The following is a 230686-nucleotide window of genomic DNA, read 5'->3' on the forward strand; positions in this document are numbered from 1 at the left end:
CCTGCTTATGCGGGGGGTGTTTTTTTGTGCGTGAAGAAAGGCTTAGGTGATCACTCAGATGAAATCTCCACAGAAAAAATGAGCGAAAGGCGTATACTGGATCTATCTAAGGAGCGGATATGTCCTCAAATTCATCTTCTAGCCATATTGAATATGGTACTACCGCATTTAAAGCAGTACTTTTTTCCTTATTTCTTGCCGGCTTTGCCATTTTCTCATCTTTGTATTGCCTACAGCCGATGATGCCCATTTTGGCAGATTATTTTCAGGTCAGTCCGACTCAAAGTAGTTTTCCCTTATCACTTTCTACTCTTGCCTTAGCCATTGGTTTGCTATTTACCGGACTGATTTCAGACCGTTTCGGACGTAAACCGGTGATGGTCTGCTCCCTGGCATTGATTGCAATTTTGTTAATGCTCAGTTCGATACTATCTCTTTGGTCGGTATTCTTATTGATTCGGATCTTGATTGGTCTCTGTGTCAGTGGTGTGGCGGCAGTCGCCATGACTTATATCGGGGAAGAAATTGCCGAAAAAGATATCGGTTTCGCCATGGGCTTATATATTTCTGGCACGGCAATTGGCGGTATGGGAGGGCGTTTGATTGCCGGAGTTCTAGTTGATTTTATCTCCTGGCAATCTGCTACTCTGATAATTGGTATTTTAAATATCTGTATTGCAGGATTATTTTATTATCTGTTGCCGGCATCGCAACATTTTAAGGCTTATCCGATCAAGTTTAATCGATTCAAAAACTCATTCAGGCATAATCTGGCCGATCCGAAACTTCGGATTTTATTTCTGCAAGGTTTTATCCTGATGGGCTGTTTTGTCTCGATATTTAACTATCTCAGCTATCGTTTGCTTCAGGCACCTTTTGAATTATCACAGGCCTGGATTGGTTTAATCTCGGTGACATATTTGGCTGGTATTTATAGCTCCCCCCGAGCGGCACATTGGGGTCGGCATTACGGTAAATTCAAGACATTGGTCGTCATGATGCTGATGATGCTCCTTGGATTAACGCTCATGCTACTCAACCAGCTGGCTCTGGTCTTTATCGGATTACTAATCTTCACTTTTTCATTTTTTGCCGCGCACTCTACTGCAAGTAGCTGGGTGTCGATCCAGTCGCTACAATATCGGGCAGTCGGTTCTTCGCTATATTTATTCTGTTATTACCTCGGTTCTAGTGTGTTGGGCAGTTCGAGTGGACTGGTCTGGGAAAATTATGGTTGGAGTGGATTAACTGCATTTATTACACTACTGTTGCTGAGTGGTCTGGCATTCAGTTTCAAGCTCCGTTCAGATTAGAACATCGTATTTAGATTTTTCTCTATAAAATAAACCCTGTGCATTTATCTTGCGGATCATTTTGCTTTCAATTCTGATGATGACCAGGCCTTGATTCGCTTAGTTCCTGATTTTGTATAAATTATAATCAAGCAAGCTGGGTCTAATTCATGGTAAAATGATCGGCTTTCATCTTTGATCTTATTTTAGATCTCCTATCATCTGCCAGCCGAGAATTGCTAGCCATGTCTACTGCTTATACCATGCAGACTGCGCCAAAAGCGTTGTTTGATTACGACAAATATTGGGCGTCTTGTTTTGACCCTGCGCCTTTTTTGCCGATGTCACGCGAGGAAATGGATCAACTCGGCTGGGACAGCTGTGACTTTATTCTGGTCTGTGGCGATGCCTATATTGATCATCCGTCTTTCTGTTCAGGTATTATTGGCCGGGTATTAGAAGCCCAAGGCTTTCGTGTCGGTATTATTGCACAGCCAGACTGGACCAACGTGGATGCGTTCCGCGTTCTGGGTAAACCGAATATTGCTTGGGGGGTAACGGCAGGGAACATGGATTCCATGATCAACCGTTATACCGCCGACCGTAAAATCCGCTCGGATGATGCCTATTCCCCAGATAATCAGCCAAATAAACGTCCAGACCGTGCAGCAACTGTATATTGTCAGCGTGTCCGTGAAGCATATCCAGATGTGCCTGTATTATTAGGTGGAATTGAAGCTTCTCTGCGTCGTATTGCACATTATGATTACTGGTCAGATAAAGTCCGTCGTTCAGTGTTGATGGACTCAAAAGCCGATCTTTTGATGTACGGCAATGGCGAACGCTCAATTACCGAAATTATGCATCGTCTGGCGCGTGGCGAAAAAATTCACGAGATTACCGATGTTCGCGGTACTGCGTTCATTGTCAATAAACATAACCGTGCATCGAAAGCAAAGTTTGTCGAAATTGCCTCGAATGATGTTGATGCGATTGGCCGTGTCGATCCAATCATTAACCCTTATGTGATGACTGAAGATCTGGAAGGTTGTGAAATTGAAAAAGACAAAGATAGTCTGACTCAATATCAAGGTTTCCAGAAAGAGCCTGTCGCCAATCCGATTGTGCGGGCCGGCGATGAGCTAGATCCTGATACGCAAATCGTGCAATTACAACCCGCTTCAAAAGCAATTAAACATAAATTACCACCGCGTGAACTGGCCGTAATTCGCTTGCCTGCATTTGAAGAAGTGGCTGCAGATCCGGTGCTTTATGCCCATGCCAACCGAATTTTGCATTTAGAAACCAATCCGGGCAATGCCCGTGCCATGGTACAAAAGCATGGTGAACGTGATGTCTGGCTAAATGCGCCACCAATTCCGTTGACCACGGAAGAAATGGACTATGTGTTTGACCTGCCTTATGCACGTTTGCCACATCCTGCTTATGGTGAAGCGCGTTTTCCAGCGTTTGACATGATCAAGTTCTCTGTGAACATCATGCGTGGCTGTTTTGGTGGCTGTACCTTCTGTTCGATTACAGAACATGAGGGTCGTATTATCCAGAACCGTTCTGAAGAGTCAATTCTGCGTGAAGTGGAAAAAATCCGTGATACGGCGCCGGGCTTTACCGGGATTATTTCAGACCTAGGTGGCCCGACAGCCAACATGTACCGTCTGGCTTGTAAAGATCCAGAGATTGAAAAGAACTGCCGTAAACCGTCGTGTGTCTTCCCGGGGGTATGTCAGAACCTGCATACCGATCATGCACCATTGACCCAGTTATACCGTAAAGCACGTTCTTTACCGGGTATTAAGAAGATCTTGATTGGTTCTGGTTTACGTTATGACTTAGCGGTTTTAAACCCTGAATATGTCAAAGAACTGGTAACCCATCACGTCGGTGGTTATTTAAAAATTGCACCGGAACATACCGAAAAAGGCCCACTCAATAAAATGATGAAGCCGGGAATCGGAACCTATGATCGTTTCAAACAGATGTTTGAACGTTATAGTAAGGAAGCTGGCAAGGAACAGTATCTGATTCCTTATTTCATTGCGGCGCATCCGGGGACTACCGATTACGACATGATGAACCTTGCGATTTGGCTGAAGAAGAACGGTTTCCGTGCTGACCAAGTACAGACCTTCTATCCATCACCGATGGCAACGGCTACCACCATGTATTACACCGGTAAAAACCCGCTTGCCAAAGTGGCACGTTATACCGAGCAAGTAGATATTGTCAAAGGCGATAAACGTCGTCGTCTGCACAAAGCTTTCTTGCGTTACCATGATTCAAACAACTGGCCGTTGTTGCGTGAAGCTCTGAGAGAAATGGGTCGTCAGGATTTGATTGGTAACTCCAAACAGCATTTGATTCCGACTTATCAGCCTGCTGGCAGTGCAGAAGGTCAATACCAGTCTGCGCGCAAGAAAAACTCGACAGTGGCGGGTGATTCGCAGAAACGTACCGGTGAGCAGGGAAATCGTGGCAAGGCTGCACAAGCTCAGTCCCGTCCTTCAAATACCAAGAAGCGTCCTGAGCGTGGTCAAATCCTGACCCAGCACACAGGCCTACCGCCGCGTGAAACAGGGGATGCCAAAAAACCATTTGGTGGGTCAAAGCCGAAAGCAAAGCCTAAATCACGTGCATAATTGAGTTAATAGAAAAGACACTTCGGTGTCTTTTTTTAGCACTTAGGTAAAGTAACGTAGCTTGAAACGAGGACTGGAAAATGTAAAAGGATGTATTATTTACATTAAGTCTGGCTTAAAAGTGATATAAAAATAACACTTTATCGGAATTGTTCTACAGTTGGGCAGATTTGTATTGCGATCAATTCTAGGGATGTTTTAGAGTGCATTATCAGTACTTTAAATCCACTTTCATTGACATAGGGAAAGATGTCATTTTAGGTAACGCAGAATCAGGTTTTGATACCGGTTGTATGGGTATCTAAGCAGATTAGTTGTAAGACCTATTTAAAATAAAGTGTGAGTTTATACTGCACCACAATAAAACAAAAATGATGATAAGAATGCAAGGATTGAGGCATGACCACCTATATTATGATTGGGAGTTTCCTGCTCTTCTGTGTCGTGCTCATGGCATGGAAAACGCTCGGAAATAATTCCAAACCACAAGACAGCGCGTTAAAGCAGCGTGCTATTTTTAACCTGAATGAGCAATTGACCTTCACGCGTTTGAAGGAAGTATTACCTGAATATATTATTTTGGCCCATGTGTCCTATGATGCCTTAATGACCACCAAATTTAACCGGACGCGACATAAATATCGCAACCTGACTGCAGATTTTGTGATTATGGATCAACAGCATCAGATTATAGCCATTGTGGCTGTGGATGATCCTTTAATCTTGAAGCGTCCACAGCAGACTGGTTTTCAGGATGCCTTGTTGAGTATGGCCGGTTATCGGGTGATTCGCTACGATGATGTGCCGGAATATTACCAGTTGCGGCAAGATTTTCTGCAGGAGCAAGCGCAAATGAAGAAAATGCCCAAATATACGGTCAGCAATGATCTGAAAAAGTATTATTTATATTCAGATTTAGAGCGCAGTAAAATCAAAGCAGTAGGTTAAAATAAAAAAGCATGCCATGAGCATGCTTTTTTATGCATATCGATTTTGCCACATTATTCTGGTTTGACGGCCACGACTGTCATTTCAACCAAAACCCGTGGATCATAAAGTTTTGCCTCGACACAGGTACGAGGTAATGCTTCGATATCAGCCACCCATGCATCCCAGATTTCATTAAATGCCGCATAATCTTTTTCAATGTCTTTTAAATAGATGGTCACCGACATGATGTGACTTTTGTCTGTACCGGCATCTGCCAGAAACTGGTCGATAATATCTAAAGTTTGTTGGGTTTGACCTTTGATATCCAGCTCAACATCTGTGGCCAGTTGCCCGGCAAGATGTACCAGATTGCCCGTAATGGCAATTTCCGAAAAGCGTTTCGAGATATGTAAGCGTTCCACTGTCATATTATTCATCCTGCGTTTTGGGCATCAGGGCTGCGACCAGTGCAGTCAGCAAGCAACCCACTGCCAGATAGAGGGCAATATAATGCCATGAACCGTCTGCCCAAATCACCCATACTGCTGCAATAAATAGGGTAAAACTACCACCAATAGTACTGGCCATCTGATAGCCAATGCCGACACCGCTATAGCGATATTCGGTACCGAACAGGGAAGTGAAAATCGGTTGATGAACCTTGACCACCCTGTCGTATACAACATTTGCCAGTAAAATTGTACCAACAATGATCATTCAGGTGTTTTGTGCATCGAGTGCCATAAAGAATGAAAAGGCCGAGAGCGCACCAATCAAACCACCCCAGACACATATTTTTTGATGATGAAATGTATCCACCCGTCAGGCAAAAAAACGGAATGCTGAAACAGCGGATTGCACCGACCATCAAGGTGATATTCCAGAAGAACTGTTTGTCCATGCCAGATGACTGCTAAAAATTCCCATCAGGACGACGGTTAAGACCTGCATTTTCTTATGGCCAAGCTAGTGACCAAAGATCATGCCATCTAAGGGCAAAACAGAAAGCCAACACCAAAAGTGGCCAATGCCGCCAGAGTGTCCATATTCTCACCAATGCTGTGAAAACTGATCTTTAAAAATTAAGGTTGTAACAATGCCGTAAAGGAGAAAATCATACCAATCGACAATAGCACCCACAAAACTAGACAGCGCAGCTTTACGCGTATTGTTCTTGAACCACAGAAAGATTTACAGAAGACATGCAGGAAGGAAGTCCATGAGTTACATCAGAGTTGCCCTGTAATATTCGGATTTGATCGTCACGCCAATCACAGGACAGCATGCTGAAAGTAAAGGTGATTTTCAGCATCTCAGCATATACATGGATAATGCATTGCGCAGATAGAGTACTCTAAAAAATCAAAATATAAAAATAAAGTTGCTGTATTTTTAAACTGATGTTCAAAACATGAACAAAAGTCGTTTAGAGCAGTAATAATTGGGTTTCAGTCTCGGGGGCGCTGAGTTGATAGACGCCGACACCGATCAGCCGGAATTGCATCTGCGGCGCGATATGCAGATCATCCAATAGTAAGTCCAAGGCTTGTGCTAATTCTTGCGGACTGCGCAAGAGCTGCTTAAAACTTTTACTGTGTTGCATCACCTGAAAATTCTTGAGCTTTAATTTGACCGTCACGCCGCGAGCCGAAAGTTGTTTTTTTTGCAAGCTTTGCCACAGTTGTGCAACTAAAGCTTCCCAATAAGAATGGCACTGATTTAAATAAAGATCATCATCAAAGGTGGTCTCTTTGGAAATCTGCTGACGTTCCCGTTCTACTTCGACTGGTCGTTCATCAATGCCTTGCGCATATAAAAACAGCCGCCGTCCATATTTACCAAAATGCTGAATCAGAATGGCTTCATCCATCTGTTGTAAGTCACCCAAGGTATCCAGATTCAGGCTTTTCAGTTTTTCCTGGGTGACTTTACCCACCCCGGGAATTTTCTTCAGCGGCAGATTCTGAATAAAACGCTGCACCTGTGAGGGCTTGATCACACAGATGCCATTCGGTTTGTGCCAGTCCGAGGCAATTTTGGCCAGAAATTTATTCGGTGCCACGCCGGCAGAAGCAGTCAGTCCAGTCACTTGAACAATATCCTCCCGAATCCGCATGGCGACCTCGGTAGCACTCGGAATCTGTTGTAAATTTTCTGTGACATCCAGAAAGGCTTCATCTAGCGATAAAGGCTCAATCAGGGCGGTATATTGCTGGAAAATTTGATGGATCTGAGCAGAGACCTGACGGTATTTGGCAAAGTCCGGCTCAATTACGATGACCTGCGGACAGAGCTTGCGCGCCTGTCCCATCGACATGGCAGAACGTAGACCATATTCGCGTGCCGGATAGGAGGCAGCCGCAACCACCGCCCGGGGATGATGCGAGGCAATCACCACAGGCAGGTGTCTGAGTTCTGGACGTTCACGCAGCTCGACCGAGGCATAAAACGCATCCATATCGATATGAATAATTTTGCGCATAGCCGCTATCTTAAGGGGCTTTAATCTGCTTGGGAAGAGACCGTTTCGCGGAGTAAGTAAGGCTGTGGGCCGCTGAGCAGGATGACTTTAGTGCCTTGTGCCTCGGCGGCCTGAATCAGCAGATTTAAACTTTTTGGCGTGTCATCTGCAAGGCGGGGTAAAAATTGTAGCGGCTGGCTTAAAGGCTGGAAAAAATCATCCCAATGTATCGGGATGACCACTTTGGGTTTGAGCGTTTGCAGGGTTTCAGCCAGATAGTGCTGCTGATAGTCATTGGACTGTCTGGAGAGCTGGGCAATACCCAAAAATAACGTATCGACCTGCAGGTTTTTAAATTGATCCGGGATAAATCCGGTACTGGCCTTGACCAGAATCTTGTGTCCTGAATGCTCAATCAGGTAATCAAAACTGCCGCCTTCCTTAAATTCGGAAAATTTGGCCGGCAGGGCTAAAGGTTGGAATAACTCTTCGCCTAGGTCATCATTTACCGCTGTGGCTGGCGTATGTTGTGAAGGAATTGCGGTTACTTGAAATTTGTTGACGTGCTGTATTTGCTCAGGCGTGACGGAGTGTAACTGCTGCGGACTTACTTTGGGATTTGCCCGGGCGATATTCAGGCTAGTGGGTGAACCGATGACAGCGGTTTCAGGAAGCATTTCCAGTAAAGCCGGTAGATCCAGAACATGATCATAATGCGAGTGACTGACCAGAATGGCTTTGGCCCGGTGCAGTTCATGCTCTTGAATTAGCTGCCTTAATAGCACGCTATCACTCTGAATTGGACCGCTAAGCACTTGCGACAACGACGGCCGGCTAAAGAAACCATCTATCAGGATCTGATCCTGACCATCATCCAGCAACAGGGTGGAAACACCGAAAAATTTAACGTTTAGTCCAGAACGAGAGGAACTGCTTTGCGGCTGCCAGTTCTGAAAGTCACTGAGCTTGCCTGAAGGTTGCAGCAGATAAGCCAGCACACCCACGCTGAGCAGCAGAACAATCACCAGACTGAGTAAAATACCTTTAATCCATTTCAAGATTTTTATTTCCTTATTTTTCTACTTTTATAAAGCGCTTGTTTTCAATCGATCGATTTTATTTGGCCTGATGAGTAGATGATGGTACTGCAATTGCATTCATTTTCAGAAAATCCAGCCACTGCTGTTCTGAGCCATAGAACACATTCAGATCCACAGTTGTACTAATGCCGGGAATTTTACCCTGATTGCTATGTTGCCAGAAGGTCCATTTGGGCTGGTTGTTTAAATCGGGCAGACCCTTATACTCGCGTACCCAGAGTGGCACTTCGGGAAAATATCCTGCCAGTACAATATTATAAAATGCTTTAGAAATATAGAAAATTGGCTGTTTGCCATAATGCTTTTGCAGGGCATCGTGCATGATCTGGATTTCGTTTAGAAGCTGCTCTTTGGAATAGGTATTGATGCAATTGCTGTCATATTCCAGATCAATCACCGGCGGTAAAGCATTGGCTTGCTTGGGGACGGAGTCGATAAAGTTCTGTGCCTGAATGCTGCCATCGCGACAAAGCCGATAGAAATGATAGGCACCGACCAGAAAGCCGCGTTCCCGCGCCTTGAGCCAGTTCTCTTGAAAACGCGTATCTTTAAAGTCACCACCTTCTGTGGCTTTCAGATAGACAAAACGGTATTTTTCCGGCGAAATCTGCTGCCATTGAATTTCTTGTTGATGGTGTGATACATCGAAACCCTGGATCGGATAATCTGCTGCATGCGCAGAAGGGGCTTTAATCAGGCAAAGATAAATCATGGCGATAATCATCACGGCGATCAGAATGCCAAGCCCGATGAAAAGCGGCTGTTTGAATCTGTTCAGAGCCAGATTTTTTTGCATTTTCAGTTCTTACCTGTATCTAAACCTGAGCTTAAAGGCTGCATTCGCCTGGCGTTAATATATCGTATTAAACAGGGGTGTTTTTAGGAATATGCCAGAAAATATAAGCCGCAATAATATTGATACAGCCTAAACAGATCAGTGACACATGAAAAGCAGCCACCAGATTGTCAGCGCCGTAATAGGCACTCAGCATGTTGACCAGGGTGCCTGCCAGCGCCACCCCAATACTCATTGACAGCATCATGATCATCGACAGGAAACTGTTGCCGCTACTGGCATCCTGCTGGCTTAAGTCCTTTAAAGTCAGGGTATTCATCGATACAAATTGTAGGGAATTTAAAATGCCGAAGATAAAGAAATGAATTGCACGCAGCCAGATCGGGGTGTCCGCCGTGGTCAGGGCAAAACTGGCAATACACAGACCCACCAATAAGGTATTGACCAGCAAAACCCGACGATAACCAAAACGCTGAATGATTTTTCGGATAATCGGTTTAGACGCCAGAGAGCCGAGTACGGTTGGAATCATCAATAGACCGGTAATAAAGGGCTCAAAACCAAAGGCGACTTGCAACATAAGGGGGAGTAAAAATGGAATCGAGTTACCGCCAAGACGGGCAAAAAAATTCCCCAGAATGCCAATCGCATAAATTTTATTTTTAAAGAGCCGACTGCGGAACAGGGCGTTGCTATGCGTATGCGAATGATAGGCATACATCAGGGCCGCCAAGATTCCGGCCAGAATCAGACTCAGACTCCACCACAGCGAATTTTGTGGACTGGCAAAATTTTCAATTCCCAGACAGAGTCCCACCATGGCCACAACCAGCAAGACAAAGCCCCAATAATCAAAGCGAGCGACCAGCGGTTCAATGACATTCGGCATGGCCTTAAAAGTAATCAGCGCTCCCAGTAAGCCAATCGGCAGATTGATCAGGAAAATCCATTGCCAGGACAGATATTCCACCATCCAGCCCCCAAGAGTTGGACCAATCAGGGGGCCAATCAGGCCGGCCAGACTCATTAGGCTCATGGCAGCCAGAAACTGGGTACGGGGAATGATCTTGAGCATGGCCAAACGGCCGACGGGGAGCAGTAAGGCGCCACCCATTCCTTGCAAGATCCGATAAGCCAGTAATTCATTCAGACTATCTGACCAGGCACAGCCCAAAGAGGCCAAAGAGAAAATAATAATTGCAGCAAAATAGATATTTCTGACGCCGAAACGGTCTGCCAGCCAGCCACTCAAGGGAATACAGGCTGCCACAGACAAGACATAAGCCACCACAACACTGTGCATGCGTAAAGGATCGGCCTGTAAGTTATGTGCAATCGCGGGCAGAGCTGTATTAATAATGGTGGTATCCAGCCCCTGCATAAAAAATCCGATCGATACCAACAAGACTAGCAGTCTGAATTCGGGATCTAAGGCTTGATGCGTAGGCGTGGCATTCATAATTCTGGAAAACTGAAAATTTTGAATAGTTTAAAGGAAGATTAAGGCACAGGTGTAGTGAATACGTGTGAACTTTTTTTCAAGATATAAATCAGTTATAAGTGTAAAACTCATAACAAAGTGAGTATTTATCAGATCGGAGCTCCATAGCTGTAAAGAGCGATAAAAATAAAATTAAAGCAGTACTTTTTTGTTTATAAACAGCTTTCTCTGTCAATTTCATCTTCATCAAATGAAAATATGACAAAATTGTCATGAAAATGAAATAAAACCGTCATAATCTTGGGCCAACTTTTCAGCAATGCTGAAATCTCCTCGCGTATAGGTTTGTTTTTATGACAATCGAGATTTTGATGGTGATCGGCTTCTGTTTAGCCGCTTATTCTATTGTCGGAAATGATGTGCCTCAAACCTTAGGGACATTTATTTCCTCGAATTCACATCGTCCATGGTGGGTGTTGTGGATTTATATCAGCTCAATTTTAATTGTCGTATTGGTCTATGGTTGGTATGCATCCGGGGTGGGTGATGCCTCATACGGCCGTTTAGAAACGATTCCTTTCCCTGAAGGTGGCATTACCTGGCTGTACATTGTGCCGCCTATTCTCCTGTTAATGCTCACCAAATACGGGATTCCAGTCAGTACCACCTTCCTGGTCCTTACGATTTTCTCTCCTGCCAGCCTGGGCTCGATGATGGTCAAATCGATGATGGGCTATGCCGTCGCCTTTATCGTGGCGATTGTTATCTATCGTTTTGTGGTCAAGCAGCTGGCACGCCATTTTGCCAAGACACGTCATCAGGAGCACTCCAAGGTCTGGATGGGCTTGCAGTGGGTCTCTACCGGTTTCCTGTGGAGTCAATGGCTGATTCAGGATCTGGCTAACATCTTCGTGTATGTGCCACGTCAGGTGCCGTTTGAATTCCTGATGTTTGCGATTACGGTATTCGTGGTCTTGCTGGGCGTGATTCTGTATCAACGTGGTGGGGCCATCCAGAACATTGTCGACACCAAAACTGGTGTCACCGATATTCGTGCTGCCACGATTATCGACTTCCTGTATGCCATTATCCTGTTGATCTTCAAAGAGTGGAGCAATATTCCAATGAGTACTACCTGGGTGTTCCTGGGCTTACTCGCAGGTCGTGAATTTGCCATGTCGATGATTCTGGATGAAGTCAACAAACATCGGACTTCACGTAATGTCAGTGCAGATGCGATGAAACTGATGTTCGGTCTGGCCATGTCTGTGATTCTGGCGACCACATTGCCGGTGTTCTATGATTTTGTGACGAATTATGGTCAATAACTAGCAGCCATAATCCATAAAAAAAGCGAGCCCAGTGCTCGCTTTTTTACTTTGAATGCTTTAAACCACAAATCTTTGTGGATGGCCCAAATTGGTTAATGAGCTATAAATTTCATTTTCATCTTCGCAAACAATTAGTTTGGCGCGATGCTGGGGAGGCAAAAACCCGTCTTCAACGGCACGGTCCAGCTGCATAATCAAGGCATCATAAAAACCGTTAACGTTATATAGCATCATGGGTTTCTGGTGCTGGTTCAGCTGGCCCCAGGTAGCAATTTCCAGGATTTCCTCAAAGGTTCCCAGTCCGCCTGGCAAGGCCACAAAGGCACAGGCACGATCTGCCATCATGGCCTTACGTTGGTGCATGCTGGTGACGACATGTAATTCGGTAAGCTGGTTATGGGCAATTTCATAGTCCAGCATAAATTCGGGAATAACGCCGACTGCTTCACCACCATGCTGAATCATGGCATCCGCGACCTGTCCCATCAGGCCGATACTGGCACCGCCGTAAACCAGTCCGAAGCCATGTTCTGCCAGCCCTTGCGAGAGTTGAACGGCTTTTTCCAGATAAACCGGTTTATTGCCGGCACGTGAACCACAATAGAGAGCCACTAAAGGACGTGTTGTTTTTGGGGAGTTGTCTTTAAAATAATTGGTCATTTGAATTACGCTTTGCATTTATTTTCTTCACCTTATCATTTTTCTTTCTGGTGACTCTAGCTTAATTAATAAATATGACAATTCTGTGGGCGGCTACATTTTCACTGCAATAGGGCTCAGCAAAATTCATCGATAAACAGCCATGAAAACAGGTGAATTTCAAATTGATCTTGATATACTGAAAATTGGTTTCACAACAATAGAACGAAAATGGGTAGTGGTAGTTGGCCGTGTAACGCTATAAATCGCCGTCAAGTAATTGGTATTGTTCAATATCAAAAATATTATGCTGTTTCATTACAGTCTCGGTTCATTCAATGCTGCAGTCCTGAGCTTCAGGAGCCAAGCGTATGATCTTTGAATGGATGTCGGACCCTTCAGCCTGGGTCGGTTTACTCACGTTAATTGTTCTTGAGATTGTACTCGGGATCGACAATCTGGTTTTTATTGCCATTTTGGCGGAGAAACTGCCACCAGAACAACGTAATGCCGCGCGGATTGTGGGCTTAATGCTGGCCCTGGTGATGCGTTTGATCTTGCTGGCTTCGATTGCCTGGGTGGTCACTCTTACTGATCCACTGTTCCATATATTTGATCATGCTTTCTCGGGTCGAGATCTGATTCTATTGTTTGGTGGGGTGTTCCTGCTGTTTAAAGGCACCATGGAACTGCATGAGCGTCTGGAAGCCAAACCGGTCATTAAAGAAGAAAATCCGGTCCATGCAGTATTCTGGATGGTGATTGTCCAGATCGTGGTGCTGGATGCCGTATTCTCATTGGACAGCGTAATTACTGCAGTAGGTATGGTCAAAGACCTGTCAGTGATGATGATTGCCGTGATTATTGCCATCGGGATTATGCTCTGGGCATCCAAAGCCCTGATGGATTTTGTCAACAGACATCCGACCGTGGTGATTCTGTGTCTGGGCTTCCTGATGATGATCGGTTTCTCGCTGGTGGTGGAAGGCTTCGGTTTCCATATTCCGAAAGGTTATCTGTATGCTGCAATTGGCTTCTCGGTGATTGTCGAATTTATTAACCAGACCATGAAACGCAATCAGGAAAAAATGGTGACCACCACGGATATGCGTTACCGAACTGCTTCTGCAGTGATGCGGATGCTCGGTGGTAAACCTGCTCAGGACAATGATTCTTCGGAGCCGGAAGATGTTCTGGCAACCCGTGCCTTTGCTGATGAAGTCTTTAATGATGACAACGGCATCTATCACAGTGTCATGGTGCAGGGAGTTTTGGGTCTGTCTGAACGTCCAGTCAAGTCGGTAATGACGCCACGTCCTGAACTGGAATGGATCGATCTGGACAATGATGCCGACAGCATCAAAGCACAATTGTTGCAGATGAGCCATTCGCGTTTGATCATCGCTCGCGGCGAACTGGACAATATTGCCGGTGTGGTGCTGACCCATAAAGTCCTGAATGAATATATTGAAACTGGGGTGCTGGACTTTGAAAAGCATTTACGTGAGCCAGTCATCGTACATGAAAATGCTCAGGTACTGATGGTGATGGATCAGTTGCGTCAAGCTCCCTTACAGATGGCGATTGTGCTGAATGAATATGGCTCAATTGAAGGGATTGCCACGCCGATTGATATTCTTGAAGCGATTGCTGGTGAATTCCCGGATGAAGATGAGCTACAAGCCGCCGCAGAAAGCCTGGAAGATGGTAGCCTGATTCTGGATGGTTCTACCGATATTCGTCACGTTTCCTTGCTGCTGGATCGTGATCTGGTCAATGAAACCGAAGAATATTCAACCCTGTCCGGCTATGTGTTATTCCATATGGCACGTTTACCACATAGCGGTGAAAAGTTTGAAGCAGACGGGCATATCTTTGAGGTCGTGACTATGGACGGTCATAAGATCGATAAAGTGCATATCATTCCGCAGCTTCCTGCACAGGACTAGACTCTAGCCAGTGTTTGGCCTGTAAAGTTTGCTAAAATAGCCCGCATTGTCGGGCTATTTTTATGGAACTGAAATGTCAGAAGCATGTCCATGTGGACAAGGCGAATATCACAACTGTTGTCAGCCGCTGCATGCAGGACAACAGGTCGCAGAGACTGCACAGCAACTCATGCGTTCCCGTTATAGTGCCTTCGCCAAGCATGAAATCGATTACATCAAAACCACCACCGCGCTGGGTCAGCAACAGGCACTGGACCTGCAAGCGATTAGTGATTGGAGCAAGGCCAATCAGTGGTTAAAACTTGAAATTGTTCAAACCAATGAAAAACTAGATAAAAATCATGCCTTAGTCGAGTTTAAGGCGCATTTTCATGATGGCAAGCAGGCACAAGTGCATCATGAAGCTTCGCATTTTGTAAAATTTGAAGGCCACTGGTATTTTCTGGACCCGACCACGGAGCAGAAACTCAGCATGAAACAGGTTTGCATTTGTGGCTCGGGGAAAAAATTTAAGCAATGTTGTGCGGGATTTTTATAACTTTCACATAGATTTAGCTTAGAATAAGCGCCATCTCAAAGCCTCAGGTGGAAGCAGGGCGATGTTACTGACCGTCATCTATATTATTGCAATTACCGCTGAAGCGATGACCGGGGCACTGTCTGCTGGCCGGCGCAGCATGGACTGGTTTGGTGTCATGATCATTGCCTGTGTTACGGCATTGGGTGGTGGTTCGGTCCGTGATGTTCTGCTGGGACATTATCCTTTAACCTGGGTCAAACACCCCGAATATCTGGTGCTGACCTGTTGCGCTGCTTTCGTCACCATCCTGATTGCAAAATGGATGCGCCAGTTACGTAATGTCTTCCTGGTACTGGATGCCTTGGGTCTGATTGGTTTTACCATTATTGGCTGCCAGATTGCTCTGGAAATGGGACATGGTTTTGTGGTGAGTGCCGTTGCAGGTGTCTTGACCGGTGTATCCGGCGGGATCTTGCGTGACATCCTATGTAATGATGTACCTTTGGTTTTCCGTCGTGAACTGTATGCCAGTATTGCTTTTGTTTCAGTGATCTTTTACTGGCTCTGTAGCCATTACGGCTTGTCGCAGGACCTGACCATTCTTTCCACCCTGATTTTCGGCTTTAGCTTGCGTTTGATCGCCATCTATTTTGGACTGGAAATGCCAAAATTCATTTATAAAGAAGATGATGAACATTCGGCATCTTCCAAAGACGAATCCTGATTTGTAATCGTCATGAATGCGGCTATAAAAAATAGCCGCATTCAGCTTAATTCATAGTATAAAAAATACAAAGCAGCCTACCTGTTGAGAAAGCAGCATCTCCCGTTCCACCTGATCAGAGATTTTTGTTATGGATTTAGTTTCTCGCATACAACGCTTACCGATTGGTCGGTTTCATTACACCTTGCTGGTGGTGATTGGACTCGGTTGGATGTTTGATGCCATGGATACCGGATTGATTTCGTTTATTCTGGCAAAAATGGCTGAAGACTGGCAGATGACTGCGGATCAAAAAAGCTGGGTAGTGTCGATTGGTTTTGTTGGTATGGCAATCGGTGCAATCTGTTCAGGTGGTCTGGCAGACCGTTTCGGCCGTAAAACCGTATTCGCTGTGACACTGGTGATTTATAGCTTGGCTACAGCGGCCTGCGCTTTTGCACCGAATTTGACCTGGTTGTTGGTGTTTCGTTTTATCGTCGGTTTAGGTCTGGGTGGACAGTTACCCGTGGCAGTGACGCTGGTCAGTGAATATATTCCTGCGCATGTGCGTGGCCGTTTTATCGTATTGCTGGAAAGCTTCTGGGGACTGGGCTGGTTGGTTGCGGCTCTGGTATCGCGCTTTGTCATTCCGGATTTTGGCTGGCAAACCGCTTTCCTGATCGGTGGTCTGCCTGCGCTATATGCGATTGTGATCTGGAAAATGGTGCCGGAATCTATTCCATTTCTGATTAACCGTGGCCGTGTAGAAGAAGCTTCGGCACTGGTGAAAAAGATCGAGCGTCAATGCGGCGTTGAAGTTTATGAAATCTTTGAAGTGAAGCCGGTCGCAGAGAAACAGTATATTTCATTTACCCAGTTGTGGTCGGGTATCTTTGCGCGTCGTACCCTCATGCTGTGGCTGATCTGGTTCGGTATTATATTTTCTTATTATGGCATCTTTACCTGGTTGCCAAGTTTGCTGGTCAAAGAAGGCTATAGCATCGTCCAGTCCTTTGAATACGTGCTGATTATGATTTTAGCGCAGTTGCCCGGTTATCTGGTGGCAGCATGGCTGGTCGAAAAACTCGGTCGTAAACCGACCTTGGCAGGTTTCATCGGCATGTGTGCCATCTCGGCATATTTCTTTGGCCAGTCGGGCAGTGTCACCGAAATTGTGATCTGGGGCTGTCTGATGTCCTTCTTTAATCTGGGTGCTTGGGGCGTGCTTTATACCTATACACCAGAACAATATCCAACCAATATCCGTGCTTTTGGTTCAGGCTGGGCTGGCGCAGTAGGCCGAATTGGGGGCATCGCAGCACCTTTTGCTGTCACCCATCTGATGGGCATGCCAAATGGTTTCAGTTATGTCTTCACCATGTTTACTGCGGTTCTGGTTGCCGTTGCAATCGTGATTCTGGTTTTGGGTGAAGAAACCAAAGGCAAGACCCTTGAGTCGATGGGCTTATAAACTTGATGAATTTTTAGTTGCTTAGGGTCTATAAAGTGGATATTTTTAGGCCATAAGACACAAATTGTCGCGCTGAGGCATTTGATGCTCTTGTGTCATCCCCAGCCGCGACATAGCATAAGAAACATTGATACAAAAACGAATTATTTAGGACTATAGGTTGTTATGACAAGCCTTGCGCATCATGCGACAGAAAACCGCTCCGTAGCAGAATTTACCGAACAAGCTTATCTGAATTACGCCATGTACGTGATTATGGATCGGGCATTACCGCACATCAGTGATGGCCTGAAACCGGTACAGCGCCGTATTGTCTATGCCATGAGTGAGCTGGGCCTGAAATGGACCAGCAAACCAAAGAAATCTGCACGTACCGTCGGTGACGTACTGGGTAAATATCATCCGCATGGTGACTCGGCCTGTTATGAAGCCATGGTGCTGATGGCACAGCCGTTTAGCTATCGTTATCCGTTTATTGAAGGACAGGGCAACTGGGGCTCACCCGATGATCCGAAGTCTTTTGCCGCAATGCGTTATACCGAAGCCAAACTGTCTCAGTACAGTGAACTGTTACTGTCTGAACTGGGTCAGGGTACCTGTGACTGGCAGGACAACTTTGACGGTTCGATGAAAGAGCCGGTGAACTTGCCGGCACGTGTACCGAATATTCTCTTAAATGGTACAACGGGAATCGCCGTCGGTATGGCCACCGACATTCCGCCGCATAACCTGCGTGAAGTGATTAAAGGCACCATTGCCCTGATTCGTAACCCGAATCTGACCGATGAAAAAATCTCAGAATATATTCCTGCGCCGGACTTGCCGACCAAAGCAGAAATTATTACCCTACCTGCTGAACTGTTAAAAATTCAGGTCACAGGTCGTGGTAGTTATCGTATGCGCGCGGTCTATACCGTCGATAAAAATGAAATTGTGATTACCGAACTGCCATATCAGGTCTCAGGCTCCAAAATCATCACCCAGATTGCCGACCAGATGCAGGCCAAGAAACTGCCTTTGGTCAGCGATGTACGGGATGAATCGGATCATGCCAATCCAACCCGTTTAGTGATTGTATTGCGTTCTAACCGGATTGATGCCGAAGCGGTGATGAGTCATTTATTTGCCACCACTGATCTGGAATCGAGCTACCGTGTCAACATGAATATGATTGGTGCTGATGGCCGTCCACAGGTGAAATCGATTCGTCGCATTTTACTGGAATGGATTGAGATCCGTAAAACCACGGTGACCCGCCGTCTGCAATATCATCTGAACAAAATCGAAAAACGCCTGCATATTCTGGGGGGGCTGATCATTGCCTACTTGAGTATCGATGAAGTGATTCAGATTATTCGTGAACAAGATCAGCCCAAGCCCGTGTTAATGGAACGCTTTGGCATTGATGAGATTCAGGCCGAAGCCATTCTGGAGCTGAAATTGCGTCATTTGGCCAAGCTTGAAGAAATGGAAATGCGCCGTGAGCAGGACGAGCTGGAAGCGAAGGCTGCGGTGATTCGTGAACAGCTGGCCAATCCGGAATCTTTAAAAGCGCTGATCATCAATGAACTGAAAGATGATGCCAAGAAATTTGGCGATGATCGCCGTTCGCCACTGGTGCAACGTGCCGAAGCTGCTGCGATTAATGAAAATGAAATGTTACCAGCCGATCCTGTGACCGTTATTTTGTCGGAAGCTGGCTGGATTCGCTGTGCCAAAGGCCATGATGTTGACGCTGAAAATCTGAATTTCCGTGCCGGTGATCAATATCTCAGCCATGCACAGGGCAAATCCAATCAGCGTGTCTATATATTAGATGAATCGGGACGTAGTTATGCCTTGCCAATCAATAACCTGCCGTCGGCGCGTGGTCTGGGTGAACCTTTAAGTTCAAAATTATCACCTGCCAGCGGCATCGGTTTTAAACAGGTCTTTGTTGCAGAGGATGAGACGGAAGTCCTGGCGCTGAGTAACAAGGGTTATGGTTTTAAAACGCAGGCCAAACAGCTGGATACCAATGCCAAAGCAGGGAAGGCCTTCCTGAACTTATCCGATGGGGCGCAAGTCATGAGCCTGCAGCCACTCGAAGATGCCACGCATGTTGCACTGCTCAGTTCAGCAGGACGCCTGTTGATTGTCGATTTAGCAGAATTGCCTGTATTGAACAAAGGTAAAGGAAATAAATTGATACAACTTGAAGGTGGTGATCAAATTTTGTCCATGACAATATTAAAGCTTGATGAAATAATTCAAGTGCTTGCAGGACAACAGCAGTTAAAATTAAAAGGGGATGATTTGCAGAAATATATCGGCAAGCGCGGTGCAAAAGGACAGCTTTTACCACGCGGATATCAAAAAGCAAATAAACTGTTGATTCAAAGATAAGACTAGCATCCATCCTGTAAAATACGTTATATATGAACAACGATTCAACAAGATGGATGCAATATTGCACATATACAAGTCTAAAAATGGCGTGTGATATTGAAAAAAACAGTTGAAAACACTAAGGATTATGATTGGAGAGATGGGCATTATGGAAAAAATTTGGTTGGCTGAATACCAAAAGACAGGGATTCCGGAAACAGTAGAATTACCGGCAGAGAATACTTCTCTAGTCGATGTTTTTGAACGTAATTTCCAAAAATTTGGTTCGCGTGATGCCTTTATCTTTATGGATAAGGCCATGACTTTCAATGATCTGGAAGAAGCGAGCCGTAAATTTGCAACGTATTTACAAAGCTTGGGGTTGGCAAAAGGTTCACGTGTGGCAGTGATGATGCCAAACGTTCTTCAGTATCCGGTCGTGGCACTTGGGGTTTTCCGCGCAGGGTTGGTACTGGTCAACGTCAATCCACTTTATACTTCGCGTGAACTTGAGCATCAACTCAATGACTCAGGTTCTGAAGTTCTGGTGATTATTGAGAACTTTGCCTCTGTTTACCAGGCGATTCTGGGTAAAACCCCGGTAAAACATGTGGTTATTGCTTCTGTAGGCGATATGCTGGGTGCTTTGAAAGGAACTCTGGTGAACTTTGTCTTGCGTTCTGTGCGTAAGCAGATTCCAGCTTGGGACATTCCAGGCCACGTGAAATTCAATACGGCATTAAATAAAATTAGCCCGAGCAATTACAAACGTCCTGAGTTGAGCCTGAGCGATACCGCGGTTCTACAATATACCGGTGGTACTACCGGCGTATCGAAAGGGGCTGAACTGACACATCGTAACCTGGTTGCGAACATGTTGCAGTGTGACGGGATCTTCCAGAGTAAGTTTGGTGCACAAGATGGCCAGCCAGATGACCGTATTTTCTGTGCCTTGCCGCTTTATCATATATTTGCATTCATGGTGTGCGCACTTTATGGCATGTATAAAGGTCAGGCCAACGTCCTGATTCCGAATCCGCGTGATCTTCCTGCGGTGATGAAGGAACTACGTAAATACCAGCCGACTTTCTTCCCGGCAGTGAATACACTATTCAATGCGCTGGTGAACAATGAAGAGTTCAAACAGCTTGATCATAGCAAGTTGAAAATGGCGATGGGCGGCGGTATGGCGGTACTTCCTTCTACAGCAGCAGCATGGAAAAAGCTCACTGGAACCAATATTGTTGAAGGTTATGGCTTGTCTGAAACCTCTCCGGTTGCAACGGCAAACCCGCCTGCTTCTGAAGAATTCAGTGGCACCATCGGTATTCCATTGCCATTAACTGAAGTGGCGATTCTGGATGATGACGGCAATGAAGTGGCACTGGGTGAGCAAGGTGAAATTTCAATCCGTGGTCCTCAGGTCATGAAAGGCTACTGGAACCGCCCAGACGAAACTGAAAAAGTCATGGTTAATGGCTTCTTCCGTACTGGTGATATCGGTGTCATGGATTCACGTGGTTATGTGAAAATCGTAGACCGTAAAAAAGACATGATTTTAGTGTCTGGTTTTAACGTGTATCCATCTGAGATTGAAGAAGTTGTTGCAACCCATCCAAAAGTACTGGAAGTGGCTGCGATTGGTGTGCCAGATGAAAAATCTGGTGAAGTACCGAAACTGTTTGTTGTGAAAAAAGATCCGTCTTTGACCACAGAAGAAGTCTTGGCCTTCGCTAAAGAAAATCTGACCGGTTATAAACGTCCACGCTATGTGGAGTTTATGGACGAATTACCGAAATCGAACGTGGGTAAAATCCTGCGTAAAGATTTACGTAAAACAGCTTAAACTCGATATTAAAAAAAGCGCCTGATGGCGCTTTTTTTATTTGCAGGTTTTTATTTTTTCATCAGCCAGCGGTCGAAATAAGGACGGCCGACACCGACCACTCCCAGAAATATAAACATGGTACCAAACTGACGGGTAAATCCGGTCTGGTTAAAGCTGCCATAACTGAGAATATTGTCGATTAAACAGTACAGCAAAATCGCCACCACCCAATGCCAGAGTGGCATACGCTTGATCCCGACCGCATAAAAGGCAATCCATAACAGCGCAAAGGTGAAGATCGGCGACCAGATATTCATATTGGCACAAATTACGGCCATTAAAAATGCCACAATCGGCAGCACAATTTTTAAAACGCGATCCACTTGACGTTGATGCTGGCGCTGTTTCTCGAGGACATCGAACATTTCATTTTGCTCAGGCGCAACCATAGTGAATCCTTAATAAGTAATAAAAAGCATCCTATTTAACAAAATTTATTCACGAAATGCCATGCTATGATAGAGATAAAATTTTCATGAGAAAAAACAGATGCACAGCATTAGTGGGATTATTTATCTCATTTTAGCCGCTTGTCTTTTGCCTTATGTATTTACTTTGATTGCAAAGAAATCGGCAGGCTTTAGCGCGAAAGACAATCAGAATCCACGAGAGTTTTTGGCAAAATCAACAGGCCTCGCGAGCCGTGCCAATGCCGTCCAGCAAAATAGTTTTGAAAGTTTACCATTGTTTATTGCCGCTATTTTAATGGCTGAATATATGGTGGTTCCTCAAACCCTGGTCATGACCTTCGGGATAGCCTATCTGGTATTTCGTGTGTTGTACGGCATTTGTTATCTGGCCAACTGGGCGACTTTACGTTCGATCGTCTGGCTGCTTTCAATCTTATGTCCTGTGGCTTTATTGCTGCTGATCATCAAGATCGTTTAAGCAATCAATTACAGTTCGCGGACATATTTACAGTTCGATATTTTAAAATCCAAAAATTTCTTTAAAAACCGTTATAATTGTCGCGGTTTTTTAAAAGATATAACTTGTTAAAGAGTGATGCTATGAGCTACAGCAATATCCCAGCGGGTAAAGATGCGCCAAACGACATCTATGTGATTATCGAAATTCCTGCCAATGCAGCACCGATCAAATACGAAATTGATAAAGATTCTGATGCATTATTCGTAGACCGTTTCATGGGTACAGCAATGTTCTACCCAGCAAACTACGGTTATGTACCTAATACACTTTCTCTTGATGGTGATCCACTTGACGTATTGGTTGTAACGCCACACCCAGTAGAGCCAGGTTCTGTGATCCGTTGCCGTCCTGTCGGTAAACTGAACATGGAAGATGATGGTGGTGTTGATGCGAAACTGGTTGCAGTTCCACACGACAAATTGACTCCAATCTACAAAGATATTCAGGAATATACTGATCTTCCGCCATTGTTGATTAGCCAAATTGAACATTTCTTCCAGCACTACAAAGACTTAGAGCCTGGAAAATGGGTTAAGTTAAGCGGTTGGGAAGGTGCTGATGTTGCGAAACAAGAAGTACTCAGCTCAATTGCAGCTTATGCAGAAGCAAATAAATAATTCATTTGCTTTTTCAGTTTAAGTCTTTAACTTTTTAAAGCTTAAACAAAAAAACCTGCACATTGTGCAGGTTTTTTATTATGGCTTGAAATTCGAGTGAATTAGAATAATTTCACAGGAATGTCTAACCAGATACGCCATTCGTTGGTGTCACCAATGTAGTTAGATTGGTAATCATTGCTTGCACGGTAGTAAGAGTGACGTAAACGCAAGCTTGCATCTTTAGCAAAACCAGATTGAACAGTATATTTCACCTGGTTAAAGAATTCACGTTCATGAGCATCGCTAGTCGCTAACACTGAACGATCGCCTTCAGGGTCTGCTGGTACATCAATATCCCAACCATATACAAATGCTGAAGTCCAAGATAGACCAGGAACATTTACAGCACCGAAGTCAAAGGTATATTGAAGTTGTGCTGATTTTTCATTATTTCCAATGAAATCAGATAGATATGAGTTTGGTAGATAAATTGTTTGATGACCATCACCTACACCGCGACCCAAACCATAGTCATAGCCTGTGTTACCAGTATTTTGTTGGTAAGCCACCATGACATTGTGCGGACCAGTATTGTAAGTGGTAGAAATAGCCCAAATATTGTTGCTTAAGTTACTTAAGTCATTTGTGGTATGAGAATAAGTATATGCACCACCATCAGCTTTTTTATCCCACTCAGTATGATAGCCACTAAAATCGTGAGTTAAAGTGCCGCCATTGGCTACTGCATAGCTATAGTTCGCATTCACATAATGACGGTCTAAACGGTCTTTAATATCTGTACCATAGTAAGAAGCGTTTAGCGCATCACTAAATTTATATTTTGCGCCCCAAACAACAGCACTATCGAGCTCGTTACCATCAGAGTCGATTTGGTCTGAATATTGGTTTTTAGTAAATTTACCAGCTGTTAATGACAGGTTATCAATTTCATTACTAGTAACTAATACACCTTCAAAGTATTCAGGAACGAGACGTGCAGTATTTGATGCCAATACAGGAAGATCTAAAACTTGGGTACCATATACAGCAGTGGTATTAGATACACGAGCTTTCACATAAGCACCACCACGCGCCCAATGATCATAAGTATCGCCAGCGCCTTTAACGTAATCACCGTCAGCGTTGAAACCATTTTCACGAGGAATCATGCCATTACCGGCATTTTTGTTGTTTCCTAGTTTGAAAGAAGCATCACCGATGATCCCGGCACCAAAACCGACTACACCTTGAGTAAAGCCAGAATCCAGTTTCACGATTGCAGTTTGTGCAGCTGAACTTGTATCTGCTACGCCATTTTTCTTATCACGAGATAAATAACCAGTACGGAAAAGTACAGATCCTTCTGCATCTTCTACAAAACCTTTAGACTCACTTTGCTCGCTAGCAAAAGCGGTTGAGATCAATGCAGCCTGAATCAAAACTGCCAATGTTAATTTTTTTGTGTTTTGCATTGGGAGAGAGCCTTATACAAATTGATGGAAATTTTTAGGAATTGTATAAGATTCGCTGAATAAATGTCATTTTTATTTACGATATTCCACTAAAGTTAAGATTTTTTACAGATTACATAAGAATCTAATTGAATATTGAGTGGCGTATTTTTTTATCTATCATAAAAAATTTATTAAAAACAATAGTATATTTAAATATCAAAATAATGAGCTTAAGCATCTTCATCCTAGAACTGTTCAGTCTATTTACTTTTTTAAAGTTAAAATTCTACAACAAGATCAAGAGTGGTGATGATGCACTGTTTTTTAGCATAAATTTTAATCAATATGGAAATGGGGTTAAAAAGAGGCAATATGTAAATAAATATATATTGTTTAAAAAAACAGTAAGAGAGTATTGAAAAACATTTTGAGAATGAATTATCCAGCGTAAAGGTATTTTAAATATTCTATTTTTTAATTTTAAATCAAATGCTTAAAGTGGAAAGTATTTTTCTATTTTTAGCTCATTTGTATTTCTTTCTCGATTGGCATAGCTTTTGCAAAGTTTATCCCGAGTGCAATAAATGATCATAAAAACGTCTGAGGACGGTCTTGGGGAGCCATATAATGAAACTAATTTTAAAAGCCTTATCCGTTGCTGTGCTGGGTGCTGCATCTACTTTCACTTTTGCAGCTGAACCTGCATCGGAACATACATTCTCTGGAAATATTAGCGTACTTTCGAGCTATAACTTGCGTGGTATCACCAATGTACCTGAAAATAAAGGCGCGACATTACAAGGTGGACTCGATTATAACCATGCCTCTGGTTTTTATGCAGGATGGTGGGGTTCAACCCTAGATTATGGCAGCGATAATGGTAGCGAATTCGAAAATAACTTTTATGCAGGTTATAACGGTTCAATTAATGAAGATTTGGCTTATACCGTCGGTTTAACTTACTATTATTACTATGATGTCGGAAATACAGACTCGAATGGCTTTGAAACCATGTTAGGTCTGAGCTACAAAGATTTCGGTATAAGCGCTCAAACACTTTTGGAAGATACCGCTTGGGGCAATACTGGCGATACCTACATCAAAGGCAGCTATAGCTATGCCTTACCTCATGATTTTAGCCTGGATACCGCACTGGGTTTGTATATTTATAAAGAAAGTGGTGATTATATTCCTGACTCAACTGAAAGCTTTGGCTTCCGTCATTTTGATATCGGTTTAAGCAAGCCGCTTGCCGATACAGGCGTAACGGCAAGCATGAATTATATTCTGGGTGGTTATGATCGTAATAATGTAAAACAAAATAATAAAGTGGTCTTCGGGTTGGCTTATAGCTTCTAATTTCCTCCAGATAAAAAGCGACCTCAGGTCGCTTTTTATCTGTTTTGATTTAGATCTGTTGCTGTCCCCGATAAGACAAAGCTTCAGACAGATGCTGACTCTGGATTTCTGTGCTTTGATTTAAATCAGCAATAGTACGTGCCACCCGTAATACCCGATGATAGCCACGTGCGGATAAATTCAGTTTTTGTTGAGCCAGTTCAAGCATATTCTGGGCAGTCTGATCCAAGCCAGCATAATGTTCTAGCTGCTTTGGACTCAAACTCATATTCAAGCTATTTTGCCGTTGCATCTGAATCTCATAAGCTGCTATCACGCGTTGTCTGACCGTTTCAGAGTCCTCTGTCGGCCGATTATCCTGTAACTCATGCGCCTGTAAGGGCGGTACATCAATATGTAAATCAATCCGATCCAGCAGCGGCCCTGAAATCCGGTTCTGATAGCGCTTGATACTGTCAGGCGAACATTGGCAGCGAATATCCTGATTAAAGGCATAACCGCATGGGCAGGGATTCATGGCAGCCACCAGCTGAAAATTGGCTGGAAAAGTGATCTGACGTGATGCACGAGAAATCACAATTTCTTTGGCTTCCAGAGGCTGGCGCAAAACTTCCAGTACCTTTCGATCAAATTCAGGCAATTCATCCAGAAATAACACGCCCAAATGCGCCAGCGTAATTTCACCCGGTTTGGGGTGTGAGCCGCCACCGACCAGTGCAACAGCAGAAGCAGTATGATGCGGGGCTCGAAACGGCCGCTGGCCAAAAGGATGATTGGCATTGGCGACTGAATAAATACTGGCAACTTCCAGATTTTCCTGGGTTTTTAAAGGCGGTAAAATACTGGCTAATCGAGATGCGAGTAAGGTTTTTCCTGTCCCCGGTGGTCCTCGAAACAGCAGGGAATGGCCACCCGCTGCTGCAATTTCCAGTGCACGCCGTGGCCGCAATTGGCCTTTGACATCGGCAAGATCACATTTATAAAAATGGTTGGTATCGACTGGGATGGTTTGTATTTCTGCTAAGCACTGCGTCTGAGCAAGATGCTCACACACCTCTTTTAGATGATTGGCAGCAAAGACCTTAAAGTCCGGGAGTTGGCAGGCTTCTTGTGCATTCGGACCCGGCAGCATCAGTTGATGCTGATCATGTTGACAGGCAATCGCAATGCTCAGGATCCCTGTGACTGGGCGAAGTTGACCATCGAGAGCCAATTCTCCAATAAACTCAAGATCATCGGTGCAGTTTTCCGGAAGCTGTCCGGAGGCGACCAAAATACCTAAAGCAATCGGTAAATCCAGACGCGAACCATCTTTCGGTAGATCTGCTGGAGCCAGATTAATGGTCAGGCGTTTGGTCGGAAACTGAAAGCCACTATTTAAAATGGCAGAACGCACCCGGTCTTTACTTTCCCGGACTGCGGCTTCAGGAAGCCCCACAATCGTGAGTGAAGGCATGCCGGAACTGACATGAACTTCGACTTCAATTAAAGGCGCGTGCAGGCCAAGCAAGCCTCGCGTATAAATTTTGGCAAAAGACATTATTATTGTTCCAATTTAGTGCATTATTTTTATCGGTCTTAGGTCTTTTGTGCACTGTACTTGTGCTTATTTTTTATTCGAAATTTTATTTTCTAAGGCTTCAACCTGTTTCAGCAAATCATTGAGGCGATGATTGGCATTATCGAGGGCAGTACGTTGACGTTCAATTTCTTCTTTGGACACCAGATCCATTTTTGTCACAGCTTCATTTAATAGAGCACGAATATTCTGTTCCAGATCTTTCTTAGGTTGTTCAACTTGCTGCAAAATTGCTTGTAATAGGGTTTCAATCATTGTCTGATCCATCGCCATCGAAAGGAAGCGACAGTTTAGCATTGCTCGAATACAGACCCTAGTATTTCAGACAAAATATAGGCTTAATCGATAAGAGATATTGTAAAAATCCACATAAAAAATGTCGGTTTTTTAAAGATTCAAAACCTTTATAAGTATAAAATAAGGTATAAATAAACCGCATGCCGGGCTTTCTAATTTCCCCCGACCTTAGGAATCTTGGCATGAAATTTGAACGTAAAACCTTACTGGTGAAATAAGCCGAAGGAAAACAAACATGAAGCTCGTAACTGCAATCGTAAAACCTTTTAAATTGGATGATGTTCGTGAAGCATTGTCTGAAATTGGTGTTCAAGGCATCACTGTAACTGAAGTGAAAGGCTTTGGTCGTCAAAAAGGCCATACTGAACTCTATCGTGGTGCTGAATACGTTGTAGATTTCCTGCCGAAAGTCAAAATTGAAATCGCGATTAGCGATGACATGGTTGACTCCGTCATTGAATCTATTACGCGTGTTGCTAGCACTGGAAAAATTGGTGACGGAAAAATTTTCGTGACGAACTTAGAACAAGTCATCCGTATTCGTACAGGTGAAACAGGTGCAGACGCTGTTTAACTTGGCACGAAGTTTGCTGAGTACCTAAGAACTCACAAAAACTTGGTTGGGGGATACGAATGAAAAAAATGCTACTTGCGTTCGGCATGGCCGGCGCACTTTTTGGTGGTTCTGTTGCATGGGCTGAAAATGCTGCAACAGCAACACCACCCGCAGAAGACATTGTGCTTGTTGAAGAAACAGGCGAAACCACACTGAATAATACGGCAGATACTCCAGCAGCAATTGCTGAAGCAGCGCCAGTTGAAACAGCAGTACCTGCAGAAGAAGAAGCAACATTAGATACAGGTGATACTGCCTGGGTTTTAACGTCCACCGCATTAGTTTTACTCATGACCATTCCGGGTCTAGCACTCTTTTATGGCGGTATGGTCCGTAAGAAAAACGTCCTGGCGACCATGGCGCATAGCTTTATTGCCGCTGCAGTCGTCAGCATTGTCTGGGTGATTATCGGTTATACCCTGGCCTTCGGGGAAGGGAATGCCTTCATTGGTAGCTTGGACAAATTTATGTTGGCCGGTATTACCACAGAGGCGCTTTCAGGCACCATTCCTGAAATTCTGTTTGTCATTTTCCAAATGACTTTTGCCATCATTACCGTTGCAATTATTAGTGGTTCGATCGCAGAACGGATGAAATTTGGTGCTTTCGTTGCTTTCATTGCACTTTGGGTGGTGATTGTCTATGCGCCGATTACTCACTGGGTCTGGGGCGGCGGCTGGTTGGGTAATGACGGTGCGCTCGATTTTGCTGGTGGTACAGTGGTTCACATCAACTCGGGTGTTGCCGGTCTGGTAGCAGCGTATATGCTGGGCAAACGTATGGGCCTGGGCCGTGAATCGATGGCGCCACACAACTTGACCCTTACTGTGGTGGGTGCATCTTTACTTTGGGTGGGCTGGTTCGGTTTCAACGGTGGTTCTGCCTTGGGTGCGAACGGCTCTGCAGGTTATGCGCTGGTGGTGACTCAGGTGGCAGCGGCAGCGGCAGCGCTCTCTTGGCTGATTACTGAAAAACTGGCACGTGGCAAAGCATCTGTATTAGGCGGCGTATCGGGTGCAGTTGCCGGTCTGGTGGTGATTACGCCAGCCGCAGGTTTTGTGACTGTCGGTGGTGCATTGGCGATGGGTCTGATCGGTGGTGTGGTGTGTTTCTGGGGGATTACTGCGCTGAAACGTGCCTTGAAAGCCGATGATTCTTTAGATGCGTTTGGCCTGCATGGTGTAGGTGGTGTGGTCGGTGCAATTTTGACCGCTTTTTTTGCCAGCGAATTCATTATGGGGGATGCTGCGCCAGCCAACATGATGAGCCAGCTTTGGGTTCAAGTTGAAGGTGTACTTGCGACCATCGCTTACTCTGCCATCATGACCTTCATCATCCTGAAAGTGATTGACTTGATCATTGGTATCCGTGTCGCATCTGATGATGAGCGCATGGGTCTGGATTTGAGCCAGCATGGTGAACGTGTCGAATAATAATAAACACACAATAATCAATATATAGTGCAAAACAGCCCAAATGGGCTGTTTTTTTTCTATATGTTGCGTAAGACTCTACAAAGTTTGCAATTTTTGCTACACTCGGAATCCATCTGGATTTGTTCAATTAAACCGCTATGCATTGCCCATTTTGCAATACTGCCGACAGTAAAGTGATTGATTCACGCCTGGCAGCTGAAGGCTGTCAGATTCGTCGTCGCCGTGAATGTGTCAGTTGTAATGAACGTTTTACGACTTTTGAAAGTTATGAAGTGGTGATGCCGCGCGTGATTAAATCGGATGGCAAGAATGAACCCTTTGATGAAGCCAAATTACGTCGTTCCCTGATGCATGCCTTGCAGAAACGTCCGGTAACCCAAGAGCAGATTGAAACAGTTTTGAGCGATATCCAGTTACAGATTCGCCGTTTGGGTGAGCGTGATGTGAAATCGCGTACCATCGGTGAAATTGTCATGCAGTCTTTATTCGCACTCGATCACGTGGCCTATGTGCGTTTCGCTTCGGTTTATCAGGATTTCCAGGATGTTGAAGCTTTTCGTCATCAAATTGAACAGATGCAACAGCGAGAATCACAAGAATAAGCATGTCTGAACTGAATCAAGATCAAGTCTGGATGCGCCGCGCAATTCAGCTTGCCCAGCAAGGTCAATACTCGACCAAGCCCAATCCGAATGTCGGCTGTGTCATTGTCAAAGATGGCGTCATTATCGGTGAGGGTTTTCATCCTCAAGCAGGGCAGCCGCATGCTGAAGTATTCGCGCTGCGTCAGGCTAGTGAGCAGGCACGTGGTGCAACCGCGTATGTCACTTTGGAGCCGTGTGCGCATTATGGGCGAACGCCGCCATGTGCCAAGGGTCTGGTTGAAGCTGGTGTGGCTAAAGTGGTCGTGGCCTGTCCTGATCCAAATCCGCTGGTGGCGGGCAAGGGTGTACAGATTTTAAAAGATGCCGGTATCGATGTTGAAGTCGGGATTGGTCAGGAACAAGCGCATCAGCTGAATCAAGGTTTCCTGAAAGCCATGGCGACCGGCATGCCGTATGTGCGACTTAAAATTGCATCCAGTCTGGATGGCCGTACGGCGATGGCATCCGGTGAATCGAAATGGATTACCGGAGCCGAGGCGCGTCAGGACGTGCAGTATTGGCGGGCCATTTCCGGTGCAGTCATCACTGGGATTGAAACAGTTCTGGCCGATGACTGTCAGCTGAATGTGCGGCAACTCGATGGCATTGAAGATATTGAAACAGTAGTACAGCCCAAGCGTATCATTTTGGATCGTCAGGGGCGTTTGCCATTAACGGCGAAAATTCTAGCGCAAGCCGACACCGTGTTGGTGATGGGACCTTTTCGGCAAGAGCTGGCCGATCTGGGTGTGTTACAATTGCCGGTACAGCCTTTAAAACAATTATTGTCCCAGCTGGCTGAGCAGCATCAGATTTATGATGTCTTGGTGGAAGCAGGGGCGACCTTATCTACGGCATTTTTACAAGAACAATTGGTTGATGAACTGATCAGTTACGTTGCACCGACCTTATTGGGTCAGTCTGCACGTACTATGTTTAATGCAGAATTCAGCCTTATGGCAGAACAACTCCGATTTAAGCTGCGCGATGTGACTCGCTTGGGTGATGACGTGCGCTTCAGGTTAATTCCTTTTCAAGAGACACTATGAGTTCAGAGTCTACGGTTTATCATAAACGTCGCCATGCGGCACGTACCACCGATGAATATCTTTTCCATCAGCTGGTTCCTTATCTGGGCAACAAACGCCGTTTATTACATTTGATTCTGGAAGCACTTGAAATTACAGGAACTCTGAAGCGTGAAGATGGCCGTGCGCCGATTTTTGCTGATTTTTTTGCTGGTTCTGGTGTGGTATCACGCTTAGCCCGTCAAAATGGTTATCGCGTGATTGCCAATGACTGGGAACCCTATAGCCATGCATTGAATCATGCGGTGCTGGCCTGTACTGAAGCACCGGCGTTTAAAGAATTGGGTGGCTATCAGAAAGCCATTGATTATCTGAACCGTCTGCCGGAAGTGAAAGGCTGGGTCACGCATAACCTGTGTCCGCGCAATGATGAAATTTATGATCCCGCCCGTGACCGTTTGTTCTTTAAACGTCGTAACGGCATGCGTATTGATGCCATTCGTCAGCAGATTGCAGCTTGGCAGGCCCAAGGTGCCATTGACGATGTAGAGATGTCTGCCTTGCTGGCACCATTACTGTATTCAGCCAGTTTTGTCAGCAATACCTCGGGCGTTTTCAAGAGTTTCCACCACGGCTGGGGCGGAAAAACCCAAACGGCGCTGGAACGGATTGAATCTTTACTGTGGCTGACCCCAAGCCGCTTTTGCGAGTCGGATCAGAAGAAAGGTATGGCTGCCGAAATGTGGTGTGTCGATGCCCAGCATCTGGCCAATCAGATGAGCGGTTTTGAAGTAGATGTGGCTTATCTGGATCCACCGTATAATCAGCATGCCTATAGCAGTAATTACCATGTCCTGAATGCTTTGACCTTATGGGATCAGGCCGATTTACCGACGCCAGATACCAAGGGCTTCAAGAGCGGGATTGACCGGGCATGGCGCAAAGAGCGTCCGAGCCAGTACAACTCTTCCAAATATGCCAAAGAAGCCTATGAAAACTTGTTGGCGACCATCAATGCGCGTTTCATTCTGACCAGTTATTCAACGGATGGTAATATCAGCGCCACTGATTTATTGCAGGCCAACCTGAAACGTGGCCGGGTGACCTTGCTGACTCAGGATGTACCACGTTATCGGGTCAGCAAACAGCGCCAATCTGAACGTGCACGCGTACTGGAATTTATTGTGATTACCGATACCCATGCCAGGTCAGGTCCACCGATCCGTCAACTCCTCAGCCAGTTGCATCATTATGCAGAATTGGGCGGTGTGGATACCACTGGTGTCAGTACCCAGTTGGCACTCTGGTAAAAGAATAGAAAAGGAAATAAAAATGTTTACAGGTATTATCGAAAGCCTCGGCAAAGTAGACAGTCTGCGAATTGTGGGTGGTGATGTACGTTTACGTATCCAGACTGACCTGGACATGTCGGATGTACATCTGGGTGATTCTATTGCTACAAATGGCATCTGCCTGACAGTCATCGACTGGGGCGAAAACTGGTATGCAGCTGATGTGTCCCGTGAAAGTCTGAACCGGACGACACTGGGTAACTGGAAAGCCGGTCAACCTGTTAACGTCGAAAAAGCCATGTTGCCGACCACGCGTTTTGGCGGCCATATTGTTTCAGGTCATGTCGATGCAGTCGGCGAGATCACTTTGGTGCGTGCAGATGCACGCTCGATTTATTATGAAGTCACTGCACCGGCTGAAATTGCCAGATATCTGGCAGAAAAAGGTTCGGTCACAGTCGATGGTATTAGCCTGACCATTAATCACTTGCGTGGCTGTGTGATTAGTCTGAACTTGATTCCGCATACGGCTGAACGTACCAATATCGGTACCTGGAAAGTGGGTAGCAAGGTCAATCTGGAAGTGGATGTGTTGGCACGTTATATCGAGCGTTTATTGCTCGGTGATAAAGCCGCAGATACCACTGAACAGTCTAAGATCAGCATGGATTTTCTGGCTGAAAATGGCTTTTTAAAATAAGCGGAATGCTTAAATACTGAACAGTCTGATTGAAAAATTAGACTGTTTTTTTATTTTTCGGGATAATCAGCAATTCAATTTGCAAATATTGCCTTGGTGGACGGGTCGAATGCTCGATTTTTTACTCAACTTGGAACAGTCATTACCGCTATTGCTTGATCAATATGGGGTATGGATCTACGCGATCCTGTTTCTGGTGATTTTTGCGGAAACCGGCTCAGTATTTTTCTTTTTTCTGCCCGGTGACAGTTTATTGCTGGCTGTAGGAGCTTTATGTGCCAGCAGCGATATATTGACCCTGCATTCGATGGGATTACTGCTCTTTACTGCATCGGTACTCGGCTACACCGTGAATTATTACACTGGAAAAGTGCTGGGCCTAAAATATTTTAATCGGCATTCACGCTATTTCAAGCCAGAATATATGGTGAAAACCAATCACTATTTTATGAAACATGGCGGTAAAACCATTCTGATTGCGCGTTTTATTCCTTTTGTTCGTTCATTTGGCCCTTTTGCTGCCGGTTCAGCCCATATGAGTTTTGCCACATTCAGCTTTTATAATATTACGGGTGGTATTCTCTGGATTGGTACTTTATTAAGTATTGGCTATTTGCTTGGAAATGCTGCCTTTATGCTGGCCGATGTGCTCTAAAAGATCAAATTAAAAATCCGAATCAGCCGGATGCCAGTTAGTTAAGCAATTGACTGGCATTTTCTTTTTTAAATTCATGATTATATTTGATGGGTGGAAAAGTCATCCGCAACTGTTTGAGGCATGCGGTGTATTGCACCGCAAGATATCTTCCTTGCGAAGCTCTGCTTCTCATTTGGACAAAACCAAATTAACCAATGCTTTACAGATGTTTGATGTAAAACCTTAAGGTTTCGTCGTGAACGACTAAACAGTTAAAGGGTCTATTTCTAAACTCCTTAACTGATCAGCATTACCGAATGAGCGGGCTTTTTATATGAGTTGGGATTTTTAATCAGGTCTCACTTGCTCGGAAAATTCTGAATTTTTCAGTATATAGTCGATTTCTTCTTGGGCCGCCACACGCATTTGTTCTCTTAGTGCATTGATGGTCTGTTCAATCACCGTTTCTGCCTCCAGTTCCAGACGCAAACGCACACTCTCTAATTCAGATAAAATGGTGTGGTCTTGAATCTGGATACGACCTTGGGCAAAGTCAAAACTATGCTCAGGATTTTTCTGATAACGGGCAACATAGTGCTGCATTTCTGTCTCTAGACTGAGGTTTATGTCAGCGAGGGCTTGGGTCTGCTCAGTAAATTTACGCTGTTCATCCTGATATAACTGTGCAATCGCAGCCTGCTCTGCAGCACGTTTATCGGCCAGGGCCTGTTCGAGTGCCAGCTGTCTGCGAATACGTGCAGCCTCAATCAATTCAGCCTTGCGCTGCGCATAGGCTTCTTCAATCTTGCGTTCAGATTCCTGCTGTAAGCGCTGATCACGAATCTGCCATTCTTCTAAAGAGGTTTCAGGCTTTAAAATGTCACAGATCCGAGAGAGGTCATCGATAAAGGTCTGACGTACAGCTTCTGGCACATTTAACCAGCGCTGTTTAAAATCTGGACCTACATTTAATGCCACATGCCTCTCCTTGTGGGTGATATCGGTTAAAGCTTATGGGTGTTGGGCTCAATACCTAAACGACGATATTGTTTGAATTTTTCACGACCCAGCTGTTTAGCCGTTTCATGGTTTTCAATGATCTCAATAATGTGACTAAATTTTGCGTAAGGTTCAAGTGCTTCCGGATTAAAATTGAAAATAATCCAGTCGGACTGTTCAGGCAATGTTGCCGAAATACACACGCTCGCCTCAGGCTGATCAATGCCATGCGGAATAAAACTCGCGCGATCAAAGCTCCACAGGCGTTCATCCAGCTGCTGTTGTAACGCTGCATCGGCACATAGTAACCAGATCCGCGCCGGCTGGCGCAGAATCTTGCGGCATAAACGACAAGCACTTTCGACTTGTCGTTCAGGACTTTTTTCAAATAAATAAAAGCTGACCTTAGCCATTCGTTTGAACGCGGTTGGCCAGGAACTGCATCAATAATGGCACTGGACGCCCGGTTGCACCTTTATTGGCACCTGAGTTCCATGCTGTACCTGCAACATCCAGATGTGCCCAGCGATATTCACGGGTAAAACGCTGCAAGAAGCAGGCTGCAGTGACAGAACCGGCTTTTGGGCCACCGATATTGCCAATATCGGCAAATGGTGAATCGAGTTGTTCCTGATAGTCATCTATGACCGGCATACGCCATACCCGGTCAAATGAATGCTGGCCGGCAGTTTCCAGTTCTGCTGCCAATTTATCATCTGGTGTGAACAGACCTGTCAGCACGGAACCCAAAGCCACCACACATGCACCGGTCAAGGTCGCAATATCAATCACCAGAGCAGGGTTGAAACGTTTCACATAGGTCAGGGTGTCACATAACACCAGACGACCTTCGGCATCGGTATTCAGGATTTCAACCGTTTGACCGCTCATCGTCGTGACGATGTCACCCGGACGAGTGGCTTTACCTGAAGGCATATTTTCTGCTGCGGCAATGGTTCCTACCACATGCAGAGCTAAGCGGGACTCACACAATGCACGCATGGTACCCAGTACAGAGGCTGCACCGCACATGTCGTATTTCATTTCATCCATACCTGCGCCAGGTTTGAGTGAAATACCACCGGTATCAAAGGTAATGCCTTTACCGACCAGTACCACTGGCGCTTCACTACGCTCTGATTGATATTCAATGCTGATAATACGACCCGGACGCTCTGAACCTTGGCTGACTGCAAGGAAGGCACCCATGCCTAAATCTGCCATCTGTTGTTCATCCAGTACCGTGACTTTCAGTAAATCCGGATATTCAGCAGCCAAGGCGATGGCCTGATCTGCCAGATATTCCGGGAAACAGATATTGCCCGGACGGTTGCCCAGATCACGTGCCAGGTTTTGCCCGCTCTTTACTGCTTGAACCAGTTGCAGCTGTTCTGTCGTTAAAACGCTATGCGTGGCAATCAGGTCGATCTGTTCAAGTACAAATTCATTCTTTTTCGACTTATATTCATCATAACCATAGCTGGCTTGGGTCAAAGCCAGAGCAAACAGATAATGCAATTCTTGTGGAAGTTGTGTCAGGTCTACAGAAATCTGTTTGAATTTTTTTTGAGTGGCCTGAATAATAGTCTGGGCAATTTTTGCGAGTTTTGCTGGTTGCAATTCAGTGACTTTGCCTAAACCGATCAGTGCTGCATGGCTGGACTGACTGACTTGGCCAATCAGGCTCAGACTTTCAGCCAAAGCCGCTTTGAACTGAGATGCTTCAATTAATCGGTCTAAATTGTTGATTTGATAGGTTGAGGTGGTATTTTGAAGTTGTTCTGAGTCAACTAAAATCAACAAAGATTGACTTGATCCATTCTCTGGGAATGACGTATTAATTGTAAGTTTCATATTCTGTTTTCACGCCTGTCTAGATTTGTAAATCATTCAGTCATTGAACCATTTATCTGAATAGAGTTTCAATGGGTAGGGCCGTCTAGGTTTTATATTTTTGCTATTCGGGTAAACTAGCACTCGTTTTATAGACCTTATTTTGGAAGAATTAATTTGATTATTCGGCGTTATCTGGTCAAGCAAGTTGTCTCGACATCCTTGGTGGTGATTGCCTTATTGACCTTGATCATGATGGGTGGCCGACTGATCAAGTATTTTGGTGTCGCAGCGCAAGGCCGTCTGGATGCAGGCATTTTATTTAGCATCATTGGCTACCGTTTGCCTGAGTTTTTAACCTTAATTCTTCCGCTCGGTTTCTTTATTGGCCTGATGCTGGTATTTGGCCGTTTATATGTCGACCATGAAATGGCGGTGATGAATGGCAGTGGTGTCAGCCGGCATCAATTGGCGCGCCTTCTGGTGCCGATGACCTTGGTGTTTCTCATTGCCCAAGCCGGCTTGATGCTCTGGGCAGCGCCATGGGGAATCCGCCAGTTTGAAGCGCTGACCACCAGTCAGGCGGTACGCACCGGCTTTGATCTGGTACGACCCAAAGAATTTATTTCCTCTGGCCCCTATACCATTTATGCCGGTGATCTGTCTGAAGACCGTAAAAACTTAAAAGATATTTTCTTCTATCAGCGGGCAGAAAAACCCGGTAAACCGGATGTGATGATTCTGGCCCAAGAAGCCACCCGCATCGAGGTGCCAAATGATGCGGCCAATGTGGTCGATCTGGTTCAAGGTCGCCGTTATGAAATTTATCCGGGCACTCCGCAATATACCCAGGCTGAATTTGCAAGCTATCGTCTGCGTTTAGAAAATGATGAGGAAGCACAGTTTGCCAGTGCTGAAGTTGAAGCCCTGCCAACCTCGCAATTGTGGCAGAACCGTCAGGATCCTGTGGTGGCCAGTGAATTAGGCTGGCGGGTATTTGTACCATTTGCGATTCTGATTGCTTTGATTCTGGCCGTGGCCTTGTCTGAAGTGAGTCCGCGCCAAGGTCGTTATCTCAAGTTATTTCCGGCGCTCATGATCTTTGCCAGTCTGATTGTGGCGTTAATGGCCGTGAAAACCCGGATCAGTAAAGAGGAAATGGGGATCTGGGCTTATCCATTGATCCTGATTGCTTATGCGATTGCGGGTGCCTTGTTCTCACGTAAACAGAATTTGGCCCCGAAAATCAAGAAACAGATTCAGCGAGTGAGGTCTTAATAATGTTGGCACGTCGTATAGTTGCAAAACATGTGACCCAAACCACTGCGCTGGCGATGCTGGGTGCAACCGCTGTGTTGGCGGGTTTACAGGTGTTATTTACTTATCTGGGTGAGCTGGGTTCACTAAAAGAAGGTTATGGCGCCTGGGATGCCTTGAAATATGTGCTCTGGGGTGCTCCGAATTATCTTTATGAAATTCTGCCGATCTCGGCGCTGATCGGTGCGGTTTTAGGTTTGGGCACATTGGCCTCAAATAGTGAACTGATTGTGATGCGCTCGATCGGGATCAGTCTGTGGCGGATTGTTGGCTGGGTGATCCGTTCCGCATTGTTGTTGGTGGTCTTGTCATTTGCCTTGAGCGAGTGGGTGATTCCTTATACCAATGAACAGGCCAAGAGCGTAAAAAGCTCGAGTAAAGCCGCACAACTGGGCGAAGTGCGGGGTTACTGGACCCGGGAAGGGCAGCGCTTTATTTATATTGATTATGCCAATTCGCAAGGTCAGCTGAAAAATGTGCAGATGCTGGATTTTGATGAAAATTATCGCTTACGCGGCACCTTGCAAGCGGATCAGGGTGAATTCGTCACAGATGGCTCCTGGACATTAAGCAATACCGAGCAGTTCGATATTCTGCAAAATGGTAGTGCTACCCTGATCAAGCAGGAACAGCAACCTTTGGCACTGGCATTACAGCCAAAATATGTGCATATGGTCACCATCGATCCTGAAGACTTGTCACCGAGCCAACTGATCAGTTTCACAAGTTATATGCATGAATATAGTCAGGTGCCAAAAACCTATCAACTGGCTTTCTGGCAGAAACTCGGTTCTCCTTTTGCCCTGATTGCACTGGTGGTGATTGCCTGTTCATTTATTTTCGGGCCGCTGCGTCAGCAATCCATGGGTTTTCGTCTGGTGATTGCCTTATTTGCCGGTCTGGGCTTTTTCTATCTACAGGATTTCCTCGGCTATGCCAGTCTGGTCTATGCGCCATCTCCGGCATGGTTTGTCTTTATTCCGATTCTGATCATGTTCGGTATTGGGGGTTACCTGCTGCATCGGGCACGCTAAGACCCAGGAAAATAGAACAAATCAATCGCGATGAGCGGCTTAAACCATACTCTGGTCATGGCCTCTTTTTGCAAACTTCGCTAAAATAGAGCGATTAATTCGTAGACGAACAGAGTATTTCATTATGACGGATGCAACTGCTGGCAAAATCCCTCACGTTTTGGTGATTATGGATGGTGTGGGTCATCGCGAAGCGGTCGAAGACAACGCGTTTTTAGCAGCTAAACGACCAAATTTAACTGCAATGCAGGACAAGCATCCGCATGGTTTGATCTCGGGTTCAGGCGAAGATGTTGGTCTGCCAGATGGCCAGATGGGGAACTCGGAAGTCGGACATATGAACCTCGGTGCAGGTCGTGTGCTGTATCAGGATTTTACCCGGATTACCAAAGACATTCGTACCGGTGATTTCTTCAATCATGAAGTACTCGTCGATGCGGTGGAGAAAGCCAAAGCTTCAGGTGGTGCAGTGCATTTGCTCGGCCTTTTATCTCAAGGCGGTGTGCATTCGCATGAAGACCATATTGTTGCGATGGCTGAACTGGCACTCAAACGTGGTGTCAAAGTTTATTTGCATGCTTTCCTGGATGGTCGTGATACGCCGCCACGAAGTGCCCAACCGTCATTGGAAAAACTGGATGCGCTGTTTGCACAATATCCGGGTCAGGGTCGTATTGCCAGCATGATTGGTCGTTACTTCGCGATGGATCGTGACAACCGTTGGGATCGTGTCGAACAGGCCTATCGTTTATTGACTGAAGGCGAAGCGGCCCGTACAGCTGCCACCGCAGTTCAAGGTCTGGAACAGGCTTATGCCGCAGATGAGTCGGATGAGTTTGTCAAAGCCACCCGCATTGGTGAGCTGGCAAAAATTCAGGATGGTGATAGCGTGGTCTTCATGAACTTCCGTGCTGACCGTGCCCGTGAAATTACCAAAGCCTTTGTTGAAAAGGACTTTGCTGGATTTGCACGTAAAGTGGTGCCGAACTTAGCCAAGTTTGTGATGTTGACGCGTTACCAAGCAACGATTGATGCGCCTGTGGCCTATATGCCAGAAGCGTTGGTCAACTCGATTGGTGAATACCTGTCAAATCTGGGTAAAACCCAATTGCGTATTGCTGAAACTGAAAAATATGCACACGTGACGTTCTTCTTTAGTGGCGGTCGTGAAGATGAATATCCGGGTGAAAAACGTATCCTGATTCCATCACCAAATGTAGCAACTTATGACCTCAAACCGGAAATGAGTGCTTATGAAGTGACTGATGAGCTGGTCGCTGCGATCAATTCAGGCGAATTTGACCTGCTGGTGGTGAACTATGCCAATGGTGATATGGTCGGTCATACCGGTGTTTTTGATGCCGCAGTGAAAGCGGTCGAAGCGGTCGATACCTGCTTAGGCCGGGTTTATGAGGCGGTGATGGCGCAAAAAGGTCATATGCTTATCACTGCCGATCATGGTAATGTAGAGCAGATGCAGGACTATCACAGTGGTCAGGTGCATACTCAACATACCACTGAATTGGTTCCATTTATTTATGTAGGTCCAACTCAGGCCACGATCGCAGAAGGTGGCGTATTGGCAGATGTCGCACCGACCTTATTAAGTCTGATGCAAGTTCCAGTCCCTGCGGAAATGCAAGGTCGCAACCTGATTGAACTGAATCAATAATTTTCGATAAGATCTAAAAGAAAGGTAAAAAATGGCAAGAACACATTGGAAGTCTGTCGTCATACCATGCTTACTGATGTGTTTGAGTCATTCGGCCTGGGGTGCGGGCTCAAAAGAGCCGGCATTCGATGATATGGAAATGGATGGTCAGGTTTATACTGAAATTCCTGTGGCATCCATTCAAGAATTTGTACAAATTTACGGCATCGTCAAAGACAATTATATTCAAGACAAAAATGACGACGCCTTGTTCCAACAGGCAATCCAAGGGCTGGTCAGTGGCTTAGACCGCTATTCGCGTTATTTGTCTCCTGAAGATTATAAGCAGCTACGTGAATATACTGAAGGTGATCTGGCCAGCATTGATTTCGATCTGCAATTTAACCCGCAGATGAAGCAATGGATGGTGCAGGGATTGAGCGCCGATGCCGACTCTGCCAAGCAGGGGCTTCGCAATGGTGTCACGGTCTATAAAATTGATGATCAGGTACTGAGTAGCCTGAATCAGGAGCAGGTGCGACAGTTATTGAGCGGGGCGGTCGGCTCTACGCTGAGCATACAGCTTTCCCCGCAAAGTCCGGTGGTTCGTCTGGTAAGGAATACCAAGCTTGATACTGAAATTATATCCAGTCTGCACAATAATCAGGTACTGGTATTGCAGGTCAAAGTTTTCCAACAAGATACAGCCAATGAAATCAAGCGCCTGATTGAAAGCTATTCTGACAGACGCTTAAAAGCGGTGATGTTTGATCTACGCAATAACCCGGGTGGCTTACTTTCTGCCGCTGTAGAATCGGCCGATTTATTTTTGAATCAGGGTGTGATTGTCTCGACCCAAAGCCGTTCGGAAGGCAATCAGCAATTTCAGGCGCTGCCAAGTTTTGAATTTCAGAATCTGAAAGTGGGCGTTCTGATTAATAACCGTTCAGCTTCGGCAGCTGAAGTCTTTACGGCAGCATTGAAAGAACATAGCCGGGCCTGGGTGGTCGGTGAGCAAAGCTATGGCAAAGGTGTGGTACAAAAGCTATTTCCACTGAGTAATGGTTCTGCTTTACAAATGACAGTGGCACAATATTTCAGTCCGAGTGGTCAGATGATTGAAGGGCGGGGCGTGCAGCCACATTTCAGTTATCCGTTTAAGCAGGAAATGCGTGAGGAGAGCTATCTGGAACACGTCACAGACCTGCTACTCCTGCAAAAATAATTATTCGTCTTCCTCAGTATCCAGTCCGAACTTTTTCAAACGATAACGTAGGGAGCGGAATGACATACCGAGCTTTTTCGCGGCCAGTGTGCGGTTCCAGTGCGTTAGATTCAGCGCATTGAGTAGGACTTCTTTTTCAATCTTTTCTAAATATAGCTCTAGGCCTTCTTCCGGGAGCTTTCTCGGGGCAATCAGGGTGTCAGTCGCAATGATCTCGCTCGTGAGCGTATTCATCTCCTGAGCGCTGTTAAGAGCCTGACGTAACGGTGCACTTTGCAGGTGCTGAAGATCAATCCGTTCTTCATCACTCAAGGTAATTGCACGTTCCATAATATTACGCAATTCACGAACATTACCCGGATAATATTGTTCCAATAAAAATTCTTTACTGCGTTCTGTCAGTTTTTTATTGGCAATGCCCCATTCCTGGCAAATCTTCTGAATAAAATGTTCGGCGAGTAAGAGAATATCCTGACTCCGTTCACGCAGCGGCGGTAAAGTCAGATCCATCACATGAATACGGAAATATAAATCCTGACGGAATTTGCCTTGTTGTACCAAGGCTTCCAGATCCTGATGAGTGGCACTGATGACGCGGAAATCCACATCAATTTCAGTATCTGAACCGAGTGGACGAATACGTTTTTCCTGTACGGCACGTAACAGTTTGACCTGCATGGAAAGTGGCAGTTCTGCAATTTCATCCAGAAACAGGCTGCCACCATGTGCCGATTGAATCAGCCCCTGTTTGTCCTGAGCGGCGCCAGTAAAGCTGCCTTTCTTATGCCCAAACAGTTCGCTTTCCATCAGTTCAGTGGGAATCGCACCACAGTTAATTGCAATAAAAGGGCCTTCATTACGGTTGCTCAGGCGATGGACCAGATTGGCCACCACTTCCTTGCCAGTTCCCGATTCGCCAGTAATAAAAACCGGTGCCTGTGAGCGGGCAATTTTTTGTAAGGTAATACGTAAGTGCTGAATCGGTATCGATTGCCCAATCAGCATTTTATGTTCTAAAGCATCATTTGGATTATTATGGGAATAATCCACCGGTTTATTCAGTGCTTTTTGTAGCAGCTGTTCCAGATGTTTCTGATTGATCGGTTTGCTGACAAAGTCAAAGGCACCGGCCTTGAGTGCAGCAATCGCGATTTCCATGTTGCCATAGGCGGTCAGAACCGCGACCGGAAGTGCAGGGTAGAGATGGCCAATCCACTCCAGTAACTCCAAACCATTGCCATCGGGCAAGTTCAGGTCAGTTAAACAGGCATCATATTGATGATCTGCAAGACATTTTTTAGCATCTTGCAGACGATGTGCGATGTGCGTACGAATCCCCATCCGCAGCAACGACATTTGCATGAGGGTGCATAAATCTTCTTCATCATCCACCAAGAGCACCAGTGGCTGTTGTTCCACACTCATTTCCCTTAAACCCCTTTATACCGTAATACGTTGGCAGCTAATGCGAAAGCATGCGCCCTGTTCTTGTTGTATATAGTTTAATTGTGCCTGATTTGCTTCACAAAAACTATGTGATAAGTACAGTCCTAATCCGGTTCCACTAATCGAGGTGCTGAAAAAAGGTTGAAATAATAGGGCCTGGTCGTGTATGGCTACACCTGAGCCGAAATCCCGGATATCAATCCAGACCCGATGTTCATAGGGATGTATATTCAGCTGAATGTAATTGGCATCTGCTGAATTGTGACGGATGGCATTGCGAAGCAGGTTAATCAGGACTTGACGAAATTGTGCTTCATCGAACTGAATCAGCAGCGGCACATCAATATTAAATTGAATCTGATCGCAAATATCGGCCAAATCTTCCTGGATAAATAACGGGATAAATTCATTGAGATGAATCGGCACCGGATGGGTTTCTTTATTTTTGACCATATTCAGCGTGTCCTGAATAATCCGGTCGATCCGGGTCGCCTGTCGGCCAATCATCTGGTTGAGTACTTGTTGTTGTTCATTGTCAGAGTCAAGGTATAAATCATTGGCCTGCACAATAGCTGCCAATGGATTACGAATTTCATGCGCAATACTGGCTGAAAGCTGGCCCAGTGCAGCAAGCTTGAGTTGCTGCACCTGTTGATTGAGTTTTTTGGCATCCTGTAACACCAATAACATCAGGGTTTGATGCGGCACAATCAGCTTTTGTACCTGTACATGAATGTTATAGCGACTTTGCTGTGATTCAAATTGAAAACGCTCGCCATTTTCCAGCGTTTCAAACTGGATCAGTTCAAATAAATCTGGTTGTGACTGGTAGAGGGTAAATTTCTCATGCGCAAATTTTGCTTCGATCCCGAGCAGTGTACAGGCCGCAGGGTTACTCAGGACCACATGATAATTTTCATCCAGCACCAGATAGCCAGTTTCGATCTGTTCCAGAATATAACGGTTAATATTCTGTAAGCGATAAAGTTCCAGAGATTGCGAAAAGTTCAGGTTTTCCAGAATCTGAAAACGGCGCACCGCAATTTGCCCGGTTCCATAGACCACAAAGAACAAAAAGGCCAGCAGGGCACTATTACTGATATTGCTTAAGGAAGAAAATGCAAAAATACTGCCGATAAAATGTTGATATATGACACTAATCACAGCAATCAGCGTGACCACCAAAGCTTTTTTTGCATCCAGCAATAACGATGCGGAAAAGATGGTAATCACAAACAGCAAACCAATTTGCAGATTAGGCCCGTCACTTGCCAAAGTCAGTAAACTTAAGACGCAGACATCGCTAAAGAAAATCATAATCAGCTGCGGCTGGATCAGGCGTCTGATCCATTTCAGTGCGAACAGCTGCGCTGTATTAATGGCAACACCGATTCCCAGCGCATAATAATACAGTTGTGGATATTGATAATCGCCGGTTAGCTCGGGGTAGGTCAGCAGAAAAATCAGCAGCAGGCCAGTGCTGATCAGCAGGCGATACGCACTATACCAGATCCCTAAATGATACTGATTGAGTTCAGAATAATTGGTTTTTTGTGCCATATGCAGCGCGACTCGCCAAAGGCTAAGGTTTAATCAGCCCATAGCGCATGGCCAGATGCGTCAGTTTGACATCACTATCAATATTCAGTTTTTCAAAAATACGATAACGATAGGTATTTACGGTTTTGACGCTGACAAAGAGCTTGTCAGCAATTTCCTGAGCGCTGATACAGTTCACCACCATCATCGCCACTTGCATTTCACGTTCTGACAGTGCATCAAAAGGCGATTGCTGTGTATCAGAAAGGTAAGAACTCGCTAACTGTTCTGCAATGTCGGCACTAAAATATTTACCGCCTTGCATGACTTTATTGATGGCGCGAACCATTTCTGAAATCGGCGCCCCCTTGGTGATATAACCTTTGGCCCCGGCTTTTAATAACAGCGAAGGATAGGGTTCTTCTGCCAGACCGCTGACGGCCAGCACTTTGGTTTCAGGGGCGCTCTGAAGCAGGCGGCGCGTGGTTTCTACGCCACCAATGCCCGGCATATTCACATCCAGTAAAACCACATTCGGATGATGCTGACGAACCAGAGAAATCGCTTCTTCACCAGATTCAGCCTGTCCAATCACCTGAACCTCCGCATGGTCTTCCAGCATTCTGCAAATTCCAGTACGTACTAATTCATGGTCGTCCACAACTAAAACTGTGATCACCTACGCTCTCCCTCTGTTAAAAAAATCATTTTTTTGTTACATAAAGCAAAATAAGCTTGCAATGAAAGTACAAAATTAGCAATCCTATTCGCAAGATAAAATCTGAAACTTATCACACAGTGTCAAGATCAAAAAATGTTCTGCAATGTGTTTAAATGTAAGGCATATTAGAGGTAATACGCAAATCAATCTTACCTCTGTTAGTTGAGTGAAGAAATAGTGAAGAAAATAAACAAGTCTTTAAGGCATGTATTGGGCCTGTCCGTGTTAGTCAGCATGAGTGCGACAAGTTTTGCTGAAATCATTATGAATTCTGGCACGACAGAGGGCGGATCCAGCATTAGTTGGTCTTCTGAGGAAGTCAATCAGCTGATGAGTGATGATTTCCGTGTGGCTGCTGATGAGCCTTCGCCACCCGGTTCAGCCACCGTGACCACGACCTTGCGTCAGAGTGTACCGAGCACCCAGCAGTCGGTCAGTGTTCAGCAACCAGCAAAAACAACACAGATTTTTGATACAAACATTTATAGCAATCAACCCTCTGTAAATGCCCGTGCTGCATTGGTTATGGATGCGCAAACCGGTGAGGTGCTGTTTAGCAAAAACACCAATACCGCTTTGCCGATTGCATCTATTACCAAATTAATGACAGCAGTGGTGATTTCCGATGCACGTTTAAACATGTCAGAAAAAATCACGCTGCAACAGGCTGATTTCTCTTGCGCAGGTTGTAAAAGCTCAAGCTCGACCTTACGTGCTGGCGATAGCATGAACCGTGCCGAAGCTTTATTGTTTGCTCTAATGAAGTCTGAAAACCCGGCAGCTGCAGCCTTGGCGCGAACGTATCCAGGTGGTCGCAGTGCATTTATTGCAGCGATGAACAGTAAGGCCAAGGCCTTAGGCATGAATTCATCCCGCTTTATGGAATCAACCGGCTTACACCCTGGAAATGTGGCATCAGCACGTGATTTGGGTATTTTAGTGAATACCGCTTCTCAATATGGTTTGATTCGTCAATTCTCGACCACACCAAGCTATGACTTTAACTTGGGTTATCGTGTACTGAAATCGAATAATACCAATGCACTGGTGCGTAACGGCGGCTGGAATATCAATATTTCTAAAACCGGTTTTATTAATGAAGCAGGGCGCTGTGTGGTGATGCATACGACCCTGAATAACCGTCCGGTGGCAGTGGTACTGTTAGGTGCAAATAGCTCACAGGCGCGTACCAATGATGCGACCCGTTTGATGAGCTGGGTGAGCCAGCAACCAAAACGAATCTAATCTCTGCGCTCATAAAAAACCCTGCAAATGCAGGGTTTTTTATTCTGGCTGAAATTACATGTTCGACAGAATAGAGTCTTTTACCTGAGCCATGGTTGCGTCGATAGACAGCATCACCGCATCGGCACATTGTTTGATCGCGGTATCTGGATCTTTTAGACCATTACCGGTTACGGTACATACGATTACTGAACCTTCAGCGATTTTACCTGCTTTGATATCACGGATTGCACCACCAACAGACGCAGCAGATGCAGGTTCTACGAATACACCTTCATACATCGACAGCAGACGTTGCGCTTCAAGAATCTCAGCATCCGTCAGTTCATCAAACCAGCCGTTTGAATCACGAACGACAGCTTTGGCATGATTGAAGCTTTGCGGATTACCAATACGAATTGCAGTTGCAACAGTTTCCGGATTTTCTACTGGACCACCACGCAGGAACGGAGCAGCACCAGACGCTTGGTAACCGGCCATGATTGGCAAGCCAGCCGGTTTAGGACCAGTGAAAGCATCGGTTTCAGCATCGTAAATCACTTGCTCAAATTCTTCTTTCGACTGATTGGCCACCGCTTCGGTATAGCCCATCCAGTGTGCAGTGATATTACCTGCGTTACCCACTGGCAGGCAGTGGTAATCCGGGGCACGACCTAAAGCTTCAACGATCTCGTAAGCAATGGTTTTTTGACCCTGCAGGCGGTACGGGTTGATTGAGTTTACAATCGTTACCGGTGCCTGATCAGCAACTTCCTTCACCAGACGCATGCCGTCATCGAAGTTACCACGAATTTGCATGGTGATTGCACCATACATCATCGCTTGGGCCATTTTACCCATGGCAATTTTGCCTTCCGGGATGAGCACGAATGCTTTGATACCGGCACGAGCAGCGTATGCAGCCGCAGCAGCAGAAGTATTACCAGTGGATGCACAGATGATGGCTTTAGAGCCTTCTTCAACGGCTTTGGTCACTGCCATAGTCATACCGCGGTCTTTAAATGAACCAGTCGGGTTTAAGCCCTCGTACTTCACATAAATTTCAACATCTTTACCAATAATGCGTGGAATATTCTCAAGCTTGATCAGTGGAGTATTACCCTCACCCAAAGAGATCGCACGAGTAGTTGCAGACACTGGTAAACGGTCGCGATAGCGGTCAACTAAACCAGTATAACGATTGGCATTCGACATGATGATGTTCCAATTGTGTGTAGAGCTTGGCAAGGGGAAATACTCCCCTTAACCCGATTAATTATCAAGCGATTCTAAACGAATTCGTACAATTTCGCCATGAATGACGGGTAATGCTTGAATTTGTGAGAGCGCTGCATCCATTTTTGATTCGACGATAGGATCGGTCAGAATCACGATCGGAATAAGGTCTTTTAAGCGAGGTTGCTGCATGATGGCATCAATACTGATCCCGGCACGACTGAGGATCGTGGTGACATCGGCAAGCACGCCCATTTGATCTTCGGCATTAATACGGATGTAATAGCCGGTGGTCATTTGTTCACGACTCAAGATCGGTAAATCGGTCAGGGCTTCAAAGGCCAGTTGCGGAATGGTTCCAGCACCGTCTTCGGTATAAATGATATCACGGACAATATCCACCACGTCTGCGACCACAGCAGAAGCCGTTGGGCCTGCACCCGCACCTGCGCCGTAGTACAGCGTTGGGCCAACCGCATTGGCTTGTACCAGTACGGCGTTTTTCACGCCATTGACGTTGGCAATCAGTTCTTCTTCAGGAATCAGGGTTGGATGAACACGGAGTTCAATCCCGGCATCGGTGCGGCGTGCAATTCCCAGGTGCTTGATACGGAAACCGAGGTCTTCTGCATATTTCACATCTTGTGCAGTGACTTTGCCAATGCCTTCAGTAAAGACTTTGTCAAACTGTAGCGGAATACCAAAGGCACATGAAGCCAGAATGGTCAGCTTATGTGCAGCATCAATACCTTCCACGTCAAAGGTTGGATCGGCTTCGGCATAACCCAGTTCTTGTGCTTCTTTGAGTACGTCTTCAAAAGTACGGCCTTTTTCACGCATTTCGCTGAGAATGAAGTTCCCCGTACCATTGATAATACCTGCCAGCCATTCAATCTTGTTGGCAGCCAGACCTTCACGGATCACTTTAATGATTGGAATGCCGCCGGCTACAGCTGCTTCATAGGCAATTTGCACAGCATTGTCTTCGGCTGCTTTAAACAGTTCATTGCCGTGTTCAGCCAATAAGGCTTTGTTGGCAGTAACAATATGTTTGCCATGTTTCATGGCTTCCATGATGATTTCAAAAGCAGGGTGAATACCGCCCATGACTTCGACCACCACGTCTACATCCGGTTGACGTACGATATCCATCAAGTCTGCACTTTGCTTCACCGATTCAGGCAGATCCAGATCAGGACGTGGGCGACGGGTACCTACATAGGTAATTTCAATTTCACGACCGGTGCGACGTTTAATCTCAGCAGCATTTTCTTTTAATAGTTTCAAGGCACCACCACCTACAGTACCAAGACCGAGGATTGCCAGACGAACTGGTTTCACGTCACACTCCAAATATAATCAGTTTTTTACGAGAACCTAGATCATAGCTAAAAAAACGTAATGACTCTAGGGTCATTTCAGAATATCTTTATGTATAAATTAAAGTTAAATAACTTATTAAAATGAGTTATTTAAGCCGCTTCAATAATTCAGAGGTAGATAGATATCCGCCCAGGTAAACCCCTTCTGAACTATAAATTGCCGGGGTGCCATTGACGCCCATATTCAGGCCCATGTGATATTGATCTTGAACAGGATTTTCACATTTTTGCGCAGTGATCTGGGCACCGGCAATGGCCTGATCAAAAGCACTATGACGGTCAGCACTGCACCAGATTGCTTCCATGGCTGGCATATGCTGTTCACCACGCGGCCAGGCGATATAACGCACTTCGATCCCCTTGTTGTTCATTTCATCCATTTGCTCATGGAATTTATGGCAATACGGGCAGCTGACATCGGTAAAGACATAGATCACATGCTTGGCCTTGCCTGTGGCCGGATAGATCAGCAGGTCTTCTGCTTTCAGCTCAGAAAAGAGTTTGTTGTTGATTCCGGCTTGCAGGTTTTCACTGACATTATGCAGCTGTTTATCGCCCAGTCGGATCACGTCACCCTGAATCAGGTATTTGCCATCGCTGGTGACATAGACCGCAGACATACCTTCCAGACTGACCCAGAACAGGTTCGGTACTTCGGTGGTTTTAATATCGGTAATTTTGGCACTGATCCCCGCAGTTTTGAAATGCTTTTCCAAGGTAGAGACCAGACGCTGTTGTGCATTGCGTTCGGTCAGGGTAGAGGCTTCTCCCGTTGCTGGTGCACTTGCAGTCAGTGTATCTTGCTTTTTAGTGTTGTTATCGGAATTGGAACATGCGCTAAGCCCCAAACCAGCAGCAAGTGTACAAGCCATAAAAACTTTTGAGCGGGCAAATGTCATAAATAACCCTTTTCTTCTTGGACTAAAAACAGAGCATTAGCATAACAAAAAAAAATACAAACACGTCAAACTTCTCAGTTTATTCCATGTGTAGATGTTTTAAGCCCGTGGATGATGCGCTGCATGCAGCTGCTGCATCCGCACTTGCGCCACATGGGTATAAATCTGGGTGGTCGACAGATCACTATGTCCAAGCAGCATCTGTACCACACGTAAATCTGCGCCATGATTGAGCAGATGCGTTGCAAAGGCATGCCGCAAGGTGTGCGGTGACAGCTCGGATGCAATTCCGGCCTGTAAAGCATAGCGTTTAATCGCATACCAGAAATTTTGCCGGCTCATGATGCCGCCATGCTGAGTCAAAAACAGATAATCGGTTGAGGTCTTATACAGTTGAGGACGGGCTTCATTCAGATATTTTTCCACCCATTCACAGGCCATTTGTCCCATCGGAACTAGACGTTCTTTATTGCCCTTACCGACGATACGTAAATAACCCTGTTTTAAGTTGATCAGTTCCAGACGTAAATTAATCAGTTCGGTCACCCGGAGTCCGCAGGCATACAATACTTCAAACATGGCACGATCGCGCAGTCCTAATGCCGTGTTGATATCCGGGGCATGAATCAGGGCTTCGACATCAGCTTCGGAGAGATCTTTGGGTAAGGCCCGACCCAGTTTTGGGGTTTTATGTGCAGCCACCGGATTGTCACTACGCAGTTTCTGCTCACGTAAAAATTTATAAAATGAACGCAAGGCAGACAGGCAGCGAGCAATCGAACGTGGACTTTTTTGCTGTTTGGTCAGTGCAATCAGTACATCGGAAATATCATCATGATTCCATTCCGGTAGAGGCTTGCTCAGATATTCTGCACATTGCAGCAAATCAGATAAATAGGCATTTCGGGTGTGTGGACTGACCGTTTGCGCAATCAGATAATCACGAAAACCCTGTAAATAGCTCAAGGCTTCAGGAATTTGAACCGGGGCGGGAATACGGGGTTTTTTATTCAGCATAGGGTGCAAGGATCTGATCTGAAAAAGCGATGAATTTAATAGGTATTCTCCACTGTAGTTTAATTTCACCAGACTGTCGATGTGATATAAAAACTAATTCAGCATGTAATCAATCTTATTTGTTAATTATTCTCATTTGTTTGTATACTGTACAAAATAGTTCAGGAATTTCACGGTGCGTTTGTCTGATTTAAAAGCAAAACAAATTGCCATCATTCGAAAAGTGAGTCGAACAACTGATGGTGAAAGTGCTCTACACGATGTCGTCGCGAGTCGTTTGGAAACTCTAGGCTTTGTGCCGGGTACGAAGGTACAGGTGATTACGAAAGGTATTTTTGGTGGAGATCCCATTTTGATTCAAGTTGGATTTACCCGTTTTGCTTTGCGTAAATCAGAAGCAGCCAAAATTGAAATCGAACAGGCGGTGTCGGCATGAGTGATACATTACGTATTGCCCTTGTCGGTAACCCTAACTGCGGTAAAACTTCATTATTCAACCATTTAACCGGAACACGCCAAAAAGTTGGTAACTATGCGGGTGTCACGGTTGAACGTAAAGTCGGTACGTTTCAGCTTGCTTCAGGCAAAGCGGTGCGGGTACTGGATTTGCCAGGGACTTATAGTCTGGATGCGACCAGCCCGGATGAAGAAATCACCCGTAATGTGGTGCAAGGTAAAATCGCAGAAGAACAGCAGCAGGATGCATTCTTATGTGTGGTAGATGCCACTAACCTGAAACTGCATCTGGGTCTGGTCCTAGAAATGATTGCTTTGGGGCGTCCGATTCTGGTTGTACTCAACATGATGGATGAAGCACGCCGTCGTGGGATGCAAATCAATACCCAGAAGCTGTCTGAACGTCTCGGCGTGCCCGTGGTGGAAACTGTAGCGGTACGCAGTTCAGGGATTGAAAACCTGAAGAATGCCCTGGATCAGGGAAAATTCTCGGTACCGCAGACTGAACTGAGTGGCTTAAAGGGTGACCCGCATCAGCAGGTAGAAGTCATTCTGAACGACGTGGTCAATTTCGTCGATCAGGAAGACAAACGTACCGATTTTCTCGACAAGATTTTTTTACATCCGGTACTGGGTCTACTCAGCCTGGCTGTGATGATGTTCGTGATTTTCCAGGCGGTATTTGCCTGGGCTGCGCCGTTTATGGATGGCATCGAAACCTTCTTTGGTTGGCTCGGTGAATTCCTTGGTGAATATATTGCTCATCCTTTACTGAATAGTCTGGTGGTGGACGGGATTATTGCCGGTGCTGGCGGGGTGGTGGTATTCCTGCCACAGATTCTGATTCTGTTCTTCTTTATTCTAGTCTTGGAAGAATCAGGTTATTTACCACGAGCAGCTTTCTTGCTCGATAAGCTGATGTTTAAAGCGGGCCTGTCAGGCCGTGCCTTTATTCCGTTATTGTCCAGCTTTGCCTGTGCCATTCCCGGCATCATGGCATCGCGTACCATCAGTGATCCGCGAGATCGTTTAACCACGATTTTTGTGGCACCATTGATGACCTGTTCAGCACGTTTGCCGGTATATGCCTTGCTGATTGCAGCTTTCATTCCACAGCAAACTGTCTGGGGTTTTATGAACCTGCAAGGTCTGGTGTTATTTGGCCTGTATATGGCGGGTATTGTCAGTGCTCTGGCGGTGTCTTTTGTACTGAAATTTTTCCATAAAGATAAATCCCAGCACATGCTGTTGATGGAGCTGCCAAGCTACCGTTTCCCGGATCTGAAAAACGTCTGGATCGGCTTGCTGGATCGCGGCAAAATCTTCTTGAAGCGGGTCGGCGGTATCATCTTTGCCTTATCGATTGTACTCTGGTTCCTGTGTACCTTCCCGCAACCCCCAGAAGGTGCGACTTTGCCGGCGATTGATTATTCACTGGCAGGTATGCTCGGTCATCTGATGCAGCCAATCTTTGCACCGCTCGGTTTTAACTGGCAGATCTGTATTGCCTTGATTCCAGCCATGGCAGCACGTGAAGTGGTGGTTGCTGCATTGGGCACTGTCTATGCACTGTCTGCCGTAGATGACGATGCAATGTCCGAAGGTCTCTCTTCACTCATCAGTAGTGGTGGTGATCTGGGCTGGTCAGTGGCGACAGGTCTGTCTTTACTGGTGTGGTTTATTTATGCACCGCATTGTCTGGCAACTTTGGCGACAGTCAAACGTGAAACTGGTTCCTGGAAAACGGTCAGTATCATGACGGTTTACCTGTTTGGCTTGGCATATTTCATGTCATTCCTGACTTATCAAATTGCTTCATATTATTTGGGCTAATCTCAGGTTGGCCTCGGCCCGTTGAGCTTGCCTGAGTATATGCATGGGAGATTGAGATGATTGAAATTCTGATTGTGGCGGCACTGGTGCTGTGGAGTGCGCTGGTGGTATTTAAAAAGGTGTTTCCGAACACCTCTCACTCAGTCTTCCAGAAGCTGTCTGATGCCTGCGCAGCAAAAGGCTGGACGCGTCTGGCCAAATGGCTGCAACCGGGTATGGCTGCAGGCTGTGGTGGCAACTGTGCCTGTCCGGTGTCGGAGCAAAGTGCACAGGAAAAGCCGGCCCAGCAAGCGGTCAAATGGAAATAAGTTCCTTTTTGGCTGTAATTTTAAAAACCGTCATGAGCATGACGGTTTTTTTACGCATGGACACAAAAAAATATGCAGAAAGCTCAATCAGAAAAGGCATTCAAAACAGCAAAGTGCTACCATTTCGTCAGTTTCAAAATAGACCAAAATATGGGGCGAAAATGTTAATACAACGTGGTGGGTTAAAAGTCGTTGCAGGACTCGGAATATCAGGTGTTGCAGCAGTCAATTTCTTACATGACCAGGGCTACCGCGTTGCAGTAACGGATTCTAGAGCCATCCCTCCGGGACATGACCAGATTCCGACCGAAGTCCAGACCAGTTTCGGCCAGTTTGATGCCGAGCTGTTGCTGTCTGCAGAAGAAATCGTGATCAGTCCGGGACTGGATCCAAAATTGCCAGAAATTCAGGCGGCGATGGCGCAGGGTATTCCTGTGGTGAGTGAAATCCAGATTTTACGCCGTGCTACGGATAAGCCCATTGTCGCGATTACCGGTTCCAATGCCAAAAGTACAGTGACCACTTTGATTGGCTTAATGGCAGCCGATGCTGGCAAAAAAGTCGCGGTCGGTGGCAATCTGGGACGTCCTGCACTGGATTTAACCAAAGATGATCCTGAGTTATATATCTTAGAATTATCCAGTTTTCAGCTGGAAACTACTTCAAATCTGGCGGCTGAAGTGGCGGTGGTACTGAACATGAGTGAAGATCATCTGGATCGGCATGGCGATATGATGGGCTATCACACCGCCAAGCACCGGATTTTTCAGGGTGTGAAAAAAGTGGTGTATAACCGGGATGATTCTTTGACCCGTCCTTTGGTGCCAGATGTGACGCCGATGCAAAGTTTTGGCCTGAATGCACCCGATATGAACCAGTACGGGATTCTTAAAGATACCGATGATGGCATCTGGTTGGCGCGTGGTCGTGAACGTCTGTTAAAAAGTACCGAGATGTATATGCAGGGCACGCATAATGTTGCCAATGCCCTGGCTTGTCTGGCACTCGGTGAAGCGATTGGTTTGCCATTGGACAGCATGCTAAACACTTTAAAAACCTTCAAAGGTCTGGAACATCGCTGCGAATTTGTCAAAGCAGTGCAGGGCGTACGTTATTATAACGACTCCAAAGGCACCAACATCGGTGCAACCTTGGCGGCTCTCGATGGTCTCGGTATGGCGATTGAAGCCCAAGGTGGCAAAGTTGCGATTATTCTCGGTGGACAGGGCAAAGGACAGGACTTTAAGGCTTTGCGTGAATCATTGAGTAAATATGCCAAGATTGCAGTGCTGATTGGTGAAGACCGTCCGATCATCGAAGCAGCGATTAGGGGCACGACTGAGCTGGTTCATGCAGAGAGTTTGCAGCAGGCCGTAGAAATCTGCCAAAAGCACACCCAGGCAGATGATGTCGTGCTATTGTCTCCTGCATGCGCAAGTTTTGATATGTTCTCGGGTTATCCTGAGCGTGGTCGCAAGTTTGTTGCGTATGTGAATGAACTCAATTAAGAATAACAAGGATTCGTGATATGGCTGGGTTTGCTCAGACTACGATCAATAAACTAAACCAATTTTATAGCCAGTGGGTACCCAAGCTCCCCGCTGAGCTAAATCCACGGAATGTACTAATTTTCTGTGTATTGGCTTTACTGTGTATTGGTTCGATCATGGTGGCATCGGCCTCGATGCCTTATGCTGAACGTATGCATGAAAATGCCTTTCATTATATTAGCCGCCATGGCATTTCGATTTTTGTGGCAGCAGTAGCCGCCTATCTAACCTATAAAATTCCCTTAAAGGTCTGGTTTAATAACACCTTCTTTTTGTGGATTATTACCATTGTACTGTTGGTGGCCGTGCTGGTGGTCGGGACTGAGGTCAATGGTTCCAAGCGCTGGATTCGGGTGGCCGGATTTACCTTGCAGGCCTCGGAAGTGGCGAAAGTGATGATGGCGATTTTTACCGCAGACTATGTGGTACGCCGTGCGGAAGAAGTCCGAAACAATATTAAAGGGTTGGTTCGTTTAAGTGCGATTATGGGTGTGACCGTCGGTTTGATTATTCTTGAGCCGGACTTGGGGGCAACCGTGGTGATTACCTTGACCATGCTTGGCGTGTTTTTCCTCGCGGGTGCGCCGTGGATTCAGTTTGGTGTGGCCTTTATGACCTTGGTCGGTGCATTTGCCGCAGCGATTTTATTAGAGCCTTATCGCTTGCAGCGTTTGATGTCTTTTTCAAATCCATGGGAAGATCCACTGGGTAGCGGCTACCAGCTCTCGAATGCACTAATGGCCTTCGGCCGTGGTGAGTGGGCCGGGGTTGGATTGGGGCACAGCATTCAGAAAATGTCCTATCTGCCTGAAGCGCATACTGATTTTATGCTGGCGATTTTAGGTGAGGAATTTGGCTTTTTAGGTATTGCCACCATCCTGATCCTGTCTTTTACCATGCTGGTCTGCTGTATCCGGATCGGACATCGTGCCTTGCAACATCAATATCTACGTGCCGGTTATCTGGCCTATGGGATCTGTATCATTTTCCTGTTACAGATTTTGGTGAATGCCGGTATGAATATGGGCGTGTTACCGACCAAAGGTTTGACCCTGCCATTTATTAGTTATGGGGGTTCATCATTGATTATCTGTGCGGTGATGATCAGTTTAGTGCTGAAAATTGATTCGACCACTCGGCAGGTCAATCCAAGCCGGGAAGAATCAAGCTTCTAGATTGGAGTTGGACCCGGGCTCCGGCTGAGCATGGTCAAGCACTGTGCTCGGCATTGCAGTTCCGCAATTGGAACAGGTCACAAAAGCAGTTTTAGGCTTGGAAAGTGGAATCAATGGAATAAAAAACAAAGAAAAATAATGACGTTGCTGTTTCAGCTCATAGCCTGTACGGGTTCGGCAGACTGGACACAGGAACTGGCTCTTTTCAATAGTTTTGGTTTTAGGGCCGAATCCAAAAATAAAAAACATCTGCTTTTCCTCTCTGATTTTAATTCTAGAATTCTAGCTTAAGCCAAAACAGGTTTTTATTGATAACAACCTTGTAGTGCTGTTGTATGTGGAATCCGTTCAATGTTCCATTGCGCAACCGCCTGTTGCAGCATGCGTTGTGGCGTATCCAGATCAACTTCAGCCTGATGCAAAGCATTAAGTGCCTGTTTTAAGAGTTGTGGGGCCTGACTTAAATCCAGTGCTTGGGCCAGATTCTGTTTTGAGAGTTTTTGTCCCTGATCATTCATCGCCAGGGGTAGATGCATATAATTCAGACGCGGATAACCGAGCAACTGCCCCAGATAGATTTGCCGTTCGGTATTGTCCAGCAGGTCAGCACCACGTACCACATGGGTCATGCCTTGCAGATAGTCATCGACCACTACCGCCAGCTGATAATTAATAATCCCGTCACGACGTTTTAAGACAAAGTCTCCCAGATCTTTCTTCAGCTTTGAGCAGTGTCGACCTTGTAATTGATCTTCAAAACAGATTTCGATATCTTCGACTTTTAAACGGATCGCTTGATTGTCGAATGCCAGAGCTAGGTCACGGCAGGTATCCTGATAGATATGATTGGAACCGAGCATTTTACGGGTACATTGACAGGCATAAACCAGACCCTGCTGACGTAATTGTTCGATCACATCTGCATAAATATCTAAACGGTCTTTCTGGAAAATGATTTCGCCGTCTGGCTCAAGCTGAAAGGCGTCCATGGCACGCAAAATATGCTCTTCACTGCCCGGATAAATACGCGGAATATCGGTATCTTCCACCCGAACCAGCCATGTGCCGTGGTTGGCTTTGGCATCGCAATAACTGGCAACTGCGGTAATGAGGGAGCCAAAATGCAAAGGGCCGGTTGGCGATGGCGCGAACCGACCCACATAAGCCATCCTATTGTCCCCCTCCTTTTTTAAAGGAGGGGTTAGGGGAGGATTATTCAACAGCATCATTAACCGTTATTTTGCTTCTCTTTGATTTCCGCCAGGGTTTTGCAGTCAATACATAAAGTAGCCGTTGGACGGGCTTCTAAACGACGCAAACCAATTTCGATGCCACAAGTTTCACAGAAACCATAGTCATCATTCTGGATCGCTTCGATTGACTGTTCGATTTTACGGATCAGTTTACGTTCACGGTCACGGGTACGCAGCTCAATTGCAAATTCTTCTTCCTGAGTGGCACGATCGTTGACATCAGGCAGGGCAGTATTCTCATCTTGCATCGTATTCAGCGTACGATCCACTTCTGACATCAACTCGGCTTTCCAGGCCAGCAAAATTTGGCGGAAATGCTGAAGCTGACCTTCAGACATGTATTCTTCATTTTTTTTAGGTTGATAAGGTTCAATACCAAATAAGCTAGCAGTAGAACCACCGTCAGTCGTTTTAGGCTTAGATTTGCGTACGCGCTTTGCAGCTTTCTCTTCTACAACTTCAATTTGATTGTCTAAGACTTGATTTTGGTTGTCATTCGCCATTTAGGGCATTCCTCATCATATGCGTATGATTGCTACGCAAAAAATATGGTGATATGCAATTTTTATCCACCCTGTAGAAGGATTATCCTCCTGTGGGGGCCGTCATCATATAGACTTTTTATGCTTATTGATAGTCTTTGATGTCTGGACTATGCATATCACATTTCCTTTGGTTGCAATAAAGTAATGCAAAAAAAACAAATTGAAAAGTTAATAACCTGAAATTTCAGTATTAATATTTTGCTGACTCAATGCCACCCGTTCAATATAGGTATCAAACTCACCATTTTGTTGCAAATGTAATACACGATAACCGGGCGCCGCCTGATCTAGCGCGAAATCCTGGCTTTTAGGTTTGAACTGCACACTGGTCGATGGCGTGGATAAAAAATAGATACCATGCCATTCATTACAGGAATCCTGATGCACATGACCAAACAAGACCAGCTTTATATTCTGGTGCCGTGCCAGGACATCTTTCAGATCTTCGGCATTTTTAAGGCGGTGCTGGTCAATCCAGTGCGATTTCATCGCAAAAGGGTGATGATGACAAGCGATGATGACATGCTGATGCTTAAACTCAAGCAATAATTGGTTCAATTGATCAAGCTGAGCTTGTTCCACCCAGCCATCGACCTTGCCTTGAACGGCACTATTTAACAGGATCATGGTCCAGGTGCCAAAATGAATGGCATGTACCTGATTCGCATTCTGGTGAAAAGGGAACACCTGAGAATCGTCATGGTTACCTGGAATCTGATAATACGGCACGTTTAAAGACTGAATATATTCTAGATAGCGCTGATAAGTGCTTTCGACCGGCACCTGCGCCAGATCACCGGTATGAATCAATGCATCCATCTGGGGAAAGCGCTGTTGGATCTGCTGCATCACTTCATGAAAACTCTGCTCGGGATTCATCCGGGCAAATTCCAGCTCTTCCCGATCCATCAGATGAGTATCAGAAATCTGGATAATGGTCCAATCCGGCTGTGTGCTTGTGCTTGACTGCTGAAAACTCATGTCTTTCCCCTTAGACATATTCCTGCAGTATGAATATGTTGTTGCAACCATTGCAAGGCCATAATGACAGGCGCATTTCTTAAGCGACCATTCGTGAGCAAGAACGGAATATCGGCATAATCCAGAATATGCAGCTGGATATTTTCACCTTCATCCGGCATGCCAAAAATCCCGCCATGTTCAGGCAGTTCAGTTTCGGCGACATATAGATGAAACAGCTCGGAACAAGCACCCGCTGAAGGATAGAAGCTGAAAATATGCTGTAACTGATTCAAGCTACAGCCTGATTCCTCGAGTGCTTCCCGGCGGATACACTGTTCAGGCGCTTCATCGCCATCCAGAACGCCAGCAATCACTTCGAGTTGCCACGGTGAATCGACATCGTCCAGTCCGCCAATCCGGAACTGTTCAATCAGGCCGAATTTCTGCTGTTGATGGTTATAGATCAGCACACCCGCTGCTTCTGGCCGGTGAATCAGCTCGCGTTGCAAAATAGGCGTCGAGCTGTCCTGCTGGAATAAACGGTGTTTAAGGCTGACTTGTTCTACCTGAATAAATCCCCGGTACAAGAACTCACGTGCCTCTACGCTAAAGTCTTTTTTATTATAAGAGGCCTGTTTAATAATATTCATATGCTCAGATAGAATGAATTGATTTATTTTCATCCTATCTGAGTTTTTTTTGAAGACAACTGTTTTTTTTACAGTTTTATAGTTTGTGGTATAAATTTTGACCAGATTTGTGGAAGCTGGCTTTCATCTGATCCATACCCGCTTCAATTTCGGCCTGAGAGCTTGCCGGCTGATCAGGCTTGGCCTGCTGATTGGCATAGTCTCGAACATTCTGGCTAATCTTCATTGAACAGAACTTCGGTCCACACATGGAACAGAAATGTGCAGATTTATGTGCTGCTTTGGGCATGGTTTCATCATGCATGCTGCGGGCTGTATCCGGATCCAGACTCAAATTAAACTGGTCTTCCCAGCGGAATTCAAAACGTGCCTTGGACAGCGCATTGTCCCGGGCCTGTGCGCCTGGATGCCCTTTGGCCAGATCGGCTGCATGTGCTGCAATCTTGTAGGTAATAATGCCGTCTTTGACATCTTTTTTATTTGGCAAACCCAGATGCTCTTTCGGGGTGACATAGCACAGCATGGCGGTACCATACCAGCCAATCATTGCGGCACCAATGGCTGAAGTAATATGGTCATAACCCGGAGCAATATCCGTAGTTAAAGGCCCAAGGGTATAGAAGGGCGCTTCTTTACAGACTTCCAGTTGCAGGTCCATATTTTCCTTGATCATGTGCATTGGGACATGCCCCGGACCTTCAATCATTACCTGTACATCATGCTCCCAGGCACGGTGGGTCAGTTCGCCCAAAGTTCGAAGTTCGGCAAATTGCGCTTCGTCATTGGCATCCTGCACACAGCCCGGACGTAGGCCATCGCCGAGACTAAACGATACGTCATAAGCTTTCATGATCTCGCAGATTTCATCGAAATGGGTATACAAGAAGTTTTCCTGATGATGTGCCAGACACCACTGCGCCATGATCGAACCGCCACGCGATACGATACCGGTCAAACGGTTGGCAGTCAGCGGTACATATCTTAAAAGCACGCCGGCATGAATGGTGAAATAGTCCACACCTTGTTCAGCCTGTTCAATCAGGGTGTCTTTAAAGATCTCCCAGGTCAGGTCTTCGGCCACACCATTGACTTTTTCCAGTGCCTGATAGATCGGTACGGTTCCAATTGGTACAGGAGAGTTGCGGATAATCCATTCACGGGTTTCATGAATATTCTGGCCGGTCGAGAGGTCCATAATCGTATCTGCACCCCAACGTGTCGCCCAGGTCATTTTCGAGACTTCTTCTTCGATACTTGAACCGAGTGCAGAATTACCAATATTGGCATTGATTTTGACCAGAAAATTACGCCCGATGATCATCGGTTCCAGTTCCGGATGATTGATATTGGCCGGAATAATCGCGCGGCCGGCGGCGACTTCCTGACGCACAAATTCTGGCGTAATTTCAGTCAGGTTTTTTGCACCAAAATTCTGGCCCGGATGCTGGCGCATATCGACACCATCGAGTTGACGTAGGTTTTCACGAATGGCAATGTATTCCATTTCCGGTGTGATAATGCCTTGCTTGGCATAATGCATCTGGGTGATGTTGCGGCCGCATTTGGCTTTGCGTGGTTTTTGAATATGCGCGAAACGGATCGCAGCGGTACGGATATCGCGTAAACGCTGGCGGCCAAATTCAGAACTGAGCTGATCCAGAATTTCCGTATCGTTACGCTGTTCAATCCAGCTGTCACGGATATTGGGCAGGCCTTTATTCAGGTCAATCGTCACATTGGGGTCGGTATAGACACCGGAAGTGTCATAAACCATCAAGGGTGGATTGTATTCACCGCCTAAGCCTGTCGGGGTTTCACTGAGGGAAATTTCCCGCATCGGCACCTGAATATCAGGACGTGAGCCTGACAGATAGACTTTACGTGAAGCAGGCAGAATGCGCGTTAAATCACGTGCTTCCTGTTCATGGGTGGAGAGAGAAGTTTCAGAAGAAAGATTCGTTAACTGGTTCATGGCTATGATCCTTATGAATGACATCAACGAATCAAGCACGACCAAAAACGCGGGCAGATTTATCCTGAGCGGATAAAAAAAGGGCTGGGTTTTTAGCTGGCTTGATTCCTACGCAGGTCTTAACCTGATCAGGTTCAACGGTACTCATGCTCAATTCCTGATAACGATAAAAGGAATCACATGATCTCAGCGAGTGATTACTCGCGCTCCGTCAAGCGAGGCTAAAGCTTAGCTCAGTTGAGGCAGAATAAACAGGTCTAAATCTTTCAACTTTAACGATGATCTGTTCAGGTCAGGAAAAGCTGGACTCAGCTCCACACCCATTCCGGCTAGATACAGAACGCATCCATAAAACAGTCTTTATCATATTTTTGTGAGGGTGGACTGATCTTGGCATAATACAGAATCTGTTCAGCATCCGAACGGTTTCGATAGTCGGCAGGCAAGGCTTGCTGACGCTGTTGCGGATTCATGTCCAGAAACTCCAGAAATTGGCGAGCCTGGGTCGAAAGCGTTGATTTCTGACCGCTGGATAGACCAATAATGGTTTCCAGATGACTGGTATCGACTGCATAACGGTCACGATAATCCTCAGAAACGGGAGATGCTTCAGTGCCTCTAAACAAAAAATAGGTATATTGTTTCAGCAGGTATTCGGCATCCCGCTTATAGCTGCTCTCAGGATAGGTCTTGAGATAATCTTCCCAAAGCAGACTGCGGGCTGCAATGTCAGCTGCTTCAATTTGCAGGCGTTTTTCCACCAGTACCGGCTGCATATTCTGTTCAGCCAGATGTTCAATAAAGGCTTTTTCAGCGTCGGGTAAATAAGGCGCAAAAATGCGGGCCAGATATTCCGGACTACGACGATAATGTAAGTTGCCATCGCCAAGATCCAGCAGTTCGACATAAGCCTGACCTTTGTGTTTTAACAGGTACTGGTCACGTGAGGTGAGCTGCTGAAAATGGGCTTGCTGAATGGTCGGATGCTGGGCCATTTCCAGCGCATACTGTTCAAAGGCGCGTTGCTGGAACTCGGTACGGTCGACGGCTAAAAAGCGCTGATACATTTCAGTAGAACGCAGCATCAGATGCTTCTGCTCCGCCAATTCCATCAGGGGCAGACACACTTTAAGATCCTGATTAACCTGTTCCAGCGCAAAAGTGGTGCGCTGGTCATTAATCTGGGACATATTTTTTTCAATATTCTTGCACATCAGGCTAAAGTCATTGACTGGACTTTGCTTCTGATTGGTCTCAGTCTGTTCAACCTGGATCTGTGGTTCTGACGGCTGCTGACAGCCTGCCAGAAACAGCAGACTGCCGGAAATTAGACAGGCTTTGAATATCGACGGGAATGGCATTAACACTATGTTTCAGGACTCTGTATAGGTGAATTCAGAAAATAACGGCCTTGCTGGGAGATATATTGTATAGATCAAATAAAAATACTATGTTTAGTATTGTGAATTGCTTTGTTACATTGCGGGTATAGATCTTGAAAATTGAATTAATCGTGGATAAAACCCGAGAGTTATATTAAAAAGTTAATAAAAATCATACGCAAAAATGCAAAAAATCTCTTTAGTATGGCTTAGCTTAAAGCGCCAGAATTTTTGATCTGAATGGCTGTTAGGGGTTAACACTATAAAATGAAACTAAAACTCAGTGTCATGGCCGGTTTATTGTGCAGTAGTCCGGCGATTTTTGCCCTGGATTTGCAACAAGCCTATGCGCGCGCCCAGCAAAACGATCCGAACTGGCAAGCGAATCTGTTGCAATATCAGGCCGATCAGCTCAATCTGGGGATTGCCAGCGGAAATTTACTGCCGACCGTGAGCCTTTCAGGAAATATCACCCGTAAAAACCAGTCTGTTGATGCACCTGCCGATCCACAGTTTTCTAATTTCATTACTTCCAGTAATACCACCCGCCAGCTGGCTTTAACTGCACGCCAGCCTTTATTCCGCTGGGATGCCTGGCAGGGCTATAAACAGGTCAAAACTTCGGTCGAACTCAGCGAAGTCAACTTACGTCTGCAAAAACAGCAGCATATTTTACAGGTGGCAGAAGCCTATTTTAATGTCTTGCGTCAGCAGTCTTTGACCACGGCATATTTGCAGGAAGAACAGGCTCTATCTGAGCAGCTGCGCATGATGAATGCCAAACTAAAAGAAGGTCTGGTGGCACGTAGTGAGGTCAGTGAAGCCAATGCCCAGTATCAAAGTGCCCAAGCCAACCGGATTTCGACCCAAGTTCAGCTGGTTCTCGCTCAGGAGCAACTGGCTCAGCTGATCGGGCCTTACCGAGAAAATCTGGCGGTATTACGCAATGACTTCCAGTTTCAGAAACCGATTCCAAGTGACATGCAGTCCTGGACAGATTTGGCACAAAGCCAGAATCTGAACATTCTGCAAGCCCGTCTGCAAAAACGCTATTCTGAAGATGCCAAGCGGGTTGAGCAGGCCGCCCTCTATCCGCAGGTTGAAGCGGTCGGCACCTATGGCTATCTGAAACAGACACCAGAAACGATTATGTCCAGTAATGGTGATTTCGACCAGATTGGGGTGGAAGTCAACTGGAACCTATTTAGTGGTGGCCGTACCCAGAAAAGTATTCGTCAGGCTGGGGTCAATGTACAAAAAAGTGCAGCCCAATTAGACGCTGCGATCCGCAAAGCCAATACCGATGTAAAGCAGTCCTTCATGCAGGTAGAAACCGATCAGGCCAAACTGAATGCGCGTAAAGCAGCGATGGAATCTTCGGAAATAGTTTCACAAGCCTCCAGAGCCCAATATCAGGAGGGCTTAAAGACCATGGTCGATGTGTTGTTGGCCCAGCGCAATGCTTTTTCTGCCAAAACGGATTATCTGAATGCCAAATATGATTATCTGCTGCATGTACTCCAGTTACAGGCTTCAGTCGGGCAGCTGACCGAAAAGGAGCTGGCAGAGCTGAATGCCTGGCTGATCGAATATGATTCACCTCAGCCCAGATGACGCTACTATTGTCATCAAACTTTCATCATAAATATGCTTTAATGTGCTTTATTATTGATCATCGCTATATGCCGTTTCAGGAGTAGACTTCCTTGTGTCCAAATAATCCTGTGTTAAGTCATCACATTTCTTCGCAATTTAATGAAGAGTTGCAGGACGTCAATACCAAATTCATGACTATGGGCGGACTGGTGGAACAGCAGGTGGCCAACGCCATTCATGCCTTACTGGATACCGATGTCGCCATGGCGATTGATGTGCAGTTTCAGGACAATGTTGTCAATCAGATGGAAAGAGACATTGATGAAGCACTGACCCTGATTCTGGCACGCCGTCATCCTGCTGCGATTGATTTACGGATGGTGCTTGCCATGTCCAAGGCCAATACCGATCTTGAGCGTATTGGTGATGAAGCGTCTAAAATAGGCCGGATTGCACAAAGCCTGAGCGAAGAGGGTAGCTCGCCGCGCGGTTATATGGAAACCCGGCATATTGGCAACCAGGTTCGGGTGATGATTCATGATGCACTGGATGCTTTTGCACGTCTGGATGTAGATCAGGCCTTGAAAGTGATGTTGGCAGATGCGGATATCGACCGTGAATACCAGTCAGCAACGCGTACTCTCATGACCTATATGATTGAAGATCCGCGACATATTAGTCGTGTTATCAATGTGCTATGGGTGCTTCGTTCACTCGAAAGAATTGGCGACCATGCCCGGAATATTTCTGAACAGGTGATCTATATGGTCAAAGGTTTTGACGTACGTCATACCAGCGTCGAAGAAATTGAGCAAAAAGTTCAGCGTTAAAAACAATTATCTCTCAATAAAAGACCTCCCGCTCGGAGGTTTTTTTATTGGCTTGGAAGAAGCCCTAACCATGGGTTTCTTCCTCGGCATCATCCTCAAAAGTCTTGGCGATTTTTTCAATATTCAGGCTCTTGGCCATGGCATCAAAAATTTCCTTATACACGCCTTGCTGATGATAAAGCTGAGCGTGCTCACCATGTTCGGCAATCCTTCCCTCTTTCATCACATAGGTATAATCCGCGTCAATAATTTGCGACAGGCTATGTGAAATGATGATCACGGTACGGCCTTGCTTGATTTGATCCAGACTTTGCTTGATCTGTTCGGTGGCGATGGCATCCAGACTCGCCGTCGGTTCATCCAGAAAAATAATCGGTGGATTTTTCAGGAACATCCGCGCCAAGGCAATGCGTTGCTGCTGTCCGCCAGACAGCATGAGGGCATCACTATCATAGCCATCCGGTAACTGTAAAATCTGCGCATGAATCGAGGCTTTTTCTGCCGCCTCAATGACATCGTCCATTGAAGCTGTAGTTTTGCCATAACGGATATTCTCAAAAATGGTGCCTTGAAAAATATGATTTTTCTGCAACACCAGACCAATATGATCACGCAAAAATTGGGTGTCATAGTCTTTCAGGTCAATGCCATCCAGTTTAATCTGGCCTTGTTGCGGCTCATAAAATTTATCCAGCAGGCTGATCAGGGTAGATTTCCCCGCACCGGATAAGCCGACCAAAGCCGTGATCTTATTCGGACGAATTTCCATCTCAATATCTTTCAGGGCATGATGGTCATTCGGATAATAAAAATTCACCCCAGTCAGTTCAAATTTACCAGTCACTTGCGGTTTTTGTTGACCACTTTGTTCAATTTCCTGATCCGCTTCCAGAATCTTAAAGAAGCTTTCTGAATAGATCATGGCATCATTCACTTCATCATAAATCCGGTGCAGTGAGCGAATCGGGGCGGAGACATTATTAAACAGCAGCACATGAAACATGATCATGCCGATACTCATCTGGCCATCCAGCACAAAGTAAGAGGTCAGAATAATAATCAGCACAATGCCGATCTGTTCCAGGAACGTTTTCAGACCATCAAACAGGAAACTGGTCTGGCGGGTTTTCATCTGGTTGTCGGTCAGTTCGCGTTGTAAGGTCAACTGCTTTTCCGACTCGATCGATTCACGGTTAAACGACTTGATCACGGTAATCGAGTTGATGATGCTGAGAATACCCTGACTCTTTTTCTCACGGCCATCCCGCAGACTACGACGCCAGCCTCCGAGTTTTTGTGCCTGTTTATAGGTCAGCCAGAAATAGATCGGCACAATGGCAGTGGCCACCAGACCAACATACACATTGGCATAGTACATCAGGCCCAAAGCCACAATTGCGCTGGTAAATAACGGCAAGATATCAATAAAGAAAATCTGCACCAGGCGGGTCAGTGAACCGATGCCGCGATCAATCCGGGTCTGTAATTTTCCGGCCTGATTATTTTCCTGATTAAAAAATTCCAGACGATATTTTAAGAACTTTTCAATAATCCCTTGCGCCAGATCCTGAGAGACAAAAATCCGCAGTTTCTCTCCGTAAAATTTCTGTCCGAACTGCACAAAGGCATTGAGAATTTCTTTACCCAGCAAGATCACCGAAATGGTGATCAGAATATGCCAGCCTTGTTCCAGTCCTTGCCCGGCTTCCAGCAATGCGTTAATGCTGTCGACCGCATATTGCAGGGTCAGCGCATTGACCTGTGCGGTAAAGGAACCGATCAAGGTCAAAATCAGCGTGGCAATCACCAGCACCCGATATGGCTGAACAAAAGGACGCAGTTTAAGAAACAGTTGCCATAAGTTCATAAAGGATTATTTTTATTGTGAAAGTTAAATTTAGTTTAGGCAGGAACAGGGCAAGTCACAAGGGAAAATGTTGTAGTCATTTGTGACAGCCGGTTGTACTTTTCTGGAGTCAATGCAAGTATTTTCAGCAAGATACTGGATCTAAATAACATGACCCTAGATTTATTCGAGCCGCAGCCTGAAACGAATATCTTGCCCTTCGATGGGGTGGTAGAGAATTATGGCCTGATTCTGGATCAGGCACAAAGCCAGCAGTATCTGCAGTATTTTCTGAGTCAGTTGGCCTGGCAACATGATGAAGTGCGCTTATTCGGCAAGCACTATGTCACCGCACGCCAAGTGGTCTGGTATGGCGATGCACATTATCAATATCATTATTCAGGGACGCTCAAGCAAGCTCAGCTGTGGACTCCCGGACTGTTTCGCTTAAAGCAGCAGATTGAACAGCTGGTGGGGCATCCTTTTAATTCCTGTCTGGCCAATTTGTATGAAGATGGTTCCCAGGGTTTGGGCTGGCACAGTGATGATGAACCTGCTTTATATACAGGCACCTCTCGGGAAAATGTCATTGCTTCACTCAGTCTGGGCGCGACGCGTAAAATGAGCTTTAAGCATAAAACCCAAGGTAATAAAGTCGATTTGCTGTTACACAGTGGCCAACTGATTGTGATGCGTGGCCAGACCCAGCGGCACTGGAAGCATAATATCGGCAAGACCAGCAAAGTTTTGACACCAAGAATCAATCTGACATTTCGTTATTTTTATACTTAAAAATATTTTTGGACATAAAAAAGCACCCCAAAGGATGCTGATTTTCAAGTTCTTACAGCCGTTTAAGGCGTGATTCCAGCCGGATGACGATACCAGCTTTCAATCAATAAGGCAGCGGCGATACTATCGGCAGATAACTTCTTGCCGCGACCTTGCGCCTGATAATGATCCAGTTCATCTCGTGCTTCACGGGTGGTCAGACGCTCATCTACCATCAGGGTTGCAATATTGGTCTGATGCCGTAAACGGCGGGCAAATTTACGGGCCCGTGTCGAAAGCTCCGATTCACTATCATCCATATTCAGCGGCAAACCGACCAGAAATAGATTCGGTTGATGGCTTTTTACGATTTTGAGCAGTTCATCCCAGTTGGGAATGCCATCTTTCATGGGAAATAATGGCAGGGGATTGGTACTTTCAATCAGGGACTGTCCAACAGACATTCCCATTTTTTGTGTACCAAAATCAAACGCCATAATGGTTTGTGGCGTGTTTACATCAGGCATGTCCAATCTCGGAAGATAACCAGTTGCGGTCGACGCCCATTTTTTTATAGGCTGCATCCCAACGGTCGTTATAAGGTAGATTAAAAATCAGATCCATATCGGAATCACAAATCAGCCAGTCACCGCGAGCAATTTCCTGTTCCAGCTGATGTTTGGCCCAGCTGGCATAACCCAGGGCAATCTGATAGCGGCCGACACCTTCATTATGCGCGATCGCGTCCAGAATATCTTTAGATGTGGTAATACAGATATTCTCGCCTACCGCAATAGAGGAATGCCAGGTCGGCTGACCGGTATGTAACACAAAGCCGGCCTCAGGACGTAAAGGTCCACCTTGCAATACTTCATGCGGATTGACATTATCTGCTTCAATATCCAGATCATTCAGCAATTCTTTAATTTGAATGCCGGCAGGTCGGTTGATGATGATGCCTTGTGCGCCATCTTCATCATGACGGGCCAGATAGATGACCGTCTGAGAAAAAAAGTCATCGTCCGCATGTGGCGGCGCAATCAGACACCGATGTGTCAGAAATTGTTTGGTCACCTGAGCAGTTCTCCAGAAGTCAGTATAGTATGCAGTCTGCAAAAGTAATGAATTGGGCTGATTTCCCTGCTTTCAATCACTCAAACTGACTATTCCTTGCTTGTATTTATCCCATAAAAATAAGTTGCTGACAACTTGGCTTTGTTGAGTCTGAGTAGATAAGAGAAAAATATAATTTTAGGGTTTATTTTAAAAGATGGCTTTATTGTATTTTAAGGCGCACTAAATTTTATTTATTTTGAGTTAGTGTTTAATACTCTGAAATATTGACTATAAATTGCTATTACGATTTTAAATTATGATCTCAAATGAGATTTAAATTAAATTTTGATTATTAATATAATCTATAGCTGTTCTTGATAAATTCTCTATTTTTGTCCATTAACTCTTCTTTTTTTAATTAAAACTAAAATACATTAAATTTTATTATGCCTTGAAAGCTATTTTTTAAAGTTTTTTTTAAGTCTGGAAAAGTAATTTATTTAGATAAAAAAACGATCAATATTTGTAATTAATTTATATAATATGTTTTTTTATGTAATAAAATCACACTAAATTCAGTTTAAAGTTTCACTAAATACACAATATTTACATATTGAAACATTAATACTTTATTTGTAAGATGCGGTAATTTTTAAAATTTATTTTGGGTCACTATGCATAATTTTATAAAAGGAACTTTAATCACTACGTTGTTTTCAGTTTCAGTAGTATCCCAAGCTGCAGTATTTAGTACCTATAATGAAGAGGGGAATGTATTTAGAAGTCATTTAAATGCGGCATTATCTGAAAATCTAATGACCCAGTTTAAAGATAAATCTAATTCAAAAGATGGTGTTTTATATTTGCTTGAGCAAGCACGCTTATTACAAGTTAATCATCAATATGAAGAAAGCCGTAATTATTATACTCAGGCCTTCACTTTATTAGAAAAACAAAAAAACCGTGCCAAAATTAGTGTTTCCCGGGTGGGTTTTAAAGCACTGGCCATGGTGAGTAATGATTCTATTGTACCTTATCTAGTTCCACCACATGAGCAGGTTCTGGCGCATATTTCCCAGGCAAAAAACTATATTTTCTTAAAAGACCTGGATGCTGCTGCAGTTGAAATGCGTATTGCACAAGGTATTCAGCGTGAAATTGAATTGTCTTATCAAAAGCAGCTGGAACGGAAAAAAGATAAGGCTGCGAAACAATCCTCGAATGACTCCGCATTTACTGCACTCGATGAGGCTTTTGTTGGCCTCGACCCGATTGCCGGCAAGATTAAAAATAGCTACCAAAATGCCTATGCTTTCTATATGGCGGCAAATTTATGGGAAACCTTGGGCGAATATAACGATGCTCTGGTGGATTATAAAAAAGCCTATGAATTGCAGCCAGATGCACAGATCGCAGAAGATGTTAAGCGTCTGAACCAGCTGGTAGTACAACAAAAGCAGGGCAGTGTGCCGGTGATTGTATTTATCGAGCAAGGTATTGTGCCGCAAAAAGTTGAAAATAAAATTGATATTCCAACACCAGGCGGCTTGATCAATATGGCGTTTGCTACCTATGAGCCAAGCACGTATGTCGCACCGAAAAGCTTGAAAGTCAGAATTAATAACAAGCCTGTGCAGGATAGTTATGTGATTAGTGATATTGGTGCTTTGGCTGTCAAAGATTTAAAAGAAAAAGTCCTGGGGAATCTGACCAGTCAGGTGGTACGAGCCACGGCCAAATATGCAGCACAAAAAGAACTCGGTAACCAGTTTGGTGTGCTGGGTCAGCTGGCAGGTAACGTTTTAAACATGTCTACAGAACGTGCTGACTTGCGTGGTTGGAGCACCTTGCCAAGTAATGCCCAGATTGCCCGTTTAAATCTAAGTCCAGGCAAACACAATTTGCAGCTTTCGAGTGGAAGCTTGTCCAGTTCGCCTGTCACCCTCGATGTGAAAGCTAACCAAACGGTCTTTGTCTATGCTCATCATATGAATGACAAGATTACCGCCAGTGTCAGTGCTATTCCACGTTAATGATCAATAAGAGAACGCTATGAAACGTCAATTTAGCTTTGCAATCCTTGGTTTAAGTGCATTGTTGATGGTGGGTTGTACTGCACCGAATGCCTTGTCAACACAAAGCAGTGCAAACAACGAAATCAGTATCCGCACCATTACCAATAACCCGGTATTGACCACAGAAGTCTTTGTGGAACGTGTGAACATGAGTTTTTCTGGTGATTTGAAACGTGCCTCAATTGCGATTAAAAACCGCCGTTTTAATAACAAGGATTTCAGTTACAAGATTGTTTGGGTAGATGCACAAGGTGCAGAAGTAAATCCTGAAGGCGCGATCTGGAAACCGATTCAACTGACCGGACGTGAAGCAAAAGGAGTGCAGTCACTTGCTCCGAATCCGTCTGCTGTCGATATTGTTGTGTATTTGAAAAAATAAGAGAGATTGAAGATGAACGCAAAATTAATGTTAGCTGTATTGGCAACGTCAACGTTGGTAACAGGTTGTGCGACCACTGGTGGCGCAGTCAGTTATGGGGATGCTCAAGCGGTAGAGACCTTAACCACAGATTTCGGTTCAACTGACTTGCAAATGATTGCAGCCAAAATGGTGGATGACATGTTGATGTTCCCACCTGTGGTACAAATGACCCAGACTCGCCGTCCGGTCATTGTCCTTGACCGTATTCATAATAAAACACAGGAACATATTGATACTGAATCGATTACCGATAGCATTCAGAACAAGCTGATCAACTCTGGAAAATTCCGTTTTGTCGATATGAAATCGGTGAATGCGGTTGCACAGCAACTGGCTTATCAAAAACAGAGCGGTATGGTGAATCAGGCGACTGCAGTACGTACCGGTGGACACATTGGTGCCGAATTTATGCTGAATGGTAACTTGTCGAGCATTGTCAAGAAATCAGGCAGCAAAAGTGATGTGTATTACAAATTCACTTTCAAACTGCAAAACTTGCAAACCGGCATTGTAGAGTGGACGGGTGAGAAGGAAATCCGTAAAGCAGCAAAACGTTCGACTTTCGGTCTGTAATTTAAATAGAGGCAACTACGCTTAGGGCGTAGTTGCTGTAGAAGAATACAATATGAAAAAAATATTACTTGCAGGCCTGTTGTCTGGACTGCTGAGCTCTCAGGCTTTTGCTGCTATCAAAGAAGTAGTGAAAGAAGCCAGCGGTAGCGGCCCAACGCAACATCAGGCAATTTCTGAAGCATTGTTAATTGCAGTCCAGTCAGTGAATGGCGCGTCAGTATCTTCAGAAATGAACTATGAAGAAACCGTTTCATTATCTGTAAATAATCAGGGCTGGAATTATAGCGGTAAAGTTTCGCCAGTTTTTAGCGTGGCAAATCAGGGTTCAGGCTCAGTGACCAAGTTTCAGGTTTTGAGTGTGACGGGCGCAAAAAATAATTACCGGGCCAAGGTTCGTGCACATGTGGTGAAGTTTGAATCGACGGTTCAAGATCAGCATTTGCGCCGGATTGCAGTCCTGCCTTTCCAGATGGCCGAGAAAAATAACCGGCTGGCCAGTGATGCATCAGCACGTGAGTTTAGTCAGGAATTGTCGGATGTGCTCGGTACTTATCTGGCTCAGACCGGACAGTTAAGTGTGGTCGATCGTCATTATCTCAATGAAATGCAGTTTGAAAATGACTTCCTGTATTGGGATGGCGCGCCTCAGGAATTGGCACGTATTGGCCAGAAGGTTGGCGCAGACTATTTGCTGGTCGGGCGTATCAATGATCTGTCAGTAAATAACGGTCAGCAGATGTATGGCTTGAATGCCGGTGCAGAGCAAGTACGTTTGACCTGGCGTGTGATCGAAGCCAATACCAGTAAGGTAGTGGCGGCAGGCACGTTTAATCGTAGCTTGTCCAATTTAATGACTCAGAATATTTTGAGTAACAGTTTAAATGACAGTACGGCAGATAAAATTGCTCAGGGCTTGAATCCGGAAATCTTGCAAGGCCTGAAATTACAACCTGTGCAGTCGCAGACCCGGCAGTCTTATGACTTGTCACCAGGCTATGAAATGACGCCAGGTTCGAGCGATCAACCGGTAAAATGGTAATTCCCGCTCTATGATTCAAATCTGAATCCTATGCTTAAGATCAAAAAAATTCCTGAATATATTCAGAGATTTTTTTGAATATGGTGGTCACACCTGCTGGAATTTTAACTGACGTAACTGACGGGCATGTTGTAAAGTCGTTTCACTGATTTCAACACCACCGGTCATGCGCGCGAGTTCATCAATACGTGCATCTTCTTGCAAACTCAGAATGGTGCTGCTGGCCGGGTCGGTTTGCTGCTTTTTCACGAGTAAATGCTGATCGGATTGTGCGGCCACTTGTGCCTGATGGGTAATACACAGAATCTGCACATGTTGGGCCAAACCTGCCAATAAACGCCCGACAATCTCTGCTGTACCGCCACTGATCCCGACATCAATTTCGTCAAAGACCAGTACTTCGGCTTCGGTTTTTTCTGCATTCATGACCTGCATCACCAGTGCAATACGCGACAGCTCACCACCTGATGCCACGCGAGCTAAGGGTTGTGCCGGAATGCCTTTATTGGCAGTAAATAGGAGTTGAATAAAGCTGAGGCCTTCACTCGATGGCTGTTCCAAAGCTTCAAACTTAAACTCGAAATGGGCTTCTGGTAGTGCCAGTTGTTTAACCTGTTCTGTGAGCTGCTTGGCCAGAGGTGCTGCGGCTTCACGGCGAATCTGTTCCAGATGTTGGGCTTTCTCCAGAAAATCCTGATAAGAGACTGCAACCTGTTCAGCCAGTGTTTCCGGGTCTTCCAGTTGATGCAGCTGTTCTAATTCGGTTTGCCAGGTTTCATATTCTGCCTTGAGCAATTCCGGTTGAGTACGATATTTACGAGCCAGACGGTGGAAAACCTCTAAAGTTGAATTCAGTTCTTCCATGCGTTCCGGGTCAAAACTCTGACGATCCATAAACTGACGTAAATTCGCCGCAGCATCTTCAAGTTCGCTTTGTGCATTTAATAAGGAATTATAAATTCCGGAAAGCTGCTCACTACGACCGGCATGCGATTCGACCCGACGCATAATTGATGCGAGTTCCTGGGTCATGTTCTGTTCAGCCTCATCGAGTACATTCAGGCTATAGACACAATCCTGCATGATCGCTTCATGATGGGAAAGCCGGTCAAATTCCTGCTCAATCTCCTGATAATCAGTCTGAACGATGTCTTCCAGTTCTTCCAGTTGCAGCTCAAGGGTTTCGATACGCTGTTTACGGGTGGCTTGTGCATCCAGTGCTGTCTGATGCTGGCGGATATTTTTCTGCCAGGTACTGTAAGCATCCCGTACCGCTTGCGCCGGCGCATAAAAGTGATAATAACGATCCAGCCAATGCTTCGGATAAGGGGGTTCGAGTAGTTGTTGCTGACTGTGCTGGCTATAGAGTTGTACCAATAAACGTCCAATTTCTTTTAGTTCTGACAGGCTGCTCGGTCGTCCATTGATCCAGGCTTTGCTGCGACCGGTGGCAAAAATTACCCGGCGTAAATGGATTTCACCTGATTCATCATCCAGCTCATGTTCTTTTAACCACGCGGCTTCAGGACTATGTTCCTGATAGCTAAAGCTTGCAGTCACATCGGCTTTTTCGGAACCATAACGCACATAATTGGTATCGGTTCGCTCACCCAGACAGGCAGACAAGGCATCTAACAAGAGGGATTTACCTGCACCGGTTTCACCGGTTAAAACGTTAAAACCTTTATCAATATCAATAGCAAGGTGCTCAGCTAAAGCAAAATTGATCAGAGTTAAATGTGTCAGCATAAACGCATCCGGGCTGCGAAAAGTTTGAGTGAAATAGCCTGATGTTGGATTGGGGTCACAACACGGCTGTGATTATAAATCAGGATGAATCAATTTCATTCTATCTTAAATTTTAGCGATTCATATATGCTTATTTCACTGTATTTTCGAAAGAAGCTGACTCAAAAGCCGGCAAATTCACTGCTTGTTTTCATAGTTTTGACATTGTCAAAGTTTAAGCTAGAAACCAAATCTGGCGGGCTGAATATACCATCAAGCCAGTAAACAAGCGGCCAGAATACCCCTTTCGCAACAGGCATTCAGGCGAGATAGAATATTTCACCGCTGCCGACAAACTTCGATTGATTAGTTGAGAGTGCACATTTAAACTACAGCAATCAAAATATTACAAAATGCTTTATCTGGAGAAATCGCATGTCAGCTCAGTTTGATCATGTATCTGTACTTAAAAAATCAAATGTATATTTCGGCGGTTTATGTATCAGCCATATTGTTCAATTTGAAGATGGCACCAAAAAGACTTTGGGGGTCATTTTACCATCAGAAAATGCCTTAACCTTTGAAACGCATGTGCCTGAGCGCATGGAAATTGTTTCAGGTGAATGTCGTGTTCAGATCGGAGATAGCGAAGAAAGTGAGCTGTTCCGTGCAGGCCAGTCCTTCTATGTGCCGGGTAATAGCCGTTTTAAAATCGAAACCGATGATGTGCTGGACTATGTCTGCCATTTTGAAGGTTAAGTACAGCGCAAGATCAGTGCAAACCGGGCAAGAAATTTCAGTGCGAATCGGTTAAACTAATCATTCTATAGAAATCCTGTGAAGTCAGCTTTACGGGATTTTTCTTTTATATATAAATTTAATTTAGAGGTCGTTCATGGCAAAACCTGAATATTTTTATGGCGTACATTCAGTGGAGTCATTGTTAGAGCTTGAGCCTGAACGTGTCTTGACATTATTCACTCTCAAAGGACGCGATGATCAGCGTTTAAAACGTGTACTGGAACTGGCTGAACCGTTTGGCATCAGTGTGCAGCAAGCCAGCCGTGACAAACTGGAAAAATTGGCCGGTCAACCCTTTCATCAGGGTGTTGTAGCAGCCGTTCGTGCCCATCCGGTCTTGAATGAAAAAGATCTTGAGACATTATTGAGCGCAAATCCGCAAGCCTTGTTATTGGCCCTTGATCATATTACCGATCCACACAACCTCGGAGCATGTGTGCGTACCGCCGCTGCGATGGGTGTTGAGGCGGTGATTGCACCACGTGATCGTTCTGCAAGCTTGACTCCGACTGCACGTAAAGTGGCTGCCGGTGGTGCTGACAAAGTCAAATTTATTCAGGTGACTAATCTGGCGCGTACCTTGGGGCAAATCAAAGAAGACTTTAATGTGCGAGTCGTCGGTACCATGCTGGATGAAAAAGCGCTGCCGATTCAGGAGTTTGATTTCACCGGTACTGGTGTCTGTGTGGTGATGGGTGCGGAAGATACCGGTCTACGTCCAATTACACAAAGCCAATGCGATCAGACGGTGTATATCCCGATGGCGGGTAATCTACAAAGCCTGAATGTCAGTGTTGCAACAGGTATGGCACTGTATGAAGCTTGCCGCCAGCGTAACCTGTAATTGATGATGGCATTGTCAGATCGTACACAAGGCTATGTCTTTCTACTGACGACTATGTGTATCTGGGGCGGTTTTACTTTAACCGCCCGTCTGAATGCGCTTTGGAACATCAGTGCCTGGGATATCGTGGCTCTGCGGTTTTCTCTGGCTTTTCTGATTCTGATGCCGATCTTGCTCTATCGCAAGGAGGCGGCTTTTTTACTGAAAAAAGAACCCTTTATTCTGGCCATGATTGGCGGAGTAATTTACTGTCTGTTTGCCTATAGCGCCTTTCATTATGCGCCTACCGCCCATGCCGCGATTTTCTTGAATGGCTGTATTCCGATTTGTACTGCCATCATGGCTTTTTTCCTGATGGGACAGGCTTTTGATAAGCATACTTGGGCCAGCCTGATTATTATGATTGCGGTGCTCTGTATCATGAGTCTGTTGATGTATCAGGAAACCGGGGTGGCATTCGGGGCAGGGGATGGACTATTTTTTATCAGTGCAATACTCTGGGCAATTTTTACCGTGTTATTGCGGAAATATCAGTTAACTGCATGGCAGGCAATGAGCGGCGTCGCGATCTGGTCAGCAGTGGTTTACGTACCTGTTTATCTGCTGTTTTTACCCAAAAATTTGAGTGTGCCAGAACCCCAGCATTTATTGTTTCAAACCATCTTTCATGGGGTTTTTGTGGTAATTATTGCCACTTTAAGCTATGTCGAAGCAATCAAGCGTCTCGGTGCATTTAAAGCCGGTAGCATTACCAATCTTGCACCATTTATTGCTGCGATTCTGGCGGTGCCTTTATTAAATGAAGCGCTGAGCCTGGCGATGATCTGTGGCTTGGTGGGGATGGCAATTGGGGCCTTACAGCCTTGGCGCTGGATTGGCCGTAAAGATAGTTTAGAAGCACAACTTGCAGCACAGAAAAAGCAGTCTTAATCGGACTGCTTTTTTTATACCTCAGGCAGCTGCCATGTTTAAATATTTTTCATGCAATGGGCGGAGATGGGCATAAAGATGATCCAGATGACCATCATTCAGCACAATATCATCAGCCATGGCCTGTTTCTGTTCACGTGGCATTTGTGCGGCAATAATGTTTCGGATTTGCTCAATATTTTGACCATCACGTTGTGAGGCACGTTCAATTTGCAATTCGATTGTGGCATCAATCAGTAAGCGATGCTGAGTGAGCTCATGTTGATTGGTCTCAAACAGGAGCGGTGAAACCAGAATGGCATAGGAACTTTGCGCAGCATCTAACTGCTGAATAATCGAAGTGCGAATTGCTGGATGAGTAATATTTTCCAGGGTTTTACGTGCTTCAGGAGACTGGAAAATATATTCGCGCAAGGCACGACGATTCAGTGAACCATCTTCAAGCAGTACCCAATCCCCAAAAGCCTGCTGAATCTGGGCGAGTGCAGGCTGGCCAATCTCGACCACTTCACGCGCCACCACATCGGCATCCACAACGACAATGCCTTGTGCTTCAAACCATTGACTGGCCGCAGACTTGCCACTACCAATCCCACCGGTTAATCCGAGTATAAATTTCACTTTATTGACCTAAATACACTTTCATAATCTGCTCGCCCCACAGAAAAGCAATCCAGCCGGCAATCGCGATATAGGGACCAAAGGCAAAAGGCTGATTTTCCTTACGGACTTTCAGCAGGATAATCCCGATAATCGCACCCACTAAAGAAGAAAGGAGCACAATTAATGGTAATAGCAAAGGCCCCATCCAGGCACCCAAGGCGGCAAGCAATTTAAAATCGCCATAGCCCATACCTTCCTTGCCAGTGACAATTTTAAAGACATAATACACCACCCACAAACACAGGAAGCCAATGATATAGCCCCAGATGGCAGAACTCGGTGAGGTATAGAGGGCATAACTATTGACGCCCAGACCCAGCGCGGCCAGGGGTAGGGTATAACGGTCCGGCAATAACTGGGTGTCAAAATCAATAAAGGTCAGTGCAATTAAGACATAAGTCAGAATCAGGCCAAATAACATCTGGACAGTCGGACCAAAAACAGCCACCACCATCAGCGCACAGGCCGCGGTCAGAAGCTCAATAAATGGATAGCGGATACTAATGGGATTTTGACAGTTGCCGCACTTGCCGCGCAAGACCAGCCAGCTGATGACGGGAATATTCTGGTACCAGCGGATTGGCTGATGACATTTGGGGCAAGTCGAATCGGGTTTGCTTAAACTTAATTTGGTCTCATCAATAATTGGCTGTTCCGGATGCAGGAACATTTGGCAATCGGTACGCCATTCCTGCTCCATCATCTTGGGAGTGCGATAAATCACCACATTTAAGAAACTACCAATGCAGAGACTAAAAAGCCCAACTGCGCTATACAGCGCTGTTGGGTTTTGAATGAAATATTGAATAAGATCTTGCATTAAACCACAGAACCCATTTGGAAGATTGGAAGGTACATGGCAATCACCAGACCACCGACAAGTACACCGAGAACAGCCATGATCAAGGGCTCCATCATGGAAGTGAGACCGTCTACGGCATTGTCGACTTCATTTTCATAATGGGTAGCAACTTTATCCAGCATGGCATCTAACGCACCGGATTCCTCACCAATGGCGACCATTTGCACGGCCATAGATGGAAACTTGTTGGTCACCCGCATGGCAAACTGTAATTGCTGACCAGTGGCAACATCTTCGCGGATTTTCATGACGGCATCTTCATACACCACGTTATTGGTTGCGCCAGCAGTGGATTCCAGTGCATCAATCAAGGGTACACCGGCTGCAAAAGTGGTGGCCAAGGTACGGCTATAACGGGCAATAATCGCTTTATACACCAGATCACCGAAAATAGGTGCTTTAAGTGCTGCTTTATCCAGAAAGTCGCGGAATTTTTTACTGCGTTTTTTTGCTTCCAGAAAAGCCGTAATGATGGCCCCAATGGCAATAATGAGCAGGAACCAATATTTTTGCATCCATTCCGACATATTGACTACCATTTTGGTAAAAGCCGGTAAGTCAGCACCAAATGAAGAGAATAAATCCTGGAAAACCGGGACCACTTTTACCATTAGAATAATCGTGACAATCAGCGCGACCACGACCACCGCAGCCGGGTACTTCATGGCTTTTTTAATTTTTTGCTTGAGCAGTTCACTTTTTTCCTTGTAGATCGCGACCCGATCCAGCATGGTTTCTAGCGCACCGGATTGTTCACCCGATTCGACCAGTGAACAAAATAGTTTATCGAAGTATTGCGGGTATTTACGCAGTGCACCGGCAAAGGTATTACCACCTTCCACCTCACCTTTAATCCCCAGAACGACTTCACGCATGGCTGGATTCTCCAGACCCTCTGCAACAATTTCAAAGCCTTGTACTAAAGGTACGCCGGCTTTCATCATGGTCGCGAGCTGTCGAGTAAAAATCGTAATATCCAGTGTGCTGACACGTTTTTTCATTAAGCCTTCGAGAATGTTTTTTTTCTTTTCCCGAATGGTCTTGATGCTGATGCCCTGTTTTCTGAGCGTCACTTTGGCCAGTGCCATGTTGCGCGCCGGCAATTCCCCCTTGATCTTTGCCCCTTTACGATCAATTCCTTCATAGCTGAAGATCGGCATCATCTGGCCTTTCTTTACTGCTGCCATACCTTTATCCTTATTTTAGATCAGCGCACGATCATTCGCTGGTGACACGATTGACTTCCTGTAAAGAAGTCACCCCCTGCATCACCTTGATTAAACCTGATCGGCGTAAATTGTTAAAACCTGCACGGGCAGAAGCATCGGCAATTTCAAGTGCATTGCCATCTTCCATAATAATTCTAGAAATTTCAGGCGTCACTTTCATGACTTCATAAACACCTACACGACCCTTATAGCCTTCGCGACATTCATTGCAACCTACCGGCTCATAGATCTGGAACTCTGGTTGCTGGAGATCTGCTTCGGTAAAACCCATTTCCAATAAACTCTGCTGTGGAATGTCGGCAGGTTTTTTACATTGTGAACACAGGCGACGTGCCAGTCGTTGTGCAATGACCAGATTCACTGAAGTGGCAATATTAAAAGACGGCACGCCCATATTGCGCAAACGGGTCAGGGTCTCAGGCGCACTGTTGGTATGCAGCGTTGACATCACCATATGACCGGTCTGTGCCGCTTTAATGGCAATTTCTGCAGTTTCCAGATCCCGGATCTCACCGACCATCACGATATCTGGATCTTGACGTAAGAATGATTTCAAGGCAGCAGAGAAGGTCAGGCCGACTTTATTGTTGACGTTGACCTGGTTAATCCCTTGCAGGTTGATCTCGACTGGATCTTCCGCTGTGGAAATATTGGTATCTTCACGATTCAGGATATTCAAACCGGTATAAAGTGAAACCGTTTTACCAGAACCCGTTGGCCCGGTAATCAGCAGCATGCCTTGCGGTTTATCCAGCGCCTGCATAAACAGTTCTTTTTGTTCCGGTTCATACCCCAGTGCATCGATCCCCAGCATCGCGCTAGATGGATCTAAAATACGCAGTACCAGTTTTTCGCCAAACAGGGTCGGTAATGAGTTGACACGGAAATCAATGGCTTTGTTCTTTGATAGTTTCAGCTTGATACGGCCATCCTGAGGAACACGTTTTTCAGAAATGTCCATTTGCGACATGACTTTTAAACGTGAAGACAGGCGGGTTGCCAACTGCAGCGGCGGTGTTGCAATTTGGCGTAATACCCCATCGACCCGATAACGAACCCGGTAGATTTTTTCATAAGGTTCAAAATGCAGATCCGAAGCACCCATACGAATCGCATCGATTAATAATTTATTGATATATTTGACAATCGGTGCTTCTTCTTCACCTTTGTCTTTTTCATCTTCTTCTTTACTCGGATCAGATGAATCGAAATCTACATCCAGATCAAAGTCTTCATCAAACTCAAAAGTGCTTTCTTCGGTAAAATTCTGCTCGATCAGTTTTTCCAGTTTATTGTGTTCAACAATAATGGTTTCAATATTGAGCTTGGTTGAAAAGCGAACGGCATCAATCGCTTCAATATTGGTCGGATTACTGATGGCAATATATAAAATACTGGAATTTTTAAAAATTGGTAGGATGCGATGCTTGGTAATCAGCTTCTCATCAATGATATCCCGCAAAATTTGCGCAGGATCATAGGCACTGATATCAAACAGCGGCTCACCAAATTCGACTGAAATCGTTTCAGCAATAACGGTTGGGGAGAGCTGTTGCTGGTTAATCAGCTCCGCCACAATATCTATTTTTTCTTGCTTGGCATGTGCCAAAGCACTGCGCATATCTTCAGCCGAGATGACGCCTTCCTCGACCAAACGACGAATAAATCCGGTAAATCTTGGCGACCCCTGTAATGCTGTCATGCTATAAATGCCTATAAATCAAATTTTTTTAATTGCTATATTAAAATTATACGTTTGTTACGTAAAAATACCATAGCTAAGAGTGCTGCTACCTTCCTCATATCCAGTAAAACTTTGAACTGGTTAGAAGAAGTTCCCATTTTTTTAAGTGATAACAAAAAACAACCATTTTGAATAGTCTAAACCTAGAATAAGTGATAAGAAAACTATTCTTTAAATTTTCCAATTCCGTGTAGAATGTGCCCAATTCGAAATATGTAAATAAAATAGGTTAATTATGTCAGTTTCGACGATTACCCCTTGGGTAATAGGTAACTGGAAAATGAATCCGCTGCAGGCAGATGCATTAACACTGGTACACGGTATTAAAAATTTACTGGAAACTGCACCAATCGCCGCAGATAAATGTCATATCGGTGTAGCCCCGATTGCCCTTGCCCTGACCCAGATTCAGGCGGAACTGTCATCTGCGACTCGTCCTGTTTACACTGTAGCACAAGATGTTTCACGTATTTCAGGAACGGGGGCTTATACCGGTGAAGTGAGCGCTGAATTATTGCAAGACAGCCAGATTCATTATGTACTGATTGGTCATTCCGAGCGTCGTGAAGTTTTCGCAGAAAACGCAGAAGTTCTGAATGCCAAAATCAAGTATGCATTAACTGCTGGTTTAACGGTGATTTACTGTGTGGGTGAAAGCCTGGAACAACGTGAAGCAGGGCAGGCGGAAGCGGTCGTATTGCAACAGATTTGTGATATTGCAGCGGTAGTGGACGCTGAGCAATGGAAAAATATCGTGATTGCTTATGAACCGATCTGGGCAATTGGTACCGGTAAAACCGCCTCTCCTGAAGATGCGCAAGCCATGCATGCACAAATCCGTCAAGGTTTGAGCCAGATCACCGGCTATGGTGCAACCATGGCGATTTTATATGGTGGTAGTGTCAAGCCGGAAAATGCAGTAGAGTTAGCAGCCTGCCCGGATATCAATGGAGCACTGGTCGGTGGTGCATCACTCAATGCTGAGTCGTTCCATAAAATTGCTCACGCATTTGCAAATACACAATAATTAGGAGTTCAGCATGCAAACTTTTGTGCTGGTAGTACATATTATCTTAGCTGTTTTGATGATTGTCTTGATTTTGGTTCAGCATGGTAAAGGTGCAGATGCTGGTGCCTCTTTCGGTGGCGGTGGTGCGGCGACAGTATTCGGGGCATCGGGTTCCGGCAATTTTATGACCCGTTTGACTGCTATTTTAACGGCGCTATTTTTTGTGACCAGTTTGACTCTGGCTGTTTTGGCCAAGAAAGACAGCACAAATGCCTATAGTTTGGGAACGGTTCAATCTGCGCCGACCATGCCTGTGCAATCGAATGAAACTTCACCAACTGCACCAGAAACGACCGAATAGTTTTAATTAGTCCTTTCTTTTTTCCAGTGATGCGACTAGAATGCGTCACAGCTGCGGTGGTGGTGGAATTGGTAGACACGCTACCTTGAGGTGGTAGTGCTTTCGGGCGTGGGGGTTCAAGTCCCCCCTTCCGCACCAACTTATAATCCAGAAATTTAAGTTGGTGTATGCAGCTGAAAAAACTTCTATTGATGCGGGATGGAGCAGTCTGGTAGCTCGTCGGGCTCATAACCCGAAGGTCGTTGGTTCAAATCCAGCTCCCGCTACCAATCAATCCTTTTTAAAGACGCAAACTTTTAAGAGGCAGTTTAATAAGTTATTAAGCTGAGAAATATAATTTGCATGTTGTTGCGGGATGGAGCAGTCTGGTAGCTCGTCGGGCTCATAACCCGAAGGTCGTTGGTTCAAATCCAGCTCCCGCTACCAATCTTTTAAAGATGCAAACTTTAAAAGCAGTTTAAGTTTTTTTAAGCTGAATGTTATTTGTACGCTGATGCGGGATGGAGCAGTCTGGTAGCTCGTCGGGCTCATAACCCGAAGGTCGTTGGTTCAAATCCAGCTCCCGCTACCATTTAAATAGTTTGGTAAACGTTATTTATAGATTTAGTTGATTGCTTGTCGGGCTCAACTCTCTATAAGCTAGCGAAGGTCGTTGGTTCAAATCCAGCTCCCGCTACCATTTAAATGGTTTGGTAAACGTTATTTATAGATTTAGTTGATTGCTTGTCGGGCTCAACTCTCTATAAACTGGCGAAGGTTGTTGGTTTACATCCAGCACCCACTACCATTTTTTCAGTCACAAATGACAAATATGCAGAATGATGCAGTTTTGATTGAAAAGCTCTCATCTTTTGTATATAATTTTTGCACGTTGATGCGGGATGGAGCAGTCTGGTAGCTCGTCGGGCTCATAACCCGAAGGTCGTTGGTTCAAATCCAGCTCCCGCTACCAAGTTTCTAAAAAGAGGCTCACAACAAGGTGGGCCTTTTTGCACAGTGGGATTTGAAAAAAAATCGCTATTGTGCTTAATTGGGGCGATTTACGCCCTTTTTTATTGGCTATCGTGTAGTGTCGACATTATTTGGTCACGTCTCCATGTTTCACTACTACTATAGTTTGTATTGGTTTGTAGTGGTCAAATAGATCATAAAATCGCACCAGATGACGAGAGTAAATGAAGCTATCAAATAAAACTCAAGCACTTCAGGACTTGATTGCACCGGCAGTTGAAGCCTGTAATGTAAACCTTTGGGGGATTGAGTTCCTGCCACAGGGTAAACGTTCGTTATTACGTATCTACATCGACAAACCGGTCGATGCAAGCGCTGAACCGGCCGTTAATGAAGACGGTGAAGAGGAACAGGGGCGTGGTATTGGTGTTCAGGATTGTGTGCGTGTAACGCAGCAAGTCGGCGCCATGCTGGATGTTCATGATCCGATCTCGGGTGAATATTCACTTGAAGTGTCTTCTCCAGGCTGGGATCGTCCATTCTTCCAGCTCGAACAGATGTCAGGCTATATTGGTCATAGCGTAGCATTACGTCTGATTAGTGCAGTAGATAACCGTCGTAAATTCCAGGCCAAACTGGTTGCAGTCGACCTAGACAATGAAATGATTCAAGTTGAAGTAGAAAAGCAACAGGTATTGGAGATCGACAGTCACAATATCGATAAAGCAAATTTGGTCTTCCAAGATTAATTGAATAAATAAAAATTTAACGAATAGGTGACGTATGGCACGTGAAATTCTGACCGTCGTTGAAACGGTTAGTAACGAAAAGGGTGTACCTCGTGAAGCAATTTTCGAAGCGCTTGAGCAAGCTTTAGTTGCGGCGACCAAGAAAAAATTCTACGAAGGAACTCGCTCTGAAGAAGCACGTTTACGTGTGGAAATTGATCGCAAAACAGGTGACTACCGTACTTTTCGTCAGTGGGAAGTAGTCGCTGACGAAGATCATGAAATGCCAGCGTGTCAGGATGCGATTTCTGATCTTGATCCTGCACAATGGTCAATTGGTGATATTCGTGAACTCGAAGTAGAATCGATTGATTTCGGTCGTATTGCAGCACAAATTGCCAAGCAAGTGATTGTACAGAAGATCCGTGAAGCAGAACGCGCACTTGTGGCCGATGCTTACGAATCTAAAGTCGGCGAGCTGATCTATGGTGAAGTGAAGAAACAAACCAAAGATGGTTTTATCATTGACTTGGGTGATAATGCTGAAGCATACCTTGCACGTGAAGAAATGATTCCGAAAGAAATTCTTCGTCCGAAGCAACGTATGAATGCGATTCTGTTCAATGTGAACCGTGAAGGTCGTGGTGCGCAACTCCAGTTGTCACGTGCCAAGCCGGATATGCTGATCGCATTGATGAAGAAAGAGATCCCTGAGATTTCTGAAGAAATTATTGAAATTAAAGCAGCAGCTCGTCAACCAGGCGTGCGTGCTAAAATTGCAGTAAAAACAAATGATCACCGTATTGATCCGGTTGGTGCATGTATTGGTATGCGTGGTACACGTATCCAGGCTGTTCAACAAGAATTGAACGGTGAGCGTATCGATGTCGTGGTATGGTCTGACGACCCTGCCCAGTACATCGCCAGCGCACTGGAACCAGCAGATGTATCGAGTATTGTCATCGATGAAGATGCCCGTACTGCAGACATCATCTTTGCAACGAGTGATCAATTGGCTCGTGCGATTGGTTCACAAGGTCAGAACGTTCGTCTGGCATCAGAATTGACTGGCTACAAGCTGGACATGATGCTGGAAGAGGAATACTACGCCCGTCAACAAAACGAAGCGCAACAGTATCTGGACATGTTTGTAACACGTCTGGATATCGCGGAAGATTTGGCGATGGCACTGGTAGAAATGGGCTTCACCTCGCTTGAAGAAATTGCTTATGTCCCTGCAGAAACGTTTGATGAAATCGAACTTGATGCTGAACTGGTTGAATTATTGCAAAGCCGTGCGAAAGAAATTGCACTTGCTGATGCATTACAACAGCAAGAGAATATACAAGCGCCAAGTGAAGAACTTGTTGCAATGGAAGGCATGACAGCAGAGATCGCGCAAGCTCTAGCAGCTCGTGGTGTGGTAACAGTTGACGATTTGGCAGATCAGGCGACCGACGATATCGAAGATATTGAAGGTTTGGGTGCTGAGAAAGCCGGTCAACTCATTATGAAAGCGCGCGAATCATGGTTTAACTAGGAGGTAGTATATGACGGACAAGTCGATTAAAGAGTTAGCCCTCAGCGTGGGTCGTCCAGTTGAGAAGCTCCTAGAGCAGGTTCGTGAGGCAGGTTTACCACAGCGTAAAGCTGACGATATTATTACCACCGAACAACAAGATAGCTTGATGAGCCATGTGAAGAAATCACAAGGTTCAGAAAGCCAAGCAGGGCAAATCACGTTGAAACGTAAAACAACCAGTACTGCAAAAGTTGCGAGTACTTCAGGTAAGGCGAAAACGATTAATGTAGAAGTTCGCAAGAAGCATACATTTGTTAAGCCTGATCCAGAACAGATCAAAGCAGAAGCATTGGCGAAAGCCAAGGCTGAACAACAGGCCAAAGCTGCGCCTGAGCAGAATACAGCACAAGCTGCTTCTTCTGCTGAAGCTCCGAAAACTGGCGTAAATAACGCGAGTAAAGCTCTAGAAGCGATGCGTGCTGCTGCAAAACAAACCAGCGACAAGCAAGAAGTTTCTAAAGCGGCAGTCGTGGTAAAACGCAAATCGACCAACAAGCCGATTGTAAAACAGGTTGTTAAACAAACTGAAACGGCTGAACAGAAAAAAGCACGTGAAGCTCAGGCAGCGCAATTAAAAGCGACTGAAGAAGCAGCACGTCGTAAAGCGGCTGAAGAAGCGCAGCAACGTACGCTTGAACAAATGCGTCAGATGGCGTCTAAGTACACCGCTGAAGATACAACAGCAACGATTCGTGTCGTAGATGATTCTCCGCTTGCTGCCGGTCTGGTAGGTCAGGCATATGAAGACTCATTTGCCAAAGAAGACCGCGAGATCAAACGTGGTACCAATACCCCAGCTGCACGTGCACCGAAAAAAGGTGGACGTCGTGGTCAGGAAGAACAGAGCTTCAGCAAACAGCCTAAACGCGGTTTGAAAACCAGCCAGGGCAATAAGCACGGCTTCGAAAAACCTGTGAAGAAACAGGTTTACGATGTTGAAATTGGTGAAACCATTGTTGTGGCTGACCTGGCTGCGAAAATGGCGATCAAGGTTCGTGAAGTTATTAAATCTCTCATGAAAATGGGTGAGCTGGTTACTCAGAACCAAGCCATTGATCAGGAAATTGCAGCATTAATCGTAGAAGAAATGGGTCATAACCCGGTATTGGTTTCTGATACGCAAGCTGAAGATAACTTGCTTGAAGCAGCTGAAGAAGCACGTGGTGCACAAACAACGCGCGCACCAGTGGTTACCATCATGGGCCATGTTGACCATGGTAAAACATCGCTTCTTGACCGTATCCGCCGTGCCAAAGTGGCGCAAGGCGAAGCAGGCGGTATTACCCAGCATATCGGTGCTTACCACGTTACAACCGACAAAGGTATTATTACCTTCCTTGATACTCCGGGACACGCAGCGTTTACTGCAATGCGTTCACGTGGTGCCAAAGCAACGGATATCGTGGTACTGGTTGTTGCAGCAGATGATGGTGTTATGCCACAAACTGCAGAAGCAATCGACCATGCACGTGCTGCAGGTACACCAATCATTGTTGCAATCAACAAGATGGATAAAGAATCTGCTGATCCAGATCGCGTATTGAACGAATTGACCACCAAACAGATCGTACCTGAACAATGGGGCGGTGATGTACCGGTTGCCATGGTTTCGGCGCATTCTGGTCAAGGTATCGATGAACTTCTAGACCTGATTTCGATCCAGGCTGAATTGCTTGAATTGAAAGCATCGGAAGAAGGTGCTGCACAAGGTGTGGTGATTGAAGCACGTGTAGACAACAGCCGTGGTGCGGTCACGTCTATTCTGGTTCAAAACGGTACCTTGAAAGTGGGTGACCTGGTTCTTGCTGGTTCATCTTATGGTCGCGTTCGTGCAATGACCGATGAAAATGGTCAGCGTATCAAATCTGCAGGTCCTTCAATTCCAGTGGAAATTTTGGGTCTTCCAGAAGCGCCAATGGCAGGTGACGAAGTTCTTGTTGTTAGCGATGAGAAAAAAGCACGTGAAGTTGCCGATGCACGTATGGATCGTGAACGTCAAAAACGTCTTGAGCGTCAATCTGCAATGCGTCTTGAAAACATCATGGCGTCTATGGGCAAGAAAGATGTGCCTATCGTGAACGTGGTGCTGAAAACTGACGTACGCGGTACACTGGAAGCCTTGCATGTTGCACTTGCTGAACTTGCAACGGATGAAGTGAAAGTACGTATTATTGGTTCGGGCGTTGGTGCAATCACCGAGTCTGACGTAACACTGGCTGAATCTTCAGAAGCAGTTCTACTTGGCTTTAACGTTCGTGCGGACAACACCGCGCGTCAAAAAGCCGATGCAGACAGCATCGACATTCGTTACTACTCAATTATCTATCAATTGATTGATGATGTGAAAGCAGCAATGAGTGGTAAGCTGGCACCTGAACATCGTGAAACGATTCTGGGTGTTGCACAAGTACGTGAAGTATTCCACTCAAGTAAATTCGGTGCGGCTGCGGGCTGTATGGTTCTTGAAGGCGTATTGCATCGTAACAAACCGATTCGCGTACTCCGTGATGACGTGGTGGTATTCCAGGGCGAGCTTGAATCTCTTCGTCGCTATAAAGAAGTGGTTGAAGAAGTTCGTGCCGGTATGGAATGTGGTCTTGCGGTGAAAGGTTATAAAGACATCAAAGCACTGGATAAGATCGAAGTGTACGATGTTCAACTGATTAAACGGAGTCTTTAATGGCGGGTAGTCAACGTCTGAAGCGTATGGCGGATACAGTACAACGCGAGTTGTCAGAACTGATCCGTCAGGAGCTGAAAGATCCACGCTTAGGTGGTCTGGTGACCATCTCTGCCGTGAAGGTGAGCCCGGACTTGGGATATGCGGAAGTTTATGTCACTGTTATGGGACGTGAGCTGGGCGATGAACAAAGTGAAGCGGCGAATAAAGAAACTTTAGAGGTGTTAAACAAAGCCTCTGGTTTCCTGCGTCACGAACTGAGCCGTCGTATCAAAACCCGTATTACACCTCGTCTACGTTTCCATTACGACAAGACCAATGCCTATGGTAACTATATGTTTGGTCTAATTGCTGAAGCTGTGAAGGATTTACCTGAAGCTGAAGCAAAAAAAGATGATGAATAAGTCTTAGGACAATAAAAAAGCCACCTTCGGGTGGCTTTTTTATAGCTGGCTTTATTGAAACTTTAAACATTAGAAGTGAATCGACCTATCTAAAAATAGTCCAAATCAAGTGAGATCATCATTTTTATGATTCATTTTTTTCTCATAAAAAGCACGGCGACGTGAACGTTGCCAAGGCAGGGGACGCTCCAGTGTTTCTGGAACCTCACCACTTAGCGAGCGTAAACGTAAATGCAATGCTGCCTGCGCCATCAGATTGGCCGATACGGGTGCAGTGATAAAAGCAAACAGGGTAATCAGCACTTCAGCAAAACCGAAACGGCCGTACATGGCAGAAAAAATAATCGCGGCAATCAGAAAACTGCCCAAGCCCAAGGTACTGGATTTGGTCGGTGCATGCAGCCGCATAAACAGATCGGGCAGGCGTACCATCCCAATCCCTCCGACCAGCATGAAGAAAGCACCAATCAATAAAAAAATCGAAACTAGTATTTCTAAAATTAACGGCATTTAAAAACTCCTAGTCGATGACATGGCCAGTGGTGAAATAACGCGCCAAAGCTGCTGTAGAGACAAAGCCGAGCATCGCCACCAGTAAGGCCTCTTCAAACAGAAAAGTGCTGCTCCAGTAAATTCCCAAAATGACAATCAGACAGGTGGCATTCAGGAACAGGGTATCGAGTGCCAGGAGGCGATCAACGATAGAAGGGCCGGTAATGAGTCGGATCAGGCAGAGTAACATCGAGACAGTGACTGCACCCAGGCAAATCATTAATGCATAAGGCAGAATCGTCATATTTTTTCTCCTGTCTGTACGCTGAAAATTTTAAGCAAGGGCTGTTCATAACGTTGTTTGATCAGCTCGATTTCAGCTGCTTCATCATCCGTGCTTAAAGCATGCACCAGAATATCACCACGATCCTGATCAATACCGGCAGTGACTGTGCCCGGTGTGGTGGTAATAATCATGGCCAGTAAGGTGTTGACTTCTTCATGCTCGGTTTCCAGAGGCACACGGAACCATTTGGGATGTAGGTTTTTGGTCGGACCCAAGACCAGTTTTGCAACTTTAAGATTGGCCACCACAATGTCCCAGACCACGACAAAGAACAGACGCAGCGCAGGCCGCCACTGGATATTCGGGGTATAGTCAATAAACGGCGCGACCATTTTGGGAATGACAATCGCCAGAAGCAGGGCCACCAGCAAGGTTCCGGCTTCTGTGCTATGTGACAGTAAAGTCCAGCTGAGTCCCACGATTACAGAAACCAACGGGTGCGGGAACCAACGTTGCAGGAATGATTCAGCCATTAAGGTCCCTCCGCCGGTTTAAGTTGATTATCATCATGTTGGGTTTGTTCAATATGCTGCTGGTCAATCTGACGTTGTTTGAATTCAGAAATATTTTCACCTTCTAAAGTGGCTTCTGAAATCATATAAGGAATCAGATGTGCATTTGGATCCACCACCTCGCCACCATATTTGGTTTCTGGCAAATAACTTGGATCAAAGGGTTGCACACTAATAAATTGACCTTCTGCATCACGTTTTAACAGGGCAGCTTCATAGACCGGATTGTTTTTAATCTGTTCTGCCGTCTGATAGTTATATTGATAGATCGGTCCAGCAAATACAACATAAGCTGTTAAGCCGGCAAGTAGCAAATAGATCGTGTGATCATTACGTGCAGGTGCCTTACTGGGTAAAGCTTCATATTTGTGGAAATCATCAGAATTCAAATCATCTTCAGGTTTGGTTGAGCGCCAGAACAGCATAAAGCCGACTCGAGTAAAAGCCAGAATACTGAGGAAACTCACCAGCAGAATGGTCAGGATAATGATCATCTGATGCTCTGAATTGGCAGAAGCCTGCAAAATAAAGACTTTGCCAAAGAAGCCGCTGAACGGTGGCAGACCGGCCATCATCAAGGCAATGATGAAATAGACAATCGAAACCAGCTTGTTCTGTTTCATCAGCGGTGCGATTTTAAAATGATCTTTGAACTCACCGCGCTGTGAGGTAATCCAGCCAGACAGGATATAAAATGCCGCAGCAATCAGGGTACTGTGTACCATATAGTACAGGGCGCCGGCCCAGGCTGCAGTCGTATTCATGCCAATCGCCACCAGAATCGTGCCGACTGAAGACAGCACCATAAAGCCGACAAAACGGCGCAGGCGTTCTGTACCAATCGCACAAATGACACCATAGACTGAAGTAATCAGACCGATCACCAGTAGACAGTTCATCAGAATCTGATGGCTGTATTCATCATCAAAAACTGTCCCGTTAATCCGCAAAATCGCATAGATCCCGACTTTGGTCATGATGGTAAAGAGTGCGGCAACAGGGGTGGTGGCTACGGCATAGGTTTTGGGTAACCAGAAGCCCACCGGCAGCATTGCCGCCTTAATCCCGAAGACCACGAATAGCATGAGTCCACCGGCAACGGCCAGTTTATGCTGATCTGCTGCCAAGGTAGGCATTAAGCGCGCCACATCGGCCATGTTCAGACTGCCGACACTGCCATAAATCATGCCGAGTCCAATCAGGAACAGTGCAGAAGCCAGCAGGTTAATGGTGACGTAATGAATTCCCAGCTGGAAACGCGCCTTGCCCTGTCCATGTAATAGCAGCACATAGGACGCCATCAGCAAGATTTCAAAGAATACGAACAGGTTGAATAAGTCACCGGTCAGGAAGGCGCCGGTCAGGCCCATCAGCAGGAAATGCACCATGGTATGGAAATAACGGCCACGGGTATCCCATTCTTTACTGGCATACCAGACCACCGGTACTGCCAGGGCATAGGTCAACACCAGCATCATGGCAGAGAGTTGGTCCAGCACCAGCACGATCCCAAAAGGTGCGGCCCATTCGCCCAGTGTATATACACTGACTTGACCCTGACTGCTGTCAATTAAATAACTGACCGCAATGATCAGACCCAAGATACCCGAGATATGGCTGATACCACGACGCCAAGGCTGACGCCAGTCTGTGGTCAGGGAGCCAGAACCCGGATTGCCTAAAAGTACCAGACTAAAAGCGGTAATGGCCGGTAAAAGAATACTGAAAATTGGCGTATGTTGAGACCAGAAGTGAAGAAGATCAGTCATTAAGGCTCATCCTCACGTGGGTCAATCTGAGGTGTTTCTTCTTTTGAATCAACGTGGTCTGTTCCTGATTCATAACGGCTACGCAGTGCCAGCTGAACAATAAAGGCAGTGGTGGCAAAGCCAATCACGATGGCGGTCAGCACCAGTGCCTGCGGAAGGGGATCGGTGACTCTGGAGGCCTCGGTCAATACGGCAGGCGAATTCATCTGGATCCGCCCCATGGCAAATAAAAACAGGTTGACCGCATAACCAATCATGGCCAAGCCTAGCACCACCGGAAAAGTACGCGCACGCAGAATCAGATAGATTCCGGTGGCGGCGAGTAGACCAATGGCGGAGGCTAATAAAAATTCTAAACTCATCATTCTATTATCCTCTTGGTACTGGGCCAGTCATACTGGAGTGACGTGAATCGCCCAGGACAGAAATCATCAGCATGGTCGCACCGACTACAGTGACATAGACACCGACATCAAACAGCGCCGCCGAAGCCAGATGCATTTCTCCAATCACGGGTGGCGAGACATAGATATGTGCGCTGGTCAGGAATGGGCGTGACCAGAACCAGGCTGCAACCCCGGTCAAACCGGCAATGGTTAAACCCACGCCAATCCAGATTTCATAAAGACGACCAGATTTGGCACCCAGCAACTGTTCAGTTTTATCCTGTCCCACTGCAATATATTGAATAATTAAGGCCAGTGAGGTGACTAATCCAGCAATGAATCCACCGCCCGGCAGGTTATGGCCACGCATAAAGATATACAGGCTGACTACCAGAGCTACAGGTAAAATCCATGATGCCGTGATACGTAACATCAAGGGGGAGGGATTAAATCGATAGGTCAAACCTTGGGTCATGGTGGTGCCATGCGCACGCATGCCATCCATCAGGCTAAGCACACCAATCGCGGCAATCCCGAGTACAGTAATTTCGCCGAAGGTATCGAAACCACGGAAGTCGACCAGAATCACATTGACCACATTGGTGCCGCCGCCGAGTGGAATTGACTGCTGCAGGAAGAACCATGAAATAGAATTATGATCACGGGTCATGATCAGCCAGGCGATGGTGGCAATACCGAGACCGCCGCCTAGCGCAATGATCGCATCACGCCAGCGCCGGGTTGGACTGGATTCATAAGGGGTTAGCTGCGGTAGCAGAGATAAACTCATTAATAACAAGACGGTGGTTACTACATCGACCGTAATTTGGGTCAATGCCAGGTCAGGTGCCGAGAAGCCAATAAAGACCATGGTCACCACCAGACCTACTGCACCACTGATCAGTACCGCTTTAATCCGTTCATGATGGAACCATAGCAGCATCCAGCAGGCAGAGAACAGCAACATCCACAAGACAATGGCAAGGGCAGGGGCATGGGTCAGCTCACGCGTACCGCTACCGATACCATTGGATAACAATGGGAAACCAACCAGGCCGATGGTAAAGATCACAATCCACAATAAATAGCTTTGTAATTTGCCAGTTTCAGTGGCACGGCGGAAACGACGTGAATTTAACAGCAGATTTTTCAGGAACAGGTCAAACAGGATCCGACCCTGTAAGCGGCCCAGTTTTGGATCCAGATCAATTTCACGTAAGGCACCACCTTTGGCCAGAGAAAAGTAAAACACCGCACCACCGGCCAAAGCAATCACACTCATTAATAATGGCAGATTAAACCCATGCCAGAGGGCCAGATGCGTACCTTCAAAAGCAAAATTTTGAGTCGTTGCCTGCGTGGTACTATTCACGATTTTTTCGACCAAAAGTGCTGGCAATAGACCCACTAAAATACATAAAAATGCCAGTAAAGTGGCGGGTGCACGCATGCCAAATGGTGGCTCATGCGCATTTTTATTCGGGACTTGCTTGCCCAGTGGACCGTCGAAAAATACCCCATGCACCAGACGAATCGAATAAGTGACTGCAAAAATTCCGGCCAATGTTGCCACAATGGCTGAACCGACCAGCACTGGCCCGCTTAAATTGGCCACCAGCTCAGTAAAGAACATCTCTTTGGAGAGGAAACCATTGGTCAATGGAACACCGGCCATAGAGGCCGCAGTGATCATGGTCAGCGTTGCAGTAAAGGGCAGCAGTTGCCACAGACCGGAAAGCTTACGTAAATCACGGGTGCCAGATTCATGATCGATAATACCGGCAATCATAAACAGGGCCGCTTTAAAGGTCGCGTGGTTAATAATATGGAAAATTGCCGCTGCGACTGCCAGTGGAGAACCAATCCCGAGCAGACACATGATCAGACCCAGATGACTGATGGTTGAATAGGCCAACAGGCCTTTCAGATCTTCCTTAAAAATGGCAAAAAAGGCGGCCATGCACAGGGTAAACAGACCGACAAAGGTCACAATATTATGAAACAGTGCCGCGCCAGCAAAAATCGGGAGTAAACGTGCGACCAGAAACAGGCCGGCTTTGACCATGGTGGCCGAGTGTAAATAGGCAGAGACCGGTGTCGGTGCTGCCATGGCATTGGGTAACCAGAAATGGAAGGGGAACTGCGCACTTTTGGTAAAGGCACCGAGTAAAATCAGCAACAAAGTGGGAACAAATAGCGCATGTGACTGGATCTGTTCAGTCATCGTCAGGATTTGATCAATCTGATAAGTGCCGGTAATTTGACCCAGCAGGATGAAGCCACCAAGCATGGCCAAGCCACCCATGCCGGTAATGGTCAAGGCCATACGTGAGCCGCGCTGTGCGGCTTCGTAATTGCTCCAATAGCCCACCAGTAAAAATGATGAAATACTGGTGAGTTCCCAGAAAACCAGCAGGATCAGCAAGTTATTTGACAATGAAATTCCGAGCATGGCTGCCATAAACAGCATCAGCAAGAAATAAAGTTTGCTCAGCGAATTTTTAGGATTGAGATAATAATAGGCATAAATATAGATCAGGGTGCCTATGCCACTGATCAGCAAGGCAAACAGCAGGGCCAGAGAATCCAGACGGAAACTAAAATCGATCCCGAGCTGGGGCAGCCAGGACCAGGTCTGAATGATCACGGCACCATCAAAGATGGCAGGCGCCTGACTCAATAATAATAAGAAACTGCTGAGGCTGACACCAATTGCCCCTAAAGCCGTTACCCCGCGCGAAAATTGCTTCAGCCACGAGACAAGGGTTGTGCCTAATACTAACGGTAACAATATAATAATCGGCAGCACACTCGTATCCATTGTCGTGATTTAGGTTGTGACCAACCTAGGGTGAATCTTCATCTTTCAAGGACTACAGGATTACAAGGAGCAACCCAAACTTCTCAATCTTGAAAGCCAAAAGAATATTCAAAAAGAATATAAAAACAGTTGTATTGCGCAACTTATAAACGATAGCAAATTCCGATTTTACAATGAAATTCGCAAATAAAACCGATCATATTACAGGATAACAACAACATCAACGTTTTTATGTCGAACTTATAAATTATACGCGAGCAGGCTTTTGGCGTGGGGTGGATGCTTAAACAGATCATCCAGAAGTGACCGAAAATTAAGATTAAATTGCAAGCATTGATTGTAAATATGACTAAATGCAGTTTTACAATTGCAAAAAGACAGCACTAAAATGGTCTGGATAAATCTCGATATTCATCGAAACGATCATTACTGTTTTTCAACGTTACTTAGAGCGATTGCGGTAGCGTCGGCTGATCCTGAGCAAGTAAACGTAACAATTCCTGCTGCTGTTCAGGATTCAACTGTTGCTGAATCCGCTGTAATACAGCAAGCGGTGTAGTCGGTTCGGTGACGGTTTCTATTAGCGCTTCTTCGGCAGGAATTGCGTCTGGATCAGTATGTAGACCCATTTCGGCATAGATCTGATCAAACTGGATTTTCATGCTTTCAAGATGAATTGGATGCAACTGTTTATTTTCGAGTCTTAAGCACTGAAAGGCCTGTGCATGTTCCAGTAACTCAGGTCGGTTGCCGGTGGCAATAATTTGCAAGTTAGGAAATGCCTGATGCAGATGTGGCAGAATCTCTGCTGCCAGATCCTGATCCAGCTGATGATCAATGGCATCAATCAACAACACTCCTGTACCTTCCTGACATGGAAATAAACTGTTCGGGTTGAGCAGACAAAGACGCCGTACAATATCGCCCACCAGTGCAATCCAGGTACGGATGCTATTGGGAAGCTGCTGAAAAGTAAAACGCTTGTCCTGATAGGTCAGCATCAGTTGCAGCTTGGGCTGGTATTTTAACTCAATCTGGCTGATGTCAGGCAATACCTGCGACAAGGCATTTTTTAAGGCCGTTAAATGTGGGGTATGCAGCTGTGCCTGGGCTTTCTCGATCTGCCGCGCCAGTTCATCTCCCTGAATATCTTCAGGTTGCTGCAAGGCACGTGCTAAAATCTGATCCATGATCTTGGCGCTTTGCGCATTTTCAATATCACTGACTTCACGCAACCATTCAAAGAAACGGGCAAAGGTCGTAAACGGAATCGCGCCAATGTCGTAAGCATACGCTGTATGGAAAATGGCTGGATTGTTTTTGCTGATCAGATTGACGTCATTGACAAAGCGGTCGGCAGGATAATAGGCAATCAGCGGCAAGCCGAGCAAAGGATCATTGAATCGGGCTTTCTGATAAAGCCCAAGCATGCTGTCCAGTTGCGCGGTTTCGGCTTTGCTAAAGCCGAGTCCTTGACTATTTAAAGTCTTATAGACTTGCCAGGAACAGCTCTGTTGCTGTGTAGCTTCAGTCTGGCTGGATTCTGTAAGCGCTGAAACCTCTTCGGGAAAGCCAACCCGGATATCAATTTTGGATTGCAGCCGGTGTTGCATGATGTCCTGATCTTGCATCACCAGACCGGCAGCCCGGCTATCGCGATAACGTGCTGCAAACCAGGTCAGCGCCTGATAAGCACAGCGTAACAAAGTGGTTTTGCCAGTACCCTGATTGCCCAAAATTAAGGTAAGCGGATATTGTGAATGATCAAGCTGAAGCTGAATCTCTGGAAAATGCAGGGTGTGTTTCAGTTGAAGCGCTTCGATGTGCATAGGTCACCTGTACCATGATTTTACATCCATACCTTAACCGACGGCTTGACGAAGCGACTGCGGCATCTTGATCTTCAGTTGTTGAATCAGGTCATAAATGTGATGAATATTTAAGCTTACTTTAGCACGTGTACAGGCCACGTAAAGTAAACGTAGCTCTTCATCACTAATTTTATGATCTTTTTCATTCAGCTTAAACTGATAGTCATCTTCAATATGCACCCGTTCCCACTCCAGACCTTTGGCCTTATGTGCAGTGGAAATAATATAGTCCGCCTGTCCAATCGGGGTGATTTTGGCCAGGGCTTTTTTCAATGGATCGGTGCCATGTTCATCGACCAGTTTAACCAGCGGTTTGATATCGCTGCCTTCATTGGTTTCACAGTATTCATGCACATCATGCCAGGAATTAAACCAAGCCAATTCCGGCACATCGACCACACGTTTGCCCTGTTTCAACATGGCAGCCGCATCGACAAAACGATTCAGTTTGACATGATCGGCTTGCAGGCTGACTTTATCACCACGCACCAGTCCGGCAAGTAACAGTTCCATGGCCCGGGCATTGGTCCGGCATAAAATTGCATCCCGCATTTTGGTATGCGGTTTATTCACGACTTTAGAATCTAACAACGGATTGCCAAGCAAAGGCACGGTTTCATTCAGTGCACCTAAAATGGCATTGGCATTTAACGCGATTTCAGGGCCAAAACGAAACGATGTGGTCAGGCGTGATTCGGGTAAAGGCAGTTGCTGCATGGCATTCACCGCACCGCGCCAAGCATAAATCTGCTGATGCGCATCACCGACATAAATCACCTGAGTATTCCGCTGTTTCAGCAAAATTCCGAGCATGAGTGGGTCGGCATCCTGCGCTTCATCAAACAGCACATAATCGGCCGGAATATTCGGTTCAGACAGCGCCCAGAGTTTCAGGTAAATATCATGGCCAATCCCGGCCTGATGATTGGGATCGATTGATTCTAGCCAGCGCCGTTCTACGGCCGGATAAAGTTTCTTTTGCAGGATCTCAATATCATCTGGATGTAACCAGCTCGGTGCCTGAATATGCCGCGGAGCAGGGTATTGCGAACTGGTCGAACAGAAATAGCCAACCGCATTGGCGACTAAACTCGCCAGACGCGAAGGCATCAAGACATATTTTTCATAACGCCCACCCATCATACGGCGCATGGTCATCGGTTCCAGACGGTATTCTTTGGCAATAAAGCTTGGGCTTAAACGGGGCAGACGCAGCTTGTCGGTGATTCCACGTGGAACACTGCGAAATGCCAGCGAGTGAAAAGTGCGGCAATCCACGCCACGATGAAATTTGGCTTGCGCTTCACTGGCAATGGCTTTGTTGAAAGCCAGATACATGCCACGCCGTTCAGGCATGGCATCACTGATCATTTGTAGTGTGGTGGTTTTACCTGTGCCGGCATAGGCAATCACTTTAAAGGAATTACCCAGACGGGCATTATCGATGGCAGTGGCCTGCTCATAAGTGGCCTTGGGTTTTTGCAGATCAGACACAGGCATATTCATCATTTAATGCTGACGGCTGGCTTTTTCAACCAGACCGGATAAGCCCTGACGACGTGCCAGCTCATTCAAGACCAGTTGCGGTTCGATATCGAAATAACCCAGCATCACAATGGTATGGAACCACAGATCAGCAACTTCATAGATCAGATCATTTTTATTGTCTTCAGAGACCTGAGCGTTGAAATCTTTGGCAGCCAGCACAGTTTCAAAGCTTTCTTCACCGACTTTTTCTAAAATCTTGTTCAGGCCTTTGTGATAGAGCTTGGCCACATAAGAGGAATCCGGATCGGCCTGTTTGCGTTCTGCCATCATCTGGCCCAGATAGGACAAGACTTCGACCTGTTCAGACTGGGCGCTTGACGCTTCCATCGCCAGCGTATGCGGATTTGTGGATTTTTCACCATAAATTGCAGACGGGTGTTTCAGCTGTGCATCGACAATTTCCCAGCCATTTGGCGTGAGTTTACGATAGAAACAGGATTCACGACCGGTATGGCAGGCAATGCCGCCATGTTGTTCAATTTGCAGCACAATCACATCGGCATCACAGTCCAGACGGATTTCATGTACTGTTTGAAAATGTCCTGATTCTTCGCCCTTATGCCATAACTTGCTGCGTGAACGGGAGAAATACACGGCTTGGTTTTTCTCAGCCGTTAGTGCTAGCGCTTCACGGTTCATCCAGGCCACCATCAAGACACGACCAGTTTGATGATGCTGGGCAATGGCAGGGACTAATCCTTGTTCGTTAAATTTTACTTCATCGAGCCATTGCGCGTTGTTCATAAGGGTTTCCATCATTTCAATCAAAATATAAAAATACGGATAGGAAATATCCGCAGATAGTGTACGTGATCTCGCAGCATTTGCGGCAAAAATCTGTGTCGATAAAGACAGGCTATGTCGTGTGTGATCCAGATGAGCTTGCTTTCACCTAGAGATTTAAAACTGAGACATCAAAAAAGCCGCCCGGTCGGCGGCTCGTATTTTCAGGAAATTATCCCAGTAAAAATTACCAGTGTTCGCCCGGGAACAGCCGTGCATATGCTTTTTGCACCAAATTTAATTTTTGTGGTTGACCCACAGAGGCACTTGAACTTGGGAACAGGTTATAACCAATCGACATCAGAACATTGTTGATATCCGGAGCAATCGAATAAGTAATCGAGGCCAGACGACCCAAACCGGTCGCAACTTTCTTCGGACGTTTCACGATGGCATAGGCAATCAGGTCAGCTGCCTGTTCCGGAGAAAGTGTCGGGACGTATTTATAAATTTTGGTTGGTGCAATCATCGGAGTGCGTACCAAAGGCATATAGATCGAGGTGATGGCGATTTTATGCGAATGTACTTCTGCAGACAGGCAGCGACTAAAAGCATCCAGCGCAGCTTTTGAAGCAACATAGGCCGAAAAACGGGTGGCATTGGCCAGTACGCCAATCGAACTGATGTTAATGATATGACCCGCGCGACGAATCATCATTTGCGGCAGGATATTCATGACCAGACGCACGGCGCCGAAATAGTTCAGCTGCATGGTTCGTTCAAAATCATGGAAGCGGTCGACCGATTCATGCACGGCGCGACGAATCGAACGTCCTGCATTATTGATCAGAATATCGATATGGTCGACTGAAGCAATGATCTGTTTGGAGACTTCATCAATGGCTTCCATATCATTTAAATCACATGGAAATATCGAGGCTTTGCCGCCTTTGGCTTCAATTTCTGATTTTACTTGTTCTAGGGTTTCTTGTGTGCGGGACACCAGTAAAACATGGGCGCCTGCATCGGCCAGTTGATGTGCTGTCGTTAAACCAATACCGCTGGATGCACCGGTAATCAGGATGGTTTTACCTGCAACAGATTTTTCCAGTTGTTTGTGTAGTCTAGTTTTCACGTTTGTTATCCCTAATTTGAAGTCAACGTTCAAATTGTTTTTATTAAAGGTCTATGGCGCTCTAACAAAAAATGAGAGCGAAGGTGAGTACAGATATGATAAACAATTCTTCAGGAAAATCTATATATTAAACTATTGAAATTAAAATAAAAATTAGAGTAATTGCTCTATTTGTGTTCGCTATTTCATTTAACTTTTACCATGAAAATAAAAAGCAAAGCAAGTGGCTGTTTTAGAAAAACAAATCAAAACTCCACCGGTATGGATGGAGTTTTGGGGCTGATGTAGTCGGGCTTTAAACGGTTGCCAGTGCCTGATCCAGATCGGCAATCAGGTCATCAATATGTTCAATGCCAATCGAGAGTCGCACCATATCTTCACTGACACCTGCTGATTTTAACTCCTCGGCATTGAGTTGGCGATGTGTGGTGGTCGCCGGATGACAAGCGAGACTTTTGGCATCGCCGATATTGACCAGACGGGTAAACAGTTGCAGCGCATCAATAAAACGTGTGCCGCCTTCAAGACCATGCTCTACGCCAAAGGTCAGAATCGCAGATGGTTTACCTTTCACATATTTTTGTGCCAAGGCATGTTGTGGATGATCTTTCAGACCAGCGTAATTGACCCATTTTACTTTAGGATGCTGCTGTAAATATTCCGCAATTTTAAGCGCATTTTCAGTATGACGCTCCATACGCAGACTTAAAGTTTCCAAACCTTGCAGGATCAGAAACACATTTTGCGGGCTGATCGCGGCTCCAGTATTGCGTAGTGGCACCACACGCGCTCGAGCGATATAAGCTGCTTCACCGAGAACTTCGACATAGTTTACGCCGTGGTAGCTTGGATCGGGGGTATTCAGCGCGGGAAAGCGTTCAGGATATTTACCCCACGGGAATTTACCGCTATCGACAATGATGCCACCAATCGAGTTGCCATGACCGCCGATATATTTGGTCAATGAATGCACGATAATGTCGGCACCAAAATCAAAAGATTTTTGTAGCACTGGCGTTGCCACCGTATTGTCGACAATCACGGGCACACCGTATTCATGCGCGATTTTTGCAATCTCTTCCAGATCAATAATATTACCCAATGGATTACCAATGGATTCAACAAAGACCAGTTTGGTCTTGTCATCAATCAAATTGCGTAGACTTTCCGGTTGTTCATAATCAAAGAAACGAACGTCAATGCCTTGTTTCGGCAGGGTATGTGCGAACAGATTATAGGTGCCGCCATAAAGCGTAGATACGGATGCAATATTGTCACCGGCTTCAGCAATGGTCTGAATCGCATAGGTAATTGCAGCCATACCAGACGCTAAAGCAAGCGCACCAATCCCGCCTTCAAGTGCGGCGATACGTTGCTCTAACACCGCCGTGGTCGGATTCATGATCCGGGTATAGATATTGCCCTGTACCTTTAAATCGAACAAATCGGCCCCATGTTGAGTATTGTCAAAGGCATAAGATGTGGTTTGGTAAATTGGCACTGCAACTGCTTTGGTGGTGGCTTCAGGGCTATAACCTGCATGAATCGCAAGGGTTTCTGCTTTATAACTCATTATGACTGATCTTCTTGTGTTTAAGTTTATGACTTGAGTGTAACATTTTCATATATAAGTAAAAGTGCAATTTTACTGAAATAGATAGATGAAATAATCATATATAAATTTGGATTCGATGCACTTATTTGACTTAAATCAGCTGTTTGAAAAATCACCATAAATAAACTTGTAACAATGCATTGAAGTTCATGGCAATGGCTTATGTTTTCGCAGCTTTCTGCGTATAATAGCCGATTATTTTTTCGCTCTTTTTTGAGCTGGGGTGGTTGTTTTAACCCCATTTGGTTTTTCAGTTGAGGAGTCCTACGTGGCCCAATATATTTATACGATGAACCGAGTGTCTAAGATGGTGCCGCCGAAACGCGAAATCCTGAAAGATATCTCCTTATCATTTTTCCCGGGCGCAAAAATTGGTGTGCTTGGTCTAAACGGTGCAGGTAAATCGACCTTGCTTCGTATTATGGCGGGCGTAGATAAAGATTTCTCTGGTGAAGCACGTGCACAACCAGGTACTAAAATCGGTTATCTCGAGCAAGAGCCGCCTTTAGATGAAACTAAAGACGTGCGTGGCAACGTTGAAGATGGCCTGCGTGAACCGCTGGATGCCTTGGCACGTCTTGACGAAGTATTTGCAGAATATGCAGCAGAAGATGCTGACTTTGATGCACTTGCAAAAGAGCAGGAAAAGCTCGAAGCCATTATCCATGCATGGGATGCACATAACCTTGCCAATCAGATGGATCAGGCAGCTGCTGCACTGAACCTTCCAGCTTGGGATGCCGATGTTAAACTGCTTTCAGGTGGTGAACGCCGTCGTGTGGCACTGTGCCGTTTGCTCTTGTCCAAGCCAGACATGTTGCTTCTTGATGAACCGACGAACCATTTAGATGCATCATCTGTTGCCTGGTTAGAACGTTTCTTGAAAGACTTCCCGGGTACCATCGTTGCGATTACGCACGACCGTTATTTCCTGGATAACGTGGCTGAGTGGATTCTTGAGCTTGACCGTGGCATGGGTATTCCATACCAAGGCAACTACTCTTCTTGGTTAGAGCAGAAAAATGCCCGTCTAGAGCAAGAGAACAAGCAAGAAGAATCTTTTGCCAAAGCATTGAAAAAAGAACTTGAATGGGTTCGCTCAAATGCCAAAGGCCAGCAAAAGAAAAACAAAGCGCGTATGGAGCGTTTTGAAGAGCTTAACTCGCGTGAATTCCAACAGCGTAACGAAACCTCTGAAATCTACATTCCACCTGGTCCACGTCTAGGCAACAAGGTTGTAGAAGTTGAAGGCATCAGCAAATCGTTTGGTGATCGTACCCTGTATAAAGATTTATCATTCGTTGTACCACCTGCTGCGATCGTGGGTATCGTGGGTGAAAACGGTGCAGGTAAAACCACACTGTTCCGTATGATGACGGGTGAGCAACAACCGGATACCGGTTCTGTGGTACTGGGTGAGTCGGTGAAAGTGGCTTATGTCGGTCAGATTCGTGACACGCTTGATGACAACAAAACCGTTTGGGAAGAAGTTTCTGGCGGTTTAGACATCTTGAAGATTGGCGAATACGAAATTGCATCTCGTGCATATATCGGTCGCTTTAACTTTAAAGGCCAGGATCAGCAAAAACGTGTAGGTCAATTGTCAGGTGGTGAGCGTAACCGTTTACAACTGGCGAAAATCCTGCAAATGGGCGCAAACGTAATCTTGCTCGATGAACCGTCAAACGACCTGGATATCGAAACCTTACGTGCGCTTGAGGATGCCATTCTGGTGTTCCCGGGTACTGTGATGGTGATCTCGCATGACCGTTGGTTCCTGGACCGTATTGCAACGCACATTTTGTCATTTGAAGGCGAAACACCTGAATTCTTCACCGGTAACTATGCTGAGTTTGAAGAATATCGCCGTAAGCGCGATGGTGATGATCTGGTTGCGAAGCGTCAAAAATACCGTAAAATTGGTGTTTAATCCCTGATTTTAAAATAAAAAACCAGCCTTCGGGCTGGTTTTTGTGCTTATAGGGTGGTGGGTAATGACTTAGATTTCCCACTCATGATTACATTCACGACATTTCCATTTCTTTTGGGTCTGCATGAAGGCCTGCATGGAAATTTTAAAATCAGGCAAGTCTTTGTAGAACATAAAGCCGGCGATTAAAGAAAGAATAAAGACGATGACGGTTGCAGTCTGTAAAGTTGTACCTGCACCATCACCAAAGATCCACATCGCGATACTGATGATCACCAGCAATAATAATAGGAACAGGGCGGGCACCAGAAACATCAGGCTTTTAGGAACCACCGGACGTGGAGCTGCTTGACCTGGCTGGGCCACCGGCATGATTTTCGGGCTTTGACACTTAGGGCAACGATATTGCATTACAACTCCAAAATTCTAAATTACTGATTATTTTATCGGAAGATGCGAAGAAACCGAAATATTGCCCAACATAAAATATACAGGCAATAAAAAACCCAAGTCATAATGCTTGGGTTTTTTAAAAGACCACTTCAAAAGTAATCTTGAATATGGCGTCCCTACGGGGATTCGAACCCCGGTTACCGCCGTGAAAGGGCGATGTCCTAGGCCTCTAGACGATAGGGACAATTGAGGCATTACACAGCTAAAGCAAGACTTGATTTGGTGGAGTCAAGGAGGATCGAACTCCTGACCTCTACAATGCCATTGTAGCGCTCTACCAACTGAGCTATGACCCCAGTCTGTGTGAGCGCTATATTAGGGATATCGCGCTCACACGTCAACAAAAAAATTAATTAAGCTTGATCAACCGCTTCATTTTTCGGCAATTTTAAGCTTTCATTGAGTTTTTCCCAGACTTTCAGCTCTTTTTTGCTTGGGCCACCGACAATTTCCAGCGCATGACGTAAACGTGCGAAGGTCAAATCAGGGCCAATGGTGACCATAGTCTGCATCACCGGGGTAGATGCAGTTGAGCCGGCAATGGCAATAAAGAAGGCCGGCATGAAGTCACGCAGTTTAATTTCCATTTGTGCTGCCAAATCCATCAAGGTTTGGCTGACCGTGTCGTTGTTCCAGGTGAACAGGCTTTCTAAACGCCAAATGGCAAACTGCAAGCTTTGACGTACCTGTTCGTCAGACAGTTTTTTGCTGACAAACTGCTCCTGAGTCAGGGCCGGGAAGTGGTTGAAGTAATGCGCAGACCAGTTCACTGCTTCAGACAGCAAGTTGATACGTGGTTGAATCGCAGCTGCGATTTCTTCTAATTTGGCACGGTCTGCTTTCCATGCCAGCAGCGTATCGAGCAATTCAGCAGGAGAAAGGGCTTTGATCCATTGACCATTGAGCCAGTTGAGTTTTTCAACATCAAAGATTGGACCACCGAGTGATACGCGTTTGATATCAAAATGTTCAATCATTTCTGCCAATGTGAATTTTTCACTTTCATCTGGCATTGACCAGCCCATACGACCCAAGTAGTTCAACAAGGCTTCAGGCAGTACACCGATATCTTTGTAATAGTTGATTGAAGTTGGGTTTTTACGCTTAGACAATTTTGATTTGTCCGGGTTGCGTAGCAGTGGCATGTGACACAGCACCGGCATCTCCCAACCGAAGTACTGGTACAGCAACTGATGCTTCGGTGCAGACGGAATCCATTCTTCACCACGAATCACATGCGTGATTTGCATTAAATGGTCATCCACCACGTTGGCCAAATGATAGGTTGGCAAGCCGTCAGTTTTCAGCAGAATCTGCATGTCGACCTGCGCCCATGGAATCTCGACTTCACCACGCAGCATGTCATTAAATTTACAAATACCTTCAGTCGGTACTTTCATGCGAATCACATGTGCTTCGCCAGCAGCCAAACGACGCTCGACCTCTGCTTGAGAAAGGTTTAAGCCTCGACCGTCATAACGTGGAGATTCACCACGTGCTTGCTGTTCAGCACGCATTTGATCCAGTTCTTCGGCAGTGGCGAAACAGTAGAAGGCATGACCTTTTTCAACCAGTTCCAGCGCATAGTTTTTATAAATATCCATACGTTCTGACTGGCGGTACGGTGCATGTGGGCCACCCACATCTGGACCTTCAGACCAGTTGAGACCGAGCCAGCGCAATGAATCCAGGATCATTTTTTCAGATTCAGGTGTTGAGCGCAGTTGGTCGGTATCTTCAATACGAAGGATGAATTCACCCCCATGCTGTTTAGCAAAACATAAGTTAAACAAGGCAATATAGGCAGTACCTACATGAGGAAAACCTGTAGGAGAAGGTGCAATACGAGTACGAACAGTCATAGCCGGATATAATCTAGAATATAAATTTGGTTCTATTATAGCGAAAAAGCCACATCACTTAATGCTTTATTCAACATTCAGTGATGTGGCTTTAAATCCTGCTGTTATTCGAGTTGGTTAAAACTGATTAAGAATGATCGCTAGAAAATATGCTTTGTACGAAGCGGGTAAAGCGATAATTTTGTGCTGCAAAGAAATTTTGTGAAGGTGCGACTTTCAGCGCAGTTAAGACTTTAAGATTATCGTCTGTATGCAGGGTTTTTTCGCTTTTTTGTTGTTGAATTGCTTTTTCAATCGGCGATGTCTTGCTTTCAACAGTATTGACTGAGGCCTTCTGCAAATCTGTCTTCACAACGACGGCATGACCCAGTTGAATCGAAAACAGCATGATCAGACTTAGGATGCTAGCTGTGAATAATTTAAATTTCATATCCAAACTTCCTCCTTGCTTCTGGTTGGTTTTATTCTGTTAAAAATGTTTTTTTAATACTCCGTCTACAATTTAATCACAGTTGATTATAAAGAAGTAGAACCAAGTCACATTTTTTACAAAAAATTAATATAACATCTATGGAAAATTACTAAAAATCGTAATTCTCTCTTCTGGCGGCCTATTTTTAACAGACAACTGTGAAGAGAACGTGAAGAACTGTCTTATATTGTAGCAGGAGATTAATTTTTTAGCAGAATATGTATCCAGGTTTAATTGTTAGCAGATATCTCAAAATCAGAAATAGATCATCAATATTATTATAAACACATGATTTTTATATTTATTTTTTATTTATACAGTGTGGTTATCTCAATAATGAGTCACATAACATGAAAAAAATAATAGCAACCGCAATCTTGACAATATTTACAGCAACCACCATGCAAAATGTAATGGCCAAAGATTTCCTGAATGTCTCTTATGATCCGACCCGTGAATTTTACCAAGAATATAATCAGGAGTTTGGCCAGTTCTGGAAGCAGAAAACCGGACAGACAATCAATTTTAAACAGTCACATGGCGGTTCAGGCAAGCAGGCACGTTCGGTCGTCGATGGTTTGCAGGCCGATGTGGTGACTTTGGCTTTGGCCAATGACATTGAGGAAATCGTCAATGCCGGTTTAATCGAGAAAGGCTGGCAAAAAGAGTTTTCAAATAATTCAGCACCGTATACATCGACAATCGTTTTTTTGGTGCGTAAGGCTAATCCCAAGCAAATCAAGGACTGGAATGATCTGACCAAACCGGGTGTCGAGATTATTACGCCTAACCCGAAAACTGGTGGAGCGCCACGTTGGATCTATCTGTCTGCTTGGGGCTATGCGCTGAAACAGCCCGGTGGCAATGATGCCAAAGCCCGAGATCTGGTCAAAAAGCTTTATCAAAATGTCAAAGTGTTGGATTCCGGTGCCCGTGGTTCACTGACGACTTTTGCCGAGCGCGGTATTGGCGATGTACTATTATCTTGGGAAAATGAAGCTTTGCTGGCAACGCAAGGTCTAGGTAAGGACAAGTACGATATCATCTATCCCTCTATTTCAATTCTGGCCGAGCCATCGGTGGCAATCGTTGATAAAAATGTGAATAAAAATGGCAATGCCAATCTGGCGAAAGGCTATTTGAATTATCTGTATTCCCCGAAAGGGCAGGAGTTGGCTGCGAAATATTTCTTCCGTCCACGCGATGCTAAAGTGGCTGCCAAATATTCCGTCCAATTTCCGAAAACTCAAACCTTTACCATTGATAAAGTCTTTGGTGGCTGGGCAAAAGCGCAAAAAACCCATTTTGTGAATGGGGCGATTTATGACCAGATTTATAATGAAAAGCGATAACAAGCTTGAATCTAAATTGAATGAAGAAAACGGATAAAGCGTTATCCGTTTTTTTTATATTTAATGCATAAAATTCTATATATTCGAAATAAGTGAAATGACTGGCTATATTTTGTTTTTAAAAACAGATGATTAAGAATAAAAAACCTTTGATTATATCGTGTTGTGATGTTGTAGGTTGAATTGCGATAAATGATTTTATTTCATATAGTTATATCTATACAAGATAAACTCCCGTGCGCTCATGAAAAATCAATTAAAATCGTTATTTAGCGTTGCCTTATTGGCTACAGGTCTAGGCTTGACAGCGACTGTCTCACAGGCGGCTGATCGTCAATTTCTAAACGTGTCTTATGATGCAACCCGTGAATTCTATGATGAATTCAATAAATCATTTGGTGCTTACTGGAAAAACCGTACCGGTCTGGATGTGAACTTTAAACAGTCACATGGTGGTTCGGGCAAGCAGGCACGTTCGGTGGTCGATGGCCTAAAAGGCGATGTGGTGACTTTGGCGCTGGCCAATGACATCGAAGAAATCGTGAAATCTGGTCAGATTCAACCCGGCTGGCAAAAAGAGTTTCCGCATAATTCTGCACCTTATACCTCAACCATCGTGTTTATGGTGCGCAAAGGCAATCCGAAGGGCATCAAGGACTGGAGTGATCTGACCAAGCCAGGCGTAGAAATTATTACCCCCAACCCGAAAACCGGTGGTTTGCCACGTTGGGTATACCTGTCTGCTTGGGGCTATGCCGAGAAACAGCCGGGGGGTAATAAAGCCAAAGCACAGGACTTTGTCGGTAAACTCTATAAAAATGTCAAAGTGATGGACTCAGCAGCACGTGCTTCGATGACCACGTTTGCTGAGCGTGGCATTGGTGATGTATTGCTGACTTGGGAAAATGAAGCACTGGTTACCCAAAAGACTTTGGGTAAAGACAAGTTTGATATTATTTATCCGTCAATTACGATTTTGACCGAACCATCGGTGGCCATTGTCGATCGTACCGTGGATAAAAATGGCAATAAATGGTTGGCAACAGGTTATATCAACTACCTGTATTCTCCATTGGGTCAGGAAATGGCAGCCAAACATTTCTACCGTCCGCGCAATGAGAAAGTATTAGCCAAATATTCAGCACAATTCCCGAAAATCAAAACTTTTACCATTGATGGAGTGTTTGGCGGCTGGGCCAATGCACAGAAAACCCATTTTGTGAATGGCGCGATTTTTGATCAGATTTATAACTCAAAACGTTAATCTGCTGATTTGAAGACGAATTACAGATAAACAGGCCTCCCTTGCGGAGGCTTTTTTATTGACGACACTCAAATAAAAACGGTTTTCTCTATGGAAAGTAATATTTATCTACAAAAAGTCGTTTGGAGCTTTGCTGAAACAGGGTGATAATGTGCAGTTAAATTTTTCGCCCTATTGATTGAGTTTTTATGTCACATATTTCTGTATTACTTCACGAAACGATTGATGCCTTGTTGGCAGGTCGCAATACGGGAATTTATGTAGACGGTACTTTTGGTCGTGGCGGACATACCCGTTTATTGTTATCAAAATTAGATGAACATGCACGTGTGTATGGCTTTGATAAAGATCCTCAGGCCCTAGAGACGGCAGCAATCTTAGAACAAGAGGATCCACGTTTTAAAATTATTCATGCCAGCTTTGCCGATCTGAAAGACGCACTGGCTGAGCTTGGGATTGAGACCGTGGATGGGGTGATGGCAGATTTAGGCGTGTCTTCGCCGCAGCTGGATCAGGCCGAACGTGGTTTCAGTTTTATGAAAGATGGCCCGCTAGACATGCGCATGGACAATTCTCAAGGTCCAACTGCAGCAGAATGGCTGCTTGAAATTGAAGAAGAAGCACTGGCCAATATCATTTTTAAATACGGTGAAGAGCGTTATAGTCGCCGGATTGCCAAAGCCATCAAGGCGGCAGGGCAGATTGAGACCACGGCTCAACTTGCGGAAATTGTGAAAGTCGCGCATCCAAAATGGGAAAAAAATAAGCATGCTGCGACGCGTACTTTCCAGGCGATTCGTATTGCTATTAATAAAGAATTAGAAGATATTGAAATCTTCTTGCCTCAAGCAGTTGAGGTTTTAAAACCTGAGGCACGTTTGGCCGTAATTAGCTTTCACTCTCTGGAAGACCGTTTGATCAAACAATTTATTCAAAAAGAATCTACATTAGACGAAGATTTTGGCTGGGGAATGCCGGGGCAGCAAAAAGATACACGACGTTTAAAGAAGGTATCCCGCGTAAAAGCCAGTGACGAAGAAGTCAAAGCCAATCCTCGTTCACGTAGTGCATGGCTCCGGGTCGCAGAACGTTTAGCTTAATAGGCACATCATGAAAACTGAAGTGGTTGATAAAAAAACAGAAAAGTTGTGGCTTAAACAAGCCTGCATCTATCTCGTCTTGATACTGATGGTCTTCATCAGTGCAGTCTTTGTGGTATTTCAGGTGTTTGAATATCGTCAGGACACCAGAAAACTGAGCACTTATCTGCGTGAGCGTGATGACCTGAATGCAGATTGGGGACGTTTGTTAATTGAACAGCAAACTTTTGGTGCAACTGCGCAGATTGGTACACGTGCTGTCACCCAGCTGCGCATGTATTCTCCCCCGGTTTCACAAAGTGTTGTCATTTCTTTACCACAAACTTCAAATGAGAAAAAATAAGGCTAGCGCTCGGACATGATAGACAAAAGAAAGAAGCAAGCGGTACGTAAAAAACAATCAGTTACCGACAAAAACGCCTCAAATGTTTATATCAATCGTTTCTATATCATGTGGGCGGTGGTGTTGCTGTGTTTTATTACACTGATTTGCCGTGCCTTCTATGTGCAGATTATCAATAAAGATTTTTTGCAAAATAAAGCCAATGCCAATATTTTAAGAACCAATACCATCAAGGCCATGCGTGGCGTAATTTATGACCGTAATGGGGTGCCGCTGGCGATCAGTACGCCGATCATGAAAATCGTGATTGATCCACGTGACTATTTTGACAATAAAAAACTCTATGACGAGACCATACTGGCACTAGAAAAAGAGCCAGATAGCCGCAAGCTGAAACGCCAGTTGCCGGATAAAAACCTGAATCTGGATGAACTGGCCGATGCAGTCGGTATGGATCGGGCAGAACTACGCAAAAAAATGCAAGAACGCCCGCGTTCTCGTTATCTGATCCTGAAAAAAGAAGTTCCGCCACAACAGGCTGAACTGATCATGAAGCGTAATTTTCAAGGCGTGTATACCGAGAAAAACTACAAACGTTATTATCCGCAGCCACAGCCCAATTCACAGATTATTGGTCTGACCAATAGTGAAGGCACCGGGATTGAAGGTCTGGAAATGCAGCTCAATACCCGTCTGGCAGGTGAAGATGGTGAGCAGCAGATTATCCGGGATAAAAAAGGCAACCGGGTTAAAGAGCCGGAAGTGATTAAAGAAGTCGAGCCGGGCGAGAATATCACCCTGAGTATCGACTCGCGTCTGCAATATATTATGTACCGTGAACTGACTGCGGCAGGTGTGGCCAATAATGCCCGTTCTGCGACTGCGATTGCGGTCGATGTGAAAACCGGAGAAATTCTGGCCTTGTCATCTTGGCCATCATATAATCCGAATGATAAAAATGGTCTGCTGAACAAGGATGCCATGCGTAACCGTGGTGCAGTGGATTCCTTCGAACCGGGTTCGACCATGAAGCCCTTCACTGTGGCAATGGCTCTGGAAAGTGGTAAATATACGGCCAATTCAGTGGTCAACACCACACCGGGCAGTATGCGAATTGGCAATCACACCATTCGTGATACGCATAACTATGGTCAGTTAACACTGGGCGGTATTATCCAGAAATCTTCGAACGTGGGTGTCGCCAAACTGGCCTTGTCTTTGCCGTATGAAACTCTACCTACTTTCTATAAACGCTTGGGTTTTGGCTCACGCTCAGCAGTAAAATTCCCGGGTGAAAGTGCCGGTCTGATCTTGCCACCAAGTAAATGGAATGTGTCAGAAGTGGCAACCATGTCCTATGGTTATGGTCTGAATGCTACTGTGCTGCAAATGGCGGATGCTTATGCCATGCTGGCCAATAAGGGTGTGAGAATGCCGCTGAGCCTGTACAAGCTGGAAGAACAGCCGCAGGGTGAGCAAATGATTGATGCCAATATTGCAGATCAGGTCTTGCTTATGCTCGAAGTAGCAACTCTGCCTGGCGGTACCGCCACGCGCGCGACAATTCCGGGTTATCGTGTGGCAGGGAAAACCGGTACTGCGCATAAACTGCGTGCCGATCGTAAAGGCTATTCTACCAATGAATACCGGGCTTTGTTTGCTGGCGTAGCGCCCGTGAGTGATCCGCGTATTGCCATGGTGGTGGTGGTCGAAAATCCGCAAGGCACCTATTACGGCGGTACGGTATCGGCACCGGTATTTGCACGCGTGATGCAGGAATCCTTGCGTCTGCTAAATGTCCCTCTGGACAAACCTTTAGAATCTCCCAAAGTCCAGTAAATAGGTGATCAATGTCTATTACATTTAAAGATCTCTACGCCGTTCAGGATACTGCTGAATGGATGACCCAAGCCTTTCAGGGTTTCGAACTGGATAGCCGTAAAGTTAAGGCAGGGCAAATTTTTATTGCCTTGACCAGTCTGTCACAACCAGAAAAAACGGCAGTATTTGCACAAAAAGCTTTAGAGCAGGGTGCCTTAGCGGTGATTTCTGAAATCGAATTGGATATCTCACCCAATCTGGTGGTTGCTGATGTCCGACATTTGATGGGACAGTGGCAAAAACAATACTTACAAGCCAGCCAACCTGTTCAGGCTGCAGGTATTCTTGCAGTGACCGGCACCAATGGTAAAACCACGATTTCACGTTTGGTTGCGGAACTGTTCATGTTGCAAAGCAAAGCTTGTGCAGTGATGGGGACTACAGGTAACGGGATTTTGCCAAATCTGGAAGCCTCGTCGCATACCACGCTCGATGCTTTGCAATTGCAAAATGCTTTGCATGTTTATGCTCAAGCCGGTGCTAAATTTGCCTCGATTGAAGCCAGTTCGCATGGTCTGGAGCAAGGTCGCTTGAATGGCTGTGATATCGAGATTGCGGGCTATAGTAATTTAAGTCGCGATCATCTGGATTATCACGGGACGCTGCAAGCTTATGCAGAAGCCAAATCTGCTTTATTTAAATTTGAAAGTTTAAAAGTGGCTGTCATCAACCTGGATGATGCGCATGCTCATATCATGATTGATGCAGCGCGCAACAATCCCTCACAGCCAGAAATTTTGACCTATTCAACCCGTCAAGCTGCGGATTATCAGGTTCAGGATATTCAATACAGCATTTCAGGTGCGACCTTTAAGCTGAAAACTGCTTCTGCTGAATATGTTGTGAACAGTCCGCTGCTTGGACATTTCAATATTGAAAATTTGGTCGCCAGTCTGATCATGGCAGAGCAGGCCGGATTTGATTTAAGTAGCTTGATTGCGACTGTGCCACAGCTCAAAGGTGCACCAGGCCGGATGCAGGTGCTGCGTGATGGCGAGCGCCTATTTGTAGTGGATTATGCGCATACACCTGATGCCTTGACTCAGGTTCTCATCACTTTAAAACGTCATGTTGCGCAAAATCTCTGGGCCGTCTTTGGCTGTGGCGGCGATCGTGACCGCGGCAAGCGTCCACTGATGACCCAAGCAGCATTAGAAGGTTCGGATATTGCGGTCTTGACTTCCGATAACCCGCGAACCGAAGATCCTGCACAAATTTTTGCCGATATGAAAAATGGCATCGACTTTTTAGGCAAAAGCTACCATGAAATTCATGACCGTCGTGAAGCGATCAAGTTTGCCGTTAAACACGCGCAGGCAGGGGACATCGTGGTGATTGCAGGCAAAGGTCACGAAAATTATCAGGAAATTGATGGTGTACGTCACTGGTTTGATGATGTGGTCGAAGTGCAAGCCGCGATTGATGCCCAGCATCACAGCGCAGATTCAGCTTATCCAGCGTATTAGGATTCAGATATGCATACCTCAACAACCAGTACCGTGCCACTTGCACCTTGGACAGCAGAACAGCTTGAACAAGCGACTCAAGGCGATTGGCTCAATAATAAAAAACCGGCAGACGTCATCAAACGTATTCTGACCGATTCGCGTGATGCTGAACAAGGGGATGTTTTCCTTGCGCTGCAAGGCGAGCGCTTTGATGCCCATGATTTTGTGGCACAAGTAGCAGCAAGCGGCTGTCAGATTGCGATCGTCAGTCGACCGCTCGATATTGATATCTGCCAGCTTGTCGTAGACGATACCCGTTTGGCACTAGGGCGGTTGGGCGCATACCGTCGTCAGCAGAATCCTCAGCTCAAAGTCATTGCCTTGACCGGCAGCAGTGGCAAGACCACCACCAAGGAAATGCTGGGGAGCATCTTGTCTCGTCTTGCGCCGACACTGATCACGCGTGGCAACCTGAATAATGACCTCGGCGTACCGGTGATGTTGCTCGAATTACGTCCCGAACATCAGTATGCAGTGATGGAGCTGGGTGCAAGTCATCAGGGCGAAATTGATTACACCTCAAACATGGTACAGCCGCATGTAGCCGGGATTATTAATATCGGGACTGCGCATTTGGGTGAATTCGGCGGTCGTGATGGCATTTGTACTGCCAAATCTGAAATTTATGCGCATATTACAGAAACCTCGATTATTCCTGCCGCAGATGATTTTACTGAAACCATTCGTCAGGCGGTCAAAACTGAACAAAGCTTAAGTTTTGGTGCCGGCGGTGAGGTGTATGCCAGCGATGTCGTGCTTGATGCGCAATCTTCTACCTTTACCCTGCATACACCACAAGCTTCGAAAACAGTTCAGCTGCCCTTTGCCGGTGAGCATAATGTTGAAAATGCCACAGCAGCGGCTGCCTTTGCTTTGGCAATCGGGATTGGTCTGGATGATATTGTGACCGGTCTGGAGCAGGCTGTGGGTGCCAAAGGCCGTTTGAACTTTATTCAACACAAACAGTATTTGCTGATTGATGATACCTACAATGCCAATCCTGGTTCAATGCGTGCAGCAGCTGAAGTTTTGGCACAGCAGCAGGGCATTCGGGTCATGGTGACCGGTGATATCGGTGAACTCGGTTCATCGGCTGCGATGGAACATTATAAGCTGGGTCGAGATCTGGTCTCGGTCAAAGGCATTAACTTTGTGGTGGCTGTGGGTGAATTTGCACCTGCCGCACAGGAAGGTGCACGTAGTACCCAATATGGTAAGAAAATGCAGGCTTTCCTGAATCAGGAGCAGGCATTGCCATTTTTAATTCATTTGATTGAAACACATCAACCTCAGCCGATGTCATTTCTGTTTAAAGGGTCGCGTTATACCCATATGGAAACATTGATGGCTGCATTGATGGAGAAACTCTAAATGCTGTTATGGCTCTTTGAACATTTGGCGGGCTTTGACAGCACGTTTCAGGTGGTTCGTTATTTAACTTTACGTGCGTTGCTCAGTGTCCTGACGGCATTGACCATTGGTCTGGTGCTGGGTCCTATCATGATTCGCAAGCTTCAGGCACTCAAATATGGTCAGGCGGTCAGCTCGTATGCCCCTGAAAACCATGCCAAGAAAATGGGTACGCCGACCATGGGTGGGGTACTAATCCTGCTTTCAATCGGTATTTCGACCCTGCTTTGGGCGGATCTTTCCAATCCTTATGTCTGGATTGTACTGGCGGTGATGGTCATCTTCGGTGCCGTGGGTTGGGCAGATGACTGGATTAAAATCCGTTATAAAGACAATGCCGGTCTGCCTGCGAAGAAAAAATTCTTCTGGACTTCGGTCGGTGCATTGGGAGTCGGTATTGCCCTGTATGTGATTGCACAGCAGCAGACCAATCCGGTACATACCGCGAATATGCTGGATCTTTTGATTCCATTTTTTAAAGATTTGACGATTCCGCTGTCGGCTATTCCACTGGGGATTGGCTTCATTATTTTCACTTATTTTGTGATCAATGGTGCATCCAATGCGGTAAACCTCACCGATGGTCTGGATGGTCTGGCGATTATGCCAATTGTACTGGTTGCAGCAGGTCTGGGTGTATTTGCCTATCTGGCCGGAGACGTGCGTTTTGCCAATTACCTGCATATTCCCTATGTGAAATATTCCTCTGAACTGGTGGTGATCTGTGCGGCGATGATTGGTGCCGGTCTGGCATTCCTGTGGTATAACGCCCATCCTGCCCAAGTGTTTATGGGTGATGTCGGTGCTTTATCACTGGGTGCGATGTTGGGGACGATTGCCGTGATGGTACGTCAGGAAATCGTCTTTGCGATTATGGCGGGTGTATTCTTGGTCGAAGCGATTTCAGTATTCTTGCAGATTGGTTCATTAAGAATGCGCAATAAACGCGTGTTCCTGATGGCACCGCTGCATCATCATTATGAAAAGAAAGGCTGGCGTGAAACTCAAGTCGTCATTCGTTTCTGGATTATTACGATTATGCTGGTGGTTTTGGGTCTAATGACCTTAAAATTGCGCTAAGAGATGCATTGAAAAAAGTCGGCGCAGGCCGGCTTTTTTGTTTTGGAGAAAATGATGAATTTACTCATGTGCCCAGTCTGTCGCCAGCAGTTGAGCTTAAATGAAAGAACATGGCGATGTGAGAATCATCATAGCTACGATGTGGCCAAGCAAGGCTATGTGAACCTGCATGTGGTGCAACATAAACACAGTAAAAATCCTGGGGATACGCCTGAGTCCGTCCAGGCACGTCGTGCATTTTTGAGTGCGGGTCATTATGCGCCTTTGCAACAGGCCGTGGTGGAGAAGCTCCGAGAGCTGCGTATTGAAAATCTTTTAGATATTGGGTGTGGTGAAGGCTACTATACTGATGCCATGCAGGCTGAAGTGCTGCAATGCGTCGGGGTGGATATTGCCAAAAATGCCGTTCAGGTCGCGGCCAAGCTCAATAAAAATATCACCTGGGTCGTAGGAACCGGGGCGACTTTACCGGTGCTGGATGAGTCGATTGATATGTGTACCAGCCTGTTCAGCCCGATCCCAAAACAGGAAATTTTACGGGTTTTAAAAGCTGAAGGTTATTTAATGGTGGTGACACCTGCGCCACAGCATTTATATGCGATGCGTGAGGCACTTTTTGAAGAAGTGAAACCCCACGAACCGCAAAAGTTTGTTGAGCAACTGCAAGATGAATTTGATCTGTTCAGTGAGCAGGTGATTGATGCCCCGATGACTTTGCCACAGACAGATTTAAAAAACCTGATTGCTATGACACCGTATGCTTACAAGGCCAAACCTGAACGCCGTCTGGCACTTGAACAGCAGGATCAGTTTAAATTGCTGGCGCAATATCAGATCTATCTGTTTCAGAAAAAATAAAAATTCACCGATAAAAATGCCCTCATTGTTGAGGGCTTTTTTATACTAGTTTGTCGGTTGTGGTTATTGCACTTCTTGAATCAGGTTTTCTAAAGCGTCCACTTTGCTTGGTTGAAGCGGCTGTTCTGGCGGAGCAGTTGTTTCAGTAGCATCTGGCACAGCGATTTCCTGTCCCGGCAGATCTTCGAAATCCGTTTCTGTCCGTTTCGGGACGACCACAGGTGCCGGGCGGTAAAGCGCAGTGGCCATTGGTGGTGAAGACGGATCATTCTGCGCTTCATCACCCTGAACTGCCTTGCTTCGATTCACTGGTGCCTTGGCATTACGGTCTAAACGCACCCATGCTTCTGGCTGACCTTTTAAGGCATTGCCCATAAAGTCGGTCCAGATCGGTAAGGCTGCCACACCACCATATTCACGGCGTCCCAAGGTTTTAGGCTGGTCAAAGCCGACCCAGGTGATGGTAACCAGTTTGCCATTGAACCCTGCGAACCAGGCATCTTTGGCGTCATTTGTGGTTCCGGTTTTGCCCCCAATATCATTTCGCCCGATTCTTAAGGCCGCACGGCCGGTACCGTGCTGAATCACATCACGCAGAATATTGGCCATGTCATAGGCAGAGCTGGATTTTAAAATACGCTGTGCCTGACGATAATTACTGTCTTCGGCAGAGACTTTGGGTGCAGCCTGTTTCTGTTCTAGACTTGTATTGTTGATTGCAATCGCTTCATCATCTGCGGTCATGGTGTCGGCAGGTTGAGCAGGTTCTTCTTCGGTATTGATACATGAAATACACGCATATTCAGGCTGAGCCTCAAAAATGGTATGGCCATAGGCATCTTCAATACGGGTAATGAAATGTGGCTGGATCCGGTAACCACCGTTGGCAAAAGTCGCATAACCTGTCGCCATCTGAATCGGCAGAACCTGAGGCGTGCCGAGTGCGATGGTGTAGTTACGCGGGATCTGATTGTCCTGTAAACCAAAATCCATAAACAGCTGACGGGTACGTTCAATCCCGACAGCCTGTAATAAACGCACTGAAACGGTATTGCGCGAAAGATATAGTGCGCGGCGTAGCGGGATCATCCCCAGATAACGGCCATCTGAATTACGAGGTGTCCATTTGCCAATGGTAATTGGCGCATCATTCACCATGGTATGCGGTGTCATGCCTCGTTCTAAAGCCAGTGCATAAACAAAAGGCTTAATCGTAGAGCCGGGTTGACGCCAGCCCTGGATTGCACGGTTAAATTTCGACTGATAAAAGTTGTATCCGCCCACAATGGCTTCAATTGCACCATTATTTGGATTGATGGCAATCAACTGTCCTTGCACATTTGGAATTTGTACCAGCGACCACGAGGTTTTATTCTGATTCGGTCGTAAACGTATAATATCTTTGACTTTGACAATCTCGGAAGCTTTGCTCGGCGCACCACCTACACTGTTGACATTGCGAAAGGGGCGCGCCCAAGACATACCGGACCACGGTACAGTTACCGTGGTGCCATCCTGCATCAACGCTTCAAAACTGGAATTGCCAACCTTGGTTACTTGAGCAGGGTAGGTGTTGGCATAGGCACGGAAATTTTCCAGCGGTTGATCATGTGCTTCAGCACCACGCCAGCCATGTCGACGGTCATAAGCTTCCAGACCCTCTTGTACCGCCTGTTCTGCATAGGTCTGGCGTTCACTATGGATAGTGGTATAGACCTTGTAGCCAGAATCTACCGCCTGTTCGCCAAAGTTTTGTACCAGTTCAGAACGCACCATCTCACCGACATACGGGAATTTATTGCGGGTACTGCGGTCAGGCATATCCAGATTGATGGGTTCAGCAATCGCTTGTTGATACTGACTCTGGTTCAGATAGCCCAGTTGCAGCATACGTCCTAAAATCCAGTTGCGACGTTCGAGAGCACGTTTGGGGTTGGCCACCGGATTATATCGAGAAGGCGCTTTAGGTAAGCCCGAAATCATGGCCATTTGCGCAATCGAAAGCTCTTCTAAACTCTTGTTATAGTAAATTTTGGCTGCTGCTGCGATCCCGTAGGCATTCTTACCCAAGAAGATTTTATTCACATAGAGTGTCAGAATTTCTTCTTTGGTTAGGCTTTGCTCAATCTTACGGGCCAGAAAAATTTCAGTCAGTTTACGCTTGAGTGTTCGTTCGGGGCTGAGATAATAGTTTTTCGCCACCTGCATGGTGATAGTGGAACCACCGGTCTGCACATCCGAACCGGTGATACTTTCACTGACTGCACGGCCTAAGCTTTTAAAACTGATTCCGCTATGCTCGAAAAAGCTGGAATCTTCAGCGGCGAGGAAAGCATGAATAAACTCGGATGGAATTTGTTCATATTTCACGGGAACAGAAAGCTTGCCACCATACTCAGCAATTAATTCATTATCTGAACTAAAAACTTGTAAAGGCTTTAATAAAGGCGCCTTTTTAAGCGTGGACATTTCAGGCAAAGATGGGGCAATATAGAGATACATGCCATAGAAACCCATCGGAATTGAGATCAGGATAATGATAATGATCAAAAAAAATGGGTGAACAAGGCCTGAACAAGATAGCTTTTTCATAACAAGTAAGTTTTAATAAGAGCTAATGGCGAACTAATTACCGATCAGTATATCCTTTAGATATACATATTGTTAGATGAGTTATTGTATCTATATAAAATTATAGATCGGATCGATTAGTAAGTTAGATTTAATTGGGGACAAAAAAATAATAGGAATTATATTGTGCGCAGGTTATATCGTAAACCAAATAAGGGGTTAATAGGAGTTGATATTAGTTCGACTTCTGTTAAGGTTTTAGAGCTTTCTGTAAAAAGTGGCCGTTACTGGGTAGAGAGCTATGCTTTGGTCCCATTAATGGAAAACAGTGTTGTTGAAAAAAACGTCTTAAACCCGGAAGCAGTCGCGGATGCCCTTGGGCGTGCAATTAATTTGGCCAACACCCAGTCGAATCATGCCGCTTTTGCCATTCCAACCTCTATGGTGATTACCAAAACTATCGAGATGGATGCAGACATGTCGAATGATGAGCGTGAAGTTCAGATTCGTGAGGATGCAGAACAGTATATTCCGTTCCCACTCGATGAAGCCAGTCTGGACTTTGAAGTTCTGCCTGACCGTCTTGCCAATCCAAACCGGGTCAATGTGCTGTTGGTGGCAACCCGCATTGAAAATATTGAAGCACGTTCTGAAGTTTTGGAAATTGCCGGACTGACACCCAAGATCGCGGATGTAGAAAGTTTTGCGCTGGAAAATGCTTTTAAAGTGTTTTCGGATACTTTGCCGATGGGGGTAAATACTGTCGGTATTTTAGACATTGGACATAGTATGACCACCTTGTCTGTCATGCAGAACAACAAAATTATTTATACCCGTGAGCAGGTGTTCGGTGGCAAACAGCTGACTCAGGAAATTCAGAACCGTTATGGTCTGTCTTTTGAAGAAGCCGGGCGTGCTAAAAAAACCCGTGCTTTGCCAGATGATTATGATATTGAAGTGCTAGAACCGTTCCTGGATGCCGTAGTGCAACAGGCAGCGCGGTCATTACAATTCTTCTTTTCATCGTCTCAGTTTAATGAGATTGATCATATTTTATTGGCCGGCGGGAATGCCAATATTCCAGGTCTGGCAAAATTATTACAACAAAAACTCGGTTACCGTGTCACGATCGCGAATCCATTTTTGCAAATGGGCTTTTCTCCTCAAATTGATATTAAAAAAATTGAAAATGACGCGTCATCACTCATGGTTGCATGTGGTTTGGCATTGAGGAGTTTTGATTAATGGCAAAGATTAACTTACTTCCTTGGCGTGATGAGCTAAGAATTAAAAGAAATAATGAATTCGTGGCAATCTGTGTGGGGGCGCTTTTCTTAGGACTGGCGGCGGCAGGTTCAACCTGGTTTTATTATGATCACAAGCTTCAGGATCAGGAACAGGCCAATCAGCTGATTCAAAGTACCAACCAGAATCTGGATGTGCAGTTAAAAGCGCTAGAAGGTTTGCAAGAGCAACGTAATGCCATTGTTGAGCGGATGAAGCTGATTCAGGGCTTGCAAACGCAACGTCCGATCGCGGTGCATTTGATTGATGAAATTGTACGGGTGACACCAGCCAATATGTACATCACCAAGTTTCAGCGTACTGGCGATAAATTTAGCATCGAAGGTCGAGCCGAGAGTCCAAATACCGTAGCAGAATTACTGCGTAATCTGGAAGCTTCCTCCTGGTACCGAAACGCCTTTATGAATGCCTTTCTGGTGGCTGAAGAATCCAAAGAAAAGGCACCGAGCTCGATTATTCCACGTGTTGAAGAGTCTTATGGCAGCTTTACCGTGACTGTGGATCTGGATCAGATCGCTGAACCGGTACTGAATGAAGAACAGCAAGCAGCCAATACCACTCCGGGGGCATCATCATGAGTAATGAAAAATTCGATGAGTTCAGCCAGGATGCCGTGGCTGTACCTAAAAATAAAATGACAGTTGAGAAATTTTTTCAGCAATTCAATACCCTAGATCCTAATAATTATGGCAGCTGGCCTTTATCGGTCAAGATTAGCTGCTGGATTTTTATTGTTATCTTGGTATTTATGCTGATTTATTTTGCTCTGACCAGAAGTACGATTGAATCGATTTCACAAGCCAGTGCCCAGGAACAAAACCTGCTGAATGAGTTTCGTGAAAAGGAATCAAAATTACGTAATCTACAACAATATCAGATTCAGCTTCAGGAAATGGAAGCGCGTTTTAACCAGCAATTAGAACAATTGCCGAAGGAAACTGAAATTCCGGGTCTGGTTGAGGATATTAACCTGAGCGGTGTCAATTCAGGTCTGAAGTTTAAAAATATCCGTCTGGAACCTGAAATTAAGCAAGAGTTCTTTATTGAACAGCCCATTGCGATTGAAGCGACTGGGGATTATCACGCTTTTGGCTCTTTTGTCAGCAGTATTGCAGGTTTGTCGCGTATTGTTACCTTGCATGATTTCACCATTACCGGTACTGAGAATAAAGAGAAAAAGTCTGAGATTCCGGTGATTGATTATGTGGTCAAGGCCAAAACCTATCGTTATGTGGGCAATGCCGAGGCTTCTTCAGCAGGTACGAGCACTACTCAGGGGGCGCAGTAATGAATAGGATTAAAATTACTTCAGTTTTAGCGCTTGGACTGGTATTGCTGGGATGTGATTCACGTATTGATGCAGTCAATCAGGAAATGGCCAATATTCGTAATCAGCCACCTTTGCCGATTGAACCTGCACCCGATTTTATACCAGTTGAAACCTTCAACTATGCAGCACATCAGATCAAAAGTCCTTTCCTGCCAAGTTCTCTGGCTGCCGAGCTAAAGATTATGGCAGGGAAACGGGTTTATCCAAATTTGTCACGTCAATTGCAACCACTGGAAAGTTATCCTCTGGAAACCTTGAGCATGAAAGGCAGCATGCGTAATCAGGCCGGACAGATTCTGGCTTTAATCCAGACACCGGACGGTGAGATTGAACGGATACAGCGTGGTAGCTATATGGGGCTTAATCATGGTCGTGTGAGTGGTATTACACCAACGCAGATCGATTTGATTGAGATTATTCCAGATGGCCGTGAAGGATATGTGGAGCGTCCGCGAAGTCTGGTTCTGATTGGGCCGGCACCATAAGTTTTAGGGAATAACAATGAATAAGAGTATTAAAGAATTTATTTTTGGGGATGCTAATACAATGAATCGTGTGTTTCGTCAGTTTTCAATGGGTGCTGTTGCGATTGCGGTGATGCAAGCAGCCAGCGCGCAGGTAGCCGTGACCAATATCGTAGCTATGCAGCTTCCTGGACAAGGAACTGAAATTCGGGTGATGTTCAATGGTTTGCCACCACAGCCACAAGCCTATCAATTAGAATCACCTTCGCGTCTAATTTTAGATTTTGACCAGGCCCAACAAAACTTAAAGCAAAGCAATATTCCGGTGGCAACACGTGAAGCCAGTTCGGTCGATGTGACTTCGGATGCACAACGTGCCCGTTTGACTGTTAATCTGGCAGATGCTGGTGTCTTTACCACGCGAGTTGAAGGGAATACCTTTATCCTGAAAATCAACTCAGCCACGCCAGTCGCGACAGCTCAACCGGTATTACAGCAGTCAGCTCAGGGAATTAGCAATATCAGTTTCCAGCGTGGGGCTCAAGGTGAAGGTCAGGTGGTGATTGACCTGGCAGGCAATAATACCCCGGTTGATGTACAGCAGCAGGGGACTAAAATCATTGTTCGAACCTTAGGCACGAAGATCCCGACGCATTTGACCCGTCGTCTGAATGTGAATGATTTTGCGACGCCTGTGTCGAGTGTGGATGCAATGAATCAAAATGGATCAGGCATGATTACGATCCAGTCCGGGGAAAGCTATGAATATATGGCTTATCAAACGGATAATAAGCTGACCATCAGTTTGAAACGTCCGGAAGCCAAGAGTCCGCTACGTCCGAAGACCGTGGCTTATAGCGGCAAGAAAATTTCACTCGATTTCCAGGATATTGAAGTACGTCGTGTACTACAGCTTTTGGCTGATTTTACCGATATCAATATGGTGGCAGCAGATAGTGTACAAGGCAATATTACCTTGCGCCTAAAAGAAGTGCCTTGGGATCAGGCACTGGATATTGTACTGAAAACCAAAAACCTGGATAAACGCCGTAATGGTAATGTGATCTGGATTGCACCAGTGACAGAATTGATTAAGGCAGAAGAGGAAGAGGCAAAAGCCTTGAAGCAGAGCGTTGCACTTGCCCCTATTCAGACTGAATATATGCAGCTGAGTTATGCTAAAGCTACAGATATTGAAAAACTGATCACTCAAAATAAAGGTGCATCTAGTTCGGGTGGTTCAAGTAACACCACGAATAATGATGATAAAGAAAGTTTATTAAGTTCACGTGGTTCAGTGTCTATTGATGCACGAACCAATACTATTATTGTGAATGATACCCAGCCTTTTATCGATAAAATCCGGAATATGGTGGATCTGCTCGATGTACAGGTCAAGCAGGTGATGGTTGAGGCGCGTATTGTACGTGCCACCACTGACTTCACCAAAGAAATGGGGGTGAAGTGGGGGATTCTGTCACAAGGCATTACCAACAATAATAGCCTTCTGGTCGGTGGTAGCGATACGACATTGTGGGATCTTAGAGAACCAGAAGAAAATGATTTCGGTGGATATACCTATGATATTCAGCGTCCACAAAACCTGAATGTGGATTTAGGCGTAACAAGCCCGGGTGCAAGTCGTATCGCCTTTGGTTTAATCAGTCTTTCTGATTTTATGCTAGATCTGGAGCTTTCTGCACTTCAGGCAGATGGCTACGGTGAGGTGATTTCTACACCTAAAGTACTGACTGCGGACAAGCAGAAAGCAACTGTTGCCTCTGGTTCTCAAATTCCGTACCAGTCAGCAGAGGGTGGCGGTGCGAATGCAGTATCTACTACGGAATTTATTGATGCTACGCTAAGTCTGGATGTCACACCAAGCATTACGCCAGATGGCAAGGTACAGATGGAACTCAATATTACCAGTGACTCACCGGGTAACCCGACACCGACCGGACAGCTCACTATTAACAAAAACCAGATCACTACCAATGTTTTGGTTGATAATGGTGAAACAGTCGTCTTAGGTGGTATTTTTGAGCAGGAAACCCGTAATGCACAAACCAAGGTACCTTTCCTGGGGGATATTCCTTATGTAGGGCGTTTATTCCGTAAAGATTTAAAGTCGGATAATAAACGTGAGCTACTGATTTTCGTTACACCTCGAATTGTTAATGACAGTGTTTCAAGAAATCATTAATATATTTTGAATTTAACAAAACGAATAGGTGACTCCTTGCCAAGCAAAGAGTTTGAAACCCTACCAAATATTTATTTGGTAGGGCCGATGGGGGCCGGTAAAACAACAGTAGGACGACATCTCGCAGAATTGTTAGGACGCGAATTTCTAGACAGTGATCATGAAATTGAACGTAAAACAGGCGCGACTATTCCCTGGATTTTTGAAAAAGAAGGGGAACAGGGTTTTCGTGACCGTGAAACTGCTGTAATTAATGAACTTACCTCACGTCCTCATCTGGTTTTAGCCACCGGCGGTGGTGCCATTACTCAGACCTTAAATCGGGATTATCTGAAACAGCGAGGAATCGTCGTTTATCTCTATACGCCGGTTGAAATTCAACTGCAGCGTACCTATCGCGATAAAAACCGTCCACTCCTCCAAGTCGAAAATCCGGAACAAAAGTTACGTGATTTATTGGCAGTTCGTGACCCCTTGTATCGGGAAGTGGCACATCATATCATTGAGACCAATCAGGGTGCGGCACGAGATCTGGCGCAGCGGATTCTCAATCTCATTACTTCCAAGAACTAAGTACATTGAATAAAGTGGTTAATCAAACATGCAAACCTTATATGTAGAACTCGGAGAACGTCGTTACCCTATTTTTATCGGGAGCGATCTTGATCCACAGGCCTTATTGGCTCCCTATATTCATGGCAAGCAAGTGATGATTGTGAGCAATACCACGGTTGCGCCACTTTATTTGCAACATTATCAAACTGCGATTGAAGCTTTAGACAAGCATGTCGCGACCTGTATTTTGCCCGATGGTGAAAAATATAAGGATAGCCAGCATCTGAATCTGATCTTTGATGCATTGCTTGAAGCTGGTTTTAACCGGGACTGTACGGTGCTTGCGCTCGGTGGTGGTGTGATTGGTGATATGGCCGGTTTTGCTTCGGCATGTTTCCAGCGTGGCGTGTATTTCATTCAGGTACCAACGACTTTACTGTCTCAAGTCGATTCCAGTGTGGGTGGAAAAACCGGGATTAATCATCCACTGGGTAAAAACATGATTGGTGCGTTCCAGCAACCGCAAGTGGTGCTGGCCGATATGTCGCAACTTTCTACTTTACCCGATCGTGAACTTGCGGCAGGTTTGGCTGAAGTGATTAAGTATGCGCTACTCGGTGATGAATTATTTCTGCTCTGGCTTGAAGAGAATATGGATGCTCTGGTCAGTCGTGATGAGAAACTACTGGCTGAGGCCGTTTATCGTTCCTGTGTGCACAAGGCCCGGATTGTCGCCAATGATGAAAAAGAGCAAGGGGAACGTGCTCTACTGAATCTGGGGCATACTTTTGGACATGCGATTGAATCTTATCTGGGTTATGGTGTCTGGCTACATGGTGAGGCTGTTGCAACAGGTATGGTCATGGCGGCAGATTTATCACAGCGTATGGGCTGGATTTCTCAAGGTGATCTGGAGCGTACAAAAAAAATCATTTCTCGTGCCAAACTTCCGATCGTTTGTCCTAAAATCCCTCTTGATGATTTCCTGGCATATATGGCCCATGACAAAAAAGTCTTGAATGGACAATTGCGTCTGGTGTTGTTGCAACAATTAGGTAAAGCTGTGATTACTCGGGATTTTGATCTTGAGCGAATGCAACAGGCAATTTTAGCGAATCAGGCATAGGTTTTAGTTTTTATGACAGCATTACACACTCCTTGGCAAAAGGTTCAGCACTATTTCTGGCTGGTCTGTGGTGTATGCTGCCTATTTGCTGCCTTAGTCTTTTGGGCGGTGACTGATTCAGATGATGTCATCGAAATTGAAAAAAAACCTGAAACTGAAGTTCAATTGCAGATTCAGGCGGAAAAAGTAGCCACAATGACCCATCTTGGTGCGCTTTTTCAGGAAGTGAAACCACTGGATCTAAATACGCGTACCGTCGTGAATGCCAGTCATGAGCCGGAATTTCGCGGTACCAAATTTGTCAATGAAGCGAAAAACCAGCATGCCATTGAATTATTTCGTGTGACCAATGAAGCCATTTTAAAAAGTTTTCTTAAAAAACAGTCCGATCGTAAGTCTTTTATTTATTTAAGAATCTCGGGTGAAAATCAGCCAGAACAATATGTATTGTTATATGGCCAATATAAGACGGCGGCACAAGCCAATCAGGCACTCTCTACACTGAAGTTAAATTTACCGGTCTCAGTCAAGCCTGAAGTGGTGCCCATGCAGCAATATGTCAGTCTGGTCAATAATCTGGGTTCAGAGGAATTGGCCAGTAATCAAAAGCTTTATGAAATTCGTTTGAGAAATGTGCCTTTGCCGAAAGTAGATGAATCGGTACGACTTAGACAGCAGCAAACCCAAACTGAGGTCAAGCCGCGTAGCTCTGATGCGGCGACTACTAGTACCACCATTGTGCGTCGTGATTCATCGGGAAATGTAGTTGATGTACAGAAATCTGAAAGTGCTGTAGAAGGTACACCTCAACCGCAAAATAACAATAATCGACCTGCTCAGGGCAGTAATCCGCGTCCTCAAAATAACGAGATTAGTGATCCATTTAATTAGTTCGGTCTAAAATAGCGCATCCAAAAAATTACAGAATTAAAAATGAGCGCTTTTGGTGCAAAAAATGCACATTAAAATTAACCCTTAGAGTGCTGTTCTACGCTAAATCTTTGTCATCTGTATTGTTTTAATTTATGCGCTGTTTGTTGGCATGGAATTTGCTTTATTGGTGCATGAATTGAATTAATCTCCCTGTTTTAGCGCGAAAAATGATTCGATGACACCGTATGAATGTCATATTTATTCCTGATTTTTATGTTATTCATCAGCAAAATAAACTTTATTTTTTATGCATTCGGTCTAAAAAAGGACTACGCTGAAGAAATAAAGAGGAAAAATTTTGCTTGATTAAAACGGTCTTCGAAAGTCCATTCAACGCAGCGCAGAGAAGAATTTAGATTGTTTAACAGCCTATTGAGGCTTCGTGAAAGAAGGGTACGCTATGCACATGCCATCGCCTAATAATGTAGCTCCCGCTCAAGGTTTATACCAACCGGATGAGTTTAAAGATAACTGTGGTTTCGGTTTAATCGCCCATATGCAGGGTGATGCAAGCCATGATCTCGTCAAGACCGCGATTCATAGTCTGAGTTGTATGACCCACCGTGGTGGTATTGCCGCGGATGGTAAGACTGGGGATGGTTGTGGCCTGCTGTTGGCGATGCCGAAGAAATTCTTCCGTGAAGAAGCAAAGCGCTTAAGTGATACGACTTTAAGTGAAGTCTTTGCTGTGGGTTCGGTATTCCTGAATCTTGATCCTGCCCTTGCTGCACATGCCAAACAGGTTTTAAACAAAGAAATTGAAGCTGAAGGTTTAATCGTTCTGGCTTGGCGTCTGATTCCAACCAATGTCAATGCTTTGGGTGAAATTGCCTTGCAATCGATGCCGGCATTTGAGCAGATTATTGTCAATTGCCCGATGGGTGTGACTGAAGTTGAATTTAACCGCAAATTATTCCTGGCGCGTCGTCGTGCAGAACAGTTGCTGGTAAATGACACTTCATTCTATGTCACCACCTTATGTTCAACAGTCATCAGCTATAAAGGCCTGATGATGCCGGAAGCGATTGCCGATTTTTATACCGATCTGGCGGATCCGCGTCTGGAATCGCATATTGTAGTGTTCCACCAACGTTTCTCGACCAATACTTTGCCACGCTGGCCGTTGGCGCAGCCGTTCCGTTATCTGGCGCACAATGGTGAAATCAATACCATTACTGCGAACCGTAACTGGGCCATGGCGCGGGTACCAAAATTTGAAAATCCGTTATTGCCTGGCTTAACTGAACTGAATCCGATTGTAAACCGTACCGGTTCAGACTCTTCAAGTCTGGACAATATGCTGGAAATTCTGGTCGGTGGCGGTATGGATCTGTTCCGTGCCCTACGTATGCTGGTGCCGCCGGCCTGGCAGAACGTGGAAACGCTAGATGCTGACTTGCGTGCATTCTATGAGTTTAACTCGAAACATATGGAAGCCTGGGATGGTCCGGCAGGTCTGGTAATTCAGGATGGCCGTCATGCCATCTGTATGCTGGATCGTAACGGTCTGCGTCCGGCACGTTGGGTGATTACCAAAAATGGTTATATCACGCTGGCGTCGGAAATTGGGGTCTGGGGTTATCAACCTGAAGATGTGATTTCTAAAGGTCGTGTCGGCCCAGGTCAAATGCTGGTCATCGATACGCAAACCGGCAAGGTACTGGATACGCAAGATGTGAATCATCATCTAAAACGTATGCGTCCATACCGTGAATGGTTACGTGAAAATTCTGTACGTTTGCAAGGTAGCCCCGAGCTGGAAGAATATTTATGTGATCAAGGCTTAAAAGGCGATGGCCTGAAAGCGGCCCAAAAAATGTTCATGGTGACCTTTGAAGAACGTGACCAGTTATTGCGTCCAATCGCGGAAAGTGGTCAGGAGGCGGTGGGATCGATGGGTGATGATACGCCCATGGCTGTATTGTCACGTCAGGTTCGCCATGTTTCGGATTATTTCCGTCAGCAGTTTGCGCAGGTGACCAACCCGCCGATCGATCCGTTACGTGAATCGATCGTGATGTCACTGGAAACCTGTTTAGGCCGTGAACAGAACGTGTTTGAACAGGGGCCTGAACATGCTGACCGTCTGATTATTTCCAGTCCGGTTCTTTCAAACTCGAAAATGCATCAAATTCGTACCTTGGGGCGTAAAGGTTACGAAATTGCTGACATTGACCTGAACTATACTGAAACTGAAGGTTTACAAGCCGCAATTCTGCGTATTTGCATCGAGGCTGCACAAGCGATTCGTGATGGCAAAACTCTACTGGTACTTTCAGACAAGAAAATCCGTGAAGGCCACTTGCCAGCCAATGCCTTTATGGTGACCGGTGCGGTGCATCATTACTTGATTAATACCGGTTTGCGTACCGATGCCAACCTGATTGTTGAAACCGGTTTTGCCCGTGATCCACATCAGTTCGCAGTGCTTCTCGGCTTTGGCGCAACCGCGATTTATCCATATCTGGCTTATGACGTGATCAATGATCTGGTCGCCAAAGGCGAGCTCTTGGGTGATCCAATCTATGCACAAAACAATTTCCGTAAAGGCATTGAGAAAGGCTTACTCAAAGTTCTATCGAAAATGGGAATTTCGACGGTAGCCTCGTATCGCGGTGGCCAGTTATTTGAAGCAGTCGGTCTGTCTAATGAAGTGGTTGATACATGCTTCATTGGTGTGCCGAGTCGTATTCAGGGTGCGACCTTTGTTGACCTTGAAAATGACCAGAAACAGTTGGCCGATCTTGCCTGGAAAAACCGTAAACCCATTGATCAGGGTGGTTTGCTGAAGTTTGTCTTTGGTAAGGAATATCATGCCTTTAATCCGGATGTGATTAACTCGCTGCATAAAGCAGTACGTTCAGGTAACTATACTGATTTCAAAGAATATGCCGAACTGGTGAATAACCGTCCGATTGCCACCATTCGTGACCTGTTCAAACTGAAAACTGATAATTCGATTCCTGTTGAACAAGTGGAATCGGTAGAAGAGATCCTGCCACGTTTTGACTCTGCGGGTATGTCTTTGGGTGCATTGTCGCCTGAAGCACATGAAGCAATTGCGATTGCCATGAACACGATTGGCGGTCGCTCGAATTCAGGCGAGGGCGGTGAAGATCCAGCGCGTTACGGCACCATCCGTAACTCGAAAATCAAACAGATTGCATCGGGCCGATTTGGTGTGACGCCTGCGTATTTAACATCGGCAGAAGTCCTGCAAATTAAAGTCGCGCAAGGTGCAAAACCAGGTGAAGGTGGTCAGTTGCCGGGTGGTAAAGTGAATGGTCTGATTGCCCGTTTACGTTACTCTGTACCGGGTGTCACGCTTATTTCGCCACCTCCGCATCATGACATCTATTCAATCGAAGATTTATCACAGTTGATCTTTGATTTAAAACAGGTTAACCCACAGGCGATGGTGTCCGTTAAGCTGGTTTCTGAACCGGGTGTCGGTACGATTGCGGCAGGTGTAGCAAAAGCCTATGCCGATTTCATTACCATTTCAGGTTATGACGGTGGTACAGCGGCTTCGCCACTTTCTTCAATTCATCATGCAGGTTCACCGTGGGAGCTGGGTCTTTCTGAGGCGCATCAGGCTCTTCGTGTCAACGACCTGCGTGGAAAGGTTCGCGTACAAACCGATGGCGGTTTAAAAACCGGTCTGGATGTGGTCAAAGCCGCAATTCTGGGTGCAGAAAGCTTTGGTTTTGGTTCAACGCCAATGATTGCACTCGGTTGTAAATACCTGCGTATCTGCCACTTGAATAACTGTGCAACCGGTGTGGCAACCCAGCAAGACCATTTGCGTCAAGAGCATTATATTGGCGAGCCACAAATGCTGATCAACTTCTTCACCTTTATTGCTGAAGAAACCCGTGAATGGCTGGCTGCACTTGGTGTATCAAGCCTGAAAGATCTGATTGGCCGTACCGACTTGCTGGAAGTGTTGCCAGGTGAAACTGCCAAACATGCTCATCTGGATTTGAGCAAATTACTGGAATCACATCCTGCGGCACAAGGCAAAGCTCAGTACTGCGAAGTACAGGGCAATGCGCCATTTGACAAAGGTATTCTGGCAGAGCAAATGGTGGCAGAAATCCTGCCTGCGATTGAAGCCGGAACTGGCGGTGAGTATCACTTCTCGATTGGTAACTGTGACCGTTCGATTGGTGCGCGTTTATCTGGTGAAATTGCCCGCCGTTATGGCAACCTGAGCATGGAAAACTATCCGGTGAAAGTGAACCTGAACGGTACAGCAGGTCAGTCTCTTGGTGTCTGGAATGCCGGTGGTCTGCACATCAGTCTTGAAGGTGATGCCAACGACTATGTCGGTAAAGGTATGGCCGGTGGTCGCATCTCGATCTTCCCGCCAAAAGGTTCGCCTTTCCAGACCCAAAATACCGCAATTATTGGTAACACCTGTTTGTACGGTGCCACTGGCGGTAAGTTATATGCTGCCGGTACGGCAGGCGAGCGTTTCGCAGTGCGTAACTCGGGTGCATTTGCTGTCATCGAAGGTGCCGGCGATCACTGCTGTGAATATATGACCGGTGGGATCGTGACCGTACTGGGTAAAGTTGGACATAACTTCGGTGCGGGTATGACCGGTGGTTTTGCTTATGTACTTGATCTGGATAATGACTTCGTTGATCATTATAACCACGAACTGATTGAGCTGAATCGTATTTCCACCGAAGCGATGGAAGAGCACAAAGCCTTCCTGGGCCGTATCCTGGATGAACATATTAAAGAAACCGGTAGTGCTTGGGCGTACAAGATCCGCCACGAGTTTGATTTCTACAGCCGCAAGTTCTGGTTGGTAAAGCCGAAAGCAGCCAACTTGCAAACGCTGTTAAAAACAACTCAAGCTGATCCACAATAATTCCACGACGAACAGATATAAAGCCAGATGTAAGGCAACTGTGAACCCCTTACATCTAGCCACGGAGAGAGACATGGCAGAACGCCTGAGTAATGACTTTCAATTTCTGGATGTCGCACGCCAAGATCCAGAGAAAAAAGAGCTTGATGTCCGCAAAGCAGAATTTGTGGAAATTTATAAACCGTTTACTGCGGAAATCGCTGCCAATCAGACCCATCGTTGTCTCGGTTGTGGTAACCCGTATTGTGAATGGAAATGTCCGGTACATAACTACATTCCGAACTGGTTGAAACTGGTGGCTGAAGGACGTTTGTTTCAGGCAGCGGAACTGTGCCACCAGACCAATACCTTGCCGGAAGTCTGTGGCCGTGTTTGTCCGCAAGACCGTTTATGTGAAGGGGCCTGTACCCTGAACGACGGTTTCGGTGCAGTCACCATTGGCAATGCTGAAAAATATATCAATGATACCGCCTTTGCTTTGGGCTGGCGTCCAGACATGTCCAATGTAAAGTGGACCAATAAAAAAGTCGCGATTATTGGTGCAGGTCCTGCCGGACTTGGCTGTGCGGATATTTTGGTTCGTGCCGGCGTAAAACCCGTCGTGTTTGACAAACGTCCGGAAATTGGTGGCCTTTTAACATTTGGTATTCCAGAATTTAAAATGGAAAAAGATGTGATGAAACGCCGCCGTGAAATTTTCACCGGTATGGGCGTCGAATTCCGTCTCAATACTGAAATTGGCACCGATGTCACGATTGACCAGTTACTTGCCGATTATGATGCGGTATTCATGGGCATGGGAACCTATACCTATATGAAAGGTGGTTTTGCCGGCGAAGACCTGGATGGTGTTGTTGATGCACTGGATTTCCTGATTGCCAATGTCAACCGTACCCAAGGCTGGGAAAAAGATCCGGCTGAATACATCAGCGTACAAGGCAAAAAAGTCATTGTGCTGGGCGGTGGTGATACAGCGATGGATTGTAACCGGACTTCGATTCGTCAAGGTGCTGAGACAGTAACTTGTGCTTATCGTCGTGATGAGGAAAACATGCCGGGTTCACGCCGTGAAGTACAAAATGCACGTGAAGAAGGGGTGGAATTTCAATTCAACCGTCAGCCAATCGAGATTGTTGGTGAAAATGGCAAAGTGACTGGCGTGAAATTTATTACTACTCAGCTAGGTGAGCCAGATAGCCGTGGTCGCCGTAGTCCAGAGCCGATTCCGGGTTCAGAAGAAATTCTTCCGGCGGATGCAGTCCTGCTTGCTTTCGGTTTCCGTACTAGTCCAGCAGATTGGTTCACCGATGTAGAAATTAATCTGGATGGTTCGGGGCGTGTTATTGCTGCTGAACAGCAGCAATACAAATTCCAGACTTCAAATCCAAAAATCTTTGCCGGTGGTGACATGGTACGCGGTTCTGACTTGGTGGTTACTGCGATCTGGGAAGGCCGTCAGGCTGCAGAAGGAATTCTGGATTATCTGGATATCTAATCGTTAGCCATCAACGCATATCATTCAAGAAAACCCGCTTCGGCGGGTTTTTTATTTTTGAGTCTGATTCAACGGAAAGACAGTCCATTAAAAAATATTATAAAAAGTAACAAAACTTTAGAAAATACTGTTTAAAATCAAATTAATTAAATAAATATCAATAAATAATTGAGGATAAACATCATGCGTCTATTAAAACAATCTTTAATAACCCTGATGCTGGCCAGTACTTTGACCCTCACAGGATGTGGCTATAACACTTTGCAGGTGAAAGATGAAGCGGTCACCGCATCATGGTCTGAAGTGCAAAACCAGTATCAGCGCCGTGCCGATCTGGTGCCGAATCTGGTCAATGTAGTCAAAGGCTATGCCGCGCATGAAGAGCAGGTCTTAACTGAAGTGACTCAAGCACGTGCCAATGTTGCCGGTTTAAAAGTGGATCGTGAAGTACTGGAAGATCCTGCATTATTCCAGCGTTATCAGGAAGCGCAGTCGCAAATGACCAGTGCTTTGTCGCGTTTATTGGCGGTGACTGAGAATTATCCAGACCTGAAAGCCAATCAGCAGTTCCGTGATTTACAGGTACAGCTCGAAGGTACTGAAAATAGAATCGCTGTGGCACGTAACCGTTATATCACTACGGTTCAGGACTTTAACTCTTATGCGCGTCAATTCCCGCAAGTGATGACCGCCAAAGTAATTGGTATGGATACCAAACCAAACTTTAGTGCCGAGCAAAGTGCCCAAAAAGCTCCAACGGTTTCCTTTGAATAATGACTGACTTGTAAATAAGCGAGAAATCAGATGTCTGAGATGCTGCTGAAATACTGTGCCGGGTTGCTCCTCATGTTGGCCATGGGGATGGTAGTGCCTGTATCAGCAGAAACCGCCACAGCTACGGATACTGAAGAAGTCATTGTGGCGCGCGAAATATTGCAAAAGCCGGCTGTGAGTAATTCTCAAACAGCCCAAACGGATACTGAAGTAACACCAGCCCAGCAGCCACAAATTGCCAATGATATGGCTGAAGGCCAGATTCAGCGTGATTTACCCAGTCTGAATGAACCGGTGATTGATCAGGCCAATTTACTTAGTCCAGCTGAAAAACAGGTGATTAGTCAACGCATTTTAAACTTGCATAATGCCGGTAAAGGCCAGGTTGGTGTCGTGATTGTTCCAACCACGGGACAGGAAGACATTTTTGATTATTCCATGCGGATAGCCGACGCCTGGCAGCTCGGTTCGGCCAAACGGGATAATGGTTTGTTGATGACCATTGCCATCAATGATCGCCGTATTCAAATTTTGACCGGTTATGGCTTGGAAGGGGTGCTACCCGATATAGTGGCGGGCCGTATTATTCATGACAAAATTACGCCATTTTTTAAGCAAGGCCAGTATGCGCAAGGCATTGATTCCGGACTAACCGAAATTGAACGAATTTTAAATTTAGATCCTGAAATTGCAGCACAGGCCGCGGATGAAATCAAAGAGCGTCAGGAACAGGCTTATCAGGCACAAAAAGCCAGCAAGGCGACGTTCAGTAGTGTGCTGTTTATTATTGTCGCAGGTGTCATAGGTTCCATGATTTTCGGCAGAAAACTGAGCGCTGCGACTGCCGCAGTTGCAGGGACTGCTGCAGGATTGGTGAATGGCATGGGGCTGCTTGCAAGTTTGATGATTGGCGCAGGTATTTTCTTTTTATTGATAACTTCTATAGCCCAGCTGATATTACATGCCTTCTTGGCCGGTGGTGGTCGAGGCGGCGGTAGTGGCCGTGGTGGTTTTGGGGGCGGCGGCTTCGGTGGAGGCGGTGGCGGTTTTGGTGGGGGAGGAGCATCAGGCTCATGGTAACAACTACAGATACAACAGAGATTGTCACACAGCCGAAGCTGGAAGAGTATGCACGGCCGAGTTTTAAACGCTGGCTCAAGCATTTCTTTTATATGCCGGCAACCAAGCGTTTTTTCTCCAAGCAGGATCAACATGCGATTGCACTAGCTGTTGAAGAAGCAGAGCATGGTCATGTCGGAGAAATTCAAGTCGTAATCGAGGGATGCTTATCTACACGATCAGCCTATTATCAAGATACGCTCTGCCGTGCCCGACAGCTTTTTGCTGAACTTGGGGTTTGGGATACTGAATATAATAGTGGGGTATTGCTATATTTAAACTTGTGTGAGCATAAGGTTGAAATTGTGATTGATCGAGGAATCAAACAGGCGACAACTCAACAAGTCTGGGATCAGATTTGCCAAAATATCATTCAGCAATTAAAGCAAAAGAAATTTAAAGAAGGTGTAATTGAAGGCGTAAAAGAGATTGGACACGTGTTAGATCAATATTATGATCGTAAAACAGATGATTTAGAAAATGAATTAGGGAACAAACCGATTATTCTGGGGTGATTTTTTAACAAATTGAGTGTATTTTATTGAATATTATGCTGCCTTAGAGCGTTTAAAAGCCAACAAGTCCACTATCCTATCAAAAAGGCTCGACGATTAATAACGACACCGTGGCACTTGAAGCTGGGCAGAAGCGTGGTTCGATTAAAAAGAGCCGTTATGCTGCATTAATTGAGGTAATTAAGTTGGCTGCGCTAGAAGCAGGACAAAATGTTCTTTCACTTGAACAATAGATTGAATAAGCTAAAATTAAGACCAAACCTGTAAAAAGTGCTTATGAGCAGCTCAAGGGAAATTATGAAAAACTGCTGGAAAAGTGTAATTCGTTATTATTAGAAAATTTTGAGCTTAAACAAAAAACGCATCTAATTTAGATACGTTTTTTATGTTAAAACACACTTTTACAGGGCAACAATAGCACCAGCTGCTGGAGTGGCTTTTGTGCATCCTTTAGGTAAGTATTTAACATCTACTGTTGAAGTACAGGTCCAAGTACCATCTGCGACTCTATTTAAGGCTAAAATTCCGCCAGAAATAGATGGTGTGCCAGCTAATGTACACGTAATAGCAGAAGCTGCTGCTCCAGTGCTAGAGACAGCTGTTGCACCGTAAGCAGAGCAACGAGTACTTGAAGTAGCAGCAAAACCAATCTGACCAAGTCCAGCAATGGCTGTACCTTCATTTACTTGGGCTTCATACCCAGTTTTAACTCCTGCAATTTCGGCTAGACCTGCTGATACTTGAGATTTAGCAATGTAAGTTTGATAAGCAGGAATCGCAATTGCAGCTAAAATACCAATAATAGCGACAACTATCATCAGCTCGATCAATGTAAAGCCTTTTTGAGCGTTCATAACATTCTCCACAAATGTTTTGTTAATTTATTTATAAGCTTTGTAAGCTAATTTATAGTTTGCACAAAGTGTGCCAAAGTATATTACTAAATAATTTCTCATTAAATCAATAGATTGTTTAATAGTTTAAAAATCTAAAAAATATATAAGTAAATTTATGTAACTAAGTGACAATAAATGTCAGTTCCTGCTCACTATATGCTTAATCAGAATTGAAAATTTTATAAAGTAAGATCTAATTACCTTAAATCTGCTTTTTTGTTTATCATGTGCCAAACTTCTACGGCCTGATGTTTCCATGAAATTCACGCTTGCCCTTATCGCAGCAATCCTGATCTCCCTCGCGTGGCTCATGCCCATTCATTATCGGCCGTGGGTGACCTATACCGGTGAGCTGTACGCTTTTTTTGCACTATTTGCATTAGCCGCAATTTGCTTAAAAGAAAAAATAAAATTGCCTGTAGTAAGTTTGCCATTATTACTACTCGCCTGTGTACCCCTTGTACATTTGTTGGCAGGGCAGGTGTTTTTCTTTAGCATCGCCATGATGGGCTTTATTTTCGTGTTTAGTTTTTGGCTGGCCAGTGTACTGGGTTATAACTTTTCAATAGGAAACTATAGCCGGGAAGAAACCTTTATTAATCTGAGCTATGTGTTTCTGGCTTCAGGTACCGCCACAGGCATTATCGCAATTTGCCAATGGACAAATCTGGATGCAATATTGCCAGGTATGGTGAATATTAGCGGCAACCAGCGACCTTATGCCAACTTTGCTCAACCGAATAATATGGCGACTTTCTTGGTCATGGCCTTGATGAGCTGCCTCTACCTGTATGAAAAGAAAAAAATCCAGAGCAAATGGCTATTTGCCTGCGCTGTTGTGATTGTTATGGGAGTGGCTTTAAGTCAGTCACGTACCGCGTGGGTGGCTGCGATTGCGATCATACTGTATCTGGCGTTCTATCAATATAAAGGTATTATTCGCCTGAAATGGTACTACAGCACAGCTTGGTTGATCTTCTTTATTGCCTGTATCGTGGCGTTTCCATTACTCAGTCAGCTCGCTGCACAGGCGATGGATGCGGATGTGGTGCAAAGTCGGGATGTGGTGTCGCGTGCCACCGGTGATATGTCACGCCTCGCAATCTGGGAGCAGATGCTGGCAGCCATTCAGGCGCAACCATGGTTTGGCTATGGTTGGTATCAAACTAGTGTGGCTTTTGTCTCGATTAGCGATACCATGCAAGGCCCAGTCTGGATTCGTAGCGCGCATAATTTTATTCTGGACTTTTTACTCTGGAATGGACTGCTCATCGGTCTGCCATTTCTGGCCTATTTGGGTTATTGGGGTTATCAGCTACAACGCTGGGTCAATACCCCAGAATCTGTCATCGGGATCTTGATGATTGGAGCATTTGTCACGCATGCCATGTTTGAGTTTCCACAGCATTATGCCTATTTCCTGTTGCCAGTCGGTTTTATTCTGGGCACGGTATTGGCGCAAAATCTAAAAATTAAAATAATAGTTATGCCATCAATCGGCATGAAATTCATTTTTGTTGTTGGGTTACTTTTATTAATTTTGATTTATCGCGATTATGATGTTGCTGTGCCAAAACTTGGACAAAGTATTCGCTATGAAATGCAGCCTGAAAACATCACCAATCAAAAGCCGATCTATCTGCTGACCGAGTTTAATCACCGCATTGACTGGATTCGAGTCAATCCTTATCGCAAAATGAGCGAAGATGAAATTCATCAATATGAAAAGTTGGTGGTGAGTTATCCAACCAAATACAACTTCTTAAAATATATTCGTTTATTGGCTTACAATGGCTATGTAGATGAAGCACAGCATCAACTTCAGCGTTTAAATACGATTCAGAAAACTGAACTCAGCTATGCAGAAGTGACTCGGGATATGCCGCGCCAATAAGTACAAAAAAAGCCAGAAAATGCTGGCTTTTTTATTGTGAATCGAATCTTAGAGCTGACTTTGAATATAGTTTTCGATACCCACACTTTCAATCAGATCGATTTGCGTGGTCGTCCAGTCCAGATAATTTTCTTCTTTTTCCAGAATTTCCTGTACCAGATCACGGGTCACATAATCCATTTCAGTTTCAGCCAGTGCAACAGCTTTCTGAATGGTCTCAATGTTTTCTTTAACTTTACGTACATCACAATGCAGCACTTCTTGAGTATGCTGGCCGATATACAGTTTGCCCAGATGTTGCAGATTTGGCAGACCTTCTAAAAATAAAATCCGTTCAATAATTTTATCGGCATGCTTCATCTGCACGATCGATTCTTTATATTCTGCCGAGCCCAGTTTCTCAATGCCCCAGTCATTAAACATGCGTGAATGCAGGAAATACTGGTTAATTGCAGTTAGGTGGTGATACAACACCTGATTGAGCTGATTAATCACATCACGATTGCCTTTCATCACATAACTCCATTTGAACCTGTTTTATCTTTCTAAGAAAGCACTCTAAGGATGATAGTAAAGCAAGTCAGGGGGCAATGGCGAGTAATTTATAGAACAGCAAATGAAAATCGCAATCAAATCGATCCAGGCTTAGATCAACGGCAATAAAAACCCGCCAGAGTCAGAGGCGGGGGAGGAGGAATGATCTGAGATCATTGATTTATGATTATCTTTATTCGGTTTAGGCGGCCACAGCCAAACGGGCCGCAATTTGTGAAACTTCATCACTGATGATCATACGGGCTTCTGGCGCACAGCGGCCACAGCAGGTTCCCAAGTCCAATATATCGCGCACATCACGATACGTTTCAGCGCCATTTGCAATAGCATCTTTAATGTCTTGATCTGTAATGCCACGGCATAAACAAACGTACATAGGACACAACCACAGTGTTTAAATAAGATAAGTAATATTATTGATAATTGTTATCGTTTGTCAATAAAAATCATTTGAAATAGCTTTTATTGTGATTGGTGATTTAGATAAAAAAATATCACTCAAGCAAAAATCCGATTATTGCTCGGGTTTTTGCTTGAGTGATTCATGATTGCAAACGAAATATAGAAGTTTAGGTATTAAATAAATTTTAAAAATTATTGCTGAATGATAACAACGCCATCCATCTCGACCAGAGCATCTTTTGGCAGGCTGGCAACACCGAGTGCTGCACGTGCTGGATAAGGCTGGGCAAAATATTCACCCATAATCTGGTTCACCAGCTGGAAGTGCGATAAATCAGTCAGATAAATATTCAGTTTGGCGATGTCTGCCAGAGAGCCACCGGCCGCTTCGCAGACGGCTTTTAAATTATCGAATACACGGCGAATCTGTGCTTCAATGCCTTCAACCAGTTCCATGCTGTATGGATCTAAACCTATTTGACCAGATAGATACAGGGTATCGCCCACAAGAATGGCTTGCGAATAGGTGCCAATGGCAGCAGGGGCATTTTCAGTATGGATCACTTGGCGGGACATTAATTTCTCCTTTTATCATCAACATACATCATATTCGATCAATCCAGCCGACAACAGCATTATCATTTTAAATGATTAACTCGCTTTAGATGCTTCGCTCAGAATGACGGGCCGGGTCAGACGGGTAATTCTTGGAAAACCGAAATACATACGCAGGTCCCGAATGATCTGGGCAATCTGTTTGCGGTTATGCACCACGATATTAACATAGGTCTGCTCATCCTGGGTGCGCACCATCTCTACCCCTGAATGTGCTTTACGACATTGATAAATCAGGTCAGAAATCTGCTCATCATCCATGGCCAGATCAATGCTGAGATAGGCGCTAAAGCTGATATCGTCCAGATCATCGGCAGTCCACTGCAATGGCATGATATTTTCAGGGTGCTGATGCTGTTCATGCAGCAGGTTATGACAGCGTGAACGGTGCACAATCAGGCCACGACGAGTCAAATGACCTTGAATCGGATCGCCCAGCACCGGATTACAGCAATGTGCATATTTGACATCCACACCTTCAGTGCCCTGAATCAGGCGCCCTGAGCTGGCAATGTTTTGATGCTGATCTTGGGCGAATAAATGATTGGCCACCAGTTGCGGCAATAAGTCACCGACTGCAATCTGCTCAAACAGCTGCTCTTGAGTCGCAATATGGCGCCATTCCAGCAGGTTTTTCCAGTCCGCTTCGGTCAGATCCCGGATCGAACGATGAAACAGTTTTAGGGCACGATTCAGTGCTTGCTGACCGACCAGACGCTGTTCGTCCAGATCCTGATCGCGCAAGATATTCTGAATGGCTCGGCGGGCTTTCTGGGTGTTAATAAAACTGAGCCAGTCCGGGTTGGGGGTTGCCAGGACATCGGTAATGATTTCGACCACCTGGCCGCTGACTAGCGGGGTAGAGAGCGGTTTGGTCTCATTGTTAATTTTCGCCCCGATGGCATGGTTACCGAGAAACAGGCTGGCCGCATAAGCAAAATCAACCGCTGTTGCACCTTGTGGCAATTCGTGTAAATGCCCATGCGGGGTATACACCCAGATTTTTTCCTGATGCAGATAATCCAGTAATTCACTAAAGGTGGTTTTGGCACATTCACCATCGACCAACACGTTTAGATTTTGCATCGAGGCCTGAATTGCAGAACGACAGGCTTGCGGGGCATTTTCACCCAGTACCACACCAAAACGTGCGGCTTTACGCATCAGTTCGGTTTGAATGGTGAGCGATAACGTGGTTTTTTCACCTTTTAAACGCATCATCAAGGACTGGTTGCCACCGGGTAATGGACGGCGAATATGATCTTCATAGCTTTGAATTTTAAAGCTTTGAGTCAGAATTTCTGCCAGACGGTCACAATCTGCAATGCTTTGTAAAATAATTTCAAAGGCATGGCTATGGGTCAGCTCTTGCAGGTCAATATCATTTTTAACAAAATGGCGTAACAGCTCAATATTGTTATTTTTCTTTTTGATTCGACCTTCAATTTTATAGTCTTCTAAGAGGTCATTCAGCTTTTGTTCCCAGATCGCCTGATATTCACAACGTTTTGGCTTGGTTTCTAATAGCGCTGCCTGAACGTTGTTATACATGTCCAGATCAAGATTCTGATAACACAGGTGTTCCAGGTTGTCGGCCATTTCATTCATGCCGACAATACGTGCCATCGGCACAAAAATTTCAAAGGTTTCGCGGGCGATACGCGCACGTTTGTCCGGGCGCAGCGCCTCCAAAGTGGTCATGTTGTGATAGCGGTCGGCCAGTTTCACAATAATGACACGTGGATCCTGTAAGGTGGCTTGCAGGATTTTCCGGAATGACGCGGCTTTATTATATTCTTTATCGCTGGAATGGCTGAGTTTAGTCACGCCATCGACCAGCTCGGCCACGGTAAAACCAAAGGTCTCGCTGATATCATCTTTATTGAAGTCGGTATCTTCAATCACATCATGCAATAAAGCAGCCATCAGGGTTTCAGTGTCCAGACGCATATGCGCCAAGATACAGCTCACCGCAATCGGATGCAGGATATAGGGTTCGCCACTTTTACGCACAATACCGTCATGCGCGATATCTGCATAATCACAGGCCGCAAGCACACGTTCGACATCACGTTCATTTAAATACGCGTCGATCATCATCTCTAACTGTTGCTTGGCTTGACTGACCTGTGGGCCTGGCATAAAACACCTTTAAAACTGAGTTTCTTACAAATAAAACCATGAAAGCTTTGATTAAATATGAATTGTAGCGCTTGCCAAATTTTTACTTTAACAAATAGAAAGCGGATTCAAGTTCGATAGCTAACCCTTATGTTATAACCGTTCTGGCATAAATATAAAAGTCACATAACAAAAAAAGCCTAGTTTAAAACTAGGCTTTTTTTGTGACGATCTCTTATTGGAAAGAAAAACCGTCTAAGTTTAGATTATTTGCAGAAAGTGCAAGGTCCAGACTTGATGTTTGATAGTCCTGATCACGTTGTTTCAAAATATCTTTGGATACATGACCTGCAGCGATTTCACGTAAAGCAACAACAGTCGGTTTGTCATTGTCCCATTCTACAGTTGGTTCAATACCTTGACGTGCCAATTGACGCGCGCGCTTGCTTGCCACTAGTACAAGCTCAAAGCGGTTGTCTACATGGTCTAAACAATCTTCAACGGTGACGCGTGCCATAAGAATTCTCGTTTGAATAATAAATTTTAACAGACTGCACAGTATAAAAGGCTTTGTCTATAGACTCAAGTTTTAATCACTGTTCAGTGGGTGTGATCAGTTGCTGAATCAGTTTTTCATGACGGTTGGCTTGCTGCGACAAAGTCAGACGATTGGCGATAATGACCGCTTCGAGATCATGCAGTGCCTTGTTAAAGTCATCATTGATAATAATATAGTCAAAGTTGCTATATTGCTGCATATCTTCCACTGCACAGCTCAGACGATGTTCAATCACATCAACTGTGTCGGTACCCCGGTTAGACAGACGTTCACGCAGGTCAAACTGACTTGGTGGCAAGATAAAAATTTGTTGAGATTCAGGAAAAAGTCGACGGACTTGTTGTGCACCTTGCCAGTCAATTTCCAGCAGCACATCATGACCTTTGGCCAGTTGTTCTTTAACGGTCGCCTGTGCAGTACCGTAGTAATTACCGAATACTTCTGCGTATTCAATAAAACCACCTTCATTGACCAGATTTAAAAAATCGTCTTTCTGGGAGAAATGATAGTGCACGCCATCGAGTTCGCCAGGTCGTTGACCGCGTGTGGTATGGGACACAGAAACGTGAAGGTTATTGACACGCTCAAGTAGGGCTTTAACAAGGGATGTTTTGCCTGTTCCAGACGCTGCAGAAACGACAAACAAGAGACCCGACATGATATTTTTCCTGATATGATAAAATATCTTCTCTATTTTAGAGTAGACCGGCTTTAAACTAAATAGTTACCAGTCGATTGTTTTACATTTATTTCAATTGAACCGCTAAAAATGGTGTGAGTATTGAGGATTCTATGGAAATTGTTTTAGCCAACCCACGTGGTTTTTGTGCTGGTGTAGATCGTGCGATTGCGATCGTGAACCGTGCCCTAGAATGCTTTAATCCACCAATTTATGTACGGCATGAAGTGGTACATAACAAATTTGTAGTCGATGACCTACGTCAGCGTGGCGCGATCTTTGTTGATGAACTTGATGAAGTGCCCGATGACAATATTGTGATTTTTAGCGCACATGGTGTTTCCAAAGCGGTACAACTTGAAGCCGAACGCCGTGGTTTAAAAGTCTTTGATGCAACTTGTCCATTGGTCACCAAGGTGCATATTGAAGTGACCAAATATGCGCGTGAAGGCGTAGAAGCCATTCTGATTGGTCATGAAGGTCACCCTGAAGTCGAAGGTACCATGGGTCAGTATGACAAGAAAAATGGTGGTGAGATTTATCTGGTTGAAGATGAAGAAGATGTCGCCGCTTTAACTGTACGCAATCCTGAAAAAGTCGCTTTTGTCACGCAAACCACTTTATCAATTGACGATACGGCGAAAGTGATTGATGCTCTTCGTCATAAATTTCCGCTGATTCAAGGCCCACGTAAAGACGATATTTGTTACGCCACGCAAAACCGTCAGGATGCAGTGCGCGACTTGGCTGAACGTTGTGATGTGGTTCTAGTAGTAGGTTCTCCAAACTCTTCAAATTCAAACCGCCTACGTGAGCTGGCTGAACGTATGGGTAAAGCGGCATATTTAGTGGATAATGCAGATGAGCTAAAGCAGGATTGGTTTGCAGAAAAGATCCAGATAGGGGTGACAGCAGGCGCATCTGCACCGGAAATTCTGATTAAACAAGTCATTCAGCGTTTACAGGATTGGGGTGCACAAGCGCCAAAAGAGCTGGATGGGCGGGAAGAAAATATTACCTTTAGTCTACCTAAAGAGTTACGTATTCCTGTAACACAGGCTTAGAGCGTTAACTGTTTAAAATTCTATTTTTTATTTAAAAATAAGCAGATAACTGTGAAATGACAGTTATCTGTTTTTTTATGCCTTTTATCTGTTGTGTGTAGTTTTTGTAATTTTAATAAGTAATAGTTTAAATGGGTGAATATGAGGCCCATGGGGGGAGTATGTATAAAAGCCAAGGATTTACTTTAATTGAGTTAATGATCACGATTGCAGTGTTGGCGATTATTGCAATGATGGCAGCTCCTTCTTTTGGAAATGCTATAAAAAAACAACAGTTAAATAATACTGCTAAAGAGCTTGCATATTTATTCGGTCAAGCTCGTGCTCAATCTGCTGCACTGCGTAAACAGGTAACTATAAAATTTACCAGTGGCACTAATGATGCAACTACTTTTTATTGGACCTCTAAATATAGTGATATAAGGCTTACCAGTGATACAACAGATGTGGTATTCCAGCCCATAGGCTTAGTCACTAAAAGAAACAAGCAAATTGATAATCCTAGCTTTAATCCACTTCTACCTGAAAATAACACTACTAATCCTAAGGAAATTGATCAAGTGGTTCCACTCGTTTTTACAGTATGCAGTACGAAATTGGCCACCTCAAAGGAAATCAGTATTTCTAGAACAGGCGTGATTGAAAAAATTGAAAATAAAGCAGGGGCATGTTGATGATCAAATCACAATATGGCGTTGGACTAATGGAAGTATTGGTAGCACTTTTTATTTTGGCTGTAGGAGTAGTCGGTTTCTCGGTATTGCAGCTCCGTGCACTTCAGGCGATGACGGAAGCAACTGACCGAACAATGGCCATGACAGTGGCTCGCGATTTGACCGATCGTATGCGCATTAATCGTTTAGCTTTAAATCATTATGTAACTGCTATCAACACCAAACAGTCAGAAACAGGCTGTTTAGGAAGTAGCTCTACCTATGTACCTGCATGTGATGGCCAAAAAATAGCCAAATATGATGCGACACAGATTTTAAGCAAGGCAGAAAGTTTGGGGCAGACGATTGTGATGAAGCAGTGTGAAGGAAGCAGTCGCACCTGTATTTATATTGCATGGGGAAAAACAGCCATTACAAAAGATGATATTTCTACATGTATGGCTAATGGAGTATATAAAGCTGGCGCACAATGCCTGGTAATGGAGGCATATTAAGGATGAAACCACAATCTGGCTTTACACTTATCGAACTTATGATTGCCCTAGTATTGGGGTTGCTTATTACAGCTGCAGCTATACAACTTTATATTACCGCTCAAAAAAATATGGCTATACAACAAGGCGCAGCTAATTTGCAGAATAGTGCCAGTTTTGGCCTGGAATATATGTTGCGCAATATACGTCTAGCGAATTTAAACTCAGGTAAACCGATTATGGATCCCTCGATATTGCATGGGGGGATTGTCTTGGATAGGGCTAATCTTAGTACCAATTCAACATTTAAGATCACGGGAGCTGATGCGAGTAATAACTTAATGACTGCTGGAAATATCGGACCTTCAAATTTACAGGGATTAAAAAGCGATCAGCTGGTGATCCAGTATCGCAATACTATTAATAATAAATATGACTGTGAAGGTACTGAAATTGCTAGAAATGTATATGTAGTCGAACGTTATTTTTTAAGATCAGATAGCAAGGTAAATAATGATCCAAATGCTGCTTTAGCATTAGCCTGTAAAGCTACCAGCTATTCTGGTGATAATGATCTTAAACTTGATAACTTAAATGGGAACGGTGAGGTCATTATTCCTCGAGTCGACCATTTGCGTATTTTATTAGGTGTCGCCAGTGACACTGTTGATGCTACCAAATCACCAGCAGTTGCAGGCCAGGATGCGGTGCTGGATCGTTTTGGCTATATTAGTATTCCTAATTATTTAGCTTTGGCAACTAAACCTCAAATTGTATCTCTTCAATTAGGAATGCTGGTGCGTTCACCAGATAGTGTGGGAAATAATAGTGCTGTTGACCCAAATAAGAACTATCAAATTTTTGATATTAATAAGCCTTTAATTGCTGATAATAAAAATAATTTGTATATGAGGCAAGTAGTTACCCAAACAGTAGCACTGAGAAATGGATTTGGTATTCAGGAGAATCCTCGATGAAAGCTTTATCTATACAGCGAGGAGCCACGTTAATTGTAGTTCTGGTTATGCTCATCCTATTAACTTTAGTGGGAACCTGGGCAATTAGAGGAAGCTTAACCTCCTTAAATATCGCTACGAATACGCAGGCGCAGGCCCTGCTTCAGCAAGCCTCTGATGCCATATTTTTTAGTTTGGAAAATCAGACTTCCGATGATTTCACGCTAACCAATATGAGAATTGGGGATGGAATGCTGGCTTATGTATTAAGACCGGAAAATAAGGAAAAAGAACTTGTATTCTGTATTCGTGGTGGGGATGCGAATAGTCTGGAGGGAAGCCGGAATGCAAGCGCTGTCTATTGGGAGGGTAATCAGATTAAAAACTCTCAACTGGGAAATGTCGGCTTTTGCAAAATTTCCCGTAAATCAGACTTCATTAGTGGCCGTTCAGCAGTAATGACTCGAGTGGGTATTCGGGCGGATAGTTCTGGTCTGGATTGGGAACATTTGTTGGAAGGAGATGATGCCCAATTATCAAAAACCCAACAAATTCAGAAAGTGGCAGTCAACGTTATCTCTATTATTCCAAATTTAAGTGAAAGCTCTGCAACGGATATCCAAAACTGCTTATCCAATTACACAAGTTTTTATGATCCTTTGGCAGCCAATAAGACGGTAGCAGAGTGTTTAAAGGAACATAATGTGCCTTATAGCGATCAGGAAATGCAATACACCCTAAGACCTGTAAAAGGAACATCGTAGAGGAATGCTAATGATGAAATATATAAAAAAACAAGTGAATATGACACCATTTTTCCGAAAAACGATTGTCTCTAAATTTAAAGTAGCGGGAATCTCTACAGTATTAACCGCTTTATTATGTACTGCACTCCCTATGAGTTATGCAAGCGACATCGAAATTTATAAAGTGCCTGAAGATAGTGTGGGTAGTACCACTTTAATGCTGATGCTCGACTTGTCAGGCAGTATGGGGTATGGGGTAGGATACAATAATACGTCCATGAGTATTCAGGATGATTATGGTGTATGTGTGGGCTCAAGAAATAATATAGTAGAGGATACAACCACGACTCCTTTATATTCACGTTATTATTGTGCGGTTCCTTCAAGTACTTCAAATCAAAAAGTAACAGGGTATTGGTATCCAAATGAAACTGATCCGGATAGAAAATGGGTGGCAGGTTGTGAGGCTCAAAAGAATGCGGCAGGAGGAGTTACAGGTTACCATTGTTACGACCGCTTAACTCGATTAAAAGATGGTTTGCGTCAGGTGCTTGAGGGAACAGCAACTGTACCGCGAGTTAATGATCGTATTGTTATGGGGCTGGCAACTTTTGCTGGTAGTAATGGTTTTGTTCGTGTCCCTGCTAGACCACTCGATGAAGTAATTCGATCATATAAAGTGATGGAAACCTATTGGGAGGATGAAGAATATCAGGAGGAAGTAATAGTTGGATCGACCACAGAAAACTTTCCATATGCCAAGCCTCGTTGGAGGGAATTTACTATTACTACACCGCGTAAAACATGTAACATTATTGAATTAATTTTTGGCTGTACTCCTACTCCAGCTAGCACTAAGACCTACTATCAAACCTGTGAGTGGAATTCAACGACTTTAATGTGTAATAGGTGGGATGGTCAAACAGAATATGAACCTTTAGGATTTAACTCAAATCTTTCTTCTAACATTTGTAGCCAAGGTAATAATAATGATTGTAAAGAATTTTATGAAGAAGCAACAGGGGCAAGAGAAGTACCATTAAAAGAATTGCAAACTAAAACTAGACAAGTACAAAAACAACGTGAAGTGACTAAAAATGTAACTCAGCGCGATCTTTTATTAGAAACAATCAAAGATTTACAAGCAAATGGAGGAACACCTACACCTTATGCTTATGCTGAGGCAGCTGCCTATTTATTGGGCACGAACACCAGTATTGGTGATTATAATATTCTTTACTATCAATCCTTGGGAAATCGACGTACTGCTTCTAATAATAGAAATAACAATAGATGTATTTCTATAATAAATAGCTATCAAAAATTTCAAAAACCAGATGGTACACCTATGATAATGCGCTGGTGTAATCATGATAACCCTAACAGTTGGACACCCCCAGCCGGATCAACTAGTTTTATTTATGGGCGTGATAGTGGGGGTTATGATCGTGAAGTATTTTATAATACAGGTGAACCTAAATCGGCTACAGTATCAGATGGTGCCACCTATTCTGGCTTTTCAAACTCAGTTAGTGATTCTATAGCTAATTCTAATTATGCTGCCCCTGTTTCAATAACTGGGCAAAAAACCAATACAGCTAAACGCGAATGTAGTGGTCAGGGAATTTACTTTTTGACAGATGGGCAACCGCAACCAGGGGGGTGGGCTATCGGTGATGACGGAAAGAGTGGTACCGCTTATGCTTTGATGAAGCAGGCTTTAGGTACCAACGGTAGTGAGTTTAATTGTTCTACGAGTCCTTTAGGTAAAAGGGCGGGCTATGATACACCTGAAAATGGTTGGGCGTGTGTTGGTAAATTTACCCAAGCTTTATTAGATCCAGCAAAGAACCCAACAGGATTAAAGATTCAAACGGCAGTCGTGGGTTTTGGAAGTAGCTTTGGTGCAGGTGGTATAGAATCTGATGACGTTAAAGATGCTAAAGACTGGGGCGTGGTTGGAGGTGGTGGTTGGATCGCAGGATCAAGTCCTGAAGACGTTTCCAAAAGTATTAATAATTTTATCAGACAATTAAATAAAGATATTCCATCTATGAGTACTGGTTCATCAACGATTCCATTGGATGATTTGAACCCTGCAATTGTACAGCCTTATTCTTACTTCCCACAGTTTGAGCCAAAAGTAAATCCAGTAGAGCGTCAGCAAATCTGGTTTGGTAATTTGAAAAAATTCTACGTAGTCAATAACGGGGTTTATGCAAGTAAAACACCAAGCGATTTAACTGTGGTAGTGAAAAAGAGTAAATTGCAAGATTTAGCTGATATCTGGGCCAAAGCTGGGGTTAATTATCCAGAAAATGCACCAATATTTAAAAAAGGTGGGGCTTTAAGTCAGTTACCTATAGGGTTCGGTGTCAATATAAATAAAGAGGTAGTCACTGCGAGAACTCTCTTAACTGACTATAGTTATGATGGAACTAAACCGGTAGCTGAACAAGTTTCTCGTAATTTAGATCTAGTCAAAATTGACCACACTTATACAACTAATGCGAAGACTAAAACAGATGGTACTTATTCAAGAGCATTGATGAGCCTACTTGGTTTTAATATTCCGAGTGATATTTCTACAAATGATTTGGATCTTTCTACCTATACAGCTACCGTAAGACAAATGGGAAGTGTTCTACATTCCCGACCTATCCTGATTACGCAGCAAGGTAAAGCGGTAGCCGTGAAAGACCCTAATACGGGTAAAATTAGTATCGGAAGTGAAAATCGTGAAGACTATGTCCTGTTTGGTACTACTCAAGGTCTAGTGCACTTAGTAAATGCAGAATCTGGTATAGAAAAGTTTTCTTTTGTGCCTAAAGAAATTATAGAAAACCAGTCAGAGACGTTTAAAAATGAAGGTGGAAATCTGGCAGGTGGGAAAGATGCTCTGTATTACGGAATGGATGGTGAATGGACAGCACATACTGAGTATGTCAGTAAAAGTGATGGAACATTAACGGTAAAAGGTTCTTCGCGTACTGATTTGGACGGGAATACAGAAAATCTAAGTGGTAAGCAATGGGTATATGGCGGAATGCGAATGGGTGGACGTAGCTATTACGCCCTGGATCTGACCGATATTAATAGTCCAAAAATTAAATTCCATATTGATCCAAGCACAGGCAAAGTATATTCGCAAAAAAATCCTACCGGTAAGTCTTTTAGTGCATTAAGTAAAATGGGCCAGAGCTGGTCTAAACCAAGCCTTGGCTATATTAACTGGCAAGGCAAACGTAAACTCGTCATGATTGTCGGAGGAGGGTACGATGCGGGCGGAGTTGATGGAGATGGTTTGAAGATCAATGGTATCCGTACGGGTTATGCTGGATATGAAATCTACAATTACAAACAGGAAAATGCGACTTCAACCAATAAAGAAATTGGTGCAGGAGTGTATATGTTTGATGCTGATACCGGGGATCTATTATGGAATGCAGACTCTAGTACTAATGATCACTTAAAATATAGTGTTGTAAGTCAGATTCGTACTGTAGACCGTAATAATGATGGGGTGATTGACCATTTATATTTTGGTGATCTTGCGGGACAAGCGTTTAGGGTGGATTTCAAGAATGATGGTGCGACGACATTTACTGCACAAGCTAACAGGATTTTAAATCTGCATCAAAATAATGGTACTAGTCCGCGTTTTTATACGATGCCAGCCTTCACGGCTCACTATAGCGCAGGTAGTAATGCTATTTATGGCGGAAATATTGTAGTCGCTACCTTTGTGTCTGGTAATCAGAGTTCGCCATTGGTAGGTACAGTAGATTCGGCACAGAAGAAAGATCCTCTAGGTTTACAATACGATGCTGCCTATGCGATCTATGATTATGATGCTTATCCAAGTACTGCTGAAGGACGTTATCCAACTTCAAATATGGAAGCAAGAACATTGGCTAGTAGCTCCGCTACCAGTCCAGCCCCTACCCAGCTGAGATATGTCAATAACGCTACGTCTTCAACTACAGTAAATAAAACTAGTGGGTGGGGAGGCTGGTATTATGTGTTTAATAAAAAGTTTGATGGTAGTGAAGCTGCAGCAAACATTATTAAAGGTCTAACTACTCCAATTGCTTTAGAGGGTAGTCTATATGTTACTCAATATGACGCATCTAATAATGGTACTACTTCAAGTTGTGGTGCTGGGGTAAAAGGGCATAGTTTTACACAGCGTTTATGTTTGCCAACAGGTGTATGTAAGCAGGATGCGAATTACACTTATAATTTAGGATCAGGGATTGTAAGTCCAAATGTGGGCAGTACAGATAATGATCCAAATAAACGGAGTCTGGTGGTACCTGATCCAAATGATGTTTGCTCAGGACCTAACTGTAGTCCATGTAAAGGTGCGGCATGTGGAGCAAATGGAAAGTTCCTGGAAACAGGCGGTTCCTTACGTTTTATTCCAAATCGCTGGTATGAAAAATATGCACAATAATCATTGGACTATGCGTATGCCGCAACAAGGATTTACATTAATTGAATTAATGGTGGTGGTTGCAATTGTGGCTATTCTTGCCACGATTGCAATCCCGAGCTATCAGACTCATACCCGAAAGGCAATCGCTGGTCAGGCCCAGCAGGAAATACAAAAGCTAGCAGAGCAGTTGGAGCGTCATAAAGGTAAAAATTTCAGCTATTTAGGTTTTGATCCTAGCTATTTGTATAAAGATAATAGTGGAAATTTAATTGGTTATAGCACAACTAACGCGCAGCTAAACCTACCTTTAAATAGTACTGGAACTGCTGTCAAATATATTATTTCAATTCGAGATGGAACGGAGAGTGCCAAACTTTTAACCAATACTAATGCGCTCGGACAAAGATGGGCTATTAAAGCAGAAAGCCAAGATCCGAATAATTTTACCTTTCTTATGACGAGTACAGGAATCCAGTGTAAAAATCAGACTAGAGCAAATGTATCTTATACAGGGTGTGGCACAGGAGGGGTGAGTACATGGTAAGAAACCGGTTAGGATTTACTCTTATTGAACTGATGTTAGTGGTAGCGGTTATTGCTATTCTTGCAGCAGTAGCTCTTCCTTCTTATCAGGAGCATGTAAGAAAGACAAAGCGTACAGAGGTACAGGCCGAGTTAATTGACATAGCAAGTAGATTGCAACAATACAAGTCAACTAATTTTAACTATAAGATTAATGCAACAACTGCGATTGATTTAACTAAGTTAGGCTTTCCTTCAGCTACTCCTTTATCTCAAAATGGTTTGTATACACTTAATTTAAGTTTTAATACAGCAGCAACAAGCTGGGTGCTAAGTGCTGTACCTTCACCCACAGGAAGTCAGAAGAATGATGGGGTAAGTTGTTTGGATGATACTGGTCAACGTTACTGGTCAAAAGTAACAGCGACTGCCAGTGCCTGTGGTAGTGCTTTAGCAGTAAATTCAAACTGGGACGGTCGCTAAATTCAAAATTGTAGCCAACCCACTTTTAATCTTTCATTCAGGGCAAAGTTCAAGTAAAATACTGCCCTCTATGAAAGGGGTTTGAGCTGTATCGATGGTCGGTACAAGGATAATCCGTAAAAACTATAAGGTTCTATCATGGTTGTTATTCGTCTTACTCGCGGTGGTGCTAAAAAACGTCCGTTCTATCAAATCGTTGTAACTGATAGCCGCAATGCACGTGACGGTCGTTTCATCGAACGTATCGGTTTCTTCAACCCGACAGCTCAAGGTAAAGCAGAAAAACTTCGTTTAGATGCTGACCGTTTTGCTCACTGGGTTTCTCAAGGTGCTCAACCTTCAGATCGCGTTGCTTCTTTAGCTGCTCAAGCTAAAAAAGCTGCAACTGCTGTTTAATATGGTAGTAGATTGCCCATGATACCAACACAGAATGTTCCCGAAGATCGTATTCAGATTGGACAGCTACGTTCAGCATATGGATTAAATGGGTGGCTCTGGGTCTATTCCAATACAGAACCCATGAGTAACATATTTGACTATCTGCCTTGGTATATTGAGACCAAAGCAGGTTGGCAAATTGTCGATGTAAAACGTTGGAAACCACATGGTAAAGGCCTGGTTGTTTCGCTTAAAGGTGTGAGTGATCGCACTGGGGCAGACCAACTGGTTGGCACCAATGTCTGGATTGCTAAATCGCAACTACCTCAAGCGGGTGTAGATGAATATTATTGGTCTGATTTAAAGGGTCTAACAGTGTTAGGTCTGAATGATGAGGATCAAGAAGTGAATCTCGGTCAAATTTTTGAACTGTTTGAAACAGGTGCCAATGATGTGATGGTGGTTCGCGCAACTGCCGACAGTATCGATGGCGAAGAGCGCATGATTCCATGGCATAAAGATGTGGTACAACGCGTTGATCTTGAAGCTGGTCGTATTTACGTCAATTGGGGCGTAGACTACTAACACTTTTTGGAAATAAGGGAGTCTGCGATGTTTTTTGCAGTCATTACGCTTTTTCCTGAAATGTTTGAAGCGATTACAGCCTACGGTATTAGCGGGCGCGCAGCAAAACGTGATTTGATGCAAATTCATTGCATTAATCCTCGCGATTTTGCGACGGGCAACTACAAACGGGTGGATGAACGTCCATTCGGTGGTGGTCCGGGTATGGTGATGATGGCGGAGCCTTTGGCACAAGCAATCCACCGTGCCAAAGAGCTTGCAAATGAAGCAGGCGCAGTTCAGGTTCCTGTGGTGTATATGTCACCGCAAGGAAAAACCTTAAACGAAACTGCAGTACAAGACTTCGTTCAATATGACGGATTGATTGTACTGTGTGGGCGTTATGAGGGGGTCGATGAACGTTTGATCCAGCAATATGTTGATCAGGAATGGTCAATTGGTGATTATGTTTTGTCGGGTGGTGAACTGCCAGCGATGGTTTTATTAGACAGTATTATCCGGAGGCTTCCGGGGGCGATGTCTGATGAACAATCCCATGTGCAAGACTCCTTTGTGGATGGTCTGTTAGACTGCCCACAATATACCAAGCCTGACCAGTTTGAAGGTTTGGATGTGCCTGAGGTACTTAAATCAGGTCATCATGCAAACATTGAAAAATGGCGGTTTTTGCAGCGTTATCAACGGACACTTGAACGTCGACCTGAACTGGTCGAACAAGTAGAATTGACCAAGCAGCAAAAAAAATGGCTGAAAGATTTGTAAGACATTGCTGAGAAATTGGTGCTGTCTTCGAAAACGGTACTTAAATTGAGTTTAAGTATTCTTTAATAGGCCCTTTAAAGTTGAGATGGTCAACTTTAAAGGGAAAGATAATCGGGTCTATGCGCTTTAGCCTCTAGCCCCCGCGATGATCAGACCTCTTCTGACTCGCATTATTGGAGATACCCCATGAGCGGTAAGCATCCTTTAGTTCAAGTAATTGAAAATGCACAATTGAAACAAGACATCCCTGCTTTCGCACCAGGTGATACAGTGATTGTTTCTGTAAAAGTTAAAGAGGGCGACCGTGAGCGTCTTCAGGCTTTTGAAGGTGTGGTAATTGCGAAGAAAAACCGTGGCTTGAACTCTGCGTTCACAGTACGTAAAATTTCTAGCGGTGTTGGTGTTGAGCGTGTATTCCAAACTCACTCTCCAATCGTAGCTAAAGTTGAAGTGAAACGTCGTGGTGATGTTCGTCGCGCTAAACTTTACTACCTACGCGAATTGTCTGGTAAAGCTGCACGTATCCGTGAAAAATTACCAGCTCGTAAAGTTAAAGCTTCTTAAGTTTAGGCTCAAGTTAAGTTTTATCTCGAGTTTAAAAATGCGCCTTTGGGCGCATTTTTTATATCCTAATATTGATATAAGAACTATAAGCCTTGCAGTTTCAATCGATTGGCATGTTGACGATACACATCGACTGGGTCAGGGGCAAAGATGCTTTTCAGGCCCAAGACCATATTGACTTCATCCAGATGATTCCAGTTGTAGTTATCACGAATGGTTTTACCAAATTTGGCACTACAGCGAGAGACCAGACCATCATTGTCCTTGCCACCATCAATCAGCAGGCTGGTGACTTTCAAAGCAGAGTCAGGATCGAGAATGTTGGTGACTGTGCCGGTGCCGGTAAATGAATAGTTATAAATATTATTCTGTTTATATGCACCTTCGCCACAGGTCGTACTTGACATTCCCAACGGATATTTCTGATTAAATTGTGCCGATCCTGCCAGTGTCAGACTGCGACCACCTGCAAGAGAATCATGCGGGAAGCTGTTTGGATCCAGTCCTTGGGCCCAGGTGATGGCTTTAGACACCAGATTAATCCCACCGACCAAAGGGCCTTGTAGTGGCGTATCTTCTGCCTGAAGAATCAGATCTGCAACTGGTGAGCCTTTATGCGGCGCACCGACCGCAGTCAGAGAGGCGACCAGTTGAGGCGCTACGCCAGCGACATAACGAATCGTGGGACCACCATGAGAATGACCAATCAGATTGACTTTAGATGCGCCTGTAATCGCCCGAATTTCCTTCACTTGTTCTAAGAGTTGTTCACCACGAATTTCTGATGAGTTAAACGGTGATACTCGGGTCGCCCAGACATTGCCACCATTGCGGGCCAGATCCGGTAAAATCTGATACCAGTAATCCAGACCAAACTGATCTGTACCGACCCGGATAAAGCCTGCCATCCCGTGTGCAAACACGATGGGATATTGGGTCTTGGCATAGTGTGAGCTGGCTTTCGCTGTGACCTGACTGGCTTGAGTGGATGCCTGAGCCGTGACACATGTGCCAGCCAGCAGCAGACTGGTGATGAATAAGCCGTATTTCATATATTTTCCTCATTTTTGTTGTTTTGACAGGATGATTCTTATCCTGCTTTGCCAAATGACCCATCCGAAACGGGCGAGTTAGGTTTTAAGTTGCTGTATTTAAAAATTATGATTGATGGATAACAGTAAATGATTTATAAGCCTTGCAGTTTGAGCCGGTTGGCATGTTGGCGATAGAGTGCAATCGGGGCTTGGGCAAAAGGCCCTAAAATGCCGAAAAACTGGTTCACTTCATCGAAATGATTGTGGGCATAGTCCTGACGAATGATCTGACCATAACGTCCACTACATAAAGGTAGAGCGCCATCATTGGTTTCACCTTTCAAGAAAGTCCCGACTAAACTGACAATAGTCGATTCAATGATATCCAGAGGATTGGTGGTTTGCCGGTTGCCCATCCAGGAGTAATGATGAATGCCATTGGCTGTGATCTTTATGCCTTGGGTCTGACAGTCTTTAGGAATCGCAGCAGAACCGTATTTTATATTGAAGGCTCGAATGTCTTCAGGATGCATGGCACTTAAGGCGGCTGTGATATTTACGGGATATTGATTTGCTGTTACCAGATTCATGCTGTAGCCCAGAATTGTTCCAATGGCATGAATCAGCGGTTCTAGTAAAGGTGTCTGGCTGGCATTGACAAAAACAGGTGTGCCTTTCATCGCACCTGCAATTGCGGTCAGTGAAGCCACTTTGGCAGGTGCAACAGCTTCAATATATTGAATGGTTGGTCCACCTTGACTATGTCCAATCAGATTGACTTTAGCTTTACCCGTCAGTGCAAGAACTTCGTCAATTTGTAGTAACAGCTGTTCACCACGTAGTTCATTGGATGCAACCGCAGATAATTCCGCGGAAAATACAGGCGCACCATGACGGGCTAAATCTTGCGGGATCTGATACCAATAATCTAAACCGATGTTATCGGTTCCAATGCGGTTAAAGCCCAGACCGAAGCCATGGACAAAGATGAGCGGATAATGGGTTTTGGCGTAGCTGGATATAGCGAATTTGGGTGTATATTCAATCAATGGACTCTGCTTGGCATAAGCCAAGGAACAACTGAATCCAATAAATAGACTGAATACCAGGCTTATTATTTTCATTATTCTATCTCTGCTTCATCCGGGGAAATGATGACCGCTTATATAGCAAAGCCTTTATCAATCCCGATAAAGGCGAGCAGCTTACAAACCTTGCAGCTTTAAGCGGTTGGCATGCTGACGGTATAAAGTCACCGGATCTGGGGCGAATAGACCTTTCAAGCCAAACATCATGTTGGCCAAGTCAGTATGGTTGAGTTTGTAATTGTCATTAATCACTTTGCCCATATAAGCACTACAACGTGCGACCATACCATCATTGTTTTTATTGCCATAAGACAGTGGGCCCAGTTGCATTAAAATCGTATCGATATCTAAGGCATTGGTGGCTTGTGCCACACCTGTCCATGAATAGTAATAAATACCTTTAGAATCTTTAGGTTTGAGGTTTTTATTACAGTTCTCAGTTGCTGCTAAAACGCCGTCTTTGACTGCTTCTTTTGCAACAGTTGCATTAAAGTTTTTTGATTCTGTTTGGGTTAATGATTTCATTGATGCATCAAAATCGATTTCTAATTCAGGTTTAAGCTGAGCGAGTGCAATTAAAGGTCCCACAATATAGTCACCTAAAATATTAAACGCGGTGCGGCTTAAACTATTGCTTTGAATATCGTCAGCAACTTTAGAACCATGATAGGTACCAGCAACGCCTGTAATCGATGCCAGATATTCTGGTTTAGTGGCAGCGACATAGAGCACGGTTGGCCCGCCATGAGAGTGACCAATCAGGTTGACTTTGTGTTTACCGGTGATTGCTATCACATCTTCAACCTGGCTGATCAGCTGTTCACCGCGATGTGCTGTCTTATTTGCCGGAGACAACTGTGCAGCAAAGACGGTAGAACCATTGCGTGCCATATCCGGTAGAATCTGATACCAGTAATCCAGCCCGATGCTGTCGGTGCCAATGCGTGACCAGCCTAGCCAGCCATGTACCATCAGAATAGGATATTTGGTTTTGGCATAATCAGATCTGGCCTTTTCAGTGACCTGTGTCGCACTTGCCGCGGCATGGGCCTGTGCAGAAAAGCTTAATCCCAGAGTTGTTGCTAAAGTCACAGTCAGTAACTGTGCTGTCTTGCTGAAAGTACGCATAAGCATCCCTTTTTAATTTTATCGTTATTAAAGCAATCATTGCTTTTCTAGAGTGTTATAAGCCACAAAAGCAGACTTTGGACCATACAGTTTTGGCCTTCTATGGCTGAGCAATTTTTCTTTTGAGTAGCGGTATTTTTTCACTTCAACGCGCTAAAACCATGTCATTTTAGGACACGACAGAGAGAAGAGATTTACATTGTAAGAATATGTTTTATTTACGGCTGTATTTAAATTTTAAGTTGTTGAAATACAAAACACTCATTACGGTTATTTTGTGTAAACAAGAAATATTTAGAAACAAAGTTAGGGCGGGAGATATGAAGGCATAAAGCTTTCGATATGAGGATCATAAAAAAAGCCATCAACAGGTGATGGCTTTTAGGCTTAATTCGCAAAGGGCAACTTGCCGCCTTGATCATGAATCTGTTCAAAGGTTTCGACCCGCAGCTGGTCATTCGGCTGTTGAAAACGTTGCTGGCGCAGCTTCTCGACGGCTTGCTGTTTGGCGCTGTCACTCATGCCACTTTGCATGATGCTATCCCGTTCATTGAGATACGTCGTGACACTGGATTTCCAGCTAGCACGTTCGCCATCCAGTTGCTCCAGACGTTGCGTGGCTTCAGGGCCGACCAGGTTTAATCGCATTTGACGAATCTCTACATTTGAGCCACCACGCGCTTTAATGTCTGCGCTGAGTTTGCGTAAATCTTCGAGTTTATTCAGTTGTTCCAGATTTTCCTGCCAGTCTTGTGGTAATTGTTCAAACAGATTTTTGAGCTTCTGGGCTTTTTCAGACTCGCTTAAGCTGTTGTCTGCCAGCACGGCCATACGGTCAAGCGTATATTCATGATAGGTGTCTTCGGTACCAAATAAACCTTCAATTTCATAATTAGAAAAATATTGTTTACGCAAATTCTGGGTGCTGCTATAGATGCTGCGGTAATAGGCCGGATCTTCCTGATCGAGGCCTGTCGGTGCAGTCAGTTGGCCTAAACCTTGACGATACTGAATATAGCGATCCCATAAATCCAGAATTTGTGAGAGAGCGGGTTCTTTATGATTCTGGCGAATGTAAGTTTTAAAATCCTTTTGAATCTGCGCCAGATTTTTTTCACCAAACTGGGTAATAAAATATTCAAAACAGTTTCGAGTCTGTTCATTGACAGTCAGACGGTTACTCGCATCCAGCTGCATCTGGCAATTGATTTCGGTATCTTTCTGGCTGGCACTGGAAAATGCTGCATTGGCAGGGCTGGTCATACTTAATGCGGCAGGTTCGCCGCGGCGTTCACTAAGAGGTGATTGGCCAATAGTCTCTGTCTGTGATTCATTCTGAGGAGATAGCCAGAGCATCAGGGTGATAAAGCACAGCACCACCAGAGCCAGAATGATCCATATTTTGTATTTCTGCATATCCTATGCACCTGTTTTTTCGGTTTCATTATTTTTAGAGTTTTGATTCAGCTGAATATGCCATAAAAATCATCAGATACCATAGAAAAGTTGTAAATCATCGCACAGGGTTTTACCATGGCGCCAATTTATAAAATGTCTGATTTTTTGCCATGAAAGCATCATCTTCTAAAATTCAGCGTCGTCATCTTAGTGGTGTCTTCCTTTTGAATAAACCCTTGGGCATTAGTTCTAATGCTGCATTGCAAAAAGTTCGCTGGTTGTATCGTGCGCAAAAAGCAGGCCATACCGGGGCACTGGATCCTCTGGCCTCGGGTTTATTACCGATATGTTTAGGTGAGGCGACCAAGTTTTCGCATTATTTATTAGATTCAGTCAAGCGTTATCAAACGACGGTCTTTCTTGGACATAGCACCACCACCGGCGATGTCGAAGGCGAAGTCTTATTAGAAAAAGCGGTTCCTGAACTTTCGGAAGCGTTGATTCAAGAAACCTTGACACAGTTTATCGGTGATATCCAGCAAGTGCCACCGATGTATTCGGCGCTGAAAAAAGAAGGCCGTCCTTTATACGAACTGGCACGTAAGGGCATCGAGATTGAACGTGAAGCGCGCCCGATTAGCATTCTGGCCATTGAGCTTTTATCCTTTACTGAAAATAGCATCACGCTGGATATTACCTGCTCTAAAGGGACTTATATCCGGGTACTCGGTGAAGATATTGCCAAAGCCTTGGGTACTTACGGCCATCTGACCTATTTACACCGCATTAAAACCGGTCATTTTGATTTGATCCCGAGTTATACCATTGAATATCTGGAAAGCTTGAATGAAGACGAGCGTGATAGGTTGTTGTTGCCGGCTTATGCACCGGTGCAACATTTCCCGCAAGTCCAAGTGCCAGAAGGGCGTGCAGAATATTTTAGCCGTGGCATGGAAAGTAATATCGAGCACGATGCAGCTGAACAGGTACTGGTTTTTGATGGTGAAAAATGTTTAGGCTTGGCAGAAATTAGTGATAAAAAACGCCTGGTGCCAAAACGCGTCTTAAACCTCTAAGCAAGGTCTGAAATATGGATATTGAGATCATCATCAGCCTGATTGTCTTTGCATTTTTTGCAGGGGCAATTGATGCTGCTGTAGGCGGTGGTGGTCTGATCCAGATTCCGGCAATTATGGGCAGTCTGCCGCATTTACAGCCGGCTACCGTATTTGGTACCAACAAACTGGCCTCGATTTTCGGTACTGGCTCTGCGGCATTTTCCTATTTGCGTCAGGTAAAACTGCCGTGGTTGCTCTTGGGCGTGATTGCAGCTTGCAGTTTCATCAGCTCGTTTATTGGCGCGGCCAGTGTCACCTTGATTCCGGTCGAAATCCTCAAACCTTTTGTATTGATCATGCTGATTGTCATCGCGATTTATACCGTGATGAAAAAGCAGTTTGGTCAGGTGCATGTTCAGCAAAAGCTCACCAAAAAAATGTTGGTATTGGCAGTTTTGGGCAGTCTGGCCATCGGATTTTATGACGGAATTTTCGGGCCGGGCACGGGCAGTTTCTTTATTTTCTTTTTCATTCGTTATTTAAGTGTCGATTTTTTACATGCTTCAGCTTTATCTAAAATTGCCAATTTCACCACCAATCTGGCAGCGTTAACTTTCTTTATTCCCAGCGGCAATGTGCTATTTATGGTCGGGGCGATGATGGCGGTGGCCAATATCTGTGGTTCCTTGCTGGGTGTCAAATTAGCCTTTAAATATGGCAGTGGCTTTATCCGGATTTTATTCCTGATTCTGGTCAGTTTACTGATTTGCCGGATGGCCTATCAGATGTTCTTTATATAAGAATAGATGTAAACCATTCTCAATATTAAAGTTTTTTATACAATTTGTACTTATAAAACCTCCTGAACCCATGCCATTTTCTTTCTATGATGTAAAAAGGCAGGGCGAAAACAGGAGAAAAATTAGATGACCACCATTTTTGAAGCATTAAGAGAAAGTCATGAAATTCAGCGTGATCTTGCAGAAAAATTACTACAAACTTCAGGGGATACAGCAGAACGTCGTGAGCTGTTCAAACAACTCAAGAATGAATTATTTGCCCATGAAGCGGCTGAAGACCGTTATTTCTATATCCCCCTGATGATGACTGATTCGGGCTTGAATATCACCCGACATGCCTTGGCCGAACATCATGAAATGGACGAGATGATTGAAGAGCTGACTGCAACAGAATTGAGTAATCCGGGCTGGATTGCAATTGCCAAAAAGCTTTCCGAAAAAGTGCATCACCACTTAAAAGAAGAGGAACATGGTTTCTTCCAACAGGCAGGAAAAATTCTCGGTGAAGAGCAAAAGACCGCTTTAGCAGTGCAGTACAAGACTGAATATCAACGTTATAAAGACATGAAAAAAGATATGCTGGTACAAAGCTAAATTTTAACTTTAAATCGAATAAATGAAAAAGATGGCGCTACAGCCATCTTTTTTTATCCGGATTCATTTCTCCGAGGTATTTCTCCCAAAGGAAGCAAGCACAAGAATGAATGAAAATATTGAGTCAGTTGCCCAGATCCCAATCAGGCTTTATGCATTCCGTTCTGCAGCTCCTTGACGCGCGGCACGTACTGTCACACCGACAGAGGCTAGCATAATACACACCAGAGCGACCGCTTGCAGTATCGTGATTTTCTCACCCAATAACAGAAAACCGGTCAAAGCCGCTAAAGCCGGAGAGAGGCTGGACAGGGTGCCATAGCTCATTTTGTTTAAATGCTGTAAGGCTTTTAAATCGAGGGCATAAGGAATCGCGGTGGCCAGAATTGCAATCACAATGGCCTTGCCCCAATGTTGTGTATCAATCAATGCGGGCGCATTGTTGTAGAGACCAATCGGCAGCAGACACAACGCTGAAATACTGATGGCAATGGTCAGTGCATGCATGCCGATATTCTGCTGAACTACACGTTGGCCAAAGAAAATATACAGCGCCCAGCAGAAACCTGCCCCCAAGGCACAAGCTGCGCCCAACAGGTCAAAATTACTGCTGTTGGCCTGTCCCCATGGCACCATCAGCGCGATGCCCAAAATGGCCATCAATACCCAGATATAATCACTACGGTGTTTAATCGACAGTAGAGCCAGTCCCAAAGGGCCAATAAACTCCAGACCTACTGCAATGCCTTGCGGTAAACGACCAAGTGACAGATAGAATAAAATATTCATGACCCCTAAAGCCGCGCTATAGCAGAGTAAATCCCGCCATTTTAAAAAAGGCAAACGTGAAATTATTTTCCAAGAGCGGAACATGACGCAGACAATGATTGCAGCAAAACAGAGTCTTAAAATGGTGACAGTAATCGGATCCAGTACACTAAACAGCTGTTTGGCAAAAGATGCACTGATCTGGTACGAAGTCATGGACAAGACCATGAAGAATACGGCAAGAAGTTGGGCGTTTGGCATGGAAGCAGCTTCTACCCAGAGCGGGTGAAAATGAGAAATAGAAAGAAATGAAATTATAGCAAACTGGTTGATTTTTGCTGAGTAGGCCAGAGCAATATTTTGTGAATGCAACTTAAGTTTGGAGATAATCAATTTACATTTTAGCTCAATCAAATATGTGAAGTTTTAAATTCAAAATTAAACTTACCTCAGGTGTGGTTACAAATTAATCAATTTTTAATTTGATCTTATTTTTATATTTATTAAAATATCTTAGATCCCAATTTGGGGCAGCATTAAAATAACAATGAAAATAATAAGGTAGATAATAATGAAATTACGAATACTTTCTTGCGCCATTTTGGGCTGTATGCTTGCAGCATGTGGTAGCTCTGATAATTCGGATAATAATACACCAGTCCCTAGCCAACCGGCTCCGACCAATCCTGGTAATCCGACCAATCCTGGAACCCCGGGTGATGGAGCATCAGACATAGTGTCGGAATTCTACAACTATCAGTTCAACTTGCCGAATGCTGATACAGCAGACATGGAGTCGAAAAAACTTCTATTGGCCAGTCATAAAAATAAAATTACTGACGGCATATTATATGCGGATGATAACAGTGTCGTGGATACTGAATATAATATTGAGGAGAACATGGTGTTCCCGACTTATGTCACCGCTAAAGGGGTATTTCCTGCAGATCGGACCCGTACAGCATTCGGCTATAAGCTGGAAAAAGTACTGGAAAATACGACCACTCAATTTAAGAGTCGTCCTGTGACCCTACCGGAGAACAACATCAGTAATCATCGGCATATAGAGTGGTACGACCTGTCAGGAAAAGCATTAACTGAACGTACCAATATTGCTGTGGTGAAAATGTATGAGGATGCTGCAACCAGAGTGTTATTTAATAGTGATAATACGACAGCCGCTGACCGTAAATATTATAATGAGTTTGCAGCTAATTTTATTGATTTGCAGAAGGCGCGCACATTCCCGAATGGATCTAAATGTTTCCGTCTTCAGGCTGAACATCCGGAAGAAGAATATATTGAATTTGATCCGGAAACAAAAACTGACTATCGCACGCTGGCTGATTGGCAGGCACAAACGTCTGTCCAGGAGCTGGCAAAAATTATTCTAGATGAAACCATGGCTGGCTTGAAATATAAAAAGGCAGAATATAAAGATGCTGCTATGCAATATTACAAATATTTTGGTGCGATCGAATATCAAGGAGGAATTTATAACAGTGCGTTCTCGGAACATGGAGAACATATTGATCACAACGATTATGTTGCCCAATCACGAAAAGTGGCTTTAGACAAATTAAAGGAAAATGATGCCAGTCCTTTAATGATCAAATGGACAGAATACACTTATGATCAGCTTGCTTTTGCATGTGATGGCTATAATGTGACAGCAGCCACGGTATTAAATACGGCGATTAAAGACGCAACACCACGTTAAAATGATTCTAATAAAGCTATCTTAAATAAAGGCGCTATAGCGCCTTTATTTTTATTCAATGTTTTCGTCTTTGACTGGTCACCGTACAGCCAATTGAAGCACTAATAATCGTGGCCAGTGCCAGCCATTGTGTCCACAATAAAGTTTCACCCAGGAAGATAAAACCAGAGAGTGCTGCGATTGCAGGTTCCAGACTCATCAAAGTACCAAAACTCAAGGCGGTTAAATTTCGCAGGGCAATCATTTCCAGGGTAAAAGGCAGGGCGCTGGCCAGCACAGCCAGAGCCATGAAATATAACAGGCTGATGGGTTCAAATGTATGCGCAGGAATGCCAGCAAAAAGCGCAATTGGCATCAGCACCAGCATCCCGACCAACATGCCCAAGCACACGGTATGGTTGCCGGAAACCCCGGAAGGCTTTTGCCCAGCGACGATGTATAGCGCCCAACAGGCACCCGCACTTAGGGCAAATAGAATCCCGACCGGATCAAGTGGCTGTGCAGCCTGATCAAAGGGAAACAGCAGAATCAGGCCTAAAATAGCCAATCCGACCCAGACAAAATCAAATTTTTGCCGCGCATAAAACAGCGCCACACTTAAAGGGCCAATGAATTCAAAAGCAACCGCAATGCCCAGCGGCAAGCGATCAATCGACAGATAAAACAGCAGGTTCATACCTGCCAGGGCCAGACCATAACTGAGAATGGCCGGCCACTTGATCTGTCTGAAATGAATTTGCCAAATTTTAAAAATCAATGCCAAAATCACAGCACCCAAAAGCAGACGCATGGCTGAAACGGTCAGAATGGGAAACTGACCGAACAGATATTTGGCAAAGGAGCCACTGCTTTGCATACTGATCATCGCGATCAGGAGAATCAGTGGCGCTTGTACAATAGGTGCAATTTTAAAATTCAGCATAACTTAATAGGTTTCGATTTCTCGAAGAGCGGAAGAACAGTAAAGGCTGAAAAATAAAAACCTTAAAAAACAAAAAACCACAGCCCGAAAGCTGTGGTTTTTTCATATTGTTAAATTAGAACAGTACGCGTACGCGGATTGTTCCTTCAACTTCATGTAGGGTATCGAGTGCTTCTTTAGATGCAGTCGCGTCTACGTCCATCACCAGGTAACCGACATCACCTTTGGTCATTAAAGACTGGCCAGAGATGTTAATGCCATGTTCAGCAAACAGGTTGTTGATCTTAGAAAGAACGCCCGGCATGTTTTTATGAATGTGCAGTAAACGGTGTTTACCTTCAGTCAATGGCAGCGCAATTTCCGGGAAGTTCACTGCAGATAAAGTCATACCTTTATCTGAATAGGCAACGAATTTCTCAGCAACTTCCAGACCGATGTTGGCTTGTGCCTCCATGGTCGAACCACCCACGTGCGGAGTCAGGATCACGTTTGGAAGGTTACGCAGTGGAGAAACGAATTCTTCACCATTGGCTTTCGGCTCTTTCGGGAATACGTCTACTGCAGCACCAGCAATGTGACCAGACTTGATCGCATCTGCCAGATCTTCAATCACAACACATGTACCACGTGCTGCGTTCAGGAAGATTGCACCTTCTTTCATTTGCGCAAACTGTTCTTTGCCAAAGAAATTACGGGTAGATGGCAGATCCGGAACATGTAGAGTAACCACATCTGCATTGGCCAGTAATTCGCCCATAGAACCGACTTGACGTGCATTTCCTAAAGGTAGTTTTGTCACTGCATCATAATAGGTCACTTTCATGCCCAGGCTTTCAGCCAGTACAGAAAGTTGTGAACCGATTGAACCGTAACCAACGATACCTAAAGTTTTACCACGTGTTTCGAATGAACCGACAGCCGATTTGTTCCAGCCACCTGCATGTGTATCTGTTGATTTTTCAGGTACACGGCGCAGAAGCAGAATCGTTTCTGCCAATACCAGTTCAGCAACTGAACGGGTATTTGAATACGGTGCATTAAATACCGGAATACCGCGACGCATTGCAGCATCGAGGTTAACCTGGTTGGTCCCGATACAGAAACAACCCACAGCAATCAGTTTGTTCGCAGCTTCAAATACTTCTTCAGTCAATTGAGTACGGGAACGAATACCGACGAAGTGTGCATCTTTAATCGCTTCTTTCAGTGCTTCGCCTTCGAGCGCTGTTTTACGATAATCGATGTTGGTATATCCAGCTGCATTCAATGTGTCGATTGCGTTCTGATGAACGCCTTCTAACAGTAGAAAACGGATTTTATCTTTAGGTAGAGATAGATGTTGGCTCATTACGGCTCCGCTACAAAGGCCAAATTTAGTCGCGGTATAATAGCACAGGAAAAGGGCGGTTATACATTTCCTTGATGACAGTCACCTCAGGTATTTTGAGCAGATATATGATCAATGCTTATAATTCTGGTTGAATTAAATCTGTATTTTCAAAGGTATATTATCAAAATTGTCATTTTTCGCGGGAAACCCCAAAAAATAGCTTATAATATTGCGCCATGCTGTTTAAGCTCCCATTTTTGGTGCTTTAATCATCATGTTTCGCCTGATTTGTATACAGGCTTTTATGCCTAAAAAATATGCAAATAAACCAGCGAAGTCTCTCTTGTTTAAATCATGCTAGGTCTGCAAACGATGAATGCTCCAGTCGCTTTAACCCCTGAGTTATTGACCCAATTGACGGCAATTTTGGGTGAAAACCGTATTAAAACCGATACGGACAGCCTCCAGAATTGGGGTCGTGATCATACGAAACACTTTGATCCAAACCCATCGGTCATCGTTTTTCCTTCGACGACTGAACAGGTTCAAGACATCGTAAAATTGGCAAACCAGTTTAATGTTGCAGTCACCCCATCAGGCGGTCGTACGGGTCTGTCTGCAGGTGCAGTTGCAGCCAATGGCGAGATTGTGGTGAGCATGGACAAGATGAACCAGATTCTGGAATTCTTCCCGGCAGACCGGATGGTTCGCGTGCAGGCAGGCGTGGTAACTGAACAGTTGCAAAACTATGCTTCCGATCAGGGCATGTATTATCCAGTCGACTTTGCTTCTGCGGGCTCAAGCCAGATTGGCGGGAACATCGGCACCAATGCCGGTGGTATTAAAGTTATTAAATACGGCATGACCCGTAATTGGGTACTTGGCCTGACCGTGGTGACAGGTAAAGGTGATGTACTACGCCTGAACAAGGGCATGATCAAGAATGCAACCGGTTATGCGCTGCAACACTTATTTATTGGTGGTGAAGGTACACTGGGGCTAGTCACTGAAGCTGAAATCAAGTTGGAACGTCAACCGCAAGACCTGCAAGTGATGGTGCTGGGTGTCACTGATTTTGATGCAGTCATGCCCGTGCTTCATGCATTCCAGGCGAAAATTGATTTAACCGCATTCGAGTTTTTCGGTGAACTGGCAATGCAAAAAGTATTGGCCAATGGTCATGTACAACGTCCATTTGAAACTGAATGTCCATTTTATGTTTTGCTTGAGTTTGAAGCGCCGTTTGAGCCGATTATGGACAAGGCGATGGAAATTTTTGAGCATTGTATGGAACAAGGTTGGGTTCTGGACGGCGTTCTGAGCCAAAGTCTGGACCAAGTCGAAAGCTTATGGCGTTTACGCGAAGACATCTCTGAGTCAATCGCACCGTTTATTCCATACAAAAATGATATTTCAGTATTGATCACGCACGTTCCTGCATTTATTAAAGAAATTGATGCAATTGTTGCAGAGAACTATCCAGACTTTGAAATTTGCTGGTTCGGTCATATCGGTGACGGTAACTTGCATTTGAACATCTTGAAACCTGCCGATTTGTCTAAGGATGAATTCTTCGCTAAATGTCAGGTAGTAAACAAGTATGTCTTTGACACCGTGAAAAAATATGATGGTTCAATTTCAGCCGAACATGGCGTAGGGATGACCAAGAAGCCATACCTTGAATATTCACGTTCTGCGGAAGAAATCGAATATATGAAAGCCCTGAAACAAGTGTTCGATCCAAATGGTATTATGAACCCGGGTAAATTATTTGATCTTTAATCTGATCGGATTTTAAAAGTTTACAAAAGCGCATCGCAAGTTGCGCTTTTTTTATCAAATGAAGCGTAAAACTCTGTCCTTCAGAGCAGAGATATAAGCGACACGACATAAAATGTCGTTTTAAGAATTGCCCAACATAGGGTATAGAGAAAAAATTGTTAATATAACCACATGAAAACACTTAAATTACGCATAAAAGACAAACATTGCAAGGTGCTAGACCAATTGGCATCTGAGGTGAACTTTGTTTGGAATTATGTCAATGATTTAGGGTTTAAGCATCTAAAAAGAAAAGGTGAATTTCTATCAGCTTATGATGTTGCCAAATACACCAAAGGCGCATCGAAAGAATGCAATCTACATAGCCAAACCATTCAGGCTGTTACAGAAGAATTAATCACTCGAAGAAAACAGTTCAAGAAAGCAAAGCTGAAATGGCGTGTGAGCAATAAGAAATCAGCGAGAAGATCACTTGGTTGGATTCCTTTCAAGAAAGTAGCAATCAAATACGCTGATGGATATGTTCAGTACGGCAAGCATCAATTCAAGTTATGGGATAGTTACGGATTAAGTAAATACAGCGTGAGAACAGGCTCATTCGTTGAGGATAGTCGTGGACGGTGGTATGTATGCCTTGTAGTGGATTCATCTAAGCAAAATAAACCTACTGCAACTAAAGCGATTGGTATTGATCTCGGTTTAAAAGACATTGCCACCTGTTCTGATGGTACTGTGATTTCAAATCCTAAGTTCTATCGGAAATATGAACAGAAATTAAGTATTGCTCAACGAGCCAAGAATAAAAAACGTGTACGTGCATTACACGCTAAAATTGCCAATTGTCGTAAAGATCATTTGCATAAGGCAAGCACCATGCTTGTGAGAGAAAATGCACTGATTGTTGTTGGCGATCTGAGCGCGGGTAAACTTGTAAAAACTAAAATGGCAAAATCTGTTTTAGATACAGGTTTTTCAGCATTCAAAACAATGCTCAAGTATAAATGCGAGAACGCAGGGGCAATGTTTGAAGAAGTAAGTAAGAGATTCACAACCCAAATCTGTTCGTGCTGTGGTGAGATCACTTCTAGCAGTCCGAAAGGTAGAGCAGATTTGCGAATAAGAGTATGGGAGTGTGAATGCGGAAGTTCCAATAACAGGGACGAAAACGCAGCTAAGAACATACTTGCGCTTGGGCATAAGCGTCTAGTAGTAGGAATCACCTCCGTTTCAGGGAGGTGAGGATGTCAATGCTGTGTAAATGGGGTTACATAGTCTAAATAGCGTTAAGCTGAAAAGCGCGGCATGATAAATTTGTATAATAAGGATAATCTGGGTTAAACGATATGTTACGGTTATTAGCGGTTACAACTTTAGGTCTGGGTATGATGATGTCGGGTTGTACCACTACCCAGCAGGTGATTGCAAAGGTACAGTCGTCTTCGGACACGCCTTTGGAACAGGTTTTACAATTAAGAACGGATTTACGCAAGGAACTGGCAACGGTTGAATTACGGCAGTTCTTTGACAAGGTAGAGTCGCCCACGATTGGACAGGTCAAAGTCACTGAAACCGGTTTAATGGATGATTCGGTACATTCGGTACAGACCATTTATTATTTTAAACGGGAAGATAACAGCTGGATGCTGCAAAATACCGAGAAATTGTATCGTTGTGCACGAGGTTCAAATACCAAGACTTTCCAGAAAGCGGTCTGTCCTTAATAGTGTTTGATCTTTAGGTGAATTTTGGTTAAAAGCGTATCTAGATGATGCGCTTTTTTGTTTTTGGGGTTTATAAGAATGAATATTTTGATTGTGGGGAACGGATTTGATTTGTCGCACTATTTACCGACGAAGTACGATCATTTTATGGATGTGATGGAGGCAATTGAAAATAAGAATACTGGTGGAAAGGCCCCAAACTTAACAATTCATACAGTGCAAGAATGGATGGATATACTCGATGACATGTTCCTAAAAAATAAAAATCCTGATTCGTTTAAGTTCGATATGAGCTTTAATGAGTTATTTTTAAAAATAAGAGATATTAAATTTATAGATAAAACAAAAGAGTATTATTTAGTAGATAAAATTAATTTATCCGCTAAAAATGTATTAAAGATCCAATATAGATTGGAACTGAATTGTTGGTATCAGTATTTCAAGGATCATGTTAGAGAAGTTAAAACTTGGATTGATTTTGAAAATAAAATTGATGAGGCATTGAGAGTAGTTGCAAGATTTATTGAGAATATAGAAGAAAAAATAGAAAAAGTTGGAAGTTTTTCTCCGGAAGTTTATTTCTCTGGAGACAGCAATGAATGGCAAATTTTTTTGACCAGAGAAAACTGTAATATTCTAGAAAAATTAGGAATCTTAGAATCTGGCTACTTTATTGATGAAATAGATAATGATGAATCTGGACATACCTATACAAATATACATAAGGTTAATGATTCAGATATTGGGGATTTTCGATTCTATATAAAAGATGAAAATATCCAATTTTTATTGGGTTATAAGAAATTTAATAGTGACACCCTAATAAATAATTTAGTAAAAAATTTAGAAGAATTTATAGAAATATTTAATTTATATTTAGAACTGATAGTTAATAAAATTAATTCGAATAACAATATTCAAATTTCCTCAGATGACTGGATTAATCCAGATAAAATTTATTCATTTAACTATACTAATACATATCAACGTATCTATAATTCGATTGAAGTTGATTACTTACATGGGAATCATGGAGACTTTCAAAATATAGTTTTAGGTATCTCACAGTTAGAAGATGAATCACTTAAAAAGCTAAAAGCGTACGGTTTCACCAAATATCATCAAAAATTATTTAAAGATACTCATTATTTATTTTTAGATGAATATAAAAAAAAGTTGAAAGATACTTTAGAAAAATATAAAAAACATAAAAGTCATAATTATCCAAACAATCAAATTGAACAAGAACGAGAAGAGCATTTTTTAAAGATAATGAAGTTAGATTTAAATTTTAATATTTGGGGTCATTCATTAGATGTTTCGGATAAGGATTACATTCTTGATTTATTTAGTTTAAACGATGATATCGATCGTAACGTTAGAGTTGGAGTCTATTATTTTGATAAGCTGGCTAAATTTTCTCTCCTAAATAATCTTTTAGCAATTCTTGGAAAGGATAAAGTAGAACAGTGGATGAAAAATGGTTGGCTTCAATTTAAACTAAACCCTGAAATAAATTTTCAGATCAAAGAAAGAGTAGCGTTAGAGGAGTTATCCTAAAACTATTAAAAGCAAATCTGCTAAAATTCCTTCTTTCTATTTTAGATAAAGCTCATTCTGCTTCATCAGGCAGACTGACAATAAAAACTCCCATGCAAAAAATCCAAACCCAAAAACTGACCCGTGCCACACTCATGTTCCCGCTGGCACTGGTCTTGTTTGAATTTTCCGTCTATATCTGTAATGACCTGATCCAACCAGCCATGCTATCGATTACCCGTGATTTTGGGGTAAGCAGTTCATGGGCGCCATCCTCCATGTCCTTTTTCCTGTTAGGTGGGGCATTTGTTGCAGCGATCCTGGGGCCATTATCCGATCGTCTTGGACGTAAAACCGTGCTCTTGGGCGGCGTGGCATTTTTCACAATTAGCTGTCTGGCAATTTTACTAACACCCAATATCGAAAGCTTTTTATTCCTGCGTTTCTTACAAGGCTTTGGACTGTCCTTTATTACCGCCGTAGGTTATGCCGCCATTCAGGAAAGCTTCGAAGAGCGCGATGCCATCAAAGTCATGGCACTCATGGCCAATGTTTCTTTACTGGCGCCATTGCTCGGGCCGGTACTGGGTGCCTTTATGATTGATCATATCTCCTGGCATTGGGGCTTTATCGGCATTGCATTTCTGTCATTTTTAAGCTGGTTTGGCCTGAAAGCCAAAATGCCAAACCTGAAAGTCAGTGTTCCGAAGCAGCCGTTTAGCTATATTCTGGATGACTTTAAACAGGTTTTAAAAAATAAACGCTTTGTGATTATGACCGCGGCACTACCTTTGGTCAGCCTGCCGTTGATGTTGTGGATTGCCTTGTCACCCGTGATTCTGGTCGAGCAGTTTGGATTCAGCAGCGTGCAATATGGTCTGGCACAGTTTCCGGTCTTGGGCGGCTTGATTATCGGTAATCTGGTTTTGCTAAAAATCATCGACAAAATGCCGCTGGGGAAAACTGTACTCTTGGGTGTGCCATTGATGCTGTTTGGTACAGGCTTATTAATACTCGGTCTGTTTATTCCAGATTATTTTGTGCATTGCCTGATTATCGGCACCACCTGTATCAGCCTTGGTGAAGGCGTAAGTTTCTCGGTGCTGTACCGTTTTGCACTGATGTCTTCTGAAGTGTCCAAAGGTACGGTGGCTGCTACGGTTTCGATTATCCTGATGCTGAGCTTTTTCGTGGTGATTGAAGCAGTTCGAATGGCTTATGAAGCCTATGATATTTGGGCCTATTGCATCGCATCTTTCATTTTGATTGCATTGTGGTTTACTTTGCCGCGTCTGAGCTTAAAGCAGATTATTTCTGAGCGGAAGGTGAGAGGGGAGTTTTAAAGCTCCTCCTTTTATAAAGGAAGGCTATATCCTCTCTCTAACTTTCTCTCAGAGGGAGAGAGGATTTTAATATCTATTGAAGCTCAGCGACTGGCTGCTCTAGTTTCTTTAATTTCAGATCAAACAAAAATGGCCCAAATGGCAAAATTGAAGCGATCAGGCCCATCAAAAACATGCTGAGCGACCATTTTTGCTTTTCACAGACCGCAAATAACACCACTAAAAACAGCACAAATAGTACGCCATGCCCCATACCAACATATTTCACTAAGATCGGATTATCCATCATGTATTTCACGGGCATCGCGATAAATAAAAGTAGCAGAAATGAAATCCCTTCAAACAAACCGACCAGACGTAAAGTTTTGATGTTCATAAGACATACTGATTTAATTAAATTAACCCTGAGTGTACCCAATATAAATTGAAGATTAAATCTTAAAAATAAAAATATATTCAATATTTATAATGAGTTATAACCGAGTAAAGCAGTTGGTTATTTAGTTTCACGATACTATTATTGATGGCATAACTGCAAAAAAACTTTAAGTTTTCCGACAATAAACTGATCTATTTCAAGAGCAAAAAAGTTATTTAGATGCCAACTCTAAAGAAAATTTCATGAAAAAAGACGAGCAGATAGCCCGTCTTTTTCTTTTTATATCTACACTAATCTGTTTAGATCACACCACATGCAATGCGGTCGCCACCACCACCTAATGGTAAGGGGTTGTCAGAATAGTTGTCGCCGCCGGCATGAACCATAATGGCACGACCCTGAAGATCTGCCAGTTTCAAACGTGGTGCAAGCAGGGTGACACGGGCAGTACCGTCAGTATTGACTTTTAATGCAGGCAAATCACCGAGGTGACCGGTCACCGGCGTACCATGATTGGGTGACTGGTTCGGATTGTAATGACTACCGGCAGCCAGTGCTGCACCCATCTTGCCATCTTTCATGGCGGGTGCACATGAACCATTTTCGTGAATATGGAAACCTCGCTCACCGGCAGGGAGCTGTTTCAGGTTGGTACGTATCACCAGACCGGCTGGACTGTCACTGAGTAATACGGTGCCAATCTCTTGACCTATCCCCTCAGCGGTTACTGCATTTACAGTCACGGCTCTGACCAGTTCATTCGATGGAGAAGTCGAGGCGCAACCTGTGAAAAGTGCAGCACTGAGCGCACAAAGTGTCGTAATTTTAAACAATGAAGACATGGTATTGGCATCCTGATCTTTATTCTGTTTTGTAAATCTATTGAAACAGAGCAAGATCAGAAGCTCTATATAGAATCAGTACTTAAATGTTTTGTTTTGTTTAAGTCGACTCAATTTGTGCTTTAAGGTGCTTTGGGCGGTGTGTCTTCGGTCTGCGGATCGATGTCATGTGCCATGGTGGCTTTAGGCATCATTAAGGGTTCATTCAAATTACTTTCATGTAACCATTCACGCCAAATTGCCAGCAAGACTGCAAGAATCACTGGACCAATGAAGACGCCGACCAGACCAAAACTGGCAATACCGCCCAGAACACCAAACATAATCAACAGGAATGGAATTTGTGTTGCGCCAGAAATCACCAGTGGACGAATTACGTTGTCGGCCGTACTGACAATACAGACGCCCCAAGCCATCACCCCAATCGCCTCAATCGTCTGTCCCTGTGAAAAGAGCCACAGTGATACTGCACTATAAGCCACTGGTGGGCCGAAAGGAATCAGGGCGAAAATAAAGGTCACAATGGTCAAGACCATCGGATTCGGTACACCCGCGACAAAATAACTCAGACCTGCCAATAAAGACTGGGCAATTGCAGTCAAACCAACGCCATAGACCACCGCACGTGTAGTGGCAGAAATGGTAGAAAAATAATGATGTACACGTGGCCCGACCACCATCTCAAAAGCTTTACGCACCTGATTTAAAATGGTCTGACCATCACGGTAGAAAAAGAACAGCGAAAGTATCGCAAAACACAATTTAAAGATATTTTTACTGACTTCATTCAATACCACTTTGCCGTAATTCAGATGACCTTGAATCCAGCTCGAGATCGATAGCGCGATACTGTTTGGATCGGTATTGATTTCATTTAAAGTTCGGCTAATTTCCTTGCCGACAATCGGAAGGCCACGAATAAAATCCGGTACATCCAGATGACCGGAAAAGACCTGTCGCTGCAATTCAAAATACAGATTACGACCTTCATGCTGCAACATAAAAATGGCGAAGATAAATGGCAGACCAAACACCAGAATCACGGCCAGAATCATCACGGTTGCACTCAGCGTTGGCCGATTGCCGCACATGCGTAACACCGACTGATACAAGGGCCAAGTCATATAGGCGATAATCGCTGCCCAAACTACAGGGATGATGAAATATTTGAGTATATGAAAACTCAAAAAAATCAGGATAAAGAACAATCCAAATAATAAGACTTTTTGTAATGTAGGCGCGTACTGTTGCACTGAATTTAATGGCTCATTTTTTAGGTCGTGTTCAGGCATATTAACTGAAAAAAAAGCGATCGAAAATGACGGCTTGGTAAGTAGCGTGATTATTTTCCCAAAGCAGTGTTAGGATTCAGCGGACTGGCTTAAAACCACTGACTGGGATCATCGATAATGGCATTCAGCACCGGTTGCCATTGATCCTGTAATTCCCGATAGATTTTTTGAGGTTTATCAAAGACTGACAGACCTTCCATAGCCAGACGGCTATAAGGTGCACGTTCTGAAATCCAGGCCACCGGCTGCTGGTCGATCTTGTCAAAAAACTGCTGTATGTCCTGATTACTGGCTGCATTCGGTTTGGTACGGTTGGCCAACAGTAAAATTTCAACCTTGCCTTTACGAATCCGCTTAATGTCCTGCAAATGCTTGAGAAAACGGCGGGTCGAATCAATATCAAAAAATGAAGGCTGGATCGGAATAATAATCGCATGCGCTTCACTGATCAGCTGCTCGGCATGATCTTCAGTCAACGCTCCCGGTGCATCAATGATCAGATACTCAATCTGCTTCGGTGCATCACCAATGGATTTGTGATTGCGCCAGTCCAGACTTTGAATCGGCATGGCCTGTTCCGGACGTTGCTTGAGCCATTGCAATGCCGATTTCTGGTTATCGGCATCGGCCAGCGCCACCTTATAACCTTTTTGTGCGAGTGCTGAGGCTAGACTAATCGCTGTCATGGTTTTGCCACAACCGCCTTTCTGATTCGCAACTAAAATTGTTTTCATGACTCAAGGTGATTTTATTCTGTTCCTGCCTAGCATATCATTCTTTTCAAGCGTACCAATGGCTGATGTTTTCAACTTCAGTCGAATGTTGTGCTGAAAAAATAAAGTAAATTAGGAAGATTGAATGTCCATATGGATGGCCATGCTGATTGGCACATGTATCGGGGTGGTGCTGACCACCATTATTTTAAGTCAGACACGCAATGGACGCATCAAGGCTGAATATGAGCAGTATATTGCCGAGCTGGAGCTAGAACATCAGCAGGCATTGATCGCCGCGCAAAAACGCAGTGTCAATACCAGCAGGGCAGTCCTGAAAGGCAAAATGGCGGAACAGCTCGCACCGATCATGCCGGAATTTCAATATCTGCCCAGTGATGCCAAGTTTCTGGGCGATCCTGTCGATTATGTGGTCTTTGATGGCTACAGCGATTTCAGAGACGGCGAAGGCGAAGCAGAGGATATTGAAGTGGTATTGATTGATATCAAAAGTGGTGGAGCACGTCTGACCAAAGGTCAGCAAGCGATTGCCCGTGCAGTTCAGGAAGGGCGGGTGCGTTTTGAAACCATCCGGATTGATTTCGATGATTGAGCACGACCAAGGAAAGAATAAGAAATTATGCAGAAATTACTGATCACTGCGCTGCTGTTTATGCTTGGACTGTGGGTCTGGAATGAGTTTTTTCGTGCGATCCCACATCTGGAAGAACGAGGTGTCTTGAAAAACTTTTCGGTAAAGCCGATTCAACCCATCTCAGCTACATTTACTGTGCATGATAAACGTTTCGTTAAACCGAATCGTCGTGTCTTGCATCAGGCCAGCCCTATGGTTGGACATTTTAATGATCTGGCCTATGTCAGTAATATCGATGTGCTGTTGCTCAGCCAGTCACTGCCAGCCATGCAGGCAACATTAGTATTTGATCAAGCAAAACGCTGTTATCAAATCGAGAAACAAATCAGCCAGGCTGAAGCTGAATTTCTCAGCACGCATGTCCAGCATTTTAGTCTGATCGCTGCCAACGAGAAAATTGCCAATCAGATTCGCAGGCTAAAATCAGGGCAGAAGATTACACTCAGCGGTGATCTGGTCACAGTACATTCAGGAAGCACGGGACAGGAATTTCAGGTGGGTACAGGCTCGGAATATCATGCCCATTGTCAGTTGCTGCGTGTGACTCAGTTGCAGCAACATTAACGGCAAAACGAAAATAAATTAGCCTTGCGGTTTACGCAGTCGAGCCAGCAGCATACGCTGGCCAATCTTCGGAATCCCTGTGGCATTGATATAATTCAATTCTTCAATTTCAAAACCAGTTTCCAGTAAGGCAGTTTCAATATCCCGGTTTAAATGACAGCCATCTGCGACTTTCTTCTGAATCGGGGTGAGTAAATGCTGCAGGCGCTGGATATTTAAATTTTGTCGATTCAGCACATGTTCGACCACATGCAAGTGACCGCCCGGTTGTAGCACACGATAAATTTCACGCAAACTTTGGCCGAGGTCAGCAATACTACACAGCGTCCAGGTCGAGACCACATGTTCTAGACTATGTTCTGCAAAAGGCAATGCTTCTGCACTGGCCTGAATATGTTCGACCTGAAAAGCAGCCTGCTGGATGCGCGCTTCGGCCAGCTTGAAAATAGCCGGATTGGGTTCTACGGCATAGACCAGATCTACTTCTTGATAGAAAGGCAGATTCAGCCCTGTACCAAAACCAATTTCCAGTACTTCACCAGAAATGTTCAAAAGCAATTCACGGCGTAAATCCATCAAGGACGGCGTTTGCATCACCTGATTTAAAAGGTGCGGAAAGATGTGTTGTTGATAAAGTTGATACGGCATTTGGGTTGTTTTAATTTAATCTGAATGTATTTTAGCTTAACTGAAAAATACAATATTCGGGAATGCCCAAGCTGACTAAATACACCCAGTTTGTTACCAAGTTCAACTGTTTATTCATTAAAAAATACGTAAGATCAAGGAAGATATCCTTAAAACGTTTGATCAACTCGATTAGGATTAGATTAAAAATGATGTTCAAACACTTTAAACATTATGCTTTGTTGGCCGGTTTGTTGCTGCCTATTTCCAGCTATAGCTCGGTCGATCACAATATTGCCAAAGGTTTGCCACCTGTGGTCAAAGGACAGTCGATTTCCGTCTTGCAGCCTTTTAAAGGTGATTTCCGTATTTTGGGTTCCAAAGTCTATAGCGCTGATCCGCAGGCCAAATTCTCTCCAATTGATTATGCGGTGAGTTGGGGTCTGTTTGCTGAACCTGAAATTGCCCGACATATTAGTGTCAATCAATATGACCGTTATCTGAACTGGAAAATGGATCGGGTGCCCGTGCCGGTAGAACAAGCCAAGCAGATGGTGTCCAATATGCATATCATTCCGGCCAATCCTGAAATTGCCAAGGCCATTAAAAAGGTAAAACGTGGTGATCTGGTGCGTATGCAGGGTGAGCTGGTTGAAGTGCGTGATAAAGATCTGGTCTGGACATCGTCTTTAACTCCGACCGATACCGGTGATGGCGCCTGTGAGGTATTCCGTGTCAGTTCAATTCAGTGGATTGAAACGGTTGGGAAAAGCTAAATTAAAATTTGCTATTTAGATGCCTATATAAAACCGCTTTTATGAGCGGTTTTATATATTGATAAACTGCTTATTTAGCAGTTAAAGCCTGACCTTCAAATGCAATGCCATCCCAGCCATTTTGCATAAACTGGCGGATATTCGGATGATCGCTGGTTTGAGGCGTCGTTTGTACAGCTGCATAGTGCTCGGCAAACAGGCTTAAGGTTTGGGTCTGATCCAGCCCATTGAGTCGTGCAAAGGCAAAAACTTTGGCGCTGCCTTGGTTTTCAGTGGTCGCATTGCTCTGCTGGCCATTTTTAAATGCAGTCGGGGTATGGGTATAACGCGCTTCGATATAGGCAATCACATCTGCAAATTTTGCCTCACCTGCGGCCAATTGTGCCAATAAATCTTGTGCCATGCTGTTTTCCCTTTGCAATCAATAAAAAATCGATACGATGAATATAGCAATTTTCTTGCGAAGTTCCATGGTATTTAATAAGTTTTCAGTTCAAGATAATCATGAAAATGATTCATAATTAATTTGAAATTTCGGATCAAATCAACTGGATCAATAAATAGAATAGGAACGTATATGGGCTGGCTTTGGGTGGCAATCGGTGGGGCAGTGGGTGCCAGTTTACGGTATGCAGCAGGGCTCTGGTTGCTAAAACCACAGATGCAATTTCCTTGGCCGACTTGGTGGGTCAATATTCTGGGCTGCTTATGTGCAGGGATCTTTTTTGCCTGTAGCCAAAAATATCCAATGCTGCAACAGGAAGCACGTCTGTTTTTAATGGTGGGGATACTGGGCGGATTTACCACATTTTCCAGTTTTGGTCTGGAAAGCTTTCAGCTCTTGAAACATGGCGCTGTAGGTTTAGCTCTATTGTATGCGCTGTCGAGTGTAATTGTTGGAATTATCGTTCTGGCGCTGGGTTTTTACTTGACTTCACTGGCTTTGAGTCAAAACTGAAACAGACATAAAAAAGTCAGGAAACTGGAGGTTATTTCCTGACATAAACCACGATTTGAAGATCAAGATAATCGACGGTTTTTAGTTTTAGCCACGTTTAAAGCGGCCAAAACGTTTATTAAAGCTTGCCACGCGACCTTCATTGCTGGTTTGACGCTGCTCGCCAGTATAGAAGGGATGAGAAGCACTTGAAATATCAAGCGTGACATAAGGATATGTTTTACCTTCATATTCTTTAGTCTGGCTAGAGTTCATTGTGCTGCCAATCACAAAATAAGTATTGGCATTGGTATCATGGAATAACACTTCACGATACGCTGGATGAATATCTGGACGCATATATAATTCCCTTATGATTCTTAATGAAATGTTATAATATAACATTTGGTATTTCAAGTCATTTAGAGTTACAGCGTGTAAGCCTTTGGGGTCAAAATTAACCTCGACTCGGCACCAGTTCTTCAAATACATCACTCAGATCATCATGAACTTTTAAATGAATCAGGTTCCAGTATTGTCCTGAAATTGTCCGGTTCACCATGAGCGTATCTGGAGATGGCTTAAACACATCCCAATATTTTAGAGAAGGTTTGAGCAACTCCATGCCATCATGATGGGCCGAGTTTTCAGCAAAATCATAATGGGTGACCAGTGGACGCATCAGAACTTCCAGCCATTGTTCATACAATTCAGTCGGGAATTTTCCGGTTTCAGTCAAGGAATGCAGCGCATCTAACTGTTGCTCAATCACGGGAATATTCTTCTCGCGTGCGGCATGAATAAGTTCCCGGAAATGCCCAATCACTTCAGTCGAAAGAGTCTTAACGCCACCATAATCATAAACAATCACAGAGCCATCTTCACGAAAGGCAAAGTTGCCCGGATGCGGGTCACAGTGAAAGCGTTTCAGATAAAAAATTTCCTGACCAATCGCACGCAGCAGACGGCGCCCTAAGGCATTGCGGGTTTCCTGTGGCCAGGTGCTGGCGGTTTCAATACTTTCTCCCATTTCCTGACTCAAGGTTAGAATATGCCGTGAAGAATATTCATGAAAAACCTGTGGAATCACAATTTTATGATCCAGTGACTCATGGAAAGCACGGGCAACTTCCAGGTTCTGAGCTTCAATTTCATAGTTGAGCTCATTGTCCAGACTATGCTGAATTTCTTTAAATAACTGATCCTGAAGTTTACGGTCAATCTTTAAAACGCCCATCATACGGAGCGCCAGACGTACCTGTTTCAGGTCACTTTCACAGGCTTCATCGACCCCCGGATACTGCACCTTGACCACCACTTGCTGGCCATTGGGTAAAGTGGCTTTATGTACCTGACCAATCGATGCAGCGGCAAAAGGCTGTTCATCAAACTGTTGGAATAATTGCTGTAAAGGTTTGCCGAGTTCCTTTTCAATTTGCGCCTGAATGTCCTTAAATGGCATGGGCGGTGCCTGACGTTGCAATTTGGCAATGGCTTTGGCAACTTCGGGTGGAAAAATATCTTTATATTGCGAGGCGATCTGACCAACTTTCATGACCGCGCCTTTCATTTCTCCCAAGGTATCCGCGATTTGTATACCAATATCCTGAAATAATTTGCTGCGCGCAGTATTTTTTTGCTCTTCGTCGGCAGTTAAATTTTTAATTGAATTGGATAGGGTTTTACCTGCAATACTTGCGGTCATTCCGGCAAGTTTCATAAAGCGACGACCGGGTGTGCTAGCCGTTTTTGCCATGCGAGATTCCTTGAAACCAACAATTATTTGATGTATTTGATCATAGGTGACAAAGATTCAATTGCCTAGATTTAATTGTAGAGGTTGTGTTGTGATTTTCTTTAACTTCTCCATCTTTAGTGCATGATCTTTGATTTATCAGAAGATTTTTATTCCTCTCCTGTACTTAAACCCAAACAAGATTCCTGAATACATCATTGTTTTAGGTTAGGCTGCATAATCATACTAAAGGTTGTTTTAATCCCAAAAGTATAAATAAAACAACTCGCAGTAATGAAGAAAATTCAATGAAAGTCTATCGATATTTTACTGCTCAAGATGATGTGCATTTTTGTGTGCGTATCACTTAAACCTTAAATACATAATCTAAGCTAGATGATTCACCCACCATGCGCTTTAATGGCACGGAGGTGATTGTAGAGCCGCTGCTGATCAAAGATGTGATAGACGAATCAGAGATTTCCAAAGGATTAAAAAATGCACTGGATCCTGAATCGCAGCGCATTTTCCAGCTTGAATTAATCGGCTGAACGCATTGAGTGGTCGAGACTTAAACGTTTATTGTTGCCATATAAACGAGCTAATAAAAGTACACAGGCCACGCTCAGACCCACAATCAGGCCAACCCAGACACCGGCTGCGCCCATGTCGGTAAAGCGGGACAAATACACCCCGACCGGGAAGGCAATCACCCAGTAAGCCAGCATGGTGATCCACATAGGGCCTTTGGTGTCCTGCATCCCACGCAGACAACCTGCTGCACTGATCTGCCAGCCATCCATCAGTTGATAAGCAATCGCAAACAGAATCAGATAGACCGCGATTTGGGTCACGATCATATCCGAGGTGTAGAGCGCCACGATTTCATTACGGAACGCCCAAAGCAAAATCATGGTCAGGATTGCCAGAATAGTGGCCGTAATCAGGCCGAGATATTGCACTTTACGCATTGCCTGCCAGTTCTGCTCGCCATAATAGGTGCCGACCCGAATGGTCAGGGCAATCGCCAGTGACATTGGAATCATAAATAGCTGTGAGGTCACTGAAATGGCAATCTGATGCGCCGCAACAATGGTTTCTCCCAAAGGGCTGAGCACGATCGCCGCAGTACTAAAAATACTAACCTCAAAGAAAATCGCCAGTCCGATCGGCAGGCCAAGCTGCAAGATGCGTTTCATCCATTCCGGGTTGATTTTTTCCCAATGAGTAAACGGCTGGGTGCGTTGATAGGCTTTATTCTTAAAAATATACAGTGCCAGAGTAATGACCATTAACCACTGTAAAATTGCCGTAGCAAAACCACAGCCGGCACTACCCAAGGCTGGAACAGGGCCAATTCCATACATAAATACATAGTTCAGTGGAACCAGCAATACCAGTGCCAATAGGCTGATGACGGTCACCGGACGTGGATGACCAATCGCTTCTGAATAGCCACGTAAGGCGGCATACATAGTCACTGCCGGCATACCAAAACCAATTGCATGCAGGAATAAACCGGCTTTAGGCTGCAAGCTTTCCGGTACACCTAAGATTGGTAAAGTCGCTGGCAACAGCTGCAAAATCAGGCCAGCAATAATCCCCAGAATCAGGGCCACCCAAAGTGACTGACGGGCAATGGTGGCAATTTTTTCAGGGGTACGTGCGCCATTCGCTTCAGCCACCAAGGGTGTCGTGGCAATCATGATGCCGCTAAACAGCAGCATCACCGGAATCCATAGACCCACCCCGACTGCAATTGCTGCAAGATCGGTCGCAGACAGATGACCTGCCATAATGGTATCAATCAGGCCCAAACCTGCCTGGGAAAATTGGGTCACCAGAATAGGTAACATCAGATGAAACAGTTTTTTTAATTCAAAACCAAAGGTCGTAACCGGTGTAACATTCGACACAAAAATTACTCATCGTGATCATGTGCTTAAATAGAGGGGTTTAGCGTTGTAAAGTGAGAAGCACACCAATAAAAATTACTCCGCCGCCTAAAAGACGTTGCCAGTTAATCGGCATTTTTTCGTTGCCCAATAAACCCAGATGATCGACCAGCATCGACATGGCCATCTGACCAAAAATAATCAGGCCGCTAAGCACCAGAAAGCCAAGTTTGGGGGCTGCATAAATGCTCATGCTAATCGCGTAGACACCCACGATGCCCCCAAGCCATAAATACCAGGGAACATTCATTAATTCCTGTACACCGGGTTTGGGATTGGACTGAAAAAGTACAATCACAGCGAGCACTATTGTACCAATCAAAAAGGAAAAAAATGCAGCTTGCATAGGAGAATATAAATATTCTTTCAGTTGCGTGTTAATTGCGGTTTGAAGCGTCAGCAAAACACCAATTGCAAAGACTAAAGGAAGTAAAATAATCAGTTGAGAAGATATTTTCATAATTTTAACTGTCTAATTCTATTTGAGTTTTTAGATATAACCCGGTGATCATTTTAATTTTAGCAGTGTTGCTGCCGAGTCATGTTAAAATTCAGCTATATCTTGTAGTCGTTTTTGAGTAGTTCTTTGGCTGAATTGAATCCTGCTGTTATCCCATTGTCTTTATATATTCATATGCCATGGTGCGTGCGCAAATGTCCGTATTGTGACTTTAATTCGCATGCTGTTCCTGATGGTGAATTATCACTGGAACTAGAACAGGAATATTTACATGCCTTGGTTGAGGATTTTAAAACGCAGTTCGATTTTGCCCAAGGCCGCCAGATTCATAGTGTGTTTATTGGTGGCGGTACGCCGTCGCTGATTTCTGCTCAAGGCTATCAATGGCTATTTGATCAGTTGCAAGCCATTATTCCCTTTGCAGAAGGCTGTGAAATTACGCTGGAAGCAAATCCCGGTACGGTAGAGCATGACCCATTTGCAGGTTATTTGCAGGCCGGCATTAACCGTTTGTCAATTGGGGTACAGAGTTTTAATACTGACCATCTTAAACGCTTGGGTCGGATTCACAGCAATGAAGATGCGATTTCTGCGATTGGATTGGCGCGTGAAGCAGGCTTTCAACGAATTAATGTCGATTTAATGCATGGCTTGCCTGAGCAGACTTTAGATCAGGCCTTGCATGATTTAAAACTTGCGGTAGAAAATGGCGCGACACATATTTCCTGGTATCAGCTGACGATTGAACCGAATACGGTATTTTTCCGTACCCAACCTATTCTACCGGTAGATGATGTACTTGAAGAGATTCAGGAGCAGGGCGAAATTTATCTCAAAGCTCAAGGCTTTATCAATTATGAAGTTTCTGCCTGGCGTAAAGAACTACCTTCAGCGCATAACCTGAATTATTGGCAATTCGGCGATTATCTGGCGATTGGTGCGGGTGCACATGGCAAAGTGACTCAACCTGATGGCGTATATCGTTTCCAGAAAACCCGCTTACCTAAGGATTACTTAGCCAAAGTACCTGCTGAACATTTGCAGTTTAAGCGTATTGAAGCTGAAGAGATGCCATTTGAGTTTATGATGAATGCGCTACGCTTAAATCAGGGCGTAGAGGCTAAATTTTATATCGAGCGTACTGGTCAAAGTTTGGATACTTTACAAGATTTATTAAGCTCTTTACGTAAAAGAAAATTAATGATCGATGACCAAAACCGGCTTGCATGTACCGAGCAGGGGCATATCTTCTTAAATTCGGTACTGGAAGAATTTCTTTAACTGATTTTTATTTTCTGAACATTTTTCAAAGACCTTCATAAATCTATATGAGGGTTTTTTATTGTGCAGATTTTACCAGATCAGGAGTTTTTAGCTTGGCATAGAGCACACCGGTTTTTAAATCAAACAAATAAGCTTTAAAAGCTAGAGTTGAATAAGAGAAATTACAAGCACAAAAAAAGCACTCTAAGAGTGCTTTTTTTCAATATCTTGCTTCTAAATTATAGAGCAACGATATTTACAGCTGTAGGGCCTTTTTGACCTTGAGCTACGCTGAAAGAAACCTTTTGGCCTTCAACTAAAGTTTTGAAACCTGAACCAGTGATTTCGCTGAAATGAGCAAAAACGTCTGGACCTGATTCTTGTTGAATGAAACCGAAACCTTTAGTTTCGTTGAACCATTTTACTGTACCGTTAACTGTATTAGACATAATGTAACCTATTGAATCGTATGAATTTATAGCCAAAATTTCAGATGACTAACTGTAACTTTGAAAAATAAAAAGGATGGAGCTTTTTGATCTGTAATACGAAGGTTTATGACTAAAACTGCGATACTTAAAAGAAACTAACCAAAACAAGAATTTTTCTAGTTGGGATTATCATACCGCTTATTTTGAGATATACAAGCGTTTTATTTATCTAATTTATTAGGCTATTGAAAAATATAAAATTAAACCTGTATATTTTGTATTCAGGCCAGTGTTTTTAGGGTTTAAAAGGGTAGCTCTCAATAAAAAGAGCGCCGAAGCGCTCTTTGTAATTCAATTTACAGCTTAGTAATCAAAACTAAAGTGCTCTGGTGCCAGTGCGGTCATAGTTTTGGATGGATTCACCATCGCTTCAGCATGACCTTGGGTACGAGGCAGAATACGTTCGAAATAGAAATCAGCGGTTTTGATTTTTGCTTTATAGAACTCAGGTACTTCTGCGCCATCGCCAGAAGCCAGTTTGGCTGAGGCAACTGCGGCTTGCTGCGCCCAGAAGTATGCCATCATCACATAGCCCGAGAACATCAGGAAATCGACTGAAGCAGAAGAGACGATGTCGCGGTCTTTACGGGCTGCCAGCATGATTCGAACAGTTAATGCATTCCACTGGGCACATAGCTTGGTGAGATCCCAAGCAAAGCGGCGCATATATTTATTACGCGCATGCTGACCACAAAATTTCAGGATTTCAGCGGTATAATCACGAATCACTTTGCCTTTCGAGGTTAACAGTACTTTACGACCGATCAGATCGAGTGCCTGTACACCTGTCGTTCCTTCGTAAAGGGTAGAAATACGTGAGTCACGCACGATCTGTTCCATGCCCCATTCTTTGATATAGCCATGACCACCAAAGACTTGCATACCGTGATTCGATGCTTCATAGCCCATTTCAGTCAGGAAGCCTTTTAGAATCGGGGTATAGAAACCTAAGTGATCATCATGCTGTTCAAAGGCAGCGGTATCGCCACGCAATAAAGCATCATTCATGTTGTCGGCAATTTGCGCAGCATGATAAATCATGGCACGGCCACCTTCGGCAATGGCTTTTTGCGTCAACAGCATACGGCGTACATCGGCATGATGAATGATGGCATCCGCCACTTTTTCCGGATCTTTTTTGCCAGACAGGGCACGCATCGACATACGTTCTTTGGCATACGGCAGAGCACCTTGGAAGGATAACTCCGCATGACAGATGCCTTGAATCGCAGTGCCAATACGCGCAGTGTTCATGAAGGTGAACATGGCATGCAAGCCTTTATTCGGTTCACCAATCAAGTAGCCCGTGGCCTTGTCGAAATTCAGCACGGCTGTTGCTGAGGCACGAATCCCCATTTTATGTTCAATCGAACCGCAATTGACTGGATTGCGCTCACCGATGCCACCATCGGCAGCAGCAATAAATTTTGGTACGATAAACAGTGAAATGCCTTTAGTACCTTGCGGTGCATCCGGAAGGCGCGCCAGCACGATATGTACGATATTTTCAGTGAGATCGTGCTCGCCTGCGGAAATAAAGATTTTGGTTCCTGAAATGGCATACGTACCATCTTCTTGCGGCTCGGCTTTGGTTTTAACCTGACCCAAGTCGGTACCACATTGCGGTTCAGTCAGACACATGGTGCCAGCCCAAGTACCCGCAACCAGATGTGGCAGATAGGTATTCTTCTGCTCATCGGTGCCGTACTGGATAATGGTATTGATACAGCCCACGCTTAAACCCGGATACATCTGGAATGACCAGTTTGCAGTTCCCATCATTTCCGATTTGATCAGGTTTAAAGACATTGGCAGGTTTTGACCACCAAACTCTTCAGGATAAGACAGACCTTGCCAGCCACCTTGGACGAACTGATCATAAGCGTCTTTAAAGCCTTTAGGCGTTTTCACTTCGCCATTTTCAAAATGACAGCCTTCAGCATCACCGCTTTCATTCAGAGGTGAAAGTACGTTTTCACAGAAATCTGCTGCACCTTCCAAGATCATGTCTACCGTGTCGGTATCGGCATATTCACCATTCGACAAATTCTGGTAGTGCGCAGGGTAATCGAGCACTTCATTCATGAGGAAGCGAATGTCGTGTAAAGGGGCTTTATATGCTGGCATGCGTTTAATCCTGATTAAAATAGTTTTGGATTATCTGTATCGATTCTTTGATTATTCATATTTGAGATAAAAAAACATTGATAAGGCAAGCAAATAAAAATGTCAGAAAAGCGAATCGAGTCTTAGAGCCAACCAATAAAATCGGATGATTTCATCTTCTGGCTGTCAGCGTACAGAAAGGTTGAAAACTTCTTATCTGATTGGACTTTAATGAATTGAACACCAGATTGTCTAGTGCTACTTTTGTATGAATTGTACTCAATTGTTATCAATAAAAAATTCAAGTTAAAAATGTCATTAAATCCAGTAGCTGAATTTTTAGTCTTTAATAATGGAGTTAAGATCAATTCGGATTGTTGTTACAACCCGAATTCTCTGGTCAAAATAACTGGATATTTATAGAAAATCTTTTAAATCTGGTTTGATGCCATTCCAGATAGAAAAAGATTCCAGTGCCTGACCGACCAGCATGCCAAAGCCTTCAGATGTTGGCACAGCACGTGCTTTGGCCTGATCAAGGAAGGAGGAAGGCTTGCCATAGGCCATTTCATAGGCATAGTTAAACTGTAAGGCTTCTGGAAGCAGCAAAGCATCACCGCTGAGGCTGGCTGAAGTGGCATTGATCACCAGATCAAACTCACCGGCAAGATGTTCTAGTGAAATAGCCTGTAATTCGAGCTGCGCTACAGCATCCTGCAGATCCGCAACCAGTTGTTCAGCGCGTGCCAAGGTACGATTGGCAATCACAATTTTTTTTGCGCCTGCCTGGGCGAGAGGATAGATCACGCCACGGGTTGCACCGCCTGCACCGATAATCAGGATGTTGGTATTTTCCAGCGGCCAGTTGAGTGCACGAATCGCATCGACCAGACCTTGACCATCAGTATTATCGCCATGCAAAATACCATTTTTCATCCACAGGGTATTCACTGCCTTGGCAATTTTGGCTCGCTCACTGAGCACCTGACACTGGGCAAAAGCCTGCTCTTTAAACGGCACGGTGACATTCATCCCGATTCCGCCATGGGCAAAAAACTCCTGAATATTGGCCTCAAAGCCATCCAGTGGCGCCAGACGTTTGCTGTAATTTAGATCAATTCCGGTTTTTGCTGCAAAAGCATGATGCAATTCTGGAGAGCGTGACTGTTCAATCGGATTACCAATCACGGCAAATTGTTTGCTCATTTCACAATGTCCATGTGCTGAAATGAGCATCAATATACGTGAAAAAGCGCAGGGACTAAAGCCTGCGCTGTTTTAAATAAGGGGGCTGGAAGTGCGGTTTAGGAACTGCAGATGTCCATAATATGTTCTGCAAATACCAGCGCCATACTAAGCACAGCTCCGACCACAGTCAGGATACTCACCAGAATAGCCGCGCCATCCAGAAGCAGATTATGACTCAAAACGGCGGTACTCATCGCACTGATGGCGAGAGCCAGAAAAAGCCAAAAGGCAAAAACAGGAAGATTTAATTGAAGATGATGCATTGTTATTCTCACTAGACATCTAATAGATTGTGATCGATGTAGCGATAGGATGCCGCGACCAAATCAGGGATTACTCTGCAGCAGTATAGAGGAATAATGGATTAAAACAGCCCTCTATTTGAGGGCTGTTTGTATCATTTCATTGCAGTTGATTTTAATTCTGTGAGCCAGTCATGGGGTTTCAGATAGTAATCGGTCAAACGCTTTTCCGGCGAGCCTTCATCCCATTCAGGACGATAGGACCAGCCGGTCAGCGGAGGCAAGCTCACCAAGATTGATTCAATTCGGCCGCCGGTCTGCAAACCAAATAGCGTACCGCGGTCATAAACCAGATTGTATTCGACATAACGGCCACGACGATACAACTGGAACTCGCGTTGTGCTTCGGTATAAGGCTTATCCTGATTACGCTGGAAAATCGGCAGAATCGCCTCTAGATAACCATTGCCTACGGCCTGTATATACTGGAAACAGGTATCAAAATCCCACTGATTCAGATCATCAAAGAATAACCCGCCGACACCACGCTGTTCATCACGATGTTTTAAATAGAAATAGTCATCACACCATTGTTTATGTTCAGGATAAATCTCTTCACCAAATGGCGCACACAGATCATGCGCCGTCTGATGCCACGAAAGGACATCTTCATCATTTGGATAGAAGGGCGTCAGGTCGAAACCGCCACCAAACCACCAGATTGGATCTTGCCCTTCTTTTTCTGCAACGAATAAACGCACGTTGGCGTGTGAGGTTGGTACATTCGGGTTTTTCGGATGGATGACCAGCGATACACCCATCGCTTGCGCCTTGGCACCGGCAATATTGGGATGGCGTTCAGTGGCTGAAGCGGGCAGTTTGGAAATATTGATATGGGAGAACATCACCCCGCCTTTCTCAATCACGGTACCATTTTGCAAGACACGCGAACGGCCACCACCACCTTCAGGACGTTCCCAGTCATCAATGATAAATTCGGCCGTACCGCCGCCAGCACGCTCCTGTTGTTCCAGTACTGCACAAATCCGTGCCTGCAAGTCGAGGAGAAATTCACGAACGCGTTGAATATCCGCAGATGTAGGATGCTGCATCAGAGCCTCGTAGGAAAATAAAAAACTAGCTATATCAAAGCATAAAATCAGTCAAAGATTAAGGTCTATTTAGCAATGTAGTGGATTGAACCAGGCTTTAAATTTGAGTGTTGATGGACAGAATGGGGCATTAAATCCGACCAAATGGCTAGGTTGAATTCTTTTTTCAAGCTCAGCACAATAACTTGCAAGCGCTCATGGGTTTGGGCATTTCTCGATGGTAGTAGGTGGGTGTCATGTCGGTACAGGTCAATTCCCTGATTCAAAAATATAATGTTCCCGGTCCCCGCTATACCAGTTATCCGACCGTTCCATATTGGGAAGAGCAGAATTTCTCACTGGAACAATGGAAGCAAACGCTGAAAAAATCCTTTACTGAATCCAATCAAAGTGAAGGCATCAGCCTGTATATCCATCTGCCATTTTGCGAAAGCCTGTGCACTTTTTGCGGGTGTCATAAGCGAGTCACGAAAAAACATGAAATGGAACAGCCCTATATTCAGGCAGTGCTGAAAGAATGGGATTTGTATTGTGAGTTGCTGAAAGATAAGCCGGTCATTAAAGAAATTCATTTGGGTGGGGGAACACCGACTTTCTTTTCTGTTGAGCATTTGACTCAACTGATTCAAGGTATTTTGGCCAAAGCAGACATAGCGCCTGTGCATGAATTCAGTTTTGAAGGGCATCCGAACAATACCACGCGTGAGCATTTGCAAGGCTTGTATGATCTGGGCTTTCGCCGGGTCAGTTATGGGGTGCAGGATTATAATGAAACCGTGCAAAAAGCCATTCACCGGATTCAGCCCTATGAACATGTCAAACAGGTAACCGAATGGGCGCGTGAAATTGGCTATGAGTCGATTTCGCATGATTTGGTGTTTGGCTTGCCTTTTCAGCATCTGGACGATGTCTTAAACACCATTGAGCAAACCAATTCACTTCTGCCGGATCGTTTGGCTTTATATAGCTATGCACATGTGCCTTGGATTAAAGGCAATGGCCAGCGCGGTTTTAAAGATGCTGATGTACCCAAAGATGCAATCAAACGTGAATGTTATGAAGCGGCCAAAAAGAAACTGCTGGCGCATGGCTATCATGAAATTGGCATGGATCATTTTGCTTTAGATACAGATGGCATGTACCAGTCCTTTCAAGCTGGAACATTACACCGCAATTTTATGGGATATACCGCCTCTAAAACTCAAGTGATGATCGGTTTAGGCATTTCTTCGATCAGTGATAGCTGGTACAGCTTTGCCCAGAATGTGAAAACCATTGAAGAATATTATGCCTGTTTAGCCCGTAATGAAATTCCGGTATTTAAAGGGCATGTATTAAGTCAGGAAGATTTGATTATTCGTCAGCATATTCTGAATTTGATGTGCAGCTTTAGTACCTCATGGGAAAAACCCGAGCTATTTTTCCCTGAAATTGATCAGGTCTTGGTGCAGCTTGAAGAAATGGCACAGGATGGTTTGATTCAAATGACAGACTCATCAGTCACGATTTTGGAGAAAGGGAAACCATTTGTACGTAATATTTGTATGGCTTTTGATTTACGTTTAAAGCGACGCATGCCGGAGAACCGGATTTTTTCGATGACGATTTAATACTTAATCCACCCCAGCCCTCCTTTAAGAAAGGAGGGAGTTTTCTCCTCTTTTTGAAAGAAGGAAAAGCCTCCCTGAGCAAGACTTAAGCATTGCTTTAAGTCGAAGCGCAAGAAAGGGAGGTTTGGAGGGATTTATTAAGGGGAGGATTTAAAAATCATCCTTCTGATAAAGATGTGCCATACGCTCATGTTTGGTTTTGAGATATTGCTCATTAAACGGATTTAAGCCGACGGTGAGGGGCACCCGATCGACCACATTAATCCCTTGGGCTTTTAAAGCTTCAATTTTTAAAGGATTGTTGGTCACCAGACGTACCGCTTTGACCTGCAAATGATCCAGCATAATGCTGCACATGTCATATTGACGTGCATCAGCCGGCAGATTAAGCATTAAATTGGCATCGACCGTATCATGTCCCTGATCTTGCAGGGCATAGGCACGAATCTTGTTGGTCAGGCCAATACCGCGTCCTTCCTGACGCAAATACAGAATCGCCCCGCGACCTAACTCATTGATCAGCTTTAAAGTCGCCTGCAATTGCGGGCCACAGTCACATTTAAGTGAAGCAAAGGCATCACCGGTTAAACATTCAGAATGTACACGAACCACGACTGGCTCGTCAGAAACTTCTTCAAGTCCTTTAGACAGCGCGACATGTTCTTCGCCAGTCTTAGGGTCTTGAAATACAGTAATTTTAAATTCACCGTGAGCGGTAGGTAATCTTGACGTTGCGACAAATTCGATTGGCACAGCTGAACCCGTTAAATCCTGAAAGTGGCTAAAGTATAGCGTAATGATTGAACATTGGTAGAATTGCAAAGTCGAAATTCTGTATTAGATTTTCTTTTTTGTAGAAAGCAGACGATAATAGTTGATAAATAGTAAGATTATTCAGGATAATCGTAGCCTGCGATTTTTTCACCCCGATGAGATCATTGTTTAATATTGCATCGCTAGAAGCGTAGCTGAATTGAAGCTGCTACAATTCAGCTATATGATCGGGTACTCCCCATTGACCTAGCTTTAGATTTGCCAGGCTTTAGAAGGCTTTGCCATAATATGCTGTATACAGAAATCCCTACTCAACGCCCTGTAACACCGTTGCTGGATACGATCAATCATCCTGAGCAACTACGTTTACTCGAGCAAAGCCAGCTAGTACAGGTGGCAGATGAGTTACGTCAATTCATTTTGTATGCTGCCGGGCAAAGTGGTGGACATTTTGGTGCCAACCTCGGTGTTATTGAACTTACGGTGGCTCTGCACTATTGCTTCAATACTCCACATGACCGTCTGATCTGGGATGTGGGGCATCAGGCCTATCCGCATAAGGCACTGACCGGTCGTCGTGAACAGCTCACCACTATCCGGGCCAAAGATGGTCTGGCAGCCTTTCCGGCACGTGAAGAATCTGAATTTGATACCTTTGGGGTAGGGCATTCTTCGACGGCGATTTCTGCTGGTCTGGGCATGGCCTTGGCACGTCGCTACCAGAACAAGCCATGTGAAGTGGTATCGATTATTGGCGATGGCGCCATGACGGCGGGTATGGCCTTTGAAGCCTTGAACGATGCCGTTGCGCACAATGCCGATCTGATGGTGGTGCTGAACGACAATGACATGTCGATTTCTTGCAGTACTGGCGGTTTTGCCAAGCATCTGGCGGCGATCTGGGAGCGCGGTGAATTCGTTAATATTACCGAGGAAGGTGAAGCTTACGTACAGCCGCATCCGGAGTGGCTGTATAACTCACGCTTGCACTGTGCCGCGACTGATGCCGCAGATAACCTGTTTAAAGCCATCGGCTTTGACTATTTCGGCCCTTATGACGGTCATGATGTCAAACAACTGGTGCATGTATTTAAAGCGCTGAAAAAGCGTACAGGCCCACGTCTGATTCATATCTATACTAAAAAGGGCAAGGGCTTTGCGCCGGCCGAATCGGATCAAATCAAATATCACGCGATTAGCAAGCTTAATGCCATTACCGCTGCCAAGACTGCACCGAAATATTCGGATGTATTTGGACAGTGGCTCTGCGATGAAGCAGCACAGGACTCGCGCTTGCTCGCGATTACACCGGCCATGTGCGAAGGCTCAGGTATGGTGCAGTTTGCCAAAGAATATCCGGAACGTTTTTTCGATGTCGCGATTGCAGAGCAGCATGCCGTGACGCTGGCTGCGGGCATGGCCTGTGAAGGCTTAAAGCCGGTCGTGGCAATTTATTCGACCTTCCTGCAACGTGGTTATGACCAGCTGGTACACGATGTGGCCTTACAAAATCTGGATGTGACCTTCGGTATTGATCGTGCTGGTCTGGTCGGTGAAGATGGCCCGACCCATGCCGGTGCCTATGACTATGCCTATATGCGGACGATCCCGAATATCGTGATCATGGCACCAAAAGACGAAAATGAATGTCGTCAAATGCTGCATACCGCTTATTTATATCCTGGGCCGGCAGCTGTGCGTTATCCACGTGGTAATGGCTTAGGGGTGGATATCCAGCAAAAGATGCTTGAAATTCCAATCGGTCAGGCGGAAATTGTCGCCAGCTTTAATGCGCAGTGTGACGAATATATTTCTGTGCTGGCTTTTGGCAGCCGGGTACAGGCCGCAGTCGACGCCGCTGAAGCCTTTGCAGTGAAACATGAGATTGGTGTGCGTGTTGTGAACATGCGTTTTATCAAACCTCTTGATACGCAAATGCTGGATGATCTGGCATCAAGCACCAGTCTGTTTGTGACAGTAGAAGAACATGCCGTGATGGGCGGTGCGGGTAGTGCTGTGAATGAATATCTGGCAGAAGCACAGATTGTGAAACCGCTGCTGAATCTTGGTTTAGACGACACGTTTATGGCTCAGGCCACGCATGCACAAATGTTGCAGCAGGCCGGATTGGATGCGCAAGGTATTGAAAAATCAATGAATCAAGCCTGGTCAGCCTTGGGGCAAAGCGTTTTGTCATAAGTTCTTAAAAATTTTAGACACATTTTCTCCAAAAAAGCCCTGATATTTGCTAAGATATCGGGGCTTTTATGCATTATTCTTTATCAGTTTCTTTAAATTTGTAGTGGGTGTTCAATGGAACCTATGGTGGTGATGGCTGCGCGTGCGGCTCAGTTAGTTGGTCAAGAGCTTTTAAAAGCGCATCAGAATCGTCATAAACTCGATCTACAAGTCGAAGAAAAAGGAATTGATGGTCCAGTAACGCGTGTAGATCGTTATTTGGAGCAGTTGACCATCGATACCCTACGTAAAAGCTATAAAAATCACAGTTTCCTTGGTGAAGAGTTTGGCTATCAGGAAGGTAATGGTCACGACGCCGATTGGTGTTGGGTGATCGATCCACTGGATGGTACTTTAAACTTCATTAACGGTTTCCCGCATTTCTGTATCTCTATCGCAGTTCAGCACAAAGGCATTACTCAACACGGGGTGATTTATGACCCGGTGAAAGATGAGCTATTCTCTGCCAGTCGTGGTCGTGGTGCCATGATGAACCAGCGTCGTATTCGTGTGAATGTCAAAGACAGTCTGGAAAATACCTTTATGGCTGTTGGTCACGCTTACCGTGCTAAACGTAATGGCGAAGTTGTATCTTATGCCAAGAACCATTTTCAAAGTTTGTTAAACGTGACTGAAGCTGGCGCGCAATATCGTCGTTCAGGTTCTGCGGCATTGGATTTAGCCTATGTTGCTGCAGGCCGTTTTGATGCTTACTTCGAACTTGGTTTAAAACCTTGGGATATCGCAGCGGGCGAATTGATCGTGAAAGAAGCAGGCGGTACTGTAGTTGATGCACGTGGTGGTAGCGACTCTATGGAAAATGGTCAAGTTTTGGCTTGTTCAATGAAAATGCTTAAACCTTTAATGCAAGCAGTTGTTCCTGCTTGGGGTGAAGCAGCAAAATAATCGGGTTTAGATGAAATATATCTAATTTTCAGAAAAGGCATCCTTCGGGATGCCTTTTTTGCAGCAGTGAAATAGTTAACAGGGAGGAGAAGCCTGTTTTTTAACGCACATGAATACGGGAACTATCAAGTGAATTGGCAAAAATTGCCTTTTTATACCGGTTGTTACATTTTTTTATTCATATTTAAGTGTATGAAATTAATATATAAATTATAGACAGAGCAAATTAGTTTTAAAACTTAATGACATTGTTGATTATTCTGCTATAATCTTGCCACGCACTTAATTTTCCGTTCTTTACCTGAACACTATCTTCTAATCATTGTATGCGCGTTCTGTCCATAGAGAGGACATATCCTTCGCGCCCCAATCGCTTAAGCGATTCCTTCAGGTTTGCGGCCGTAATCATATACGTGCGTTATATCCACATCGTCGTTATTCGGATCGCTGCTGAATCCTAACTTTTTCAGCTCTATTTGCTGTGCCGCTTTTTGCCGATGTCCATATTGTAATTTATTTAATGGAGCACCCACTTCAGGGTGAACACTCTCTATGAGCAAAACTTTTGCTGATTTTTCCCTCGACGAATCTCTAACCCAGGCTCTCGATGCTTTAGGCTTTACTACTCCAACTCCTGTACAAGAACAAGCGATTCCAGCTGCACTTGAAGGTAAAGACCTTCTTGTGTCAAGCCAAACAGGTTCTGGTAAAACTGCTGCTTTCTTGCTTCCTACCTTAAATGCGTTGGCAAGCCAAGATACATTAGTACCATTTAAAGACCGTATGAAAGCGGTTACTCAACCGAATATTCTGGTGATTTCACCGACTCGTGAATTGGCACAACAGGTATGTCAAGACGCAATTGCATTTGTACGTCACATGAAAGGTGTTCGTATTGCTGCAATCATGGGCGGTATGCCTTTCGGTAAGCAAATTCAACAGTTAAAAGGCGCGCAAGTTGTTGTTGCAACTCCAGGCCGTCTACTTGACTTGGTGAATCGCCGTCAAATCAAACTTGATAAAGTTGATGCGTTAATCGTCGATGAAGCTGACCGTATGCTTGACCTAGGTTTCTCTGAAGACTTGGAAGCAATTGGTGAGTTGGCTGCAAACCGTAAACAAACTCTAATGTTCTCTGCGACGTTTGCACCACGTATCATTACACTTGCAGAACGCATGATGAATGATCCACTGCGTATTTCGATTGAAACTGGTCACTCTACAAATACTGACATTACTCAGACTTTGCATTGGACTGACGGTTTCGAGCACAAGAAAAAACTGCTTACTCACTGGTTGAACGAAGAAGACGTTGATCAAGCAGTTGTATTTGCGTCAACTCAAGAAGACACAGATATGTTGGCTGAAGAACTTGCTGAAGCAGGCCTATCAGTTGTAGCGCTGCATGGTGCTATGCCACAAACTGTTCGTAACCGTCGTTTACGCAGCATCCGTGAAGGTCGTGCGAAGATCTTGGTTGCAACTGACGTTGCTGCTCGTGGTCTTGACGTACCAACCATTTCACACGTAATTAACTTCGGTCTTCCAATGAAGAACGAAGACTATGTACACCGTATTGGTCGTACAGGTCGTGCCGGTCGTACTGGTAAAGCCATTACACTTGCAACTTACCGTGAGCGTGGCAAGATCCGTGCTTTAGAAGACTTCCTTGATGCGCGTCTAAATGTATCTGAAATTGAAGGTCTTGAGCCATCTCCACCTCCTGCACGTGGTAGCCGTGATGGCGCTGGCCGTGGTCGTGGTCGTGATGGCGGCGGTCGTCGTGATGGCGGTCGTGGTGGTTTTGGCGGTGGTCGTCGTTTTGAAGGCGAAAGCAACTTCAAACGTCGTGAAGGCGGTGATGATCGTCCACGTCGTAGCTTCGATGACAAACCACGTGGCGAACGTCCGGCATTTGGCGAAGATCGTCCACGTCGTGACTTCGGTGATCGTCCAGCGCCACGTCGTGAAGGCGGTTTCGGTGATCGTCCACAACGTTCGTTTGATGACCGTCCAAAGCGTGACTTTGGTGACCGTCCAGCGCCACGTCGTGAAGGTGGTTTTGGCGACCGTCCACAACGTTCGTTTGATGACCGTCCAAAGCGTGACTTCGGTGATCGTCCAGCTCCGCGTCGTGAAGGTGGTTTTGGTGACCGTCCTCGCTCTAATGATGACAACCGTGGCAACCGTGTAGATTACAAGCCAGCTCGTGAAGGCGGTTATGGTGATCGTCCAAAACGTGATTTTGGTGATCGTCCTGCTCCACGTCGTGAAGGTGGTTTCGGTGATCGTCCAGCGCGTTCATTCGGTGATGACCGTCCAAAACGTGATTTCGGTGATCGTCCAGTACGTCGCAACTTTGATGACAAACCACGTGGTGAACGTTCGTTCGGTGGTGAAGATCGTCCACGTCGTAAATTTAACGACTAATAGAGTCGCTAGATGAAGATAAAAAACCGGTAGAAATACCGGTTTTTTTATGCATTGAGTTTTTTGCTTTTTAACGTAAAATGTCTGCTAATTCATATTTTGTCAGGGTTATGATAATTATTAATATGAAAAGTTTAGCCGCTCGATCTCAATTGATAGAGGTGCATATGCCATATATCGCATTGACTTTGATTTTATGTAATATTATCTATTATTTATACAGTGTTTTTAATTAATCAATCTAGTCATTTTAAGCCTAAGTAAATATTTTTATTATAAAAAACACGAAATAATCAATTATTGTCATCTTTTTATGATATTCACCCACCTTTTTCAACTGCTAACATTTTGAACTTCGTTCCTTTATAGTATGCATGCTGAAAAAATGTAGGAATAAACTCAGCTATGAAAAATCAAACAGCGCGAGATGCTCAGTCTTTGATTGAAGTCAAGAATTTGAGCTTCAAACGAGGCGAGCGCGTGATTTATGACGACGTGAGTTTAAATATTCGTCGTGGGCAGATTACCGCCATTATGGGGCCATCCGGAACTGGTAAAACTACCTTATTAAGATTGATCGGTGGGCAGCTGACGCCTGAGCATGGTCAGGTCTTATTGGATGGCAAAGATATTGCCTCGATGTCACGTTCCGAACTTTTTTCAGCACGTGCACGGATGGGTATGCTATTTCAGAGCGGTGCTTTGTTTACCGATATGAGCGTGTATGAAAATGTCGCGTTTCCAATTCGGGCCCATACCAAACTGCCAGAACATCTAATTAAGGAAATCGTGGCATTGAAACTGGAATCCGTCGGCTTGCGCGGTGCAGAGCAAATGATGCCATCGGAACTGTCTGGTGGTATGAACCGACGTGTGGCTTTGGCCCGGGCGATTGCGCTGGACCCTGAACTGATCATGTACGATGAACCCTTTGCCGGACAAGATCCGATTGTGATGGGGGTATTGACTCGCCTGATCCGTTCATTGCGTGAAGCACTAGATCTGACCACGATTATTGTCTCGCATGATGTGACAGAAACCTTATCCATTGCTGATTACATTTATATTGTGGCAGAAGGCAAGATCCAGGGCGAGGGGACACCGGCAGAGCTAAAAGTGCATCCTTCAACTTTTGTGCAGCAATTCCTGACGGGTTCGGTGGAAGGTCCAGTCGATTATCAGTTTAGTCACCGGGCTTATTTAAGTGATGAGGTACGTTCATGAATGCAATTGCCGCATTAGGTAGACGCGTTATTGAACGTGTACAGGGGATTGGGGTCGCAACCCTGATGCTGTTGCAGATCTTATTTTCCATGCCGACCTGGCTTGGGCTAAGACTATTTGTTTATCAGATGTATCGGGTCGGGGTATTGTCCCTGCTGATTATTGTGGTTTCTGGTCTGTTTATTGGTGCCGTGCTTGGCTTGCAGATGTTCAGTATTCTGTCGACCTTTGGCAGTGAATCCATGCTTGGTACAGCGGTGGCGTTGACCTTGCTGCGTGAATTAGCACCTGTGGTCGCGGCTTTGCTGTTTGCAGGACGTGCCGGTTCGGCTTTGACCGCAGAAATTGGTCTGATGAAAGCCACTGAACAATTGTCCAGTATGGAAATGATCGGGGTGGATCCCTTAAAACGGGTGATTTCGCCACGTCTCTGGGCGGGGATTTTCAGCTTGCCTATGCTTTCGGTGATCTTTGCCGCAGTCGGAATTATGGGCGGCAAAATGGTCGGTGTAGACTTTTTGGGGGCTGATGAAGGCGCTTATTGGAGCGGCATGGAAAGCAGCGTGCAATTCTATAAAGATGTCTTGAATGGCACTATTATTAAAAGTTTTGTATTCGCATTAATGTGTACCTGGATTGCGGTATATCAAGGCTATGCCTGTGTACCAACATCGGAAGGTATTGCAACTTCTACAACGCGTACAGTCGTGTATTCTTCACTGTGCGTTTTAGGCTTTGATTTTGTGTTGACTGCGGTCATGTTCGGAGGTGTTTAATGAAATCACGTACTAGTGAGCTGGCCGTTGGTGTTTTTGTTATTTTATTTGGTATTGCCTTATTCTTTTTAGCGATGCGTGTCAGTGGTCTGGTCGGCAGCAATATTTCCGACAGCTATAAAATGACGGCAACTTTTGAAAATGTGAATGGCATCAAGCCACGTGCCAAAGTCGCTTTAAGCGGGGTGAAAGTGGGACAGGTCGATGATATTACCCTGGATCCTGTAACGCGTCTGGCAACCGTACATATGACTTTAGATGGCTCATTGACCTCATTTAATGCTGAACAATTAAAGCAAGTTCAAGAGGAAGCTCTGGACGAGTTACGCTACAGCTCGGACTATGAAGCAGCGACACCTGCGCAACAAAAAGACATGGAAAAACAACTGTTAGCTAACATGAAATCCATCACCAATATTGATGAAGATGCTTATATTATGGTAGCGACCAATGGCTTATTGGGTGAAAAGTACCTGAAAATTATTCCAGGTGGTGGTCTGAGCTATTTGCAACGCGGCGATCAGATTGCCAATACCCAAGGCACCATGGAAATTGAAGATTTGGTGACGAAGTTTATTACTGGTGGTGCCGGCAAATCGTCAGATAGTCAAGAAACTACATCGGAACAGACGACAGTTTCAGAAACAACAGATGCAGAACCTGCATTTGTTGAATAATAGATTGAGGAGAATTCAGTGAAGACTTTAGTAAAACAAACGCTTGCAGTAAGCATTCTTTCAACAATGGTTGCTGGTACAGTGTTTGCTGCACCGTCTGAAGCACCACCTGCTTTTATTAAAAAAGTAGCAGATGGTTTAATTGAGCGCCTCAAAGCTGACAATGCAAAACTGCAATCAAATCCAGCTTTGGTCAAAAGCATTGTGCGCCAGAATCTGGATCCGTATATTGATTCTCAGTCTTTCACACGTATTGTGATGGGCACGTATGCCACGAACCAATATAGTACGGCGGCACAGCGTGCGCAGTTTGAAAAGAATTTCCGTGAAACCTTAATTGAAAACTATGGTTCTGCCTTTGCCAAGTTCAGTAATCAGACTTATAGCGTGCGTCCTTACAAGGCCAGCAACAGCAAAAACCCTGTTGTGACCATCGACTTTAATAACAAAGGCGAGAAAATTCCAGTAGCATTCCAGCTGGTGGACAAGGGTTCACAATGGAAAATCCGCAATATCAACGTATCGGGTATTGACCTGGGTTTGCAGTTCCGTAACCAGTTTGCTGCGACGGTAAAACGTAATGGCGGTAATATTGATAAAGCAATTGCTAACTTTAAACCGGATGCAGAAGCTGCAATCGACAAGAAATAATCAAACAGGTGAGCCGTGATTACATTCAATGATCAGGAACTACAGGTTTCAGGCAAGATTGACTATGACAATGCACAGGACTATTACTTAAATGGTCTGCGTGTGATCCAGTCACAAAGCAAGTTTCCACTTGTGGTTAATCTGGCTGAGCTTGAAAGTGGCAGTACTTTGGCTTTGGCAGTTTTGGTGCGCTGGCTGCGCCAGACTCCTCAGGCTCAAGGGCTACAGTTTAAAGCTGTTCCTGCTAAAATGATGAATATCATTCAGGCCAGCCATTTGCAGGATGATTTAAACATCGTTCAGTAAAAGAAAAGCACCGAAAGGTGCTTTTTTATTGTGATCAAATTTTAAGAAATCATTCAAATCAAATAGATCTAAATATGGATTGCACGTCCTCTCTGCCTCAGGGAGAGAGTTAGAGAGAGGGGTGTAAAAATCCTCCCTAACCATTTTCTTCACTTTTTAAAGAGAAGTTGAAGAGGGATTAAATAAATATGAATTAAATACAGGCATTTCTTGCGCTTCACTTTAATTAAAGAGCAAGTGAGACTTAGAAAGGGATATCTAATAAAAAAACCTCTCCCTGACAGGAAACATCTCTCCCTTTTCAAAAGGGAGGTTAGGAGGGATTCTAGATCCACTTCTTCCATCTAAAGTAAATCAATGGGCCAATCAGGAAGCCAATTAAAATAATACTGACCATGATGAAACTCATGGTGCCTTGTGCAAAGGGCAGCACTTCGGTGTTCATACCGTAAATACTGGCAATCAGCATTGGGGGCGCAAGCATACTTGGCAGAATCGAGAATCGACGAATGGTATCGTTCTGCTCAGTGTTAATGAATCCGGACGTGGTGTCGAGCAGGAAACGCACTTTCTGGAACAAGAAAGCATCATGCTCGACCAGCGAGCGCACATCTTCACTCAGTTCTCGAATATCCGCATCATAAATATGACTGCCCAAGGCGCGTGGACGCGACAGGAAGGTCAGGACGCGGCGTAAGTCAATTAAACACAGTTGCGCTTTACCCAACATATCTTCAAGTTGCGCCAAGCGGGTAATCATGTCATCCAGATCCAGAATCTGTTCACGATGGCGGTTATTCAACACTTCAGTTGAATATTTCTCTAAATCTTTATGCACATCTTCCAGAATATCGGCCAGCTCATCCAGCTTGGCTTCGAGTAAGCCCAATAAAATCCAGGTCGGATCTTTATAATCGATTTCATAATCATTGCGGCGCGCGCGGGCACGAAAGGCGCGAAAAGCCACCAGTTTTTCACCACGCAAAGTAAACAGACGATCCTTGTGCAGAATGAATGCAACGGTTTGTACTGTTGCCAGCATGCTGGATTCATCTTCGTGTTCGTTTTCGACCTGATAGTTTTTATTCTTGGTTAAAAAATAGGTGCTGATATGCAAAATACCGTCATCATCACGGTAAAATCGGGCACTCGAGGAAATATCTTCCAGCGATTTTAAGGTCGGTAAATTTTGCTCGTAGGCATCTAAAATCCATTGCTGCTCTTCCTGTGAAGGCGCAATCAGATCAAGCCAGACTAAATCTGGATGCAGGTCGAAATCACCATTAATCGTGATATCTTCTAAGCTACCGCGCTCTGTGGCGTAAAAGGCTTCAAGCATGCTGTCTTTTCTCCCGGGCGCAGTATGTGAATTGGAATGGGTGTATTTTAGACAAGGAATTGAATAAAAACACTGATATTAAGCAGTTATTTTGGTAAAAAGCGCACTTGCCGCGATTTCGTACAATATGGCGTCAATTAGAGGATGAAATGATGAATTCTATCGCAATTTTTTGTGGTTCAGCGCTTGGCTCGGATCCTCTTTATACGCAGGTTGCCGAAAAAGTCGGTCAGACTCTGGCGGCACGACAGCAAACGCTGGTTTATGGAGGAGGTCGTTCTGGTTTAATGGGTATTGTGGCTGATAGTGCCTTGGCGGCGGGCGGTAAGGTGATTGGCGTAATTCCAAGACAGCTGGTCAATCGTGAGCTGGCACATCCACATATTACCGAGCTGTATGTGGTGGATAATATGCATGAGCGTAAAACCCGGATGTCGGAACTGGCTCAGGGATTTATTGCCATTCCCGGTGGTGCAGGAACACTGGAAGAGATTTCTGAACAATGGACTTGGGCACAATTGGGGATTCATCAGAAGCCTTGTGCTTTTCTCAATACCGATGGTTTTTATGATGACCTGATTAAATTCATCCGTATGACCACGGAGAAGGGTTTTACTAAATCACGTTTCACTGAGGCTTTGATTATCAGTGATGATCTGGACGATATTTTGCGCCAATTCGAAAGTTATCAGCCGCCTGAAGCCAAATGGGGTATGGTTGATCAGACCGACCTTGTAAAATAAGTTATCTAGAATACGCAATTGTAGAAAATAAATGAAAGTGATTACGGTGGCTGCAGCCATTATTTTAAATGAAGCGCAGCAACTGCTGGTGGTTCGCAAGCAAGGAACATCCTGCTTTATGCAGGTCGGTGGCAAGCTGGAGCCAAATGAAACCCCGGAAGCCACCATGTTGCGTGAAATTCAGGAAGAAATTGGCACACAAGCCCAGATTCAGCAATTCATTGGCCGTTTTGAAACCCAGACTGCCAATGAACCTGATCATCAACTGGTGAGTTATGTCTATTGGGTAAGGCTCGATCAAGCACCTAAAATTGAAGCAGAAATCGCTGAAATGAAATGGGTTGATCTGGATGAAAAAGAGGTCTTGCTGGCGCCCTTAACGACTGAAATTGTGATTCCGTGGGTGAAGTCACATTTGCTCGCCCAAGCTTAAATTTTAGATTTGCGCGCCTGCCAGACAGGCTGCATAAATTTTTTGACAACCCAATTGTTCAAGTGTTTGGCTCAGTGCCCGAATCGAACTGCCGGTTGTCACCACATCATCAATAATCAGCACGCGTCGGTAACGAATATTAGACGGTGTACTGATCTGAAATTGCGACTGGATATCTTCGATTCTTTCCAGACGGCTTAAGCCTTTTTGTGAATGCTGTTTCAGCCGGCTAACAGGTTGCCAGATGGGAACATTCAATTTTTTCGCCACATGTTTGGCCAGCACCAGAGATTGATTATAACCGCGTTCGGCCAGGCGTTCAGTCGAGATCGGCATCGGGACTATTGCACTGACTTTGGGTAATTCTAAACTCAACAGCGTACCGGCCAGTAAATTTTGCAAATGCAGCTTCTGTTCATATTTAAACAGCTGAATCAACCGATCCATTGGGTAGGCATAATCGCAGGCAATCTGAAACTGCATTTCTTGACGCTGAATGGTTTGATGTATCCACGGCAACTGCTGCCAGCAATCCTGACAGACTGAATAAATGCTCTGATAATCAGTCTGACACAACTGGCAGGGCTGAAGCGTATTCAGCTTGGAGATTCCCTGTGCCAGTAATTTAAACATAGGCATAACGCGGTGCTTCCGGTAGCCAGCGTTGTAATAACGCCTCAGCCTGATCTGGATAATCTTTTAAAATTTGCTGCGCCACATAATGTGCCTGATTGAGCAGGTGATCATCGCGTTCAAGTTTGGCCACGCGGAAATTCATATCGCCGGTTTGTTTAGTCCCCAGTAATTCACCTGGCCCACGCAATTCCAGATCTTTCTCGGCAATCATAAAACCATCATTGGTTTCACGCATGATTCTTAAGCGTTCCTGACCGTTTTGCGACAGCGGATGCTTGTATAGCAGGGCGCAGAAACTGGCTTTGGCACCACGGCCAACCCGACCACGTAGCTGATGTAGCTGTGACAGGCCTAAACGTTCGGCATTTTCAATCACCATAATGGAAGCGTTGGGTACATCGACCCCGACCTCAATTACGGTGGTGGCAATGAGTAGCTGTAATTCATTATTCTTAAATTGCTGCATCACCGCCTGTTTTTCATCGGCTTTCATTTTGCCATGTACCAGACCGATATTCAGCGCAGGAAAGCGTTCCCGAATTTCGGCAAAAGTGGCCTCCGCGGCTTGGGCATCTAAAGTTTCGGATTGCTCCACCAAGGTACAGACCCAATAGGCCTGTTTGCCTTCAGCGCAATTCGTCGCAATACGTTGCAGAACTTGTTCACGCCGATCCAGTGGAATGGTCACCGTTTGAATCGGGGTACGACCCGGTGGCAGCTCGTCAATCACCGAGGTATCCAGATCACCATAAGCCGACATGGCCAAGGTGCGGGGAATCGGGGTTGCGGTCATCACCAGCTGATGCGGGGACATGCCATCCAGGCCTTTATTTCTGAGTGCAAGACGTTGATCGACTCCAAAGCGGTGTTGCTCATCAATAATCACCAGACCGAGTTTGGCAAACTCGACATTCTCCTGAAACAGGGCGTGGGTGCCAATCACCAGATGGGCGCTCCCGTCCCGAATGACCTGTTCCGCTGCGGCGCGGGCTTTGCCTTTTTGCTTGCCGGATAGCCAAGCGATATTAAGACCTAGTGGCTCAAACCAGCGTTTAAAGTTGAGATAATGCTGCTCGGCCAGAATTTCGGTAGGTGCCATCAACGCCACTTGCCAGCTTTCTTCCAGGGCATGACAGGCTGCGACACCGGCCACCAATGTTTTGCCGGCACCGACATCGCCTTGTACCAGACGTAACATCGGTTTATTGGCTTTTAAATCTTGTGCGATTTCTTTGGATACACGTTTTTGCGCACCGGTCATTTCAAAAGCCAGACTGGCCAGAAGCTGTTTGGCATAGGTTTTACTCGGTGCAAATGAAGGGGCTTCAACCTGCTGAATAAAGGCACGCCGGGTCAATAAACTGATCTGATGCGCCACCAGTTCTTCAAAGATCAGGCGTTGCTGTGCGGGATGCGAACCTTGTGCCAGTTGCAACATATTGGCATTGACTGGCGGATGATGAATATATTCCAGTGCCTGTTTTAACGCATAACCATTGCTAAATTTTGCTGGCAGCAGTTCAGGCAGATGATCGCTATACTGAGCCAAAGCCTGCTGAATATAATCGCGTATTTTTGGCTGGGTCAGACCTTCAGTGGCCGGGTAAATCGCGGTAAGTTGGGTTTGCGGTAGCGGGGTATCTTCAGTAATGACTTGCAGTTCGGGATGATACATTTCCAGACCGCGCGCACCGACCCGGACTTCACCAAAAATTCTTAAACGGTGACCGAGCTTGCAGCGATCGGTGATGCCTTTATAAATATGATAAAAACGCAAAGTGACTTTACCGCAGTCATCATCCAGTAATACAGCCATGGACTTGCGTTTACCCGGCGGGAAATCCACACCTTTGACGATACCTTCGAGCAAATAGCTACGCCCCACGCTCAATTGATTCATGGGAATGATCGTGCTACGGTCTTCATAGTCACGTGGTAGATGAAAAAGCAAATCATCAGTATTGAAGATATTTAATTTTTCAAGTAATGCAGCGGCGGCATTGCCAACGCCTTGTAACTGATGGACTGCAGCCATGTCCCCTCAACCAGATTCGTGATTCGGTGCTCAATGCATATTCTATTTATCGGTTATGGTAAAACATCCCGGCGTGTTGCTAAACAACTATTTGAGCAAGGTCATCAAATTAGCACAATTAGCTCAAGTCCCAAAACAGATTCCTTTGCAACTCATCTGATTCAAGATGTGCATAAACTGAATTTAACGACAGTCACACCGATTGATTGGGTCTATGTATTGCTTAGTCCAAAACAAAGTGCTTTCGATGGTTATCAACAGACCTATCTGGATTCAGTTCAGCCGATTGTCACTGCCTTGAAACAGCATCCAGTGCAGCGGATTGTGGTGGTGTCATCGACACGGGTCTATGGGCAAAATGCTGGAGAAAATATCAATGATGAAACGCCTCTACAGCCCAACGATGTGCAAGGAAAAATCCTGTATCGGATGGAGCAGGCCTATTTAGCGGCTTATCCTGAGCAATGTACAATCATTCGCCCAAGTGGAATTTATGGAACATCGGTAGAGCGCTTACAAAAAATGGCAGTATCTATGACCAGTTATCCAAATCTGCACTGGTCAAACCGGATTCATATCGAAGATTTATCACGTTTCTTGTCACAGATGATTCACGTGGAACATCCTGAGTCTTCTTATATTATGAGCAATAACCAGCCACAGCTTTTACATGAAGTCTTGCAATGGTTTCAGCAGCAGATGGGGCTGCCTTTACTCGAAGTTGAGAACAAGCAGGTCACCGGTAAAAAGCTCTATGCCACTCGGATGCAAAAAACAGGATTTGAATTAAAGCGTACAGATTGTTTTGAGGATTATTTGGAACTAATGAGGAAAAGTAATCCCTCCTAACCTCCCTTTAAAAAGGGAGGATTAAATTCCCGTTCCTTGTAGGAGAGAGCTGGGGAGAAGGGGAAGGATTTTAAATTCCCCCTCATCCCCCTTATGAAGCAGTGCTTCCCATCTCCTGAAAGGAGAGAGAATAAAAGCTTTACTTCTTTTTGCGCTTGGCACGTTTCTTGGCTTGTTCAGCCGCAACTGCATCAAGTGCTTCTTTGAGTTCTTCATCGGTAAAGGCGGTGATGTGATGCAGCATCTGTAATTTCACTTCATCCAGTACCAGATCTGCATATTGCGCTACGTTGGTCAGCTGCTCATCAAAAACAATGGCATTGTCGTCATTGGTACACAGATAACCTTTTTGGGTTAAGACTTTAATAAAGCTCTGAAACAGGGCTTTGTCGAAGAATTCAGGCGAATTGAATTCGTATAGAACTGATAAACGCTGACCGACCAGATAGCTCAATTCTTCAACCTGACGGGTCGAAATATTGCCTGAACCACGCTGGGTAATCAGTGCCAAAGTCATGTAATAACGTTCCAGACTTTGAGTCACTGGTGCAGCCAGAACTTCGAGCTGATGATGGACTTCAGTATTGGGTGCCGGAGCAAGCAGATTTTCACCATCTTGCGTGATCAGTTTGGCAGAAATCAAGTTATCAATATGCGCATTGACTTGATCCTGAATCTCATCTTCACGCCATTTTAAAAACAGCTCTGCTTTTAGGAATGGGTACAGGGTGCTGCTGATGTTGACGACATCATCACGGCGAATCGTTCCATTGTGTTCAGCCAGTGCTGCAATCAATGACGGAAGCACAAAGGAATGCACGATATTGTTACGGAAATAAGTCAGCAAAACTGCCTGATTATCTTCAATGGCAATGATATCGCCCAGCACATGTTTTACCCGCTTGATCAGTTTCAGCTTCATTGCATAGGCAATAATTTCTTTGCCTGAAAGCGGGGTAACTTCCATCCGCTCATCATAAGGTAATGCCGCCAGCAGGGTACGATAAGTATCAAGCTGCTTGATACAGATTTCTTCATCCAGCGTATGTTTCGGTGTCGCCAACAGGATCAACGATAATAGCGATACCGGATTGATCACCACTGCACGGTTGATATTTTCCAGAATCGCTTGCGCAGAGCTGTTTACTGCATCAGAAACTGCTTGTGGAATTGGATCATCGTTCTTTTCAATTTTAATATTTTCTGCGCCATGCTGTTTCAGGATGTCATCCAGAAATACCGGCTCACCAAAATTCAGATGCACTTTACCGAAAATGCGTTCAATTTTGCGCAGGGTTTTGACAATACCAAAAATAGATTCGGCTTCTTTCGGCTTGCCGCTCATCTCACCGACATAAGTGCCGCCTTCCATCAGGCGTTCATAACCGATATAGGTCGGTACAAAGACAATTGGTTTGGCTTTGCCGCGTAAATGACCATGCACGGTCATCGCCAGCATCCCAGTTTTAGGTGGTAGCAAACGACCAGTACGTGAACGACCACCTTCGATAAAGTATTCCAGTGGGGTATTGCGTGATAGAACGCTATATAAATATTCTTTAAAGACTGTGGTATAGAGCGCATTGCCACGGAAAGTACGGCGGATAAAGAAGGCACCGCCACCACGTAAAATCTGACCCACAAAAGGCATGTTCAGGTTATCGCCCGCAGCGATATACGGCACCATCAAGCCACGACGATAGATCACATAAGACAATAACAAATAGTCGATGTGACTGCGGTGACATGGGGTATAGACAATCTCATAATCTTTGGCCAGTTCACGCACGGTACTGAAATTATGTACTTCTACGCCGTCATAGAGTTGCGTCCATAAGCGGGTCAGAGCTTTATCGGCAAAACGTACAGTCGAATGAGAATAATCGGAAACGATTTCGTTCAGATAACCAATGGCACGACGTTCAGATTCCAGCATCGAGATTTTACTGCGAATACTGTCATTGCGAATCGCAGCCTGTACATCTGGCGATTTGATTAAACCGTGCATGACATTACGGCGATCGGACAGATCCGGCCCGAGAATCACTTCGCGCTGCCCATCCAGATAATCATTTAAAGTGCTAACAATATAAGTCGCTGGTGCTGAATTTGGATGCGTTTTTTTGGCATGCTCAATCATGGCACGTAAAGACTGGGGTTCGTGAAACTCTAAATAAGACTGACGGCCATGCAGACCGATATTGACCAGTTGCTTGACCCGGCTTGGCGTAGACCAGGTATCGGTAAATAGCAGTTTGAACCAGGAATCTTCTTTTTCAGGTTCACGTCCCCAAAGCACCGTGACTGGCACCAATTCCACATCTAGTTCAGGATGTTGTTCCAGGATTTCAATCAGGCGTAACAGGCGCGGCGGAAACGCATGCGGCGGTGAGCTGAGCAGGTTATTTTTATCATGATGCTGTAAAAACAGCAGCGAAGCTTTTTCCTTACTATTGCCCAGTTGCATTGGATCGAGCGCAGCTGGCAACTTTAAACGGCGGGTTTCTGCATCGACGACCAGCGCATTACTACGCGAATGGTTCTGTAAAACGTAGCAGACCAGCTTTCGCGATTCTGTTGCAGTCTGATCAGGTTCAGGTGCTGTCACTTCACTTGGTACTTCCCCAAGAACATGAGGGGTAACCACAAGATCAAGTAGCTTACTTGAAAGCTTGCGATACATTTGACCAAAGCCATTCTTGGACATAGCTGCTCCTAATTTTACTGACCAAAACCACAGGACTTCTGAGGGGATTTATTTTTGCGGGTTTCCAAAGCGAAACCATATATCTTTTTTTAACAACTTCAACAGAAGTGCTCTAATTTTAGCGTGAAAGCAGATGCTTTTCCTAGTCACTTATGACATCAGTATGACAGAACAGTCATGCAATCTTTAGAGTTTCGGTCTGATTTTGTGGCAGAATATTCCAGATTAATTATTTAGATCTGTTTTTCCATTTTTGGGATATCTCCAATATTACGTAGGTTGCTTATGAATGCCTTAACACAGGAACTGGTCGAGCTGCTCAGCTTGGAAAAGTTAGAAGAAAACATTTTTCGGGGAATCAGCCGTAATCTGGTGGGCAAGCGCGTGTTTGGTGGGCAGGTTTTAGGGCAGGCACTCCGCGCTGCGTCTTATACCACAGACCGTCCGGCACACTCGTTACATGCCTATTTTCTGTTTGGTGGAGATGTCAATGCACCGATTATTTATGAAGTGGATCGTATCCGTGACGGCAAGAGCTTTGTCAGCCGTCAAGTACGTGCAATTCAGCATGGTCGCACTATTTTTATGTGTATGGTGTCTTTTGCGCATCAGGAAGAAGGTCTCAATTACCAGATTTCAGAGCCGGAATATCCGCCAGCAGAAAGCCTGAAAAATGAAGCAGAACTGATCAAACAAATGATTGAGTTTATTCCGGAAAATGTCCGTGCGTCCTTCACCCGTGATCGTCATGTCGAGATTCGCCCGATCAATCCGCAAAATCCGTTTCAGCCGCAACCGGAAGCGCCGTCTTATGCGCACTATATCCGCACGCATGACCGAATTGCTGCAGAAGTGGATCAGATTTCTTTGCATCAGGCCATTGCCGCTTTCTATTCAGACTTTACCTTGATGACCACGGCACTGCGTCCACATGGTCTGAGCTATATTTCGCCAAGCCTGCAATGTGCCAGTATTGACCATGCCATGTACTTCCATAAGCCATTTCGTGCCGATGAATGGATGCTATATGACATGGATGCCACCCAGAGTGCCAGTTCGCGTGGTCTGAATTTTGGACGGATGTGGCAGAATGGCGAACTGGTCTGTAGTACCACGCAGGAAGGGCTGATCCGCTTACGTGAAATCGAAACCCAATAATTTTTATATTTTTGCTCAAAAAGCCGAATCCCAGATTCGGTTTTTTTGTTTTTAATCCGCAGAACAATCATTATTTGAGATCTTGTTCTAGGGCGTGTCCTCATTTGAAAAATTGGTTTTAAATACTTAAAATCCTCCTTTAAGCTCTTTTGATTTCTATATTTTTTCAATGGCACGTACTCTTCTCACCGATGATATCTGGCAGCAAATTCAAGATACTATGCGATTACACGGTTGTTACTGTTCAAAGAATAGTAGAAATATCATGGAAGCGATCTTATGGAAACTGCGTACAGGCGCCACATGGCGTGATATTCCCCAAGAATTTTGTCCTTGGCAAACTGCTTACAATCGCTTTAATCGTTGGGCAAGCAAGGGATTGTGGGATAAATTTTTTTTAGATTACGAGGCGTCTTGGATCAAGAATGGGTATTCATTGACGGAAGTTACATACGCGTGCATCAACATGCAAGTGGAGCTCGGCATGGTTTCGAAAGAGCAATTGGACAATCACGTGGTGGACGAACAACAAAAATACATCTTGCAACCGACGCGAATGGATTACCGATTGATTTTAAAATCACTGGGGGTGACGTCCACGACAGTCAAGTTGCAAAACAACTGATTGATACGGTAGACGAGGCAACTTATCTCATTGCTGATAAGGGGTATGATGCTGAGCACATTAGAATTTATGCCAAGAACAAGAATATGATTCCCATTATTCCATTGAGATCAAACAGTAAGAGATCGAATAAGGAATTTGATAAATATCTATATAAATTAAGACATTTAGTTGAAAATGCTTTTGCGAGATTAAAACATTTCCGTGCTATTGCAACTCGATTTGATAAACTGGCACGCAATTATAAATCTATGATTCGTATAGCCTGTATATTTATTTGGTGCAAAGCCAAATGAGGACACACCCTAGGCACGCGTTTATAAAATATTACTCGATTCTGTAGAATCGGCATGGCATAGTGCCGCTTAAGATCTATATTAAAATGCATGAAAAGATGAGCTTAAATACGCAAATTTTAATTGCCGCCGTATTGGGGGTGCTGTTTGGATTTTTACTCACAATATTTCCGCAGACCTCATTTTTTGATGTCAGTTTATACGGCATCGGCATCGTCAGCAGTGTTTTTATCGGCTTATTAAAAATGCTGTTGGTTCCGCTAATTTTTACGTCGATTGTGGTCGGGGTATCTAATCTACAGGCAGGCGGACAACTGAATCGCACCTGGAAAATCACCCTGATGTGCTGTGTGACCACAACGACTTTGGCACTCATTTTAGGTCTGGCCTGTGCACATCTGTTTGATGTCGGCAAGGGTGTCGATGTACTGATGTTCCAGGATGCCATGGCGCAGCATCAGACTCCGGACACCTTAACGCCATCTTCTTTCTTTACCAATTTTATCCAAAATACCCTGATCAATCCATTTAAGGCATTTTCAGATGGCAATGTCCTGGCAGTGGTGGTCTTTGCCTTGTTTGTCGGTGTGGCACTGGTCGCAGGCGGAGATAAATTCCGTACCGTGCGCAAGTTGAGTCACCAGTTTTTTGAAATCATGATGTTGATGATTGGCTGGGTGATGAAACTGGCACCTTTCGGTATTTTTGCTTTATTGGCCAAGCTGATCGCGACTGAGGATATTTCGGTACTCAGTCGTCTGGCTGAATTTGCGGCCGTGGTCACCGGAACCACCATTTTCCATGGCATCGTGGTATTGCCTTTATTGCTGTGGATTTTTGGCAAGATGGATCCGATCACGTTCTTTAAAGGCACACGCGCTGCTTTAATTACTGCATTTGCCACCAGTTCCAGTTCGGCCACCATGCCACTGTCAATGAAATGTGCGCAGGAAAATCTGGGCGTACGTCCGCATACGGCAGGTTTTGTGATTCCACTGGGAACACAGCTGAATATGGATGGCACAGCACTCTATGAAGCAGCCGCCGCCTTGTTTATTGCCAATTTAATGGGGCTGGATCTGAGTTTAGGGCAACAGATGGTGGTCTGTGCCACGGCAATGATTGCATCCTTAGGCGCACCTGGGATTCCAAGCGCTGGCATGGTCACCATGATTATGGTGTTGCAATCTGTGGGATTGCCTGCCGAGGCGATTGCGATTTTATTGCCGATCGACCGTTTACTGGATACGGTACGTACCGTGGTGAATGTGCAGGGCGATATGATGATCAGTGTGGTGGTAGACCGGCATACCCGTGAACCTGAAGCGCCGGTTTAATCTTTATCTAAGTCCGGATTCCAGACAATTTCCCAGAGATGACCATTGGGATCCTGAAAATAACCAGCATATCCGCCATAAAAGGTGGTGTGTGCAGCTTTGATAATTTTAGCGCCCGCACGTTCAGCCAGTGCCATGATCTGGTCAACCTCTAATGGACTATAGACATTATGTCCCAGCGCCATTTGGGTTGGGCAGATCGGACTCAATTCAAGACCGGTATCTTGCTGAAGGCTGCGCTGCGGCCATAAGGCAAGCTTAAGACCGGATTGCAGTTGAATAAACGCCACCGCACCATATTCAAATTCCTGCCCCATAATTTCGTCGCTTTTAAAGCCTAAACCCTCACAATAAAATTGCAATGACTGTTCTATGTCCTGAACAGCCAGCGTAATCACAGAGATAGATGGTTTCATAATGGGTTCCTGATCTAAGGCTGATCAAGATTTATTCTAATATGAATCAGGATTTAATCACTAAGTAAACAATGCAGTCTTCATGTAAAAACAGGTAAATCTGATCAATCCGGCGCTGCTATCACTTGACCAGCTTGATATGGTGAAAATCACCTTAGAAAAAAACCTCCGTTATGCGGCATAACGGAGGTTTTTAATTTAAATCAATCAATCAAATATTTTGTCATTTGATTATTCAGCTGAGCGTTTATTCTGGTTTAGCTCATCTGCTGCTTTAAGTTCTGACTGATCCTGCTCAAGTAATTCAAGCGGTTCTTCAGCTTCATTTAAGTCATGCGGTGAAACCTCACCAATAGCAGTTGCATCAGACCCAGAGTCGAGTTCAACTGGTTCATCGAATTGATTTAGATCATGAGCCGATACTTCCGGAATACTGTCCAAATCAAATTGAGTTGATTGATCTAAAGTGAAATTCAGACGGCCGCCCATGACGCTGGCCAGTTCTTCAAGTCCCTCTTTGTTCATGGAGGAGAACAATTGAATCGAGAAGTCCAGTTTCATTTTTTTCAATGCAGCTTTGACTTCCTGAAGCGCTTTAGAGGCAGGGCCGCGATTCAGTTTATCTGATTTGGTCAAAAGAACATGCACAAACAAATGACGTGAATAAGCCCATTCCAGCATCATCACATCAAAGTGTTGTAGCGGATGACGAATATCCATTAACAGCACCAAGCCCTGTAAGCTTTTGCGATGAATCAGATAATTTTCCAGTTCTTTTTGCCAAACAATTTTCATCGCCTCTGGTACGGCAGCATAGCCATAGCCTGGTAAATCGACCAGACGCTGATCTGGATTACCCAAGCTAAAAAAGTTAATCATCTGGGTGCGGCCGGGTCTTTTTGATGCACGTGCCAACTGTTTCTGGTTGGTCAGGGCATTAATCGCACTGGATTTACCGGCATTGGAGCGACCGGCAAAAGCAATTTCATAGCCTGTATCTTCTACACAAAGACTGAGTTTTGGTGCACTCATTAAAAATTCGGCTTTGCGTAGCCAGTTGAGTGAGCGCACAGAATATTCAGTAATAGCAGAATCAACTTTTTTCTCGTAGCTGATCTTTTGCTTGGGTGCATGGGCTGTCTTACTGTTTTTGGATTTTCCTCTGCTGTGGTGCATAACTCAACTTCAATAAATGATCTACAAAGAAACATTATAAAGGAAGTCGCACAGGCAAGCGAACTTTGCTTTGCAATGCTATTGCAACTTAATCCATCAGGTTAATTAAACCGATTGGAGAAACAGTACTAAAATGAGATTGGTTAGATGGGGTGAGCACATCGGCCAGCGTATATTGGTTCAGGCTTTGGTAAAACTGTTCCAGCGCATGGTCGAGAATACCTTTTAAGCCGCAATTGCTACGCAGTACGCAGGGTGGGGTATTACATTCGACAATCACATGATTTTCACCCTGCAAGCTACGCACGATCTCACCGAGTTTTAGATTTAGTGTGGTAGGATTTAAGCGGATGCCGCCGCCTTTACCGCGTGTGGCAATAATCCAGTCTTGTTTCGACATGAAATGCACAATCTTCATTAAATGATTTTGTGACACATACAAATCTCGCGCAATTTCCGCAATCGTATACGGCGTATCTCGCGGCTGGGAGATGTACATTAAAATACGCAAAGCATAGTCGGTAAATTTGTTTAATTGCATGATCGCACTAATATCTTTAAGAATTAAATAGATAAGGGCTAGTCTAGCATAACCAGACTAGCCCCACCTATTCAGCTTGAAGCGAGGGCTTAGTGGTGAACCCCACCTGTACCAAATGCTTCACTATGAATATTTTCAGCAGGAATACCGCGGGCAACGAGTGCTTTTTGCTGTTCTGCCATAAATGGCATTGGGCCGCAAAGGTAATAATCGGCATTGACTGGTAACAGCGCTGCATCAACTGTACTCAGATCCAGACGACCTGCTACATCATAATCCTCACCCAGTTTGTCAGCTTGATGTGGAAATTCATAAGCAGTAAGGGTGCTTAAGCGCGGATATTTTGCTTTCAGGTCATGAATATGCTGGTGCATCGCATGAACCTGTTTGCTACGGCAAGCATGGATAAAGGTCACAGGTTGTGGCATATCCAGAGTCACCAGCTGGTTCAGCATCGCGATCATTGGCGTCAGGCCAACACCACCACTGATAAACACATTACGTTTAGCTGGATCGATCAGGTAGAAGTTACCTGTTGGTGCAGATACTTCAATTTCTGAACCTTCCGGCAAACCATGTAGAGTGTTAGACACCCAACCTGCAACTTGATCTGCGCCATTGCCCGGTTCACGTTTAACTGAAATACGCAAATAGTCTGCTTGAGGGCTGGTTGAAAGCGTATATTGACGCGGCTGTTTTAAGCCAAGTTCTTCTACGAATACACGAACTGAAATATATTGACCGGCTTCATATTTCGGTAAATCGCCACCATCGACCGGTTGTAGATAGATTGAAGTAATCTCGTCACTTTCCACTACTTTTTGGGCAATTTTGAAATTGCGCCAGCCTAACCAGCTACCTTTGGTTTGCTGATGCTGCTCATAGATCGTTTTTTCAGTGCTGATGAACAAGTCAGCCAATTGACCATAAGCTGTAGCCCAAGCATCAATTAATGGATCTTCCATCGGGATGCTTAATACTTCACTAATAGAATGCAGCAGGTTTTCACCCACAATATTATAGTCTGGCGCTTGAATGTTTAAGCTCACGTGTTTATGCGCGATCAGCTCAACCACAGGTAAAAGTACAGATGGGTCTTCAATATTTTCGGCATAGGCCAATACAGCGCCGGCAAGAGCTTGCGCCTGTGCACCACTGCGTTGGTGACCCATATTAAACGTTTCTTTAAGGGCAGGGTTGTTGCCTAACATGCGGTTATAAAAATAGCCCGTGAGTGCCACACCATTTTCGCGGAGTACAGGCACTGTTGCTTTTACAAGGTCAATTTGCTGCGGAGTCATGTTTGATCTCTCATGGCTGTTTATTTATAAGATGTATTTAAAATACATCTTATAGCATGCCTTGTAAATACATTTTTTAATAAAACCATAAAAAAATTATGGGATATCTGAATATCCCATAATTTTAAAAATCTTGATAGGAATAAATCGTGCTATTTTCACTGAAAAAGCAGTCATGAAACTCGCGGACAATTCTCCCCGGTATCATCTCCGAGCCTGCGTGTGCAGTTTGATAAATCGATCAGTATCTTTTATGAACTCTTCAGGTTGCCTAAGTCGCGTGTTCTAATTCCTTTGGTTGCTCACCGGTTAGAGGTCACTGTTCCTTGGCTTGCTGTTTTGCAAATTCTGCTTGTTTGGCATTTTTTTTGAGGTTCAGCCACTTGGGTTTTTGCAGCATTTCAAAAGCACTATTCCGATCGACACTCTGTTCATAAATAAGAGTGACTATTTTTTTAGTTTCAGTTAAACCGACAAGCAGACCATGCCGACTGGCAAGCTGTGAACGTAAGACAATGTCTTGCATGGTATTTGTGGTTTTTTAGCAATACCAAGTGGTGCTCACATAACTTTTCCTATTGTTTATCATTTATTTTTAGGCTTTTTCATGTGTTCTAGGGCGTACTGGATATCTTGAATCAAATCTTGCGGATGTTCCAGGCCGATACAGAAACGAACCAGAAAGCCATCTTTTAAATGTGAATGTTTCAGTACACGCATGTCTTTTAAGTTATAGAGCATGACCAGGCTGACAGGGCCACCCCAGCTAAATCCAAGTTTAAATAAGGTTAAAGCATCGCAGAAATGACGAATATCTTCGAAACTAAACTTGGCATCAAAAATAACACTCACAAGTCCTGCACTATGACTCTCGGAGCAAATATCTTTCCAGTATTGATGTCCAGCGCAATCTGGATCGGCTGGATGTAAAACTTGAACAAGCTCAGTTTGCTGTTTGAGCCACTTCATTAAAGTCAGTGCGCTTTCGGACTGATGCTGATAACGCAGTTGCATCGAAGCCAGACTGCGTTGTACCTGCGCCACATCATCACCAGAAACACTAATGCCCTGAATGGCATGGGTACGGAACAGTTTGTGATGCAGGGTTTTATCTCGTGTAACAACTGAGCCCATCAAGATGTCGCCACCACCGCTTGGATATTTGGTCAGTGCATGAACCGTGATATCGACACTTAAATGCTCTTCGCCAAAATCAAAAGCATTAAAAGCCAGACCTGCGCCCCAGGTATTATCCAGCGCCGTCAAAATATGATGTGCCTGGGCTTTTTTGATTAAACCGACCAGATCTGGAAATTCCAGTGTGACTGAACCGGCCGCTTCCAGCCAAAGCAGTTTTGCTTTTTTACTTGGTGTAAAGGTTTCGACCTCAAGCGGGTTATACACTTTGACCGCAATGCCATAACGCGTTTCCAGATTGCGCAGATGTTCCATGTTTGGGCCATAGATGTTATCGGCAACCCAGACTTCATCACCTTGGCTCAAGAAACAAGAATTCACCAGGTTAATGGCGGATAAACCGCTCGGCGCAAGTAGGCAGTATTCACCCCCTTCAATTTGCGCGATGTTATCGCCTAAGGTGAATGTCGTGGGTGTGCCGTGGGTGCCGTAGCTATAGTCATAAGCATCGGTCCAGTGGCGATTAAATAGCGCATCAGTATTCTCAAAAATAATGGTCGATGCACGAAACAGGGGAGGTTGAACCGTAGAAATGGATTGAGGGGCTTTTCGTGGTGCATGAATCAGGGTGGTTTGAGCGTTTTTTTTCACGTGAATGCCCTTAAATGTAATCAAATATTACCTTAGCTTAAGAGAATCTGTGACTCACTGCCAGTTCGGTTGTGAATTGTTAAAAAAATTGGTCCTTGAAAAAAGTTGGCTTCATTTTTGCAAAACCTAAAACTATCTAGCTAAAAAATAGGTTGAGGAGCATGAAGTCGCATTTAAAAGTGCATTATTTTCAGCATATTGCTGGCGAAGGTTATGGTAGTTGTCATAAGTTTTTAAAGCAGTATCAGGCGTACATTAGTGCGACTGAGTTTTTTGCTTTACCGTTGGATCGTCCTTTAGAGATTGAGGCTTTGCCAAGGGTTGAGGACGTCGATTTACTGATCATCATGGGCGGAACCATGAGTGTCAATGATGAGGCGAATTTCCCTTGGTTAAAGATAGAGAAACGCTGGTTGCGTCGTTATCTGTCACATGGCAAACCGGCAATCGGTTTATGCCTGGGTGGACAATTGATTGCCAATGCATTGGGGGCGGGCGTCAGTCGTAATCCTGAGCAGGAATTGGGCTGGGCCACGGTACACAAGGTAGCCAATCTACCGCAAGAATGTTTTAGCTTGCCCGAACAGTTCAATATTCTGCAATGGCATAGTGAAAGCTTTGAAATACCCAAAGGGGCAGTGCATCTGGCAGAAAACCAAGCCTGTCGTAATCAGATGTACCAGTTGGGCAAAAATGTACTCGGTTTTCAGTTTCATCCAGAGAGTACTCCAGAAACCCTGTCTTTATTTTTGGAAGATGAGGAGCAGCTTGCACAATTTTCAGGAAAATATGTTCAGGATCTCTCTGAATTAAAAAAGACCCATAAAAATAAGTTTGTTGAAGGAAATCAGATATTAAATCGAGCTATAGAATATGTCTTGGCGAAAACTGCCCCGCATTCAGAAAATAAACTCTTGTTTTAGGGGGTAAATTGAAAACTTGGATAAAACCATAAAAGGGATTTGCTTATGCATTAAACAATGGCTATAATAAGCGACCCTTCGATAGGAAGGGGGTTAACTGCGAATAAAGTAGTTAACTATCGTTACAGTCGTGGCATCGATCACGACCTTAGTGATATTTCACTGCTCTTGACACTTACCCGTATTAAAGTGGGGTGAGATGCGTCAGGAGTGATTCTTTATATATTTGGCTTGGAGTTTACTGGTATGTCTAACCAGAGAATTCGTATCCGTCTTAAGTCTTTTGATCATCGCCTGATTGATCAATCTGCTCAAGAAATCGTAGAAACCGCAAAACGTACTGGCGCACAAGTGTGTGGTCCAATTCCAATGCCAACACGCATTGAACGTTTTAACGTTTTAACATCACCACACGTAAACAAAGACGCGCGTGACCAGTACGAAATCCGTACTTACAAGCGTTTGATCGACATCGTTCAACCTACAGACAAAACTGTAGATGCATTGATGAAGTTAGATCTTGCAGCTGGTGTTGATGTTCAGATCGCATTGGGTTAAGGCTTTCGGGTTAATTAACACTCTAAGTTAATTAGGCCGCTTTTTTAGAGGTTTATGCACATGGCTATTGGTTTAGTCGGTCGCAAGTGCGGTATGACACGTATCTTTACAGATGCTGGTGTTTCTGTGCCTGTTACAGTGATTGAGGTTGATCCTAACCGCATCACTCAAATCAAAACGCTTGAAACTGATGGTTATCAAGCGATTCAAATCACTACTGGTGAACGTCGCGAATCTCGCGTAACTAACGCTCAGAAAGGCCACTTTGCGAAAGCAGGTGTTGCAGCTGGTCGTCTAGTTCAAGAATTCCGCGCTACAGAAGCTGATCTTGAAGGTCGTGAAGTTGGTGGTACGCTTACCGTTGAATTGTTCCAGGTTGGTCAAGTTGTTGACGTAACTGGTCAATCTAAAGGTAAAGGTTTCCAAGGTGGTGTTAAGCGTTGGAATTTCCGTACGCAAGATGCAACTCACGGTAACTCGCTTTCTCACCGTGTTTTAGGTTCTACTGGTCAAAACCAGACTCCTGGTCGCGTATTCAAAGGCAAAAAAATGGCTGGCCATTTAGGTGCTGAACGCGTAACTACACAGGGTCTTGAGATCGTTGCTATCGACACAGAACGTTCAGTTCTTGTTGTTAAAGGCGCGGTTCCTGGTGCTACTGGTGGCGACGTAATCGTTCGTCCTACGATCAAGGCCTGAGGGGAAATAACGTGAATTTAAATACTGTTTCCGGCTCTGCTGTTGAATTATCAGAAGTTGCGTTCGGTCGTGAATTTAATGAAGCTCTTGTTCACCAAGTGGTTACAGCTTATTTAGCTGGTGGCCGTCAAGGTTCAAAAGCTCAGAAATCACGTGCAGACGTTTCTGGCGGTGGCCGCAAGCCATTCCGTCAAAAAGGTACTGGCCGTGCTCGTGCTGGTTCTATTCGTAGCCCAATCTGGGTTGGCGGTGGTAAAACTTTTGCTGCTCGTCCACAAGACTGGTCTCAAAAAGTAAACCGTAAAATGTACCGCGGTGCTATGCAATGCATCATGGCTGAACTTGTTCGTCAAGATCGCCTAATTTTAGTTGATGAGTTTGCTGTTGCAGCTCCAAAAACTAAAGAATTGCTTGCAAAGCTTAACGACTTGAATGCAACTCGTGCATTGATCGTTACCGATGCTGTTGATGAGAACTTGTATCTTGCTGCACGCAATATTCCACACGTAGATGTGGTTGATGCTGCTGCAATCGATCCGGTTAGCTTGATTGCGTTCGACAAAGTTGTTATGTCTGTAGCTGCTGCTAAGAAAATTGAGGTAGAACTCGGATGAACAACGAACGTATCTATCAAGTCCTGCAAGGACCTGTATTCTCAGAAAAAGCACAAGTTTTAGGTGAAACTGCTGGTGTTCAAGTGTTTAAAGTTGCTATCAACGCAAACAAGCTTGAAATCAAAAAAGCAGTGGAACAACTCTTTGGTGTAGAAGTTGTTAAAGTTAACACGACTATCACTAAAGGTAAGTCTAAACGCTTTGGTAAAACATTAGGACGTCGTTCTGATGTTAAAAAAGCATACGTCACCCTGAAAGCTGGCCAAGATGTTGAAATGGCTGACTTGGGCGATACCGCTGAAAGCACAGCGGAATAAGGACGAGAATTATGCCTATTCAAAAATGTAAGCCAACGTCTCCAGGACGTCGCTTTGTAGAGAAAGTGGTTCATGATCACCTTCACAAAGGCGCACCGTACTCTCCGTTGGTTGAAGCTAAAAAACGTACTGGCGGCCGTAACAATAACGGTCACATCACGACTCGTCACGTTGGTGGCGGTCATAAGCAGCACTACCGTCTAGTTGACTTTAAACGTAACAAAGATGGTATTCCTGCAACTGTAGAGCGTATCGAATACGATCCTAACCGTACTGCACACATTGCACTTGTATTGTATGCTGATGGTGAACGTCGTTATATCATTGCTCCTAAAGGCCTTCGCGCTGGCGATAAAGTACAGTCTGGTAACGATGCTCCAATTCGTCCAGGTAACTGCTTGCCGCTTCGCAACATGCCAATCGGTTCTACTCTTCACAACATCGAACTTAAAATCGGTAAAGGCGCGCAGATTGCTCGTTCAGCTGGTACTTCAGTTCAGCTGTTGGGTCGTGACGGTTCTTACGCTATCGTTCGTCTACGTTCAGGCGAGATGCGTAAAATTCACGTTGAATGTCGCGCTGTGTTAGGTGAAGTATCTAACTCGGAAAGCAACCTTCGTTCGCTTGGTAAAGCTGGTGCATCGCGCTGGCGTGGTGTTCGTCCTACCGTTCGTGGTATGGCAATGAACCCGGTTGACCATCCGCACGGTGGTGGTGAAGGGCGTAACAAAGGTATTCAACCTGTAAGCCCATGGGGTCAAAAAGCTAAAGGGTACAAGACACGTACCAATAAGCGTACGACTAAGATGATCATTCGCGACCGTCGCGTTAAGTAACAAGTAAAGGAATCTGACAATGCCTCGTTCTCTGAAAAAAGGCCCATTCGTCGATGCGCACTTGTTCGCTAAGGTTGAAGCGGCTATCGCGGCTAATAACCGTAAGCCGATCAAAACTTGGTCGCGTCGTTCGATGATCCTACCGGATTTTGTTGGTTTAACAATTTCTGTACACAATGGCCGTAACCACGTTCCTGTGATCGTTTCTGAACACATGGTTGGTCACAAGCTTGGTGAATTTGCACCAACTCGTACCTATCGCGGTCACGGTGTTGACAAGAAATCTAAACGTTAATGGGTGCTATGATGGAAGTAACTGCTAAATTACGCGGTGCCGCTATCTCGGCACAAAAAGCTCGTTTGGTTGCAGATCTTATCCGCGGCAAATCTGTTGCGCACGCGCTTAACATCCTTAACTTCAGCAACAAAAAAGCTGCAGTTCTAGTTAAGAAAGCGTTGGAATCTGCGATTGCAAACGCTGAACACAATAACAGTTTAGATGTAGACGACCTTAAAGTTTCTACGATCTACGTTGATGAAGGCATGAGCCTGAAACGTATTATGCCACGTGCTAAAGGCCGTGCAGATCGTATTACTAAGCGTACTTGTCACATCACCGTTAAGGTAGGGGTTTGATATGGGTCAGAAGGTTCATCCAATCGGTATCCGCCTAGGTGTTGTGAAACGTCATAACGCTAACTGGTATGCGAATCCGAAACAATACGCTGAATACTTGCTTAAAGATCTTCAAGTTCGTGAGTTTTTAATCAAAAAACTTAAAAACGCGATGATCAGCAACATTCTTATCGAACGTCCTACAGGCGCTGCTAAAGTAACTATTAGCACTGCGCGTCCTGGTATCGTAATCGGTAAAAAAGGCGAAGATATTGAGAAACTACAACGCGAATTAACATCTATCATGGGTGTTCCTGCGCAAGTAAGTATCAATGAAATTGATCGTCCAGACTTAGACGCGCGTCTAGTTGCTGAAGCAATCGCTTCTCAATTGGAAAAACGTGTAATGTTCCGTCGTGCTATGAAGCGTGCGGTACAAAACACAATGCGTGCTGGTGCTAAAGGTATCAAAGTAGAAGTTTCAGGCCGTTTAGGTGGTGCTGAGATTGCTCGTACTGAGTGGTATCGTGAAGGTCGTGTACCTCTACATACGCTTCGTGCAGATATCGACTATGCGACTATGCGTGCTGAGACTACTTACGGTACGATTGGTGTTAAAGTTTGGATCTTCCGTGGTGAGATCTTGGGCGGCATGAAACAAGTCATGAACCCAGCTCCAGCAGAAGAACGTCCAGCTAAACGCGGTCGTGGTCGTGGTGAAGGTCAAGAGCGTCGTGGTCGTCGCAATGATCGTTCTGCTGAAAAAGGAGAATAATCCATGTTGCAACCTAAGCGTACTAAATTCCGTAAAGTGCAGAAAGGCCGTAACACTGGTCTAGCACACCGCGGTAGCACAGTATCTTTCGGTACTATTGCACTTAAATCAGTTGAACGTGGTCAAATGACTGCGCGTCAAATTGAAGCAGCGCGTCGTACAATTAGCCGTCGTATTAAGCGTGGTGGTAAGATCTTTATCCGTGTATTCCCGGACAAACCGATTACTTCTAAGCCGCTTGAAGTGCGTATGGGTAAAGGTAAAGGTTCTGTGGAATATTGGGTTTGCCAAATCAAACCAGGTAAAGTCTTGTACGAAATTGATGGTGTTAACGAAGAATTGGCTCGCGAAGCGTTTACGCTTGCAGCAGCTAAGCTTCCGTTTAAAACCGCTATCGTGACTCGGACGGTAATGTAATGAAAACTAAAGATCTACGTGAAAAGTCGGTAGAAGAGTTGACAGCTTTGCTTGATGAGCAACAGCTTAACCAATTCCGTCTTCGTATGGCGAAAGCAACTGGTCAATTGGGTAAATCGCATGAAGTTGCACTTACTCGTCAGACGATTGCTCGTATTAAGACCCTCCTTACCGAAAAACAGGGGAACGGACAATGAGTGATAAAACAGTCCGCACGTTAACTGGCAAAGTTGTAAGCGACAAGATGGATAAATCTATCGTTGTTCTTATTGAACGCCAAGTTCAACACCCGTTGTATGGCAAATTAATCCGCCGTTCAACAAAATTACATGCTCATGATGAGAACAACACAGCGAAAGCTGGTGATGTTGTAACCATTAAAGAAAGCCGCCCAATTTCTAAAACTAAGTCTTGGACTCTAGTTGAAGTTGTTGAAGCAGCTGCTGAGTAATTAACGTTCTTGTTGCATCATCGGTCAATTTCGAGTACTCTTTGAGCCTTTCGAAATTTCGACCGGTGTTGCTCGGTTTTGGAGTAGGGCAATGATTCAGACCGAAACTATGCTCGACGTAGCAGACAACAGTGGTGCACGCCGCGTACAATGTATTAAAGTACTTGGTGGCTCGCATCGTCGTTATGCTTCTGTTGGCGACATTATTAAAGTTACTGTAAAAGAAGCAATTCCACGCGCACGTGTTAAAAAAGGTGACGTGATGAATGCAGTTGTGGTTCGTACAAAATTCGGTATCCGTCGTGCAGACGGTTCAGTGATTCGTTTCGACGATAACGCTGCTGTTATTTTGAACACCAACAAAGCGCCGATTGCAACTCGTATTTTCGGACCAGTGACTCGTGAACTTCGTACTGAACAGTTCATGAAAATTATTTCATTGGCTCCTGAAGTTCTATAAGAGGCGATCATGGCTAAGATTAAAAAAGGCGATCAAGTAATTGTGATCGCAGGTAAAGAAAAAGGCAAACAGGGTACTGTTCTGTCTGTTTCTAATGACCGTGTTAAGGTTGAAGGCCTTAACTTGGTGAAGAAGCACCAAAAGCCGAACCGTGCTACAGGCGCTGAAGGTAGCGTTGTAACTCAGGAAGCTTCGCTTCATATTTCAAACGTGGCAGTTTTTAATGCTACAACCCAAAAGGCTGACCGTGTTGGTTACCAAGTGATTGATGGCGTGAAAACTCGCGTATTCAAATCAAATGGTGAATCAGTGGCGGTAGCGAAGTAATAGGTTGATATAGGCCATGGCCAGACTTAAAACACGTTACAATGACGAACTTAAAGCTCAGTTATTAGAGACTTTAGGCGTTAAAAATGTGATGGAAATTCCTCGCATCACTAAAATCACGATCAACATGGGTGTTGGCGCAGCTGCTGCTGACAAAAAACTCCTTGATGGTGCTCTTTCAGATATGCAAGCTATCGCTGGTCAAAAACCAGTACTTACGTTAGCTCGTAAATCAATCGCTGGTTTTAAAATCCGTGATGGTTGGCCGATCGGTTGTAAAGTTACTTTACGCGGCGAACGTATGTACGAATTCTTAGACCGTTTGATCTCGATTGCGATCCCTCGTATCCGTGACTTCCGTGGTTTCTCTGCGAAATCATTCGACGGTCGTGGTAACTACTCAATGGGTCTTAAGGAACAGATCATGTTCCCTGAAATCGATTTTGACAAGATTGATCGTATTCGTGGTATGGACATTACCATTACTACGACTGCTCGCACCGATGACGAAGGCCGTGCGCTTATGCGTGCATTCGGCTTCCCGTTCAAATAAGAGGTCGATATGGCTAAGAAAGGTATGATTAATCGCGAATTGAAACGCGAAGCTACTGTTGCTAAATACGCTGCAAAACGTGCTGAATTAAAAGCTGTTATTGCAAACGTAAATGCATCAGACGAAGAACGTTTCGAAGCGATGATGAAATTGCAAGCATTACCACGTAATGCATCTCCAGTACGTCTACGTAACCGTTGTGGTTTAACTGGTCGTCCGCATGGTTACTTCCGTAAGTTCGGTTTAAGCCGTAACAAATTACGTGAAACAGTAATGCAAGGTGATGTACCTGGCGTTGTTAAGGCAAGCTGGTAAGGAGCACTATAAATGAGTATGCAAGATACCGTTGCCGACATGCTAACACGTGTTCGTAACGCACAAATGGCGAAGAAACAAACTGTTTCTATGCCTAATTCTAAGTTGAAAGTTGCAATTGCTAACTTACTTCAACAAGAAGGTTACATTTCTAACGTAGAAGTTGCGGAAGCTGAAGGCAAACCAACTTTAACAATTACGTTAAAATATTTTGAAGGCAAGCCAGTGATTGACACTGTGAAACGCGTAAGCCGTCCAGGTCTACGTCAGTATCGCGGTAAAGATGCACTTCCAAGCGTTAAGCAAGGTTTAGGTATTGCAATTGTTTCTACAAGCAAAGGCATCATGACTGATCGCGCTGCACGTGCTGCAGGCGTTGGTGGTGAAGTTATTGCTTTTGTTTCTTAATAGGTG

216 protein-coding genes, 7 tRNA genes, 5 pseudogenes and 1 riboswitch are annotated in these 230686 nt (G+C 44.7%); of the genes and pseudogenes, 135 read left to right on the forward strand and 93 right to left on the reverse strand.

The window, feature by feature from the left end; genetic code table 11:
• Positions 1–119: 119 nt before the first annotated feature.
• The 3 genes from LOZ91_RS03730 to LOZ91_RS03740 all read left to right on the forward strand — a co-directional run bounded on the left by LOZ91_RS03730 (position 120) and on the right by LOZ91_RS03740 (position 4897).
• Entirely contained in the window at positions 120–1313 is a 1194-nt protein-coding gene (locus LOZ91_RS03730; RefSeq protein WP_005094523.1) for an MFS transporter, read from the forward strand.
• Positions 1314–1537: 224 nt separating this feature from the next.
• The gene (locus LOZ91_RS03735) at positions 1538–3949 is read left to right on the forward strand and encodes a YgiQ family radical SAM protein (RefSeq protein WP_005169087.1); all 2412 of its coding nucleotides are present in this window, start codon (positions 1538–1540) and stop codon (positions 3947–3949) included.
• A gap of 399 nt (positions 3950–4348) precedes the next feature.
• On the forward strand, positions 4349–4897 hold the full coding sequence (locus tag LOZ91_RS03740; protein ID WP_100329445.1) for a hypothetical protein: 549 nt from the start codon (positions 4349–4351) through the stop codon (positions 4895–4897).
• Positions 4898–4950: 53 nt separating this feature from the next.
• On the opposite strand, the gene LOZ91_RS03745 is transcribed toward LOZ91_RS03740, so the two are convergent.
• The 6 genes and pseudogenes from LOZ91_RS03745 to mdtD form a co-directional block, all read right to left on the reverse strand.
• The gene (locus LOZ91_RS03745) at positions 4951–5307 is read right to left on the reverse strand and encodes a RidA family protein (protein WP_100357798.1); all 357 of its coding nucleotides are present in this window, start codon (positions 5305–5307) and stop codon (positions 4951–4953) included.
• Between the two features lies 1 nt (position 5308).
• A pseudogene (locus tag LOZ91_RS14625) lies at positions 5309–6083 on the reverse strand (hypothetical protein).
• Positions 6084–6305: 222 nt separating this feature from the next.
• Positions 6306–7361 carry a DNA polymerase IV gene (gene dinB, locus LOZ91_RS03755; protein ID WP_244782675.1) on the reverse strand — a complete coding sequence of 352 codons (1056 nt, stop codon included), beginning with the start codon at positions 7359–7361 and terminating at the stop codon, positions 6306–6308.
• Between the two features lie 20 nt (positions 7362–7381).
• Entirely contained in the window at positions 7382–8398 is a 1017-nt protein-coding gene (locus LOZ91_RS03760; protein WP_244782676.1) for an MBL fold metallo-hydrolase, read from the reverse strand.
• Positions 8399–8456: 58 nt separating this feature from the next.
• Complete coding sequence (locus LOZ91_RS03765; protein ID WP_159516357.1) at positions 8457–9236, reverse strand: GH25 family lysozyme; 780 nt, start codon at positions 9234–9236, stop codon at positions 8457–8459.
• Positions 9237–9303: 67 nt separating this feature from the next.
• Positions 9304–10695, reverse strand: coding sequence for a multidrug transporter subunit MdtD (mdtD, locus tag LOZ91_RS03770; RefSeq protein ID WP_074383681.1), 1392 nt, complete (start codon positions 10693–10695; stop codon positions 9304–9306).
• A 335-nt stretch (positions 10696–11030) separates the two neighbouring features.
• Between mdtD and LOZ91_RS03775 the strand changes: the two genes are divergently transcribed.
• Positions 11031–12005 carry a hypothetical protein gene (locus LOZ91_RS03775; RefSeq protein WP_244782677.1) on the forward strand — a complete coding sequence of 325 codons (975 nt, stop codon included), beginning with the start codon at positions 11031–11033 and terminating at the stop codon, positions 12003–12005.
• A gap of 60 nt (positions 12006–12065) precedes the next feature.
• Here the strand turns inward: LOZ91_RS03775 and LOZ91_RS03780 are convergent, their stop codons facing one another.
• Positions 12066–12686 (reverse strand): TIGR00730 family Rossman fold protein, encoded by a 621-nt coding sequence (locus tag LOZ91_RS03780; RefSeq protein WP_244782678.1) that lies wholly within the window; start codon positions 12684–12686, stop codon positions 12066–12068.
• A 332-nt stretch (positions 12687–13018) separates the two neighbouring features.
• Between LOZ91_RS03780 and LOZ91_RS03785 the strand changes: the two genes are divergently transcribed.
• The 6 genes from LOZ91_RS03785 to LOZ91_RS03810 all read left to right on the forward strand — a co-directional run bounded on the left by LOZ91_RS03785 (position 13019) and on the right by LOZ91_RS03810 (position 21503).
• Complete coding sequence (locus LOZ91_RS03785) at positions 13019–14596, forward strand: TerC family protein (protein WP_244782679.1); 1578 nt, start codon at positions 13019–13021, stop codon at positions 14594–14596.
• A 73-nt stretch (positions 14597–14669) separates the two neighbouring features.
• Complete coding sequence (locus LOZ91_RS03790) at positions 14670–15134, forward strand: YchJ family protein (RefSeq protein WP_218208701.1); 465 nt, start codon at positions 14670–14672, stop codon at positions 15132–15134.
• Between the two features lie 61 nt (positions 15135–15195).
• On the forward strand, positions 15196–15840 hold the full coding sequence (locus tag LOZ91_RS03795; protein ID WP_005108433.1) for a trimeric intracellular cation channel family protein: 645 nt from the start codon (positions 15196–15198) through the stop codon (positions 15838–15840).
• A 130-nt stretch (positions 15841–15970) separates the two neighbouring features.
• Positions 15971–17290, forward strand: coding sequence for an MFS transporter (locus LOZ91_RS03800; RefSeq protein ID WP_005108434.1), 1320 nt, complete (start codon positions 15971–15973; stop codon positions 17288–17290).
• A gap of 165 nt (positions 17291–17455) precedes the next feature.
• A complete protein-coding gene (parC, locus tag LOZ91_RS03805) occupies positions 17456–19675 on the forward strand; it encodes a DNA topoisomerase IV subunit A (protein ID WP_244782680.1) in 2220 nt (739 codons plus the stop codon).
• Positions 19676–19826: 151 nt separating this feature from the next.
• Entirely contained in the window at positions 19827–21503 is a 1677-nt protein-coding gene (locus LOZ91_RS03810) for a long-chain-fatty-acid--CoA ligase (protein ID WP_005094498.1), read from the forward strand.
• Positions 21504–21553: 50 nt separating this feature from the next.
• Here the strand turns inward: LOZ91_RS03810 and LOZ91_RS03815 are convergent, their stop codons facing one another.
• Positions 21554–21934 carry a hypothetical protein gene (locus LOZ91_RS03815; protein ID WP_244782681.1) on the reverse strand — a complete coding sequence of 127 codons (381 nt, stop codon included), beginning with the start codon at positions 21932–21934 and terminating at the stop codon, positions 21554–21556.
• A 100-nt stretch (positions 21935–22034) separates the two neighbouring features.
• Here LOZ91_RS03815 and LOZ91_RS03820 point away from each other — a divergent pair, with 100 nt between their 5' ends.
• Positions 22035–22433 carry an MAPEG family protein gene (locus LOZ91_RS03820; RefSeq protein ID WP_244782682.1) on the forward strand — a complete coding sequence of 133 codons (399 nt, stop codon included), beginning with the start codon at positions 22035–22037 and terminating at the stop codon, positions 22431–22433.
• A gap of 122 nt (positions 22434–22555) precedes the next feature.
• Positions 22556–23092, forward strand: a complete 537-nt coding sequence (gene ppa, locus LOZ91_RS03825) for an inorganic diphosphatase (protein ID WP_086214507.1) — start codon at positions 22556–22558, stop codon at positions 23090–23092.
• 101 nt (positions 23093–23193) lie between these two features.
• Here ppa and LOZ91_RS03830 read toward each other — a convergent pair whose 3' ends face one another.
• Complete coding sequence (locus LOZ91_RS03830; protein ID WP_244782683.1) at positions 23194–24546, reverse strand: OprD family outer membrane porin; 1353 nt, start codon at positions 24544–24546, stop codon at positions 23194–23196.
• A 609-nt stretch (positions 24547–25155) separates the two neighbouring features.
• Between LOZ91_RS03830 and LOZ91_RS03835 the strand changes: the two genes are divergently transcribed.
• A complete protein-coding gene (locus tag LOZ91_RS03835) occupies positions 25156–25887 on the forward strand; it encodes a TorF family putative porin (RefSeq protein ID WP_244782684.1) in 732 nt (243 codons plus the stop codon).
• Positions 25888–25936: 49 nt separating this feature from the next.
• Here the strand turns inward: LOZ91_RS03835 and LOZ91_RS03840 are convergent, their stop codons facing one another.
• Complete coding sequence (locus LOZ91_RS03840; RefSeq protein WP_005094488.1) at positions 25937–27427, reverse strand: YifB family Mg chelatase-like AAA ATPase; 1491 nt, start codon at positions 27425–27427, stop codon at positions 25937–25939.
• Positions 27428–27493: 66 nt separating this feature from the next.
• Positions 27494–27721 carry an accessory factor UbiK family protein gene (locus tag LOZ91_RS03845; RefSeq protein WP_244782685.1) on the reverse strand — a complete coding sequence of 76 codons (228 nt, stop codon included), beginning with the start codon at positions 27719–27721 and terminating at the stop codon, positions 27494–27496.
• A gap of 277 nt (positions 27722–27998) precedes the next feature.
• Between LOZ91_RS03845 and glnK the strand changes: the two genes are divergently transcribed.
• From glnK to LOZ91_RS03880, 7 genes are all read left to right on the forward strand, one after another.
• The gene (glnK, locus tag LOZ91_RS03850) at positions 27999–28337 is read left to right on the forward strand and encodes a P-II family nitrogen regulator (protein ID WP_005094485.1); all 339 of its coding nucleotides are present in this window, start codon (positions 27999–28001) and stop codon (positions 28335–28337) included.
• Positions 28338–28396: 59 nt separating this feature from the next.
• Positions 28397–29812 (forward strand): ammonium transporter, encoded by a 1416-nt coding sequence (locus LOZ91_RS03855; protein ID WP_005169048.1) that lies wholly within the window; start codon positions 28397–28399, stop codon positions 29810–29812.
• A 140-nt stretch (positions 29813–29952) separates the two neighbouring features.
• Positions 29953–30417, forward strand: a complete 465-nt coding sequence (gene nrdR / locus LOZ91_RS03860; protein WP_005094481.1) for a transcriptional regulator NrdR — start codon at positions 29953–29955, stop codon at positions 30415–30417.
• Between the two features lie 2 nt (positions 30418–30419).
• The gene (ribD, locus tag LOZ91_RS03865; protein WP_005169044.1) at positions 30420–31508 is read left to right on the forward strand and encodes a bifunctional diaminohydroxyphosphoribosylaminopyrimidine deaminase/5-amino-6-(5-phosphoribosylamino)uracil reductase RibD; all 1089 of its coding nucleotides are present in this window, start codon (positions 30420–30422) and stop codon (positions 31506–31508) included.
• On the forward strand, positions 31505–32797 hold the full coding sequence (locus tag LOZ91_RS03870) for a DNA adenine methylase (RefSeq protein WP_005094477.1): 1293 nt from the start codon (positions 31505–31507) through the stop codon (positions 32795–32797). Before ribD ends, LOZ91_RS03870 begins: the two co-directional genes overlap by 4 nt.
• 22 nt (positions 32798–32819) lie before the next feature.
• Positions 32820–33479 (forward strand): riboflavin synthase, encoded by a 660-nt coding sequence (locus tag LOZ91_RS03875; RefSeq protein WP_100329432.1) that lies wholly within the window; start codon positions 32820–32822, stop codon positions 33477–33479.
• 109 nt (positions 33480–33588) lie between these two features.
• Positions 33589–34134: a VTT domain-containing protein gene (locus LOZ91_RS03880; protein ID WP_005094471.1), complete on the forward strand. Its 546-nt coding sequence runs from the start codon at positions 33589–33591 to the stop codon at positions 34132–34134.
• Between the two features lie 330 nt (positions 34135–34464).
• Here LOZ91_RS03880 and LOZ91_RS03885 read toward each other — a convergent pair whose 3' ends face one another.
• From LOZ91_RS03885 to LOZ91_RS03895, 3 genes are read right to left on the reverse strand one after another with little or no spacing between them, the layout of a single operon-like run.
• On the reverse strand, positions 34465–35094 hold the full coding sequence (locus tag LOZ91_RS03885; RefSeq protein WP_005094469.1) for a hypothetical protein: 630 nt from the start codon (positions 35092–35094) through the stop codon (positions 34465–34467).
• 26 nt (positions 35095–35120) lie between these two features.
• Positions 35121–35528, reverse strand: a complete 408-nt coding sequence (locus LOZ91_RS03890) for a DNA polymerase III subunit chi (protein ID WP_005094466.1) — start codon at positions 35526–35528, stop codon at positions 35121–35123.
• Positions 35521–36969, reverse strand: a complete 1449-nt coding sequence (locus LOZ91_RS03895; RefSeq protein WP_244782686.1) for a leucyl aminopeptidase — start codon at positions 36967–36969, stop codon at positions 35521–35523. Before LOZ91_RS03895 ends, LOZ91_RS03890 begins: the two co-directional genes overlap by 8 nt.
• A 156-nt stretch (positions 36970–37125) precedes the next feature.
• On the opposite strand from LOZ91_RS03895, the gene lptF reads away from it, so the two are divergent.
• The 4 genes from lptF (at position 37126) to LOZ91_RS03915 (ending at position 42175) form a co-directional block, all read left to right on the forward strand.
• The gene (gene lptF, locus LOZ91_RS03900; RefSeq protein ID WP_005094462.1) at positions 37126–38226 is read left to right on the forward strand and encodes an LPS export ABC transporter permease LptF; all 1101 of its coding nucleotides are present in this window, start codon (positions 37126–37128) and stop codon (positions 38224–38226) included.
• A gap of 2 nt (positions 38227–38228) precedes the next feature.
• Positions 38229–39299 carry an LPS export ABC transporter permease LptG gene (gene lptG, locus LOZ91_RS03905; RefSeq protein ID WP_005094459.1) on the forward strand — a complete coding sequence of 357 codons (1071 nt, stop codon included), beginning with the start codon at positions 38229–38231 and terminating at the stop codon, positions 39297–39299.
• A gap of 124 nt (positions 39300–39423) precedes the next feature.
• Positions 39424–40971 carry a 2,3-bisphosphoglycerate-independent phosphoglycerate mutase gene (gpmI, locus tag LOZ91_RS03910; RefSeq protein ID WP_005094458.1) on the forward strand — a complete coding sequence of 516 codons (1548 nt, stop codon included), beginning with the start codon at positions 39424–39426 and terminating at the stop codon, positions 40969–40971.
• A 31-nt stretch (positions 40972–41002) separates the two neighbouring features.
• A complete protein-coding gene (locus tag LOZ91_RS03915) occupies positions 41003–42175 on the forward strand; it encodes a S41 family peptidase (protein ID WP_100329429.1) in 1173 nt (390 codons plus the stop codon).
• Here the strand turns inward: LOZ91_RS03915 and LOZ91_RS03920 are convergent, their stop codons facing one another.
• Genes LOZ91_RS03920 through LOZ91_RS03930 form a run of 3 tightly spaced genes read right to left on the reverse strand, consistent with a single transcriptional unit; the run spans position 42176 to position 45839 of the window.
• Positions 42176–43600 (reverse strand): sigma-54 dependent transcriptional regulator, encoded by a 1425-nt coding sequence (locus LOZ91_RS03920; RefSeq protein WP_244782687.1) that lies wholly within the window; start codon positions 43598–43600, stop codon positions 42176–42178.
• 15 nt (positions 43601–43615) lie between these two features.
• Positions 43616–45181 carry an ATP-binding protein gene (locus tag LOZ91_RS03925; RefSeq protein ID WP_005169018.1) on the reverse strand — a complete coding sequence of 522 codons (1566 nt, stop codon included), beginning with the start codon at positions 45179–45181 and terminating at the stop codon, positions 43616–43618.
• Positions 45182–45203: 22 nt separating this feature from the next.
• A complete protein-coding gene (locus LOZ91_RS03930) occupies positions 45204–45839 on the reverse strand; it encodes a response regulator (protein ID WP_005108454.1) in 636 nt (211 codons plus the stop codon).
• Positions 45840–46058: 219 nt separating this feature from the next.
• Here LOZ91_RS03930 and LOZ91_RS03935 point away from each other — a divergent pair, with 219 nt between their 5' ends.
• Positions 46059–47126, forward strand: a complete 1068-nt coding sequence (locus LOZ91_RS03935) for a serine hydrolase (protein WP_180000940.1) — start codon at positions 46059–46061, stop codon at positions 47124–47126.
• Positions 47127–47180: 54 nt separating this feature from the next.
• Here LOZ91_RS03935 and thrC read toward each other — a convergent pair whose 3' ends face one another.
• The 4 genes from thrC to xerD form a co-directional block, all read right to left on the reverse strand.
• Positions 47181–48320 (reverse strand): threonine synthase, encoded by a 1140-nt coding sequence (gene thrC / locus LOZ91_RS03940; RefSeq protein ID WP_005094446.1) that lies wholly within the window; start codon positions 48318–48320, stop codon positions 47181–47183.
• 57 nt (positions 48321–48377) lie between these two features.
• A complete protein-coding gene (locus LOZ91_RS03945; RefSeq protein ID WP_244782688.1) occupies positions 48378–49682 on the reverse strand; it encodes a homoserine dehydrogenase in 1305 nt (434 codons plus the stop codon).
• A gap of 127 nt (positions 49683–49809) precedes the next feature.
• Entirely contained in the window at positions 49810–50622 is an 813-nt protein-coding gene (locus LOZ91_RS03950; RefSeq protein WP_074383663.1) for a DsbC family protein, read from the reverse strand.
• 99 nt (positions 50623–50721) lie between these two features.
• Positions 50722–51639, reverse strand: coding sequence for a site-specific tyrosine recombinase XerD (gene xerD, locus LOZ91_RS03955; RefSeq protein ID WP_244782689.1), 918 nt, complete (start codon positions 51637–51639; stop codon positions 50722–50724).
• Between the two features lie 175 nt (positions 51640–51814).
• Here xerD and LOZ91_RS03960 point away from each other — a divergent pair, with 175 nt between their 5' ends.
• The 5 genes from LOZ91_RS03960 (at position 51815) to ftsW (ending at position 56961) form a co-directional block, all read left to right on the forward strand.
• Positions 51815–52075 carry a FeoA family protein gene (locus tag LOZ91_RS03960; protein WP_004281065.1) on the forward strand — a complete coding sequence of 87 codons (261 nt, stop codon included), beginning with the start codon at positions 51815–51817 and terminating at the stop codon, positions 52073–52075.
• Positions 52072–53928, forward strand: a complete 1857-nt coding sequence (locus LOZ91_RS03965) for a ferrous iron transporter B (protein ID WP_179999296.1) — start codon at positions 52072–52074, stop codon at positions 53926–53928. The genes LOZ91_RS03960 and LOZ91_RS03965 overlap by 4 nt, the downstream gene beginning before the upstream one ends.
• A gap of 56 nt (positions 53929–53984) precedes the next feature.
• The gene (locus LOZ91_RS03970; protein ID WP_005094438.1) at positions 53985–54236 is read left to right on the forward strand and encodes a DUF6587 family protein; all 252 of its coding nucleotides are present in this window, start codon (positions 53985–53987) and stop codon (positions 54234–54236) included.
• Positions 54237–54397: 161 nt separating this feature from the next.
• The gene (gene murD / locus LOZ91_RS03975; RefSeq protein WP_244782690.1) at positions 54398–55744 is read left to right on the forward strand and encodes a UDP-N-acetylmuramoyl-L-alanine--D-glutamate ligase; all 1347 of its coding nucleotides are present in this window, start codon (positions 54398–54400) and stop codon (positions 55742–55744) included.
• 20 nt (positions 55745–55764) lie between these two features.
• The gene (gene ftsW, locus LOZ91_RS03980) at positions 55765–56961 is read left to right on the forward strand and encodes a putative lipid II flippase FtsW (RefSeq protein ID WP_005094435.1); all 1197 of its coding nucleotides are present in this window, start codon (positions 55765–55767) and stop codon (positions 56959–56961) included.
• Here the strand turns inward: ftsW and LOZ91_RS03985 are convergent.
• The 7 genes from LOZ91_RS03985 to LOZ91_RS04015 form a co-directional block, all read right to left on the reverse strand.
• Positions 56950–57210: a zinc ribbon domain-containing protein gene (locus LOZ91_RS03985; protein WP_005094432.1), complete on the reverse strand. Its 261-nt coding sequence runs from the start codon at positions 57208–57210 to the stop codon at positions 56950–56952. The two genes, ftsW and LOZ91_RS03985, sit on opposite strands and share 12 nt — an antisense overlap.
• Positions 57211–57266: 56 nt before the next feature.
• Complete coding sequence (gene gluQRS / locus LOZ91_RS03990; protein ID WP_225553535.1) at positions 57267–58187, reverse strand: tRNA glutamyl-Q(34) synthetase GluQRS; 921 nt, start codon at positions 58185–58187, stop codon at positions 57267–57269.
• A 2-nt stretch (positions 58188–58189) separates the two neighbouring features.
• On the reverse strand, positions 58190–58717 hold the full coding sequence (gene dksA / locus LOZ91_RS03995) for an RNA polymerase-binding protein DksA (RefSeq protein ID WP_005094428.1): 528 nt from the start codon (positions 58715–58717) through the stop codon (positions 58190–58192).
• A 210-nt stretch (positions 58718–58927) separates the two neighbouring features.
• A complete protein-coding gene (gene cpdA, locus LOZ91_RS04000; RefSeq protein WP_244782691.1) occupies positions 58928–59740 on the reverse strand; it encodes a 3',5'-cyclic-AMP phosphodiesterase in 813 nt (270 codons plus the stop codon).
• The gene (locus LOZ91_RS04005) at positions 59737–60372 is read right to left on the reverse strand and encodes an NUDIX domain-containing protein (RefSeq protein WP_244782692.1); all 636 of its coding nucleotides are present in this window, start codon (positions 60370–60372) and stop codon (positions 59737–59739) included. Before LOZ91_RS04005 ends, cpdA begins: the two co-directional genes overlap by 4 nt.
• A gap of 76 nt (positions 60373–60448) precedes the next feature.
• A complete protein-coding gene (gene thiC, locus LOZ91_RS04010; RefSeq protein ID WP_244782693.1) occupies positions 60449–62344 on the reverse strand; it encodes a phosphomethylpyrimidine synthase ThiC in 1896 nt (631 codons plus the stop codon).
• A gap of 88 nt (positions 62345–62432) precedes the next feature.
• Positions 62433–62565, reverse strand: a riboswitch (TPP riboswitch).
• 108 nt (positions 62566–62673) lie between these two features.
• Positions 62674–63705, reverse strand: coding sequence for a hypothetical protein (locus LOZ91_RS04015; RefSeq protein WP_074383657.1), 1032 nt, complete (start codon positions 63703–63705; stop codon positions 62674–62676).
• A 288-nt stretch (positions 63706–63993) separates the two neighbouring features.
• On the opposite strand from LOZ91_RS04015, the gene LOZ91_RS04020 reads away from it, so the two are divergent.
• The gene (locus LOZ91_RS04020) at positions 63994–65340 is read left to right on the forward strand and encodes a TolC family outer membrane protein (RefSeq protein WP_180000936.1); all 1347 of its coding nucleotides are present in this window, start codon (positions 63994–63996) and stop codon (positions 65338–65340) included.
• 92 nt (positions 65341–65432) lie between these two features.
• The gene (phoU, locus tag LOZ91_RS04025) at positions 65433–66152 is read left to right on the forward strand and encodes a phosphate signaling complex protein PhoU (RefSeq protein ID WP_005094412.1); all 720 of its coding nucleotides are present in this window, start codon (positions 65433–65435) and stop codon (positions 66150–66152) included.
• A gap of 64 nt (positions 66153–66216) precedes the next feature.
• On the opposite strand, the gene LOZ91_RS04030 is transcribed toward phoU, so the two are convergent.
• Positions 66217–68019: an ABC transporter ATP-binding protein gene (locus tag LOZ91_RS04030; protein ID WP_244782694.1), complete on the reverse strand. Its 1803-nt coding sequence runs from the start codon at positions 68017–68019 to the stop codon at positions 66217–66219.
• 150 nt (positions 68020–68169) lie between these two features.
• On the opposite strand from LOZ91_RS04030, the gene LOZ91_RS04035 reads away from it, so the two are divergent.
• Complete coding sequence (locus LOZ91_RS04035) at positions 68170–68790, forward strand: alpha-ketoglutarate-dependent dioxygenase AlkB (RefSeq protein WP_244782695.1); 621 nt, start codon at positions 68170–68172, stop codon at positions 68788–68790.
• 62 nt (positions 68791–68852) lie between these two features.
• Here the strand turns inward: LOZ91_RS04035 and ruvX are convergent, their stop codons facing one another.
• A complete protein-coding gene (gene ruvX, locus LOZ91_RS04040; RefSeq protein ID WP_244782696.1) occupies positions 68853–69296 on the reverse strand; it encodes a Holliday junction resolvase RuvX in 444 nt (147 codons plus the stop codon).
• Complete coding sequence (locus LOZ91_RS04045; protein ID WP_244782697.1) at positions 69289–69843, reverse strand: YqgE/AlgH family protein; 555 nt, start codon at positions 69841–69843, stop codon at positions 69289–69291. The genes ruvX and LOZ91_RS04045 overlap by 8 nt, the downstream gene beginning before the upstream one ends.
• A 656-nt stretch (positions 69844–70499) precedes the next feature.
• Here LOZ91_RS04045 and LOZ91_RS04050 point away from each other — a divergent pair.
• The 4 genes from LOZ91_RS04050 to LOZ91_RS04065 are packed head-to-tail and all read left to right on the forward strand — an operon-like array spanning position 70500 to position 73933.
• Positions 70500–71858: a hypothetical protein gene (locus LOZ91_RS04050; RefSeq protein ID WP_244782698.1), complete on the forward strand. Its 1359-nt coding sequence runs from the start codon at positions 70500–70502 to the stop codon at positions 71856–71858.
• Between the two features lie 19 nt (positions 71859–71877).
• Positions 71878–72279: a DUF1425 domain-containing protein gene (locus LOZ91_RS04055; protein ID WP_244782699.1), complete on the forward strand. Its 402-nt coding sequence runs from the start codon at positions 71878–71880 to the stop codon at positions 72277–72279.
• Positions 72280–72291: 12 nt separating this feature from the next.
• Complete coding sequence (lpoB, locus tag LOZ91_RS04060) at positions 72292–72894, forward strand: penicillin-binding protein activator LpoB (RefSeq protein WP_244782700.1); 603 nt, start codon at positions 72292–72294, stop codon at positions 72892–72894.
• A 52-nt stretch (positions 72895–72946) separates the two neighbouring features.
• Entirely contained in the window at positions 72947–73933 is a 987-nt protein-coding gene (locus LOZ91_RS04065; protein WP_244782701.1) for a CsgG/HfaB family protein, read from the forward strand.
• An 87-nt stretch (positions 73934–74020) separates the two neighbouring features.
• Here LOZ91_RS04065 and recN read toward each other — a convergent pair whose 3' ends face one another.
• Positions 74021–75682 carry a DNA repair protein RecN gene (gene recN, locus LOZ91_RS04070; protein WP_244782702.1) on the reverse strand — a complete coding sequence of 554 codons (1662 nt, stop codon included), beginning with the start codon at positions 75680–75682 and terminating at the stop codon, positions 74021–74023.
• 414 nt (positions 75683–76096) lie between these two features.
• Between recN and LOZ91_RS04075 the strand changes: the two genes are divergently transcribed.
• The 3 genes from LOZ91_RS04075 (at position 76097) to LOZ91_RS04085 (ending at position 78236) form a co-directional block, all read left to right on the forward strand.
• Positions 76097–76420, forward strand: a complete 324-nt coding sequence (locus LOZ91_RS04075) for a pyrimidine/purine nucleoside phosphorylase (RefSeq protein ID WP_004281089.1) — start codon at positions 76097–76099, stop codon at positions 76418–76420.
• A 136-nt stretch (positions 76421–76556) separates the two neighbouring features.
• Positions 76557–77306, forward strand: a complete 750-nt coding sequence (rlmB, locus tag LOZ91_RS04080; RefSeq protein WP_005168959.1) for a 23S rRNA (guanosine(2251)-2'-O)-methyltransferase RlmB — start codon at positions 76557–76559, stop codon at positions 77304–77306.
• A gap of 3 nt (positions 77307–77309) precedes the next feature.
• Complete coding sequence (locus LOZ91_RS04085) at positions 77310–78236, forward strand: DMT family transporter (RefSeq protein WP_035337472.1); 927 nt, start codon at positions 77310–77312, stop codon at positions 78234–78236.
• Between the two features lie 21 nt (positions 78237–78257).
• Here LOZ91_RS04085 and coaE read toward each other — a convergent pair whose 3' ends face one another.
• The 4 genes from coaE to pilB are packed head-to-tail and all read right to left on the reverse strand — an operon-like array spanning position 78258 to position 82692.
• The gene (coaE, locus tag LOZ91_RS04090) at positions 78258–78857 is read right to left on the reverse strand and encodes a dephospho-CoA kinase (protein WP_100329415.1); all 600 of its coding nucleotides are present in this window, start codon (positions 78855–78857) and stop codon (positions 78258–78260) included.
• A 1-nt stretch (position 78858) separates the two neighbouring features.
• Positions 78859–79719, reverse strand: a complete 861-nt coding sequence (locus LOZ91_RS14595; protein ID WP_074383650.1) for an A24 family peptidase — start codon at positions 79717–79719, stop codon at positions 78859–78861.
• Positions 79719–80948, reverse strand: coding sequence for a type II secretion system F family protein (locus LOZ91_RS04105; protein WP_100329414.1), 1230 nt, complete (start codon positions 80946–80948; stop codon positions 79719–79721). The genes LOZ91_RS14595 and LOZ91_RS04105 overlap by 1 nt, the downstream gene beginning before the upstream one ends.
• Positions 80949–80979: 31 nt before the next feature.
• Positions 80980–82692 carry a type IV-A pilus assembly ATPase PilB gene (pilB, locus tag LOZ91_RS04110; RefSeq protein ID WP_005094394.1) on the reverse strand — a complete coding sequence of 571 codons (1713 nt, stop codon included), beginning with the start codon at positions 82690–82692 and terminating at the stop codon, positions 80980–80982.
• 277 nt (positions 82693–82969) lie between these two features.
• On the opposite strand from pilB, the gene tpiA reads away from it, so the two are divergent.
• The 11 genes from tpiA (at position 82970) to LOZ91_RS04165 (ending at position 90449) form a co-directional block, all read left to right on the forward strand.
• A complete protein-coding gene (tpiA, locus tag LOZ91_RS04115) occupies positions 82970–83761 on the forward strand; it encodes a triose-phosphate isomerase (RefSeq protein ID WP_180083259.1) in 792 nt (263 codons plus the stop codon).
• Between the two features lie 13 nt (positions 83762–83774).
• On the forward strand, positions 83775–84104 hold the full coding sequence (secG, locus tag LOZ91_RS04120; RefSeq protein ID WP_005094388.1) for a preprotein translocase subunit SecG: 330 nt from the start codon (positions 83775–83777) through the stop codon (positions 84102–84104).
• Positions 84105–84157: 53 nt separating this feature from the next.
• Positions 84158–84242 (forward strand) — tRNA-Leu (locus LOZ91_RS04125).
• A 54-nt stretch (positions 84243–84296) separates the two neighbouring features.
• Positions 84297–84373: transfer RNA gene (locus tag LOZ91_RS04130), tRNA-Met, on the forward strand.
• 80 nt (positions 84374–84453) lie between these two features.
• A tRNA-Met gene (locus LOZ91_RS04135) sits at positions 84454–84530 on the forward strand.
• Positions 84531–84598: 68 nt separating this feature from the next.
• A tRNA-Met gene (locus LOZ91_RS04140) sits at positions 84599–84675 on the forward strand.
• Between the two features lie 304 nt (positions 84676–84979).
• Positions 84980–85056, forward strand: a tRNA-Met gene (locus LOZ91_RS04145).
• A gap of 223 nt (positions 85057–85279) precedes the next feature.
• Complete coding sequence (gene rimP, locus LOZ91_RS04150) at positions 85280–85804, forward strand: ribosome maturation factor RimP (RefSeq protein ID WP_005094386.1); 525 nt, start codon at positions 85280–85282, stop codon at positions 85802–85804.
• Between the two features lie 34 nt (positions 85805–85838).
• Complete coding sequence (gene nusA / locus LOZ91_RS04155) at positions 85839–87323, forward strand: transcription termination factor NusA (protein ID WP_005094384.1); 1485 nt, start codon at positions 85839–85841, stop codon at positions 87321–87323.
• A 10-nt stretch (positions 87324–87333) separates the two neighbouring features.
• Positions 87334–90045 (forward strand): translation initiation factor IF-2, encoded by a 2712-nt coding sequence (gene infB / locus LOZ91_RS04160; RefSeq protein ID WP_005094383.1) that lies wholly within the window; start codon positions 87334–87336, stop codon positions 90043–90045.
• Positions 90045–90449 carry a ribosome-binding factor A gene (locus LOZ91_RS04165; RefSeq protein WP_005094380.1) on the forward strand — a complete coding sequence of 135 codons (405 nt, stop codon included), beginning with the start codon at positions 90045–90047 and terminating at the stop codon, positions 90447–90449. The genes infB and LOZ91_RS04165 overlap by 1 nt, the downstream gene beginning before the upstream one ends.
• Before the next feature lie 105 nt (positions 90450–90554).
• On the opposite strand, the gene LOZ91_RS04170 is transcribed toward LOZ91_RS04165, so the two are convergent.
• The 11 genes from LOZ91_RS04170 to LOZ91_RS04220 all read right to left on the reverse strand — a co-directional run bounded on the left by LOZ91_RS04170 (position 90555) and on the right by LOZ91_RS04220 (position 103625).
• A complete protein-coding gene (locus LOZ91_RS04170) occupies positions 90555–90959 on the reverse strand; it encodes a Na+/H+ antiporter subunit G (RefSeq protein WP_005094378.1) in 405 nt (134 codons plus the stop codon).
• A gap of 10 nt (positions 90960–90969) precedes the next feature.
• Positions 90970–91245 carry a monovalent cation/H+ antiporter subunit F gene (locus tag LOZ91_RS04175; protein ID WP_005094376.1) on the reverse strand — a complete coding sequence of 92 codons (276 nt, stop codon included), beginning with the start codon at positions 91243–91245 and terminating at the stop codon, positions 90970–90972.
• Complete coding sequence (locus tag LOZ91_RS04180) at positions 91242–91760, reverse strand: Na+/H+ antiporter subunit E (protein WP_179999316.1); 519 nt, start codon at positions 91758–91760, stop codon at positions 91242–91244. The genes LOZ91_RS04175 and LOZ91_RS04180 overlap by 4 nt, the downstream gene beginning before the upstream one ends.
• On the reverse strand, positions 91760–93568 hold the full coding sequence (locus tag LOZ91_RS04185; RefSeq protein WP_159138538.1) for a monovalent cation/H+ antiporter subunit D: 1809 nt from the start codon (positions 93566–93568) through the stop codon (positions 91760–91762). Before LOZ91_RS04185 ends, LOZ91_RS04180 begins: the two co-directional genes overlap by 1 nt.
• Positions 93568–93933 (reverse strand): Na+/H+ antiporter subunit C, encoded by a 366-nt coding sequence (locus tag LOZ91_RS04190; RefSeq protein ID WP_005168933.1) that lies wholly within the window; start codon positions 93931–93933, stop codon positions 93568–93570. The genes LOZ91_RS04185 and LOZ91_RS04190 overlap by 1 nt, the downstream gene beginning before the upstream one ends.
• Before the next feature lie 4 nt (positions 93934–93937).
• Entirely contained in the window at positions 93938–96775 is a 2838-nt protein-coding gene (locus LOZ91_RS04195; RefSeq protein ID WP_074383643.1) for a monovalent cation/H+ antiporter subunit A, read from the reverse strand.
• Between the two features lie 446 nt (positions 96776–97221).
• On the reverse strand, positions 97222–98604 hold the full coding sequence (locus LOZ91_RS04200) for an AAA family ATPase (protein ID WP_244782703.1): 1383 nt from the start codon (positions 98602–98604) through the stop codon (positions 97222–97224).
• A 33-nt stretch (positions 98605–98637) separates the two neighbouring features.
• Entirely contained in the window at positions 98638–100140 is a 1503-nt protein-coding gene (locus LOZ91_RS04205) for a UvrD-helicase domain-containing protein (protein WP_034608364.1), read from the reverse strand.
• A gap of 15 nt (positions 100141–100155) precedes the next feature.
• The gene (gene hisIE / locus LOZ91_RS04210; protein WP_159138540.1) at positions 100156–100938 is read right to left on the reverse strand and encodes a bifunctional phosphoribosyl-AMP cyclohydrolase/phosphoribosyl-ATP diphosphatase HisIE; all 783 of its coding nucleotides are present in this window, start codon (positions 100936–100938) and stop codon (positions 100156–100158) included.
• A 226-nt stretch (positions 100939–101164) separates the two neighbouring features.
• Positions 101165–102052 carry an SDR family NAD(P)-dependent oxidoreductase gene (locus tag LOZ91_RS04215; protein WP_180040885.1) on the reverse strand — a complete coding sequence of 296 codons (888 nt, stop codon included), beginning with the start codon at positions 102050–102052 and terminating at the stop codon, positions 101165–101167.
• A gap of 295 nt (positions 102053–102347) precedes the next feature.
• Positions 102348–103625, reverse strand: coding sequence for an aminotransferase class I/II-fold pyridoxal phosphate-dependent enzyme (locus tag LOZ91_RS04220; RefSeq protein WP_244782704.1), 1278 nt, complete (start codon positions 103623–103625; stop codon positions 102348–102350).
• Between the two features lie 310 nt (positions 103626–103935).
• Between LOZ91_RS04220 and ettA the strand changes: the two genes are divergently transcribed.
• Positions 103936–105597: an energy-dependent translational throttle protein EttA gene (ettA, locus tag LOZ91_RS04225; protein WP_005168915.1), complete on the forward strand. Its 1662-nt coding sequence runs from the start codon at positions 103936–103938 to the stop codon at positions 105595–105597.
• Positions 105598–105666: 69 nt separating this feature from the next.
• On the opposite strand, the gene LOZ91_RS04230 is transcribed toward ettA, so the two are convergent.
• The 5 genes from LOZ91_RS04230 to LOZ91_RS04250 all read right to left on the reverse strand — a co-directional run bounded on the left by LOZ91_RS04230 (position 105667) and on the right by LOZ91_RS04250 (position 108342).
• Positions 105667–106008, reverse strand: coding sequence for a membrane protein (locus tag LOZ91_RS04230; protein ID WP_004281123.1), 342 nt, complete (start codon positions 106006–106008; stop codon positions 105667–105669).
• 150 nt (positions 106009–106158) lie between these two features.
• Positions 106159–106234 (reverse strand) — tRNA-Glu (locus LOZ91_RS04235).
• Between the two features lie 36 nt (positions 106235–106270).
• Positions 106271–106346 (reverse strand) — tRNA-Ala (locus LOZ91_RS04240).
• 57 nt (positions 106347–106403) lie between these two features.
• Positions 106404–107912 carry a glutamate--tRNA ligase gene (gene gltX / locus LOZ91_RS04245; protein WP_005094353.1) on the reverse strand — a complete coding sequence of 503 codons (1509 nt, stop codon included), beginning with the start codon at positions 107910–107912 and terminating at the stop codon, positions 106404–106406.
• A gap of 127 nt (positions 107913–108039) precedes the next feature.
• A complete protein-coding gene (locus LOZ91_RS04250; RefSeq protein WP_244782705.1) occupies positions 108040–108342 on the reverse strand; it encodes a hypothetical protein in 303 nt (100 codons plus the stop codon).
• Between the two features lie 392 nt (positions 108343–108734).
• Here LOZ91_RS04250 and LOZ91_RS04255 point away from each other — a divergent pair, with 392 nt between their 5' ends.
• The 9 genes from LOZ91_RS04255 to LOZ91_RS04295 all read left to right on the forward strand — a co-directional run bounded on the left by LOZ91_RS04255 (position 108735) and on the right by LOZ91_RS04295 (position 119180).
• Positions 108735–109736 (forward strand): sulfate ABC transporter substrate-binding protein, encoded by a 1002-nt coding sequence (locus LOZ91_RS04255; RefSeq protein ID WP_244782706.1) that lies wholly within the window; start codon positions 108735–108737, stop codon positions 109734–109736.
• A 244-nt stretch (positions 109737–109980) separates the two neighbouring features.
• On the forward strand, positions 109981–111000 hold the full coding sequence (locus LOZ91_RS04260; protein WP_244782707.1) for a sulfate ABC transporter substrate-binding protein: 1020 nt from the start codon (positions 109981–109983) through the stop codon (positions 110998–111000).
• Between the two features lie 188 nt (positions 111001–111188).
• A complete protein-coding gene (rsmH, locus tag LOZ91_RS04265; RefSeq protein ID WP_005094346.1) occupies positions 111189–112100 on the forward strand; it encodes a 16S rRNA (cytosine(1402)-N(4))-methyltransferase RsmH in 912 nt (303 codons plus the stop codon).
• Positions 112101–112110: 10 nt separating this feature from the next.
• Complete coding sequence (ftsL, locus tag LOZ91_RS04270) at positions 112111–112443, forward strand: cell division protein FtsL (RefSeq protein ID WP_244782708.1); 333 nt, start codon at positions 112111–112113, stop codon at positions 112441–112443.
• A gap of 15 nt (positions 112444–112458) precedes the next feature.
• Positions 112459–114282 (forward strand): penicillin-binding protein PBP3, encoded by a 1824-nt coding sequence (ftsI, locus tag LOZ91_RS04275; RefSeq protein WP_005094342.1) that lies wholly within the window; start codon positions 112459–112461, stop codon positions 114280–114282.
• Positions 114283–114293: 11 nt separating this feature from the next.
• Complete coding sequence (locus tag LOZ91_RS04280) at positions 114294–115790, forward strand: UDP-N-acetylmuramoyl-L-alanyl-D-glutamate--2,6-diaminopimelate ligase (protein ID WP_100355178.1); 1497 nt, start codon at positions 114294–114296, stop codon at positions 115788–115790.
• Positions 115791–115799: 9 nt separating this feature from the next.
• The gene (murF, locus tag LOZ91_RS04285) at positions 115800–117203 is read left to right on the forward strand and encodes a UDP-N-acetylmuramoyl-tripeptide--D-alanyl-D-alanine ligase (protein ID WP_244782709.1); all 1404 of its coding nucleotides are present in this window, start codon (positions 115800–115802) and stop codon (positions 117201–117203) included.
• Positions 117204–118322: a phospho-N-acetylmuramoyl-pentapeptide-transferase gene (mraY, locus tag LOZ91_RS04290; protein ID WP_005094334.1), complete on the forward strand. Its 1119-nt coding sequence runs from the start codon at positions 117204–117206 to the stop codon at positions 118320–118322.
• A gap of 54 nt (positions 118323–118376) precedes the next feature.
• Positions 118377–119180: a putative RNA methyltransferase gene (locus LOZ91_RS04295; protein WP_244782710.1), complete on the forward strand. Its 804-nt coding sequence runs from the start codon at positions 118377–118379 to the stop codon at positions 119178–119180.
• 63 nt (positions 119181–119243) lie between these two features.
• Here the strand turns inward: LOZ91_RS04295 and ponA are convergent, their stop codons facing one another.
• Positions 119244–121772, reverse strand: coding sequence for a penicillin-binding protein PBP1a (ponA, locus tag LOZ91_RS04300; protein ID WP_180075316.1), 2529 nt, complete (start codon positions 121770–121772; stop codon positions 119244–119246).
• Between the two features lie 165 nt (positions 121773–121937).
• Between ponA and LOZ91_RS04305 the strand changes: the two genes are divergently transcribed.
• The 14 genes and pseudogenes from LOZ91_RS04305 (at position 121938) to LOZ91_RS04370 (ending at position 138826) form a co-directional block, all read left to right on the forward strand.
• Entirely contained in the window at positions 121938–122996 is a 1059-nt protein-coding gene (locus LOZ91_RS04305; protein WP_005094327.1) for a pilus assembly protein PilM, read from the forward strand.
• Positions 122996–123634 (forward strand): PilN domain-containing protein, encoded by a 639-nt coding sequence (locus tag LOZ91_RS04310; protein WP_005094324.1) that lies wholly within the window; start codon positions 122996–122998, stop codon positions 123632–123634. Before LOZ91_RS04305 ends, LOZ91_RS04310 begins: the two co-directional genes overlap by 1 nt.
• Positions 123631–124344: a type 4a pilus biogenesis protein PilO gene (locus tag LOZ91_RS04315; protein WP_005094323.1), complete on the forward strand. Its 714-nt coding sequence runs from the start codon at positions 123631–123633 to the stop codon at positions 124342–124344. The genes LOZ91_RS04310 and LOZ91_RS04315 overlap by 4 nt, the downstream gene beginning before the upstream one ends.
• Positions 124344–124871, forward strand: a complete 528-nt coding sequence (locus LOZ91_RS04320; protein ID WP_244782711.1) for a pilus assembly protein PilP — start codon at positions 124344–124346, stop codon at positions 124869–124871. Before LOZ91_RS04315 ends, LOZ91_RS04320 begins: the two co-directional genes overlap by 1 nt.
• 16 nt (positions 124872–124887) lie before the next feature.
• Entirely contained in the window at positions 124888–127053 is a 2166-nt protein-coding gene (locus LOZ91_RS04325) for a type IV pilus secretin PilQ family protein (protein WP_244782712.1), read from the forward strand.
• Between the two features lie 36 nt (positions 127054–127089).
• On the forward strand, positions 127090–127626 hold the full coding sequence (gene aroK, locus LOZ91_RS04330; protein ID WP_244782713.1) for a shikimate kinase AroK: 537 nt from the start codon (positions 127090–127092) through the stop codon (positions 127624–127626).
• 28 nt (positions 127627–127654) lie between these two features.
• Positions 127655–128734, forward strand: a complete 1080-nt coding sequence (gene aroB / locus LOZ91_RS04335) for a 3-dehydroquinate synthase (RefSeq protein WP_244782714.1) — start codon at positions 127655–127657, stop codon at positions 128732–128734.
• A gap of 12 nt (positions 128735–128746) precedes the next feature.
• Positions 128747–129625, forward strand: a complete 879-nt coding sequence (locus tag LOZ91_RS04340; RefSeq protein ID WP_244782715.1) for a hypothetical protein — start codon at positions 128747–128749, stop codon at positions 129623–129625.
• Between the two features lie 448 nt (positions 129626–130073).
• Complete coding sequence (gene gltB / locus LOZ91_RS04345) at positions 130074–134549, forward strand: glutamate synthase large subunit (protein ID WP_244782716.1); 4476 nt, start codon at positions 130074–130076, stop codon at positions 134547–134549.
• 73 nt (positions 134550–134622) lie between these two features.
• Positions 134623–136044, forward strand: coding sequence for an FAD-dependent oxidoreductase (locus LOZ91_RS04350; protein WP_244782717.1), 1422 nt, complete (start codon positions 134623–134625; stop codon positions 136042–136044).
• Between the two features lie 183 nt (positions 136045–136227).
• Positions 136228–136818, forward strand: a complete 591-nt coding sequence (locus LOZ91_RS04355) for a LemA family protein (RefSeq protein WP_244782718.1) — start codon at positions 136228–136230, stop codon at positions 136816–136818.
• 30 nt (positions 136819–136848) lie between these two features.
• Positions 136849–137898: a TPM domain-containing protein gene (locus LOZ91_RS04360; protein WP_244782719.1), complete on the forward strand. Its 1050-nt coding sequence runs from the start codon at positions 136849–136851 to the stop codon at positions 137896–137898.
• On the forward strand, positions 137892–138452 hold the full coding sequence (locus LOZ91_RS04365; RefSeq protein ID WP_244782720.1) for a TPM domain-containing protein: 561 nt from the start codon (positions 137892–137894) through the stop codon (positions 138450–138452). Before LOZ91_RS04360 ends, LOZ91_RS04365 begins: the two co-directional genes overlap by 7 nt.
• Before the next feature lie 16 nt (positions 138453–138468).
• A pseudogene (locus LOZ91_RS04370) lies at positions 138469–138826 on the forward strand (hypothetical protein).
• Positions 138827–138853: 27 nt separating this feature from the next.
• Here LOZ91_RS04370 and LOZ91_RS04375 read toward each other — a convergent pair.
• Positions 138854–139306 carry a pilin gene (locus tag LOZ91_RS04375; protein ID WP_244782721.1) on the reverse strand — a complete coding sequence of 151 codons (453 nt, stop codon included), beginning with the start codon at positions 139304–139306 and terminating at the stop codon, positions 138854–138856.
• A 298-nt stretch (positions 139307–139604) separates the two neighbouring features.
• On the opposite strand from LOZ91_RS04375, the gene LOZ91_RS04380 reads away from it, so the two are divergent.
• A complete protein-coding gene (locus LOZ91_RS04380; RefSeq protein WP_244782722.1) occupies positions 139605–141242 on the forward strand; it encodes an O-antigen ligase family protein in 1638 nt (545 codons plus the stop codon).
• Between the two features lie 48 nt (positions 141243–141290).
• Here LOZ91_RS04380 and bfr read toward each other — a convergent pair whose 3' ends face one another.
• The 6 genes from bfr to gmk all read right to left on the reverse strand — a co-directional run bounded on the left by bfr (position 141291) and on the right by gmk (position 146152).
• Positions 141291–141755: a bacterioferritin gene (gene bfr, locus LOZ91_RS04385; protein ID WP_004896252.1), complete on the reverse strand. Its 465-nt coding sequence runs from the start codon at positions 141753–141755 to the stop codon at positions 141291–141293.
• Positions 141756–141978: 223 nt separating this feature from the next.
• Positions 141979–142173, reverse strand: coding sequence for a bacterioferritin-associated ferredoxin (locus LOZ91_RS04390; RefSeq protein WP_004732422.1), 195 nt, complete (start codon positions 142171–142173; stop codon positions 141979–141981).
• A gap of 218 nt (positions 142174–142391) precedes the next feature.
• Positions 142392–142775, reverse strand: a complete 384-nt coding sequence (locus LOZ91_RS04395; protein ID WP_005263848.1) for a RidA family protein — start codon at positions 142773–142775, stop codon at positions 142392–142394.
• Positions 142776–142850: 75 nt separating this feature from the next.
• Positions 142851–144956, reverse strand: coding sequence for an HD domain-containing protein (locus LOZ91_RS04400; RefSeq protein ID WP_159516313.1), 2106 nt, complete (start codon positions 144954–144956; stop codon positions 142851–142853).
• A gap of 214 nt (positions 144957–145170) precedes the next feature.
• Positions 145171–145452, reverse strand: a complete 282-nt coding sequence (gene rpoZ, locus LOZ91_RS04405; protein ID WP_004650579.1) for a DNA-directed RNA polymerase subunit omega — start codon at positions 145450–145452, stop codon at positions 145171–145173.
• 76 nt (positions 145453–145528) lie between these two features.
• Complete coding sequence (gene gmk, locus LOZ91_RS04410) at positions 145529–146152, reverse strand: guanylate kinase (RefSeq protein WP_005094292.1); 624 nt, start codon at positions 146150–146152, stop codon at positions 145529–145531.
• A gap of 134 nt (positions 146153–146286) precedes the next feature.
• On the opposite strand from gmk, the gene ispH reads away from it, so the two are divergent.
• The 12 genes from ispH to rplS all read left to right on the forward strand — a co-directional run bounded on the left by ispH (position 146287) and on the right by rplS (position 157818).
• Positions 146287–147237 (forward strand): 4-hydroxy-3-methylbut-2-enyl diphosphate reductase, encoded by a 951-nt coding sequence (gene ispH, locus LOZ91_RS04415; protein WP_244782723.1) that lies wholly within the window; start codon positions 146287–146289, stop codon positions 147235–147237.
• A 161-nt stretch (positions 147238–147398) separates the two neighbouring features.
• On the forward strand, positions 147399–147911 hold the full coding sequence (locus LOZ91_RS04420) for a prepilin-type N-terminal cleavage/methylation domain-containing protein (RefSeq protein WP_244782724.1): 513 nt from the start codon (positions 147399–147401) through the stop codon (positions 147909–147911).
• Positions 147911–148405 (forward strand): type IV pilus modification protein PilV, encoded by a 495-nt coding sequence (gene pilV, locus LOZ91_RS04425; protein ID WP_048881848.1) that lies wholly within the window; start codon positions 147911–147913, stop codon positions 148403–148405. Before LOZ91_RS04420 ends, pilV begins: the two co-directional genes overlap by 1 nt.
• A 2-nt stretch (positions 148406–148407) precedes the next feature.
• Complete coding sequence (locus LOZ91_RS04430; RefSeq protein ID WP_244782725.1) at positions 148408–149361, forward strand: PilW family protein; 954 nt, start codon at positions 148408–148410, stop codon at positions 149359–149361.
• A complete protein-coding gene (locus LOZ91_RS04435) occupies positions 149358–150104 on the forward strand; it encodes a PilX N-terminal domain-containing pilus assembly protein (RefSeq protein WP_244782726.1) in 747 nt (248 codons plus the stop codon). The genes LOZ91_RS04430 and LOZ91_RS04435 overlap by 4 nt, the downstream gene beginning before the upstream one ends.
• Before the next feature lie 10 nt (positions 150105–150114).
• Positions 150115–154542, forward strand: a complete 4428-nt coding sequence (locus LOZ91_RS04440) for a PilC/PilY family type IV pilus protein (protein WP_244782727.1) — start codon at positions 150115–150117, stop codon at positions 154540–154542.
• A 10-nt stretch (positions 154543–154552) separates the two neighbouring features.
• Entirely contained in the window at positions 154553–155068 is a 516-nt protein-coding gene (locus LOZ91_RS04445; RefSeq protein ID WP_244782754.1) for a prepilin-type N-terminal cleavage/methylation domain-containing protein, read from the forward strand.
• The gene (locus LOZ91_RS04450; protein WP_224216230.1) at positions 155062–155529 is read left to right on the forward strand and encodes a type IV pilin protein; all 468 of its coding nucleotides are present in this window, start codon (positions 155062–155064) and stop codon (positions 155527–155529) included. Before LOZ91_RS04445 ends, LOZ91_RS04450 begins: the two co-directional genes overlap by 7 nt.
• 138 nt (positions 155530–155667) lie before the next feature.
• A complete protein-coding gene (gene rpsP / locus LOZ91_RS04455; protein ID WP_005094274.1) occupies positions 155668–155925 on the forward strand; it encodes a 30S ribosomal protein S16 in 258 nt (85 codons plus the stop codon).
• Between the two features lie 18 nt (positions 155926–155943).
• Positions 155944–156492, forward strand: a complete 549-nt coding sequence (gene rimM, locus LOZ91_RS04460; RefSeq protein WP_159516304.1) for a ribosome maturation factor RimM — start codon at positions 155944–155946, stop codon at positions 156490–156492.
• Positions 156493–156519: 27 nt separating this feature from the next.
• Entirely contained in the window at positions 156520–157254 is a 735-nt protein-coding gene (gene trmD / locus LOZ91_RS04465) for a tRNA (guanosine(37)-N1)-methyltransferase TrmD (protein ID WP_004644986.1), read from the forward strand.
• A gap of 186 nt (positions 157255–157440) precedes the next feature.
• Positions 157441–157818, forward strand: a complete 378-nt coding sequence (rplS, locus tag LOZ91_RS04470; RefSeq protein WP_005094271.1) for a 50S ribosomal protein L19 — start codon at positions 157441–157443, stop codon at positions 157816–157818.
• Positions 157819–157901: 83 nt separating this feature from the next.
• Here the strand turns inward: rplS and LOZ91_RS04475 are convergent, their stop codons facing one another.
• The 4 genes from LOZ91_RS04475 to LOZ91_RS04490 form a co-directional block, all read right to left on the reverse strand.
• Positions 157902–158870: a triacylglycerol lipase gene (locus LOZ91_RS04475; RefSeq protein WP_074383612.1), complete on the reverse strand. Its 969-nt coding sequence runs from the start codon at positions 158868–158870 to the stop codon at positions 157902–157904.
• 134 nt (positions 158871–159004) lie between these two features.
• The gene (locus tag LOZ91_RS04480; RefSeq protein WP_244782728.1) at positions 159005–159976 is read right to left on the reverse strand and encodes a triacylglycerol lipase; all 972 of its coding nucleotides are present in this window, start codon (positions 159974–159976) and stop codon (positions 159005–159007) included.
• 81 nt (positions 159977–160057) lie between these two features.
• Positions 160058–161068 carry a triacylglycerol lipase gene (locus tag LOZ91_RS04485; protein WP_005094261.1) on the reverse strand — a complete coding sequence of 337 codons (1011 nt, stop codon included), beginning with the start codon at positions 161066–161068 and terminating at the stop codon, positions 160058–160060.
• 387 nt (positions 161069–161455) lie between these two features.
• Entirely contained in the window at positions 161456–162484 is a 1029-nt protein-coding gene (locus LOZ91_RS04490) for a lipase secretion chaperone (RefSeq protein WP_179999184.1), read from the reverse strand.
• A 152-nt stretch (positions 162485–162636) separates the two neighbouring features.
• Here LOZ91_RS04490 and truB point away from each other — a divergent pair, with 152 nt between their 5' ends.
• From truB to LOZ91_RS04505, 3 genes are all read left to right on the forward strand, one after another.
• The gene (gene truB, locus LOZ91_RS04495) at positions 162637–163542 is read left to right on the forward strand and encodes a tRNA pseudouridine(55) synthase TruB (protein WP_100355151.1); all 906 of its coding nucleotides are present in this window, start codon (positions 162637–162639) and stop codon (positions 163540–163542) included.
• A 14-nt stretch (positions 163543–163556) separates the two neighbouring features.
• Complete coding sequence (locus LOZ91_RS04500) at positions 163557–164324, forward strand: TSUP family transporter (RefSeq protein WP_179999182.1); 768 nt, start codon at positions 163557–163559, stop codon at positions 164322–164324.
• Between the two features lie 126 nt (positions 164325–164450).
• Positions 164451–164918 (forward strand): hemerythrin domain-containing protein, encoded by a 468-nt coding sequence (locus LOZ91_RS04505; protein WP_180040693.1) that lies wholly within the window; start codon positions 164451–164453, stop codon positions 164916–164918.
• Positions 164919–165068: 150 nt separating this feature from the next.
• Here LOZ91_RS04505 and LOZ91_RS04510 read toward each other — a convergent pair whose 3' ends face one another.
• Entirely contained in the window at positions 165069–165947 is an 879-nt protein-coding gene (locus LOZ91_RS04510) for an EamA family transporter (RefSeq protein ID WP_244782729.1), read from the reverse strand.
• Between the two features lie 310 nt (positions 165948–166257).
• Here LOZ91_RS04510 and LOZ91_RS04515 point away from each other — a divergent pair, with 310 nt between their 5' ends.
• Complete coding sequence (locus tag LOZ91_RS04515) at positions 166258–167406, forward strand: hypothetical protein (RefSeq protein WP_244782730.1); 1149 nt, start codon at positions 166258–166260, stop codon at positions 167404–167406.
• A gap of 55 nt (positions 167407–167461) precedes the next feature.
• Here the strand turns inward: LOZ91_RS04515 and LOZ91_RS04520 are convergent, their stop codons facing one another.
• Together LOZ91_RS04520 and serA are read right to left on the reverse strand one after the other, a co-directional pair.
• Positions 167462–168328 carry an EamA family transporter gene (locus LOZ91_RS04520; RefSeq protein WP_100329374.1) on the reverse strand — a complete coding sequence of 289 codons (867 nt, stop codon included), beginning with the start codon at positions 168326–168328 and terminating at the stop codon, positions 167462–167464.
• Positions 168329–168443: 115 nt separating this feature from the next.
• A complete protein-coding gene (gene serA / locus LOZ91_RS04525; protein ID WP_005094251.1) occupies positions 168444–169676 on the reverse strand; it encodes a phosphoglycerate dehydrogenase in 1233 nt (410 codons plus the stop codon).
• 354 nt (positions 169677–170030) lie between these two features.
• On the opposite strand from serA, the gene LOZ91_RS04530 reads away from it, so the two are divergent.
• The 5 genes from LOZ91_RS04530 (at position 170031) to LOZ91_RS04550 (ending at position 176043) form a co-directional block, all read left to right on the forward strand.
• On the forward strand, positions 170031–171440 hold the full coding sequence (locus LOZ91_RS04530) for an FAD-binding oxidoreductase (protein ID WP_005094248.1): 1410 nt from the start codon (positions 170031–170033) through the stop codon (positions 171438–171440).
• Positions 171441–171611: 171 nt separating this feature from the next.
• Positions 171612–172679, forward strand: a complete 1068-nt coding sequence (locus LOZ91_RS04535) for a transposase (protein WP_244782731.1) — start codon at positions 171612–171614, stop codon at positions 172677–172679.
• Between the two features lie 104 nt (positions 172680–172783).
• Complete coding sequence (locus LOZ91_RS04540) at positions 172784–173161, forward strand: hypothetical protein (protein ID WP_244782732.1); 378 nt, start codon at positions 172784–172786, stop codon at positions 173159–173161.
• 78 nt (positions 173162–173239) lie between these two features.
• Entirely contained in the window at positions 173240–174721 is a 1482-nt protein-coding gene (locus tag LOZ91_RS04545) for an AbiH family protein (RefSeq protein ID WP_244782733.1), read from the forward strand.
• Between the two features lie 92 nt (positions 174722–174813).
• Complete coding sequence (locus tag LOZ91_RS04550; RefSeq protein WP_244782734.1) at positions 174814–176043, forward strand: MFS transporter; 1230 nt, start codon at positions 174814–174816, stop codon at positions 176041–176043.
• 73 nt (positions 176044–176116) lie between these two features.
• On the opposite strand, the gene LOZ91_RS04555 is transcribed toward LOZ91_RS04550, so the two are convergent.
• The 4 genes from LOZ91_RS04555 to LOZ91_RS04570 all read right to left on the reverse strand — a co-directional run bounded on the left by LOZ91_RS04555 (position 176117) and on the right by LOZ91_RS04570 (position 179290).
• Positions 176117–176419 (reverse strand): DUF3817 domain-containing protein, encoded by a 303-nt coding sequence (locus LOZ91_RS04555; RefSeq protein ID WP_005094233.1) that lies wholly within the window; start codon positions 176417–176419, stop codon positions 176117–176119.
• A gap of 302 nt (positions 176420–176721) precedes the next feature.
• Positions 176722–177264 carry a superoxide dismutase family protein gene (gene sodC, locus LOZ91_RS04560; protein WP_005168781.1) on the reverse strand — a complete coding sequence of 181 codons (543 nt, stop codon included), beginning with the start codon at positions 177262–177264 and terminating at the stop codon, positions 176722–176724.
• A gap of 122 nt (positions 177265–177386) precedes the next feature.
• Complete coding sequence (locus LOZ91_RS04565; RefSeq protein ID WP_005168779.1) at positions 177387–178556, reverse strand: AI-2E family transporter; 1170 nt, start codon at positions 178554–178556, stop codon at positions 177387–177389.
• Between the two features lie 89 nt (positions 178557–178645).
• Positions 178646–179290 carry a ParA family protein gene (locus LOZ91_RS04570; RefSeq protein WP_005094230.1) on the reverse strand — a complete coding sequence of 215 codons (645 nt, stop codon included), beginning with the start codon at positions 179288–179290 and terminating at the stop codon, positions 178646–178648.
• A 124-nt stretch (positions 179291–179414) separates the two neighbouring features.
• Between LOZ91_RS04570 and LOZ91_RS04575 the strand changes: the two genes are divergently transcribed.
• Entirely contained in the window at positions 179415–179882 is a 468-nt protein-coding gene (locus LOZ91_RS04575; protein ID WP_180076120.1) for a Holliday junction resolvase-like protein, read from the forward strand.
• A gap of 27 nt (positions 179883–179909) precedes the next feature.
• A complete protein-coding gene (locus LOZ91_RS04580; RefSeq protein ID WP_225553619.1) occupies positions 179910–180488 on the forward strand; it encodes a hypothetical protein in 579 nt (192 codons plus the stop codon).
• Positions 180489–180506: 18 nt separating this feature from the next.
• On the opposite strand, the gene LOZ91_RS04585 is transcribed toward LOZ91_RS04580, so the two are convergent.
• A complete protein-coding gene (locus tag LOZ91_RS04585; protein ID WP_005168776.1) occupies positions 180507–181136 on the reverse strand; it encodes a class I SAM-dependent methyltransferase in 630 nt (209 codons plus the stop codon).
• 191 nt (positions 181137–181327) lie between these two features.
• Between LOZ91_RS04585 and LOZ91_RS04590 the strand changes: the two genes are divergently transcribed.
• Positions 181328–181891: a hypothetical protein gene (locus LOZ91_RS04590; RefSeq protein WP_180040709.1), complete on the forward strand. Its 564-nt coding sequence runs from the start codon at positions 181328–181330 to the stop codon at positions 181889–181891.
• Between the two features lie 70 nt (positions 181892–181961).
• Here the strand turns inward: LOZ91_RS04590 and LOZ91_RS04595 are convergent, their stop codons facing one another.
• Positions 181962–182294, reverse strand: coding sequence for a HopJ type III effector protein (locus LOZ91_RS04595; protein ID WP_180040686.1), 333 nt, complete (start codon positions 182292–182294; stop codon positions 181962–181964).
• Positions 182295–182468: 174 nt separating this feature from the next.
• On the opposite strand from LOZ91_RS04595, the gene crcB reads away from it, so the two are divergent.
• Positions 182469–182849, forward strand: a complete 381-nt coding sequence (crcB, locus tag LOZ91_RS04600) for a fluoride efflux transporter CrcB (protein ID WP_100355144.1) — start codon at positions 182469–182471, stop codon at positions 182847–182849.
• Positions 182850–182936: 87 nt separating this feature from the next.
• Here crcB and LOZ91_RS04605 read toward each other — a convergent pair whose 3' ends face one another.
• Positions 182937–183188 carry a type B 50S ribosomal protein L31 gene (locus LOZ91_RS04605; protein ID WP_100329368.1) on the reverse strand — a complete coding sequence of 84 codons (252 nt, stop codon included), beginning with the start codon at positions 183186–183188 and terminating at the stop codon, positions 182937–182939.
• 97 nt (positions 183189–183285) lie between these two features.
• Positions 183286–184584: an AarF/UbiB family protein gene (locus LOZ91_RS04610; protein WP_005094220.1), complete on the reverse strand. Its 1299-nt coding sequence runs from the start codon at positions 184582–184584 to the stop codon at positions 183286–183288.
• 287 nt (positions 184585–184871) lie between these two features.
• On the opposite strand from LOZ91_RS04610, the pseudogene LOZ91_RS04615 reads away from it, so the two are divergent.
• Positions 184872–185114 (forward strand): annotated as a pseudogene (locus tag LOZ91_RS04615) (DUF1737 domain-containing protein).
• On the opposite strand, the gene LOZ91_RS04620 reads toward LOZ91_RS04615, so the two are convergent.
• Both LOZ91_RS04620 and LOZ91_RS04625 read right to left on the reverse strand, forming a co-directional pair.
• On the reverse strand, positions 185103–186479 hold the full coding sequence (locus LOZ91_RS04620) for an MATE family efflux transporter (protein WP_074383596.1): 1377 nt from the start codon (positions 186477–186479) through the stop codon (positions 185103–185105). The pseudogene LOZ91_RS04615 and the gene LOZ91_RS04620 sit on opposite strands and share 12 nt — an antisense overlap.
• A 40-nt stretch (positions 186480–186519) precedes the next feature.
• Complete coding sequence (locus tag LOZ91_RS04625; protein WP_005094208.1) at positions 186520–186978, reverse strand: DMT family transporter; 459 nt, start codon at positions 186976–186978, stop codon at positions 186520–186522.
• A gap of 126 nt (positions 186979–187104) precedes the next feature.
• Here LOZ91_RS04625 and hemW point away from each other — a divergent pair, with 126 nt between their 5' ends.
• Entirely contained in the window at positions 187105–188259 is a 1155-nt protein-coding gene (hemW, locus tag LOZ91_RS04630; protein WP_180050842.1) for a radical SAM family heme chaperone HemW, read from the forward strand.
• Between the two features lie 221 nt (positions 188260–188480).
• On the opposite strand, the gene LOZ91_RS04635 is transcribed toward hemW, so the two are convergent.
• From LOZ91_RS04635 to hemF, 5 genes are all read right to left on the reverse strand, one after another.
• On the reverse strand, positions 188481–188690 hold the full coding sequence (locus LOZ91_RS04635) for a cold-shock protein (protein WP_004281542.1): 210 nt from the start codon (positions 188688–188690) through the stop codon (positions 188481–188483).
• Positions 188691–189035: 345 nt separating this feature from the next.
• The gene (locus LOZ91_RS04640) at positions 189036–190859 is read right to left on the reverse strand and encodes an acyl-CoA dehydrogenase C-terminal domain-containing protein (RefSeq protein ID WP_005168756.1); all 1824 of its coding nucleotides are present in this window, start codon (positions 190857–190859) and stop codon (positions 189036–189038) included.
• 396 nt (positions 190860–191255) lie between these two features.
• Positions 191256–192044 carry a shikimate dehydrogenase gene (gene aroE / locus LOZ91_RS04645; RefSeq protein ID WP_005094203.1) on the reverse strand — a complete coding sequence of 263 codons (789 nt, stop codon included), beginning with the start codon at positions 192042–192044 and terminating at the stop codon, positions 191256–191258.
• 98 nt (positions 192045–192142) lie between these two features.
• Positions 192143–192349 carry a hypothetical protein gene (locus LOZ91_RS04650; protein ID WP_005094202.1) on the reverse strand — a complete coding sequence of 69 codons (207 nt, stop codon included), beginning with the start codon at positions 192347–192349 and terminating at the stop codon, positions 192143–192145.
• Positions 192350–192483: 134 nt separating this feature from the next.
• Complete coding sequence (gene hemF, locus LOZ91_RS04655; RefSeq protein ID WP_074383594.1) at positions 192484–193440, reverse strand: oxygen-dependent coproporphyrinogen oxidase; 957 nt, start codon at positions 193438–193440, stop codon at positions 192484–192486.
• 236 nt (positions 193441–193676) lie between these two features.
• On the opposite strand from hemF, the gene hemN reads away from it, so the two are divergent.
• The gene (hemN, locus tag LOZ91_RS04660; protein ID WP_100355142.1) at positions 193677–195050 is read left to right on the forward strand and encodes an oxygen-independent coproporphyrinogen III oxidase; all 1374 of its coding nucleotides are present in this window, start codon (positions 193677–193679) and stop codon (positions 195048–195050) included.
• 150 nt (positions 195051–195200) lie between these two features.
• On the opposite strand, the gene ribA is transcribed toward hemN, so the two are convergent.
• Positions 195201–195803 (reverse strand): GTP cyclohydrolase II, encoded by a 603-nt coding sequence (gene ribA / locus LOZ91_RS04665; protein ID WP_005094196.1) that lies wholly within the window; start codon positions 195801–195803, stop codon positions 195201–195203.
• A 309-nt stretch (positions 195804–196112) separates the two neighbouring features.
• Between ribA and dxs the strand changes: the two genes are divergently transcribed.
• From dxs to LOZ91_RS04705, 8 genes are all read left to right on the forward strand, one after another.
• A complete protein-coding gene (gene dxs, locus LOZ91_RS04670) occupies positions 196113–198023 on the forward strand; it encodes a 1-deoxy-D-xylulose-5-phosphate synthase (RefSeq protein WP_100355141.1) in 1911 nt (636 codons plus the stop codon).
• Between the two features lie 114 nt (positions 198024–198137).
• Entirely contained in the window at positions 198138–198968 is an 831-nt protein-coding gene (locus LOZ91_RS04675) for an inositol monophosphatase family protein (protein ID WP_034608351.1), read from the forward strand.
• 552 nt (positions 198969–199520) lie between these two features.
• Positions 199521–201398 (forward strand): DEAD/DEAH box helicase, encoded by a 1878-nt coding sequence (locus tag LOZ91_RS04680; protein ID WP_005168750.1) that lies wholly within the window; start codon positions 199521–199523, stop codon positions 201396–201398.
• 405 nt (positions 201399–201803) lie between these two features.
• A complete protein-coding gene (locus LOZ91_RS04685) occupies positions 201804–202622 on the forward strand; it encodes an ABC transporter ATP-binding protein (RefSeq protein ID WP_180001108.1) in 819 nt (272 codons plus the stop codon).
• Complete coding sequence (gene mlaE, locus LOZ91_RS04690) at positions 202619–203398, forward strand: lipid asymmetry maintenance ABC transporter permease subunit MlaE (protein WP_074383590.1); 780 nt, start codon at positions 202619–202621, stop codon at positions 203396–203398. The genes LOZ91_RS04685 and mlaE overlap by 4 nt, the downstream gene beginning before the upstream one ends.
• Entirely contained in the window at positions 203398–204075 is a 678-nt protein-coding gene (locus LOZ91_RS04695) for an outer membrane lipid asymmetry maintenance protein MlaD (protein ID WP_180071967.1), read from the forward strand. Before mlaE ends, LOZ91_RS04695 begins: the two co-directional genes overlap by 1 nt.
• A gap of 18 nt (positions 204076–204093) precedes the next feature.
• Positions 204094–204726, forward strand: a complete 633-nt coding sequence (locus LOZ91_RS04700; RefSeq protein ID WP_005094187.1) for an ABC transporter substrate-binding protein — start codon at positions 204094–204096, stop codon at positions 204724–204726.
• Positions 204727–204741: 15 nt separating this feature from the next.
• Positions 204742–205032 (forward strand): STAS domain-containing protein, encoded by a 291-nt coding sequence (locus LOZ91_RS04705; RefSeq protein WP_005168745.1) that lies wholly within the window; start codon positions 204742–204744, stop codon positions 205030–205032.
• Positions 205033–205357: 325 nt separating this feature from the next.
• On the opposite strand, the gene LOZ91_RS04710 is transcribed toward LOZ91_RS04705, so the two are convergent.
• Positions 205358–206371 carry a CorA family divalent cation transporter gene (locus LOZ91_RS04710; RefSeq protein ID WP_005168743.1) on the reverse strand — a complete coding sequence of 338 codons (1014 nt, stop codon included), beginning with the start codon at positions 206369–206371 and terminating at the stop codon, positions 205358–205360.
• Positions 206372–206523: 152 nt separating this feature from the next.
• On the opposite strand from LOZ91_RS04710, the gene LOZ91_RS04715 reads away from it, so the two are divergent.
• Complete coding sequence (locus tag LOZ91_RS04715) at positions 206524–207114, forward strand: TIGR00730 family Rossman fold protein (RefSeq protein ID WP_005094184.1); 591 nt, start codon at positions 206524–206526, stop codon at positions 207112–207114.
• Between the two features lie 31 nt (positions 207115–207145).
• The gene (locus LOZ91_RS04720; RefSeq protein ID WP_005094183.1) at positions 207146–207547 is read left to right on the forward strand and encodes an NUDIX domain-containing protein; all 402 of its coding nucleotides are present in this window, start codon (positions 207146–207148) and stop codon (positions 207545–207547) included.
• 3 nt (positions 207548–207550) lie between these two features.
• Here the strand turns inward: LOZ91_RS04720 and LOZ91_RS04725 are convergent, their stop codons facing one another.
• Together LOZ91_RS04725 and recG are read right to left on the reverse strand one after the other, a co-directional pair.
• On the reverse strand, positions 207551–208186 hold the full coding sequence (locus tag LOZ91_RS04725; RefSeq protein ID WP_100357825.1) for a phosphoribosyltransferase family protein: 636 nt from the start codon (positions 208184–208186) through the stop codon (positions 207551–207553).
• The gene (gene recG / locus LOZ91_RS04730) at positions 208173–210218 is read right to left on the reverse strand and encodes an ATP-dependent DNA helicase RecG (protein WP_100357824.1); all 2046 of its coding nucleotides are present in this window, start codon (positions 210216–210218) and stop codon (positions 208173–208175) included. The genes LOZ91_RS04725 and recG overlap by 14 nt, the downstream gene beginning before the upstream one ends.
• Before the next feature lie 33 nt (positions 210219–210251).
• Between recG and LOZ91_RS04735 the strand changes: the two genes are divergently transcribed.
• The gene (locus LOZ91_RS04735) at positions 210252–211067 is read left to right on the forward strand and encodes an NAD(P)H-binding protein (RefSeq protein ID WP_244782735.1); all 816 of its coding nucleotides are present in this window, start codon (positions 210252–210254) and stop codon (positions 211065–211067) included.
• Positions 211068–211206: 139 nt separating this feature from the next.
• Here the strand turns inward: LOZ91_RS04735 and plsB are convergent, their stop codons facing one another.
• Positions 211207–213774, reverse strand: coding sequence for a glycerol-3-phosphate 1-O-acyltransferase PlsB (gene plsB, locus LOZ91_RS04740; protein ID WP_244782736.1), 2568 nt, complete (start codon positions 213772–213774; stop codon positions 211207–211209).
• 285 nt (positions 213775–214059) lie between these two features.
• Between plsB and LOZ91_RS04745 the strand changes: the two genes are divergently transcribed.
• The 3 genes and pseudogenes from LOZ91_RS04745 to LOZ91_RS04755 all read left to right on the forward strand — a co-directional run bounded on the left by LOZ91_RS04745 (position 214060) and on the right by LOZ91_RS04755 (position 217190).
• Positions 214060–214932 (forward strand): acyl-CoA thioesterase II, encoded by an 873-nt coding sequence (locus tag LOZ91_RS04745; RefSeq protein WP_005094170.1) that lies wholly within the window; start codon positions 214060–214062, stop codon positions 214930–214932.
• A gap of 169 nt (positions 214933–215101) precedes the next feature.
• Positions 215102–215853, forward strand: a pseudogene (locus tag LOZ91_RS04750) (IS5 family transposase).
• Between the two features lie 98 nt (positions 215854–215951).
• The gene (locus tag LOZ91_RS04755; protein WP_244782737.1) at positions 215952–217190 is read left to right on the forward strand and encodes a dicarboxylate/amino acid:cation symporter; all 1239 of its coding nucleotides are present in this window, start codon (positions 215952–215954) and stop codon (positions 217188–217190) included.
• On the opposite strand, the gene LOZ91_RS04760 is transcribed toward LOZ91_RS04755, so the two are convergent.
• From LOZ91_RS04760 to LOZ91_RS04785, 6 genes are all read right to left on the reverse strand, one after another.
• Positions 217187–217606 (reverse strand): VOC family protein, encoded by a 420-nt coding sequence (locus LOZ91_RS04760; RefSeq protein ID WP_100357822.1) that lies wholly within the window; start codon positions 217604–217606, stop codon positions 217187–217189. The two genes, LOZ91_RS04755 and LOZ91_RS04760, sit on opposite strands and share 4 nt — an antisense overlap.
• Positions 217607–217837: 231 nt before the next feature.
• On the reverse strand, positions 217838–218782 hold the full coding sequence (gene yihA, locus LOZ91_RS04765; protein WP_005168732.1) for a ribosome biogenesis GTP-binding protein YihA/YsxC: 945 nt from the start codon (positions 218780–218782) through the stop codon (positions 217838–217840).
• A gap of 88 nt (positions 218783–218870) precedes the next feature.
• Positions 218871–219323: an Rrf2 family transcriptional regulator gene (locus LOZ91_RS04770; protein ID WP_005168731.1), complete on the reverse strand. Its 453-nt coding sequence runs from the start codon at positions 219321–219323 to the stop codon at positions 218871–218873.
• A gap of 89 nt (positions 219324–219412) precedes the next feature.
• On the reverse strand, positions 219413–220624 hold the full coding sequence (gene hmpA, locus LOZ91_RS04775) for an NO-inducible flavohemoprotein (RefSeq protein ID WP_100355133.1): 1212 nt from the start codon (positions 220622–220624) through the stop codon (positions 219413–219415).
• A 316-nt stretch (positions 220625–220940) separates the two neighbouring features.
• The gene (locus tag LOZ91_RS04780) at positions 220941–221150 is read right to left on the reverse strand and encodes a DUF853 domain-containing protein (RefSeq protein WP_244782738.1); all 210 of its coding nucleotides are present in this window, start codon (positions 221148–221150) and stop codon (positions 220941–220943) included.
• Between the two features lie 59 nt (positions 221151–221209).
• A complete protein-coding gene (locus LOZ91_RS04785; protein ID WP_244782739.1) occupies positions 221210–222412 on the reverse strand; it encodes a PLP-dependent transferase in 1203 nt (400 codons plus the stop codon).
• A gap of 161 nt (positions 222413–222573) precedes the next feature.
• Between LOZ91_RS04785 and LOZ91_RS04790 the strand changes: the two genes are divergently transcribed.
• The 17 genes and pseudogenes from LOZ91_RS04790 (at position 222574) to rpsH (ending at position 230680) form a co-directional block, all read left to right on the forward strand.
• Positions 222574–223335 carry a type 1 glutamine amidotransferase gene (locus tag LOZ91_RS04790; protein ID WP_244782740.1) on the forward strand — a complete coding sequence of 254 codons (762 nt, stop codon included), beginning with the start codon at positions 222574–222576 and terminating at the stop codon, positions 223333–223335.
• Positions 223336–223581: 246 nt separating this feature from the next.
• Complete coding sequence (gene rpsJ, locus LOZ91_RS04795) at positions 223582–223893, forward strand: 30S ribosomal protein S10 (protein WP_000070912.1); 312 nt, start codon at positions 223582–223584, stop codon at positions 223891–223893.
• A 60-nt stretch (positions 223894–223953) separates the two neighbouring features.
• Positions 223954–224592: a 50S ribosomal protein L3 gene (gene rplC / locus LOZ91_RS04800; RefSeq protein ID WP_005094152.1), complete on the forward strand. Its 639-nt coding sequence runs from the start codon at positions 223954–223956 to the stop codon at positions 224590–224592.
• A gap of 11 nt (positions 224593–224603) precedes the next feature.
• The gene (rplD, locus tag LOZ91_RS04805) at positions 224604–225206 is read left to right on the forward strand and encodes a 50S ribosomal protein L4 (protein ID WP_005094150.1); all 603 of its coding nucleotides are present in this window, start codon (positions 224604–224606) and stop codon (positions 225204–225206) included.
• Positions 225203–225523 carry a 50S ribosomal protein L23 gene (rplW, locus tag LOZ91_RS04810; protein WP_005094149.1) on the forward strand — a complete coding sequence of 107 codons (321 nt, stop codon included), beginning with the start codon at positions 225203–225205 and terminating at the stop codon, positions 225521–225523. The genes rplD and rplW overlap by 4 nt, the downstream gene beginning before the upstream one ends.
• An 11-nt stretch (positions 225524–225534) precedes the next feature.
• Positions 225535–226359: a 50S ribosomal protein L2 gene (rplB, locus tag LOZ91_RS04815; RefSeq protein ID WP_005094148.1), complete on the forward strand. Its 825-nt coding sequence runs from the start codon at positions 225535–225537 to the stop codon at positions 226357–226359.
• 19 nt (positions 226360–226378) lie between these two features.
• Positions 226379–226654, forward strand: a complete 276-nt coding sequence (gene rpsS, locus LOZ91_RS04820) for a 30S ribosomal protein S19 (RefSeq protein WP_004281508.1) — start codon at positions 226379–226381, stop codon at positions 226652–226654.
• Positions 226655–226665: 11 nt separating this feature from the next.
• Positions 226666–226995 (forward strand): 50S ribosomal protein L22, encoded by a 330-nt coding sequence (gene rplV / locus LOZ91_RS04825; protein ID WP_001982638.1) that lies wholly within the window; start codon positions 226666–226668, stop codon positions 226993–226995.
• Position 226996: 1 nt separating this feature from the next.
• A pseudogene (gene rpsC, locus LOZ91_RS04830) lies at positions 226997–227813 on the forward strand (30S ribosomal protein S3).
• Positions 227753–228166: a 50S ribosomal protein L16 gene (gene rplP / locus LOZ91_RS04835; RefSeq protein ID WP_004281506.1), complete on the forward strand. Its 414-nt coding sequence runs from the start codon at positions 227753–227755 to the stop codon at positions 228164–228166. The pseudogene rpsC and the gene rplP overlap by 61 nt, the downstream one beginning before the upstream one ends.
• Positions 228166–228363 (forward strand): 50S ribosomal protein L29, encoded by a 198-nt coding sequence (rpmC, locus tag LOZ91_RS04840; protein WP_004281505.1) that lies wholly within the window; start codon positions 228166–228168, stop codon positions 228361–228363. The genes rplP and rpmC overlap by 1 nt, the downstream gene beginning before the upstream one ends.
• Entirely contained in the window at positions 228360–228617 is a 258-nt protein-coding gene (rpsQ, locus tag LOZ91_RS04845) for a 30S ribosomal protein S17 (RefSeq protein WP_004281504.1), read from the forward strand. The genes rpmC and rpsQ overlap by 4 nt, the downstream gene beginning before the upstream one ends.
• A 91-nt stretch (positions 228618–228708) precedes the next feature.
• Positions 228709–229077 carry a 50S ribosomal protein L14 gene (rplN, locus tag LOZ91_RS04850; protein WP_005094147.1) on the forward strand — a complete coding sequence of 123 codons (369 nt, stop codon included), beginning with the start codon at positions 228709–228711 and terminating at the stop codon, positions 229075–229077.
• Positions 229078–229086: 9 nt separating this feature from the next.
• Positions 229087–229404, forward strand: a complete 318-nt coding sequence (gene rplX / locus LOZ91_RS04855; RefSeq protein WP_004281502.1) for a 50S ribosomal protein L24 — start codon at positions 229087–229089, stop codon at positions 229402–229404.
• A gap of 16 nt (positions 229405–229420) precedes the next feature.
• Positions 229421–229957 (forward strand): 50S ribosomal protein L5, encoded by a 537-nt coding sequence (rplE, locus tag LOZ91_RS04860; protein ID WP_005094146.1) that lies wholly within the window; start codon positions 229421–229423, stop codon positions 229955–229957.
• Between the two features lie 9 nt (positions 229958–229966).
• A complete protein-coding gene (gene rpsN, locus LOZ91_RS04865) occupies positions 229967–230272 on the forward strand; it encodes a 30S ribosomal protein S14 (RefSeq protein WP_004732275.1) in 306 nt (101 codons plus the stop codon).
• 12 nt (positions 230273–230284) lie between these two features.
• Positions 230285–230680 (forward strand): 30S ribosomal protein S8, encoded by a 396-nt coding sequence (gene rpsH, locus LOZ91_RS04870; RefSeq protein ID WP_005094144.1) that lies wholly within the window; start codon positions 230285–230287, stop codon positions 230678–230680.
• Positions 230681–230686: the final 6 nt, after the last annotated feature.

This window comes from Acinetobacter sp. F-1 (genome assembly GCF_022869025.1).
Classification (GTDB): Bacteria; Pseudomonadota; Gammaproteobacteria; order Pseudomonadales; family Moraxellaceae; genus Acinetobacter; species Acinetobacter pseudolwoffii.

Bases quoted from the DNA above. Each gene is read 5' to 3' on its own strand.
- LOZ91_RS04500 (WP_179999182.1), top strand. From the start codon at position 163,557: ATGGATATTGAGATCATCATCAGCCTGATTGTCTTTGCATTTTTTGCA.
- mraY (WP_005094334.1), top strand. From the start codon at position 117,204: ATGCTGTTATGGCTCTTTGAACATTTGGCGGGCTTTGACAGCACGTTT.
- hemN (WP_100355142.1), top strand. From the start codon at position 193,677: ATGTCGGTACAGGTCAATTCCCTGATTCAAAAATATAATGTTCCCGGT.
- LOZ91_RS04195 (WP_074383643.1), bottom strand. From the start codon at position 96,775: ATGGATACGAGTGTGCTGCCGATTATTATATTGTTACCGTTAGTATTA.
- recN (WP_244782702.1), bottom strand. From the start codon at position 75,682: ATGCTGACACATTTAACTCTGATCAATTTTGCTTTAGCTGAGCACCTT.
- truB (WP_100355151.1), top strand. From the start codon at position 162,637: ATGAAAGCATCATCTTCTAAAATTCAGCGTCGTCATCTTAGTGGTGTC.
- LOZ91_RS04320 (WP_244782711.1), top strand. From the start codon at position 124,344: ATGAATAGGATTAAAATTACTTCAGTTTTAGCGCTTGGACTGGTATTG.
- LOZ91_RS04735 (WP_244782735.1), top strand. From the start codon at position 210,252: ATGCATATTCTATTTATCGGTTATGGTAAAACATCCCGGCGTGTTGCT.
- LOZ91_RS04680 (WP_005168750.1), top strand. From the start codon at position 199,521: ATGAGCAAAACTTTTGCTGATTTTTCCCTCGACGAATCTCTAACCCAG.
- LOZ91_RS04435 (WP_244782726.1), top strand. From the start codon at position 149,358: ATGAAAGCTTTATCTATACAGCGAGGAGCCACGTTAATTGTAGTTCTG.
- LOZ91_RS03915 (WP_100329429.1), top strand. From the start codon at position 41,003: ATGGCAAGAACACATTGGAAGTCTGTCGTCATACCATGCTTACTGATG.
- LOZ91_RS04485 (WP_005094261.1), bottom strand. From the start codon at position 161,068: ATGCGTACTTTCAGCAAGACAGCACAGTTACTGACTGTGACTTTAGCA.
- LOZ91_RS03950 (WP_074383663.1), bottom strand. From the start codon at position 50,622: ATGACATTTGCCCGCTCAAAAGTTTTTATGGCTTGTACACTTGCTGCT.
- LOZ91_RS04035 (WP_244782695.1), top strand. From the start codon at position 68,170: ATGACCCTAGATTTATTCGAGCCGCAGCCTGAAACGAATATCTTGCCC.
- rimP (WP_005094386.1), top strand. From the start codon at position 85,280: ATGAAGCTATCAAATAAAACTCAAGCACTTCAGGACTTGATTGCACCG.
- LOZ91_RS04420 (WP_244782724.1), top strand. From the start codon at position 147,399: ATGTATAAAAGCCAAGGATTTACTTTAATTGAGTTAATGATCACGATT.
- LOZ91_RS03815 (WP_244782681.1), bottom strand. From the start codon at position 21,934: ATGGTTGCGCCTGAGCAAAATGAAATGTTCGATGTCCTCGAGAAACAG.
- nusA (WP_005094384.1), top strand. From the start codon at position 85,839: ATGGCACGTGAAATTCTGACCGTCGTTGAAACGGTTAGTAACGAAAAG.
- ftsL (WP_244782708.1), top strand. From the start codon at position 112,111: ATGAAAACTGAAGTGGTTGATAAAAAAACAGAAAAGTTGTGGCTTAAA.
- plsB (WP_244782736.1), bottom strand. From the start codon at position 213,774: ATGTCCAAGAATGGCTTTGGTCAAATGTATCGCAAGCTTTCAAGTAAG.
- LOZ91_RS03920 (WP_244782687.1), bottom strand. From the start codon at position 43,600: ATGAGTGTGGAACAACAGCCACTGGTGCTCTTGGTGGATGATGAAGAA.
- LOZ91_RS04015 (WP_074383657.1), bottom strand. From the start codon at position 63,705: ATGCCATTCCCGTCGATATTCAAAGCCTGTCTAATTTCCGGCAGTCTG.
- gltB (WP_244782716.1), top strand. From the start codon at position 130,074: ATGCCATCGCCTAATAATGTAGCTCCCGCTCAAGGTTTATACCAACCG.
- LOZ91_RS03745 (WP_100357798.1), bottom strand. From the start codon at position 5,307: ATGACAGTGGAACGCTTACATATCTCGAAACGCTTTTCGGAAATTGCC.
- LOZ91_RS04770 (WP_005168731.1), bottom strand. From the start codon at position 219,323: ATGCAATTAAACAAATTTACCGACTATGCTTTGCGTATTTTAATGTAC.
- LOZ91_RS04475 (WP_074383612.1), bottom strand. From the start codon at position 158,870: ATGAAATACGGCTTATTCATCACCAGTCTGCTGCTGGCTGGCACATGT.
- LOZ91_RS04715 (WP_005094184.1), top strand. From the start codon at position 206,524: ATGAATTCTATCGCAATTTTTTGTGGTTCAGCGCTTGGCTCGGATCCT.
- LOZ91_RS04510 (WP_244782729.1), bottom strand. From the start codon at position 165,947: ATGCCAAACGCCCAACTTCTTGCCGTATTCTTCATGGTCTTGTCCATG.
- LOZ91_RS04590 (WP_180040709.1), top strand. From the start codon at position 181,328: ATGTTCAAACACTTTAAACATTATGCTTTGTTGGCCGGTTTGTTGCTG.
- ftsW (WP_005094435.1), top strand. From the start codon at position 55,765: ATGGCTGGGTTTGCTCAGACTACGATCAATAAACTAAACCAATTTTAT.
- LOZ91_RS03965 (WP_179999296.1), top strand. From the start codon at position 52,072: ATGAGTGATACATTACGTATTGCCCTTGTCGGTAACCCTAACTGCGGT.
- LOZ91_RS04280 (WP_100355178.1), top strand. From the start codon at position 114,294: ATGTCTATTACATTTAAAGATCTCTACGCCGTTCAGGATACTGCTGAA.
- LOZ91_RS04570 (WP_005094230.1), bottom strand. From the start codon at position 179,290: ATGAAAACAATTTTAGTTGCGAATCAGAAAGGCGGTTGTGGCAAAACC.
- crcB (WP_100355144.1), top strand. From the start codon at position 182,469: ATGGGCTGGCTTTGGGTGGCAATCGGTGGGGCAGTGGGTGCCAGTTTA.
- LOZ91_RS04635 (WP_004281542.1), bottom strand. From the start codon at position 188,690: ATGTCTAATACAGTTAACGGTACAGTAAAATGGTTCAACGAAACTAAA.
- LOZ91_RS04515 (WP_244782730.1), top strand. From the start codon at position 166,258: ATGAAATTACGAATACTTTCTTGCGCCATTTTGGGCTGTATGCTTGCA.
- ponA (WP_180075316.1), bottom strand. From the start codon at position 121,772: ATGAAAAAGCTATCTTGTTCAGGCCTTGTTCACCCATTTTTTTTGATC.
- LOZ91_RS04565 (WP_005168779.1), bottom strand. From the start codon at position 178,556: ATGCCTGAACACGACCTAAAAAATGAGCCATTAAATTCAGTGCAACAG.
- LOZ91_RS03880 (WP_005094471.1), top strand. From the start codon at position 33,589: ATGCTCGATTTTTTACTCAACTTGGAACAGTCATTACCGCTATTGCTT.
- LOZ91_RS04580 (WP_225553619.1), top strand. From the start codon at position 179,910: ATGCAGAAATTACTGATCACTGCGCTGCTGTTTATGCTTGGACTGTGG.
- LOZ91_RS03800 (WP_005108434.1), top strand. From the start codon at position 15,971: ATGGATTTAGTTTCTCGCATACAACGCTTACCGATTGGTCGGTTTCAT.
- LOZ91_RS04200 (WP_244782703.1), bottom strand. From the start codon at position 98,604: ATGCACATCGAAGCGCTTCAACTGAAACACACCCTGCATTTTCCAGAG.
- parC (WP_244782680.1), top strand. From the start codon at position 17,456: ATGACAAGCCTTGCGCATCATGCGACAGAAAACCGCTCCGTAGCAGAA.
- hmpA (WP_100355133.1), bottom strand. From the start codon at position 220,624: ATGACTCCGCAGCAAATTGACCTTGTAAAAGCAACAGTGCCTGTACTC.
- rpsH (WP_005094144.1), top strand. From the start codon at position 230,285: ATGAGTATGCAAGATACCGTTGCCGACATGCTAACACGTGTTCGTAAC.
- LOZ91_RS04170 (WP_005094378.1), bottom strand. From the start codon at position 90,959: ATGCCGTTAATTTTAGAAATACTAGTTTCGATTTTTTTATTGATTGGT.
- LOZ91_RS04295 (WP_244782710.1), top strand. From the start codon at position 118,377: ATGAATTTACTCATGTGCCCAGTCTGTCGCCAGCAGTTGAGCTTAAAT.
- rplN (WP_005094147.1), top strand. From the start codon at position 228,709: ATGATTCAGACCGAAACTATGCTCGACGTAGCAGACAACAGTGGTGCA.
- nrdR (WP_005094481.1), top strand. From the start codon at position 29,953: ATGCATTGCCCATTTTGCAATACTGCCGACAGTAAAGTGATTGATTCA.
- ppa (WP_086214507.1), top strand. From the start codon at position 22,556: ATGAGCTACAGCAATATCCCAGCGGGTAAAGATGCGCCAAACGACATC.
- LOZ91_RS03820 (WP_244782682.1), top strand. From the start codon at position 22,035: ATGCACAGCATTAGTGGGATTATTTATCTCATTTTAGCCGCTTGTCTT.
- ispH (WP_244782723.1), top strand. From the start codon at position 146,287: ATGGAAATTGTTTTAGCCAACCCACGTGGTTTTTGTGCTGGTGTAGAT.
- LOZ91_RS04790 (WP_244782740.1), top strand. From the start codon at position 222,574: ATGAAGTCGCATTTAAAAGTGCATTATTTTCAGCATATTGCTGGCGAA.
- LOZ91_RS04340 (WP_244782715.1), top strand. From the start codon at position 128,747: ATGACAGCATTACACACTCCTTGGCAAAAGGTTCAGCACTATTTCTGG.
- LOZ91_RS03870 (WP_005094477.1), top strand. From the start codon at position 31,505: ATGAGTTCAGAGTCTACGGTTTATCATAAACGTCGCCATGCGGCACGT.
- LOZ91_RS04380 (WP_244782722.1), top strand. From the start codon at position 139,605: ATGAAATTCACGCTTGCCCTTATCGCAGCAATCCTGATCTCCCTCGCG.
- LOZ91_RS04375 (WP_244782721.1), bottom strand. From the start codon at position 139,306: ATGAACGCTCAAAAAGGCTTTACATTGATCGAGCTGATGATAGTTGTC.
- LOZ91_RS04530 (WP_005094248.1), top strand. From the start codon at position 170,031: ATGAATGCTCCAGTCGCTTTAACCCCTGAGTTATTGACCCAATTGACG.
- secG (WP_005094388.1), top strand. From the start codon at position 83,775: ATGCAAACTTTTGTGCTGGTAGTACATATTATCTTAGCTGTTTTGATG.
- LOZ91_RS04350 (WP_244782717.1), top strand. From the start codon at position 134,623: ATGGCAGAACGCCTGAGTAATGACTTTCAATTTCTGGATGTCGCACGC.
- LOZ91_RS14595 (WP_074383650.1), bottom strand. From the start codon at position 79,719: ATGCAAGATCTTATTCAATATTTCATTCAAAACCCAACAGCGCTGTAT.
- gluQRS (WP_225553535.1), bottom strand. From the start codon at position 58,187: ATGCTGTTGAATAATCCTCCCCTAACCCCTCCTTTAAAAAAGGAGGGG.
- rplV (WP_001982638.1), top strand. From the start codon at position 226,666: ATGGAAGTAACTGCTAAATTACGCGGTGCCGCTATCTCGGCACAAAAA.
- LOZ91_RS04260 (WP_244782707.1), top strand. From the start codon at position 109,981: ATGAAAAATCAATTAAAATCGTTATTTAGCGTTGCCTTATTGGCTACA.
- tpiA (WP_180083259.1), top strand. From the start codon at position 82,970: ATGTCAGTTTCGACGATTACCCCTTGGGTAATAGGTAACTGGAAAATG.
- LOZ91_RS04520 (WP_100329374.1), bottom strand. From the start codon at position 168,328: ATGCTGAATTTTAAAATTGCACCTATTGTACAAGCGCCACTGATTCTC.
- pilB (WP_005094394.1), bottom strand. From the start codon at position 82,692: ATGACAGCATTACAGGGGTCGCCAAGATTTACCGGATTTATTCGTCGT.
- LOZ91_RS04540 (WP_244782732.1), top strand. From the start codon at position 172,784: ATGTTACGGTTATTAGCGGTTACAACTTTAGGTCTGGGTATGATGATG.
- mdtD (WP_074383681.1), bottom strand. From the start codon at position 10,695: ATGAATGCCACGCCTACGCATCAAGCCTTAGATCCCGAATTCAGACTG.
- LOZ91_RS04445 (WP_244782754.1), top strand. From the start codon at position 154,553: ATGCGTATGCCGCAACAAGGATTTACATTAATTGAATTAATGGTGGTG.
- LOZ91_RS04575 (WP_180076120.1), top strand. From the start codon at position 179,415: ATGTCCATATGGATGGCCATGCTGATTGGCACATGTATCGGGGTGGTG.
- LOZ91_RS04220 (WP_244782704.1), bottom strand. From the start codon at position 103,625: ATGAGTTATAAAGCAGAAACCCTTGCGATTCATGCAGGTTATAGCCCT.
- LOZ91_RS04365 (WP_244782720.1), top strand. From the start codon at position 137,892: ATGGTAACAACTACAGATACAACAGAGATTGTCACACAGCCGAAGCTG.
- LOZ91_RS03785 (WP_244782679.1), top strand. From the start codon at position 13,019: ATGATCTTTGAATGGATGTCGGACCCTTCAGCCTGGGTCGGTTTACTC.
- LOZ91_RS04055 (WP_244782699.1), top strand. From the start codon at position 71,878: ATGAAACGTCAATTTAGCTTTGCAATCCTTGGTTTAAGTGCATTGTTG.
- ruvX (WP_244782696.1), bottom strand. From the start codon at position 69,296: ATGCCTGATGTAAACACGCCACAAACCATTATGGCGTTTGATTTTGGT.
- LOZ91_RS04695 (WP_180071967.1), top strand. From the start codon at position 203,398: ATGAAATCACGTACTAGTGAGCTGGCCGTTGGTGTTTTTGTTATTTTA.
- rpsN (WP_004732275.1), top strand. From the start codon at position 229,967: ATGGCTAAGAAAGGTATGATTAATCGCGAATTGAAACGCGAAGCTACT.
- LOZ91_RS03875 (WP_100329432.1), top strand. From the start codon at position 32,820: ATGTTTACAGGTATTATCGAAAGCCTCGGCAAAGTAGACAGTCTGCGA.
- LOZ91_RS03925 (WP_005169018.1), bottom strand. From the start codon at position 45,181: ATGGCACAAAAAACCAATTATTCTGAACTCAATCAGTATCATTTAGGG.
- LOZ91_RS03970 (WP_005094438.1), top strand. From the start codon at position 53,985: ATGATTGAAATTCTGATTGTGGCGGCACTGGTGCTGTGGAGTGCGCTG.
- rpsQ (WP_004281504.1), top strand. From the start codon at position 228,360: ATGAGTGATAAAACAGTCCGCACGTTAACTGGCAAAGTTGTAAGCGAC.
- LOZ91_RS04105 (WP_100329414.1), bottom strand. From the start codon at position 80,948: ATGGCAGCAGTAAAGAAAGGCCAGATGATGCCGATCTTCAGCTATGAA.
- LOZ91_RS04640 (WP_005168756.1), bottom strand. From the start codon at position 190,859: ATGCCAGCATATAAAGCCCCTTTACACGACATTCGCTTCCTCATGAAT.
- rplX (WP_004281502.1), top strand. From the start codon at position 229,087: ATGGCTAAGATTAAAAAAGGCGATCAAGTAATTGTGATCGCAGGTAAA.
- LOZ91_RS04535 (WP_244782731.1), top strand. From the start codon at position 171,612: ATGAAAACACTTAAATTACGCATAAAAGACAAACATTGCAAGGTGCTA.
- rlmB (WP_005168959.1), top strand. From the start codon at position 76,557: ATGGCAAAACCTGAATATTTTTATGGCGTACATTCAGTGGAGTCATTG.
- xerD (WP_244782689.1), bottom strand. From the start codon at position 51,639: ATGCTGAATAAAAAACCCCGTATTCCCGCCCCGGTTCAAATTCCTGAA.
- LOZ91_RS04555 (WP_005094233.1), bottom strand. From the start codon at position 176,419: ATGAACATCAAAACTTTACGTCTGGTCGGTTTGTTTGAAGGGATTTCA.
- LOZ91_RS03985 (WP_005094432.1), bottom strand. From the start codon at position 57,210: ATGTTTTTTATTTTTGGATTCGGCCCTAAAACCAAAACTATTGAAAAG.
- LOZ91_RS04185 (WP_159138538.1), bottom strand. From the start codon at position 93,568: ATGACTGATCTTCTTCACTTCTGGTCTCAACATACGCCAATTTTCAGT.
- rpmC (WP_004281505.1), top strand. From the start codon at position 228,166: ATGAAAACTAAAGATCTACGTGAAAAGTCGGTAGAAGAGTTGACAGCT.
- rsmH (WP_005094346.1), top strand. From the start codon at position 111,189: ATGTCACATATTTCTGTATTACTTCACGAAACGATTGATGCCTTGTTG.
- rpsS (WP_004281508.1), top strand. From the start codon at position 226,379: ATGCCTCGTTCTCTGAAAAAAGGCCCATTCGTCGATGCGCACTTGTTC.
- LOZ91_RS04710 (WP_005168743.1), bottom strand. From the start codon at position 206,371: ATGCTTGAAGCCTTTTACGCCACAGAGCGCGGTAGCTTAGAAGATATC.
- mlaE (WP_074383590.1), top strand. From the start codon at position 202,619: ATGAATGCAATTGCCGCATTAGGTAGACGCGTTATTGAACGTGTACAG.
- infB (WP_005094383.1), top strand. From the start codon at position 87,334: ATGACGGACAAGTCGATTAAAGAGTTAGCCCTCAGCGTGGGTCGTCCA.
- LOZ91_RS04030 (WP_244782694.1), bottom strand. From the start codon at position 68,019: ATGAACTTATGGCAACTGTTTCTTAAACTGCGTCCTTTTGTTCAGCCA.
- serA (WP_005094251.1), bottom strand. From the start codon at position 169,676: ATGAGCCAACATCTATCTCTACCTAAAGATAAAATCCGTTTTCTACTG.
- LOZ91_RS04720 (WP_005094183.1), top strand. From the start codon at position 207,146: ATGAAAGTGATTACGGTGGCTGCAGCCATTATTTTAAATGAAGCGCAG.
- rplB (WP_005094148.1), top strand. From the start codon at position 225,535: ATGCCTATTCAAAAATGTAAGCCAACGTCTCCAGGACGTCGCTTTGTA.
- cpdA (WP_244782691.1), bottom strand. From the start codon at position 59,740: ATGAGTTTTCAGCAGTCAAGCACAAGCACACAGCCGGATTGGACCATT.
- LOZ91_RS03895 (WP_244782686.1), bottom strand. From the start codon at position 36,969: ATGAAACTTACAATTAATACGTCATTCCCAGAGAATGGATCAAGTCAA.
- LOZ91_RS03845 (WP_244782685.1), bottom strand. From the start codon at position 27,721: ATGATTGAAACCCTATTACAAGCAATTTTGCAGCAAGTTGAACAACCT.
- LOZ91_RS03810 (WP_005094498.1), top strand. From the start codon at position 19,827: ATGGAAAAAATTTGGTTGGCTGAATACCAAAAGACAGGGATTCCGGAA.
- LOZ91_RS03855 (WP_005169048.1), top strand. From the start codon at position 28,397: ATGAAAAAAATGCTACTTGCGTTCGGCATGGCCGGCGCACTTTTTGGT.
- LOZ91_RS04180 (WP_179999316.1), bottom strand. From the start codon at position 91,760: ATGGCTGAATCATTCCTGCAACGTTGGTTCCCGCACCCGTTGGTTTCT.
- rpsP (WP_005094274.1), top strand. From the start codon at position 155,668: ATGGTTGTTATTCGTCTTACTCGCGGTGGTGCTAAAAAACGTCCGTTC.
- LOZ91_RS04020 (WP_180000936.1), top strand. From the start codon at position 63,994: ATGAAACTAAAACTCAGTGTCATGGCCGGTTTATTGTGCAGTAGTCCG.
- gltX (WP_005094353.1), bottom strand. From the start codon at position 107,912: ATGACTGTTCGTACTCGTATTGCACCTTCTCCTACAGGTTTTCCTCAT.
- LOZ91_RS04400 (WP_159516313.1), bottom strand. From the start codon at position 144,956: ATGCCAGGCCCACAGGTCAGTCAAGCCAAGCAACAGTTAGAGATGATG.
- LOZ91_RS03780 (WP_244782678.1), bottom strand. From the start codon at position 12,686: ATGCAAAGCGTAATTCAAATGACCAATTATTTTAAAGACAACTCCCCA.
- dxs (WP_100355141.1), top strand. From the start codon at position 196,113: ATGCTGTATACAGAAATCCCTACTCAACGCCCTGTAACACCGTTGCTG.
- LOZ91_RS03775 (WP_244782677.1), top strand. From the start codon at position 11,031: ATGACAATCGAGATTTTGATGGTGATCGGCTTCTGTTTAGCCGCTTAT.
- LOZ91_RS04725 (WP_100357825.1), bottom strand. From the start codon at position 208,186: ATGCCTATGTTTAAATTACTGGCACAGGGAATCTCCAAGCTGAATACG.
- yihA (WP_005168732.1), bottom strand. From the start codon at position 218,782: ATGCACCACAGCAGAGGAAAATCCAAAAACAGTAAGACAGCCCATGCA.
- murD (WP_244782690.1), top strand. From the start codon at position 54,398: ATGTTAATACAACGTGGTGGGTTAAAAGTCGTTGCAGGACTCGGAATA.
- LOZ91_RS03840 (WP_005094488.1), bottom strand. From the start codon at position 27,427: ATGTCTTTTGCCAAAATTTATACGCGAGGCTTGCTTGGCCTGCACGCG.
- gpmI (WP_005094458.1), top strand. From the start codon at position 39,424: ATGACGGATGCAACTGCTGGCAAAATCCCTCACGTTTTGGTGATTATG.
- LOZ91_RS04585 (WP_005168776.1), bottom strand. From the start codon at position 181,136: ATGCCGTATCAACTTTATCAACAACACATCTTTCCGCACCTTTTAAAT.
- LOZ91_RS03730 (WP_005094523.1), top strand. From the start codon at position 120: ATGTCCTCAAATTCATCTTCTAGCCATATTGAATATGGTACTACCGCA.
- LOZ91_RS04065 (WP_244782701.1), top strand. From the start codon at position 72,947: ATGAAAAAAATATTACTTGCAGGCCTGTTGTCTGGACTGCTGAGCTCT.
- LOZ91_RS04650 (WP_005094202.1), bottom strand. From the start codon at position 192,349: ATGCATCATCTTCAATTAAATCTTCCTGTTTTTGCCTTTTGGCTTTTT.
- LOZ91_RS03735 (WP_005169087.1), top strand. From the start codon at position 1,538: ATGTCTACTGCTTATACCATGCAGACTGCGCCAAAAGCGTTGTTTGAT.
- LOZ91_RS04610 (WP_005094220.1), bottom strand. From the start codon at position 184,584: ATGGCAAAAACGGCTAGCACACCCGGTCGTCGCTTTATGAAACTTGCC.
- LOZ91_RS04075 (WP_004281089.1), top strand. From the start codon at position 76,097: ATGTCAGCTCAGTTTGATCATGTATCTGTACTTAAAAAATCAAATGTA.
- trmD (WP_004644986.1), top strand. From the start codon at position 156,520: ATGTTTTTTGCAGTCATTACGCTTTTTCCTGAAATGTTTGAAGCGATT.
- LOZ91_RS04165 (WP_005094380.1), top strand. From the start codon at position 90,045: ATGGCGGGTAGTCAACGTCTGAAGCGTATGGCGGATACAGTACAACGC.
- gmk (WP_005094292.1), bottom strand. From the start codon at position 146,152: ATGTCGGGTCTCTTGTTTGTCGTTTCTGCAGCGTCTGGAACAGGCAAA.
- LOZ91_RS04390 (WP_004732422.1), bottom strand. From the start codon at position 142,173: ATGTACGTTTGTTTATGCCGTGGCATTACAGATCAAGACATTAAAGAT.
- LOZ91_RS04255 (WP_244782706.1), top strand. From the start codon at position 108,735: ATGAAAAAAATAATAGCAACCGCAATCTTGACAATATTTACAGCAACC.
- thrC (WP_005094446.1), bottom strand. From the start codon at position 48,320: ATGTCGAATGCCAATCGTTATACTGGTTTAGTTGACCGCTATCGCGAC.
- LOZ91_RS04355 (WP_244782718.1), top strand. From the start codon at position 136,228: ATGCGTCTATTAAAACAATCTTTAATAACCCTGATGCTGGCCAGTACT.
- LOZ91_RS04450 (WP_224216230.1), top strand. From the start codon at position 155,062: ATGGTAAGAAACCGGTTAGGATTTACTCTTATTGAACTGATGTTAGTG.
- LOZ91_RS04780 (WP_244782738.1), bottom strand. From the start codon at position 221,150: ATGCAAGACATTGTCTTACGTTCACAGCTTGCCAGTCGGCATGGTCTG.
- LOZ91_RS04480 (WP_244782728.1), bottom strand. From the start codon at position 159,976: ATGAAAATAATAAGCCTGGTATTCAGTCTATTTATTGGATTCAGTTGT.
- LOZ91_RS04545 (WP_244782733.1), top strand. From the start codon at position 173,240: ATGAATATTTTGATTGTGGGGAACGGATTTGATTTGTCGCACTATTTA.
- rpoZ (WP_004650579.1), bottom strand. From the start codon at position 145,452: ATGGCACGCGTCACCGTTGAAGATTGTTTAGACCATGTAGACAACCGC.
- murF (WP_244782709.1), top strand. From the start codon at position 115,800: ATGCATACCTCAACAACCAGTACCGTGCCACTTGCACCTTGGACAGCA.
- pilV (WP_048881848.1), top strand. From the start codon at position 147,911: ATGATCAAATCACAATATGGCGTTGGACTAATGGAAGTATTGGTAGCA.
- LOZ91_RS04360 (WP_244782719.1), top strand. From the start codon at position 136,849: ATGTCTGAGATGCTGCTGAAATACTGTGCCGGGTTGCTCCTCATGTTG.
- LOZ91_RS04050 (WP_244782698.1), top strand. From the start codon at position 70,500: ATGCATAATTTTATAAAAGGAACTTTAATCACTACGTTGTTTTCAGTT.
- dinB (WP_244782675.1), bottom strand. From the start codon at position 7,361: ATGCGCAAAATTATTCATATCGATATGGATGCGTTTTATGCCTCGGTC.
- LOZ91_RS04760 (WP_100357822.1), bottom strand. From the start codon at position 217,606: ATGAAACCATCTATCTCTGTGATTACGCTGGCTGTTCAGGACATAGAA.
- rplP (WP_004281506.1), top strand. From the start codon at position 227,753: ATGTTGCAACCTAAGCGTACTAAATTCCGTAAAGTGCAGAAAGGCCGT.
- LOZ91_RS03795 (WP_005108433.1), top strand. From the start codon at position 15,196: ATGTTACTGACCGTCATCTATATTATTGCAATTACCGCTGAAGCGATG.
- LOZ91_RS04430 (WP_244782725.1), top strand. From the start codon at position 148,408: ATGAAACCACAATCTGGCTTTACACTTATCGAACTTATGATTGCCCTA.
- aroB (WP_244782714.1), top strand. From the start codon at position 127,655: ATGCAAACCTTATATGTAGAACTCGGAGAACGTCGTTACCCTATTTTT.
- LOZ91_RS04325 (WP_244782712.1), top strand. From the start codon at position 124,888: ATGAATAAGAGTATTAAAGAATTTATTTTTGGGGATGCTAATACAATG.
- LOZ91_RS04175 (WP_005094376.1), bottom strand. From the start codon at position 91,245: ATGACGATTCTGCCTTATGCATTAATGATTTGCCTGGGTGCAGTCACT.
- lptG (WP_005094459.1), top strand. From the start codon at position 38,229: ATGTTGGCACGTCGTATAGTTGCAAAACATGTGACCCAAACCACTGCG.
- LOZ91_RS04490 (WP_179999184.1), bottom strand. From the start codon at position 162,484: ATGCAGAAATACAAAATATGGATCATTCTGGCTCTGGTGGTGCTGTGC.
- rplC (WP_005094152.1), top strand. From the start codon at position 223,954: ATGGCTATTGGTTTAGTCGGTCGCAAGTGCGGTATGACACGTATCTTT.
- rpsJ (WP_000070912.1), top strand. From the start codon at position 223,582: ATGTCTAACCAGAGAATTCGTATCCGTCTTAAGTCTTTTGATCATCGC.
- ftsI (WP_005094342.1), top strand. From the start codon at position 112,459: ATGATAGACAAAAGAAAGAAGCAAGCGGTACGTAAAAAACAATCAGTT.
- LOZ91_RS03830 (WP_244782683.1), bottom strand. From the start codon at position 24,546: ATGCAAAACACAAAAAAATTAACATTGGCAGTTTTGATTCAGGCTGCA.
- hisIE (WP_159138540.1), bottom strand. From the start codon at position 100,938: ATGAACAACGCGCAATGGCTCGATGAAGTAAAATTTAACGAACAAGGA.
- LOZ91_RS04005 (WP_244782692.1), bottom strand. From the start codon at position 60,372: ATGAATATTATTAAACAGGCCTCTTATAATAAAAAAGACTTTAGCGTA.
- LOZ91_RS04230 (WP_004281123.1), bottom strand. From the start codon at position 106,008: ATGCAATATCGTTGCCCTAAGTGTCAAAGCCCGAAAATCATGCCGGTG.
- LOZ91_RS04440 (WP_244782727.1), top strand. From the start codon at position 150,115: ATGATGAAATATATAAAAAAACAAGTGAATATGACACCATTTTTCCGA.
- LOZ91_RS04755 (WP_244782737.1), top strand. From the start codon at position 215,952: ATGAGCTTAAATACGCAAATTTTAATTGCCGCCGTATTGGGGGTGCTG.
- LOZ91_RS04395 (WP_005263848.1), bottom strand. From the start codon at position 142,775: ATGTCCCGCCAAGTGATCCATACTGAAAATGCCCCTGCTGCCATTGGC.
- dksA (WP_005094428.1), bottom strand. From the start codon at position 58,717: ATGGCGAATGACAACCAAAATCAAGTCTTAGACAATCAAATTGAAGTT.
- rplE (WP_005094146.1), top strand. From the start codon at position 229,421: ATGGCCAGACTTAAAACACGTTACAATGACGAACTTAAAGCTCAGTTA.
- LOZ91_RS04315 (WP_005094323.1), top strand. From the start codon at position 123,631: ATGAGTAATGAAAAATTCGATGAGTTCAGCCAGGATGCCGTGGCTGTA.
- rimM (WP_159516304.1), top strand. From the start codon at position 155,944: ATGATACCAACACAGAATGTTCCCGAAGATCGTATTCAGATTGGACAG.
- recG (WP_100357824.1), bottom strand. From the start codon at position 210,218: ATGGCTGCAGTCCATCAGTTACAAGGCGTTGGCAATGCCGCCGCTGCA.
- LOZ91_RS04745 (WP_005094170.1), top strand. From the start codon at position 214,060: ATGAATGCCTTAACACAGGAACTGGTCGAGCTGCTCAGCTTGGAAAAG.
- thiC (WP_244782693.1), bottom strand. From the start codon at position 62,344: ATGAACCAGTTAACGAATCTTTCTTCTGAAACTTCTCTCTCCACCCAT.
- LOZ91_RS04190 (WP_005168933.1), bottom strand. From the start codon at position 93,933: ATGATGAGTTTAGAATTTTTATTAGCCTCCGCCATTGGTCTACTCGCC.
- LOZ91_RS04605 (WP_100329368.1), bottom strand. From the start codon at position 183,188: ATGCGTCCAGATATTCATCCAGCGTATCGTGAAGTGTTATTCCATGAT.
- lpoB (WP_244782700.1), top strand. From the start codon at position 72,292: ATGAACGCAAAATTAATGTTAGCTGTATTGGCAACGTCAACGTTGGTA.
- LOZ91_RS03740 (WP_100329445.1), top strand. From the start codon at position 4,349: ATGACCACCTATATTATGATTGGGAGTTTCCTGCTCTTCTGTGTCGTG.
- LOZ91_RS04505 (WP_180040693.1), top strand. From the start codon at position 164,451: ATGACCACCATTTTTGAAGCATTAAGAGAAAGTCATGAAATTCAGCGT.
- sodC (WP_005168781.1), bottom strand. From the start codon at position 177,264: ATGTCTTCATTGTTTAAAATTACGACACTTTGTGCGCTCAGTGCTGCA.
- LOZ91_RS04595 (WP_180040686.1), bottom strand. From the start codon at position 182,294: ATGGCACAAGATTTATTGGCACAATTGGCCGCAGGTGAGGCAAAATTT.
- bfr (WP_004896252.1), bottom strand. From the start codon at position 141,755: ATGAAAGGCAATCGTGATGTGATTAATCAGCTCAATCAGGTGTTGTAT.
- LOZ91_RS04085 (WP_035337472.1), top strand. From the start codon at position 77,310: ATGATGGCATTGTCAGATCGTACACAAGGCTATGTCTTTCTACTGACG.
- LOZ91_RS04625 (WP_005094208.1), bottom strand. From the start codon at position 186,978: ATGAAAATATCTTCTCAACTGATTATTTTACTTCCTTTAGTCTTTGCA.
- LOZ91_RS03790 (WP_218208701.1), top strand. From the start codon at position 14,670: ATGTCAGAAGCATGTCCATGTGGACAAGGCGAATATCACAACTGTTGT.
- ribD (WP_005169044.1), top strand. From the start codon at position 30,420: ATGTCTGAACTGAATCAAGATCAAGTCTGGATGCGCCGCGCAATTCAG.
- rplW (WP_005094149.1), top strand. From the start codon at position 225,203: ATGAACAACGAACGTATCTATCAAGTCCTGCAAGGACCTGTATTCTCA.
- LOZ91_RS03765 (WP_159516357.1), bottom strand. From the start codon at position 9,236: ATGCAAAAAAATCTGGCTCTGAACAGATTCAAACAGCCGCTTTTCATC.
- LOZ91_RS04550 (WP_244782734.1), top strand. From the start codon at position 174,814: ATGCAAAAAATCCAAACCCAAAAACTGACCCGTGCCACACTCATGTTC.
- LOZ91_RS03835 (WP_244782684.1), top strand. From the start codon at position 25,156: ATGAAACTAATTTTAAAAGCCTTATCCGTTGCTGTGCTGGGTGCTGCA.
- glnK (WP_005094485.1), top strand. From the start codon at position 27,999: ATGAAGCTCGTAACTGCAATCGTAAAACCTTTTAAATTGGATGATGTT.
- hemF (WP_074383594.1), bottom strand. From the start codon at position 193,440: ATGCAGCATCCTACATCTGCGGATATTCAACGCGTTCGTGAATTTCTC.
- rplS (WP_005094271.1), top strand. From the start codon at position 157,441: ATGAGCGGTAAGCATCCTTTAGTTCAAGTAATTGAAAATGCACAATTG.
- LOZ91_RS04675 (WP_034608351.1), top strand. From the start codon at position 198,138: ATGGAACCTATGGTGGTGATGGCTGCGCGTGCGGCTCAGTTAGTTGGT.
- LOZ91_RS04310 (WP_005094324.1), top strand. From the start codon at position 122,996: ATGGCAAAGATTAACTTACTTCCTTGGCGTGATGAGCTAAGAATTAAA.
- LOZ91_RS03890 (WP_005094466.1), bottom strand. From the start codon at position 35,528: ATGGCTAAGGTCAGCTTTTATTTATTTGAAAAAAGTCCTGAACGACAA.
- aroE (WP_005094203.1), bottom strand. From the start codon at position 192,044: ATGAGCAAACAATTTGCCGTGATTGGTAATCCGATTGAACAGTCACGC.
- LOZ91_RS04685 (WP_180001108.1), top strand. From the start codon at position 201,804: ATGAAAAATCAAACAGCGCGAGATGCTCAGTCTTTGATTGAAGTCAAG.
- LOZ91_RS04250 (WP_244782705.1), bottom strand. From the start codon at position 108,342: ATGAAATTTAAATTATTCACAGCTAGCATCCTAAGTCTGATCATGCTG.